At 60.2% G+C, this 222,061-nt stretch carries 231 protein-coding genes, 11 tRNA genes and 7 pseudogenes (2 of these 249 running past the window's edge); 101 read left to right on the forward strand and 148 right to left on the reverse strand.

Annotated elements, in window-relative coordinates; translation table 11 throughout:
* Both KCG88_RS23525 and KCG88_RS23530 read right to left on the reverse strand, forming a co-directional pair.
* A protein-coding gene (locus KCG88_RS23525; RefSeq protein ID WP_047336285.1) for a HAMP domain-containing sensor histidine kinase crosses the window boundary here: on the reverse strand, nt 1-1,030 show its 5' portion. It extends 242 nt beyond the left edge of the window; only the first 1,030 of its 1,272 coding nucleotides appear in the window; it begins with the start codon at nt 1,028-1,030; the stop codon falls past the left edge of the window.
* 2 nt (nt 1,031-1,032) lie between these two features.
* Complete coding sequence (locus KCG88_RS23530) at nt 1,033-1,191, reverse strand: hypothetical protein (RefSeq protein WP_158498108.1); 159 nt, start codon at nt 1,189-1,191, stop codon at nt 1,033-1,035.
* Nucleotides 1,192-1,310: 119 nt separating this feature from the next.
* Here KCG88_RS23530 and KCG88_RS23535 point away from each other — a divergent pair, with 119 nt between their 5' ends.
* The 6 genes from KCG88_RS23535 (at nt 1,311) to KCG88_RS23560 (ending at nt 6,510) form a co-directional block, all read left to right on the forward strand.
* Entirely contained in the window at nt 1,311-2,495 is a 1,185-nt protein-coding gene (locus tag KCG88_RS23535) for an ABC transporter substrate-binding protein (RefSeq protein ID WP_210713209.1), read from the forward strand.
* 30 nt (nt 2,496-2,525) lie between these two features.
* Nucleotides 2,526-3,500, forward strand: coding sequence for a YVTN family beta-propeller repeat protein (locus KCG88_RS23540; protein WP_210713210.1), 975 nt, complete (start codon nt 2,526-2,528; stop codon nt 3,498-3,500).
* Nucleotides 3,497-4,255, forward strand: coding sequence for an ABC transporter ATP-binding protein (locus KCG88_RS23545; protein WP_210713211.1), 759 nt, complete (start codon nt 3,497-3,499; stop codon nt 4,253-4,255). The genes KCG88_RS23540 and KCG88_RS23545 overlap by 4 nt, the downstream gene beginning before the upstream one ends.
* The gene (locus KCG88_RS23550; protein WP_210713212.1) at nt 4,252-5,043 is read left to right on the forward strand and encodes an ABC transporter permease; all 792 of its coding nucleotides are present in this window, start codon (nt 4,252-4,254) and stop codon (nt 5,041-5,043) included. The genes KCG88_RS23545 and KCG88_RS23550 overlap by 4 nt, the downstream gene beginning before the upstream one ends.
* A 211-nt stretch (nt 5,044-5,254) precedes the next feature.
* Nucleotides 5,255-5,797, forward strand: coding sequence for a PQQ-dependent catabolism-associated CXXCW motif protein (locus KCG88_RS23555; RefSeq protein ID WP_047285536.1), 543 nt, complete (start codon nt 5,255-5,257; stop codon nt 5,795-5,797).
* Between the two features lie 47 nt (nt 5,798-5,844).
* The gene (locus KCG88_RS23560; RefSeq protein WP_011060504.1) at nt 5,845-6,510 is read left to right on the forward strand and encodes a response regulator transcription factor; all 666 of its coding nucleotides are present in this window, start codon (nt 5,845-5,847) and stop codon (nt 6,508-6,510) included.
* A 267-nt stretch (nt 6,511-6,777) separates the two neighbouring features.
* On the opposite strand, the gene nahK is transcribed toward KCG88_RS23560, so the two are convergent.
* From nahK to KCG88_RS23580, 4 genes are all read right to left on the reverse strand, one after another.
* Nucleotides 6,778-9,441 carry a hybrid sensor histidine kinase/response regulator NahK/ErcS' gene (gene nahK / locus KCG88_RS23565; protein ID WP_210713213.1) on the reverse strand — a complete coding sequence of 888 codons (2,664 nt, stop codon included), beginning with the start codon at nt 9,439-9,441 and terminating at the stop codon, nt 6,778-6,780.
* On the reverse strand, nt 9,371-10,534 hold the full coding sequence (nosP, locus tag KCG88_RS23570) for a nitric oxide-sensing protein NosP (RefSeq protein WP_011060502.1): 1,164 nt from the start codon (nt 10,532-10,534) through the stop codon (nt 9,371-9,373). The genes nahK and nosP overlap by 71 nt, the downstream gene beginning before the upstream one ends.
* Nucleotides 10,535-11,188: 654 nt before the next feature.
* Nucleotides 11,189-12,373, reverse strand: coding sequence for a porin (locus KCG88_RS23575; protein ID WP_210713214.1), 1,185 nt, complete (start codon nt 12,371-12,373; stop codon nt 11,189-11,191).
* A gap of 208 nt (nt 12,374-12,581) precedes the next feature.
* Nucleotides 12,582-13,619, reverse strand: a complete 1,038-nt coding sequence (locus KCG88_RS23580; RefSeq protein WP_210713215.1) for an Ldh family oxidoreductase — start codon at nt 13,617-13,619, stop codon at nt 12,582-12,584.
* Nucleotides 13,620-13,750: 131 nt separating this feature from the next.
* Here KCG88_RS23580 and KCG88_RS23585 point away from each other — a divergent pair, with 131 nt between their 5' ends.
* From KCG88_RS23585 to KCG88_RS23630, 10 genes are all read left to right on the forward strand, one after another.
* Nucleotides 13,751-14,626, forward strand: coding sequence for a MurR/RpiR family transcriptional regulator (locus KCG88_RS23585; RefSeq protein WP_047285528.1), 876 nt, complete (start codon nt 13,751-13,753; stop codon nt 14,624-14,626).
* 16 nt (nt 14,627-14,642) lie between these two features.
* Nucleotides 14,643-15,395 (forward strand): transporter substrate-binding domain-containing protein, encoded by a 753-nt coding sequence (locus KCG88_RS23590; protein ID WP_210713216.1) that lies wholly within the window; start codon nt 14,643-14,645, stop codon nt 15,393-15,395.
* Nucleotides 15,396-15,481: 86 nt separating this feature from the next.
* The gene (locus tag KCG88_RS23595) at nt 15,482-16,201 is read left to right on the forward strand and encodes an ABC transporter permease subunit (protein ID WP_011060497.1); all 720 of its coding nucleotides are present in this window, start codon (nt 15,482-15,484) and stop codon (nt 16,199-16,201) included.
* A complete protein-coding gene (locus KCG88_RS23600) occupies nt 16,198-16,908 on the forward strand; it encodes an ABC transporter permease (RefSeq protein ID WP_016962591.1) in 711 nt (236 codons plus the stop codon). The genes KCG88_RS23595 and KCG88_RS23600 overlap by 4 nt, the downstream gene beginning before the upstream one ends.
* Nucleotides 16,909-16,954: 46 nt before the next feature.
* Entirely contained in the window at nt 16,955-18,196 is a 1,242-nt protein-coding gene (locus KCG88_RS23605; protein WP_210713217.1) for an FAD-binding oxidoreductase, read from the forward strand.
* Nucleotides 18,197-18,212: 16 nt separating this feature from the next.
* A complete protein-coding gene (locus KCG88_RS23610) occupies nt 18,213-19,013 on the forward strand; it encodes an amino acid ABC transporter ATP-binding protein (protein ID WP_246882805.1) in 801 nt (266 codons plus the stop codon).
* Between the two features lie 211 nt (nt 19,014-19,224).
* On the forward strand, nt 19,225-21,003 hold the full coding sequence (locus KCG88_RS23615) for an NACHT domain-containing protein (RefSeq protein WP_210713218.1): 1,779 nt from the start codon (nt 19,225-19,227) through the stop codon (nt 21,001-21,003).
* A 476-nt stretch (nt 21,004-21,479) separates the two neighbouring features.
* Nucleotides 21,480-22,919 (forward strand): reverse transcriptase domain-containing protein, encoded by a 1,440-nt coding sequence (locus KCG88_RS23620; protein WP_246882806.1) that lies wholly within the window; start codon nt 21,480-21,482, stop codon nt 22,917-22,919.
* A 210-nt stretch (nt 22,920-23,129) separates the two neighbouring features.
* Nucleotides 23,130-23,774, forward strand: coding sequence for an SLATT domain-containing protein (locus tag KCG88_RS23625; protein ID WP_210713219.1), 645 nt, complete (start codon nt 23,130-23,132; stop codon nt 23,772-23,774).
* A 1,593-nt stretch (nt 23,775-25,367) separates the two neighbouring features.
* Nucleotides 25,368-25,649, forward strand: a complete 282-nt coding sequence (locus tag KCG88_RS23630) for a hypothetical protein (RefSeq protein WP_210713220.1) — start codon at nt 25,368-25,370, stop codon at nt 25,647-25,649.
* Nucleotides 25,650-26,150: 501 nt separating this feature from the next.
* Here the strand turns inward: KCG88_RS23630 and KCG88_RS23635 are convergent.
* From KCG88_RS23635 to KCG88_RS23670, 8 genes are all read right to left on the reverse strand, one after another.
* Nucleotides 26,151-27,341: an MFS transporter gene (locus tag KCG88_RS23635; RefSeq protein WP_283990159.1), complete on the reverse strand. Its 1,191-nt coding sequence runs from the start codon at nt 27,339-27,341 to the stop codon at nt 26,151-26,153.
* 109 nt (nt 27,342-27,450) lie between these two features.
* Nucleotides 27,451-28,476 (reverse strand): methyltransferase, encoded by a 1,026-nt coding sequence (locus tag KCG88_RS23640; RefSeq protein WP_047336272.1) that lies wholly within the window; start codon nt 28,474-28,476, stop codon nt 27,451-27,453.
* A gap of 18 nt (nt 28,477-28,494) precedes the next feature.
* Entirely contained in the window at nt 28,495-29,280 is a 786-nt protein-coding gene (locus tag KCG88_RS23645; RefSeq protein ID WP_047290270.1) for an HAD-IIB family hydrolase, read from the reverse strand.
* Between the two features lie 6 nt (nt 29,281-29,286).
* Nucleotides 29,287-29,910 carry a DUF1349 domain-containing protein gene (locus KCG88_RS23650; protein WP_210713221.1) on the reverse strand — a complete coding sequence of 208 codons (624 nt, stop codon included), beginning with the start codon at nt 29,908-29,910 and terminating at the stop codon, nt 29,287-29,289.
* Nucleotides 29,903-30,748 (reverse strand): SDR family NAD(P)-dependent oxidoreductase, encoded by an 846-nt coding sequence (locus KCG88_RS23655; protein WP_210713222.1) that lies wholly within the window; start codon nt 30,746-30,748, stop codon nt 29,903-29,905. Before KCG88_RS23655 ends, KCG88_RS23650 begins: the two co-directional genes overlap by 8 nt.
* 96 nt (nt 30,749-30,844) lie before the next feature.
* Nucleotides 30,845-32,632 carry a 1-deoxy-D-xylulose-5-phosphate synthase N-terminal domain-containing protein gene (locus KCG88_RS23660; RefSeq protein ID WP_246882807.1) on the reverse strand — a complete coding sequence of 596 codons (1,788 nt, stop codon included), beginning with the start codon at nt 32,630-32,632 and terminating at the stop codon, nt 30,845-30,847.
* Nucleotides 32,610-33,848, reverse strand: coding sequence for an aminotransferase class III-fold pyridoxal phosphate-dependent enzyme (locus tag KCG88_RS23665; protein ID WP_210713223.1), 1,239 nt, complete (start codon nt 33,846-33,848; stop codon nt 32,610-32,612). The genes KCG88_RS23660 and KCG88_RS23665 overlap by 23 nt, the downstream gene beginning before the upstream one ends.
* A gap of 20 nt (nt 33,849-33,868) precedes the next feature.
* Nucleotides 33,869-34,387, reverse strand: coding sequence for a sugar O-acetyltransferase (locus tag KCG88_RS23670; RefSeq protein ID WP_210713224.1), 519 nt, complete (start codon nt 34,385-34,387; stop codon nt 33,869-33,871).
* Nucleotides 34,388-34,922: 535 nt separating this feature from the next.
* Here KCG88_RS23670 and KCG88_RS23675 point away from each other — a divergent pair.
* The 4 genes from KCG88_RS23675 to KCG88_RS23690 all read left to right on the forward strand — a co-directional run bounded on the left by KCG88_RS23675 (nt 34,923) and on the right by KCG88_RS23690 (nt 36,794).
* Nucleotides 34,923-35,381, forward strand: a complete 459-nt coding sequence (locus KCG88_RS23675; protein ID WP_210713225.1) for a hypothetical protein — start codon at nt 34,923-34,925, stop codon at nt 35,379-35,381.
* Between the two features lie 132 nt (nt 35,382-35,513).
* Nucleotides 35,514-35,774, forward strand: coding sequence for a DUF6429 family protein (locus KCG88_RS23680; RefSeq protein WP_210713226.1), 261 nt, complete (start codon nt 35,514-35,516; stop codon nt 35,772-35,774).
* Nucleotides 35,775-36,174: 400 nt separating this feature from the next.
* The gene (locus tag KCG88_RS23685) at nt 36,175-36,357 is read left to right on the forward strand and encodes a type II toxin-antitoxin system HicA family toxin (RefSeq protein ID WP_210713227.1); all 183 of its coding nucleotides are present in this window, start codon (nt 36,175-36,177) and stop codon (nt 36,355-36,357) included.
* 35 nt (nt 36,358-36,392) lie between these two features.
* A complete protein-coding gene (locus KCG88_RS23690) occupies nt 36,393-36,794 on the forward strand; it encodes a type II toxin-antitoxin system HicB family antitoxin (RefSeq protein WP_047290264.1) in 402 nt (133 codons plus the stop codon).
* A gap of 157 nt (nt 36,795-36,951) precedes the next feature.
* Here KCG88_RS23690 and KCG88_RS23695 read toward each other — a convergent pair whose 3' ends face one another.
* Nucleotides 36,952-38,355 carry a PLP-dependent aminotransferase family protein gene (locus KCG88_RS23695; protein ID WP_210713228.1) on the reverse strand — a complete coding sequence of 468 codons (1,404 nt, stop codon included), beginning with the start codon at nt 38,353-38,355 and terminating at the stop codon, nt 36,952-36,954.
* An 87-nt stretch (nt 38,356-38,442) separates the two neighbouring features.
* On the opposite strand from KCG88_RS23695, the gene KCG88_RS23700 reads away from it, so the two are divergent.
* The 3 genes from KCG88_RS23700 to KCG88_RS23710 are packed head-to-tail and all read left to right on the forward strand — an operon-like array spanning nt 38,443 to nt 39,965.
* Nucleotides 38,443-38,889, forward strand: a complete 447-nt coding sequence (locus KCG88_RS23700) for a GNAT family N-acetyltransferase (RefSeq protein WP_047290262.1) — start codon at nt 38,443-38,445, stop codon at nt 38,887-38,889.
* Complete coding sequence (locus KCG88_RS23705; RefSeq protein WP_210713229.1) at nt 38,886-39,506, forward strand: NAD(P)H-dependent oxidoreductase; 621 nt, start codon at nt 38,886-38,888, stop codon at nt 39,504-39,506. Before KCG88_RS23700 ends, KCG88_RS23705 begins: the two co-directional genes overlap by 4 nt.
* 27 nt (nt 39,507-39,533) lie before the next feature.
* Nucleotides 39,534-39,965 carry a carboxymuconolactone decarboxylase family protein gene (locus KCG88_RS23710; protein WP_047336262.1) on the forward strand — a complete coding sequence of 144 codons (432 nt, stop codon included), beginning with the start codon at nt 39,534-39,536 and terminating at the stop codon, nt 39,963-39,965.
* Nucleotides 39,966-40,197: 232 nt separating this feature from the next.
* Here KCG88_RS23710 and KCG88_RS23715 read toward each other — a convergent pair whose 3' ends face one another.
* Nucleotides 40,198-40,743, reverse strand: coding sequence for a hypothetical protein (locus tag KCG88_RS23715; protein WP_246882809.1), 546 nt, complete (start codon nt 40,741-40,743; stop codon nt 40,198-40,200).
* Nucleotides 40,744-40,973: 230 nt separating this feature from the next.
* Here KCG88_RS23715 and KCG88_RS23720 point away from each other — a divergent pair, with 230 nt between their 5' ends.
* From KCG88_RS23720 to arsH, 4 genes are read left to right on the forward strand one after another with little or no spacing between them, the layout of a single operon-like run.
* Nucleotides 40,974-41,321, forward strand: a complete 348-nt coding sequence (locus tag KCG88_RS23720) for a metalloregulator ArsR/SmtB family transcription factor (RefSeq protein WP_011060486.1) — start codon at nt 40,974-40,976, stop codon at nt 41,319-41,321.
* 20 nt (nt 41,322-41,341) lie between these two features.
* Entirely contained in the window at nt 41,342-42,625 is a 1,284-nt protein-coding gene (locus tag KCG88_RS23725; RefSeq protein WP_210713230.1) for an arsenic transporter, read from the forward strand.
* 28 nt (nt 42,626-42,653) lie between these two features.
* Entirely contained in the window at nt 42,654-43,124 is a 471-nt protein-coding gene (locus KCG88_RS23730) for an arsenate reductase ArsC (RefSeq protein WP_011060484.1), read from the forward strand.
* Between the two features lie 9 nt (nt 43,125-43,133).
* Nucleotides 43,134-43,832 carry an arsenical resistance protein ArsH gene (gene arsH, locus KCG88_RS23735; protein ID WP_047336258.1) on the forward strand — a complete coding sequence of 233 codons (699 nt, stop codon included), beginning with the start codon at nt 43,134-43,136 and terminating at the stop codon, nt 43,830-43,832.
* A gap of 205 nt (nt 43,833-44,037) precedes the next feature.
* On the opposite strand, the gene KCG88_RS23740 is transcribed toward arsH, so the two are convergent.
* Nucleotides 44,038-45,663: a methyl-accepting chemotaxis protein gene (locus tag KCG88_RS23740; protein WP_210713231.1), complete on the reverse strand. Its 1,626-nt coding sequence runs from the start codon at nt 45,661-45,663 to the stop codon at nt 44,038-44,040.
* Nucleotides 45,664-46,279: 616 nt separating this feature from the next.
* Here KCG88_RS23740 and KCG88_RS23745 point away from each other — a divergent pair.
* The 3 genes from KCG88_RS23745 (at nt 46,280) to KCG88_RS23755 (ending at nt 47,663) form a co-directional block, all read left to right on the forward strand.
* Nucleotides 46,280-46,513 carry a DUF6572 domain-containing protein gene (locus KCG88_RS23745; RefSeq protein WP_348984534.1) on the forward strand — a complete coding sequence of 78 codons (234 nt, stop codon included), beginning with the start codon at nt 46,280-46,282 and terminating at the stop codon, nt 46,511-46,513.
* 251 nt (nt 46,514-46,764) lie between these two features.
* Entirely contained in the window at nt 46,765-47,268 is a 504-nt protein-coding gene (locus KCG88_RS23750) for a hypothetical protein (protein WP_047290258.1), read from the forward strand.
* A gap of 38 nt (nt 47,269-47,306) precedes the next feature.
* Nucleotides 47,307-47,663 carry a DUF6572 domain-containing protein gene (locus KCG88_RS23755; protein WP_047290257.1) on the forward strand — a complete coding sequence of 119 codons (357 nt, stop codon included), beginning with the start codon at nt 47,307-47,309 and terminating at the stop codon, nt 47,661-47,663.
* A 214-nt stretch (nt 47,664-47,877) separates the two neighbouring features.
* Here the strand turns inward: KCG88_RS23755 and KCG88_RS23760 are convergent, their stop codons facing one another.
* Nucleotides 47,878-48,762, reverse strand: a complete 885-nt coding sequence (locus KCG88_RS23760) for a LysR family transcriptional regulator (RefSeq protein WP_047336256.1) — start codon at nt 48,760-48,762, stop codon at nt 47,878-47,880.
* Between the two features lie 117 nt (nt 48,763-48,879).
* On the opposite strand from KCG88_RS23760, the gene KCG88_RS23765 reads away from it, so the two are divergent.
* On the forward strand, nt 48,880-50,259 hold the full coding sequence (locus KCG88_RS23765) for a M20 family metallopeptidase (RefSeq protein ID WP_210713232.1): 1,380 nt from the start codon (nt 48,880-48,882) through the stop codon (nt 50,257-50,259).
* A gap of 75 nt (nt 50,260-50,334) precedes the next feature.
* Nucleotides 50,335-51,615: an MFS transporter gene (locus KCG88_RS23770; RefSeq protein ID WP_210713233.1), complete on the forward strand. Its 1,281-nt coding sequence runs from the start codon at nt 50,335-50,337 to the stop codon at nt 51,613-51,615.
* Nucleotides 51,616-51,715: 100 nt separating this feature from the next.
* Here KCG88_RS23770 and KCG88_RS23775 read toward each other — a convergent pair whose 3' ends face one another.
* The 6 genes from KCG88_RS23775 to KCG88_RS23800 all read right to left on the reverse strand — a co-directional run bounded on the left by KCG88_RS23775 (nt 51,716) and on the right by KCG88_RS23800 (nt 57,958).
* A complete protein-coding gene (locus KCG88_RS23775) occupies nt 51,716-52,441 on the reverse strand; it encodes a hypothetical protein (protein WP_210713234.1) in 726 nt (241 codons plus the stop codon).
* Nucleotides 52,442-52,584: 143 nt separating this feature from the next.
* Entirely contained in the window at nt 52,585-53,658 is a 1,074-nt protein-coding gene (locus KCG88_RS23780) for a 2,3-butanediol dehydrogenase (protein WP_241774707.1), read from the reverse strand.
* An 88-nt stretch (nt 53,659-53,746) separates the two neighbouring features.
* Nucleotides 53,747-54,859, reverse strand: a complete 1,113-nt coding sequence (locus KCG88_RS23785) for an acetoin dehydrogenase dihydrolipoyllysine-residue acetyltransferase subunit (RefSeq protein ID WP_210713235.1) — start codon at nt 54,857-54,859, stop codon at nt 53,747-53,749.
* Nucleotides 54,859-55,872, reverse strand: a complete 1,014-nt coding sequence (locus tag KCG88_RS23790; RefSeq protein WP_047285181.1) for an alpha-ketoacid dehydrogenase subunit beta — start codon at nt 55,870-55,872, stop codon at nt 54,859-54,861. Before KCG88_RS23790 ends, KCG88_RS23785 begins: the two co-directional genes overlap by 1 nt.
* Before the next feature lie 30 nt (nt 55,873-55,902).
* Nucleotides 55,903-56,880 (reverse strand): thiamine pyrophosphate-dependent dehydrogenase E1 component subunit alpha, encoded by a 978-nt coding sequence (locus tag KCG88_RS23795; RefSeq protein WP_019094732.1) that lies wholly within the window; start codon nt 56,878-56,880, stop codon nt 55,903-55,905.
* On the reverse strand, nt 56,858-57,958 hold the full coding sequence (locus KCG88_RS23800) for an NAD(+)/NADH kinase (RefSeq protein WP_210713236.1): 1,101 nt from the start codon (nt 57,956-57,958) through the stop codon (nt 56,858-56,860). The genes KCG88_RS23795 and KCG88_RS23800 overlap by 23 nt, the downstream gene beginning before the upstream one ends.
* A gap of 355 nt (nt 57,959-58,313) precedes the next feature.
* Between KCG88_RS23800 and KCG88_RS23805 the strand changes: the two genes are divergently transcribed.
* Nucleotides 58,314-60,185 carry a sigma-54-dependent Fis family transcriptional regulator gene (locus KCG88_RS23805; RefSeq protein WP_210713237.1) on the forward strand — a complete coding sequence of 624 codons (1,872 nt, stop codon included), beginning with the start codon at nt 58,314-58,316 and terminating at the stop codon, nt 60,183-60,185.
* Between the two features lie 564 nt (nt 60,186-60,749).
* On the opposite strand, the gene KCG88_RS23810 is transcribed toward KCG88_RS23805, so the two are convergent.
* Nucleotides 60,750-61,766, reverse strand: a complete 1,017-nt coding sequence (locus tag KCG88_RS23810) for an AraC family transcriptional regulator (RefSeq protein ID WP_210713238.1) — start codon at nt 61,764-61,766, stop codon at nt 60,750-60,752.
* 171 nt (nt 61,767-61,937) lie between these two features.
* Here KCG88_RS23810 and KCG88_RS23815 point away from each other — a divergent pair, with 171 nt between their 5' ends.
* Nucleotides 61,938-62,789 carry a 3-hydroxybutyryl-CoA dehydrogenase gene (locus tag KCG88_RS23815; protein WP_210713239.1) on the forward strand — a complete coding sequence of 284 codons (852 nt, stop codon included), beginning with the start codon at nt 61,938-61,940 and terminating at the stop codon, nt 62,787-62,789.
* Nucleotides 62,782-63,378 carry a TetR/AcrR family transcriptional regulator gene (locus tag KCG88_RS23820; RefSeq protein WP_210713240.1) on the forward strand — a complete coding sequence of 199 codons (597 nt, stop codon included), beginning with the start codon at nt 62,782-62,784 and terminating at the stop codon, nt 63,376-63,378. Before KCG88_RS23815 ends, KCG88_RS23820 begins: the two co-directional genes overlap by 8 nt.
* 3 nt (nt 63,379-63,381) lie before the next feature.
* Here the strand turns inward: KCG88_RS23820 and KCG88_RS23825 are convergent, their stop codons facing one another.
* A complete protein-coding gene (locus KCG88_RS23825) occupies nt 63,382-64,017 on the reverse strand; it encodes a response regulator transcription factor (protein ID WP_047285169.1) in 636 nt (211 codons plus the stop codon).
* Entirely contained in the window at nt 64,014-65,903 is a 1,890-nt protein-coding gene (locus KCG88_RS23830) for a PAS domain S-box protein (protein ID WP_210713241.1), read from the reverse strand. The genes KCG88_RS23825 and KCG88_RS23830 overlap by 4 nt, the downstream gene beginning before the upstream one ends.
* A 180-nt stretch (nt 65,904-66,083) precedes the next feature.
* Here KCG88_RS23830 and KCG88_RS23835 point away from each other — a divergent pair, with 180 nt between their 5' ends.
* The 5 genes from KCG88_RS23835 (at nt 66,084) to KCG88_RS23855 (ending at nt 71,436) form a co-directional block, all read left to right on the forward strand.
* Nucleotides 66,084-67,706, forward strand: a complete 1,623-nt coding sequence (locus KCG88_RS23835) for an acyl-CoA synthetase (RefSeq protein ID WP_210713242.1) — start codon at nt 66,084-66,086, stop codon at nt 67,704-67,706.
* Between the two features lie 196 nt (nt 67,707-67,902).
* Nucleotides 67,903-69,675 carry an acyl-CoA dehydrogenase C-terminal domain-containing protein gene (locus KCG88_RS23840; protein WP_210713243.1) on the forward strand — a complete coding sequence of 591 codons (1,773 nt, stop codon included), beginning with the start codon at nt 67,903-67,905 and terminating at the stop codon, nt 69,673-69,675.
* 121 nt (nt 69,676-69,796) lie between these two features.
* A complete protein-coding gene (locus KCG88_RS23845) occupies nt 69,797-70,210 on the forward strand; it encodes a hypothetical protein (RefSeq protein WP_015634948.1) in 414 nt (137 codons plus the stop codon).
* Between the two features lie 48 nt (nt 70,211-70,258).
* Nucleotides 70,259-70,861: a hypothetical protein gene (locus tag KCG88_RS23850; protein WP_210713244.1), complete on the forward strand. Its 603-nt coding sequence runs from the start codon at nt 70,259-70,261 to the stop codon at nt 70,859-70,861.
* Nucleotides 70,862-70,911: 50 nt separating this feature from the next.
* Nucleotides 70,912-71,436 (forward strand): hypothetical protein, encoded by a 525-nt coding sequence (locus KCG88_RS23855; RefSeq protein WP_047285158.1) that lies wholly within the window; start codon nt 70,912-70,914, stop codon nt 71,434-71,436.
* A 77-nt stretch (nt 71,437-71,513) separates the two neighbouring features.
* On the opposite strand, the gene KCG88_RS23860 is transcribed toward KCG88_RS23855, so the two are convergent.
* The gene (locus KCG88_RS23860) at nt 71,514-71,699 is read right to left on the reverse strand and encodes a DUF2188 domain-containing protein (protein WP_047285156.1); all 186 of its coding nucleotides are present in this window, start codon (nt 71,697-71,699) and stop codon (nt 71,514-71,516) included.
* Between the two features lie 95 nt (nt 71,700-71,794).
* On the reverse strand, nt 71,795-72,001 hold the full coding sequence (locus tag KCG88_RS23865) for a DUF6021 family protein (protein WP_047285154.1): 207 nt from the start codon (nt 71,999-72,001) through the stop codon (nt 71,795-71,797).
* A 163-nt stretch (nt 72,002-72,164) separates the two neighbouring features.
* Between KCG88_RS23865 and KCG88_RS23870 the strand changes: the two genes are divergently transcribed.
* The 8 genes from KCG88_RS23870 to KCG88_RS23905 all read left to right on the forward strand — a co-directional run bounded on the left by KCG88_RS23870 (nt 72,165) and on the right by KCG88_RS23905 (nt 79,037).
* Nucleotides 72,165-72,794 carry an HAD family phosphatase gene (locus KCG88_RS23870; protein ID WP_210713245.1) on the forward strand — a complete coding sequence of 210 codons (630 nt, stop codon included), beginning with the start codon at nt 72,165-72,167 and terminating at the stop codon, nt 72,792-72,794.
* Nucleotides 72,795-73,110: 316 nt separating this feature from the next.
* Complete coding sequence (locus tag KCG88_RS23875; protein ID WP_047285150.1) at nt 73,111-73,299, forward strand: DUF1843 domain-containing protein; 189 nt, start codon at nt 73,111-73,113, stop codon at nt 73,297-73,299.
* A gap of 36 nt (nt 73,300-73,335) precedes the next feature.
* The gene (locus tag KCG88_RS23880; RefSeq protein WP_047285148.1) at nt 73,336-73,971 is read left to right on the forward strand and encodes a DUF1842 domain-containing protein; all 636 of its coding nucleotides are present in this window, start codon (nt 73,336-73,338) and stop codon (nt 73,969-73,971) included.
* A 51-nt stretch (nt 73,972-74,022) separates the two neighbouring features.
* Nucleotides 74,023-74,631, forward strand: coding sequence for a DUF1842 domain-containing protein (locus KCG88_RS23885; protein ID WP_210713246.1), 609 nt, complete (start codon nt 74,023-74,025; stop codon nt 74,629-74,631).
* A 132-nt stretch (nt 74,632-74,763) separates the two neighbouring features.
* Nucleotides 74,764-76,230: a GDL motif peptide-associated radical SAM/SPASM maturase gene (locus KCG88_RS23890; RefSeq protein ID WP_047336236.1), complete on the forward strand. Its 1,467-nt coding sequence runs from the start codon at nt 74,764-74,766 to the stop codon at nt 76,228-76,230.
* Nucleotides 76,231-76,405: 175 nt separating this feature from the next.
* Nucleotides 76,406-76,819 (forward strand): VOC family protein, encoded by a 414-nt coding sequence (locus KCG88_RS23895; protein ID WP_210713247.1) that lies wholly within the window; start codon nt 76,406-76,408, stop codon nt 76,817-76,819.
* 232 nt (nt 76,820-77,051) lie between these two features.
* The gene (locus KCG88_RS23900) at nt 77,052-77,840 is read left to right on the forward strand and encodes a LuxR family transcriptional regulator (protein WP_047285138.1); all 789 of its coding nucleotides are present in this window, start codon (nt 77,052-77,054) and stop codon (nt 77,838-77,840) included.
* A 396-nt stretch (nt 77,841-78,236) separates the two neighbouring features.
* Complete coding sequence (locus KCG88_RS23905; protein WP_047285136.1) at nt 78,237-79,037, forward strand: helix-turn-helix transcriptional regulator; 801 nt, start codon at nt 78,237-78,239, stop codon at nt 79,035-79,037.
* A 578-nt stretch (nt 79,038-79,615) separates the two neighbouring features.
* Here the strand turns inward: KCG88_RS23905 and aepX are convergent.
* From aepX to KCG88_RS23940, 7 genes are all read right to left on the reverse strand, one after another.
* Nucleotides 79,616-80,506 carry a phosphoenolpyruvate mutase gene (gene aepX, locus KCG88_RS23910; RefSeq protein WP_011060442.1) on the reverse strand — a complete coding sequence of 297 codons (891 nt, stop codon included), beginning with the start codon at nt 80,504-80,506 and terminating at the stop codon, nt 79,616-79,618.
* 42 nt (nt 80,507-80,548) lie between these two features.
* Complete coding sequence (fumC, locus tag KCG88_RS23915) at nt 80,549-81,934, reverse strand: class II fumarate hydratase (protein ID WP_210713248.1); 1,386 nt, start codon at nt 81,932-81,934, stop codon at nt 80,549-80,551.
* Between the two features lie 81 nt (nt 81,935-82,015).
* Nucleotides 82,016-82,846 (reverse strand): hypothetical protein, encoded by an 831-nt coding sequence (locus KCG88_RS23920; RefSeq protein ID WP_015634930.1) that lies wholly within the window; start codon nt 82,844-82,846, stop codon nt 82,016-82,018.
* Between the two features lie 120 nt (nt 82,847-82,966).
* Nucleotides 82,967-84,196: a pyridoxal phosphate-dependent aminotransferase gene (locus KCG88_RS23925; protein WP_210713249.1), complete on the reverse strand. Its 1,230-nt coding sequence runs from the start codon at nt 84,194-84,196 to the stop codon at nt 82,967-82,969.
* A 268-nt stretch (nt 84,197-84,464) separates the two neighbouring features.
* On the reverse strand, nt 84,465-85,700 hold the full coding sequence (locus KCG88_RS23930) for an MFS transporter (RefSeq protein WP_047285128.1): 1,236 nt from the start codon (nt 85,698-85,700) through the stop codon (nt 84,465-84,467).
* A gap of 102 nt (nt 85,701-85,802) precedes the next feature.
* Entirely contained in the window at nt 85,803-86,627 is an 825-nt protein-coding gene (locus KCG88_RS23935) for a hypothetical protein (protein WP_047285126.1), read from the reverse strand.
* A gap of 2 nt (nt 86,628-86,629) precedes the next feature.
* Nucleotides 86,630-87,856: an MFS transporter gene (locus tag KCG88_RS23940; RefSeq protein WP_210713250.1), complete on the reverse strand. Its 1,227-nt coding sequence runs from the start codon at nt 87,854-87,856 to the stop codon at nt 86,630-86,632.
* A gap of 95 nt (nt 87,857-87,951) precedes the next feature.
* On the opposite strand from KCG88_RS23940, the gene KCG88_RS23945 reads away from it, so the two are divergent.
* Entirely contained in the window at nt 87,952-88,869 is a 918-nt protein-coding gene (locus tag KCG88_RS23945) for a LysR family transcriptional regulator (RefSeq protein WP_047285122.1), read from the forward strand.
* On the opposite strand, the gene KCG88_RS23950 is transcribed toward KCG88_RS23945, so the two are convergent.
* Nucleotides 88,870-89,559, reverse strand: coding sequence for a pentapeptide repeat-containing protein (locus KCG88_RS23950; protein ID WP_210713251.1), 690 nt, complete (start codon nt 89,557-89,559; stop codon nt 88,870-88,872).
* Nucleotides 89,560-89,659: 100 nt separating this feature from the next.
* On the reverse strand, nt 89,660-90,580 hold the full coding sequence (locus KCG88_RS23955; protein ID WP_246882811.1) for a hypothetical protein: 921 nt from the start codon (nt 90,578-90,580) through the stop codon (nt 89,660-89,662).
* 302 nt (nt 90,581-90,882) lie between these two features.
* Between KCG88_RS23955 and KCG88_RS23960 the strand changes: the two genes are divergently transcribed.
* The 4 genes and pseudogenes from KCG88_RS23960 (at nt 90,883) to KCG88_RS23975 (ending at nt 95,238) form a co-directional block, all read left to right on the forward strand.
* The gene (locus tag KCG88_RS23960) at nt 90,883-91,386 is read left to right on the forward strand and encodes a GNAT family N-acetyltransferase (RefSeq protein WP_282598260.1); all 504 of its coding nucleotides are present in this window, start codon (nt 90,883-90,885) and stop codon (nt 91,384-91,386) included.
* 73 nt (nt 91,387-91,459) lie between these two features.
* Complete coding sequence (locus tag KCG88_RS23965; RefSeq protein WP_210713253.1) at nt 91,460-91,828, forward strand: hypothetical protein; 369 nt, start codon at nt 91,460-91,462, stop codon at nt 91,826-91,828.
* Between the two features lie 960 nt (nt 91,829-92,788).
* Entirely contained in the window at nt 92,789-93,883 is a 1,095-nt protein-coding gene (locus tag KCG88_RS23970; protein ID WP_210713254.1) for a GDSL-type esterase/lipase family protein, read from the forward strand.
* A 302-nt stretch (nt 93,884-94,185) separates the two neighbouring features.
* Nucleotides 94,186-95,238: pseudogene (locus KCG88_RS23975) on the forward strand (IS3 family transposase).
* Nucleotides 95,239-96,613: 1,375 nt separating this feature from the next.
* Here the strand turns inward: KCG88_RS23975 and KCG88_RS30980 are convergent.
* Nucleotides 96,614-96,910, reverse strand: coding sequence for a hypothetical protein (locus tag KCG88_RS30980; protein WP_348984537.1), 297 nt, complete (start codon nt 96,908-96,910; stop codon nt 96,614-96,616).
* 88 nt (nt 96,911-96,998) lie between these two features.
* Here KCG88_RS30980 and KCG88_RS23990 point away from each other — a divergent pair.
* Nucleotides 96,999-97,674: pseudogene (locus KCG88_RS23990) on the forward strand (SOS response-associated peptidase family protein).
* A gap of 493 nt (nt 97,675-98,167) precedes the next feature.
* Here the strand turns inward: KCG88_RS23990 and KCG88_RS30985 are convergent.
* Nucleotides 98,168-98,724: pseudogene (locus KCG88_RS30985) on the reverse strand (glycoside hydrolase family 19 protein).
* 105 nt (nt 98,725-98,829) lie between these two features.
* Here KCG88_RS30985 and KCG88_RS24000 point away from each other — a divergent pair.
* Nucleotides 98,830-99,045, forward strand: a complete 216-nt coding sequence (locus KCG88_RS24000) for a hypothetical protein (protein ID WP_210713256.1) — start codon at nt 98,830-98,832, stop codon at nt 99,043-99,045.
* Entirely contained in the window at nt 99,033-100,832 is a 1,800-nt protein-coding gene (locus tag KCG88_RS31205) for an acyltransferase family protein (RefSeq protein ID WP_348984538.1), read from the forward strand. Before KCG88_RS24000 ends, KCG88_RS31205 begins: the two co-directional genes overlap by 13 nt.
* A 369-nt stretch (nt 100,833-101,201) precedes the next feature.
* Here the strand turns inward: KCG88_RS31205 and KCG88_RS24010 are convergent, their stop codons facing one another.
* The 5 genes and pseudogenes from KCG88_RS24010 to KCG88_RS24025 all read right to left on the reverse strand — a co-directional run.
* Nucleotides 101,202-101,573, reverse strand: coding sequence for a hypothetical protein (locus KCG88_RS24010; protein ID WP_210713389.1), 372 nt, complete (start codon nt 101,571-101,573; stop codon nt 101,202-101,204).
* Nucleotides 101,555-101,749 (reverse strand): major capsid protein, encoded by a 195-nt coding sequence (locus KCG88_RS31155; RefSeq protein ID WP_318654539.1) that lies wholly within the window; start codon nt 101,747-101,749, stop codon nt 101,555-101,557. The genes KCG88_RS24010 and KCG88_RS31155 overlap by 19 nt, the downstream gene beginning before the upstream one ends.
* A gap of 21 nt (nt 101,750-101,770) precedes the next feature.
* Nucleotides 101,771-102,463 (reverse strand): annotated as a pseudogene (locus KCG88_RS24015) (hypothetical protein); the annotation flags it as partial.
* Nucleotides 102,464-102,924: 461 nt separating this feature from the next.
* Nucleotides 102,925-103,230 (reverse strand): hypothetical protein, encoded by a 306-nt coding sequence (locus tag KCG88_RS24020; RefSeq protein WP_210713257.1) that lies wholly within the window; start codon nt 103,228-103,230, stop codon nt 102,925-102,927.
* Nucleotides 103,231-103,259: 29 nt separating this feature from the next.
* Nucleotides 103,260-103,993: pseudogene (locus tag KCG88_RS24025) on the reverse strand (phage head morphogenesis protein); the annotation flags it as partial.
* Nucleotides 103,994-104,377: 384 nt separating this feature from the next.
* Between KCG88_RS24025 and KCG88_RS24030 the strand changes: the two are divergent.
* Nucleotides 104,378-105,452 (forward strand): annotated as a pseudogene (locus KCG88_RS24030) (tyrosine-type recombinase/integrase).
* Between the two features lie 984 nt (nt 105,453-106,436).
* Here KCG88_RS24030 and KCG88_RS24035 read toward each other — a convergent pair.
* The gene (locus KCG88_RS24035) at nt 106,437-106,982 is read right to left on the reverse strand and encodes an ImmA/IrrE family metallo-endopeptidase (protein ID WP_210713258.1); all 546 of its coding nucleotides are present in this window, start codon (nt 106,980-106,982) and stop codon (nt 106,437-106,439) included.
* Between the two features lie 12 nt (nt 106,983-106,994).
* Entirely contained in the window at nt 106,995-107,360 is a 366-nt protein-coding gene (locus tag KCG88_RS24040; protein ID WP_210713259.1) for a helix-turn-helix transcriptional regulator, read from the reverse strand.
* Nucleotides 107,361-107,665: 305 nt separating this feature from the next.
* On the opposite strand from KCG88_RS24040, the gene KCG88_RS24045 reads away from it, so the two are divergent.
* Nucleotides 107,666-107,998 (forward strand): hypothetical protein, encoded by a 333-nt coding sequence (locus KCG88_RS24045; protein ID WP_210713260.1) that lies wholly within the window; start codon nt 107,666-107,668, stop codon nt 107,996-107,998.
* Between the two features lie 20 nt (nt 107,999-108,018).
* Nucleotides 108,019-108,690, forward strand: a complete 672-nt coding sequence (locus KCG88_RS24050) for an SOS response-associated peptidase family protein (protein WP_210713261.1) — start codon at nt 108,019-108,021, stop codon at nt 108,688-108,690.
* A 487-nt stretch (nt 108,691-109,177) separates the two neighbouring features.
* Here KCG88_RS24050 and KCG88_RS24055 read toward each other — a convergent pair whose 3' ends face one another.
* The 5 genes from KCG88_RS24055 to KCG88_RS24075 all read right to left on the reverse strand — a co-directional run bounded on the left by KCG88_RS24055 (nt 109,178) and on the right by KCG88_RS24075 (nt 115,556).
* Nucleotides 109,178-109,696 (reverse strand): lysis system i-spanin subunit Rz, encoded by a 519-nt coding sequence (locus tag KCG88_RS24055; RefSeq protein ID WP_210713262.1) that lies wholly within the window; start codon nt 109,694-109,696, stop codon nt 109,178-109,180.
* On the reverse strand, nt 109,693-110,244 hold the full coding sequence (locus KCG88_RS24060) for a glycoside hydrolase family 19 protein (protein ID WP_210713263.1): 552 nt from the start codon (nt 110,242-110,244) through the stop codon (nt 109,693-109,695). The genes KCG88_RS24055 and KCG88_RS24060 overlap by 4 nt, the downstream gene beginning before the upstream one ends.
* 1,189 nt (nt 110,245-111,433) lie before the next feature.
* Nucleotides 111,434-114,523 (reverse strand): host specificity protein J, encoded by a 3,090-nt coding sequence (locus KCG88_RS24065; protein ID WP_210713264.1) that lies wholly within the window; start codon nt 114,521-114,523, stop codon nt 111,434-111,436.
* A 57-nt stretch (nt 114,524-114,580) separates the two neighbouring features.
* A complete protein-coding gene (locus KCG88_RS24070) occupies nt 114,581-115,153 on the reverse strand; it encodes a tail assembly protein (RefSeq protein WP_210713265.1) in 573 nt (190 codons plus the stop codon).
* Between the two features lie 52 nt (nt 115,154-115,205).
* Nucleotides 115,206-115,556 carry a hypothetical protein gene (locus KCG88_RS24075; RefSeq protein WP_210713266.1) on the reverse strand — a complete coding sequence of 117 codons (351 nt, stop codon included), beginning with the start codon at nt 115,554-115,556 and terminating at the stop codon, nt 115,206-115,208.
* A gap of 147 nt (nt 115,557-115,703) precedes the next feature.
* Here KCG88_RS24075 and KCG88_RS24080 point away from each other — a divergent pair, with 147 nt between their 5' ends.
* Nucleotides 115,704-116,048, forward strand: coding sequence for a hypothetical protein (locus KCG88_RS24080; protein WP_210713267.1), 345 nt, complete (start codon nt 115,704-115,706; stop codon nt 116,046-116,048).
* Between the two features lie 19 nt (nt 116,049-116,067).
* Here the strand turns inward: KCG88_RS24080 and KCG88_RS24085 are convergent, their stop codons facing one another.
* From KCG88_RS24085 to KCG88_RS24190, 22 genes are all read right to left on the reverse strand, one after another.
* Entirely contained in the window at nt 116,068-116,850 is a 783-nt protein-coding gene (locus tag KCG88_RS24085) for a C40 family peptidase (RefSeq protein WP_210713268.1), read from the reverse strand.
* A 2-nt stretch (nt 116,851-116,852) separates the two neighbouring features.
* On the reverse strand, nt 116,853-117,536 hold the full coding sequence (locus tag KCG88_RS24090) for a phage minor tail protein L (RefSeq protein WP_210713269.1): 684 nt from the start codon (nt 117,534-117,536) through the stop codon (nt 116,853-116,855).
* A gap of 59 nt (nt 117,537-117,595) precedes the next feature.
* Nucleotides 117,596-117,766 (reverse strand): hypothetical protein, encoded by a 171-nt coding sequence (locus tag KCG88_RS24095; RefSeq protein WP_183001620.1) that lies wholly within the window; start codon nt 117,764-117,766, stop codon nt 117,596-117,598.
* Nucleotides 117,732-118,127 carry a hypothetical protein gene (locus KCG88_RS24100; protein ID WP_210713270.1) on the reverse strand — a complete coding sequence of 132 codons (396 nt, stop codon included), beginning with the start codon at nt 118,125-118,127 and terminating at the stop codon, nt 117,732-117,734. Before KCG88_RS24100 ends, KCG88_RS24095 begins: the two co-directional genes overlap by 35 nt.
* Nucleotides 118,127-119,323, reverse strand: coding sequence for a pyocin knob domain-containing protein (locus tag KCG88_RS24105; RefSeq protein WP_210713271.1), 1,197 nt, complete (start codon nt 119,321-119,323; stop codon nt 118,127-118,129). The genes KCG88_RS24100 and KCG88_RS24105 overlap by 1 nt, the downstream gene beginning before the upstream one ends.
* Nucleotides 119,320-119,658: a phage tail protein gene (locus KCG88_RS24110; protein WP_210713272.1), complete on the reverse strand. Its 339-nt coding sequence runs from the start codon at nt 119,656-119,658 to the stop codon at nt 119,320-119,322. Before KCG88_RS24110 ends, KCG88_RS24105 begins: the two co-directional genes overlap by 4 nt.
* A 45-nt stretch (nt 119,659-119,703) precedes the next feature.
* A complete protein-coding gene (locus KCG88_RS24115) occupies nt 119,704-122,928 on the reverse strand; it encodes a phage tail tape measure protein (RefSeq protein ID WP_210713273.1) in 3,225 nt (1,074 codons plus the stop codon).
* Complete coding sequence (locus tag KCG88_RS24120) at nt 122,925-123,173, reverse strand: DUF1799 domain-containing protein (protein WP_210713383.1); 249 nt, start codon at nt 123,171-123,173, stop codon at nt 122,925-122,927. Before KCG88_RS24120 ends, KCG88_RS24115 begins: the two co-directional genes overlap by 4 nt.
* Nucleotides 123,174-123,238: 65 nt before the next feature.
* The gene (locus KCG88_RS24125) at nt 123,239-123,619 is read right to left on the reverse strand and encodes a phage tail assembly chaperone (protein WP_210713274.1); all 381 of its coding nucleotides are present in this window, start codon (nt 123,617-123,619) and stop codon (nt 123,239-123,241) included.
* 3 nt (nt 123,620-123,622) lie between these two features.
* A complete protein-coding gene (locus KCG88_RS24130; protein ID WP_210713275.1) occupies nt 123,623-124,279 on the reverse strand; it encodes a phage tail protein in 657 nt (218 codons plus the stop codon).
* A gap of 73 nt (nt 124,280-124,352) precedes the next feature.
* On the reverse strand, nt 124,353-124,769 hold the full coding sequence (locus tag KCG88_RS24135; RefSeq protein WP_210713276.1) for a phage tail terminator-like protein: 417 nt from the start codon (nt 124,767-124,769) through the stop codon (nt 124,353-124,355).
* Nucleotides 124,766-125,419, reverse strand: coding sequence for a hypothetical protein (locus KCG88_RS24140; protein WP_210713277.1), 654 nt, complete (start codon nt 125,417-125,419; stop codon nt 124,766-124,768). The genes KCG88_RS24135 and KCG88_RS24140 overlap by 4 nt, the downstream gene beginning before the upstream one ends.
* Nucleotides 125,416-125,784 carry a hypothetical protein gene (locus KCG88_RS24145; RefSeq protein WP_210713278.1) on the reverse strand — a complete coding sequence of 123 codons (369 nt, stop codon included), beginning with the start codon at nt 125,782-125,784 and terminating at the stop codon, nt 125,416-125,418. Before KCG88_RS24145 ends, KCG88_RS24140 begins: the two co-directional genes overlap by 4 nt.
* Before the next feature lie 16 nt (nt 125,785-125,800).
* The gene (locus tag KCG88_RS24150; protein ID WP_210713279.1) at nt 125,801-126,304 is read right to left on the reverse strand and encodes a DnaT-like ssDNA-binding protein; all 504 of its coding nucleotides are present in this window, start codon (nt 126,302-126,304) and stop codon (nt 125,801-125,803) included.
* 58 nt (nt 126,305-126,362) lie between these two features.
* Complete coding sequence (locus KCG88_RS24155) at nt 126,363-126,965, reverse strand: hypothetical protein (RefSeq protein ID WP_210713280.1); 603 nt, start codon at nt 126,963-126,965, stop codon at nt 126,363-126,365.
* 49 nt (nt 126,966-127,014) lie between these two features.
* The gene (locus KCG88_RS24160) at nt 127,015-127,983 is read right to left on the reverse strand and encodes a major capsid protein (RefSeq protein ID WP_210713281.1); all 969 of its coding nucleotides are present in this window, start codon (nt 127,981-127,983) and stop codon (nt 127,015-127,017) included.
* Nucleotides 127,984-127,995: 12 nt separating this feature from the next.
* A complete protein-coding gene (locus KCG88_RS24165) occupies nt 127,996-128,706 on the reverse strand; it encodes a hypothetical protein (RefSeq protein WP_210713282.1) in 711 nt (236 codons plus the stop codon).
* Between the two features lie 117 nt (nt 128,707-128,823).
* Nucleotides 128,824-129,912 (reverse strand): minor capsid protein, encoded by a 1,089-nt coding sequence (locus KCG88_RS24170; protein WP_210713283.1) that lies wholly within the window; start codon nt 129,910-129,912, stop codon nt 128,824-128,826.
* Nucleotides 129,887-131,350: a DUF4055 domain-containing protein gene (locus KCG88_RS24175; RefSeq protein ID WP_210713284.1), complete on the reverse strand. Its 1,464-nt coding sequence runs from the start codon at nt 131,348-131,350 to the stop codon at nt 129,887-129,889. Before KCG88_RS24175 ends, KCG88_RS24170 begins: the two co-directional genes overlap by 26 nt.
* The gene (locus KCG88_RS24180) at nt 131,347-132,648 is read right to left on the reverse strand and encodes a terminase family protein (protein WP_210713285.1); all 1,302 of its coding nucleotides are present in this window, start codon (nt 132,646-132,648) and stop codon (nt 131,347-131,349) included. The genes KCG88_RS24175 and KCG88_RS24180 overlap by 4 nt, the downstream gene beginning before the upstream one ends.
* Nucleotides 132,635-133,096 (reverse strand): DUF2280 domain-containing protein, encoded by a 462-nt coding sequence (locus tag KCG88_RS24185; RefSeq protein ID WP_210713286.1) that lies wholly within the window; start codon nt 133,094-133,096, stop codon nt 132,635-132,637. The genes KCG88_RS24180 and KCG88_RS24185 overlap by 14 nt, the downstream gene beginning before the upstream one ends.
* Nucleotides 133,097-133,127: 31 nt before the next feature.
* Nucleotides 133,128-133,742, reverse strand: a complete 615-nt coding sequence (locus KCG88_RS24190; protein ID WP_210713287.1) for a putative metallopeptidase — start codon at nt 133,740-133,742, stop codon at nt 133,128-133,130.
* On the opposite strand from KCG88_RS24190, the gene KCG88_RS24195 reads away from it, so the two are divergent.
* Nucleotides 133,730-134,086, forward strand: coding sequence for a hypothetical protein (locus KCG88_RS24195; protein ID WP_210713288.1), 357 nt, complete (start codon nt 133,730-133,732; stop codon nt 134,084-134,086). The two genes, KCG88_RS24190 and KCG88_RS24195, sit on opposite strands and share 13 nt — an antisense overlap.
* 149 nt (nt 134,087-134,235) lie before the next feature.
* Here the strand turns inward: KCG88_RS24195 and KCG88_RS24200 are convergent, their stop codons facing one another.
* The 3 genes from KCG88_RS24200 to KCG88_RS24210 all read right to left on the reverse strand — a co-directional run bounded on the left by KCG88_RS24200 (nt 134,236) and on the right by KCG88_RS24210 (nt 135,519).
* Nucleotides 134,236-134,733, reverse strand: coding sequence for a YfbU family protein (locus tag KCG88_RS24200; RefSeq protein ID WP_210713289.1), 498 nt, complete (start codon nt 134,731-134,733; stop codon nt 134,236-134,238).
* 115 nt (nt 134,734-134,848) lie between these two features.
* Nucleotides 134,849-135,193 (reverse strand): hypothetical protein, encoded by a 345-nt coding sequence (locus tag KCG88_RS24205; protein WP_210713290.1) that lies wholly within the window; start codon nt 135,191-135,193, stop codon nt 134,849-134,851.
* Entirely contained in the window at nt 135,190-135,519 is a 330-nt protein-coding gene (locus KCG88_RS24210) for an MFS transporter (RefSeq protein WP_210713291.1), read from the reverse strand. Before KCG88_RS24210 ends, KCG88_RS24205 begins: the two co-directional genes overlap by 4 nt.
* Before the next feature lie 330 nt (nt 135,520-135,849).
* Between KCG88_RS24210 and KCG88_RS24215 the strand changes: the two are divergent.
* Nucleotides 135,850-136,239 (forward strand): annotated as a pseudogene (locus tag KCG88_RS24215) (type II toxin-antitoxin system HicB family antitoxin); the annotation flags it as partial.
* A 654-nt stretch (nt 136,240-136,893) separates the two neighbouring features.
* On the opposite strand, the gene KCG88_RS24220 reads toward KCG88_RS24215, so the two are convergent.
* The 9 genes from KCG88_RS24220 to KCG88_RS24260 form a co-directional block, all read right to left on the reverse strand.
* Nucleotides 136,894-137,226: a hypothetical protein gene (locus tag KCG88_RS24220; protein ID WP_210713292.1), complete on the reverse strand. Its 333-nt coding sequence runs from the start codon at nt 137,224-137,226 to the stop codon at nt 136,894-136,896.
* A gap of 4 nt (nt 137,227-137,230) precedes the next feature.
* Nucleotides 137,231-137,419, reverse strand: coding sequence for a Com family DNA-binding transcriptional regulator (locus KCG88_RS24225; RefSeq protein WP_210713293.1), 189 nt, complete (start codon nt 137,417-137,419; stop codon nt 137,231-137,233).
* A 146-nt stretch (nt 137,420-137,565) separates the two neighbouring features.
* Nucleotides 137,566-138,252, reverse strand: coding sequence for a hypothetical protein (locus tag KCG88_RS24230; RefSeq protein WP_210713294.1), 687 nt, complete (start codon nt 138,250-138,252; stop codon nt 137,566-137,568).
* Complete coding sequence (locus KCG88_RS24235) at nt 138,249-138,842, reverse strand: recombination protein NinG (protein ID WP_210713295.1); 594 nt, start codon at nt 138,840-138,842, stop codon at nt 138,249-138,251. The genes KCG88_RS24230 and KCG88_RS24235 overlap by 4 nt, the downstream gene beginning before the upstream one ends.
* Nucleotides 138,842-139,429, reverse strand: a complete 588-nt coding sequence (locus KCG88_RS24240; RefSeq protein ID WP_210713296.1) for a DUF1367 family protein — start codon at nt 139,427-139,429, stop codon at nt 138,842-138,844. Before KCG88_RS24240 ends, KCG88_RS24235 begins: the two co-directional genes overlap by 1 nt.
* Nucleotides 139,422-140,207: a hypothetical protein gene (locus tag KCG88_RS24245; protein WP_210713297.1), complete on the reverse strand. Its 786-nt coding sequence runs from the start codon at nt 140,205-140,207 to the stop codon at nt 139,422-139,424. The genes KCG88_RS24240 and KCG88_RS24245 overlap by 8 nt, the downstream gene beginning before the upstream one ends.
* A complete protein-coding gene (locus KCG88_RS24250; RefSeq protein ID WP_210713298.1) occupies nt 140,197-141,102 on the reverse strand; it encodes a helix-turn-helix domain-containing protein in 906 nt (301 codons plus the stop codon). The genes KCG88_RS24245 and KCG88_RS24250 overlap by 11 nt, the downstream gene beginning before the upstream one ends.
* 51 nt (nt 141,103-141,153) lie before the next feature.
* On the reverse strand, nt 141,154-141,576 hold the full coding sequence (locus KCG88_RS24255; RefSeq protein ID WP_041774345.1) for a phage regulatory CII family protein: 423 nt from the start codon (nt 141,574-141,576) through the stop codon (nt 141,154-141,156).
* An 85-nt stretch (nt 141,577-141,661) separates the two neighbouring features.
* The gene (locus tag KCG88_RS24260) at nt 141,662-141,922 is read right to left on the reverse strand and encodes a Cro/CI family transcriptional regulator (protein WP_348984535.1); all 261 of its coding nucleotides are present in this window, start codon (nt 141,920-141,922) and stop codon (nt 141,662-141,664) included.
* A gap of 57 nt (nt 141,923-141,979) precedes the next feature.
* Here KCG88_RS24260 and KCG88_RS24265 point away from each other — a divergent pair, with 57 nt between their 5' ends.
* From KCG88_RS24265 to KCG88_RS24335, 16 genes are all read left to right on the forward strand, one after another.
* Nucleotides 141,980-142,741: an XRE family transcriptional regulator gene (locus KCG88_RS24265; RefSeq protein WP_210713299.1), complete on the forward strand. Its 762-nt coding sequence runs from the start codon at nt 141,980-141,982 to the stop codon at nt 142,739-142,741.
* 56 nt (nt 142,742-142,797) lie between these two features.
* Nucleotides 142,798-143,343 (forward strand): DUF4410 domain-containing protein, encoded by a 546-nt coding sequence (locus KCG88_RS24270; RefSeq protein ID WP_210713300.1) that lies wholly within the window; start codon nt 142,798-142,800, stop codon nt 143,341-143,343.
* A 38-nt stretch (nt 143,344-143,381) separates the two neighbouring features.
* Nucleotides 143,382-143,627, forward strand: a complete 246-nt coding sequence (locus tag KCG88_RS24275) for a hypothetical protein (protein ID WP_246882813.1) — start codon at nt 143,382-143,384, stop codon at nt 143,625-143,627.
* A 588-nt stretch (nt 143,628-144,215) separates the two neighbouring features.
* Nucleotides 144,216-144,737: a hypothetical protein gene (locus KCG88_RS24280; protein WP_210713301.1), complete on the forward strand. Its 522-nt coding sequence runs from the start codon at nt 144,216-144,218 to the stop codon at nt 144,735-144,737.
* Between the two features lie 157 nt (nt 144,738-144,894).
* Nucleotides 144,895-145,470, forward strand: coding sequence for a hypothetical protein (locus tag KCG88_RS24285; RefSeq protein WP_210713302.1), 576 nt, complete (start codon nt 144,895-144,897; stop codon nt 145,468-145,470).
* A gap of 434 nt (nt 145,471-145,904) precedes the next feature.
* Complete coding sequence (locus KCG88_RS24290; RefSeq protein WP_210713303.1) at nt 145,905-146,147, forward strand: hypothetical protein; 243 nt, start codon at nt 145,905-145,907, stop codon at nt 146,145-146,147.
* 58 nt (nt 146,148-146,205) lie between these two features.
* Nucleotides 146,206-146,337: a hypothetical protein gene (locus KCG88_RS31160; protein ID WP_282598254.1), complete on the forward strand. Its 132-nt coding sequence runs from the start codon at nt 146,206-146,208 to the stop codon at nt 146,335-146,337.
* 65 nt (nt 146,338-146,402) lie between these two features.
* Nucleotides 146,403-147,254, forward strand: coding sequence for a ParB N-terminal domain-containing protein (locus KCG88_RS24295; RefSeq protein WP_210713304.1), 852 nt, complete (start codon nt 146,403-146,405; stop codon nt 147,252-147,254).
* 536 nt (nt 147,255-147,790) lie between these two features.
* On the forward strand, nt 147,791-148,222 hold the full coding sequence (locus KCG88_RS24300) for a hypothetical protein (RefSeq protein ID WP_210713305.1): 432 nt from the start codon (nt 147,791-147,793) through the stop codon (nt 148,220-148,222).
* Nucleotides 148,219-148,410 carry a hypothetical protein gene (locus KCG88_RS24305; protein WP_041118603.1) on the forward strand — a complete coding sequence of 64 codons (192 nt, stop codon included), beginning with the start codon at nt 148,219-148,221 and terminating at the stop codon, nt 148,408-148,410. The genes KCG88_RS24300 and KCG88_RS24305 overlap by 4 nt, the downstream gene beginning before the upstream one ends.
* Entirely contained in the window at nt 148,407-148,607 is a 201-nt protein-coding gene (locus KCG88_RS24310) for a hypothetical protein (RefSeq protein ID WP_103326140.1), read from the forward strand. The genes KCG88_RS24305 and KCG88_RS24310 overlap by 4 nt, the downstream gene beginning before the upstream one ends.
* Nucleotides 148,604-148,777, forward strand: a complete 174-nt coding sequence (locus KCG88_RS24315) for a hypothetical protein (RefSeq protein ID WP_011062073.1) — start codon at nt 148,604-148,606, stop codon at nt 148,775-148,777. Before KCG88_RS24310 ends, KCG88_RS24315 begins: the two co-directional genes overlap by 4 nt.
* Nucleotides 148,778-148,916: 139 nt before the next feature.
* Nucleotides 148,917-149,663 (forward strand): hypothetical protein, encoded by a 747-nt coding sequence (locus tag KCG88_RS24320; RefSeq protein WP_102863177.1) that lies wholly within the window; start codon nt 148,917-148,919, stop codon nt 149,661-149,663.
* On the forward strand, nt 149,660-150,223 hold the full coding sequence (locus tag KCG88_RS24325; RefSeq protein WP_210713306.1) for a siphovirus Gp157 family protein: 564 nt from the start codon (nt 149,660-149,662) through the stop codon (nt 150,221-150,223). Before KCG88_RS24320 ends, KCG88_RS24325 begins: the two co-directional genes overlap by 4 nt.
* Nucleotides 150,224-150,230: 7 nt before the next feature.
* Entirely contained in the window at nt 150,231-150,749 is a 519-nt protein-coding gene (locus tag KCG88_RS24330; protein ID WP_210713307.1) for a hypothetical protein, read from the forward strand.
* Nucleotides 150,750-150,830: 81 nt separating this feature from the next.
* Nucleotides 150,831-151,145: a hypothetical protein gene (locus KCG88_RS24335; protein WP_210713308.1), complete on the forward strand. Its 315-nt coding sequence runs from the start codon at nt 150,831-150,833 to the stop codon at nt 151,143-151,145.
* A 146-nt stretch (nt 151,146-151,291) separates the two neighbouring features.
* On the opposite strand, the gene KCG88_RS24340 is transcribed toward KCG88_RS24335, so the two are convergent.
* The 3 genes from KCG88_RS24340 to KCG88_RS24350 form a co-directional block, all read right to left on the reverse strand.
* Nucleotides 151,292-151,855: a hypothetical protein gene (locus tag KCG88_RS24340; protein ID WP_210713309.1), complete on the reverse strand. Its 564-nt coding sequence runs from the start codon at nt 151,853-151,855 to the stop codon at nt 151,292-151,294.
* Between the two features lie 89 nt (nt 151,856-151,944).
* Nucleotides 151,945-152,241 (reverse strand): hypothetical protein, encoded by a 297-nt coding sequence (locus KCG88_RS24345; RefSeq protein WP_210713310.1) that lies wholly within the window; start codon nt 152,239-152,241, stop codon nt 151,945-151,947.
* Nucleotides 152,242-152,327: 86 nt separating this feature from the next.
* Nucleotides 152,328-153,107 (reverse strand): hypothetical protein, encoded by a 780-nt coding sequence (locus KCG88_RS24350; RefSeq protein WP_210713311.1) that lies wholly within the window; start codon nt 153,105-153,107, stop codon nt 152,328-152,330.
* A 54-nt stretch (nt 153,108-153,161) separates the two neighbouring features.
* Here KCG88_RS24350 and KCG88_RS24355 point away from each other — a divergent pair, with 54 nt between their 5' ends.
* From KCG88_RS24355 to KCG88_RS24385, 7 genes are all read left to right on the forward strand, one after another.
* Nucleotides 153,162-153,737 (forward strand): hypothetical protein, encoded by a 576-nt coding sequence (locus tag KCG88_RS24355; protein ID WP_210713312.1) that lies wholly within the window; start codon nt 153,162-153,164, stop codon nt 153,735-153,737.
* A complete protein-coding gene (locus tag KCG88_RS24360) occupies nt 153,734-154,273 on the forward strand; it encodes a hypothetical protein (protein ID WP_210713313.1) in 540 nt (179 codons plus the stop codon). The genes KCG88_RS24355 and KCG88_RS24360 overlap by 4 nt, the downstream gene beginning before the upstream one ends.
* 79 nt (nt 154,274-154,352) lie before the next feature.
* A complete protein-coding gene (locus tag KCG88_RS24365) occupies nt 154,353-154,784 on the forward strand; it encodes a hypothetical protein (RefSeq protein WP_246882814.1) in 432 nt (143 codons plus the stop codon).
* A 52-nt stretch (nt 154,785-154,836) separates the two neighbouring features.
* Entirely contained in the window at nt 154,837-155,028 is a 192-nt protein-coding gene (locus tag KCG88_RS24370) for a hypothetical protein (RefSeq protein ID WP_210713314.1), read from the forward strand.
* Entirely contained in the window at nt 155,025-155,402 is a 378-nt protein-coding gene (locus tag KCG88_RS24375; protein WP_210713315.1) for a hypothetical protein, read from the forward strand. The genes KCG88_RS24370 and KCG88_RS24375 overlap by 4 nt, the downstream gene beginning before the upstream one ends.
* 120 nt (nt 155,403-155,522) lie before the next feature.
* Complete coding sequence (locus tag KCG88_RS24380; protein ID WP_210713316.1) at nt 155,523-156,446, forward strand: DNA cytosine methyltransferase; 924 nt, start codon at nt 155,523-155,525, stop codon at nt 156,444-156,446.
* Between the two features lie 344 nt (nt 156,447-156,790).
* A complete protein-coding gene (locus tag KCG88_RS24385; RefSeq protein WP_210713317.1) occupies nt 156,791-157,987 on the forward strand; it encodes a tyrosine-type recombinase/integrase in 1,197 nt (398 codons plus the stop codon).
* A gap of 69 nt (nt 157,988-158,056) precedes the next feature.
* Here KCG88_RS24385 and KCG88_RS24390 read toward each other — a convergent pair.
* From KCG88_RS24390 to thrS, 9 genes are all read right to left on the reverse strand, one after another.
* Nucleotides 158,057-158,133: transfer RNA gene (locus KCG88_RS24390), tRNA-Pro, on the reverse strand.
* An 88-nt stretch (nt 158,134-158,221) separates the two neighbouring features.
* Nucleotides 158,222-158,578 (reverse strand): MerR family transcriptional regulator, encoded by a 357-nt coding sequence (locus tag KCG88_RS24395; protein ID WP_007920509.1) that lies wholly within the window; start codon nt 158,576-158,578, stop codon nt 158,222-158,224.
* Nucleotides 158,559-158,861, reverse strand: coding sequence for an integration host factor subunit alpha (ihfA, locus tag KCG88_RS24400; protein ID WP_002553164.1), 303 nt, complete (start codon nt 158,859-158,861; stop codon nt 158,559-158,561). The genes KCG88_RS24395 and ihfA overlap by 20 nt, the downstream gene beginning before the upstream one ends.
* Before the next feature lie 3 nt (nt 158,862-158,864).
* Nucleotides 158,865-161,243, reverse strand: a complete 2,379-nt coding sequence (gene pheT, locus KCG88_RS24405; RefSeq protein WP_210713318.1) for a phenylalanine--tRNA ligase subunit beta — start codon at nt 161,241-161,243, stop codon at nt 158,865-158,867.
* A gap of 35 nt (nt 161,244-161,278) precedes the next feature.
* Nucleotides 161,279-162,295 carry a phenylalanine--tRNA ligase subunit alpha gene (pheS, locus tag KCG88_RS24410; RefSeq protein WP_011060419.1) on the reverse strand — a complete coding sequence of 339 codons (1,017 nt, stop codon included), beginning with the start codon at nt 162,293-162,295 and terminating at the stop codon, nt 161,279-161,281.
* A gap of 110 nt (nt 162,296-162,405) precedes the next feature.
* Nucleotides 162,406-162,762: a 50S ribosomal protein L20 gene (gene rplT / locus KCG88_RS24415; protein WP_011060418.1), complete on the reverse strand. Its 357-nt coding sequence runs from the start codon at nt 162,760-162,762 to the stop codon at nt 162,406-162,408.
* A 30-nt stretch (nt 162,763-162,792) separates the two neighbouring features.
* Nucleotides 162,793-162,987 (reverse strand): 50S ribosomal protein L35, encoded by a 195-nt coding sequence (rpmI, locus tag KCG88_RS24420; RefSeq protein ID WP_002553160.1) that lies wholly within the window; start codon nt 162,985-162,987, stop codon nt 162,793-162,795.
* A gap of 60 nt (nt 162,988-163,047) precedes the next feature.
* A complete protein-coding gene (infC, locus tag KCG88_RS24425) occupies nt 163,048-163,599 on the reverse strand; it encodes a translation initiation factor IF-3 (RefSeq protein ID WP_169893379.1) in 552 nt (183 codons plus the stop codon).
* The gene (gene thrS, locus KCG88_RS24430) at nt 163,599-165,521 is read right to left on the reverse strand and encodes a threonine--tRNA ligase (protein ID WP_011060417.1); all 1,923 of its coding nucleotides are present in this window, start codon (nt 165,519-165,521) and stop codon (nt 163,599-163,601) included. The genes infC and thrS overlap by 1 nt, the downstream gene beginning before the upstream one ends.
* Nucleotides 165,522-165,905: 384 nt before the next feature.
* Between thrS and KCG88_RS24435 the strand changes: the two genes are divergently transcribed.
* Nucleotides 165,906-166,205, forward strand: coding sequence for a hypothetical protein (locus KCG88_RS24435; protein WP_047285111.1), 300 nt, complete (start codon nt 165,906-165,908; stop codon nt 166,203-166,205).
* Between the two features lie 292 nt (nt 166,206-166,497).
* Nucleotides 166,498-166,710, forward strand: coding sequence for a cold-shock protein (locus tag KCG88_RS24440; RefSeq protein ID WP_003179963.1), 213 nt, complete (start codon nt 166,498-166,500; stop codon nt 166,708-166,710).
* Nucleotides 166,711-166,781: 71 nt separating this feature from the next.
* Here the strand turns inward: KCG88_RS24440 and KCG88_RS24445 are convergent, their stop codons facing one another.
* A complete protein-coding gene (locus tag KCG88_RS24445; protein WP_041117049.1) occupies nt 166,782-167,093 on the reverse strand; it encodes an I78 family peptidase inhibitor in 312 nt (103 codons plus the stop codon).
* Nucleotides 167,094-167,254: 161 nt separating this feature from the next.
* Nucleotides 167,255-167,560, reverse strand: coding sequence for a hypothetical protein (locus tag KCG88_RS24450; protein WP_047285109.1), 306 nt, complete (start codon nt 167,558-167,560; stop codon nt 167,255-167,257).
* A 165-nt stretch (nt 167,561-167,725) separates the two neighbouring features.
* Between KCG88_RS24450 and KCG88_RS24455 the strand changes: the two genes are divergently transcribed.
* On the forward strand, nt 167,726-167,938 hold the full coding sequence (locus KCG88_RS24455) for a hypothetical protein (RefSeq protein WP_047285107.1): 213 nt from the start codon (nt 167,726-167,728) through the stop codon (nt 167,936-167,938).
* Between the two features lie 43 nt (nt 167,939-167,981).
* Here the strand turns inward: KCG88_RS24455 and KCG88_RS24460 are convergent, their stop codons facing one another.
* From KCG88_RS24460 to KCG88_RS24495, 8 genes are all read right to left on the reverse strand, one after another.
* Nucleotides 167,982-169,010: a nucleoside hydrolase gene (locus tag KCG88_RS24460; RefSeq protein WP_011060412.1), complete on the reverse strand. Its 1,029-nt coding sequence runs from the start codon at nt 169,008-169,010 to the stop codon at nt 167,982-167,984.
* A 42-nt stretch (nt 169,011-169,052) separates the two neighbouring features.
* Nucleotides 169,053-169,457 (reverse strand): D-ribose pyranase, encoded by a 405-nt coding sequence (gene rbsD, locus KCG88_RS24465; protein ID WP_047336225.1) that lies wholly within the window; start codon nt 169,455-169,457, stop codon nt 169,053-169,055.
* Nucleotides 169,454-170,371 (reverse strand): ribokinase, encoded by a 918-nt coding sequence (gene rbsK, locus KCG88_RS24470; RefSeq protein ID WP_047285102.1) that lies wholly within the window; start codon nt 170,369-170,371, stop codon nt 169,454-169,456. Before rbsK ends, rbsD begins: the two co-directional genes overlap by 4 nt.
* Before the next feature lie 24 nt (nt 170,372-170,395).
* Nucleotides 170,396-171,418 carry a LacI family DNA-binding transcriptional regulator gene (locus tag KCG88_RS24475; RefSeq protein ID WP_210713319.1) on the reverse strand — a complete coding sequence of 341 codons (1,023 nt, stop codon included), beginning with the start codon at nt 171,416-171,418 and terminating at the stop codon, nt 170,396-170,398.
* A 3-nt stretch (nt 171,419-171,421) separates the two neighbouring features.
* Nucleotides 171,422-172,396 (reverse strand): ABC transporter permease, encoded by a 975-nt coding sequence (locus tag KCG88_RS24480; RefSeq protein ID WP_011060408.1) that lies wholly within the window; start codon nt 172,394-172,396, stop codon nt 171,422-171,424.
* On the reverse strand, nt 172,393-173,946 hold the full coding sequence (locus KCG88_RS24485) for a sugar ABC transporter ATP-binding protein (RefSeq protein ID WP_210713320.1): 1,554 nt from the start codon (nt 173,944-173,946) through the stop codon (nt 172,393-172,395). The genes KCG88_RS24480 and KCG88_RS24485 overlap by 4 nt, the downstream gene beginning before the upstream one ends.
* A gap of 57 nt (nt 173,947-174,003) precedes the next feature.
* A complete protein-coding gene (locus tag KCG88_RS24490; protein WP_047336223.1) occupies nt 174,004-174,960 on the reverse strand; it encodes a sugar ABC transporter substrate-binding protein in 957 nt (318 codons plus the stop codon).
* A gap of 272 nt (nt 174,961-175,232) precedes the next feature.
* Nucleotides 175,233-175,682, reverse strand: a complete 450-nt coding sequence (locus KCG88_RS24495) for a hypothetical protein (protein ID WP_047285095.1) — start codon at nt 175,680-175,682, stop codon at nt 175,233-175,235.
* Nucleotides 175,683-176,020: 338 nt separating this feature from the next.
* Between KCG88_RS24495 and KCG88_RS24500 the strand changes: the two genes are divergently transcribed.
* From KCG88_RS24500 to KCG88_RS24510, 3 genes are all read left to right on the forward strand, one after another.
* Entirely contained in the window at nt 176,021-177,109 is a 1,089-nt protein-coding gene (locus tag KCG88_RS24500) for an asparaginase (protein ID WP_011060404.1), read from the forward strand.
* A 187-nt stretch (nt 177,110-177,296) separates the two neighbouring features.
* Nucleotides 177,297-177,566, forward strand: coding sequence for a DUF1654 domain-containing protein (locus KCG88_RS24505; protein WP_015634917.1), 270 nt, complete (start codon nt 177,297-177,299; stop codon nt 177,564-177,566).
* A gap of 4 nt (nt 177,567-177,570) precedes the next feature.
* Complete coding sequence (locus tag KCG88_RS24510) at nt 177,571-178,260, forward strand: endonuclease I family protein (RefSeq protein ID WP_047285093.1); 690 nt, start codon at nt 177,571-177,573, stop codon at nt 178,258-178,260.
* Between the two features lie 51 nt (nt 178,261-178,311).
* On the opposite strand, the gene KCG88_RS24515 is transcribed toward KCG88_RS24510, so the two are convergent.
* Nucleotides 178,312-178,662, reverse strand: a complete 351-nt coding sequence (locus KCG88_RS24515) for a hypothetical protein (protein WP_047336221.1) — start codon at nt 178,660-178,662, stop codon at nt 178,312-178,314.
* Nucleotides 178,663-178,927: 265 nt separating this feature from the next.
* On the opposite strand from KCG88_RS24515, the gene csrA reads away from it, so the two are divergent.
* Entirely contained in the window at nt 178,928-179,122 is a 195-nt protein-coding gene (gene csrA, locus KCG88_RS24520) for a carbon storage regulator CsrA (protein WP_007920550.1), read from the forward strand.
* A 237-nt stretch (nt 179,123-179,359) separates the two neighbouring features.
* Here the strand turns inward: csrA and KCG88_RS24525 are convergent, their stop codons facing one another.
* The 6 genes from KCG88_RS24525 to KCG88_RS24550 all read right to left on the reverse strand — a co-directional run bounded on the left by KCG88_RS24525 (nt 179,360) and on the right by KCG88_RS24550 (nt 183,749).
* The gene (locus KCG88_RS24525; RefSeq protein ID WP_047285090.1) at nt 179,360-179,800 is read right to left on the reverse strand and encodes a VOC family protein; all 441 of its coding nucleotides are present in this window, start codon (nt 179,798-179,800) and stop codon (nt 179,360-179,362) included.
* Between the two features lie 79 nt (nt 179,801-179,879).
* The gene (locus KCG88_RS24530; protein ID WP_210713386.1) at nt 179,880-180,341 is read right to left on the reverse strand and encodes a DUF2214 family protein; all 462 of its coding nucleotides are present in this window, start codon (nt 180,339-180,341) and stop codon (nt 179,880-179,882) included.
* Between the two features lie 163 nt (nt 180,342-180,504).
* A complete protein-coding gene (locus KCG88_RS24535; protein ID WP_047336220.1) occupies nt 180,505-181,971 on the reverse strand; it encodes a glycosyl hydrolase family 18 protein in 1,467 nt (488 codons plus the stop codon).
* A 45-nt stretch (nt 181,972-182,016) separates the two neighbouring features.
* The gene (locus KCG88_RS24540; protein ID WP_047285086.1) at nt 182,017-182,646 is read right to left on the reverse strand and encodes a lytic polysaccharide monooxygenase auxiliary activity family 9 protein; all 630 of its coding nucleotides are present in this window, start codon (nt 182,644-182,646) and stop codon (nt 182,017-182,019) included.
* Nucleotides 182,647-182,989: 343 nt separating this feature from the next.
* Nucleotides 182,990-183,340, reverse strand: coding sequence for a hypothetical protein (locus KCG88_RS24545; protein WP_210713321.1), 351 nt, complete (start codon nt 183,338-183,340; stop codon nt 182,990-182,992).
* An 88-nt stretch (nt 183,341-183,428) separates the two neighbouring features.
* Entirely contained in the window at nt 183,429-183,749 is a 321-nt protein-coding gene (locus tag KCG88_RS24550) for a helix-turn-helix transcriptional regulator (protein ID WP_047285081.1), read from the reverse strand.
* Nucleotides 183,750-184,022: 273 nt separating this feature from the next.
* Here KCG88_RS24550 and KCG88_RS24555 point away from each other — a divergent pair, with 273 nt between their 5' ends.
* The 3 genes from KCG88_RS24555 (at nt 184,023) to catB (ending at nt 186,550) form a co-directional block, all read left to right on the forward strand.
* Entirely contained in the window at nt 184,023-185,156 is a 1,134-nt protein-coding gene (locus KCG88_RS24555; protein ID WP_210713322.1) for an RNA ligase RtcB family protein, read from the forward strand.
* The gene (prfH, locus tag KCG88_RS24560) at nt 185,156-185,773 is read left to right on the forward strand and encodes a peptide chain release factor H (protein WP_210713323.1); all 618 of its coding nucleotides are present in this window, start codon (nt 185,156-185,158) and stop codon (nt 185,771-185,773) included. Before KCG88_RS24555 ends, prfH begins: the two co-directional genes overlap by 1 nt.
* A 141-nt stretch (nt 185,774-185,914) precedes the next feature.
* On the forward strand, nt 185,915-186,550 hold the full coding sequence (catB, locus tag KCG88_RS24565; protein ID WP_210713324.1) for a type B chloramphenicol O-acetyltransferase: 636 nt from the start codon (nt 185,915-185,917) through the stop codon (nt 186,548-186,550).
* Nucleotides 186,551-186,692: 142 nt separating this feature from the next.
* On the opposite strand, the gene KCG88_RS24570 is transcribed toward catB, so the two are convergent.
* Nucleotides 186,693-186,769, reverse strand: a tRNA-Val gene (locus tag KCG88_RS24570).
* 187 nt (nt 186,770-186,956) lie between these two features.
* Here KCG88_RS24570 and KCG88_RS24575 point away from each other — a divergent pair.
* Nucleotides 186,957-188,240, forward strand: a complete 1,284-nt coding sequence (locus tag KCG88_RS24575) for an FAD-binding oxidoreductase (RefSeq protein ID WP_210713325.1) — start codon at nt 186,957-186,959, stop codon at nt 188,238-188,240.
* A gap of 207 nt (nt 188,241-188,447) precedes the next feature.
* On the opposite strand, the gene KCG88_RS24580 is transcribed toward KCG88_RS24575, so the two are convergent.
* The 12 genes from KCG88_RS24580 to truA form a co-directional block, all read right to left on the reverse strand.
* Nucleotides 188,448-188,524: transfer RNA gene (locus KCG88_RS24580), tRNA-Asp, on the reverse strand.
* A gap of 102 nt (nt 188,525-188,626) precedes the next feature.
* Nucleotides 188,627-188,703: transfer RNA gene (locus KCG88_RS24585), tRNA-Asp, on the reverse strand.
* Nucleotides 188,704-188,762: 59 nt separating this feature from the next.
* Nucleotides 188,763-188,838, reverse strand: a tRNA-Val gene (locus KCG88_RS24590).
* 154 nt (nt 188,839-188,992) lie between these two features.
* The gene (locus KCG88_RS24595; RefSeq protein WP_041117029.1) at nt 188,993-189,769 is read right to left on the reverse strand and encodes an SDR family oxidoreductase; all 777 of its coding nucleotides are present in this window, start codon (nt 189,767-189,769) and stop codon (nt 188,993-188,995) included.
* Nucleotides 189,766-190,977 (reverse strand): O-succinylhomoserine sulfhydrylase, encoded by a 1,212-nt coding sequence (locus KCG88_RS24600; protein ID WP_210713326.1) that lies wholly within the window; start codon nt 190,975-190,977, stop codon nt 189,766-189,768. The genes KCG88_RS24595 and KCG88_RS24600 overlap by 4 nt, the downstream gene beginning before the upstream one ends.
* Nucleotides 190,978-191,013: 36 nt before the next feature.
* Nucleotides 191,014-192,519 (reverse strand): amidophosphoribosyltransferase, encoded by a 1,506-nt coding sequence (gene purF / locus KCG88_RS24605; protein WP_210713327.1) that lies wholly within the window; start codon nt 192,517-192,519, stop codon nt 191,014-191,016.
* 41 nt (nt 192,520-192,560) lie between these two features.
* Entirely contained in the window at nt 192,561-193,118 is a 558-nt protein-coding gene (locus KCG88_RS24610; RefSeq protein WP_019094938.1) for a CvpA family protein, read from the reverse strand.
* A gap of 98 nt (nt 193,119-193,216) precedes the next feature.
* A complete protein-coding gene (locus KCG88_RS24615; protein ID WP_015634906.1) occupies nt 193,217-193,876 on the reverse strand; it encodes an SPOR domain-containing protein in 660 nt (219 codons plus the stop codon).
* Complete coding sequence (gene folC, locus KCG88_RS24620) at nt 193,860-195,167, reverse strand: bifunctional tetrahydrofolate synthase/dihydrofolate synthase (RefSeq protein ID WP_210713328.1); 1,308 nt, start codon at nt 195,165-195,167, stop codon at nt 193,860-193,862. Before folC ends, KCG88_RS24615 begins: the two co-directional genes overlap by 17 nt.
* Nucleotides 195,164-196,084 carry an acetyl-CoA carboxylase, carboxyltransferase subunit beta gene (accD, locus tag KCG88_RS24625; RefSeq protein ID WP_019094939.1) on the reverse strand — a complete coding sequence of 307 codons (921 nt, stop codon included), beginning with the start codon at nt 196,082-196,084 and terminating at the stop codon, nt 195,164-195,166. Before accD ends, folC begins: the two co-directional genes overlap by 4 nt.
* Before the next feature lie 259 nt (nt 196,085-196,343).
* On the reverse strand, nt 196,344-196,976 hold the full coding sequence (locus KCG88_RS24630) for a phosphoribosylanthranilate isomerase (protein WP_047285067.1): 633 nt from the start codon (nt 196,974-196,976) through the stop codon (nt 196,344-196,346).
* A 61-nt stretch (nt 196,977-197,037) separates the two neighbouring features.
* A complete protein-coding gene (gene truA, locus KCG88_RS24635) occupies nt 197,038-197,862 on the reverse strand; it encodes a tRNA pseudouridine(38-40) synthase TruA (protein ID WP_011060382.1) in 825 nt (274 codons plus the stop codon).
* 228 nt (nt 197,863-198,090) lie between these two features.
* Here truA and KCG88_RS24640 point away from each other — a divergent pair, with 228 nt between their 5' ends.
* Entirely contained in the window at nt 198,091-198,750 is a 660-nt protein-coding gene (locus tag KCG88_RS24640) for a M24 family metallopeptidase (RefSeq protein ID WP_047336212.1), read from the forward strand.
* Nucleotides 198,751-198,827: 77 nt separating this feature from the next.
* Here KCG88_RS24640 and KCG88_RS24645 read toward each other — a convergent pair whose 3' ends face one another.
* The 7 genes from KCG88_RS24645 to leuC form a co-directional block, all read right to left on the reverse strand.
* Entirely contained in the window at nt 198,828-201,416 is a 2,589-nt protein-coding gene (locus KCG88_RS24645) for a FimV family protein (protein WP_210713329.1), read from the reverse strand.
* Nucleotides 201,417-201,621: 205 nt separating this feature from the next.
* Nucleotides 201,622-202,632: an aspartate-semialdehyde dehydrogenase gene (locus KCG88_RS24650; RefSeq protein ID WP_210713330.1), complete on the reverse strand. Its 1,011-nt coding sequence runs from the start codon at nt 202,630-202,632 to the stop codon at nt 201,622-201,624.
* Between the two features lie 181 nt (nt 202,633-202,813).
* The gene (gene asd / locus KCG88_RS24655) at nt 202,814-203,926 is read right to left on the reverse strand and encodes an aspartate-semialdehyde dehydrogenase (protein ID WP_015634899.1); all 1,113 of its coding nucleotides are present in this window, start codon (nt 203,924-203,926) and stop codon (nt 202,814-202,816) included.
* A 54-nt stretch (nt 203,927-203,980) separates the two neighbouring features.
* A complete protein-coding gene (leuB, locus tag KCG88_RS24660) occupies nt 203,981-205,063 on the reverse strand; it encodes a 3-isopropylmalate dehydrogenase (protein WP_011060378.1) in 1,083 nt (360 codons plus the stop codon).
* A 51-nt stretch (nt 205,064-205,114) separates the two neighbouring features.
* A complete protein-coding gene (locus KCG88_RS24665) occupies nt 205,115-205,879 on the reverse strand; it encodes a class I SAM-dependent methyltransferase (protein WP_047285059.1) in 765 nt (254 codons plus the stop codon).
* Between the two features lie 94 nt (nt 205,880-205,973).
* Nucleotides 205,974-206,618 carry a 3-isopropylmalate dehydratase small subunit gene (gene leuD, locus KCG88_RS24670; protein WP_016967984.1) on the reverse strand — a complete coding sequence of 215 codons (645 nt, stop codon included), beginning with the start codon at nt 206,616-206,618 and terminating at the stop codon, nt 205,974-205,976.
* A 10-nt stretch (nt 206,619-206,628) separates the two neighbouring features.
* Nucleotides 206,629-208,047: a 3-isopropylmalate dehydratase large subunit gene (gene leuC / locus KCG88_RS24675; RefSeq protein ID WP_047285056.1), complete on the reverse strand. Its 1,419-nt coding sequence runs from the start codon at nt 208,045-208,047 to the stop codon at nt 206,629-206,631.
* A gap of 153 nt (nt 208,048-208,200) precedes the next feature.
* On the opposite strand from leuC, the gene KCG88_RS24680 reads away from it, so the two are divergent.
* Nucleotides 208,201-209,091, forward strand: coding sequence for a LysR family transcriptional regulator (locus KCG88_RS24680; protein ID WP_047285053.1), 891 nt, complete (start codon nt 208,201-208,203; stop codon nt 209,089-209,091).
* A gap of 83 nt (nt 209,092-209,174) precedes the next feature.
* Nucleotides 209,175-212,453 (forward strand): EAL domain-containing protein, encoded by a 3,279-nt coding sequence (locus tag KCG88_RS24685; protein WP_047285051.1) that lies wholly within the window; start codon nt 209,175-209,177, stop codon nt 212,451-212,453.
* A gap of 49 nt (nt 212,454-212,502) precedes the next feature.
* Here KCG88_RS24685 and KCG88_RS24690 read toward each other — a convergent pair whose 3' ends face one another.
* The 12 genes from KCG88_RS24690 to gltX form a co-directional block, all read right to left on the reverse strand.
* Nucleotides 212,503-212,949, reverse strand: a complete 447-nt coding sequence (locus tag KCG88_RS24690; protein ID WP_047285050.1) for an Hsp20 family protein — start codon at nt 212,947-212,949, stop codon at nt 212,503-212,505.
* A gap of 114 nt (nt 212,950-213,063) precedes the next feature.
* Complete coding sequence (locus KCG88_RS24695; protein WP_011060371.1) at nt 213,064-214,023, reverse strand: tRNA-dihydrouridine synthase; 960 nt, start codon at nt 214,021-214,023, stop codon at nt 213,064-213,066.
* A gap of 124 nt (nt 214,024-214,147) precedes the next feature.
* Nucleotides 214,148-214,582: a thioesterase family protein gene (locus KCG88_RS24700; protein ID WP_047285048.1), complete on the reverse strand. Its 435-nt coding sequence runs from the start codon at nt 214,580-214,582 to the stop codon at nt 214,148-214,150.
* 47 nt (nt 214,583-214,629) lie between these two features.
* A complete protein-coding gene (locus tag KCG88_RS24705; RefSeq protein WP_210713331.1) occupies nt 214,630-215,463 on the reverse strand; it encodes an alpha/beta hydrolase in 834 nt (277 codons plus the stop codon).
* Between the two features lie 26 nt (nt 215,464-215,489).
* Nucleotides 215,490-216,029 carry a TetR/AcrR family transcriptional regulator gene (locus KCG88_RS24710; RefSeq protein WP_047285045.1) on the reverse strand — a complete coding sequence of 180 codons (540 nt, stop codon included), beginning with the start codon at nt 216,027-216,029 and terminating at the stop codon, nt 215,490-215,492.
* A 182-nt stretch (nt 216,030-216,211) separates the two neighbouring features.
* Nucleotides 216,212-216,287 (reverse strand) — tRNA-Glu (locus KCG88_RS24715).
* Nucleotides 216,288-216,365: 78 nt separating this feature from the next.
* Nucleotides 216,366-216,441: transfer RNA gene (locus tag KCG88_RS24720), tRNA-Ala, on the reverse strand.
* Between the two features lie 52 nt (nt 216,442-216,493).
* Nucleotides 216,494-216,569 (reverse strand) — tRNA-Glu (locus tag KCG88_RS24725).
* Between the two features lie 78 nt (nt 216,570-216,647).
* A tRNA-Ala gene (locus tag KCG88_RS24730) sits at nt 216,648-216,723 on the reverse strand.
* 52 nt (nt 216,724-216,775) lie between these two features.
* A tRNA-Glu gene (locus KCG88_RS24735) sits at nt 216,776-216,851 on the reverse strand.
* An 80-nt stretch (nt 216,852-216,931) separates the two neighbouring features.
* Nucleotides 216,932-217,007 (reverse strand) — tRNA-Ala (locus tag KCG88_RS24740).
* A 278-nt stretch (nt 217,008-217,285) separates the two neighbouring features.
* The gene (gene gltX / locus KCG88_RS24745) at nt 217,286-218,767 is read right to left on the reverse strand and encodes a glutamate--tRNA ligase (protein ID WP_011060367.1); all 1,482 of its coding nucleotides are present in this window, start codon (nt 218,765-218,767) and stop codon (nt 217,286-217,288) included.
* A gap of 232 nt (nt 218,768-218,999) precedes the next feature.
* Here gltX and KCG88_RS24750 point away from each other — a divergent pair, with 232 nt between their 5' ends.
* Entirely contained in the window at nt 219,000-220,046 is a 1,047-nt protein-coding gene (locus tag KCG88_RS24750) for an HlyD family secretion protein (protein WP_041117008.1), read from the forward strand.
* Nucleotides 220,036-221,586 (forward strand): MDR family MFS transporter, encoded by a 1,551-nt coding sequence (locus tag KCG88_RS24755; protein ID WP_047285042.1) that lies wholly within the window; start codon nt 220,036-220,038, stop codon nt 221,584-221,586. The genes KCG88_RS24750 and KCG88_RS24755 overlap by 11 nt, the downstream gene beginning before the upstream one ends.
* Nucleotides 221,587-221,698: 112 nt before the next feature.
* Here the strand turns inward: KCG88_RS24755 and uvrB are convergent, their stop codons facing one another.
* A protein-coding gene (uvrB, locus tag KCG88_RS24760) for an excinuclease ABC subunit UvrB (RefSeq protein WP_011060364.1) crosses the window boundary here: on the reverse strand, nt 221,699-222,061 show its 3' end. It continues 1,653 nt past the right edge of the window; the window shows 363 of its 2,016 coding nt (coding positions 1,654-2,016); the start codon falls outside the window, past its right edge; its stop codon occupies nt 221,699-221,701.

The following is a 222,061-nucleotide window of genomic DNA, read 5'->3' on the forward strand; positions in this document are numbered from 1 at the left end:
CATTGGTCAGCGCTTCTTGCAGCAGGCGGTAGAGGTGAGTCTTGCTGGCGCTGGGCAACGCTGGCAGGTCGGCGCCGACCCGCAATTGGCAGTCGATGCCCTGGCTGTCCTGCCATTGGCTCACCAGCAGGCCGAAGGCTTCGGCCAGCGGCAGGTGCTGCAGCACCACCGGGTACAGGTCCTGCACCAGGGCGCGAAAGCCTTGCTGCAAGCGCTCGCAGTTGAGCTCCAGGGCCTGGGCCGTGTGTTCCACCACCGTCGGCTGGTCGGCCACCATGCGCAGCAGGCAGACCTGGGCGCGGATGCCCGCCAGGTATTGCCCGAGGTCGTCGTGCAGGGTCTGCGCCAGGTAGGTGCGCTCACGCTCCTGCACCGCCAGCAGGGCCTGGGTCAGTTGCGCGTTGTCGGCGCGGGTCTGTTCCAGGGTCGCGGTCATGCGGTTGAAGTGCCCGGCCAGTTGCCGCGCCTCCGGCAGGCCGGCTTCACGCAGGCGCACCGCCAGTTGCCCGCCGGACACTTGCTGCAAGGCCCGCAGCAAATCATCCAGCAGGCCCATGCCACGGCGCACGGCCCAGCGGATGGTCAGCAGGCTCAGGAGCAGGGCCAGGCCGCACAGGCTCAAGAGCTGTTGCAGGGAATCCCAGACTTCATCGATCTCATCCCGCGCGTCCACGGCGATCAGCACCCGACGGCCGTCGCCCAGGTCCAGCTCGCGGGCGCTGTGGCGGCGCTCGCTGAACAGCTGGCGGCCGAGCCAGGCGTCCAGCCCGGCCTCTTCCGGCATGCGTGCCGCCTCGTCCGCCGCCAGCCAGTGCACCCGCACATGGCGCAGGCTCTGGGTCAGGTGCGGTTGCAGGCCCGCCGGGTTGCGCGCGGCGCTGTCGCTGAGGTACTCCACCACCGCCTCGGCGGACTGCAACTCACGCTCGACATCGGCCACCGCCTGGTGCAGCAGCAAGGCGGCGCAGGCCAGGGTCACCACGGCAAAGAACGCCGTGACCCACAGGTTGATCCGCCACAGCGCCGACATGCCTAGCGCCCCGGCACCACCGGCAATGCTTGGGGCAGCACCGGGCGCGGGCCGTGCAGGCGGTCGACGCCGATCAGGCTAAGGATCAGCAGCAACGGCAACAGCAGCAATTTGAGGATGCGCATGACGGTGTTCTCCAGGGTCAGGGCCGCTGCAACCATGCTAAGACCGCCGCACCCGCGCCGGGTTACTACCTTGGTACTGCCCGGGCGCTACTTTCTGCATATTTCCCCGCCCCGACGCTGTTCCTATGCTGGCGCCACCTGCCGTGGAGTGCCTTATGCACCAGCCTGCCCCGCTTATCCCGACCTGCCTGCTGGCCCTGGCCTCGGTCCTGTTGCCCCTGGCCGCCAGCCAGGCCACGGAGGAATCGCTGCAAGTGCGCATCGGCTACCTGGGCTATCGCCCCGACCCCGGCCCGCTGCTGTCCAACATCATTCCCGAGCCTGCCGACGCCGGGCTGCAAGGCGCGCAGTTGGCGATTGTCGACAGCAACAGCACCGGGCGCTTTCTCAAGCAGCAGTTCCAGCTCGACAGTGCCAGCGTCGACAGCCCCGAAGCCTTGCTGCAAGCCGCCAAGGCCCAGCACGACCAGGGCCTGCGGCTGTTCGTGGTGAATGCCCCGGCGGCCAACCTGCGGGAGTTGTCCGCCGCCCTGCCCGACAGCCTCTTGTTCAACGCCGGCAGCCCCGACGACCGCCTGCGCAGCAGCCAATGCCTGGGCAACGTGCTGCACAGCCTGCCCGGCCGGGCGATGCTGGCCGACGCCCTGGTGCAGTTCATGGTGCTGCGCAAATGGCAGCGGGCCTTGCTCGTCGTCGGCCAGACCGAGGATGACCGGGCCTACGCCGATGCCCTGCGCCGGGCCACCCAGCGCTTCGGCGTGAAGCTGGTCGCCGAGAAAGACTGGACCTTCGACAACGACCAGCGCCGCAGCGCCCAGGCCGACATGCCGCTGTTCACCCAGACCGCCGAATACGACGTGGTGCTGGTGGCCGACGAGCGCGGCGACTTCGGCGAATACCTGCCCTACCAGACCTGGTACCCGCGCCCGGTGGCCGGCACCCAGGGCCTGACCCCCACCGGCTGGCACAAGAGCGTGGAGACCTTCGGCGCCGCGCAGTTGCAAAAGCGCTTCGAAGCCCAGGCCGGACGCTGGATGAACGACCGCGATTTCGCCGCCTGGATGGCCGTGCGCAGCGTCGCCAGCGCGGTGAGCAAACTGCGCCAGGCCGAGCCTCGGGCCCTGCAAACGCTGCTGCTCAGCGACCAGTTGCCCCTGGACGGGTTCAAGGGCCGCAAGCTCAGCTACCGGCCGTGGAACGGCGAACTGCGCCAGCCGATTCCCCTGGTGCAGCCCCGGGCCCTGGTCAGCACCTCGCCCCAGGACGGTTTCCTGCACCCCTTCAACGAAATGGACAGCCTGGGCTACGACCGCCCCGAAGTGACCTGCCGCTACCCCTGATCCCATAACCACAACAACAAGGAATCCGCCATGCGCCGCCCTCTTCTCTGCCGCTCCGCCCTGTGCGCGGCCCTGCTGCTCGCCGCCGGGCACGCCTTGGCCGCCACCGCCTGGGTGTCCAATGAAAAGGACAACAGCCTGAGCCTGATCGACCTGCAGACCCTGGAAGTCACCGCGACCCTGCCGGTGGGCCAGCGCCCGCGCGGGCTGCTGCTGTCCCATGACAACAAGCTGCTGTACATCTGCGCCAGCGATTCGGACCGGGTCCAGGTGATGGACGTGGCCACCCGCAAGATCATCAAGGAGCTGCCCTCCGGCAAGGACCCCGAGCAGTTCGCCCTGCACCCCAACAACCGCTGGCTGTACGTGTCCAACGAGGACGATGCGCTGGTCACAGTGATCGACACCGAGACCGCCAAGGTCCTCGGTCAGATCAACGTCGGGGTCGAGCCCGAAGGCATGGCGGTGAGCCCCGACGGCAAGTGGGCAGTGAACACCAGCGAAACCACCAACATGCTGCACTGGATCGACACCAGCACCCAGACCCTGGCCGACAGCACCCTGGTGGACCAGCGCCCGCGCTTCGTCGAGTTCAACCAGGACGGCTCAAGGCTCTGGGCCTCGGCGGAAATCGGCGGGACCGTGACCATCCTCGACGTGGCCACGCGCCAGGTGCTCAAGACCCTGAACTTCAAGATCAAGGGCGTGCACCCGGACAAGGTGCAGCCGGTGGGCATCAAGCTCAGCGCCGATGGCAAGTACGCCTTCGTCGCCCTGGGCCCGGCCAACCACGTGGCGGTGATCGACGCCAAGACCTACGAGATCCTCGACTACCTGCTGGTGGGGCGGCGGGTCTGGCAGCTGGCATTCACCCCGGACCAGAGCCAGTTGCTGGCCACCAACGGGGTCAGTGGCGATGTCTCGGTGATCGACGTCAACAGCCTCAAGGTGCTCAAGTCGGTGAAGGTCGGGCGCTATCCCTGGGGCGTGGTGGTGACCCCATGAACGCCCTGGAGGTCAGCCAGCTGAGCTTCGCCTATGGCCCGCGCCAGGCCCTCGATCAGGTCAGCCTGAGCCTGGCTCCCGGGCGCTTTGCCGCGCTCTTGGGCCCCAACGGCGCCGGCAAGTCGACCCTGATCGCCCTGCTCACAAGGCTCTACGACCTGCAGCAGGGCGACATCCGCGTCGGCGGCTGCTCGCTGCGCAACGCCGCCCGCGCCGCCCTGCGCCAGCTCGGCGTGGTGTTCCAGCAAAGCACCCTGGATCTGGACCTGAGCGTGGAGCAGAACCTGCACTACCACGCCGCGTTGCACGGTTTGTCGCGGCGCCAGGGGCAGGCGCGGATCGACGCCGAACTGGCGCGCCAGGGCTTGAGCGAGCGGCGCCGGGACAGCGTGCGCGCCCTCAATGGCGGCCACCGCCGACGGGTGGAAATCGCCCGCGCCCTGCTGCATGAACCACGCCTGCTGCTGCTCGATGAAGCCAGCGCCGGCCTCGACCCCGCCAGCCGCCTGGCGCTCAACCGGCACATTCGCCAGCTGTGCCAGGAACAGCGCCTGAGCGTGCTCTGGACCACCCACCTGCTGGATGAAGTGCAGGCCGACGACCAGTTGCTGATCCTGCATCAGGGGCGCCTGGTGGCCAGTGGCGTGGCCAGCGCCATCAGCCAGCAGCAGGGTGGCGACCTGGGCACAGCCTTCGCCCGCCTGACCCAGAATCCCCAGCCGCGCCCGGCCCCGATCGGAGAACCGCTCGCATGAACGCCTACTGGCAGTGCCTGCGCGGCATCGTGCTGCGCGAATGGCTGCGCTTCGTGCTGCAGCGCACGCGCTTTCTCAGCGCCCTGGTGCGCCCGCTACTGTGGCTGCTGGTATTCGCCGCCGGCTTTCGCGCGGCCCTGGGCATCGCCATCATCGAGCCCTACAGCACCTACATTCCCTACGAGGTTTACATCGTCCCAGGGCTGGCCTGCATGATCCTGCTGTTCAACGGCATGCAGGGCTCGCTGTCGATGGTCTACGACCGGGAAATGGGCAGCATGCGCGTGCTGCTCACCAGCCCCCTGCCCCGGGCCTTCCTGCTGGCCAGCAAGCTGTTGGCCACCTCGCTGATCTCGCTGTTGCAGGTCTACGCCTTCCTCGCCGTGGCCTGGCTGTATGGCGTGCAACCGCCGGCCATGGGCCTACTGGTCGCCCTGCCGGCCTTGCTGCTGGTGGCCCTGATGCTCAGCGCCCTGGGGCTGCTGCTGTCCAATGCCATCCGCCAGCTGGAGAACTTTGCCGGGGTGATGAACTTCGTGATCTTCCCGCTGTTCTTTTTGTCCTCGGCGCTGTACCCGCTGTGGAAGATGCTCGAAGCCAGCCCCTGGCTGTACTGGCTGTGCGCCCTCAACCCCTTCACCCACGCCGTGGAACTGGTGCGCTTCGCCCTGTACGAACGCCTCAACCTGCTGGCCCTGGCGGTGTGCCTGGGCCTGACCCTGGCGTTCTCCGTGCTGGCGGTGCTGACCTTCAACCCGCAGCACGCCGCCCTGCGCAAAAGCACCTGAGCCACACCCCGTAGGAGCTGGCTTGCCAGCGAAGAGGCCCGCAATCCCAACGCCAGACCCCAGGCCCCTTTCGCCGGCAAGCCGGCTTCTACACAGCGCTTGCCCATGGGCGATCTACGACTTTGGTACTGCTTTTGCTGTCGATGGTCGCATTCACAAATGCCATCGCCCTGGCATGTAATGGGCCCATAACAAGAAGGACAAAACCCTTATGCCCCGTGCCCTGCAGACCCTGGCCCTGCTGTCCCTGTGCCTGACCCTGGGAATGGCCCAAGCCGAGACTCCGCTGTTTTCCGCCGACGGCTATCGCACCAGCCTCTACCGCAGCCCGACGCCCACTCAGGTCGAGGCCGCGCAGATCATCGACACCCAAGGCTTGCAGGCCCTGCTCCAGGCGCAACCCAAACCCCTGCTGATCGACGTCTACCGCCGGCAATGGCTGCAAGGCCGCTTCATCGACAGCGAGCCCCACGCCAACCTGCCCGGCAGCCACTGGCTGGCCAACACCGGCGACGGCGAACTGAGCCCCGAGTGGCAGCACTATTTCAGCCGCTACCTGCAACAGCTCAGCGCCGGCAACCGGCAACAACCGCTGGTGTTTTATTGCCGCGCCGATTGCTGGCTGAGCTGGAACGCGGTAAAACGCGCCGCAGCCCTGGGCTATACCTCCCTCTACTGGTATCGCGACGGCCTGGACGCCTGGGAGGCCGCCGGGTTGCCCGTGGTGGCAGCCCAGCCGGAAGCCTTTCCCTGAAAGCCGCCAGTGTCCCCCGCACAATCACAATAACGAGGTGAAAGGCCATGTATAAAATTCTGATAGCCGACGATCACCCACTGTTTCGCGAAGCCATCCACAACGTCATCAGCGACGGATTTCCCGGCAGCGAGGTGATGGAAACCGCCGACCTGGACAGCGCCCTGGCCCTGACCCAGGAGCACGACGACCTGGACCTGATCCTGCTCGACCTGAACATGCCCGGCATGCACGGCCTCAACGGCCTGATCACCCTGCGCAACGAAGCGCCGACCATTCCGGTGGTGATCGTCTCCGCCGAGCAGGACAAGCAGATCGTGCTCCAGGCCATCACCTACGGCGCCGTCGGCTTCATCACCAAATCCTCGGCGCGCTCGCAGATGACCGAGGCCATCGAACAGATCCTCAACGGCAACGTGTACCTGCCGCCGGACATCATCCGCACCCAGAAAAGCCAACCGGGGCGGCGCAGCAGCGAGACCCCGAGCTTCCCCCCGGAACTGCTGCAGGCCCTGACCCGCAAACAGCTCTTGGTGCTCGAACGCATGACCAAGGGCGAATCCAACAAGCAGATTGCCTACACCCTGGACATTGCCGAAACCACGGTGAAGGCCCACGTCTCGGCGATTTTGCGCAAGCTCAACGTGCACAACCGGGTGCAAGCGATCCTCAGCGCCGGGGACATCGATTTCGGCGCCTACCTGCGCCGCTGAATTGCGCTGATCGTGCACCGCCCCTGTAGGAGCCGGCTTGCCGGCGAAGGCGGTCTTGCGGGCCCCTTCGCTGGCAAGCCAGCTCCTACGATTGGCAGTGAGTGTGGCGTGAACCCGTAGGAGCCGGCTTGCCGGCGAAAGCGGTCTTGCGGGCCCCTTCGCTGGCAAGCCAGCTCCTACGATTGGCAGTGACTGTGGCGTGAACCCGTAGGAGCCGGCTTGCCGGCGAAAGCGGTATTGCGGGCCTCTTCGCTGGCAAGCCAGCGCCTACGGTTGGCGGTCGGTGGTGCCGTGGGGATTCGCCGGGCTCAGCAAGTGGCTGATGGCGGTCTTGAGTTTCATCGGGCGCACCGGTTTGTGCATCAGGGTGTGGCCCAGTTCGCGCAGTTGCTGTTTGAGCTCGTTGCTGTAGTTGGCGGTGATCATCATCGCCGGGATCGCCAGGGCGCGGCGGGCGTTGATTCGTGCTACCGCATCGATGCCGTTCTGTTGCTGGTCCAGGTGGTAGTCGGCAATCAACAGGTCGGCCTCGGCGCGGTAGTCGTCGACCTGGCGCGCCAGGTCTTCTTCGGACAAGGCGGTGATCACCTGGCAGCCCCAGCCTTCGAGCAAGGTGCGCATGCCGGCGCAGATCGCCGCGTCGTTATCCAGCACCCAGATCCGCGCACCCTGCAAACGTTCCAGCAGGGCATCGCCCAGCTCCAGGCGCGGCGCTGGCAAGGGCGCGCTGGCGCTGATCGGCACTTGCACGCTGAACACCGAGCCGCGCCCCGGCCAGGAGCGCACGCCAATGCGGTGCCCGAGTATCCCGGCAATCTTCTCGACGATGGCCAGCCCCAGGCCCAGGCCGCGGTCCTGGTCGGGGCGCTGTTCTTCGCCACGCTTGAACTCCTGGAAGATTTCCTCCAGGCGTTCGGCGGCGATGCCCATGCCGCTGTCCCAGACTTCGATCGACAGCCAGTGCCCCTGGCGCCGGCAGCCCAGCACCACGCGGCCCTGGCGGGTGTAGCGGATGGCGTTGCTCAACAGGTTGCGCAGAATCCGCGCCAGCAGCTGGATGTCGCTGCGCACCAGCGCCGAGCAGGCCACGAAGTGCAGTTCCAGGCCTTCGCTGCGGGCCACCTGGGCGTACTCGGCGGCGAGGTTTTCCAGCAGTTCGCTCAAGGCAAAGGGCGCGATATCGGCCTTGATCACCCCGGCATCGAGCTTGGAAATGTCCACCAGGGTGCCCAGCAGGTTTTCCACGTCTTCCAGGGAGTTGCTGACATTGCGCACCAGGGCGCTGCTGGCCTGGGGATCGCGACGCTCCAGCAAGGCGCTGGTGAACAGCCGCGCAGCGTTCAAGGGTTGCAGCAGGTCATGGCTGACCGCGGCAAGGAACTTGGTCTTCGACAGGTTGGCCCGTTCGGCCTCGGCCTTGGCCTCGCGCAAGCGTGATTCCACCCGGCTGCGCTCTTCTATCTCGCGCAGCAGCTGCTGGTTGAGGGTGGTCAGCTCGGCGGTGCGTTCGCGCACCCGCAGCTCGAGGTTCTGGTAGGCCTGATGCAGCGCCTCGGCGGTGCGCCGGCGCTCGGTGATGTCGCGGATCAGCACGAAGATCCCCACCACCTCGCCATTGGCCAGGCGGTTGGGCACGTAGGAGCGCAGCATGTAGCGCTCCTGGTTGTTGACGTTGGTCTCGGCGAATTCGAAGGTCACGCTTTCCCCGGCCAGGGCCCGCTCCACATAGGCCTCCAGGCGCCGGTAGTGCTGTTCGCTGTGCGCCTCGCGCAGGCTCTGGCCGAGCATCACGCCGCGCGGCCAGCAGTACCACTCCTCGTAGACCTTGTTGGTGAACTCGTACACCAGATCGGCATTGAGGTAGGCGATCAACGCCGGCACATGGTCGGTGATCAAGCGAATCCAGCGTTCGCTTTCGCTCAGGGCCTCGGCGTGCTGGTAGCGCTCGGTGATGTCGGTGAAGGTGTTGACGAAGCCGCCGGTGGGCAGCGGATGGGTGCGGATCTCCAGCACCCGGCCATCGCTCAGGCGCTGCTCGCATTCGTGGATCGGCCGGCCGTTGGCGTCGCGGCTGTCGGGGCTCAGCAGGCGCAGTTCGCTGTCGCCGATGACCTCGGCAAACAAGCGGTGCGCGGCCACCGGGGCCAGCCCGCTGAGTTCCAGGAAGCGCCGGTTCCACAGTTCGAGAATGCCCTCGGCGCTGACCATGGCCACGCCCTGGGACAGGTTGTCCACCGCCCGTTGCAGCAGGTGGGACTTTTGCGCCACCGCCTGTTCCCGGCGCAGGGTTTCGCTGTGCTTGACCTCGGTGATGTCGGTGAACAGGATCACCCGCCCGCCTTCCCGGGTCGGCCGCTCGCTGACCTGCAGCCAACGGCCGTTGTGCAGGCGATACAGCAACTGCTCGTCACCGCCACTGCGCGGCTCTTCGCTGAACAGCCCGGTGCTGGTCAGCAACCTGCGCACTTCCGAGAGGCGCATGCCGGCCATGATCCGCACCCGGCTGTGGCTCCAGAAGGCGCGGAAGCGGCTGTTGAACAGGACGATGCGCTGCTCCTGGTCGAACAGCACGAAGGCGTCGGAAATGCTCTCGATGGCGTCGATCAGGTGCTGGTGGGCAGTCTCGGCCCGCAGCCGCGCTTCGCTGAGCAAATGGTTGCCGGCCTTGAGCTCGGCCATGGCCTGGTTCAGGGCGTCGGTGCGTTCACGCACCTGCTCGGCCAGCACCACCGAATGCTGGAACGCCGCATAAGGGTCGTTGCCACGGGTGATGCCGGATTCGACCCGCTCGATCAGCGCCTCGTTGATGCGCCGCAGCTTGCGGTTCTCGCGCTGCAGGTCATCGAGCTGCGCTTGCAGCTCAGCGGCGGGCCGGAGTTCGACTGCGGGCAATGGCGACGCCGGTGAAGGTCTGGTTGATGTGCATGCCATTGAACTGTTCTCCGTAGGTGTTGAAACCCATCACCCGCTGTTCCCGCAAAAAGGCCCCGATCTGCTCCAGGCTGCCCTGCCCCTCTAGCTCCAGGCGGCGCAAAAAGCAGTCGCAGCCAATGGTCAGCAGCAACCCGCCGAGACGCTGCTGCAAGCCGTCGAACAGCTGTTGCAGGTTGGGCAGCAAGGGGCCGGGGGTCATGGCGGTGAGGACGATGCCGTTTTCCACCGCGCAGTAGAAACTCAGGCTCAGGTCCGGGTGCACCTGCTGCACTGCGCGCACGTAATAGTGCTGGTTGATCCGCACCGCCAGGGGGTGGGCGGCGAACACCCGGTGGTCGAGCTGCGCCAGGGGCACGCCGATCAGCCGCGCGTACTCCTCGGCGGCGGGCTCGGCGTTCAGTTCATAGACCCGGCGCAAGGTACTGTCGGCGCCGGTGACCACCAGTTTTTCTTCCCGGGGCTGGATGTGGTGGGTGGTGAACACCTCGAAATCCAGCCAGGTGTTGACCAGCACCACCACCGCCGCGCCGCTGTGGAACTCACCGCCGTAATACACGTGGGTGTGGGTCAGGTAGTTGTCATCGCCGGCCGAACCGCCGAAATGGGGAATGTCCCCCAGGGCCGCGCTGAGGGCGGCCAGGACCATTTCCTCGCGGCTCGACAGGCCGTCCAGCAGGGTCAGGGCGAAGCTGTTGCCCTTGATCGGCGCCAGGGTGTTGCTGCGGCAGCGACCCACCAGGCGTTCGACCATCTGCTGGGCGTCGATCAGGCTGAAGTGCTCCATCTGGTCGATCAACTCGGCGGCGATGGAAAAGTGCCGGTGGTCGAAACCGATGGCGGTCACGCAATTGCGCCCGTAGCCCAGCGGAGTGATCTCCCCGGCGCTGGTGCAGCCCACCAGGGGAATGCCGCCAAAGCTCTGCTGCAAGGCCGGGCCGAGGGTTTGCAGGGGGTATTCGGCGGAACAGAAGAACAGCACGAAGCCCAGGTGCGGATGCAGCAACTGGCTGGCCAGGTCCTGGGCCACCTGCTGCGGATCGACGGCCTGGGACATGGCACTGACCACGCCCTCGCTCTGGGCTTGCTGCATCGTCGCCTCCGGCGCGGGTTGTCTGAGCAATGAGTGTACGAAGCCGGCCCCGGGGCACGAATGCTACTTGGGTAGCGGGTAGCCGGTTCCATGGGCGTAGGCGCTGGCTTGCCAGCGAAGGCGCCGGCCGGGCTGGTGCAAGGCTGGCGGGCCGCTTCGCCGGCAAGCCGGCTCCTACAGGGGAAGGCGCCAATGCGCAAAACAGACGGGGAATAAGGCGCGCCACCTGCGTAGGAGCTGGCTTGCCAGCGAAGGCGTCATCCGGCCTGGTGCAAGGCTGGCGGGCCTCTTCGCCGGCAAGCCGGCTCCTACGGGGAAGGTGCCAATGGGGAAAATAGGCGGGGAATGCGGGGCGCGTCCTGCGTAGGAGCTGGCTTGCCAGCGAAGGCGTCATCCGGGCTGGTGCAAGGCTGGCGGGCCGCTTCGCCGGCAAGCCGGCTCCTACGGGGAAGGTGCCAATGGGGAAAATAGGCGGGGAATGCGGGGCGCGTCCTGCGTAGGCGCTGGCTTGCCAGCGAAGGCGCCGGCCGGGCTGGTGCAAGGCTTGAGGGCCTCTTCGCCGGCAAGCCGGCTCCTACAGGGGAAGGCGTCAATACAGGGGATAGGCGGGAGGCCGGCCCGGGCGCGATGCGCACGCCAGGGCCGGCGCTGGGGTTACCAGGTCAGCACCGCGCCCACGGCGAAGGTGTCGGTGTTTTCGTTCTGTGCATTGGTGTGGTGGCCGTCGATCTCGAACTGGTTGTACTCGGCCACCAGCTTGAGGTTGTCGTTGATGTCGTGGAACAGCGCCACGCCCCGGGTCTGGTAGTCGGCGCCGCTACCGACCACGCCGTTGCCATCGTCCTTTGTCTTGCCGTAGGACAGCGCCAGGCGGTTCTTGCCCACCTTGTACGAGCCCTGCAGCAGGTAGCCCTTGCTGTCGACATTGCGCAGGGTGGCCTCGCCGGCATTGTTGGTGAAGAACGGGTTGATGCCCTTGGCCTGGAACCCGGAACCGGTCAGCGACAGGCCGCCCATCTTCGCCTGCAGGCCATAGCCCAGGCCCTTGGAGGTCACCGATTGCACGTTGGGGTCGGTGTTGTCGGAGGTCTGGTAGCTGCCGTTGAGCCAGCTGTAGAACTTGGCCCCGCCCAGGTCGAACTGGTAGGTGATCTCGCTCTCGGTGCGCGGGTTCTTCTGGTAGGCCTTGCCCAGGGCGCTGCTGTCGTTGGTGTCCACCGGGTCGAGGATGCCCACCGCCACCCGCAGGCCGTCCATCACCGGGCTGCGGTAAGTGATCTGCGACGAGGGAAAGGGATAGGGATAACCGCTGCCGATGTTGCCGAACGACACCCCGCCACCGTCCACCAGCCCCAGGCTGTCGCTGACCTGGCCGTACCCGGCGAGCATTTCATCGAGCAGGATGTTGGAACGGGCGAACAGGCCGAAGTCCTTGCCGATCAGCACCTCGCCCCACTCCGGGTTGGCCACGGTGCCGTAGAACTGGCGCACGTCGATGGCGGTGTCGGTGCCGTTGGTTTCGCTGTCGTTGATGGTCACCCAGAACGAGGCCCGGGCGCCGAGCTTGAGGTCGTCCACCTGCTTGCCCATGTTGAAGCCCAGGTAGTTGGGCAGAAAGCCCATCTTCACCCGCGCCTGCCGGCGGTCGTACTGGTCGCCGGCGCGGTCGACCTTGCTGTTGACGTAGAAGGCGTTGATGTAGCCGTCGGTGGAAAAGGTCGTCTGGTCCTTGTCGTACAGCATGATCTCGGCTTCGGCGACAGTGCCCAGGCCAAGGGTCGACAGGCCGACGAGCAGGGCCGGAATCAGAGGGTACTGGCAGTTCTTATTGTTATGCATGGCGCGCTCCGCAAACGGGGGACGAAATGTCGGAGGCGATTATCGAAACGCGCCAAGGCCGCCCATAGGCTGCCTTGGGGGCAAGTTCACGGTGCTTTGGAGGGGCTGGCAGGGAGCGGCAAATCCGATCCACGACCGGCCCGCTACCGGGCCCACTACCGGGAGTAGCACCAAGGGTTTATCGACCCCGGTGCCAAGGGATAAGGCCTTAAGCCTCGGCCGCCAAAGCGCGCAGTCGCGCCAGTTCGGCAACGGCCAGGGGAATGCCCTCTTGCAGCGATTTGGCCCGGGTGCGGTAGCGCCGGTCGCCGGGCATGCGCTCCAGGCCCACGGCCTGCATCTGCCGCACCAGCTCGCCGCTGCGCTGGGCAAAACGCCCGCCACCCAGGTGGCTGGGGTCGATGACGATCAGCAGTTGCCCGGTCCAGGGCGTTTGCGCCCCCGGGTGTTGCGACCAGTCGAACTCGAAGGAGAAGTTGCCGCCGGTCAGCGCCGCCGCCAGCAGCTCCACCATCATCGACAGTGCCGAGCCCTTGTGCCCGCCAAAGGGCAGCAAGGCGCCGCCGTCGAGAATCTGTGCCGGATCGCAAGTGGGCTGGCCGTCGCGGTCCACCCCCATGCCCGGTGGCAACTGCTGGCCCTGGCGCTTGGCGATCTGCACATCGCCGTGGGCGATGGCGCTGGTGGCCAGGTCGAAGACGATGGGCTCGGCGCCCTCGCGGGGGGCGGCGAAGGCAATCGGGTTGGTGCCGAACAGCGGCCGCTGGGCGCCGTGGGGCACCACGCAGGTCATGCTGTTGACCAGGCTCAGGGCCACCAGGCCTTCTTCGGCGAAGGGCTCGACATCCGGCCACAGGGCGGCGAAGTGATGGGAATTGCGAATCGCCAACACCGCGATCCCGGCGCTGCGGGCCTTGCTCAGCAGCAGCTCGCGGGCCGCCGCCAGGGCCGGCTGGGCAAAGCCGCCGGCGGCGTCCACCGCCACCACGCCGGGGGCCACATCCTCCACTTGCGGCAGCGCCTGCCCATTCACCCAGCCACTGGCCAGGGACGACAGGTAACCGGGAATGCGGAACACCCCGTGGCTGTGGGAGCCGTCGCGCTCGGCGCGGGCGCAGTTGTCGGCCAGCACCCGGGCCACCTCGGCAGAGGTGCCGTGGCGAAGAAAAATGCGTTGCAGCAAGTCGGTCAAGGCCGGCAGGTCGAGGTACTCGACATCAGCCTGCGCCGGGGTCGCGTGGGACATGGTGGCTCCATTGGAATTGTTATTGGAAGGTGCCTGACTATCGCGTCACGCCAGTTAACTGTCAAATATTGACTTCATGACAGAAAACATTCATTTTCCATTACCAACGGCCCACAAGAATGAAAACAACCATGAGCCAACCCATCAAACAACGCCTTGAAAGCAGCTTGTCCAGCGCCACCGCGTCGGGCCGGGCGATTGCCAGCTACATGCTGGCCAACCTCTACGAGCTGCCCTTCCAGACCGCCGCCGACATCGCCGAAAAACTCGGCGTCAGCGAATCCAGCGTCGGCCGCTTCTGCCGCGCCATCGGCTACAGCCATTTCAAGGATCTGAAAAACGACCTGAAGAACGACCTCGGCGAAGGCCCGTGGCTGGTGGGCGACCGCCTGCAGGAATTTCGCCAGCAGCCCAACCCGGCGGCCCAGGGCCTGCCGCGCAGCTTCGAGCTGGAAGTGGCGGCGCTGGTCAAGGTCTACGAATACAGCCTGACCCCGGCCTGGCAGACCGTGGTCCAGCGCCTGGCCAGCCGGCGCCGAGTGTACGTGGCGGGGTTCCAGACCGAGCGCGGCATCGCCGCCTCCATGGTCCACCTGCTGCAATACCTGCGTGACGGCGTGCACCTGGTGGACGGCGCCGCCGGGCATTTCGCCGACGTACTGCTGAGCCCCGCCGAGGACTGCGCCCTGGTGGTGTTTGAGGCCCGGCGCTATTCGCGCCACGCCCTGACCCTGTGCCACAAGGCCCGCGAGGCCGGCATTCCGGTGACCCTGGTCACCGACACCTTCTGCGACTGGGCCGAGCAGAACGCCGACGAGGTGTTCCGCGTGCCCACCGAATTCAACCTGTTCTGGGAGTCCACCGCGGCCATGCTGTCGCTGGTGCACCTGTTGGTCAACGAGGTGTGCAAGCACCTGGGACCCGAGGTGGAAAAACGCCTGGAAGCCACCGCTGCCCTGCATAACGAGTTTGTTGGCTACACATCGTCCGCCCGACCAAAACAATAAATAACCGAGGTGCTCCATGAACAACGTCCTCCGCTTCGCCGGCGCTTGCGCCCTGGTCATCGCCGCCTCCACGGCCCAGGCCGAAACCCTGAAGATCGCCACCGAAGGCGCCTACCCGCCCTTCAACTACGTGGACTCCAACAACCAGCTGCACGGCTTTGACGTGGACATCGCCAACGCCCTGTGCAAGCAGATGCAGGTCGAATGCCAGATCGTCGCCCAGGACTGGGAAGGCATCATCCCGGCGCTGCTGGCGAAGAAATACGACGCCGTGGTGGCCTCGATGATCGCCACCGACGAACGCAAGAAGAAGATCGCCTTCAGCAACCACTACTACCGCACCCCGCTGTCGGTGGCCGTGGCCAAGGACTCGGACATCACCGACGCCCAGACCAACTTCAAGGGCCGTACCGTGGGCGCCCAGGCCTCCTCGACCCAAGCCATCTACGCCGAGGACCACTACGGCCCGGCCGGCGCCGACGTGAAGTTCTACCCGACCCTGGACGAAGCCAACAGCGACCTGGCCGCCGGGCGGGTGGACGGGGTGATTGCCGACAAGTTCCCGCTGCTGGCCTGGGCTGAAAGCGCCGGCAAGGACTGCTGCAAGATCATCGGCGACGTCAACGGCACCACCGCCGACGCCTCGATCGCCGTGCGCAAGGAAGACAACGCCCTGCGCGAGCGCCTGAACAAGGCCCTGGACGAGATCGTTGCCGACGGCACCTACAAGCAGATCTCCAGCCGCTACTTCGCCTTCGACATCTACTGACCGCCCGCCTTAGCCGCTGCCCTTGCCCCGCGTTCCCTTGAGCGCGGCGGCGCCCTGCACGGTTCAATTTTCCTGAGGGTTCGCGCATGTTCGAACAGCTGTCACTCCTGTCCTTTGCCAGCGGCGGCTGGGGCTCAGCCTTGCTCGCCGGGGCCCTGGTGACCATCGCCCTGGCGCTGGCCTGCGTGCCCATCGGCCTGCCCCTGGGGCTGGCCGTAGCCCTGGCCGCGCGCTCGAAAAACCGCTGGGCGCGGGCCTGGGCCACGACCTTTTCCACGGTGTTTCGCGGCCTGCCGGAGCTGTTGACCCTGCTGATCATCTACTACGGCTGCCAGATTGCCGCGCAGAAAATCCTCGGCGCCCTGGGCTACCCCGGTGAAGTGGCGATCAACACCTTCGTCGCCGCGATGATCGCCTTCAGCCTGGTGTTCGCCGCCTTCTCCAGCGAGATCTGGCTGGCCGCGTTCAAGACCCTGCCCAAGGGCCAGTACGAAGCCGCCCGCGCCCTGAGCCTGTCGCGGCGCACCACCTTCAACCGGGTGCTGCTGCCGCAACTGACGCGCATCGCCCTGCCGGGGCTTTCCAACAACTGGCTGTCGCTGCTCAAGGACACCTCGCTGGTGTCGACCATTTCCCTGGTGGACCTGATGCGCCAGACCAACCTCGCGGTCAGCGTGACCAAGGAACCGATGCTGTTCTACAGCGTGGCCTGCTTTGGCTACCTGTTCTTCTCGGCGCTGTCGGGGCACCTGTTCAGCTTTCTTGAACGGCGCTTCAACCGTGCGCAACGGAGCCTGCAACCATGAGCCTGGATGACCTGCTGAACCTGTTCCTTAACCAGGAACTGCTGGAACGCTACGGCCCGCGCTTTATCGACGGCCTGCTGGTGACCGCCAAGCTGGTGGCGATTTCCTTCAGCCTGGGCGCCGTGCTCGGCCTGCTGATAGCCCTCGGGCGGCTTTCCAGCAATCAGTTCCTGCGGCGCTTTACCGGGGCTTATGTGTACTTCTTCCGTGGCTCGCCGCTGCTGGCCCAGCTGTTCATGCTGTATTACGGCCTGGGTTCGTTCAAAGGCTTCTGGCAGGACGTGGGCCTGTGGTGGTTCTTCCGCGACGCGTGGTTCTGCACCCTGCTGGCCTTCACCCTGAACACCGCCGCCTACCAGGCGGAGATCCTGCGCGGCAGCCTGCTGGCTGTGGCCCAGGGCCAGCGCGAAGCCTGCAAGGCCCTGAGCCTGTCGCGCTGGACCGCGTTTCGCAAAGTGATACTGCCGCAGTCGCTGCTGATCGCCATCGGGCCGCTGGGCAACGAGCTGATTTTGATGATCAAGGCCAGCGCCATCGCCTCCCTGGTGACCATCTACGACCTGATGGGGGTGACCAAGCTGGCCTTCTCCCGCAGCTTCGATTTCCAGATCTACCTGTGGGCTGCGGTGCTGTACCTGCTGATCGTCGAAGTGGTGCGGCGCAGCCTCAAATACCTGGAAGGCCGCCTGGGCCGGCACCTGAACTGAACCCTTGAGCGGGCCGCCGCGCGGCCCCTGTCATAAGGACTGAAACATGCATTGCCAAACCCTCGTCCTGGGCGCCGGAATCGTCGGCGTCAGCAGCGCCCTGCACCTGCAGGCCCGCGGCCGCCAAGTAGTGCTGCTGGACCGCCAGCCCCCGGGCAACGGCACCAGCCACGGCAACGCCGGGCTGATCGAACGCGCCAGCGTGATTCCCTACGCCTTCCCCCGGGAAGTGACCAAGCTGGTGCGCTACGGCCTCAACCAGCAATCGGACGTGCGCTACAGCCTGCGCCACCTGCCCAAGGCCGGCCCCTGGCTGCTGCAATACTGGCGCCACTCCTCGGCCAAAGGCCTGGCCGCCGCCACCCGCGCCATGCTGCCGCTGATCGAACGCTGCGTGAGCGAACACCTGGCCCTGGCCCGCCCGGCCAACATGCTGCAGCTGATCGCCGACGGCGGCTGGCTCGAAGCCTTCAACGACCCACAGGCCTTCGACTTCGCCCAGCGCGCCGCCGCCGACCTGCGCGACTACCAGCTCAACTACCGGGTACTGGACCGCACTGCACTGCTGGCCCTGGAACCCGGCCTGCACCAAGACGTAGTCGGCGGCCTGCACTGGCTCGACCCCAAGACCGTCAGCGACCCCGGCGGCCTGACCCGCGGCTACGCCGAACTGTTCAAGCAACGCGGCGGCCAATTCGTCATCGGCGACGCCCTGAGCCTGACCCAGGTCGAAGGCGGCTGGCAGGTGCACAGCGAACTCGGCCCCATCACCGCCCAGGAAGTGGTGGTGGCGCTGGGCCCGCAAGCCAGCGGCCTCTTCGAACCCCTGGGCTACCGCATTCCCCTGGCGATCAAGCGCGGCTACCACATGCACTACGCCGCCCTGCCCGGCACCCGCTTGCAGCACCCGATCCTCGACCCGGTGGGCGGCTACGTCCTGGCACCGATGGTCGGCGGCATCCGCCTGACCACCGGCATCGAATTCGCTGACTGCGACGACCCGATCAACGAAATCCAACTGCGCCGCTGCGAAGCCCTGGCCCGCCGCTTCTACCCCCTGGGCGAACGCCTCGACGCCGAACCCTGGCTGGGCCGCCGCCCGTGCCTGCCGGACATGTGCCCGGTGATCGGCCCCGCCCCGCGCCACCCCGGCCTGTGGTTCAACTTCGGCCACGCCCACCACGGCCTGACCCTGGGCCCGGTGAGCGGCCATCTGCTGGCACAGCTGGTCACCGGCGAAACCCCGTTTACCGACCCCACCCCCTACCGCGCCGAGCGCTTCAACTGACCGACGGAGAACCGCCATGCAGACCCAGACCGCCCCGCTTTCCGCCGCCTCCCAAGCGCTCGCCCAGCCCATTGCCGATCCGCGTGAAGTGGTGATCGATATTGCCGGGCTGAACAAGTTCTACGGCGCCTTTCATGTACTGCACGACATCGACCTCAAAGTGCGCCAGGGCGAACGCATCGTGCTGTGCGGGCCTTCCGGCTCCGGCAAATCCACCCTGATCCGCTGCATCAACCGCCTGGAAATCGCCGAAAAAGGCCGGATCCTGGTGGACCGCACCGACCTCTCGCAAAACACCCGCGAAGCCGCCCAGGTGCGTAGCCAGGTGGGCATGGTGTTTCAGCACTTCAACCTGTTCCCGCACATGAGCGTGCTGGACAACTGCACCCTGGCACCGATGACCGTGCGCGGGTTGTCGCGGAAAAAGGCTGAAGAGTTGGCGCGGGGGTTTCTGGCCAAGGTGGGGATTGAGAATCAGGCGGATAAGTACCCGAGCCAGCTTTCAGGTGGGCAGCAACAGCGCGTGGCGATTGCCCGGGCGTTGTGCATGGAGCCGAAGATCATGTTGTTTGATGAACCGACTTCGGCGCTGGACCCGGAGATGGTGAGTGAGGTGTTGGATGTGATGGTGAAGCTCGCCGGGAGTGGGATGACCATGCTTTGCGTGACTCATGAGATGGGGTTTGCGCGGCAGGTTGCCGAACGCGTGCTGTTTCTTGATGGGGGGCGCATCGTTGAAGACGCGCCGCCGGAGGAGTTTTTTGGGGCGCCCAAGAGCCCGAGGGCTAAGGCGTTTCTTGCGCAGATTGTGCATTGAGGTAGGGAACTTACATTTTGTGGCACCTATTTAGTTTTAAAGGCATATACGTTGCTTTGGCAAATGCGACATAGCAGGCTGCTGGCAACCAGAAGCTCCCCTTCGAGGGGTCTACAAAAGCTGAGACGATCAACTTGAATTCAGTGGCATTTAGCCATGAATTTGAGCAATATTTTAGCTTCAAAATATGTCACAAAGGGAGCGTGTGAAGATGGTGGTCACGAGCACAGTAATAACCAGTTTTGTTGCCAAAAACTTTGAGAAAATCTGGTCGATTGGGAAAAGGGCGTACAACGCTGCTGATGAAACCATACAAGTAACACTAAAAACCGCATACTCAGACTACCTTTCAAAAACATCAGAAAAGTACTCTAAATCCAAATCGTTTTTCATTCGAAATGAACCCACAAATCTCTATAGCTATTACGTTCCGATAGGGATCTCTTGCAACTCACAATCCATTATCGACCCAAACATCAGTAAGTGCATAGCAAACTCTAATAGAATTATAATTTCCGGATCCGGAGGCAGTGGAAAATCAGTACTTCTTAAACATTTGTTTCTCGACTGCATTGCAAGCGGAGCATATGTTCCAATTATGATAGAACTAAGGGATCTAAATAGCTCCGAATCCACACTCGATGTTTTTATCGCAGAACTTTTATCTGATTTTGGATTTCAGGTTACCGGAAATTATATCGATAAAGCTAAAAAAGCTGGTCACTTTTGCTTTTTTTTGGATGGATATGATGAGATCAGTCATGTGCATCGCAAAAAGCTACTTAAGGAAATTAAGTCGCTCTCAAAAAAACATCCTGATTGTCCTATAATAATTTCTTCTCGCCCAGATGAAGCCTTTAATGGTCTTGAAGAGTATTCAAATTTTCGAGTTCGGCCGCTTACATTACAAACCGCCTCTCAACTAGTTGAAAAACTTCCTTTTGATGAGGAGATAAAATCAAAGTTTCAAAAGGAGCTTCACGCCAAACTTTTTCATAGCCATACATCGTTCCTCTCGAACCCACTGCTACTATCTATAATGTTATTGACGTACGGCGAAAATTCAGAAATACCTTCTAAACTTAGTATTTTTTACAACCAGGCATTCGAAGCGCTATTTTTGAGACACGACGCATATAAAGGTGGATTTAGCAGGGCTAGACTTACGACGCTCGACATCCAAGACTTCTCTCGGGTGTTTTCAGTTTTTTCACTGCAAACATATGATCGACGACAATTTAAGATGCCTAGGACGGCATGCCTGAACTATATAGAAAAGAGTAGACAATCTTTGACCCTAGATTTTTCCTCCGAGCATTATCTTGACGATTTGTTAAGCGCCGCATGTTTGTTGACCGAAGAAGGCTTGGAGATAGCCTTCTCTCATAGATCCTTTCAAGAATATTTCGTAGCACTTCATATATCTTCGGCAACTCCAGACATTCAAGATAGATTAATAGAACGTTACTGGAGGAACATGAACTCTGACAATGTAATTCAGCTGCTTTATGAGCTAAATCCTGACCTAGTGGAAAGAGTCTTGTTTATCCCTCAATTGACAGAGCTTTTTAAAGAACTTGGCGTTAACAGAGAAGTAGGGGTAACTCATGCCGCAAGAGCTTTTAAAAAGCAATTTACATCTTTAAACATTGAGCCCTCTGAAATTACAGCCAGTTCTAAAGAAACGAATGCAGGAGTTTTTGATCTAGTCTCGATTGTGGCTAGGACAACTGGAGGATATATTTATCCGCACAAAGATATTTTTGATGAGCGAGAGGCGAAGCTAATCGAGAGTCATGGCGATGCAAGTAAAACAATTCGGATACCCTCCAAAAAACTCAGTTACAAACATCCGGTTTTTAGCGAGCTTCTATATTGGGAGGGCAATTTTTCAATAAAGTATTTACAGGCAGCCTACACAGGCTTTAAAAAAATAAAATCCAAACATGAAAGCAGACTGCAAAAACTCGACTCTTTATTAGGCCTTTAAGATACTATTATCTATCGATAGTGCTTTTATGATTCGAACCTGCAAGAAAGTAGCGACGGACAGTTTATTAGATTTTAGTGGAAATCTAACAAAGGAAATCCTAGTAGATAACGCTAACTGGATAAAAATACTGAGACAACTATATCGTTCGAGACACTCGAAACGAATAATTTTCGTAAAAACATGAGCCTCGTCAGTTAACTTCGATTTTTTTGCAAATGCAATGAGTTAAAAGTAGATATTAACCCAGCACTGACTGTACATGGTCAAATCTTAGTTAATTTTAGTGAAATCACATGGCTCGTTTTTACCGAAAAATTTCCCTGAGGCCTTTTAACCTTTGCTTCATGCATCGCCACTCACTTCAGGTAGCCCTGGGTCAATTGCTGAAAATTCATGTTCAAATAAAATGTTAGTCAAATTATATTTAAACACATGATCAAAAATAAAATCGTTTAAAAAACAAAGGATTGATAATGAAAAAAATATGGGATGAAATCATATGTGAAGATCAAGAAATAGACAGCACCAGCCTATTTGAATATATGTTTTCCGCTGCCAGCCTCCAAGCAGTATTCAACGAGCGCTTTCTAAATAACACAGCAAAAGGTATTGACCGAGTAAATGGATTCCAGTTTGCAAGCCGCTCAACTTCCGAATTAACAACAGCATCAAACAAGTGTCTAAGTGGATCTTTTTGCTTCGCTCCCTTTTTAGAAAAACTTAAACTCAAGGGGCGCGGAAAGCATCCGAGAGTTATTGGTGTCCCGATCATTAGAGACAGAGTAGTACTTCATCAATTGCAAAAATATCTCGCAGTCATTTTTCCGGAGCGTGTACCAAAAAATATCGCAAGCACTTATGTTCGGCAGATCTCAGAAAACATAAAGAATTTAGACCCCTCTTGCACCTGGGTATGCAGCACGGATATAAAAACATTTTATGACTCTATTGAGCCTGAAAGGCTCAATAAAGAAATCGCCAAAAAAGTAAAATGTATTCACGCATTGAGATTAATTTCACATGCTTTAAAAACACCAACAATACCTAAAAACACAAAAAGAATTCATCGTTCCAAATTCCAACAATCAACAGGTGTTCCTCAGGGACTTTCGATCTCGAACATTCTTGCGTCTATCTACATGCAAGTCGTTGATGATGCATTCAAACACTCCCCTGATATAACCTACTTCAGATACGTAGATGATGTATTGATATATGGCAGAGAGGAACCTGTTAAAAAAGCATACAAATCACTTAGAAGCCGTCTGAGCAGACGGGGACTTTCACTGCACAACCTTACGTCCGGAAAGACTCAGATTGAGCCACTTTCAACTACATTCTCTTATCTAGGCTACACGTTTTCTTGGCCTGAGATTACCGTCAGGGATTCGACCATAGAGCGCTTTTTACAATCAATTGCTGAAAAACTCACTGAATACAAACACAACAAAGCGAAGCGATTGGAGCGACAAAAATACCTTACCAAAGAACGTTTGATTGAAATTTTTTTTATGGAACTCAATGAAAAAATCACAGGCGCCATCAGTGGAAAAAAACGCTATGGCTGGGTTGCATACTTTAATCAGATAACTGATTTATCTTTATTATATAAAATGGACAACGCTATCTATGGAATGCTCAACCGTATGAGTGAGATAGGAGAACAAGCACCTACCGCTGTCAAAAAACTAAGCAGAGCTTACTATGAAATGAAGTTTAACCCTACAGGTGGGTACGTTAGAAATTATGATGAAATCACTACCTCGGTTCAAAAAATACAATTCTTGGCAGCCAGAGGTAGAATAGACCCAAGCATTCAACTCACGGACAAGCAGATCGATGAAATATATGATGAATACCTCAAGGCCATTCTCGCTGCGATGCACTCAGATGAGGGTGAAATTTACTCATAATGCGAGTATAGTGCCGCTCTGTGAGTGGTGCCTACTGCGCAAGCAGTACCTCATTACCAGTCCTTAGTAATGAGCGGAAGTGCCCCATACCTAGCGAAAGCAGGGCCTGACACCTAGTGTTAAACCTTCTCGAGGGCTACTCGTTAGCTGCCCGGGAAGAGAATCTGACTGATCACTCAGGCGCCACGCACACCCTATTTTGGAAAAACAATGCTAAACCATCTTAAAAAATTACAAACCACTGTTTGGAGAACATCTGGAGCCAGGTACAACGCTTCGCGTCGTCTGAAAATACGTGAGTTATTTTCAACAATAAGCTTAGCTTTATTCTCTGCAATAAGCATCATCATCGCTGTAATCCAGAGAATATACTCCACTTCAATACAGAACACCCCTGGACTAGACAACCTACTAACTGCCTTATCCATATGCATGGGTCTTTTTATTCTGGTATTCACTTTGATGGAATGGGGTTCGGCAAATGGAGTAAAATCATACCTACTTCATAAAAATGCTGAGAGTCTTAACGCTCTTCAAAGCAAGATTGGAAATATCGTTGCAAAGTACGAAACGAACCAAAATATAGCACTGAACTGGGATGAAGCAGAGTCATTAAGATTGGAGTATGAAGAAATCAAAGTTCAATGCGCGGAAAATCATACGCCAATTGACGACGACTTTTTCTTGACCAGCAAGCGTCGCTCCCCAGAATTTGCATATCTAAAGTTAACGAGCTGCAAGGCCGTTGTGTCTTGGCTAAGATGGACCGGCTCAAGCATATGGTATTACATCGGGCTGTGGGCCATTACAGTATATATTATGTGGAAAGCGCTCTCTAAAATTATGACCCTGTAATCCATACTGCTTATGTACATGATTTTCTCCGATTGAAGGAAGCAATAGCTTTACTATTTTATACAACTAAAAACAAAAAAGCGCAGACAGCCTTTTCTGGTTGAGGACTAAACTTAACGAGCGCTTCTTAGCTATTTAACGGCCTAGTCACTTCGTTGAGTGTTCGCTTCCTTTAGGTAAGTACTGCCTTAGCACTCCATAGGTACTTTCATTTGCACACTGTTGCAATGAACGATGAGGATCACAAAAGTACACTTTTGTGTCGGCACCACCGCAAAGTACTTATGGCTACTATCATTTTGCCACAACCATACATCAGCGACTTAGTAGAGTTCCCGGGGGTTACTTACGGGAGGGGTGGGGGCGATTCAGGAACTGATGACCGTTTCAGTATCCTTACCTTCACTACCGTCACGTAGCGAGTCTTCAGTCCACAAGAATTGTAATTTGGCTGTATCTGCTATGGTGCAGCAGGTCACCTTCGCACTCACCAGGCATCTCCCGATCTTTAGCCACAGCTAGATATTTGCTACCGATACCGCGTTTGAGATTCGAACGTGACTTAATTTATTCTGCCTGTGATGGTCCGAGCAATGTATGGCAATGTCCGTTTAAATGCTCTAGTCACTCCGTCTTCATAGACCCGCTAATCTATCAAGAGGAGGGGCGCTAATCATCTCGTGTTACACCTGATAATTTTCTCGTACTTGCATGTACGCTTCAGCCAACCGACAATTTGTTCCCGCGACCACTAACCTGCAACAATCTGTAGCGTCATTCATGCGTTCAACAAACTTGCAGACCACAGGTCGATGCGCGCGATCAAAAATCACCTAATCAGGTCGATTATCCCGGTAGCATCCGTAACGATTGTTGCGTCCGATCTCACGACTAATCGTGGAGGACTCCCGCACTAACCGCGCAGCTATGGAACAGATCGAGTTATCTGTAACCACTGCACGTGAAACCTCTTCGTATTCAGCCAAGATCAATGTCAATCTAATCCTACGGCGCACAGGGGATTTTCCACCAACGTATGCTGTATCGAGGAGTGGTTTCGTTTAAGTAGTTGAGGAAATTTTCTGAAAAAATCGCGTTCCCCCTAGTGATCCTACATCAGCTCTTCCGGTTTTCGGTGTAATAAATCCGAGACCTCGGCTTCATCTGGAACACTCCTTCGACTTACAAAGAGTTTATTTGTGTTGCATCGGTCAATTTAACTCACAATCGAAAGCTGTCTTTCAGGACTGCCTACAAGAACAGACCTGATCTCACTATTTAATTACATACATGTCGTAGCACATTCTGACGTTTCGACACACCCACTCAAACATCTCAACCTATTCTGGTTGCCGCGCCCTATCACGGCTCCTATAGTTCGTCCCTGCAACAAAACTTGCGAACGACCTTGGCCGGTCGAATTACAACGCAGCATCAGCGTCCACAACACCTTTGCAGTCGCCTTTCCGGTGCCCGCGACAGGATGTTATGACGGTTGTGCGCGGTGATTCTCCGGTGATCATAGGCGCACAGCGGTCATTTTCTTCGTCGTCGGCAACCCAGGTGATTGCTCCCTGCACAGGAGCTGTACCGATGATTGACCAGCCACTCTCGCGCTTTACCGCCGTCGACACCCACGACGCCAACCAAGCCGTTTTCTACCTCGACACCCAAGCCTCCCTGAGCGATCTGGCCAGCAGTGCGGCCCATCGTTTCACCGTGGTGCGGGATCTGATGGACACGCTGTCCACGCTTAACCTGAAAAACATTGCCGACTGCGACCTGACGCGGGTCACCCGAGGGGTGCATCTGCTCACCCGGGAGGGTTGCGCGGTGCTGGAGGTGATTCAGTGGCGAACTGGGCAGGAGCCCTGAAGGCCATTGAATTCAATAAGTGCGTAAAACGCGCATGGGTTTTCTCCGGCTTTTGATCTTCCTGCCTCTTCAGGAAGCCGAGTGCAGGCATTGCGCAAGCGCCAGCAAGGGCAATGTATGACTTACGGGCCAATTCGCCGGCAAGCCGGCTCCTACGACAGCGCGTAAAACGCGCTTGGCTTTGCTTTGGCTCTTGATCTGGCTTTTGATCTGCCTGCCCCTTCAGGAGGCCGAACGCAGGTATTGCGTAAGGGGGCAGCTCGGCATGGATGCCGAGCTAGCCGCCCCAGGCCATGGATGGCCTGGGGCGGCGGGCCCCCGGAGCAATGCCGGAGTGAGGGAACGCCGAGCCTAGGCGAGGCGCTGGATGCGGGGGCAGGAGCCCTTTGCTTACTTTGGGCTGGGCCGGCATTCCGGTTTTTCCAAAGTGAGTCGCTGTAAGAGCGAAACCCTAAGCGGCCGTGACCGCAGCAACGGATATGTACACAGAACCGTATGAAGTCAGGTGGTGCTAGCGCCGACCATTCGAAAGCCCATGAGAGAAATCGTTATCTGGACGACCAGAACCAGACACAGCAATACCGCTGCCATTCCCCAGTCACCGTGGTCGGCGATAACCCCCAACGTCGCGATCATTATCGTGGCGCCAATATTGCCGACTAACCAGAAAATTGAGGTCGCCGTCCCCGACCTGGAGAGTCCGGCAGTGTCGGCTATCAGTTGCAGCAAAAGAGGCAGCGGAGATAACAGCGCGGCACCGATCACGATCCCAGCTAGGCTCAATATCCAAGGGGAACCCGAGGTGAAAAGCAGTACCGTGCCTCCCCCTGCCAACAATGAAACCCCGGACAGAATGCCCCCCACGCTTGCACCGCTGCGCACCAGTAAAGGCATGAACGTCATACCCGCGATACCACCGGCCAACATCAGAACAACGATAAATCCTGAAACCTGGGCATCGATCCCCTGACGCAACAGGATCGGCTCCAGCCATGTCGTAATGGCGGAGAAATAGCCGTTGGTTAAAAAAATCATCAGCAAAACCGCCGTGAACGGAGCCGTGCGCAATAAATCGACACCCTCCGCCAGTAAACGGCCGCCGGACTTGGTCGGGGCGGACGTTGTTTGCACAAGAGGGCCATCTCGCGGGACATAAATGAAGGTCAATAGCGCAATCAGCCCCAGGATCGCGACGTCAATCAACAACGAACTGCTGACGTTCCCCTCCTCCGTCAACGGGACAATCATGAACGCGGAGCCTATACCCAGGAAAATCACCGTACTGAACAGCGTCGTGACCCGCACATGTTCATCTTCAGAAAACCAGGTGATCATCAACTTGACGAGCAGCGACATGGTCAAGGGTTGAACGAACCCGAACAACAGTTGGCCGGCAAGCAGGTATTCATAATGGGGTTGTAACACCCGGATCAAGGCCGCCAACAACATGGCAATGGCTGTGATACGCAAGGCTGTTTGTACCGATATCCGGTCAATCAGGCCACCGCTGGGAAGTGCCAGCGGTAATGCAAGTGCCGTCACAGCCAAAGACAATGAACCGACTTCCCCATAAGTAATACCGTACTGGGTGGACACCTGATCCGTGATAGGCGCAAAGCGCATCCATTCATACTGGGTCAACGCCAGCATGCCGGAGTAAATACAAAGAATACGGTAACGTACTGGGATCACTTTAATCTCCCGCAAGAAGACACAAGTGAAGTCCGGGGCGAATGCGCCGGACCTTGAGTTCACACTGTGCAATCAAAACGCCCTCTTAGGGCATTGGTTGTCAGCAACCTTAATACTTGATTCCGGTTGCCAGGCTCCAGTCACCGTATTGCGTGCGGGAAACTGTAATATCGCGAAAACCGGCGATCGTCAGCAGCTCCCTTATCTCGGTCTCTGACAATTGCTGACCCTGGGTCCAAAGCAACATGTTCGCGTTATAAGCCGCGACATTATGTGGGCCGGTCTTTTCTTTATTAAAAAACATCTCATGAAGAATGATACGGCCGCCGCTGGGCAGTGCATCAAAACTCTTTTTGGCCAGAAACAGACACTTGTCCAGCGGCCAATCATGAAAAATATCACTGTAAAGATGCACATCGGCGGCTGGATACTCAGACGCCCAGATGTCTCCTTTATGGGTTGTGATGCGCCCCGCCATCCGGTACTGCTCGACGTAGGTATCGGCAATATCGCACACATAGGGAAGATCAAAGATCACGGCATTCAGTTCAGGCCATTTCTCCAGCGCACAAATAGAGTGAACACCCGAACCACCGCCTACATCCAGAAGACAGCTATACCCGGACAGATCAATCCGACCCGACCAGGCCCGAGCCGGTCCTTTGCTTTTACTGTGCATCGCCTTGGTGAAAATTTCGCTGTGTAACTGGTCCTGCGCATTGTTCTCAAACAGATCAGTCTCACCGAACAACCCGGACTCTCCACTGAGCATCGACTCTTTGAAGAATGCGTAAGAGAACGCATCTTCTTTGTAGCGTGCGGATTGCAGAACCCCACTGAACGAGGTCTCCGACTTTCGGGTCAGAAACGCTTGCGCCAAAGACGTCAGGCCATAGCACTCCCCACTCTTCTCAAGCAGCCCCTGACTGGTGCACATAGCCACAAGCGCCTGTGCGGCTCGAGGTGCCAGTTCCAATGCCGAGCCGATTTCACCCAGCCTCAGCGCTTTGCCTTCAAGCAGATCAAACAGTTTTACTTCATCCGCAAAAAACAAGGTGTAGGTATTGATAAACCCGAAGTAGATATCAAATATCTGTTTATCACTGTGATGCTCCGTGTGCACTGTACTGTCCATGTAGATGCATATCCCATTTCAAAAATGCCGTTGAAGACCATCAACGATGCCATGACAATAGAAACCCTCAACAACACGATCAAACGCCTGCCTGGCCTCATGCGAAGCGTTGCCCACCAGGTAACCATGTGAACAGGCCTTCAACATCTCGATGTCATTGCAACTGTCCCCGAACGAGATGACCCTGGCGGGGGAAATCTCATGTTTCTTGACAATGAAATCGACCCCCTGCTTCTTTCCGCACCCCGGGTGCATGATGGCTACATCGTAGACATTCTCAGGGTCGCCGGCGGCGGCACTGGCGTAGGTAATCGAGGCCTCAAGACCAACCTGCAAACAGAGTCTATGGATCTGCTCGATGGCGATCGCTTCATTGCCATCGGCATTCAAGTAATAACCCCGAATGCGTTTTTGCTGGAAAGCCTCCGACTGCAACGTCAACTCAATACCCTCTTGCTCGAACAGGGTGCTCAGCCTTATGACCCGCTCTGGAAAGGTTCCAGCGCCTTGTAACGGCCAACCCTCATCCTCCAGAACACTGTCCGGGTGATTCCAGTACAACTCGGTTCCCAGACTGGTCAGTGCAAAGTCCCAGGGAAACTCGGGGTATCTCTTCATCTTGTCCAGGACCACCGCTTGACTGTTTCCCGTGGCCCAGCCAAACAACAGGTGGTGCTTGCGTTTCAGTTGATTCAAACAGCTTTCCAGTTTGTCTATCCCGGCATCCGCCTCTCGAGACGACAAGACCGGCATGAACGTCTCGTCAAAATCAGAAACTATCAACCAGGTGTCTTTGCTCGTCATACCTGCTCACTCTCTGATGAGTCCCATGGATTGTGAGGATATTTCAATCCGGGAAAACTCCCCGACCGCTCCCTCGGAAAAGGGCGACTGCACACTAAACCCGACGCGCACTTCATCCGGGCAGTTGCTCACATAGAACGCCCGATGAAAAACCACGGCACCCTCAGAGCCACTCAGATAGCACGAGAACACATCCCCACTTCGCGAAATGAACAGCCGCACAGGCTCATCGTTTACCTCGATGCCATTGACTTCATCGCTATAGGGCGATGAATGCACCGATACGATCTTCTTGTTGCTGCCGTACTCTTCAACACCGAACTTCAGCTTGTGCAGCCCGACGTGAAGAAAGAGCCCTGCAGCATCAAACTTGGCCAGGCTGAATAACTTGATGTCAGCACCAAGGGCAAACTCTCCCGTCACGGATGTGAGCAAAGTGCCCAAGCTGTCCACCGTATGAAGCCCTGGAATATTGAACGAATCGCTACCGGGTTCGCTTCGCAGTTTCAGAACCGGTGCAACATAACGCAGCTGCGCGCAATGCTCGGCACCGAACACACGATCACTGATCCTCAGTAAGGTGTTCGGGTCTTCGCGCAAAAGAGGTGTAGTGCCAACGGTGTCATCCATACAGGTTCATTCCGCCATCGACCGACAGGGATTGAGCCGTGATGTCTTCGTTCTCAAGCACCGCCAGACAGAACCGGGCAATGTTTTCCGGGATCTGTGTACGACCCAGCGGGATCAGGCCCTCCATGCGAGCCCACAAGTCATCCAGCGACTCGTTGGGCTCGATGAGGCGGTTCTCCAGGTACTTCCACATATTGGTTTTGACGATGCCGGGGCAAACGCAGTTGACCCGGATATTGTGAGTGGCCAACTCCAGCGCCAAGGCGCCAGAGAAGCCCTGCAACCCGGCTTTCGCGGCGCAGTAGGAAGATATTCCAGGAAAGGCGACTTTTGCGGCAATGGAGCTGATGTTCAGGATCGCGCCGCCCTTGCCTCTCTGGATCAGTGCGCGGGCAGCCTCACGCGACGTCAAGTAAGGTGCTGTAAGGTTGGTTTGCACGATCGCGTCAAACTCGCTCAGCGATGATTCAACCGTGTTGATCAGATGGCTGCTGCCAATGGCGTTGACCAGGCCGTAAAAGTGCTCTGACTCATGGACAACGCCACCTACGGCTTCTATGACCTGGGCTTCAGACGTTGCGTCGACCGCAACGGCCTTTACCGAAAACCCTTGTTCCACAAGATCCGCCGCCAGCGTGCGAGCCGCCTGATAACCACTGACCTCCTGAGTTTGATAGTGGTTGATTGCATTGGGTGTCCGGTCGGTATCAAAGATGTAGACATGAACATCTTCTTTGGCCAGTACTTCAACAATCGCGGAGCCGATGCCTCTGGCACCGCCCACAACGATCATGGTTTTACCGGACAACTTGCCTTGCGCTTTATTTCCCTGCGTCATAAACCACTGCTCCTGAATCCATAGAAAGCCCGCCGAACCCTATACAGGGCTCAGAAAACCAATAAATAGTTGAAACTGCATTTAAACGTGTGAAGTCTAATTAACTAATGCGTACGGCGGATCAGCCAACAATGCATCCAGTGCTCGAGATGCAACATTTGCCTGGAAAGTCTCGATTGTTGGCCACTCATAGGCATCACCGAAAACCTTGCGAACTCGAACCAGCAACCTGGACTCAATGTATTCAGCCAGGTTGAAGCGACCACTGTTATGTTCTACGACAATAATTTCGGCACATTGGCTCAGCATCTCTTTAACCAGCTCAAGATCCGGCCGAACGGACAGGAACCGAATATGCGTGCATCTTTTTGTCGTGGCGACCTGAAAGGCTTCGTACGCCATCGACTCCGATGACACTATCAATGAACCGGCGGCAAACTCGGGCTGAAAAATATAGATATCTTCAGACAGCTTCCGGTACTTCTCCCTCAGGGCACACACTCTTTCCATGGGCTGGTCGTACATTAAGTACAGGCCGTTTCCACCCTTTGCTTTCTGCCGATGAATACAGGCCAACAGATCGAGAGGGTCTGTCAGTTCGTATACGGTTTCTTCCGTCAGCAAGCTGAATACGGTTGAGGCGTATGTAGCTCCGCCCCACACACCGTTCTTCCGAGCGCCAATGACATGCAAATTACGACAGGCAATCAAAGCAGAGTGCAGTACATCTATCGCGTTGAGGTAATACTTGTCATCGGTCAGGACGAACTTCAGTTCATCATCCGGGCACCCCATCGCACAGGTCAGCAACGCTGACTCGGCCAGGCCGGTGTTGCAATAACCGGACAATGACTTAAGGCCAAACCGAGCGGCCAGATCTGCGGTGAATACATGGACAGGTGCCCCTGACCGAACTTCTTCAATAATGTCGGCCGTCCGGCTGCAACTGGAAGCTTTCCTCAGATCATTCTTCTGCTGATCGTCCGTTGACGTCATCAAACTCTGATGGCTGGCACGTTTGAAGGAGTGAACGCCTTTTTCGGTATGACAGATGATCGCGGCCGAGCGATGGTCCTTCTCTGCCTGGCGAATGTGTTCACTGATCGCCTGGGTGTCGTGTCCATCCACTTCATAAACATCAGAAAAGTAGGCGGCCAAATACTCCGGCTTCAACTTCCCGGGAAGTGGGTCAATCCCTCTGCCATTGTTGTCCACTATCAACGTCAGGTTCTTGACCTCAAGTTCGCCAATCAGGCGAATCGCCTCGAAAGACACCCCTTCGTTCAACTCACCGTCACCCGCCACACAGATAACACGTGCATCACGATTGGTATTCGCTCGCCCCAACGCAATGCCCACTCCCTCACCCAGGCTATGCCGCATGCTGTAGGCAAAACCGTAGTGTTTATTGACAACAGCCGGAATCTTGTCGTGAACCGCAGCCAAAAAAGCCAGAGGCATACCGTTGAGCACATGACGATAAGCATAAAACAATGGCGCAATATGCCCCCTGCCAATCACCAGATCCTGATTGGCCACCCCTGCCGCATTGCAGAGTTCCAATGCAAACAGTGCTTCGGCAATGTTCAGTGACGACAGGCAAGATGCCAGGGTTCCGTAACCGGCAATTTCATGAATCCGCTCCAGGCAGACCCTGACGTCTGAATAGAACGGCGTAAATTGTCTGGCGATGGCTACCGACAGTTCGTTGATCGTCTGGCACTTCGACGACTCGGCAATACCGACTTCAATTTCCTCATTGGCACGCACATACTCATCGGCCGTCAGGTACGCCTTCCGTTTATGCACGCTTTGACGAATGCCATATAACGGCGTCAACAGGCTGGCAACTGGCTCGAGGTCATAACTGACTAATTGATTCATTCAACACCTCGAACACGTCACTTAGCGTTTCTTCTGACATGATGTAGGCGGGCGCCAGGCAAGCCCAATCTTCCTCACCTCGGATAATCAACTTCCTTTCAAAGCACAGCCCACCCAATTTCTTGCCTGCCTGCTCCCCAAGGCTTGAGTCCAGGGTTATGCCGATCAGCAAGCCGTGGGATTCAATTCGGGCGATCCGCTCATTCCCGGCGATTTCCTGACACAGCGCCTGAGTCTTTGTAATGAGTTTTTGTAGCTGCCCTGCGGCCTCTATCTGTTCCAGCACGCGCATCGACGCATTGATGGCCGCGATCGAAACCGGGTTGCTTGCATAGGTATGCGAATAGGAAAACGGGATCCACGGCTCTGGCTTGTCAAACACCGAGGCGATTTTATGGGAGGTCGCCATAGCGGATGCCGGGTAATAACCACCGCTGATGCCTTTCCCGAGCGCGACGATATCGGCAGAAACCCCAAACTGATGGGTATTCAAGAACTCTCCGGTTCGAGAGGCGCCGGTCACGATTTCATCGGTAATCATCACAATATCGTAACGGTCACAGAGTTCACGAATACCGATCAGGTACTCGCGGGGAGTTTGCCGCATCCCTTTCAAATGGTTGACCGGCTCGAAAATAATGCAAGCGATCTGCTCCGCACCATAATGAAGAATAATATTCTCCACATCCGCCACGCTGTGCATTTCCAACGCCTGACCTTCGTGAACAACAGGGAATGGCGGGTTGATCCGAATAGTGTCGTAACCGCTGCAACGCAGGTCCTTGAAATCGTTCCTGCCGGTAATACTGTGGGCCCCCAAGGTGGCGCCGTGATAGGAGTGCTTGCGGCAGATCACTTTCTTCTTGAACGTATTGCCTTTGCGCTGGTGATATTCCAAGGCCATGGCAATCGACGACTCGATGGCTTCCGAGCCGCTGTTGACATACAGCAAGCCGCCATCTTCCATCTTGGCGCGTTTGAGCAGCAGCTCTGAAGTTTCAAACAGCTCGGACGAATAGAAATGATCCTTGGGGTGGAAAGGAAGATCCGTCAACGTTTTGGAAATATGCTGCTTGATGGGGTCGCACGAATACCCGAACGGTACGTTAAACATGCCCGAAATCGCATCCGTGTAGATGCCACTCTCTGCATGAACACTGACATCTTTAACAGAGCCAACAATTTGGTCTTTCACGCGTGACTGATAGACAAACATCCCTTTATGCCCTCTATTGATTAGATCGGATAAACCTGAGAACCAGCGCCCAGCACTTTACTGTGTGGCGGAACCGACTTTGCCACGACAGCACCTGCACCGATAATTGACCCCTTACCCACTGTGACGCCCGGCAAGATTGTTGCGCCGCCGCCAATCCATACATCATCTTCAATGACTACAGGTGCACCCGATTCTATATAACGACGCCGCTGCTCAAGATCCTTGGCATGGTTAGAGGTATAAATACCGACATGAGGCCCGATAAACACACGATTCCCGATGTTTATTTCAAACGCATCGAGGAATACCCCATTGGCATTAATAAAAACACCGTCACCAATGTTTATGTTCGAACCAAACTCACAAAAGAAATTGCCCCACTGTTCAAACCCCTCACCCACTGATCCGAACAGGAGTTTATAAAGCGCCTCCCGACCTTCAGGGTTATTGCTGATGGAGGAACACAAAGCACGGGCGGTGCGCCTACGGGCAACTAAAGCAGGTTCCGCCGCATCGAATGTCATGAACTCACGCATACGCCACCCTGTACACACGGGCGTAACAGAGAGCACTCATGCCGTGCTGATCAGCAAGTAAACGGGGGCAAACAAGACGATCATTAGTTCCGCGCCTGCCACTACCACCAACAAATAACGTCCACACTTCCCCAATAGCCTGATTCCCTTCAGCCATCATCATCTCCACCTACTATTTATTTCTTAAATACACTTCGGCACTTTCTGAAATTTTTCCACCTTCTACACTCGCCACCAGCGCCTAGCAAGTTTGTTATTACGTCAGTCGTATTGTCATGTCACTGTTTTCAGGGCCTGTTACTTCCGTTCTGGATTGAGTGTGACAGCGCCTATGGGCTGCCCATTACGCGTCGCACCTGACCAGCGATGCGCAGGTTGATAAAGGACTTGCTGCCACAGCGAATGACGCTTGGCCAGCACCTCTTGATCCTCGCCGCGATGACGCTGCGCAAGGGGATACGAAGCGGACTTCCGCCAAGTAGGTCGCACTTGCCAAGTCACCCTTAGCCGTCTGCGCCAGATCGATGGCAAGACTGTGCGTTCGCCGATCGTGCTGACCAACAAAGGCCTGCCCGCCTGTGCCGGCCACAACCCTATTTTCCCCAAGCCCACCGAAGCACAACCGCAGTCAGCGGAGCGTGCAGCGCTGATCGCGCAGATCGTCGACGCGAGTGTCATCGCGAAAATGAAGCCCGACGCCGAGGATTCCCCTTCGGTCCAGAAAACACTGCTCGACAAATCCATAGCGCAACGCAAACAGCGCCTCGACTTCAGCCTGCCCGATGCCTATTGGGCTGAATATCAGCAGAACCTGGAGCAGTTCGACAATGAGATCAGGGGCACCAAGGCCCGTTCATTGCAGTTGTACAAGGATGACTACCGAACCCAGCAAGCACTGCTGAAGGAAACACTGAGCACACATCAGGCACGCATGGCCGACCTGGATCAGCGCTTTGAAGTGTGCAAGCGTTTCGCGGCCTGCTGGCAACGTTGAATCGGGGTCCGGCTTGAGAATACCGACCGCCGCACGTACGCCGCCTTAGTCCTGGCTGGCCGAGGAAGCCCGCTAGCTTGAGAATGGCGGGGATTTTCCGAGCGCTTGAAGAACAAAAGCGGAGTAACGGCCATGGAATACGACGATAGGCTGATCGAAGACGCAGTGCTTGCCCTGTTGGCAGCCTACAGCTGCGACCAAGGTAATGCGTGGAAAGGGTTCGACTTCCAGATCATGAATCGACTGCATGAACAGGGTTTCATCAGTGATCCCGTTAACACAAACAAATCCATCTGGTTGACGGCGCAAGGACTGGAGCGAGGTCGGCAGCTAGCCGACCGGTTGTTCGGGTCAAGGGTGTATGCGGGGCAGGTATCAGACTCGAATACCTGACGTCTTCCCACTTCATAAAACAGCTGAGTTTGTGGATCGCTTACGACATACCCAACTCAAACATCACCTCCAATCCACCATTGCCGATCCCCACTCCCCGCCCCGGTAGTTCCCCCTTCGCAGCAACATCCGCGACGACCTTGGCTGCTCGAATTACAACGCAGCATCAGCGTCCACAACACCTTTGTAGTCGCCTTTGCGGTGCCCGTGACAGGATGTTATGAGGGCGCCGTTTTCTACCTCGACACCCAAGCCTCCCTAAGCGACCTGCCCAGCCGCCCAAGGCCAAAAACCACCCCGAACGACATGTCCCGATACATAACTCCAGACACACAATTCAACCTGCGTTACTATGCGCCTGGAGTTATAAAGCACCTCTCACCCCGATAAGGAGATGGAGGTGCAAAGCAGACAGTTGATCAAGGAGCTTGAAGCCGCAGGCTGGGTGCTGGAGCGAGTCACTGGCAGCCATCATCTGTTCAAGCACCCTTACAAGCCCAACACCGTTCCGGTGCCTCACCCGAAGAAGGATCTGCCACCGGGCACGGTCAGGGCCATCAGAAAACTGGCTGAACTGATCTAGCTCCCGCCACCTTCACACCTATAGAGGAGATCGCCGTGCAATATCCCATCTGCATCGAATGGGGCGACGAACACACCGCCACCGGCATCCAGATTCCTGATATTCCCGGTGCTGTCACCGCGGGCGACAGCTTCGAAACCGCCTACAGCGCCGCCATCGAAATCGCCCACGTCATGCTCGAAGAGCTGGCCCGCGCCGGGCACGCCATTCCCCTGCCCTCACCCACCCGCAAGCACCGCGCCAACCCCGATTTCGAGGGCATGGGCTGGGGCATGCTGGATATCGATATCGCGCCTTACCTGGGCAAGACCGAGAAGGTCAACGTGACCCTGCCGGGTTATGTCATCCAGCAGATCGACCGCTTTGTCCGCGAGCACAACATCAAGAGCCGGTCGTCTTTCCTGGCCGATGCGGCGATGGAAAAGCTCGGACGCTGAAAGCGGCTGCAGGAGGCAGGCCAAGCGGAGTGAGCGCGGTTGTGGTTGCTGCGCAACCCAGCGGGAGCAAGCTCCCTCGCCACAAGGGTTGTGGCCTGCCAATCGGTGGGGGCTGCCACAGGAAAGAATCCAGCCTCAGCGGCCGTAGCCCCGCTTTTCAGCCAATGACCCGAGCCAACCGCACCGCCACACTCGCCGCCTGCTCGGCACTGACCACATTAGTAAACCCCATCACCAACCCCTGCCTCCCCCCGCCCCCCAGATACCACTGCGACAACGGCTCCACCGCAATCCCCTCCCCCCGCGCCCGCTGGGCAATCTGCACATCGTCCCCCTCCCCCAGTCCAGCCACCACATGCATGCCCCCGGCCTGCGGGTCTATCTGCAAACGCCCACCCACCTGCTGGTGCAACGCCTCCACCAGCCATTGCCGCCGACGCGCATACAGGCCACGCATTTTGTTCAGGTGCCGGGCAAAGTGCCCCTCGTTGAGAAAGGCCGCGACCGTCGCTTGCAGCAGGTGCGGGCAGTGGTTGTGCAAACGATCCGCCTGGCGGGCGAACGCTGGGGTCTGTTCGGCGGGCACCACCAGGTAGGCCAGGCGCAGGCCTGGAAACAGGACTTTGCTGAAGGTGCCGGTGTAGAGCACGCGGCCTTGCTGGTCGAGGCTCTTGAGGGCCGGCAAGGGCTTGCCCTGGTAGCGGTATTCGCTGTCGTAGTCGTCCTCGATGATCCAGCTGCCTTGGCGGTTGGCCCAGTCCAGCAGGGCCAGGCGCCGCGGCAGGGACAGCGACACCCCCAGCGGGCTCTGGTGGGTCGGGGTGACCACGGCAAAGCCGGCCTCCGGGGCGCGGGCGATGCCTTGGGCGACGTCCAGGCCCTGATCGTCCACGGGCACCGGCACCAGCTGTGCGCCGGCTTCCAGCAGTGCGTTCCTGGCCATGAAATAGCCGGGCTCTTCCAGCCAGCAGGTGGCGCCCGGGCCCATCAGCGTGTGGCTGATCAGGTCAAGGCAGGCGCGGTAGCCGGCGCAGACGAAAATCTGTTCCGGGTGGCAGCTGATGCCCCGGGAAATCCCCAGGTAGGAGGCAATGGCCGCCCGCAACGGGGCGTAGCCGCGCGCGTCCGGGTAGACCAGGCCTTCGACGCCCGCCAGGCGCAGTTGCCGGCCCGCGAGGCGGGTCCAGAGTTTGCGCGGAAAGGCGTCCAGCGCTGGCAGGCCCATTTGCAGGGCCAGGGGCGAGGTGCCGGCATGGGTGGCTTGGTGGGTCGCGGGAGCCTCTGGGGCGCGCGGCGTGGGCGCGCAAATCGGCGTCAGTTGCGGGGTGACAATGGTCCCGGCGGCCCCGCGAGCAGTCAGGTAGCCCTCGCCTATGAGCAGCTGGTAGGCCGCTTCCACGGTGCCCCGCGCCAGGTTGAGTTCCGCTGCCAGGGCGCGCACCGCCGGCACGCGGTCCCCCGGACGCAGGCGGCCATCGGCGATGGACTCGCGAAACCGCTGGTAAAGCTGGCGATAGATCGGCGCCGTCTGGCTGCGGTCCAATTCGAAAGGAAGGATCATGGCCTAGTCATTTATGCATTTTTTGGCCCTGTAGCTTAAGCCATCGGCCTTCTAAAGTGGCTCATCTCTTTTCAGCGGATGACGGACATGCCCTACACCCTTCAACACCTCGACAGCGAAGCGGCCCTGGCGGCCAGTTTCGACTTGATGCGTGTCTTGCGCCCCCACCTCACCCGCCCGGCGGCCTATGTCGCCCAAGTAGCCCGGCAAACCGAGCAGGGCTACCGCTTGCTTGCCGCGTGGGACGCTGAGCGCATCGTCGGCCTGGCGGGCTACCGCGAGCTGGAAAACCTGCTCTACGGGCGCTTCATCTACGTCGATGACCTGGTCGTGAGCCCCGACCTTCAGCGCAGCGGCTTGGGTGCGCGGCTGCTGAGCGCCGTGCGTGATGAGGCCGTGCAGCGTCAATGCGATCACCTGGTGCTGGATACCGGCCTGCATATGCCCCTGGCCCAGCGTTTCTATTTCCGCCAGGGGCTGCTGGCCCGGGGCATGCATTTCACTCAACGACTTCAGGGTGGGGAGCCGGCATGAACAACCTGCTGCTGATCAACGCCAGCCCCCGTGGGCAGGTTTCCCATGGCAACCAGTTGGCACTGGAACTGGTGAGCGCCCTGCGCCAACGCCATCCGCAGCTGGCACTGGTCGAGCGCGATCTGGGGGCCAATCCGTTGCCGCCACTGGGCATGGACTACGCCCACGCCCTGACCAGCCCCACACCCGTCGACGCGCCACTGTTCGAGGTGTCCGAAGGGCTGATTGGCGAGTTGGAGCGCAGCGATGCCCTGCTCATTGCAACGCCCATGCACAACTTCACCCTGCCGGCCGCGCTCAAGCTGTGGATCGACTATGTGCTGCGCATTCACCGCACCTTCAGCTCCGGCCCGGAGGGCAAGGTCGGCCTGCTCAAGGACCGCCCGGTGCAGGTGCTGGTCAGTTCCGGCGGTTATCACCAGGGCGAGCGGGCACGCCAACCGGATTTTCTGACGCCTTACCTGCGCCAGGTGCTGAACACCCTCGGCCTGTTCGACCTGCAGTTCACTTATCTGCAAGGGTTGGTGTTCGGTGAAGAGGCCGTGCGCGCAACCCTCGACGAGGCCCGCAGCGCACTGTCCTTGCAGCCCCTGTCCAACCCTCTCGTTTGTGCCTGATCACTTTTTCCCTATCGGAGTTTCACCATGAGCCAACTCAGACTGCCCTTTGCCACCCTGTCGCCGGCCGCCTATCAAGGCCTGCTCGCCACCAACAGCGCCCTGGTCGCCAGCCCCCTGGGCTTGCCCCTGGTGGAACTGGTGTTTTTGCGCGTGTCGCAGATCAACGGCTGCTCGTTCTGCCTGGGCAAGCACTCAAAGACCCTGCGTGAATGTGGAGTCGCCCAGGAAAAGCTGGATTGCCTCGCCGGCTGGCGCGTCAGCGAACTGTTCAGCGAGCGCGAGCGCGCGGCCCTGGCCTGGGCCGAAACCCTCACCTACGTCCACGACAAGGGCGCGCCGGACGCGCTCTACGAACCACTGAAAGCGCACTTTAGCGACGTTGAAATTTCCGACCTGACCTTGGCCGTGTCCTTGATGAATGCCTTCAACCGGCTGGCGGTGGGCATGAAGCTCTGAGAGCGAGGCCATCGTTGGCGGTGTTGGCTGTTGATCTTCCTGCCCCTGCGCACAGGAGGGTCGAAGGCAGGCATTGAGCCGTGGCCAACCCGGCAGGATGCCGGGTTGGCCGCCACCCGCCCCCAGGTGCACGCGGTAAGAAGGTGGCTCCGCGTCTTCGTTGGCGAGCTTCGCTGGCAAGCCAGCTCCTACAGGGGAAGCGATATCAGGTCGGCTCAGGGCCTCTCCTGCTCTATGCGAGAAAAGCTCCGCTGGCGCCGGCATCGGCCAATGCAAACAGCAGCGCTTCCAGCGCTTCTTCGGGCGCCGAGCCGAGGTCAATCTTGACCATGTACCCCTCCTCCGTGGCCTCCGGGTCCGACACAAAATGCAGCACCCCTTGCAGCCCTTCTTCGGTTGGCGAATTCTCGTCTTCGCCATCGAACCACTCAAAGAACCACACCCGAATAACCTCAGAGGCCTGTTCCAGGCTCAAGCCCCGCACCTCCAGGGGCAACCAGTCCCAGCCAAAGGGCGAGATCACCACCGCCATCTGCTCGATCGCAAAGCGCACAGGCTCAAAGCCCAGCTCGGTTTCGGAATCGACCTGCACCGGCTCCCCGCTCTCGGCCGCAATCACATCCACCCGGCAAGGCGTGCCCATGGCCCCTTCAACCGCCAGCGAACCATCGCTGTTGCGGTAAGCGGGCTCGACATGCGCCGCCCCTTCTGCGGCGATACGCGCCAGGGTTTCGACATAGGGTTTACGAATGGCGGCAAGCAGTTCGCTGACGGTCATGGGTCTGATGACTTCCTTGGCAAGGGGCCGTCGAGGGTTCTGTCTTCGACGGGAGGGTGATGGGTGGCTGAAAGGCCGGCGCAATAGTGCAATGGGCGGCCGTGCAACGTCCATGAAAAGCCACGCTCCTCTGGCCGCTCCCCGCCATAGGCCTGCGTCTCGAAAAATTTTGGCTTGCCCAATACATATGGATATTCGTATATTCGATTTTCCATATATAAGGAGCGAGCATGATCACGCCTCCCGAAGTCTTCAAAAGCCTGGCCGACGAAACCCGTGTGCGCGCCACTCTGCTGATCGCCGATCAGGGTGAGCTGTGTGTCTGCGAGCTGATGTGTGCACTCGACGACAGCCAGCCAAAAATCAGCCGCCACCTGGCGCAACTGCGCAGCAGTGGCTTGCTGCTCGATCGCCGCCAGGGCCAATGGGTGTATTACCGCCTCAACCCCGAGTTGCCGGGCTGGGTCCGGGAGATTCTGCATGTGACGGCCAAGGCCAACGCCGCTTGGCTCAAGGACAACGCCGCGCGCCTGCAGAACATGGATGGCCGCCCCGTTCGCGAAGCCGCTTGCTGCTGACCCCTATCGAGTGAATCTGCATGTTTGTCGCTGTGGCTGTTTTTCTCTTCACCCTGATTCTCGTCATCTGGCAGCCCAAGGGCCTCGGTGTCGGTTGGAGCGCCACGCTAGGCGCAATCATTGCGCTGGCGGTGGGCGCGGTATCGCTGCAGGACATTCCCACGGTGTGGGCCATTGTCTGGAACGCCACCGCGACTTTCATCGCGGTGATCATCATCAGTCTGCTTCTGGACGAGGCCGGGTTCTTCGAATGGGCCGCCCTGCATGTGGCGCGCTGGGCCAGGGGCAGCGGCCATCGGCTGTTCGCCTTCTGCGTGCTGCTGGGGGCGGCGGTGTCGGCGCTGTTTGCCAATGACGGCGCAGCGCTGATCCTCACGCCCATCGTCATGTCGATGCTGCTGGCGCTGCGTTTCAGCCCCAGGGCGACCCTGGCCTTCGTCATGGCCGCGGGCTTCATTGCCGACACCGCGAGCCTGCCGCTGGTGGTGTCCAACCTGGTGAATATCGTGTCCGCCGACTACTTCCGGCTGGGGTTCGCCGAGTACGCGGCGGTGATGCTGCCGGTGAGCCTGGCCAGTGTCGCCATGACCTTGCTGGTGCTGTTCCTCTATTTCCGCAAGGACCTGCCGCACCGCTACGCCCTGGATGCGCTGCCGCAACCTTGCACGGCGATCCGTGACCGGGCCACCTTCAGGGTCGGGGGCTGGACCCTGCTGATGCTGCTGGTCGGGCTGTTCGCCCTGGAGCCCCTGGGTATTCCCATCAGCGCCGTGGCGGCGGCCTGTGCCGCGCTGCTGTTTGCCGTCGCCGCCAAGGGCCACCGGATCTCCACGCGCCGGGTGCTGCGCGAGGCGCCGTGGCAGATCGTGATGTTCTCGCTGGGCATGTACCTGGTGGTGTACGGCCTGAAGAATGCCGGCCTGACGGACCTGCTGGCCCAGGTGCTGAACCGCCTGGCCGAACAGGGGCTGTGGAGCGCCACCCTGGGCACGGGCCTGTTGTCGGCGCTGCTGTCCTCGGTGATGAACAACATGCCCAGCGTGCTGATCGGCGCGCTGTCGATACAGGCCAGCGAGGCACAGGGGCTGGTGCGCGAGGCGATGATCTACGCCAACGTCATCGGCTGCGACCTGGGCCCGAAAATCACCCCCATCGGCAGCCTCGCCACGTTGCTCTGGCTGCACGTGCTGGAGCGCAAGGGCCTGCGCATCACCTGGGGGTATTACTTCAAGGTCGGCGTGCTGCTGACCCTCCCGGTTCTGCTGGTCACCCTTTCGGCCCTGGCCCTGCGCCTGAGCCTCTGACAGCCGCCCAAAGCGGCAGGAGCCCCCCATGCGAGTCCTGTTCATGTGCACGGCCAACAGTTGCCGCAGCATTCTTTCCGAAGCCCTGTTCAACCATCTGGCGCCCGAGGGGTTTGCGGCGGTCAGCGCCGGCAGCTTCCCCAAGGGCCAGGTGCTGCCACGTAGCCTGTCGACCTTGCAGCAGGCCGGCATCGCCACCGACGGCCTGTACAGCAAGGGCAATGACGCCTTCGCCGACAACCCGCCGGATATTGTCATCACCGTCTGCGACAAGGCGGCCGGTGAAAGCTGCCCGGTGTATTTCGGCCCGGCGCTCAAGGCCCATTGGGGGCTGGCGGACCCGTCCGATGTGCGCGGTGAAGAGGCAGCGATCGACGCCGCGTTCCGCGCCACCCTGGCGCAGATCGAACAGCGCTGCGCAGCCTTCTTCGCACTGCCCTTCAACCACCTCAGCCGCGATCAGCTCAAGACCGAGCTCGATCGCATCGGCACGCTTTAAGGAGGCCCCATGTCCGAGCACCTGCCTAACCTGGATTTGCGCCTGTTCGATGGCGCACCCACTTCGACGCCAGACGAGCACAAGCCGCGCATCCTGTTGCTCTACGGTTCCACCCGCGAGCGCTCCTTCAGCCGGCTGCTGGTCGAAGAAGCCGCGCGCCTGCTGGAGCATTTCGGTGCCCAGACGCGGATCTTCAACCCCTCCGGCTTGCCCTTGCCCGACGATGCCCCGGTGGACCATCCCAAGGTCCAGGAACTGCGGAAGCTGGTGCTGTGGTCAGAAGGCCAGGTCTGGTGTTCGCCAGAACGCCACGGGGCGATGTCGGCGGTGTTCAAGGCACAGATCGACTGGGTTCCGCTGGAGCTCGGCGCGGTGCGTCCGACCCAGGGCAAAACCCTGGCAGTGATGCAGGTCTGCGGCGGCTCCCAGTCGTTCAACGTGGTCAACCAGTTGCGCGTGCTCGGGCGCTGGATGCGCATGTTCACCATCCCCAACCAATCCTCGGTGCCCAAGGCCTACATGGAGTTCGACGACGCCGGGCGGATGAAGCCTTCGCCGTTCTACGACCGGGTGGTGGATGTGATGGAAGAGCTGGTGAAGTTCACCGTGCTGCTGCGCGACCGGCAGGCGTTTCTGGTGGACCGTTATTCCGAGCGCAAGGAAAGCGCCGAGCAATTGATGGCCCGGGTCAACCAGCGTTCAATCTGAGGGGCGCAACAGCCCATTTGCAGCCTGCGCCGACAAAAGCCTGTGAACCCGGATTTCAAGAATGGGTTTGGGCAGGCGCACGCTGGCTTGCAAAACACTCGCTGGTGCCGCATTGATTCGCTGATTGCGCATCATCGTTGGCGAGCTTCGCTGGCAAGCCAGCTCCTACGGAGGAACCAGACCACCGTAGGGCAAAAAGCCGCGCTCAAACCTTGAACCGTGCCACCAGCCGGTTCAATTCGATCGCCAGATTGGCCATCTCCCCGCAGGCGCTGGCCGTCTGGCTGGCCCCCGCCGAGCTCTGGATCGACAGCTCGCGAATGCTGGTCAGGTTCTGATCCGCCTCGTGCGCCACCTGGGCCTGCTCTTCCGAGGCGGTGGCGATCAGCAAGTTGCGTTCGTTGATCTGGGTAATGGCCTGGGCAATCTGCTTGAGGGACAGGTCGGCGTTGCGCGCCACGGAGATTGAGCTGCTGGCCATCTCGGCGCTGACGTTCATGGCGCTCACCGCGTGGGTCGAGTCGGCCTGGATCGCGCTGATCATCTGTTCGATTTCCTGGGTCGATTGCTGGGTGCGGTGGGCCAGGGCCCGCACTTCATCGGCCACCACCGCAAAGCCGCGGCCCTGCTCGCCGGCGCGGGCGGCTTCGATGGCGGCGTTGAGGGCCAGCAGGTTGGTCTGCTCGGCAACGGCGCGAATCACTTCCACCACTTTGCTGATGTCCTGGGCGCGGCTGGACAGCGCCTTGACCTGCTCGCCAGTGCTGGCCACGTTGCCAGCCAGGCCTTCGATGGCCTTGAGGGTCTGGGCCACGTTCTCGATACCGGAACGGGTGAACTCCATGGATTCGCGGGACGACTGGGCGGCGGCTTCGGCGTTGCGGGCCACTTCGTCCACCGCCGCGCTCATCTCAGTGACAGCGGTGGCTGCCTGGCTGACTTCGTCGTTCTGGCGCACCAGCCCGCGGCTGGCGTCTTCGGTCACTGCGGTCATTTCTTCCGAGGCCGAGGCCAGCTGGGTGGAGGAGTCGGCAATGTGGGCAATGGTTTCCCGCAGGTTGCTCTGCATCTTGGCCAGGGCGGCCAGCAGGCGGCCAGCTTCATCGCGGCCACTGACGCCGATCTCCCGGGACAGGTCGCTGCCGGCAATGCGCTCGGCCACCGCCAGGGCATCGCCGATGGGCGCGGTGATGCTGCGGGTCAGCACGGTGGCCAGCACCACGGTGAGCACCACCGTCACCCCCATCAACACCAGCACCAGCGTCAGGCCGCTGCTGTACACCGACGAGGCGGTGAGCCCCGCCTGCCTGGCCCCCTCATCATTGAAGTCCGAGAGCTTGTCCATCTTCTCTTGCATGATGTTGGCCATCGGGCTGATGCGGGTGTTGATCAGGGTGATGGCCGCCGCGTTGTCACCGCTGCGCAGCAACGGCTCCAGCTCGTCCAACAGCTTGAAGTAGGCCTGCACGTCGTTCGCCACCGCCTGGTACAGCTCGTGCTCTGCCGGCCCGGTGATCAGGGGGACGTACTGGCTGATGGTGTTCTGCAGGGTGCTTCGATAACCGCTCAAGGAGGCGATGCGGGTCTGGCGCTGTTGTTCGTCGGTGGTCACGGTGATGCGGATGCTTTCCAGACGCAGGCGCAAGATGCCGGTCTTCATCTTGCCGATCTCGCGGATGCTGGCCATCCAGTTGGTCTCGACATCCTGCTCGGAGTCTCGCAACTTGCTCATTTGCAGCACCGCGACAATGCCCAGGACGAACACCACCAGGACAATGAGCGAGAAAAAGGCGGCAGACCTTGGAGCAAGATTCATTGTCCTGACGTTCATCATCTATCCCTCTAATAGAATGGTCGGTGCTTCCCTGCTGTCATTCCACGCTATCGACTGAGTGTCACAGAGCTGCAAACAACCCGACGACCAGGTTAGCGGCCTACCCGGCCCGGCAACGTCGATACTCACTCGGGTCAATCCGGCCTCGCCGTCCTCCTGCGCCCATGAACCACCCCCTGGGCGGGTAAGCATCAGTTAAGTCGAATAACGCGGCCCGCGCCGTCTCGATTCTTCCGGGCAATGGCACCTGGAGCCCGGCGTCTATCCAGGGGAGCCTACCAAGCCATAGCAGATAATGGCATTTTGTCACCACCGTCGATCCGACCGCTCTTGAAAACCGCTCGCCGCCGCTTGATCAGGTTGCGCCTGAACGGGGCAAGCCCCGGCAAACCCACCTAGATCTCGCCCCCGCGCCGAACGGCGACTGCCCACTGACGAAATCAGCCGCCACGGCATACACTGTCGCCCCCCACGTTCTGAAGGATCAGCCATGTCCATCACCAATCCAAAAGTCATCGATATCTGGGCCATCCCCAAATCCGAGCCCGACAGCCTGCTGTTGATCATGGTCGACCCTCTCGAATGAGGTGACGAAGCGGCACACAGCGAACACTTGCTCCTGCTGCAAGAGAAGATCAACACCTACATCACCTTCATCGAAAGTGAAGAGATCTACAGCGAAATTCCCGATGCCCGCGGCAAGCACCTGATTGTCCGGGTACTGGGTTTGCACCAGCTGCCCGAGCAAGTCGATTGGTTTTTCAAACGCATTACCGAGATCCTCAACGAGCCTGGCATTGGCTTCGATTTCGAGCTGAAAGTGAACGAAGAGGCTCCCAGCCTGTAGCTCGTACCCTGCCCTGCGCTCATGCATTCCTACGAGCTTGAGATCGGTATGCGCGTGGGCGGCAAACACGAAAACGCACTGCAGATCCTCAAGTTACTGCTGCTGGATTCGATCAACGAAGACTTTTTCCTGAAGTGAGGGGCAGGCGCCTGCCTTTGCGCTCGACGGATGGTGTCGCCGCCAAAGAACGGTTATTTTGCAGCCCCCCGTTCAGCGGGAGCATTACTCACACCTCAACACAAGGAGTTGCAATGGGCGTCTCGCTCCCCCTCTGGCTCATTCTCACGGCAATGACCGCTTACGCTGCCAGTACACGTGGGCGCTCGGGGCCAAGATGGTTTGCAATCGGGCTGTTCTTTCCTGGCGTCGCCCTGATTGCCGTGCTGTTGATGCCACGGCAGGCAAAGACTGGCGTTGATGCGCTGGTGCATGAGGATCTGCGCCCTTGCCCTGCCTGCACCCAGGACATCAACGCCAGCGCCTCACGCTGCAAGCGCTGCGGCGCCGAAGTGGAGCCTATCGCCTTGAGGGATCGCAGCGGTTGGGTAGCGCGCATCAGCGCTCAAACCGATGAAGAGTTTGAACGCCTGGCTGCACAGATGGGGCTAATCGACATCCCCACCATTCTCGATGAGCCACCGCACCTTTTTGCCGGCCCGTTCGAAGAAAAGGCCGAGGCACAGAACACACTCAACTACCTGAAGTCCGAGCATGGCCTGGATGGACTGGTGACCTGGCGCTCAGTGACCCGGTAAATGAAATGCTTGCAAGCCGACCTCGTTAAGGATCAGACGTGTCCATCACCAATCCAAAAGTCATCGATTTCTGGGCAATTCCCAAAGACCCGCCCAACAGCCTGTTGCTGGTGATGACCGACCACCTCGAATGGGGCAACAAGGCGGAACAAGGCGAACACCTGCTCTTGCTGCAAGAGAAAATCAACAGTTACATCGCCTTCATCGAAGGTGGCCAGATCTACACCGAGATCCCCGGCGCTTATGGCAAGTACCCGATCATCCGGGTCGTAGGCTTGTATGAATTGCCCGCGCAAGCCGAGTACTTCATGGCCCGCGTGACCGAAACCCTGAATGACGTGGGCATTGGTTTTGAGTTCGAGCTCAGGATCGACGAGAAGATTCGCAACATGTAGCCGGGCCGGGCACGGCGCGGCCTCAGGCAGGCTTGATCAGCGCCCGGTTGAGGGCAATCACATCCACATGCTCCTGGTGCGAGAAGTGCTCGATCACGTCTTGCAGGTGCACATGTTCCAGGCCATTGGCCGCCATGTCGGCTGAAGCCTTGGTCAGGAACTCACCCAGCGCCCTGAGCGTGTCCGGCTCGGCGAGAACGGTCAGCAGCCTCCCTCAGCCCTCTTTCTGCAACCGCGCAATCAAGGTGTCGATAAAGAACGCCAGGCTTTCCGGCAACACCCGCTTGGGCATGGTCAGCACCTGAATGTCACGGTCCCCCAAGCGCGGGTTGGACAGCGGCACCGACACCAGCCCATCCATCCCCCGCCCCTCACCACTGATGGCGCTGGCAAAGGCCACCGTATCGGACTGGCGCACAAACTCATGCAGGGCCCCGGAGAAGTTACAGGTCATCACCTGATCGAAGCTCAGGCCGTCCATCTGGCACACCAGGTCCAGCAGTTGCCGCTGGGTGGTGCCTTTGGGCGTCAAGGCCACGGGAAACGCCTGCACCTGCTCCAGTGACAGCACCCCGGCGCTGGCCAGCGGATGCCCCACGCGCATCAGGGCGCGAATCGGCGAGCGGATTGAATAGCACACGTTGACTCCCTCCACCGGCTCGGTGCTGAAAGTCAGCCCCACGTCCGCCTCGCCCCGGCGAATGCGCTGCACGCACTCGTGGGGCGAGATCACGTCCAGGCGGTACTCGGCTCCGGGCCGCAGGCGGTAATGCTCCAGCAGCACCCGCGGCAGGAAATACCGCGACAGGCCCTCGGTGGATACCAGGCGGATGACCTTGGCCCCCGGATACCCCTCGCCCCGCAGCTCGGCGAGGATGTTCTCCTGTTCCAGCCAGGTGCGCCGGGCGTGTTCGGCCAGGGCTTCGCCAGCAGCGGTGAGTTGCATGCCCCGCGGGCGCCGCTCGAACAGCGCCACGCCAACGCTCTCTTCCAGCAGGGCGATCTGCCGGCTCACCGCGCTGGGGGCGATGTGCAAACGCTCCCCCGCCGCCGCCAGGGAGCCGGCATCGATCACCGCCAGAAAATACCGATAGTCCATGTGAATCCCCTTGCCAGGCATCCAATTTTTAGAATCATGCCTTCAAAAAACAGCAATATACAGATGCCTTTGCCAACTCCACCATGGGCCCGTTCCCCTTGCCCGACCGGAGTTGCAATGACCAAGCAAGCTGCCCTCGCCGGCGTTCGCCAGTACCTGGACGACGGCCACTTTGAACAGGACCTGCGACGCCGGGTGGCGTTTCGCAGTGACAGCCAGGACCCGGCCCACGCCAGCGAGTTGCCGCGCTACCTGCTGGAGGAAATCCAGCCGCTGCTGCAGCGCCTGGGCTTCGACTGCCACATGCTGGCCAACCCCGAGGCCGGCGGGCCGTTCCTGATTGCCACGCGCCTGGAAGACCCGGCCCTGCACACGGTGCTCAGCTACGGCCACGGCGATGTGGTGCCGGGTTACGCCGAGCAGTGGCGCGCGGGCCTGAATCCCTGGCAACTGACCCTGGAGGGTGAACGCTGGTACGGCCGTGGCACCGCCGACAACAAGGGCCAGCACAGCATCAACCTGACCGCCCTGGAGCAAGTGCTCAAGGCCCGCGACGGGCGCCTGGGTTTCAACCTCAAGCTGCTGTTCGAGATGGGCGAGGAAGCCGGTTCCCCGGGGTTGCGCCAGCTGTGCCAGGAGCAGCGTGAATTGCTGCGGGCCGATGTGTTTATCGCCTCCGACGGCCCACGGCTGAATCAGGCCCGGCCGACGCTGTTCCTCGGCTCCCGCGGCTCGGCGCAGTTTCGCCTGGAGGTCAACACCCGGGACAAGGGCCTGCACTCGGGCAACTGGGGCGGGGTGATGAGCAACCCCGGCGTGGTACTGGCCAACGCCCTGGCCAGCCTGGTGGACCAGAACGGCCGCATCCGCTGCCGCGAACTGCTGCCGGCGAACATTCCCGACAACGTGCGCGCCGCCATCGCCGACCTGGAGATTGACCGCGACTCCCTGGGCCGCCCGCTGGACGAACACTGGGGCGAGCCGGGGCTGACCCTGGGCGAGCGCCTGTTCGCCTGGAACACCCTGGAAATCCTCGCTTTCAGCACCGGCAATCCGCAAAAGCCGGTGAACGCGATTCCACCCCGGGCCGTGGCCTACTGCCAATTGCGCTTTGTCCTCGGCACGCCCTGGCAGCAGCTGGAAAGCCTGCTGCGTGCGCACCTGGACCGCGAAGGTTTCAGCCAGGTGGAGGTCATCATGGAGCGCTGTTCCCCGGCCACCCGCCTGGACCCGGACAACCCCTGGGTCCGCTTCGCCAAAGCCTCCATCGGCAACAGCAGTTCACAACGCCTGGCCCTGCTGCCGAACCTGGCGGGCACCCTGCCCAACGACATCTTCGCCGACGTGCTGGGGCTGCCGACCCTGTGGATTCCCCACTCCTACCCCGGCTGCTCACAGCACGCCCCGGACGAACACCTGCTGCTGCCGGTGATTCGTGAAGGCCTGGAGATCATGACGGCCCTGTTCTGGGACCTGGGGGACCTGCCCCGGGCCTGAGGCCGTCGCTTACCCCGCCCGACGCTGCTCGGGCACCTGTCGCTCAAAATCCAACAATAAGCAGGAGCGTCCTGTATGACAGCGTTAGCCACCACCTCGACCCAGGTCGAACCCAAAGCTTTATGGAAACCCATAGGCGCCGCCTTGATCGGCAACACCCTGGAGTGGTTCGACCTGTCGATCTACGCCTACTTCGCCCTGACCATAAGCCAGGTGTTCTTTCCCACGGCCGACCCGACCTTCTCCCTGCTGCTGGCCTTTGCCACCTTCGGCATCTCGTTCCTGATCCGCCCCCTGGGCGCGGCGGTCCTGGGCTCCTACGCCGACCGTAAGGGCCGCAAGAAAGCCCTGACCCTGTCGATCCTGATCATGCTGGCGGGCACCCTGCTGATCGCCATCATGCCCAGCTACGCCACCCTGGGCCTCGCCGCGCCGATCGGCATCCTCCTGGCCCGGCTGCTGCAAGGCTTCTCCGCCGGCGGCGAATTCGGCACCTCCACCGCCTTCATGCTGGAGCACGCGCCAGCGCGCACCCGGCACTTTGTCGCCAGCCTGCAATTCGCCAGCCAGGGCTTTGGCGTGGTCATCGCCTCGACCTTCGGCTACTTCCTGACCAAGCACCTCGATGCCCAGCAGATGCTCGACTGGGGCTGGCGAGTGCCGTTTTTCTTCGGCCTGCTGCTGGGCCCGGTGGGCCTGTACATCCGCCGCACGGTGGACGAGTCACCGGACTTCAAGGCCAGCGAACCGGGGGAACGCCCATTGCGCGAAGTGCTGATCAGCCAAAAGACCCTGCTGCTGATCGCCATGGGCACCCTGGTGGTGTCCACCGCCTCGAACTACATGATCCAGTACATGCCCTCCTACGCCGCCACCCGCCTGGACATTTCCCAGTCCTCGGGCTTTTTGGCGACCCTCACCGGCGGCCTGATCCTGACCTTCGTCACGCCCATCGTCGGCTACCTGTCCGGCCATATCGGACGCCTGAAAATCATGCTGACAGCGGCGGTGCTCTACGCCGTGGCGATCCTGCCCGCGTTCTTCTGGCTCAACAGCCGCCCCAGCGCCAGCTCCCTGCTGCTGGTGGTGGCACTGATGGCCCTGATCAAGGCGGTGTACTTCGCCCCCCTGCCATCGCTGATGGCGGACATCTTCCCCGTGCGCACCCGGGTCACCGGCATGTCCCTGAGCTACAACCTGGGGGTCACGATCTTCGGCGGTTTTGCACCGGTGATCGCTACCGGATTGATTGCCCTGACCGGCTCACAGCTGGCACCGAGTTTCTACCTGATGCTGGCGGCAGCGTTGAGCGTCGTAGCCCTGTTGATGGCGCGCAAAAAACTCGGAATGACCTGAGAGAGGGCCAAGCCAAACGCCGTGTAGGAGCCGGCTGCCGGCGAACAGGTCCTTGGGCCTTGCAGCGTCTGGACGGGCGCCTTCGCTGGCAAGCCAGCTCCTACTGCACCGGCAAGAAATTCATCAGCAGCAGGCTCTGCGCGTAATTGAACCCCACCCGCCGGTAGCGCTCATCGAGAATCTGCGTGAGCAAATCCAGGCGCGCGACGATCTTGCCGAACTCCACGGCAAAACTCAGGTTGCTGCCCTCCTCGGAAATCTCGTTGGAGAACAGCAACAGCACCCCATTGGCATCCTGGCGCTGGCTCAGCAGCCAGGTGGCCTTCTCGATATTGCGCGCGGCGTTGCTGATGAACTGCGGGTCGATGCTGTCGGTCATGTAGAACTCGGTGCGCCCGCCATGGGCGGTCACCAGCATGCTGCCAATGGCATAGATAAAGGCGCCGACCCGATCGCCCTCAAACTCCGGGCTCAGGGAATAGCTCAGGGCCGCCAGGTCGCGGCGATCCCCCAGGGCCGGCAGCGGCTGGCGCTTTTCAATGGCATTGCGGATCTCGCGCTGGGCCGTGGTGCCATCGGGGAACCCCGATTTGCGCCACTGGCTGGGGTTGCGCAGGTAGAGCTTGCCCATCAGCAGGTACAGGCTCTGCAGGTTGTCGCGCATGCCGATGGTGGCCATGCGATCGACGCTGGTCTGGAAGAATTCGTCAGGCTTGCCTTCACGAAACTGTTTGGCCAGATCGCGCCCTTGCTGCTGGGTGCAGGCCGTGGCGCCGAGCATCAACAGCGCCGCCAGGAACAGGCGCGCAAAGCGGGTTTGCATCATGCAAGAAGAGGGAGCGTAGGCCATCGGCACCGGGTCGACATTCACGGGCTGCGGCGGGGATCGGCGCGGCCAGGCCTGGTGATAGAACGCAAAACGGTAAAAAAGTGCGATGGCCGCCGCCGGCCATCGCCAAAGAGCGCCCCTTAAGGGCGTCGCAACTGACCGGGGGAAACAATGATCTTGACGTTGTGTTCCTTGTTGTTGACCAGTTCCTCGAAGCCCTGGCCGACAATCTCTTCCAGCTGGATGCGCCCGGTCACCAGGGGCGAAATATCCAGCCGGCCATCGGCGATAAAGGCGATTACATCGGCGAATTCACCGTTGTAGGCCAGGGCCCCCAGCACCGTTTTCTCGGTGGCCACCAGCTCGAAGAAGTTGAACTCGCTGGGCTCTTCGAAAATCCCCACCATTACGCACTTGCCGGCCTTGCGGATCAGGTCGATGGCCAGTTTTGCGGTGTGCTTGTTGCCGATGCATTCAAAGCTGACATCGGCCCCCAGCCCGCCGGTCAGGCGCTTGACCTCGGCCAGGGCGTCGCATTCCTTGGGATCGAGCACGTGGGTTGCGCCCACTTCCAGGGCCTTGGCCTTGCGCGCGCCGGACATTTCCAGGGCGATCACCTGGGCCGCGCCGGCGGCCTTGGCGCACATGATGGTGCACAGGCCGATGGTGCCGGCACCGACCACCACCACGTTCTGCCCCAACAGGCTGCCGGCTTTTTTCACCGCGTGCATGCCCACCGCCAACGGCTCGATCAAGGCCCCGGCCTCGGCAGGAAAGTTGGCCGGCAAGGCGTACAGCAGGTTGGCCGGCACGTTGACCAATTCGGCGAAGGCGCCGTTGTTCATCAGCCCGGTAAAGGCCAGGTTTTCGCAGATGTTGTACAGGCCGTGGGTGCAGTAGTAGCAGGTGCCGCAGTGCTGGCAGGCGTCGGCGGCCACCGGCTGGCCAACGCTGAAACCCTGGACCCCTTCGCCCAGGGCGACGATTTCGCCGCAGAACTCGTGGCCGAGGATGCACTGGCCCTTGATCCCGGTCAGCGGGTGCGGTGCGTCCACCGGAATGAACACCGGCCCGGCCACGTATTCGTGCAGGTCGGAGCCGCAGATGCCGCACCAATCGACGCGGATCTGCACCCAGCCGGCAGGCGGCGCGTCGGGCAGCGGTACGTCTTCGACGCGGATATCGTGGCGGCCGTGCCAGACCGCGGCACGCATGCTGGGAACAGGCTTGAGGGAAACACTCATCTTGGCTTCTCCTTATTCTTGTAGAGCTGCGACGGCCCCCTGGCCGCCGCAGAACACCTCAGTGCTGCTGGATAAAGTCGAGGATCAGGCGGTTGACCTGCTCCGCCGCTTCCATCTGCAGCATGTGCCCCTGCCCCGGCAGCACCTCGATCTGCGCCTTGAGATCGGCGCTGTGGCTCACCGGAATGATCCGGTCGTCGCTGCCCCAGATCACCAGCACCGGCTGCGGGCCGTCCTGCACCACCGGGCGCAGGTCAGCCTGCTGGCGGCCGTCGGCAAACAGGTTGCCGGCCAACTGCCCGAGGGCCACTTGCACACCTTCCAGGCGCTTGTACTTGAGCATGTCGTCGAGCATCTGCCGGTTCACCAGCTCGGCGTTTGAGAACAACTGCACCAGCTGCGGCTTGAGCGCATTGCGGTTGCTGGCCTCGACAAAACCTTGCAGGTAGTCGCCGTTGATCTCAGCGCCCAGCCCGGCGCTGCCGATCAGGGTCAGGGTGCGCACGCGGTCTGGCGCCAGCCGCGCGGTGTTGAGGGACACCGCGCCGCCCATGGAGTGGCCCACCAGATGGGCCACGGGAATCGCCAGGTGATCCAGCAGCGCCAGCAGCACTTCGCTCAACTCATCCAGGTCGCCCCGTTGCAGGGCCTTGGTCGACTCACCGTGGCCCGGCAGGTCGAGGGCGATCACCCGGCGCCCGGCGGCCAGGGCTTCGTGGTTGAACAGCCAGTTGTTGAGGTCGCCGCCAAAGCCGTGCACCAGCAGCAGCGGCGTACCGCCTTCACCGCGCTCGAAATAGCGGATCAGGCGGCCGCCCAGTTCGACCTTCTGCGGCGCCGGGCCGCTGTCTTCATCGGCGCTGTCGCCGGGCACGAAGCTGGCCTGGAACTGCTCGATCACCGCGTCGATCTCGGCGTCACTGGCCTCGCCTTCGACCACGATGCCCAGCAGCGCGCCCACCGCCAGGGTCTCGTCCTGGCGGGCGATCTGCCGACGCAGGATGCCGGAGAACGGCGCCTCGACGCTGCTGGAGATCTTGTCGGTCTCCACGTCCAGCACTTCATCGCCCTTGCTGATGCTCTGGCCTTCTTCCTTGAGCCAGGCATCGACCCGGCCCTCGGTCATCGACAGGCCCCACTTGGGCATGGTCAGGGTATGGATCTGGCTCATCAGCGGCTCCACTCGATCACAGTGAGCACGGCTTTCTCGATCTTCGCCGCGTCGGGGATGTACAGGTCTTCCAGGGCATCGGAGAACGGCACTGGGGTGTGGGGCGCGGTGACCATTTCAATCGGCGCCTTGAGGGAGGCGAAGGCTTTTTGCGCCACCAGGGCCGAGATGTCGGTGGCCATGGAGCAGCGCGGGTTGGCTTCGTCGATCACCACCAGGCGCCCGGTCTTCTCCACGCTTTCCAGGATGCTGTCTTCATCCAGCGGGCTGGTGGTGCGCAGGTCGATCACCTCGCAGTCGATGCCGCGCCCGGCCAAGCTGCGGGCCGCCTCCAGCGCGGTGTTCACCGTGCGCCCGTAGGACACCAGGGTCACGTCCTTGCCGTCACGCAGGAAGTTGGCCTCGCCGAAGGGAATCGCGTAGGACTCCTCCGGTACTTCGCCCTGCAGGCTGTAGAGCAGCTTGTGCTCGCAGAAGATCACCGGGTCGTTGTCGCGGATGGCCTGGATCAGCAGGCCCTTGGCGTCGTAGGGCGACGAGGGGCAGACCACTTTCAGCCCGGGGATGTGGGTCCACAGCGAGGTGAGCATTTGCGAGTGCTGGGCCGCGGCGCGCAGGCCGGCGCCGACCATGGTGCGGATCACCAGCGGGGTCTGGGCCTTGCCGCCGAACATGTAGCGAAACTTCGCCGCCTGATTGAGGATCTGGTCCAGGCAGCAGCCGGCGAAGTCGACGAACATCAGCTCGCACACCGGGCGCACGCCACGGGTGGCGGCGCCGACTGCGGCGCCGACGTAGCCGATCTCCGACAGCGGGGTGTCCAGCACCCGCCCGGGGAATTGATGGTAGAGGCCCTTGGTCACCCCGAGCACGCCGCCCCAGGCGTCGTTGTCGCCGGGGGCGCCGGCGCCGCCCGCCACGTCTTCGCCCATGATGAACACGCTGGGGTCGCGGCGCATTTCCTGGGCCAGGGCTTCGTTGATGGCCTGCTGGTAACTGATTTTTCTCGCCATGATGGTGGTCTCTTGTTGTTCTATGGGGCGTTATGGATAAGCGACGTAGACGTCGCTGAGCAGGTCGGCGGGGCTCGGCTTGGGGTCGGTCTTGGCCTTGCGCACCGCGTCTTCGATCAGCGCTTCCACATCCGCATCGATCTGGTCCAGCTGGCTGGCCTGCACCAGGCCCGAACGGGTGGTGCGCTCGCGGAACTGCATCAGGCAGTCGTTGTGCTCGCGGTAATGCTTGACCTCGTCGGGGGCGCGGTAGGTCTGGGCGTCGCCCTCGAAGTGGCCGTAGTAGCGGGTCAGCTTGACCTCGATCAGCGACGGCCCCTCCCCGGCCCGGGCCCGCTCCACGGCGGCGCCGGCAGCTTCGTGCACGGCGAAGAAATCAAAGCCGTCCACCGTCACCCCGGGCATGCCGAAACCGGCGGCGCGGTCGGCGATGTGGTCGCACGCCACCGACCAGTTGGAGGCCGTGGCTTCGGCGTAGCCGTTGTTCTCGGCGATGAACAGGCACGGCAGGTTCCACACCGAGGCCATGTTCATGGCTTCGAACACCGCGCCTTCGTTGGAGCCGCCGTCGCCGAAGAACACCACCGACACACCGTCGGTGCCTTGCAGCCGGGCGGCCAGGGCCGCGCCCACCACCAGCGGCGCGCCGGCACCGACGATGCCGTTGGCGCCGAGCATGCCCTTCTCGAAATCGGCGATGTGCATGGAGCCGCCCTTGCCCTGGCAGACCCCGGTCTTCTTGCCGTAGATCTCCGCCATCATCCCGTAGACGTCCACGCCCTTGGCGATGCAATGGCCGTGGCCACGGTGGTTGGAGGCGATGCAGTCGTCGTCGCGCAGGTGGGCCATGACCCCGGCGGCCGAGGCTTCTTCCCCGGCATAGAGGTGGACGAAACCGGGGATCTCGCCGGTAGCGAATTCCACGTGCAGGCGTTCTTCGAATGCGCGGATAGTGCGCATCACCCGGTAGGCGTGGAGCAACTGGTCAGTGGTCAGGGGTGTCGACATTTTTATTCTCCAGGGTGTCTTCGGACTGAAGGTTCACGGGGTGTTGCCGGTGATCGCGGTCGATGGCCAGCAGGCGCTGGCGCGCCGCGTGTTCCAGGACCGCGTTGACGTCGATGCTCATCGGGCCGCCGGCATCCAGGGTGACCGTGGGCCGGTCGTGGGGGTTGAACTCGATCTCGCGCTCGCCATCCAGGGCCAGGGTGCCGGCGTTCAGGCACAGGGGCTGGGGCACATCGGGTTGCAGGTAGCCGGCCTCCAGCACCCCGCAGCCCTGCAACAGGCCGGGGGCCAGGGGCACCAGCAGCGCTTCGGGGGATTGCGGGTCCAGGCGCATCCAGGCGCCGTGGGGTTCCTGGCGGGTGACCGGCAGCCACAGCCCGCAGAGCGCGGAAATGCCAATGGACTGCGGTTCGGCGAAGGTCACGAATACCTCGGCCAGATCACTGGCGCGGCTGATGGCCCGGGCACCGACAAAGGCCAGGGGCGACACCGCCACATCCACCAGGGCCACCTCGCAAAGGCCCCGGGACGGCTCGCGCACCAGCAGGCGCTTGTTGCGCCGCAGGGCGATCTCGGCGGGCACCCGGCCGCTGGCGTAGAGCCCGCCGGCCAGCCCGGCGCTGGTGGCTTCGCGCAGCTCCGGAAAGGCGTTGTTGGTGCCGGTGGACAGGGTCAGCAGCGGAATATCGCCGACCTCGGCGGCCACCGCCTTGTGGGTGCCGTCGCCCCCGAGCACGGCGATCAGCGACACCTCGCGCTCGGCCATCCAGCGCGCCGCCTGGCGGGTGTCTTCGACGCTCTGGCGCAGGGTCAGGTCGAGGAATTCCAGCGCCGGCCAGTGCTGCTCCCGGGCCTGGCGGCTGCGGCTGTTTTTCTGCACCGCGGCGGCGATGCCGGTCATGTCGGTGGGCATCAGCACCTGCTCGATGCCGGTGGCGCCAAAGGCCGCCAGCAAACGCTGGATCACCGAGACCTTGTCGGTGCTGGAGAACAGGCCGGCGTTGGCGGTCAGGCGACGCACATCACGGCCCGAAGCCGGGTTGGCGATGATGCCGACGGTCAGGGGGCGGCGGCTCATGGGCTCACCGCGGGCGGAGCACAGGCAGGAGAAAACATCGGGCACCTCGTTCTTATTCTTCGATGGGCCAGTCGGCGCGGGTTGCCAAGGACTGGTTGCCAAGGGCTAGAGCAAGGCCGGTGCCAGTTATGGAAAAACCGCTGCAAAGGCCCGTGTCAGAGCGGCTGTTGCACTCGCCTGCAGGTGTCGGGAAGCCCTACGCCTGAGACGTTGCATGTCAGGCTGCACGGGGCTTTGGCGAGATCCTGAGACGTTGCGTCTCAGCGCCCCCACGGCGCCGCCCGGTGCTTGTCGAGGGCCGCGGATCGGCGCTTAATGCGCCCACAACGATAAGAAGCTGCAACCGGAGGCCTCCATGCTTTCCGCACATTCCAAAGCCCATGTGGACTGCGTCAGCCGGGTCCTGAAAAACGCCGCGCACCTGCCCCAGGCGCCGGTGCCGAGCCTGATCCTCGATTCCTGGCGCCGCTCCATGGAGCAGCACCAACTGGACCCCGGCTCGCTGCAGGGGCCGCGCATCCTGTCGGAAAACGTGCTCAAGGAATGCCGCGAGCGTTCCGAGCTGTTCCTGCGCATCGCCAGCGAAGAAGTGGCGCGCCTGCATGGCCGGGTGCGCGACGCCGACTACTGCGTGCTGCTCACCGACGCCCAGGGCCAGACCATCGATTACCGGGTGGAGTCCACCCTGCGCAACGACTGCCGCAAGGCCGGGCTGTACCTGGGCACTTGCTGGTCGGAGGGTGAAGAAGGCACCTGCGGCGTGGCGGCGGTGCTCACCGCGCGCACGCCGATCACCGTGCACAAGCGCGACCACTTTCGCGCCGCGTTTATCGGCCTGACCTGCTCCGCCGCCCCGGTGTTCGACCCCCAGGGCGAGCTGCTGGGGGTGCTGGACGTCTCGGCGGTGCGCTCCCCGGATGACCGCCGTTCCCAGCACCTGATCCGGCAGATGGTGGTGCAGAGCGCGCGGGAGATCGAACAGGCATTCTTCATGAACAGCGCCCAGGGCTACTGGGTGCTGCGGGCCCATGCCAGCCCGGGCTATGTGGACAGCCAGCCGGATTACCTGCTGGCCTGGGACGACGACGGTTGCCTGCGCGCGCTCAACCCGGCGGCGCGCCATTACCTGCTGCGCCGCTATGGCCGCTTGCCACAGCACATCGCCCAGGTGTTCGACCCGCAACTGTTGCAGCGCGCCCGCGACGAAGCCCTGTGCCCCCTTTCCGATAACCTCCACGGCCGCCTGCAAGCGCCAAGGCGCCCGGCACAGCGCCCGCGCCTGAACCTGGCCGGAGAACCGCTGGACCCGCGGGTGGAACAGAGCCTGCGCCTGGCGGTGCGGGTCAAGGACCGCCACCTGCCGGTGCTGATCCAGGGCGAGACCGGTTCCGGCAAGGAAGTCTTCGCCCGCCAGCTGCACCAGGCCAGCCAGCGTCGGGACCGGCCCTTTGTCGCGGTGAACTGCGCGGCGATTCCCGAGAACCTGATCGAAAGCGAACTGTTCGGCTACGTGGCCGGGGCCTTTACCGGCGCTTCGAACAAGGGCATGCAGGGCCTGCTGCAACAGGCCGATGGCGGCACCCTGTTCCTCGATGAAATCGGCGACATGCCCCTGGCCTTGCAGACCCGCCTGCTGCGGGTGCTGGCCGAGGGTGAAGTGGCGCCGCTGGGGGCCGCGCAACGCAAGGCGGTGGATATCCAGGTGATCTGCGCTACCCACCGCGACCTGGAAGCGCTGGTGGCCGAGGGCAGCTTTCGCGAGGACCTGTATTTCCGCCTCGGCGGCGCGCGCTTTCAGTTGCCGCCGCTGCGCGAACGCAGCGACCGACTGGCGCTGATCACCCGGATTGTCGAAGAGGAATCCAAGCGCTGCGGTGCGCCGGTGCAACTGGGCAATGCGGCACTGGAATGCCTGCTGGGCTACCGCTGGCCGGGCAACGTGCGGCAATTGCGCCATGTGCTGCGCTACGCCTGCGCGGTGTGCGAAGGGCCGCTGATCCAACTGCATGACTTGCCCGAACAACTGCGCGGCGCCGAGGCCGAAGGCGCCCTGCCCGCCCTGGAAACCGCCACCAGCCCCGAGCGCCAGGCCCTGCTGGACGCCCTGGTGCGCCACCGCTGGAAGCCCGTGGCGGCGGCCAAGGCCCTGGGCATTTCCCGCGCCACCCTGTACCGCCGCGTGCAGCAGCACGGCATCCAGATGCCCGGCCGCAGCAACCGACCGTAGGAGCCGGCTTGCCGGCGAACAGGCTCTTGGATGGGGCGGTGAGCTTGCGGGCGCCTTCGCTGGCAAGCCAGCTCCTACCGGGGGCCGTGTGATGGGGTGAAATCTGTAGGAGCCGGCTTGCCGGCGAACAGGCCCTCGGATGGGGCGGTGAGCTTGCGGACGCCTTCGCTGGCAAGCCAGCTCCTACGGGGGGCCGTGTGATGGGGCGAAATCCGTAGGAGCCGGCTTGCCGGCGAATGGGCCCTCGGATGGGGCGGTGATCTTGCGGGCGCCTTCGCTGGCAAGCCAGCTCCTACCGGAGGCCGTGTGATGGGGTGAAATCTGTAGGAGCCGGCTTGCCGGCGAATGGGCCCTCGGATGGGGCGGTGAGCTTGCGGACGCCTTCGCTGGCAAGCCAGCTCCTACGGGGGGCCGTGTGATGGGGCGAAATCTGTAGGAGCCGGCTTGCCGGCGAATGGGCCCTCGGATGGGGCGGTGAGCTTGCGGGCGCCTTCGCTGGCAAGCCAGCTCCTACGAGGGGCCGTGTGATGGGGCGAAATCCGTAGGAGCCGGGATGTCGTGGAGTCAGGCAGGGGCTGGCTGGAAACGGGCGCGGTAGCGCCCGGGGCTTTCGCCGGTCCATTTCTTGAACGCGCGGTGGAAGGCGCTGGGCTCCTGGAAGCCGGTGAGTTCGGCAATCTCGCTGATACTGACGCTGGTGCGGCGTAGCAGTTCGACGGCGACGCCGCGGCGTACTTCGTCCTTGATCTCCTGGTACGAGCCGCCCTCGCGCTCCAGGCGTCGGCGCAGGGTGCTGGCGCTCATCTGCACTTCGCGGGCGAAGGCTTCCAGGGTCGGCCACTGGCTGTAGTGGCTGCCCCGCAGGCGTTGGTGCACCTGGCGGGTCAGGCCGTGCTGGTTGCGAAAGCGGATCACCAGCCATTGCGGCGCGCTGCGTAGGAACACCTTGAGCGAGGCCAGGTCCTGGACCACCGGCAGGCGCAAGAAACGGCTGGCGAATTCGATCTCGGTGCGCCCGGCATTCCAGCTCAGGTTGCTGCCCCACAGCAGGGCATCGTCGCTGAGGCTCAGGCGTGAGTAACGAAAGTCAGCACGGTCGATGGGGATCCGCCGCCCGCCCAGCCAGCACAGCAGGCTGATGATCAGCACCAGCAGGGTTTCTTCGGCGTAGTGGCCGCGCAGCGGGTCGGCGCAGTGGCTGTCGAGGCTGATCACCGCACGCTTGCCCCGCAGGCTGAGGCTGGCGCCGACGTCGCGCAGGAACAGGCCGAAGTTGTTCAGGCACTGGCGCAGGGCTTTTTCCAGGTTGGGCTCCTGGATCAGCCCGCGGCAGATCAGGGCAAAGGCCCCCGGCGGCATGCCCCGGGAGTCGAGCTGGAAGAACTCGTCCTGCAACTCGCGGATCTGGATCAGCCACAGCGCGGCAAAGGCGCTGCCGGGCACCCGCGCCCGAGGCTGGTCGAGCAACGCCGGGTCAATGCCGGCCTCGCTCAGTACCGCCGCCAGCCGCGCCGGCTGCTCGCGCAGGGCGTGGGTCATCACCCGGACAAAATAGACCGCGACCGAATCCGTTTCACGCATGTAGAGGCTGTGCTCCCGTAGCTGGACCTATGGCAAAAAACGCCAGCACGCTTGACCGCTTTCGGCATAGGCCGGCCACCGCGCCGGGCTCTAGACTCGCGCTGGATAACGCGCTGTGCAAGGCAACCGCGCCATGCTCCGCGAAGGCCATGAACAAAGGAAGAGCTGAAGATGAATCTTGCGACTATCGGGGTGATCGGCGCCGGCACCATGGGCAACGGCATCGCCCAGGTCTGCGCCCAGGCGGGCTTTGACGTGACCCTGCTGGACATCGCCCAGGGCGCCCTGGAAAAGGCCCTGGCCACCATCGGCAAGAACCTCGACCGCCAGGTGAGCAAGGGCACCCTCGGCGAAGACGACAAGCTCGCCGCCCTGGGCCGGATCCGCATCAGCACCGACTACGGCGTGCTCAAGGATGCGCAACTGGTGATCGAAGCCGCCACCGAGAACCTCGACCTCAAGCTCAAGGTGCTGCAACAGATCGCCGCCCAGGTCAGCGCCGAGTGCGTGATCGCCTCCAACACCTCGTCGCTGTCGATCACCCAACTGGCCGCCAGCGTCAGCGCCCCCGAGCGGTTCATCGGCCTGCATTTTTTCAACCCGGTGCCGGTGATGGGCCTGATCGAGGTGATCCGCGGCCTGCAGACCAGCGACGCGACCCACGCCCTGGCCATGCATATGGCCGAGCGCCTGGGCAAGACCGCGATCACCGCCGGCAACCGCCCGGGTTTTGTGGTCAACCGCATCCTGGTGCCGATGATCAACGAGGCGATCCTGGTGTTCCAGGAAGGCCTGGCCAGCGCCGAGGACATCGACGCCGGCATGCGCCTGGGCTGCAACCAGCCGATCGGCCCGCTGGCCCTGGCCGACCTGATTGGCCTGGACACCCTGCTGGCGATCCTTGCAGCCTTCTACGACGGCTTCAACGACAGCAAGTACCGCCCCGCGCCGCTGCTCAAGGAAATGGTTGCCGCCGGCTACCTGGGGCGCAAGACCGGCCGGGGTTTCCATCACTATGGCTGAGCGCTGCTCACGCTTTGCCGAAAGCCGCGACAAGGCCCTGGAGCTGTTCGCCAGCAAGGGCTTCGGCCAGGTCGGCATGCGTGAGCTGGCGAGCCATCTGGGGCTGACCCCGGGCTCGCTGTACCACCATTACCCGAGCAAGCAGCACCTGTTGCTGGACCTGATCGAGGAGTTCTTCGATGAGCTGCACAGCACCCTCAAGCGCCTGCAACGGCGCAAGTTGCAGGGCGACTGCCTGCCGGCGCTGATCCGCGCCCACCTGAAGCTGCATCGGGAATTGCCGCGGCATTTCCGCCTGGTGGAGCGCGACAGCGGCTGCCTCAACCCCGACCAGCAACTGCGGGTCGGGCAATTGCGTGAGCGTTACGAGCAACAGCTGGTGCAGTTGCTGGGCACCCCGCCCGGCCTTGGCCCAGAGGCCCAGCGCGCCGCGGCCCATGCCCTGGCCAACCTGCTCAACAGCGCCCCCAGCTGGTTCAGCGAGCAACCGCTGGCCGAGCGTGAACGCGAAGCCCTGCTGGAAAACCTGCTGAGCGGCGCCATCGAGCGGCTGCTGGGTGGCGCGCCGCTGCGCAGCGCAGTGGCCTGAGCTTCAGCGCAGGTGCAGCGGGTCCACCAGGCCGGCAGCAATGGCCATGCCCACCAGTTCCGGCAGGTGCTCGGCCTGCATGCGTTTCATCACCCGTGAGCGATACAGGTCGATGGTCTTGATGCTGACCCCCAGTTGCTCGGCAATCTCGCGGTTGGTGTAGCCCTGCACCAGGGGCAGCAGCACGTCCTTCTCCCGTGGCGTCAGGCTGTCCAGCAGCGCCTGCACCCGTGCCTGCCCGGCACTCTGGCTCTGATGGTTGTCAGCGCGGCTCAGGGCCTGCTGCACGCTGTCCAGCAGCAGCTGCTCGTTGTAGGGCTTTTCAATGAAATCCACCGCCCCGGCCTTGAACGCGCGGACCACGATGGGCACGTCGGCGTGGCCGCTGACAAAGATCAGCGGCAGGCGGATATCGCGCTGGCGCAGCTCTTCCTGGACGTTCAGCCCGCCCATGCCGGGCATGCGCACATCCAGCAGCACGCAGGCATTGAGGCTCGGGTCGCAGTGTTCGAGAAACTCGCGGCCACTGGTGAAGGGCACCGCCTTGAGCCCCACCGATTCCAGGAGCCAGACGGTGGAGTCGAGCATGCCCGGGTCGTCGTCGACCACGTACACCAACTGCTGCGCCTCGCTTGTCATTGCCTTGCTCCTGTTGTCGGGTGGGAAGCTGAATCGGGATCGGCCGGGGCCGTGGCCGGCAACCGGCAGCACATCGTCAAGCCACGCTCCTGAAGCTGAGCCTGCAAGTCGCCACCAAAGCCTTCGACGATGCTGCGGCTCATGGACAATCCGAGCCCCAGGCCGTTGGCCTTGCTGGTGTAGAACGGGGTGAACAGCTGGGGCAGCTGTTCGGCGGACACTCCAGGGCCCTGGTCGCTGACGCTGATCCGCACCCCGCCTTCGGCCGCCGCTTCGGCGCGCAGCACAATGTGCGAGCCTTGCTGTGGATGCACTTCGCGATTGGCTTCGATGGCGTTGCGCAGCAGGTTCAGCAGCACCTGCTCCAGCAGCACCCGGTCGGCGTACACCGGCGGCAGATTATCCGCCAGCTGCAAGTCGATCGTCACCTGGCTAGCCTGGGCTTCCCAGGCACACAGGCGCACGGTTTCCCGGGCCACTTCGGCGAGGTCCAGGGCCTGTACCCGGCGCCCGCCCTTGCGCAAAAAGGCCCGCAGGCGCTTGATCACTTCGGCGGCGTGGGTCGCCTGCTCGGCAATCCGTTCCAGGCCCTGGGCCACCTTGCGGGCGGCGTCGGGCTGGGTGCCCAGGGCCTGCAAGTAGCGCTGGCTGGCATTGGCGTAATTGACCACTGCGGCCAGCGGCTGGTTGATCTCGTGGGCAATGCCCGAGGCCAGTTCGCCCAGGGTCACCAGCCGCGCGCTGTGGGCCAGTTCGTCCTGATGATGGCGCTGCTGGGCTTCGCGCAGTTCGCGCTCGCTCTGGTCGTGGGCCACCAGGGAATAGAAACGCTCGCCACTGGCCGCACGGTGGGCCAGGAGCATCAGCGAGACCGGCACCGAGGCGCCGCCGGCCGGGGGTTGCAGGCGTGTCTCGATGCTCCAGCGGCCGCTGTGTTCAGCGCGGCCCCAGCCTTCGCGTTGCAGGCTGTCGAGTACCGAAGCGCTGAGGATGGCCGCCAGTGGCGGCATTGCCTGCCCATCGTCGAGCCCCAGGGTGCGCCGGGCGGCCGGGTTGAGGTAGGTCACCGCACCGCCGGGCTGGATGAACAGCACCGGGTCGGGGTTGGCCTCCACCACTTCCGCCAGGCGCCGCTTGTTCTCTTCGGCCTGGACCCGGGCGGTGATGTCCCGGGACACCGCCACCACTTCCACCACGGTGCCGGTGTAGGTGTCGCGAATGCCGCGGCAGGCGGTTTCGAACCACAGGTAGTGGCCGTCGCGATGGCGGATGCGATAGGTCATGGTGTGGTAGCCGTCCTGCTCCAGGGCATCGCGGGTGCGCTGCATCAGCCCGGCCAGGTCCTGGCTGTGGAACAGGCTGCGGGCCAGCAGGCCTCGCAGTTGCTCGGGCCAGTAGCCCAAAAGGGTCCAGGAGGCCGGTGAGGCGTCGAGGAAGCTGCCGTCCGGGGTGTGCCGGGAAATCAGGTCGGTGGTGTTCTCGGTGATCAGCCGGTACAGGCGCCGGGCCTTGGCCGATTCGCGCTCGGCCCGGACCTGGGCCGTGGCTTCCTGGCAGCGCGCCAGCACCCGCTGGCGATGCGGATCGGGGATAAAGCTCCAGAGCAGGATGCGTTCGCCCCACTGGGCTTCCACCTGCTCGATGGCCCGCTGTTGCTGCAGGCAGGCCCGCACCAGCGCCGGGTGATTGATCGGCAGCAGGGCCGCGAGATCACCAGTGGCCGCATCGTCCAGCCACTGGCGCAGCGCCGGGTTGAGGTCCAGCGGCTGCGCCTGGGCGTCCAGCAGCAGGCTGGGTTGCGGGTCATGGCCCAGCCAGGGCGAGTCCGGCAACTGGCCTTCGCGCTGCAGGCGCAGCCAGTGACGCAGGTGGGTGGAGTCGGGCATGGTCGATCAGTCTCGCGGCCGGAAGGGTAGGTTCTTTTTATAGTATAACTACTATACAACTCAGGTAGTACTTCCATATCAATCGACAAACAGTATATAAAAGACCCCGGATAAGTCACCGAGCGCCTGCAAAAAGCCTCGGCCAATAGAGCTAATAATCAGCCACCGGGTACCCGAACCATGTCCATCTACGAGCAAGGCCTGGCGCCGACTGCCGTCAACCATATCGCCCTCTCCCCCCTGAGCTTCATCGAGCGCACCGCTGCGGTTTACCCCGAGTATCCGGCGGTGATCCACGGTTCAATCCGCCGCACCTGGGCCCAGACCTACAGCCGCTGCCGGCGCCTGGCCTCGGCCCTGGCCGGGCGCGGCATCGGCAAGAACGACACGGTGGCGGTGATGCTGCCCAACATCCCGGCGATGCTCGAAGCACACTTCGGCGTGCCGATGATCGGCGCCGTGCTCAATGCCCTCAATGTGCGTCTGGACGCCGAGGCCATCGCCTTCATGCTGGCCCACGGCGAAGCCAAGGTGCTGATCGCCGACCGCGAGTTCCATGAGGTGATCCACGCCGCCGTGGCCATGCTCGATCACCCGCCCCTGGTGATCGACCTCGACGACCCGGAGTACGGCGAGGGCCAGCCGATCAGCGAGCTGGACTACGAAGCGTTCCTGGCCGAGGGCGATCCCGAGTTTGCCTGGCAGTGGCCTGATGACGAGTGGCAGGCCATCGCCCTGAACTACACCTCGGGCACCACCGGCAACCCCAAGGGCGTGGTCTACCACCACCGCGGCGCCTACCTCAACGCCCTGGGCAACCAGATGACCTGGGCCATGGGCAACCACCCGGTGTACCTGTGGACCCTGCCGATGTTCCACTGCAACGGCTGGTGCTACCCCTGGACCGTCACCGCCCTGGCCGGGGTGCACGTGTTTTTGCGCCGGGTCGACCCGCAGAAGATCCTCAACCTGATCCGCGAGCATCAGGTCACGCACCTGTGCGGCGCACCCATCGTGCTCAATGCCCTGGTGAACATGCCCGACACCGCCAAGGCGGCCATCGACCACCCGGTCAACGCCATGGTGGCCGGGGCCGCGCCGCCGGCCAAGGTGATCGGCGCAGTGGAGGAAATGGGCATCAAGGTGACCCACGTCTACGGCCTGACCGAGGTCTATGGCCCGGTGACCCTGTGCGCCTGGCACGCCGCCTGGGATGAACTGCCCCTGGAGCAGCGGGCGCAGATCAAGTCGCGCCAGGGCGTGCGCTACCCGACCCTGGAAGGAGTGATGGTGGCCGACCCGAAAACCCTCGAACCCACGCCCCGGGACGGCCAGACCATCGGCGAGATCTTCATGCGCGGCAACACCGTGATGAAGGGCTACCTGAAGAACCCCACAGCCACCGCCGAAGCCTTCGAGGGCGGCTGGTTCCATACCGGCGACCTGGGGGTGACCCACCCGGACGGCTACGTGGAGATCCGCGACCGGCTCAAGGACATCATCATTTCCGGGGGCGAGAACATTTCCACCATCGAACTGGAAGGCGTGCTCTATCGCCACCCGGCAGTGCTGGAAGCAGCGGTGGTGGCCCGGCCCGATGAAAAGTGGGGTGAGACACCCTGCGCCTTCATCACCCTCAAGGCCGACCACCAGCAGGTGCGCGAAGCCGAGATCATCGCCTTCTGTCGCGAGCACCTGGCAGGCTTCAAGGTGCCGCGTACCGTGGTCTTCAGCCCGTTGCCCAAGACCTCCACCGGCAAGATCCAGAAGTTCGTCCTGCGCGACATGGCGAAAAACCTCTAGCCTGAATACACCTACCCAGCCCTTGTAGGAGCTGGCCGGGCGGCGCTTCGCTTGCCAGCGAAGGCGTCGGCCAGGGCGATGCATGGCTTGCGGGCCTCTTCGCCGGCAAGCCGGCTCCTACAAGGTGGCGGGGTTTTCGTTATCGATTCATGCGGCCACGGCCGCTCAACCTCCCCTTTTGCCCGAGGTTCCTGCAATGCCCGAATTCAACGCTCCGCTGCACGATATGCGCTTTGTCCTGCATGAAGTGTTCAACGCACCCAAGCTCTGGGCGCGCCTGCCGGCCCTGGCCGATACCGTGGACGGCGACACCGCCGACGCCATTCTCGAAGAAGCGGCCAAGGTCACCGCCAACCTGATCGCCCCGCTCAACCGCAGCGGCGACGAGGAAGGCGCCAGCTGGCACGCCGGGCAGGTGCGTACCCCGGCCGGTTTCAAGGAGGCCTACAGCACCTATATCCAGGGCGGCTGGGTCGGCCTGAGCGGCAACCCGGCCTATGGCGGCATGGGCATGCCGAAGATGCTCGCGGTGCAGTTCGAGGAAATGCTCTACGCCGCCAACTCCAGTTTCGCCCTGTATTCGGCCCTGAGCTCCGGCGCCTGCCTGGCCATCGACGCCCACGCCAGCGAAGCGCTGAAGCAGCTGTACCTGCCGCCGATGTACGAAGGCCGCTGGGCCGGCTCCATGTGCCTCACCGAGGCCCACGCCGGCACCGACCTGGGGATCATCCGCACCCGCGCCGAGCCCCAGGCCGACGGCAGCTACCGCATCAGCGGCAGCAAGATCTTCATCACCGGCGGCGAGCAGGACCTGACCGAGAACATCATCCACCTGGTGCTGGCCAAGCTGCCGGACGCCCCGGCCGGGCCCAAGGGCATCTCGCTGTTCCTGGTGCCGAAGATCCATGTCGACGCCAACGGCGTGCTCGGCGCAGCCAACGCGGTGAGCTGCGGTTCCATCGAGCACAAGATGGGCATCAAGGCCTCGGCCACCTGCGTGCTGAACTTCGACGGCGCCACCGGCTGGCTGATTGGCGAGGCCAACAAGGGCCTGGCGGCGATGTTCACCATGATGAACTACGAGCGCCTGTCCATCGGCATCCAGGGTATCGGCTGCGCCGAGAACTCCTACCAGAACGCCCGCACCTACGCCCGCGAGCGCATCCAGAGCCGCTCCCCGGCCGGCCCGGTGGCCAAGGACAAGATCGCCGACCCGATCATCGTCCACCCCGATGTGCGGCGCATGCTGCTGACCATGAAGGCCATGACCGAAGGCGGCCGGGCGTTTGCCAGCTACGTCGGCCAGCAGCTGGACCTGGCCAAGTTCGCCGACCAGCCCCATGAGCGGCACAACGCCGAGGCCCTGGTGGCGCTGCTGACCCCGGTGGCCAAGGCGTTCTTCACCGACACCGGCCTGGACAGTTGCGTGCTGGGCCAGCAGGTCTTCGGCGGCCACGGCTACATCCGCGAATGGGGCCAGGAGCAACTGGTGCGCGATGTACGCATCGCCCAGATCTACGAAGGCACCAACGGCATCCAGGCCCTGGACCTGTTGGGGCGCAAGGTGGTGGGCAACGGCGGCGTGGCCCTGCGCCTGTTCACCGGCGAGATCCGCGACTACGCCTACCTGCCCGGCGCCGCCTACGCCGCCGAGCTGCTGGATGCGGTGCAGCGCCTGGAAGACCTCAGCGACTGGCTGCGTGAACAGGCCGCGCAGAACCCCCACGCGGTGGGCAGCGCCTGCGTCGAATACCTGCAGTTGTTCGGCTATGTGGCCTACGCCTACCTGTGGGCGCGCATGGCCCAGGTGGCCGAGCACAAGCGTTCCGAGGACGACGGTTTCTACGGTGCCAAGCTGGCCACCGCGCGCTTCTACTTCAGCCGCATGCTGCCGCGCATCCTCAGCCTGGAGCAGAGCATCCGCGCCGGCAGCGCTTCCTTGTTCGGCCTCGACGCTGAGCACTTCTGAGCCCCTGGGCAGGGCGCCCGGCGCCCTGCCCCGTGCGGGCAAAAAAACCGCCGCCCGCAGGTGCAAAAGCTCGGACGCCGCTGCATACTCCGCGCACCCGAGCACCGCCCAAGGAAGAAACGTGTTGGCCCCCGCCCTGATCATCGCCAGCTCAGCCATCGTGCTGCTGCTCGGCACCCTGCACCTGATCTACACCTTCGCCACCGACAAATTCCAGCCCCGTGACCCGGCCCTGGCCGAACGCATGCGCCAGGTGTCGCCGATGATCACCCGCCAGACCAGCCTGTGGCGGGCCTGGGTCGGCTTCAACGCCAGCCACAGCCTGGGGGCGATGCTGTTCGGCCTGGTCTATGGCTACCTCGCCTGGCTGCACCCGGCCCTGCTGCTGGAGGCCCGTGGCTTGCTGCTGATCGGCCTGGGGTTTCTTGCCAGCCTGTGGGTGCTGGCCATCCGTTACTGGTTTCGCATTCCCCTGGCGGGCATCAGCATCGCCCTGGTGCTGTTCGCGGTTGCCTGCGGTTTGCTGCTGGTTTGAACCCAGCCCACCACTCTCTCATCGGCCCTGTTTTTTTCGAGTCTCTGCATGTCGCCCCTGCACACCTTCTGGTCCCGGCTGTACTACCTCCTGTGCTGGATCGCCGTGGCCGCACAGTTGGCCACCATGATCCGTTGCAACCTGCACCTGATCGTCCCCCGGGAAGTGGGCGGCACGCTGTTCGGCGGTTCCATGGGTTTCATGCTGTACCTGGGCGGCTGGGCCTTGAGCGTCATCGGCCTGGGCCTGGCCGTGCTGACCCGGGTGCCCGGCGCCCGCCTGGCCTGGATCATCGGTGGGCTGGTGCAGTTGCTGCTGGGCCTGTGGTGGCGGATCCACTACCCGGACGATTTCGACGGCAACCTGATCTTCAGCATCCAGGCCCGGGAGCTGGACTACGTGATGGTCTTCGGTTTCGCCCTGGTCTACAGCGGCATCTACCTGATGCACCAGCAGCGGCTCAAGCCGAGAGCCCCCGCCACCCTCCGTGAGCTGTCGTTGCGGATTGCATGGGCGTTATTGCTGGGGGGCTTCTTCATCCCCCCCTTGGTCAATGCCAGCAAGGCGCCCCTGCCGTACTGCGCCTTCAACCGGGCCGGCGAACAGTTGAGCCTGTGCCTGGGCCCTGGCACCCGGGTCATCGTCGACTGACCGCCACCCCCACCTCTTTCTTACTTCACCAAACCTCGATGAGTGTGCCCATGTCTCGCCTGTTTACCCTGTGGTTGTGGCTCTACCGCCCTCTGTGCTGGATCGTCGTTGCCGCGCCCTTGTCGCTGATGCTGCTGTGCGACGTGCAGATGATGCAGCCGCGGGATGTCAGCAGCACGCTGTTCGGTGGGGCCATGGGCTTTCAGCTGTACCTCTTTGTCTGGGTGCTGTGCCTGATCGGCCTGGCCGTGACCCTGCTGACCCGGATGCCCGGCGCGCGCCTGGCCTGGCTCCTGGCCGGGCTGGTGCCGCTGCTGCTGGGCGCCTGGTGGCGGCTCGACTACCCGGATGACCAGGACGGCAGCCTGGCCATCAGCCCCCAGAAGTGGGAGCTGGAGTACATGATGGGCATCACCTGTGTGTTCGTGGCCAGCGGCCTGTACTTCTACTGGCGCCGCCGCCTCGCCCCGCGGCCCGCCGCCGATAACGCCGATGAACTGTTTCTGCAGACCCTGTGGGCACTGGCCCTGGCAGCAGCCTTCATCCTCCCGCTGTTGAGTTTCATGCAGCCGTAATTGCGCCCCCCTGCGCCCTCGCCCCGCCTGGGCACAAAAAAGCCCCGAACCGGTCGGGGCTTTTTCCTGCCAGGGCGCTAGCCACCGGTGGCGGCCGGTCGTTGCCTGCGCACCGGCAGCGCGGCGGCAAAGGCCATGGCCTCTTCCCGGGTGCCGAAGGTCGCGAGCCGGTCACCCGGCGTGCAGACCTTCCAGGGCCCGTGGTTGACGCTCAAGACCTGATAGCCGTTGATCTGCAGCTTGTTCAGCAGCGGCGTGCTCATGGACACCTCCTTTTTCCTCGGCGAGCCTGGGGCTTGGGCATTTTACCTTACACCCGGCACACCGCCCGGCGACTGCCGCATGTCGGCGCGCCGGGTTACCTCTTCAGGTTGGCCAGGGGATCGTAGGCCCGCGAGCGCTTGCGCCGATGCTCGGGTTCAGGGCGGTCCAGGGGGGCCCTGGCCGGGCCTACCGGGTCTACCTGGGGGTCGGCCAGGTCTGGCGAGTCGGGGTCGAAACCCGGGTCATGATGATTCGAGGCATGCTCGGACGAGCGCGGCCCCGTGGGATTCTTGGCAGTCATGGGCAGCTCCTGTGCCAGCCTGGAAAAGGCCGGATACAGGGGTTGGATCACGATTCGTGGCCAGGGTGCCGTCGAGCGGACCAGCGGCCAACGGCAAATTGCATTGCGCTGCCGGGCGTCGCAGGATGGCGCCTGGCCCATAACCGCTCAAAAGGACGTGTTCATGACGATTCGTGCCGTGGTTTTCGATTTTGGTGGCGTACTGTTCGACTGGAGCCCGCACCACCTGTACCGCCACTTGATCCCCGACGATGAGCGCCGCCAGTGGTTCCTCGACACCGTTTGCACCCAGGCCTGGAACACCCTGCAAGACGCCGGCCGGCCCCTGGCCGAAGCCACCCGCAGCCTGGTGGCCGAGCATCCCGAGCATGCGCCGTTGATCGAGGCCTACTACGGGCGCTGGCCGGAGATGCTCAAGGGGCCACTGGACGAAGGCGTGGCCCTGCTGGAAGAACTGCACCAGGCGCAGGTGCCATTGTTCGGGCTGACCAACTGGTCCCAGGAAACCTTTCCCTATGCCTGGGACAATTACCCATTTCTGCAGCGCTTTCGCGACATCGTGGTGTCGGGGCAAGAGCGGCAGATCAAGCCGGATGCCGAAATCTATCACACGACCCTGGGACGGATTCGTGTGCATTTGCCGGGGGTGGCCCCTGAGGAACTGGTGTTCATTGACGACCATGCGCCCAATATCGTCGCCGCAACGGCGCTGGGGTGGCATGCGATACATCATGTGACGGCGGCTGAGACCCGGCGCCGACTGGAGGAGTTGGGGGTGGTCCGAGCGCACTGACACCCCGTAGGGGCTGGCTTGCCAGCGAAGGCGCCAGCCAGGGCGATGCATGGCTGTCGAGGGCCTCTCGCCGGCAGCCGGTGCCTACGCTCGGCCCCCTTTCTCACCCCCTCCTATCGCCATCCGCAATCACCTCCCGCCTGCATATCGCCCTTTGGAATGTCTCCAAAATCAACCCTTTACCGGCCGTGAATCCACCTGTCGGAAACCCACAAAATCAATGTGCCATTACCCTGCCAATTCCACCCGCGCTGCTTAACTGCAAAAGCTGCCGAGTAGCGCAGCACCCCATCCACACCCACGGAAGGCAAACGCCATGAGCAATGCATCCCAACATGTGATCCCCCCCTACGGAGTCGCCATCCAGTCGGCCATCAGCGCAGGCAAGCTGCCGGAGATGAAAGCCCTGCTGGCCAAGCGCGATCCGGCCAGGAACGAACCCAAGGATCTGCACAACGCCTACGAACAGCTGGCCAAGGAAGTCGCCCGCCTGGAACGCCGCTGATCGCGGTTCCCCTGTCATTGAATGGAGGCAAAGCAAATGTCCGGCAACTACTCGCAAGCCGAAGGCCTGTTCCCCCTGAGCTACCGCATCGGCACCTCGCAACCCGGCGCGCCCACCCTGATCCTCAACCTGCTGGTCTATACCCCGGAACACAGTGTGCGCGGCACTTCCAGCATCACCCAGGCGGTCAACCCGCCCCTGGACCTGCACAGCGATGTCTGGGGCCAGTACACCTACCTCACCGTCATGCCGCCCAGCGCCAGCAAGATCCTCATCACGGCCCAGGGCAACCAGGGCGGCCCGGGGTCGAACTCGGTGATCAACTTCAAGCTGCACCTGGTGGTCAGCGACGACTGGAAGGAAGGCGTGGCCAACTATCAGTACTACAACGGCCACAGTTGGGTGACGGTCAACCAGGTGCCCGCCCACCTGCAGGAAACCGTGCAGTCCAGCACCCTGTCGGCCCCTCTGCACCGCAGCCAGCCCAACCATCCGCTGCCACCGATCTCGGCGCTGTACGGGGCGCCGATCCACGGTGCCATCGCCAGCGGTGACCTGGCGCAGATGAAGAGCCTGCACAAGGTCGCCACCCAGCAACTGGAACAGCTGCCGCTGATCCGCGCCGCACTGGTGGCCGCCAAGGCCGAGATCAGCCAGCAGGAGCGGCGCTGAGCCCGGCCGTCCATCGAACCTGATGTCTTCAAGAAGATAAGGAGTTGCAGCATGACAATCGGACTGTTCCATACCCGCCTCATCGTCGCCAACCCCGTGATCGGTGGGCCGGTGCTGACCCTGGACCTGCTGGTCGATACCCCGAAGAAACGTGTCAGCGGTGTTGCCCGCGTGACCCAGAGCACCTCGCCACCGGTGCAGTTCCATGCCGACGTGTGGGGCGACTACTCCCAGGTCAAGCTCGACCCCTCCAGCGAGGGGCACATCATCCTCAGCCTGGCAGGCAACCCCAGCGGCCCCACCAGCCAGATCGCCGAGACCTTCCACTTGCAGGGCATCCTCGGCCTGGACTGGGCCAGCGGCTTCGCCAGCTACAGGTACCAGTTCCAGGGGCACTGGCACGTGGTGCAACACGCCGCCGTAAGCCCGGCCCCGGTGGAGCAGGCGCAGGCAGCGGACTACGCCAGCCAGGCCGGCCCGGCTGCCGAAGTGCGCCACCCGCTGTATGCCGTGGCGCTGCAGCAGGCCCAGGCCAGCGGCGACCTGGCGCGGCTCAAGGCACTGGTGGCCCAGGGCGAGCAGCAACTGGCCAACGCTGACAACCTGAGCCAGGCAGTGCAGCAGTTGCAGGCAGAAATCAGCCGCCTGGAACAACGCTGACCACCAGCACCCGGGGTCGCCTGCCGCAGCCTCGGGTGCTGCCACAAAACGACCGCGCCATTGCGACACAAGGAAGGCGCGCCTATTTCGATGGGTTGGTGCCGCGCACCGCCGGGTGCGCAAGGATCTTTCATGTCAGACCGTCTCCCCGCCCGCTACCTCAGCGAAAACGACCTCAAGCGCTATGTGCCGGTGCACGTGGTCTGGGAAATCACCCTCGCCTGCGACCTCAAGTGCCTGCATTGCGGCTCCCGCGCCGGGCATCGGCGCCCGGGCGAACTCAATACCCAGGAATGCCTGTCGGTGATCGATTCGATCGCCGCGCTGGGCACTCGGGAAGTCACCCTGATCGGTGGCGAAGCCTATCTGCGCAAGGACTGGACGCGGCTGATCCAGGCCATCCACGACCACGGCATGTACGTGGCGATCCAGACCGGCGGGCGCAACCTGACCCCGGCCAAGATGCAGGCCGCGGTGGACGCCGGGCTCAATGGCGTCGGCGTCTCTCTGGATGGCCTGGCGCCGCTGCATGACGCGGTGCGCAATGTCCCCGGCTCCTTCGACAAGGCCCTGGATACCCTGCGCCGGGCCAAGCAGGCCGGGCTCAAGGTCAGCGTCAACACGCAGATCGGCGCCGCCACCCTGCCCGACCTGCCGGCCCTGATGGAGCTGATTATCGATGCCGGCGCCAGCCACTGGCAGATCCAGCTGACCGTGGCCATGGGCAATGCGGTGGATCACCCCGAGCTGCTGCTGCAGCCCTACCAGTTGCTGGAGGTGATGCCGCTGCTGGCGCGCCTGTACCGCGAAGGCGCCGAGCGCGGGCTGCTGATGAATGTGGGCAACAACATCGGCTACTACGGCCCCTACGAGCACATGTGGCGCGGCTTCGGCGACGACCGCGTGCACTGGAGCGGCTGCGCCGCCGGGCAGACGGTCCTGGCCCTGGAGGCCGACGGCACGGTCAAGGGCTGCCCGTCCCTGGCCACCGTGGGTTTCTCCGGTGGCAACGTGCGCAGCATGAGCCTGCACGATATCTGGCACTACAGCGAAGGCATCCACTTCGGCCGCCTGCGCTCGGTGGACGACCTGTGGGGCTACTGCCGCACCTGTTACTACAACGATGTCTGCCGCGGCGGCTGCACCTGGACCTCGCACTCACTGCTGGGCAAGCCGGGGAACAACCCCTACTGCCACTATCGGACCCTGGACCTGGCGAAAAAGGGCCTGCGCGAACGCATCGTCAAGCTCGAAGACGCCGGCCCGGCGTCGTTCTCGGTGGGCCGTTTCGACCTGATCACCGAACGCATCGACACCGGCGAGGCGGTATCGAGCGTCAACGACAGTGGCCAGGTGATCAAGCTGGCCTGGGTCAACCAGGGCCAGGCGTCGCCCGAGGAAGGCCGCATCCCGCCGCGCCTGGCCCTGTGTCGCAATTGCCTGGAGTACATCCACGCCCATGAAAGCACCTGCCCGCACTGCCACGCCGATGTCGCCGCCGCCGAAGCCCGGCACCAGGAAGACCGGCTGCGCCAGCAGGCGCTGATCAACACCCTGCACCAGTTGCTCGGCACGCCCCAGGAGCAGCCGCGCCTGTAACCCCCGCCCGCACCGCCGCCGCGCCCCCAATGGCGCGGCGACGGTTATATCGCCACGGGCAAGCATGGAAAAACCATCTATAAAAAACCCTCCGCGCAGCTCAGATAGCGGCTTTGCTATGGAAGTTCGTCCACAGGCCCGCGCGCCTGCCCGTTACCTGCGACCGGAGCACAGCATGAAAATCAACCCCTACCTGGTGTTCAACGGCACCTGCAAGGCTGCCTTCACCTTCTATGCCCGATGCCTGAACGGCACCCTGGAAATGATGATGACCTTCGGTGAAAGCCCGGCCCGTGATCACATCTCTGCCGACTGTCACGAACGCATCATGCACACCCGCCTGAGCGTCGGCGACCAGGTGCTGATGGGCTCGGACACCACCCCGGAGCTGCCCTACCTGGGCATCCACGGCTGTTCGATCTCGCTGAACATCGACAACGCCGCCGAAGCCGAACGGGTATTCGCCGCCCTGGCCGAACAGGGCAACGTGCAGATGCCCCTGGAAGCCACCTTCTGGGCCGAGCGCTTCGGCATGCTGGTGGACCGCTTTGGTGTGCCATGGATGGTCAATTGCGAGAAGCGCCCGTAACCCTGGCCCACCTGCAAGCTCGGCCCCGGTGCTGTGCAACGCAGCACCGCACCGCACCGCTGCGCCCGCTGCGAAAGATTTTGCGCACTTCATCAAACAGCCGCCGCCACCCTGTACTAGGATACGAGGCGCCCCTGTGTTGCCCAGAGCAAACAGAAGGTAAATCAACCCTGCCCCAAACTCGTTGCTATAAGGCAGCCCCCTCCACTCCTTCACATTCATGGATGAAATGATGAACTCACAGATACTGTTTCCACACATTGGCAAGGTCATCGCCAGCACCGGCAGCCGCAACTTTCCGCGCATGCTGCACGACCTGATACTCACCCAACTGGCCGTGGACGCCACCCATATCACCCAGCTGCGGGCCGACCCGGAACAGGCCGTTGGCAGAACCGGCAACACCCTGATGCAGACCCGCCACCCGCTGTACAGCGATGCCCATGCCAGCAATGACCCGCTGCTGCTCACCGGCTTTCCCGAACAACCCGGCGAACCGGCCCCGGGCCCGTCGCTGCAACGCCGGCGCGGCCACGCGACCCCGGCACAACTGCACCTGACCGGGCGCAAGGACTCCTACCACTACGTGCTCTCGGTGTACCGCAGCAGCCAGGACCAGAGCTTTTCCCCCCAGGAGCGCCTGCTGCTGGAGGACATCTCGCCGTTGCTGCTGCCCATGGTGGAAAAACACATCAGCGCCCTGCAGCCCCGGGGCGATGCCGCCGAGCAGGACAGTGCCGCCATCGAGGGCCTGGCGAGCCTGCGCCTGCGCTTTGCCGCGCGCCTGGAGCAGTCCGGGCTGCGCCTGTCCAACCGCGAGCTGGAGGTCTGTGTCGGGCTGCTGGCCGGGCGCACCGCGCCGCAGCTGGCCGAGCAGCTCAAGCTCAAGGTCAATACCGTCGAAAGCTACTTGAAGCGCGCCGCCATCAAGCTCGGCATCAGTGGCCGGCACTCGCTGCTGCGCTGGATGTACTCGCCCGAGGAACAAGCGCCAAGCCCCAGCGACAACGCGCCGGCCTGACCGGGCCCTGGCCTGGCGCCCGTAACTGCGCCAGGCTGCCGCAGAGGCCCTGCTGATCGGCTGAATCAGTTGTAGGAGATTGGCTAGCCGTGGACGACGCCCATGGCTCGGCACAAGTGTTTTCAGCCCAGCAGCGGACCGCCCGCCCACACCGCCCGCTGCCCCGGAAAACCCCGCCAGCGGGAGCCTGAGGCCTGCCCCATGGGCCCGGCGCAGAGCGCCAACGAGGCGCTGGCAGGGTCTCGGTGTCCCGGTTTCCCCCTACAGACGCAAGGCAAACCCATAGGCTTAAATTAAAGTCCGGGGACCGGATCAGGTTCATCGGAAACAGGCCACGACGCGCCGTGGCAACCGCGCTTAGATCAGCGATTTGTCTCGATCAAGGATGATAAGGATATGAGTCTGACCAGCAGTATTGCGAACCTGGAAACCCCGCACTTCTACTTCGAACTGGGGCAGCTGATCTCCAGCTCCGGCCACCCGCAGTTCGCCAGCGAAATGCTGCAACTGGTGGACAAGCTGGTGCCACTGACCCAGCTGGTGCTCAGCGAATGGACCCTGGACGAACGCCTGGCCAGCCCCCTGGCCATTACCCTGCTGGGGCGCGCCGGGCTGCACAAGGACCTGCCGCTGCCGGAGCCGCCGCGACGCCATGACCCGCTGCTGCAGCAGATGCTGGAAATGGACGACTCGCTGCTGATTCAAATGAATGCCCAGGCCCGCAGCGGCCCTTCCCGCACCACCGCGCACCAATGCCACCTGATCTCGCGCAAAGCCAATCGCCGCTGTGTCATCGCCCTCTACCGGGCCACCGACCAGGGCGGCTTTTCCCTGTCCGAACTGTCGTTTCTCAAGAGCCTGTCGCAGACCCTGTTGCCGTTGCTGGAGCGCCACGCCCAGCTGCAGCGGCAACAGGCACTGAAGAACCTGCGCAGCTGGAGTGCCAAGCCGGCCGATGCCTTGCAGCAGACACCGCTGCAACGGGAGTTCGATGAACGCCTGTCCCTGGGCGACATCTCCCTCTCGGCGCGGGAAAAGGAAGTCTGCCTGGGGCTGCTGACCGGCGGCACCGTGCCGGAAATGGCCCAGCGCCTGAGCGTCAAGAACAGCTCGGTGGAAACCTATCTCAAGCGCGCCGCCGCCAAGCTCGGGGTCAGCGGCCGTCACGGGCTGGCCAAGTGGATGGTCGGCGCCTGAGGCCACACAGGCGCCCGTATAGCACGCCCTTCGCCCCCCCCCTGCGGGCAACCCGGAGGCCAACTGGCAGGGCCTGTTCCGGAACCCGTTGCTGCAACCGTTGATTCACTGCCCCTGCAGAACAACCGTGACCTGCGAGCGGCGGTGAGAGCCCATGCCGCGGGCACGCGCCAGCATCTGCCGGAGCAGCTGAGCGCAGGCACCGCGCCTGGCCCACGCGCAAGCCTTGCCCTGAGCCACGGGCGACAGCCGGGTATCTGGGGCGATGAGATGTTGAGGGGATGCAAGGGCCGCAGCCATGAGAGTTCCACGCTGTAGAACCAACCCGGTCAGCCAGGGCAGTAGGCGAAACATCGACCGGGCAGGCAGGTACAGCCGTGTTGCAGCCCGCCCTGACCAACCACCGCCATTCAGCGTGTTGCCTGTGGTAGCTGGCCGGGCGAACGGGGGCGAGTCTAGACAGCGCCCCCCACAGCGTCTGTAGGAAAATTCTGATTTCAGGACGTTCCGAATCCTGCCGCGGCACCGGATAATGCACGCCCATCCAAGGCCCTGCGACGGGGGTTGGCCGCGAGTGCCTAACGGGTACCCGGCACCAGGTCGAGGATCTCGTCGATGCCCAGGCACCGGGGCTCCACCTCCAGCGTCCGGCCATGCTCGAGAATCCCCACCGCCACATCACGCATGGCCATGTAGGCGCTGCGCAGCATGTGGTTGGCGTAGATCACCGCGTTGAAACCGGCCCCCTCCAACTCGTCGAAACTCAAGTGAGCGTAGCTGGTGGGCACACAGATCAGCGGCACCCGCGGGCAGTGGCGGCGGAACAACCGGGCGAACTCGAGGATCTCCAGGCCGTCCTTCTTGCGGCTGTGGATCATGATCCCGTCGGCGCCGGCCGCGACATAGGCCAGGCAGCGCTCGATGGCATCGTCCATGCCCTTGTCGAGGATCAGGCTTTCGCAACGGGCGATGATCAGCAGATCCTCGTGGCTGCGGTTGGCGCAGCCCACGCGGATCTTTTCGCAGAACTCCTCGATGGAGTCCTGGAGCTGGCTCACCGCATTGCCGAACAGCGAGTTCTTCTTCAGCCCGCACTTGTCCTCGATCACCACCGCCGAGACCCCGGCCCGGTCCAGCATCTTCACGTGGATGGCAAAGTGCTCGGCCTTGCCCCCGGTATCGCCGTCGAAAATCATCGGCAGCGAACACACATCGAAGATCTCGCGGATGCCGTGCAAGCGGTTGCTCGGCGAGAGGATCTCGATGTCCGGCAGGCCCTTGTGGGTCGAGTCGGTCAGAGAGCTGGACCAGATGGCGTCATAGACCAGGCTCGGTCCGCTGCCCCGCTCCAGCCTGGATTGCTCCGCCAGCAGGGCGGAGATGGGGCTGTGGGCTTCGAGCACGCGAAGGCAGCGCTTGCGGCGCAGCAACTGGCTCAGGTTGGTTCGGCGAATATCTGCTTCCTGCATGGGATTCACACGCCTCTTGTGGTTGGGGAACACCGGGTTCGCTCAGGGGTGGGTCATGTCCAGGGCCACCACGTAGCGGTCGAAATCCGCCGCCGAGACATAGCCCAGCTGCTGGGCCACTTCCCGCAGCGACTTGCCCTCGTGGTGAGCGGTCTTGGCGATGATCGCGGCCTTGTCATAGCCGATGTGGCGGTTGAGGGCGGTCACCAGCATCAGGTTCTTATCGATGTTGGCCTCGATGCGCGCCCGGTTCGGCTCGATACCCACCGCGCAGTGGTCGTTGAAGGCCCGGCAGGACTCGGCCAGCAAGGTGATGCTTTCCAGCACGTTGTGCACCATCACCGGCTTGTAGACGTTGAGCTGGAAATTGCCCTGGCTGCCGGCGAAGGCCACGGTGGCGTCGTTGCCGAAGACCTGGGTACAGACCATGGTCAGCGCCTCGCACTGGGTCGGGTTGACCTTGCCCGGCATGATCGAGGAGCCCGGCTCGTTCTCTGGAATGTCGATCTCGCCGATGCCGCAGCGCGGCCCGCTGGCCAGCCAGCGCACATCGTTGGCGATTTTCATCAGGGCCATGGCCAGGGTGCGGATCGCCGCCGAGGTGTTGACCAGGGCATCGTGGGCCGACAGGGCGAAGAACTTGTTGGCGCAGGACTTGAACGGGTAGCCGGTGAGCTCGGCGATGACCCGGGCGCATTCGTCGCCGAACTGCGGATGGGAGTTGAGCCCGGTTCCCACCGCCGTGCCACCGATGGCCAGATCGTAGAGGCCGGTGAGGTTGTGCTGGATGGCCGCCAGGGCGTAGTCGATCTGCTCGACCCAGCCACCGATTTCCTGGCCCAGGGTGATGGGGGTGGCGTCCTGCAAGTGGGTGCGTCCGACCTTGACCACATCGCGGTACTGCTCGGCCTTCTCGAACAGCGTGTCGCGCAGCACCGAGACGCCCGGCAGCAAGGTTTCGAAGATCTCCGTCACCACCACCATGTACATCGCCGTGGGGAAGGTGTCGTTGGACGACTGGCCACGGTTGACGTGGTCGTTGGGGTGGATCGGCTTCTTGCTGCCCAGCTCGCCGCCGAGCATCTCGATGGCCCGGTTGGCGATCACTTCGTTGGCGTTCATGTTGGACTGGGTGCCGGAACCGGTCTGGAACACCACCAGCGGGAAATGCTCGTCCAGTTGCCCGCTGATCACCTCCTCCGCCGCCTTGACGATGGGCAGCGCAATGGCTTCCGGCAGCTCGCCGAGCTTGAGGTTGGCCAGGGCCGCGGCCTTCTTCAGGATGCCCATGCTGCGGATCATCGGCGCCCCCCACTGGAAGCGTGCACGGCCGATGGGGAAGTTGTGGATGGAGCGCTCGGTCTGGGCTCCCCAGTACTTGTTGGACGGTACCGAGATGGAACCCATCGAGTCGGATTCAAGACGCATGTGGGTAGTTCTCCAATAAATGAATGAGGGTCCGGCCTGCGGTGCCGGGCAGGCGCCCTGCCCGGCCTGGTTGGCAGGCGTTTATTCCTTGAGTACGGAGGCCATCTTCTCCAGGTGCTGGCAGGCGCGCAGCACGTACTCATCGGACAGGGCAGCAATGCGCCGGTAGTTGACCTGCTGGCCGGTGGCCTGGGTGTAGAGCTTCAAGGCGTCGGTGGCGTGGCGGAAATGCCGGGCCTCGACGGCGCCGCAGTGAACGCTGAGGAAGCCGGCGATGCGGTTGGCTTCCCCGGCGGGGTAACCGCAGGATTCGCGCAACCAGTTCTTCCACAGCGGCGTCATCAGGTTGTACTCGCCGGTGTTGAACAGCTCGGTCAGGGCCATCATCTCCAGGGCTTCCACCAGGTTCGGGGCCAGCGGGCGCTTCTCGCCGACCCAGGTGGAGAACTCCTTGGTGATGGGGTTCAGGTACTTGTCCTGCAGGCGCCAGTTGTCCGAGCCGCAGATGGCCGAGGCCATGCGGTGGTAGAGCTTGGAATGGTGGGGATGGCCGTGCATCTCACCCAGGCCGACGTCCTCGACGATGATCTCGCCGCAATGCCGGGCGGCCTCCAGCAGCTTGAGCTTGTTGTCATCGCCGGGCAGGTCCTCGGATTCCTGCAGCAGCCGCACGATGATGCTGGACACCGCATGGGCCGCGCCATCCGGGCTGCGCCAGCCGCAGAAGAAGGTGCACAGCGAGTCCTCGGACCACTTGCGCGAGGTCATGCGCTGGTAGGTCAGGCAGTAGCCGTCCAGCTTGTCGGGGTGGTTTTCAAAGCCCGTCAGCAGGGCCTCCACCAGGTTGCGGTCCTCGACGTCCACCAGGGCCTGGTGCACGTAGCCGATGAACTCCTTGCGGGAACTCTCCATGTTTCTCTCCTGTAATTGTTCTTCACTTCACGGACAACAAGATGAACGACGCCGGCCCGGGCCACGGCGGGCTCGGGAACGGGCTTGGTCCCCCTGGGGGCTGGGCTGCCGGGAGCCGCTTCAGTCGATGACGATCGCCGAGATGAACTGGGTGAATCGGCTCAGGCCTTCGATCAGCTCCTCATATTCCACGGCGTAGGAAATGCGGATGCAGTGGGGATCGCCACAGCCGGAGCCGGGCACCACCGCGATGTGCGCCTCGGTCAACAGCAGGTCGGCCAGGTGATCCACATCGCGCACCGCTTCGCCGTGGTAGTAGCCGCCGAGCCGGGAAGAGACATCGATATACAGGTAGAAGGCGCCTTCCGGCGGCGCATAGCTCACCCCTTCCAGGCGGTCGAGGTAGGTGCGTGCGGCGTGCAGCTGGCGTTGCAGGAACGGGTTGACCAGGTCGGCAAAGTGCGACGAATCGGCGTTCAGGGTATTGAGCGCGGCGTACTGGGACAGGCTGCTGGGATTGGAGGTGGTGTGCCCCTGCAGGTTGTGCATCGCCGCGATCACCGGCGCCGGGGCGCAGGCGTAGCCGACCCGCCAGCCGGTCACCGCCTGGCTCTTGGAGAAGGAATCGATCAGCACCGTCTGCCCTTTCAATGCCGGGCACAGCGCCAGGATGTTGTGGTGTTCGTGGGCCTCGCGCACCAGGCCGCGATAGCACTCGTCGAACATCACCCACAGTTGCCGCTCCTGGGCCAACTGGGCGATGGCCAGCAGTTGCTCGCGTTCATAGACGGTGCCGGTGGGGTTGTTGGGGGTGTTGATGACGATCATCCGGGTGCGCTCGGTGAGCGCGCCACGCACCGCCTCCACCGTCAGCCGGTAGTGGTCGGCGCGGGTCTGGACGCACACCGGGGTGGCGCCGGCCAGGCGGATCTGGGTGGGAAAGGTTTCCCAGTACGGGGTCGGCACTATCACCTCGTCCCCGGGGTTGAGCAGCACCATGCAGGCGTTGTAGAGCGCCTGCTTGGCCCCGGCGGTGACCGCCACTTCATTGGCGGCGAACTCCACCCCGGTGCGCTGGCTGACCCGTTGCGCGAGCTTCTCGCGCAGGGCCGGCAGGCCGATGGGCGGGGTGTAGCGGTTGCGCGCATTGGCGATGGCTTCGATGGCCCCGGCGCGCATGTCCTGGCAGGCATCGAAGGACAATTCGCCGGCGGCGAAATTGATCACCTTGATCCCGCTTTCCTTCAGGGCGTTGGCTTTGCTGCGCATGCTCGAAGTGCCAGGAGCACTGAGACCCAGCGCACGCTGGGACAAGGAAAAACGGACGGCCGTGGCTTCGCTGCTTGTCATTTTTGTACCTGCGAAAACAATCGGAAAACAGAGTGACCCGAGCCTGTACCCATGTGCCCCCGGCAACCTGGAAAGCTGGTCTGGGCTGGTCTTCTTACATTCTGATGACAGTCGCAAACACCGGCCAATACCGTTTGCGTCGTGATTGATACTGGAAAAGTAAGAACTAGCTGAAGGCGCCGCGCACGCCGCCGCGAGCCCCGCGCAGCATGCATCAGGCCCGGGCAGAACAGCCCCGGGCCTGATGGTTTCGGCTCGACAGCGGTCTTCAAGGGCGGCCGGAGGCTGACCTCGCGTCGGCGTCCAGGCCACGCTGCACGTACCAGGACAGCGGCAGGGTCAGCAGCAGGGTCGCGGCCAGGGCCATCACCGCCAGGGGAATCCCGGTGACGTCGCCAAGGCTGCCGAACAGCACCGGGGCCAGTGCCCCGCCGCCGATGGTGCCGGTGTAGAACAGCGAGAAGGCCTGCTCGCGCTTGCCCGCCCCCGCCAGGTCCGGCACCGCGCCATAGAGCACCGACGAGGTGCCGTTCAGCGCCAGCCCCAGCAGCGGCAGCATCACCATCAACCCCACGTAGGGCAGGAACACCGCCAGCACGATCAGGCTGGCGGTGGTGAACTCGGTGATCCACACGGTCTTCATCATGCCGATGCGCGCCCCGAGGTAACCGCACAGCAGCTTGCCGAAAGCGCCACCGACGAACAGCAGGGTCAGGGCCAGGCCGATACCGGCGGTGCCGGCGCCCTTGGCCTTGAGCAGGAACGGCAGGAAGGTCAGGAAACCCATGCGTACCGCACTGTCCAGGGTGCCGGTGAGGATCAGTGCCCGCAGGCCGCCGACCGAGCCTTGGCCCTTGACCGTCTTCGGCGCCTTTTCCTGCATGGCCAGGGTGGCCGCCCGGGACGGGATCAGCCACCACAGCGCCAGCGCCGCGGCCAGCCCCAGGAGGCCGATCAGGGTCACGCTGGCACGCCAGCTGATCACGGTCAGCAGCAGCCCCACCAACCCGGGAATCAGGGTCTTGCCGATGTCCCCGGCGAAGTTGTACTGGGACAGCGCTTCCTTGACCCCGCCGCCAGCCTCGTGGGTGTCGGTGATGATCGAGGATGCCAGCGGGTGCTGGGTGCTGGCCCCCAGGCCGCCCAGCAGCAACGCCAGGAGCAGCACCCCCAGCCCCCCGGCCTGACCCGCCAGCAGGTAGGCCAGCCCGGCCAGGGCAGTGCCGCCCACCAGCAGGCGCTCGCGCCCCCAGCGCTTGGCTCCACGGCTGGCCAGCAACTGGAAGCCGGCCATCATCCCGGAATAGGCACCGCGCAGCAGGCCGATCTGGGCGTAGCTCATGGCGAACTGCGCCTGCCAGATCGGCAGCAGCACATAGATCACGTCAGTCAGGCCGTCATGCACCGCGTGGGCACCGCAACCGGCCACCAGGGAACGGCGGCGCACCGACACATCGGACGCCGGCAATGCCTCCGGGGAAGCGTGATATTTCAAGTCATTCATTGTCGAGGCAGGCTGCAAAATGAAAAGGAAGGGACAATCAGCAACAGGATAGGCGAGCCTGGGTCAGCCACAAGCCCCGTTGCCGGGGCCGGGCCGGAGCCATCAACGCAACAGCTGGGCACAGTCGCGCATTACCCGAGCCTTGCGCTGCAGGTATTCGGCGAAGATTTCCCGCGCGGCCTGCGGGTCGACCTGCACCTGCATGGCATCGACGAACTCGTTGACCGCCGCCACCGCATGGGCGAAGTGATTGCTCTCGGTGCCGCCGGTGTGCACCGTGACCCAGGCCACGGTGGTGCGCGCCTTCTCTGTCGGGACCCCCATGTCGCGGACGAACCACTGCTTGTACAGCGGGTGGATGAACTCCACTTCGCCGTGGGTGTAGACCTCGTGGATCAGGGTGGTCAGCAAGCCTTGCAGCAGGTCGCGGTCACGCAGGCGGCGAAAGTCCGTCCAGTCCTTGAAGCCCTGGGCCGAGGGCAGGCAGTTCTCCTTGAGCAGCCATTGGTCATCGCCGCAGATCGGCGTGGCCATGTTGTAGAACAGGTCCGAATGCAGGGTATTGCCCAGGGCGCCCAGGTCTTCATCGGTGATCCGCTGCAGGCTGCCGCAGGCCCGGTACAGGCCGTCGGCGGCTTCCGAGCCCTGCCCGGAGCGGGCCAGCAAGGTGATGCGGTTGGCCAGCCCGGACACACTGGTGGCGGAGTTGTTGGTCTTCGACCAGCTGGCGAAGAACTTGCGCAGCACCGCCGGCTCGTGGCGACGGGAGGTGAGCTTCTCGAAGGCCTGCTCGATGTCCACCAGGGCGCCCTCTTCGCTCCAGAACGCCTCGAACAGCGCATGCTTCAAGACACTGGCCGGCATGTCGTTCAATACAGGTTCGACAATCTTCAGCAACTGGCTCTGCCGGGTCAGTACGTTATTCATGGTCACCTCACGTATTCCTTGTTGGATGATGAATCTATCGGGTTGGACGGTTCGCGAGCCGCGACCGGGGTTTGGGGTTCGAGGGGCTTCCAGCCGCCCCAGGCAATCAGCAGCGACAGCAGTTGGAACAGCACGATCAGCGCCACGCAGCCCTGCCAGCCCCAGTGGCTCCAGAGCAGGGCCGGGACCACGGCGCCAAAGCTGCCGCCCAGGTAGTAGCAGGTCAGGTACAGGCCCACGGCGCCGGCCTTGTTGTGGCGGGCGGTGGCGGTGGTGAAGGAGTTGGCGGCGGCCTGGGCCAGGAACACTCCGGTGGAACTCAGGGCCAGCCCCAGCACGATCAGCCACAGCGACGGCAGCAGGGTCAGGGCCGAACCGCAGACCCCGAGCAACGCCGCGGCCACCAGCAGCTCGGCCTGGGGCCGCGACTTGCTCAGCCGCCCGGCGATGGGGATTACCACCAGGGCCAGCAGGAACACGCTGTAGATCGCCCCCAGGGCAGCGGCCCCCAGGTCGAACGGTGCCTGGCTCAGGTAGAGCCCGGCATAGGTAAAGGTGGCCACTTGCGAGAACAGCACACAAAAGCCCACGCCATAGGCCGCCAGCAAGGGCCGCCGGCACAGCTCGCGCAAAGCGCTGAGGCCGCCGGATGCCCGGGGCGCGGTCAGGGGCGGGTTGGCCGGCAGCAGCAAATGAATGGTCACCCCGATCAGCAGGCTCAGGCCCGCGAGCAAGGCAAAGGCTTCGCGCCAGCCCACGTATTCGGTCATGAAACCGGTGACAAAACGCCCGGCAAAGCCGCCGAGCACGGTGCCGGCGACATACAGGCTGGTGACTTCGGTCACGGTGCCGCCGCTCCAGCGGTCGCCGATGTAGGCCACGCTGGTGGCGAACACCACGGGGATCAGCATGCCTTCCACCAGGCGCCAGACCAGCAGCTGGGTAAAGCTGCCGGCATAGGCCGCCAGCCCCGCCGGCACCGCCAGCAACAGCGCGGCCACCACAATCACCCGGCGCTGATCGAAACGCCCGGTAAAGCGGCTGACAAAGGGCGCAGTGAGGGCCACCGCCAGGGTGGTGACGGTGATGCTCCAGCCGGCTTCCCGGATGCTCACCTGAAAGCTCTGGGCAAATTCCTGGAGAATGCCCTGGGTCGCATACAGGTTGAGAAATGCCGCACAACCACACAGAAACAGGGCGATGCGCGCACAATGCTGACGCGAATTCATGAAACCTCTCGTTTTATGACCAAAGGCCTTTATAAAATACGTCGCCAAGCCAAGACCAATACCGAATTCCGACCGATCAATACCCAGGGAACAGGATGCTCGATCTACGCAAGTTGCGTTATTTTCTGACGGTCGCCGAAGAGCTGCATTTTGGTCGCGCCGCCCTGCGCCTGCACCTGGCGCAACCGCCGCTGACCCGACAGATTTCGGCCCTGGAAACCGAACTGGGGTTTCGCCTGTTCGACCGCACCAGCCGCACCGTGACGCTCACCGCCCAGGGCCGGCATTTCCTGCCGTACGCCCGGGCCGTGCTGGAACAGGTGGACCTGGCCCAGGTCATGGCCAGCAAGCTGGCTGCAGGTTGTGCCGGGCAACTGGCCCTGGGCTACGCCAGTTCCATCGCCCTCTCGGACTTGTTCAGCCAGGCGATCCAGGCCTTCGCCCAGCGCTTCCCGGACGTGCAATTGACCCTGGTGGAAGGTGCTTCGGTCAGCCAGTGGTCGCAGATTGTCGACGGGCGCATCGACATCGGCATGAGCCGCATGCAACCGCCGAGCGAGCAGAGCGATATCCAGTCCCTGTCCCTGGGGGACGAACCGCTGGTGGCAGCGATCTCCAGCGACAGCCCCCTGGCCGCGCAGGCGCAAGTGACTCTGGCCGAGCTTAGCGAGCATCCGCTGATCCTGTTTCCCGCCGACTACGGCTCGGGGCTCAACGAAGCCATCGAACAACTCTACCGACGCAACGGCCTGCCATTGCGCCCGGGCCCCAGCGGCCGGCAGATCACCTCGATCATCGCCCTGGTCGCCGCCGGCCAGGGCATTGCCCTGGTGCCCCGCTGCACCCAGACCCTGGCGAAAAAAGGCGTGACTTACCGCCCCCTCGCCGACCCCAGCGCCACCGCCCAGTTGCTGGTACTGACCCGCAAGCAGGGCCGCAGCCAGCTGGTGGAAGCCTTCATGGGGGTGCTCGACGAATTGCAGCAAGCCCAACCCGCAGCGGCCGGGCTCTAGTCAGAGCACGGTCAGGCCCAGCCCGGCCAGGAGCATGCCGGCCTGGCTGCGGGAAATGATCGCCCCCTTGAACAGCTTGGCATCCACCAGGCGCAGCCCATGCAGGCTGGCTTCGCGCAGGTCGGCGTCATCAAAGCGGGCATTGTTGACCCGGGCCATGGACAGGCTGCCGCCGTCGACAAACACCGCCTTGCGAAAGTCGCAGTAGGTCAGGTCGGCTTCGCTGAAATCGATGTTGTGCAACTGCGACTTGTAGAACGAGATGCCCGAGAGCATGGCGCTGTTGAGCAGGCAGTCGGAAAAGCTCAGGCCCAGGGCCGACACGTCGCCGAAGTGGGCGCCGGTGAGCTTGCAGCCGTCGAAGCTTGCATGGGCCACCTTGCTGCGCTGCCATTGCGTGTTGTTCAGGTCACAGCGTTCGAAACGGGCATCGGTAAGCACTGCAGAACGCAGGTTGGCCTGGGCGCCGCGGCAGCTGGTCCAGCGGGTATTGATCAGGTTGGCCGCGGTGAGATCGGCGCCGGTCAGCAGGCAGCGTTCGAACCAGGCGCCGGGCAGGCTGATGCGGGACAGGTCCTGGCCGCTCAAGTCCAGCCCTGCGCAGCGCAGCGGCAGCGGCTGCCCGGCGGCCAGGGAGCGGTCCTGCAGCGCCTCGGCGTCGATAGTGAAGTAAGCGTCATGAGCCTGCATGCCCTCTCCCGAGACTGGATACGAAGGGCCGCATCTTCTGGGCGTCGGCCAGGGAGGTCAATCTTGATCTTTGCCGCGCGCTGTGAGCAATGCGCGCCCCCTAGCGGCACGCGACCTTGGCCAGTGCGCCGGCCTGGGCGATGGCCAGGTCATTGCCGTTGGCATCGATACCGACAAAGGTGCTGATGTAGGAATACACCTGCTGATAGGCCTTGCCGTCGTACCGGTAGAAGGTGTCGTTGTGCTCCCCGGCACTGACCCGTGCACTGGTCATCAGGTCGGGCATGCCGTTGCAGGAAGTCGCCAGTACGCCCAGGGGGCCATCCTCGACGGCGAACAGCGGCTCGGCGTGTGCCTTGCCGGCACGATAAAGCCATTGGCTTGAATTGACCTGATTGCCGCTCATGCCACAGCTCAAGAACAGCAATTGGCCATGGTGGCCGTGGCAGGTTGTGGCAATCACCCCCTCCTGCGCGCATTGAGCATTGATCTGCTGACGGGTGTCGGCCCCCAGAACCGCCAGGGCCTGGTTCGCCGGGCTGTCCACCGGCTCGCTGGCGCACAGCCCCTTGCCCCTGGGCCAGGCCCGGCGGGCGCCGAGATACACCGGCGCCAGCGCGGCAATCACTGCATCCAGCTCGCGGCCCAGGCATTGGGTATCCGGGCAACGGCTGATGGCGCGGTTCTGCCTGTCGACCTGCCGTGCCAATTGCCACGGGGTGAACACCTGCGTGATCGAGCCGTACTGCACAAAGCGCGCCTTGAACAGTTTCTCCACCAGCGCGGCGTCGTTGCAGGTTCCCGCAGGCAAGGCCTGGCGCGCGGCGGCGGCATCGTGCAGGGCGCTGTCGTCCGCACTGAAGCCCAGCGTCGTCACGTCCGTACAGGGCTTCAGCAACAATTGCGACGAGAGATAACCCGCCTCGACCTGCTCGCTACCCGGAATCACCCGCTTGCCCTGCGCCCACGCGGGCGAGGCCAGTAAGAGCGTGCATGCCAACAGGCTAATGGGGTATTTCATCGTCGCATTGCCATCCATTGATGTGCTCAGAGCGCTCGCGCTCTTGTTGAGTATTGCGCGGGGTTGACCAGGTGATGCGCCACAGACCGATCAGGGATGCTCGCGGCCAACAGCAGCCGTGCCGCGCTATTCAGGCCTGCCAGAGCCTTGTTAAGGTTCCGACTCCCGCGTAGCCGTGATGCAACCGGAGCATATTGCTCATCCAGCAAGCCTCGCGCAACGAAACAGATGCATTCGCCCTTTGGAGACCACTGATGCAATAGCTGCCCCTCTCGCCCCTGCTCGTTGGTGAATCACTTGAACTGCGCCCACTTGAGGCCGTGGACTTCGCGGCGCTGTATGGCGTCGCCTGCGATCCCTTGATCTGGGCTCAGCACCAAAGCTCGACCCGCTATCAGGAGCCGGTATTTCGCCAATGGTTCGACGACGCACTGGCGGCCAGGAGTACCCTGATCGTGATCGACCGCGACAGCGGCAAGGTTGCAGGCAGCTCCCGCTACTACGAGTTCAACGAGGACCAGCGTGAAGTTGCCATCGGCTACACCTTTCTGGCGCGCGAAAAATGGGGAGGCAGTGCCAACAAGGAACTCAAGTACCTGATGCTCGGGCACGCCTTTCAGTGGGTCGACACCGTCTGGTTCCATGTTGCGGGTTCGAATATCCGCTCACAGCGAGCCATGGAGAAAATCGGCGGGCAGTTGTCGCCTACACCTGTAAGCCCGCTGAGTGTGAGCATGCAAGAGGACCTTTTTTATAAAGTTGAGCGATCCATCTTTGAAGGTTGGCAATCGTCGATACAGCCCTAGAAGGCTTGTGCAATGTCTCTCGATCATCCGACATTTTGTTCCGCGCTCGACTTAGCTAGGTTTTCAGCGACTGTTGGAAACAGACCACGCAACGGTCAAGACACCGCTTGACCAAACGCTGCACCTCACTGTCACGCCGAAAAAGACAACCTCATTCGCCTGGATTGATGAAGCTCAGCTTCTGGGATATGCGTCAGTCAAGGAACTGATCGAAGTGAGATTCAAAGCAACGGAGTCTTTGGCGACAATAGCCTCCCATATTATTAGCGGAAACGCTCTCCAGCAGCATGTGCGTCGCCCCCGACGTATCAATAATAAACGTTCTCTACAGCCCGCCGCTCAAGATACTGCCTTCTTCCTTGAGTTTCGGCTGGTGGATTCGCGTGAAGAAGTCGCCGTCACCCGATGCAGCGTCACCGTACGCGATGTAGTTTCCAAGTGAAGCAGCCCGCTCTTGTCAGTGACTGCAGACGAGGCATCGGCGGGCGCGCTGGATACAGCAACTGCGCAATTGCAAAATCCGTAGAATACTCACCCCCTGAAGCATGAATGTCACGGTTACTGTAAATACTTCGACGGCAGACAATAACGCATACCTCGCCTCCATGTTTTTGTGGGCTATAGGTCTAATCGCTTACCGATAGGTATAAATTGCATACGCATGACAGCAATTAGATATCATTATGGGTGCGTGCTTTTTGGACTGAGGCCTCCACACCACAACCTTGCTTAGGCATGATCGTTGTCAGCCCTCAGACTTTTCACTGAACGTGTACTGGTTGCGAAATGGGAGCAGCAGATACTGCGCATCGACAAAGCTACTCGGCTCATCAAAGCCTCACACATGGCATCAGCAACAGCTTCAACTGATCCTACGTTGGCAATACTAAGGAAAGTCAAGTATGAAAATACGGTGCGGTTCACAGGATTTAATTGCATTAGGGAGAAACTCTATAAATAAAATTCCATACTTTTTATGTAATATTGATTAAGGGGGAAATGATGGGCCTGCTTAAGTTTATCCGACGCCTGCATGGCACGATATTTGCTTAATATGGAGTTTCTTGCGAACCACCTTTCAGCCTGGCTAGTCCTGCCGGTGGAGGTGGAACGTATATTTCTAAGGTCGATAACAACTAACGCCCAGTTGCTCATGATCATGGCCTCCAAAAAACACCCTGCGAAAACGTAACCCTCTCGGGATGTGGAGTAAACCTCTCATTAGCCACCAACCTGCCAGGCTTGGGAGGGATCTGAAGCGAGCGCGGCTCGACTATAGGGATTACGCTTTCCAAGGATTTGAAAGTAAACAACCACCGAAAATTTGACGACCTCGATAAATCACTGATTTATGCATCCACAAGACAAGTAAGCAACACTTAAAAATCATTAAAGGATAATTATGAAAATTAGGCATTTAGTTTTTTTATCCGCGCTCGTCTCCTTCTGTGCCAACTCAAACACAAGGGATGTGACAAAAGGGAGCGAATATGAAGTATGCAACACAAAGTACTGCAACCCTAAACTGTCAGACTCTGACTTTACGGAAGCCCCTTCTCTTGAGGGCGGGATAATTATTGGAGAAACATTTTTTGCAAGCAAAGAACTCCCCAAGCTCTACAAAACAGCTTTCCAGCCGAAAGAGATAATTTCCGTATATAGTCCATCAACGGGCAAGGTATTTAAAAATGGAAAAGACTATTCCGTTACTCAGAATGGGATCGTGATTCTTCCAAACTCCGAAATTGATGAAGCTCCGCTTGGATTTCTTGAACCTTCCTGGTCAGAGCTGAGTACGTACGGCGTAAAAATCTCCAATGAAATCGAGCGATACCAGTACGCCGTGACTTACAAAAAAGAAGAATCTTACCATATAAAAAAGGTAGGATTCATTAAAGGCTTCAAAGAAAAAAAAGGAAACACGAAAATAAGAATAACATTTCTTGGCGACTCAATTAGTTATGGGTCTGACACTACGCATGGATACGTAAATCTTGTAATGTCGGCAATTGAAAAAACATACCCCGGAAAATTTATATACCGAAATAACTCCGCGCCAGAGATTAGCTCCCTCAATGCTAGCTGGTGGGTAGACACAAAATTAAACGATAAAAAATCTGACATTATTATTCTAGCGCTCGGCATGAATGACAGTAACAATACTGAGCCGGACAAATACAAAGCCAACCTGGAAAACATAGTAAAAAAAGTAAGATCAAAAAACCCTGAAACCCAATTTATCTTGGCAAGCCCTATCAGGCCTAATCCCAAATCTAAAATCCACCACCATGAATATTTAAATAAATATGTAACAGCATTAAAAGACATTGCAATTGAAAACGACAATATAATGGCAATCGACCTAACCTCGGCATGGGATCGGGCAAATAAAAACAAGACATTTTATGACTTGACGGCAAACGGCCTTCAAAACCCGAACGATTATGCGCACAGAATCATAGCAGAAGTTATTTATTCTGCCATGATGGGTATATAGCCTGGAGGGCCCAATCTAGAGGGCCTTCAACCTGTAACTCACCTAAATTGTATACGCACTCCAATTAAAGCTACCCTAGATAGTCTCGGATACTTCGCAATATCTGACTTGACGATTAGAAAACCCTGTAGAAGATCTGGAGTCCAAAGACCGACCTCTTGTTACTTCCCCAAGTAACGACATGCTCGGAAAAAACCCATAAGATCAGCTCATTAATTGTCTTGATGAAGATTTTTTCGCCTGCACTCTGCTGAACACTAACTAGGTTTCCGGACAAGGCTTGGAATTCCAGATCTTCGCTAATACCGCAGCGGGAGAGACGACTTGGCACCGAGCGAATCGCCCCGGGTTTCGTAGCTGATGTAGTGGCCCGTCTTCGCGCGCCCACGCATAGCCTCTATGCTTGGCTAAAGCGCTACAGCAAAACTGAAGAGCGAGACATATTAAAAAAGGCCACCGCGTACTTTGCCAAGGAGCGCGGCTGAAGTACGCCTTTATCAAGCAGCGCGCGGACGACTAGTCCATGCGACGGCTTTGCCTGACGCTGCAAGTCCATCCCCGCGGTTATTACGCCTGGTTGTCTGAGCCGTAATCTGTGCGCGCCAAAAACGACCAGCGACCGCTGGGTTTGATCAAGCATTCCTGACTGGAGAGCGGCGGCGTTTATGGCTATCGCAAAATCCATGACGATCTGCGCGAGGTCGGTGAAAATTGTGGCCGGCATCGTATGGCGAGGCTGCTTCGTCTTGAAGATCTACGCTCTCAGACAGTGTATCGACGCCGCCCTGGAAAGTACGGTGGTAAGCCCTCGGTCGCCTCACCCAATTTTCTGAAGCGCCAATTCGATATCGTGGGCCCCAACAAGGTTTGGGTTACCGACATCACCAACATTCGCAGGTACGAAGGCCGGCTGTATTTGGCTGTGGTGCTGGATCAGTTTTCTCGTCAGGTCATTGGCTGGTCAATGAAGTCGCAAGTGACCAGTGATTTGACAATTGATGCGTTATTGATGGCGGTTTGGAGGCGTAAACCGAAGCAAGAGGTGATGGTTCACTCTGACCAAGGTAGCCAGTACAGCAACTCCGATTGGCGCAGTTTTTTGAAGGCGAACAATTTGATTGCCAGTATGAGTCGCCGAGAAAACTGTCATGACAACGCTGTTACCGAAATTTTTTCCAGCTTCTAAAGCGGGAACGGGTCAAGCGGAAAATCTACACCACGCGGGAAGTGCTCGAAGTGATGTGTTCGATTACATCGAGATGTTCTACAACGCAAAACGCCGGCATGGTTTCAACAATCAGCTGTCACCGATAGAGCTTGAAAAGTGTTACGCAATAAGTTTGCAAGGCGTCTAGAAAGTCCGGGGCGATTCCGTTGGGTTGCGGAGCAAGTGAATTCAGCACCAACGACGGATCGCCACAGGCCTACAAGGATCATTTGTAGACGGCATTGAATGCCCCTCCTCCAATAAGCGCAGGAGACAGAGTTAGATGGAGCTAATTTTAGAAAATCCTCCAATGAGAACGAAGTCCCATGTAGTTGACGATCAAGCAACCGCCTTAATAAAAAAGCCGTTGCAAAAAAGGCTGGACTTATAGAGATCGACCAAAAGACCACGGTCTGGACGCGGAAATTGAAATTGTCAAGAAGCGAGGTTCAGTAGCTGGCGCGCTTATACTATTGCAGATCAAAGGAACCAGGACTGATAGCGGTAAAATCCGCCCGAAGTTCACGACCGCGCGGCATTTGTCTGTTTCGTTAATTCCCGTGCTACTGATCGATGTAAATGTCACTACTGGAGCCATTCGGGCACCGCCTGTCGAACAGGATCATTTGACCGCACGTAAACCCAGCGCAAAAACAATCTCTGTAAGTATGAAGACTGCCTTCCAGCTCAGTGAGAGATGGAAGGAAATTAAGAAGATCGCAGTCGAACATCAAACGTCCATCTTAGACATCAACTGATATACACTTTATAACGCTTCGGCCCAGCTGATTCGCTACATCGACCTGCTGATAAATTTCGGAGGGGACGCAGATTTTATGCTGAAGTGGATGCGTGAATTTACGCCCGATGACGCATTAAACTCCAACTACGGTTTCGCAGTCCACTTACGAGGCCAGCTTAAAAATGGTCCTAAACCTCTAGATAGATTACGTATCCTGGTAATGAGTCTTTATCCGGAACTTGAAAATAAGATCAATAAATCTATTGCATTACAACGCTCAGGAGATCTTTCAAAGCGAGCGAGGCAAGTAGTCGCCATAAGTTAGCCGCCTTCACTGTAAAACCTGAAGACTGCCTGATGCGCCGTCAACTACGTCCATCCCTGCCCTCCATCGCCAAACTTCCCGCAGGGTGGATATTAGCCCCCAGAAACCTTGCGCCCATCTCCTCCGAAAGAGGTGAGGATTCCCCCGAGAACCAGTCGGTTTGTAGGGGTAAAAACGCCTTAAAACAAAAAGGGGTCGCGAGATAAAATCTAGCACCCCCTTGAATTATGTGGTCGGAATGGAGTGATTCGAACACTCGCCCCCTAGCACCCCATGCAAGCGGACACCTCTACAGGCCTCTTGATACAAGGCTTCGCGCTAGGAGCTCGCTGCAACGATGCCTAACAGTGTGCAACCATGATTTACAAAGTCACTCGCAAAGTCACTTGGTCTTCTGGCCCGCGCCTCCGGCATCCTGCCGAACGATCACATCCACTATTCCACCCGGCACCACCATCACTGCGCATACAAGGCGCCATCGACTTCCTCAACGCCATTGATGTTCATCCCGATCTGAATCATGCCATTGACCTTTGCATCGAGCAGTCGCGGAAAAACATCCGGGCCTGGATCGCTTTTGAATATCCAAGCCTGAACGCAAGATCGTTCCAGAGCCTGACTGCGGCTCTCCAGGATATGAATGTCTCCTTTGACAGGCCGAATCTTGCTGAGCCTTTCGGAAGGTATTGCTATGCCAGGCTCCCTGCGGCGAACGATAAGAAAACTCGTGGGGGGATCACGCCAAAACTGTATATATGAACAGAATTTCACCTCTTGGCGCGCAAATTAATTGATGCCGACAGACGGAGCTATGCTTTCTCCTCCGGAGGGGGAAACACCTATGTGCGGACGACTTTCGCAATACTACTACGGCATTCACGACCTCGTCGAAGCCCAGGGCATGCCTGGGGCCATGATCAATAACGTCGGTGATCAGCCCCTGGAACACTACAACGCAGCGCCAACGATGCAGCTCGCCCTCTTCCATATTGCCGGCGAGGCGTTGCATGTCGACGCCGTGCGCTGGGGATAGCGGCCGGTCTGGGCTACCGACAGTGCAGCACCAATAAACGCCCGCGTCGAGAAAGTGGCCCATGGGCCTTTCTTTCGCCAGATCTGGCCGCACCGAGCCATATGCCCAATCGACAACTGGATTGAATGGGTGGACGAAGGCGCCTCGAAGAAGCAGCCCTAACTGATCCGGCACGGGACGGCTTCCCTATCCTCTGCGCGTCAATCGGGCAGCTTCCGGATCCAGATGAAGGTCACGGGGAGCAAGACTGCTTTGTGACCATCACCGCTGACGCTCAGGGCGGCATGATCGATATTCACGATCGCCGGCCGGTGGTTCTAGCCCCGGGCTCGTCCCTGCAATGCCCACGGAACGCGCCGAAAAGATGGCCTCGCACCAGGGTGAGCCCGCCGAGGCCTTCGTGTAGTTCAAAGTTAGCGCCGCTGTCGGCAATGTCAGGAATCACGGGCCAGAACTGATCGAGCCCTTGGCGATGCCATTATAGATCTGCTCGCACATCACTCCCCTGCTCTTGCTTTGATCAGCATCTGCAGCCAGGTCCGCCGCTCACTGATCAACACGCTTGAACAAGTCGGCAAGCACCAAGGCTGTGCGGGTTGCTGCCTGGCTTGCGGCGGAAGTGCAGGAATTGCTGCTGGCCGTACGCTTGAGACGCTCGGTAAGATCGTCGACGGCCCGCTGCAGGCTCCCAGCAGCACAAGCAGTAACAGCGTCAGCGACTGCACTATCGATTTTCCGATGTCCATCCTGCACCGCCTTGTTGATTGAGTTTTACCGAGACTGCTCTTTTTCACGCTCAACTTTCTCGGCCAGGGCCCACGCCTGCTTGTTGCCAGCATCACGGGCATTCCAGCGCGCTTGCCACCTTCATCCGTCACTGACTGGCGGTGGTCATATGCGGTCATCAGTACCCAGCCCCCAGGACGACCTTCAGCGCTAGCCTTCGCGGCCAGGTCACGCAGGGCCACCCGTTCAGCCTAGCCAGTCAGCCCGCCGTTGATTGTTCTCGTGATCTTGGCGAACTGCCCTGAGTCGGCCAGCTCGTTGAGCCCTTTCGACTGCCAGAACCAACCAGCGACCATAGCAGCAGCCTCAGGCTGTTCAACCAGTTAAGTGTGACTCACCAAGTCCAGGCCCAGGGCAACAGCGGCGGCACGGTAGTTGTTAGCACCTGTCAATTGGATGAGGCCTCGCCCTCGATACTTCCAGCCATCCCCTGACAGCGTGTTTCCCATGCGACAGCCGTACAAATGTTTGCGATCTGCTCAGGCTTGCGCGCCACGTGGGCAGCCAGGGCAGCGTCAAAGCGATTCGCGCCAGACTGCCTGTAAGCGATCAGCGCTGTAGTTTAGGTTCTCGACCATGCGCGCCAGCTGGCCGGACTCATGCCCGAACAGGACAAGGAACGCAGCCATCCGCACAGGCAAGTTGATCTTGAATCGCACCATCGCCGCATTCAGCGCAAGAACAAAAAACCCGCGAGTTGGCGGGCTTGGGTAAGGATCAGCAGCAACTGCTGCTCAGTGATTGGTATTTTTTCCTTGGATGATGAATTTCGTTTTTTTTCACCTAGACCACTTCCTCGGGTAGCATATTGCCCCCATTGCGAAGGGCATGACCTACGGAGCCATAAGAAACAATGACGTTGCTATCTGAATCACCTGTCGTCAAAGCGGAGTCTCACCTTAGTCATCCTAAGTACCGCCCAGATATCGATGGGATGCGTGCAATCGCCGTTCTTTCGGTGGTTTTCTTTCATGCTTTCCCTGAATTAATTAAAGGCGGATTTGTAGGGGTTGATGTTTTTTTGTTATTTCAGGATTTCTTATTAGCAGCATTATCATTGAAAGTCTAAAAAACAATAGCTTTAGCTTCAAAACATTTTACAGCAGGCGGGTAAACAGGATTTTTCCAGCCCTGTTTGTGGTTTTAGTCGCATCATGGGCTTTTGGGTTGATATCTCTACTCCCTGAAGAACTAATGCAGCTTGGAAAGCACATAGCGGCAGGCACAGCCTTTGTTTCAAACTTCGCACTTCTAAATGAAAGTGGATACTTTGACCAATCTTCAGACACAAAGATACTTCTTCACCTATGGTCACTAGGAATTGAGGAGCAGTTTTACCTAATATGGCCACTGGCCCTATGGGGCGCATGGAGGTTACGATTCAACATATTAGCACTAACGATAGTGCTTGCCGCCCTATCATTCACAACAAACGTTACATTCATAAAAAATGATGCTATTTCTGTATTCTATTCTCCACACACGCGCTTCTGGGAGCTTCTAGCCGGAGCCTTATTAGCATATTCAAACCTTAGCAGGCAAGAACTTATCGTCAAGTTCCGAAGTGAATCGACTGTTGCCATTAGAAATCTGTCATCAGCAACTGGTATTGCACTATTAGCTTATGCATTTTTCAATGTAACAAAAGACAATATATTCCCTGGATGGTGGGCCTCCCTGCCAGTACTTGGATCCGTGTTGATTATCGCTGCTGGGCCACGTGCATTTTTGAACAAACACTTTCTAGCCAGCAAGGCATTGGTTAAAGTCGGGCTTATCAGCTTCCCACTTTATCTTTGGCATTGGCCCATCCTTTCTTACTTGCGAATAATTGAAAGCGGAACTCCTTCTGTAGAAACTAGATGGTATGCAATAGGAGCATCTATAGTTCTCGCATGGCTCACATATCGATTGATTGAAACCCCTCTGAAAAACGTATCAAGCAGAATCAGAACAGTCGTTCTGAGCATGATGATGCTTGCTATTGGGCTCACTGGCTACTACACGTACGCCAGCGCTGGCCTTCCAGAAAGGAGCATGGCGCGTCATCTGAATAATGTTTTCACTCAGTTCGTAGGCCCGCTTTGGGCGTACACTAAAAACGAGACCTGCATGGCGCGATACCCATTCTCTGATTCTGCGGATTATGGTTGGTGGTTCTGCATGCAAAGTCGAGACGAATCTCCAACGGTTATGCTAATTGGTACCAGTTATGCCAACCAACTTTTCCCAGGCATAGCGAAAAATCCAGATATACAACATCAGACGGTTCTTTCTATTGGCACTTGTGACCCAGCAAGATTAGACATAACTCCAGAAGGTGAGGTTGCTCAAACTCACCCCTGCTATGGTGATCGTCCGTTGAAGCAGAAGAAACTAATAAACGAAATCATAGATAAATCCGGCACAGTAAAATACGCCATAATAGATGGACTATCTCCAAACCCTGACATTGAATATGGAAAAAGGCTAGCGTCCTACATAAAAGATCTAGATAAAAAAGGTGTTATCGTTATAGTTTTCATTCCTCACATTGAGCTTGGATACAGCCCGAAGGCATGTTTCTCTCGCCCATTCAGCGAGCCTATTAACGACTGCTCTCTTCCATATGAAAAATACACAGAAATAAACTCTGGATACGCTCCGATTATTGAAGAGGTATTGAAGTCCAGTCACAGAACAAAATTCTTCGATCAAAAAGACCTTGTATGCAAGGACGGAAAGTGCTCAGGGATAATAGAGGGAATGCCAGTTTTTAGGGATGAAGGGCATATCTCAGAGTTTTCCAGCATGAGACTTGGAGAGATATTTGTGGAATGGGCTAAATCTAACGAACCAGGAATACTTTCAAAGTAAAAAAAGGCCGCGACAGCGGCCTTTTTATTTTACGACTGAATAGCTTACGTTGCTCAGATAGATAAATCTGGCTACAGCAGCGGCGCCATACACCTGTACTTCTCCTGTATTATTCACGACAAGAAAGACGTTGCCTTTAGGAACCCAAGTTGAAGGCGCAATAGGAACCGAAAACATCGACTCAACTTCAGGGTGGAACACTTCAGGCAGGTTTATAAATACTGTTTAGTTTAGCAGCGAGTCAGTAGAAACAGAGATATTACCGACCATGCTGAAGATATTGCTCTGCACCGCGTACTTAGGAGCTTGCGTAGCGACCTGAGGAGAATTTAATCAGCTCGTCGGCATTGTGCGAGCAGTGATGCTTTTCTATGGCAGGGGCTGCATGTCGGCGATTACTGCCCGTGCGGCACCATACCCCATCAGCATGCGACCATATTGCTCAGCCTGTGTCAGTCTTTGGGCGCCCTTGATGGCAGCTGCATAGTTGACTGATACCTGGGCTAGAGCTTGGTTATATTCACCCTGGGTAATCTTTCCTTTCGACAGCAGAATGGACAGTTGCCCCTGCGTCTCAACGTACTCCTGAAGCGCGAACTTGGCAGGCGGGGCAGCTTTGTACAGCCCGTCAAATGCCGACTGAGCTGCTTTCATTTTGCTGGCAAGGCCGCTTTCAGCTTTAGGCTTCTTCGTCTTGGCGTCATTGTTTCCGTCGATTTGATTCAGGGCATCTTGAACCATTTGAGCGACTGTTTTGGTCTGCCCCTTTGCCTCTTGCTTTGGTGGCTGACCCTTTCCGGGTTTAGGATGATTGCGCCGCGGCTGGCGGTGTTGAACGTAACGAGCATCAGGTCCAGCGTCTCCAGCATGGCTTGCATGGTGTACTCGTTGAAAACCTGCATTTGCGACAGGGACATGGGGGCTTTTTCGTATTTCAATGGAAGGTCTGGGAACCAGCTGGCTAATGCCGCCGTGCGTTCCTCTTTGGTGCCGCAGATGTTTCCTTTTACGGCCCCGCCGCCCTTTCCAGCACCGCTCGCGCCACCTGATGCTTTGCTGCCAGCGATCAGCGGACCGAAGGACGGATCGTTGGTGAATTCTGCTTTGAGCTCGTCCAGCGTTGCCGCCGGGAGATTGCCGACCGCATCCAGCACGACAACAGTAGGTTCACCGTCGCGCTGCTCGACGCTCAGCCGGCGTTCGATGTGGGGGAGCAACGCCTTGGCGCCACCTGGAATGGCCAGCGTGGCAGCGATCTCGGTAGCGGTACGGCCCACAGTCAGATCCCGGATCTGGCCTCGCAGAGTGCTATTGGTACTTTCGAGTTGGCCGGTCTGCTTCGCGGCGGGCGTACTTCTCGGACCAGGACGTTGAAGTTCCTCGACGTTGCCAGATTTGCGGGCGAGCTCTTCTCGTTCGAGACGTGCCGCTTCTTCGGCTTCGCGCCCCTTCTTCTGAGCAGTTTTCTTCTCGCCGAGCAGCTCGTCGACCTTGGCCTTGAGGCCAGAAACGTCTCCAGGCTGGGGTAGGCCCTCAATGCAGAGGACGAAGTTGCCGCCCTTCTTGACGTACAGGGCCTGAATGGTTTCGTCGACGCCTTCAAGTCTGTCCAGTTGGAAATTCAAGGTCATTGGTGTCTCCCAGAGACGTTGAGCAGGTCCTGCTTGCAGGAACAAAAAGGCCGACAGTTGGCCGACCCTGTTACTAGATGAGTTGAATTTCGCCTGAAGGAGTGCTCAGGTAGCGATATATTTCTCTCACTGAGTGATAACTATATGCTCCTTTAACTTAAATAGAGAGGTAATCAGAAATGTCTAAACACCAATTCATTCTCGAGGAGGATGGCCAGCCAATTTTTGCCGTCGTGCCGTACGCTGAGTACGCTGACGTGTTCGGCGCTCTGTAAGCAGAGCCTGAAAGTGACACCGATCACCAAATAACACTCTCGATCCTACTGCCCAACGCCGGAGCAAGCGCTGCCATTGATCTGCCGCGGTTCGTTGAGTACTGGATACGTTGTGGGATCCAGAGTCCTCTGATCAACAAGCGGGCTAAGCCGCTTCGCGAGTTCGAAGGTCGAGAGCTCTTATCCTTAGAGGCGCTTATTCGCACCTGCTTCATCTCCGAGTCGTACCGCAACACGATGCAAGCGGTGAACGAGGTAACGGACCAGCTCGTCGATACCGGACTTTTCCGCGCAGTCCACTTCAACCAGGCATCGCCTGATGCCGGACCAGATTTCCAGCGTGAACAGGCGATCCTGGAAGCACAGATCCTCCCCTACTCCCGCAGCGTGAACTGCTTGGAGATCATTTATGACAAAGCGAAGGAGTACTGTGAGAAACACCCAGTCGCTCACGACCAGAAGATTGCGTCCGCTTGGTTCAACCAAGGTCATGCCTAATCCACAGTTGCGCACTCCTTCTCTTACGACCCAAAAACCTTATCAAACGCTATCGGCTCGCGCTCGCGCAGCTCTTTCTGGGTCAACGTCTTCCCGTCGTCATCGACGAACCGGCCGATAGTCAGCTCGCCTTTATTAAAAAGCATGTAGCGCGCCGGGCCCAACACATCCTCTTGGAAAGATACCGGCTGCCTGGCGAGTCACTCGCTGTAGCTGGTCTTGCTGCTCACCTGCTCGACCCCGTCCGGACTGACCGATGGTCGAGTTGATCCAGGGATCACCCGGGCGAACTAGTCCTTCGGCACCGGAGTGACTGTGGTCCGGCAACGCCAGAGATACGGCGGCTTTGGCCCATTCAGCGGGATGATGGACTGATCGATGCTCATGCAGAACCACGTGGTGCGACTATCCAAGATGGCGATCCGACGCATCCCCTTGAGGATGTCGTCGTTGTCCTTGAGCGCTTCCACGCGCGCCGTGGTGGCGATGTGGTTGATCATTGTTGGGGCTGTGTCTGATCGCGCTGCTGGACGCCCAGCGAGGTCAGCCGGCGGCTGATTTGGTCGGACGCCCCACCCAGGGCCGAGCCCATGCGGATTTCACTGATGATCTCGACGCTCTTTTTGGGGCCGTACTGATCCAGCGCGCCATTGATGCTGATGCACTGCCGGCCCTTACCGACCTCCAACTCCATAGGGTCAATCAGGGCAGCCGCAGCAACCAGCTCAATGCTCGGCCTATTCAACTGCACTGCCGTGTGACATTGATGATGGCGGCCTCCGCCATACCATCGACGCCGCCCTGGACAAAGGGGTAAGACGTGAGTGCAGAACTAGCCGTACCTCCCCGCCTTATCCGAACCATGAAAGCCCCTGCGTACTTGGGCATGTTCTTGGATGAATTCAACAAGACTATGCGTCTTTTCGTCCAAGAATTCTCAATCTGAAAGCAAGACATTGGGTTTGATTGCCTGGAACTTGACGCCTGGGTAGAGGCCTACGTCAAGTCTCGGGCAATTGTAAAAGCAGCCAATCAGGACAACAATCGGCCCCGCAGTGAGCCAGGGTAAGAAGAAAGGAGAATTGCCGTGGCCCAAAAAGCAATCACAGGCCTCCAGCAAATGCCGAACGGCACCTAGGAGATCGACAAAAAGTACAGAGGAGAACGAATTCAGGAGAGCACTGACACTTGTGACTGCGCCGAAGCAGAGCAGTATCTGATCCACAAGCTGGAGCAATTGCGCCAGCAGAAAGTATATGGAGTTAGGCGGGTCAGGAGCTGGGGGAGGGCAGCAACTCGCTTCCTGTTAGAGATGAAGGATCAGGCCTCCATCCACATTTCGGCCACGTACATGGAGCAGCTCGACCAGTTCATTAGCAATATGCCGCTGACCCACATCGATGACGATGCACTAGTGCCATACATCCAGTCGAAGCTGAGTCCGGCAGTAGGGAAGCCGGTCACCGACAGAACAGTAAACATAGCCCTTCAGCGGGTAATCTGTGTGCTGAACCTCTGTGCGCGGAAATGGCGAGATGAGGAGCGCCGGCCGCCACTCGACGTGGTGCCGATGATTTCATTGCTTGATGAGCGAACAAACAGCCGGAAGCGCTAACCGCTTTCGTGGGAAGAACAATCGATTTTGTTCGCTGAGCTGCCGGCGCATCTGCAAACCATGGCAATATTCAAGGTCAAAACGGGTTGCCAAGCGCAAGAGGTGTGCAAGCTTCAGCGGAATTGGGAGATTGCGGTACCGGAGCTGGGAACGAGCGTATTTCTAATACCGGCCGGATTTGGGAGTAGGGGCGCCAGGTCTGGCGTGAAAAACCGAGACGAACGCCTGATCGTTTTGAATGATGTGTTCAAGTCGGTGATCGAGAAGCAGCGCGGAAAGCATCCACTCTACGTGTTCCCGCTGACAAGCCTGATGGCGAGAGGAATGAAACGACGGTGCACCGCATGAATGACTCAGCCTGGAAGAAGGCCTGGGGCCGGGCGGCGAAGAAGTGGCAGGAGAAGTTCCTGCGGCCGGCGCATGATGGCTTTAACAGGATCCGCATTCACGACCTGAAGCACACCTTTGGGAGAAGGTGCGTGCCGCGGGCGTGACAGAGGAAGATCGAAAGGTATTGCTCGGCCACAAGAACGGAAACATCGCCAGTCACTACTCGGCAGCAAAACTGGATCAGCTCATCGAGGCGACAAACAAGGTATAAGCAACCGACTCGCGCGCACCAGCGCTGACGATTCTGAAAAGGAGGGAAGCATGAAGAGAAAGGCCAGGGCCACTCGGAAAGTCACGATGACAGAAACAACAAAGCCGCTCGAAAGCGGCTAAGTCATTGAAAAATATGGTCGGGACGGAGTGATTCGAACACTCGACCCCTAGCACCCCATGCTGGCATAAACCATAAAAAGCTTTAAACATCAGCACATTACGTAGGCGCCCACTGCAATCGACGCCTAACGATGTTCAACATGGTTTCACCTATCCCCGCAAAAGTCCCTACAGGCTTTCGCGTTAAAAGCCCCCTCGCCTACGGGGAAAGAAGCAACTGGGGCCCGAGTGGAACCCCAGTCACATTTCCTTTTAGAACAGGGTCAATTGCCCCGGATGCGAACGCCAGTGCTGGCAAACACTCTCCCACCGACCAAGCCGGTAGCGGAGATAGCGATGCACAAACACTCCTTTCGTAGTTGAGTAAGCCATGGTCGGCCCTCCCCTATTGAAGGCTGGAAGGTTTTAGCTTGCCCTGATCCAAGACCACAACTACACTCCGGACGTCTTCCCCAAGACATCTGTGTAGTGATCAGGGTGGTTCGGTAGACCCTCTTTCACCTCACCAAGGGCTCAAGAAGTGTTAGAAGCACTTCTTGAGCTTTTTTGCTTCTGTCTCCTTGTTAGTCTAGGAGCAGTGTTCGCGGGCTCAGCAACGGACCAAGAAGCACCAGGCTTCATGACCGTACTCCCACGCGTCGAGTACACGCTGCGAGTTCTTCACTCGACGATAGCGGCAAAATACCCAACGAAACCCCTTTGGGGCTGGCTTTTTAGGCATCGTTCATAGTCACCTCCCTAGCAGAAGGAAATTTTTTTCTTGCCATCTGCTTGGAAATGACTAACATCTCCGTCGCAGCTGCACTGCAAGGGCGAGCCCCTTCTCCAAAGCTCACCGACGTGATCGAAGCGCCAACTTCTCTCACATCAAAATCTTCATTCCAAATCGACTCAGCTTCTTGTTCTGTACCATCGCTGCCTGGGAGCTAACCCCAAAGCGATGAACCACCTCTTCAATGCTATTGCATCGAATCATCAATGATCGGGGCATAAGCAAATCCCCAGCAAATGTATTTGCCTGCCATTCACTATCTCGATATGCCTCTAGTCGACCATGCTCTTGTCGATGGAAAACGATAGGCACCTTTCGATGCATGATGTAATGGCCTAGTTCATGAGCCGCGGTAAATCTATCCCTTCCCTTCCCTTGATACAGCCCCTCATAAACATCCTCTCTGAGCCTAATGACATTCTCAGCGGGGATCGTCAGACCATGATTCGCCCCCATTTCACTCATCAAGCCTGCTTCTAATGCAAAGTCAGGAAAGAGTCTGGGCATAACCAGCTCAAGAAATTGGATAAGAGGAAAATCGTCGGTCTTGATCTGCATATCTCGCCGAATTGACTCGGCGAGCTGCGCAATTTGAGCTCCGCTTAGCGGAGGCACTTCACAACGCGGCCCACTCATAAGCTTACCTCTTCATTTTTTCACTCTCGTCAACACAGCCAAAATCTGATCTAGCTCTGTTGTTTTCATTTCTTCAAACTGTCTCGAAAAAGCCATAGCAACCTCCTGATGCCTTTGCGTCATTCCATTGAAAGGGACCTGCACCTGTCCTCGCGTACGAATCACAGCGTCTTCAAGTTCTTCGTAGTCCCTAGATCCAGGTAAAAAGCCTAAATAATTGGCGATCTTTTTAACGAAATCATCGTTAAAAGACTTCTTGCCTGTCTCTACGGTGGACAAATATGCAGGACTGACTTCTAGCCCAAGGGCCATATCCTTGAGCAAAAGGTTTCTATCTATCCTTACCTTCCTCAAAAATTTTCCGATTTCTGTCAACATACCTACCTCCGAAGAGATGGTGATTTCCCCATCTCTGTTCCAGATTAACACGATTGGTTAATTCGTCAACCGAATTTATGAAAGCCTTTCGCTCAGACAGCAAACGCGGCCGTTAGGTCACGACCACTTATCTAAACCATTTCTAGTGAGCGACCGCACGTTTCAACATAAGCATGTCGTGAAGGAGCACAAAGCACTCCACGGAGCCCATGCAAAAACAGCAACGTCTGTCGCCTAGTCCTAGCAAAATACCGCCAATCCAAAATACTGTATATAGATACAGTAATCATGGGTAAGGCAGTACCGTGCACAAAGAAGACGACACAGCCGATTGGCTGGGCATCCCCACACCCCTGGAAACCTGCAAGCAGCACATCCTGCTGCTGGAAAATGAAGTGGCAGAGCTGAACCGGCAGCTGCGCGCAGCCCGGGAAAACATCTACAAGCTGGTCAACATGCAGGCGCAGACCGAGAAGGACCGCGACGAGGCCCTCGCCCGTCTGCGTGAAAAGGCCGGAGAAGCTGCATTGTTGCGAAAGCAGGTCAGCGACCTTGAACTGAGTGTTCGGAGCAAGGACCGGGCGAACGAGGATCTGCGCCGACAGATACCCGCCGGCGCACGCGGAAAGCTACGCTGAGAGCAACCGAGGACACAGCCATGTGCGGAAGACTCTCGCAATACCGCGGCATCCACGACTTCGTCGCAGCCCTGAGCATGCCCGGGGCCCTGATAAATAACGTCGGTGATCAGCCCCTGGGGCGCTACAACGCAGCACCAACGATGCAGCTCGCCCTCTTCCACGTCGCCGAAGAAAAACTACACGCCGACGCCGTGCGCTGGGGGTGGCGGCCGCACTGGGCCACCGACCGCGCCGCGCCGATAAATGCCCGCGTCGAAAAAGTGGCTCACGGGCCTTTCTTCCGCCAGATCTGGCCACACCGCGCTATCTGCCCGATCGATAACTGGTTTGAATGGGTGGACGAAGGCGGCCCGAAGAAGCAGCCCTACCTGATTCGTCACCGCGACCACTCCCCCATCCTCTGCGCCTCAATCGGACAGCTGCCCGACCCGGACCAGGGCGAGCACGACGGGTTTGTGATCATCACCGCCGACGCACAGGGCGGCATGGTCGATATTCACGACCGCCGGCCGGTGGTCCTGGCCCCTGACCTGGCCCGGGAATGGCTCGACCCGGCCACGCCGAAGGAGCGCGCAGAACTGATGGCTCTACACCAGGGAGAAGCAGCCGAAGAATTCGAGTGGTTCAGGGTCAGCGCTGCGGTGGGTAATGTAAGGAATCATGGGGCGGAACTGATTGAACCTGTATAGCGATACATGTCATGAGCCGCAAACAACGGATTTCGAATCCGTTTTCACCGCTAAACTTTGTCAACCAATCATGGCACAGCATGACTTCAACATGCTTTGGGGGACTTATTCCCCCAAAACTCCCCCAATCTTATCGGCTCAACGCCTTCGCAATAACGGAAACAGATTCCGCCTTCCGACCTACTTCTTTGAAGCAGCGATCCTGCTCGACACCTTCCAGTCTCAGACACGACGAAGCGCTCACATTGAGGTCATTAAGAGTGCTGAAAAGATTCCAGGCTATTGCGCCGGTAGCGAGCGTTATGATCAGGAGGGCGATAGTTATAGGGTTCAAGTAGTTGTTCCTCAGGAAAAAAGGCCGAGGAAATCATACCTTACAGGCCGCTCTACCCGCTACATGGGCCAGGGGTGAAACCCTTGCAAATAAAGGGCTTCAGCCACTCAATGGGCGGCTTTGGGCCCAGGCGACCGCCACTTGCAGGCCGGCCTATTTTCGGATCATTTCTCGCACGTAACCCTGGCAAGCCCGCAGCGCGATCAGTCCCTGGTCACCGTCTCCGGTGATGGCGACAATTCGTTGAGCAGCCGCTGGGTCAAGTTCGGCTCGCGCGCCTCCATGAACCACGCCGCAGGTGCCGGCGGTGGCTGGCAACCCACCGCCACCACCCGTGGCGGTGCTGGCAAGGAGGACTGACAACCGCAGCTCAGTAGTAGCAAGCTTGTCACGCAGGCGAACCTGGTTCGATTGAGCATCGCGCAATTCCTTATAGTGGGTTTCTTCGCTTTCTTGCAGGCGGTCCTCAAGCGCCCGGCGGGCGTCCTGCTGCTCTCCCTGCCAGTTGATCACCGTCGTAGCGGCCTGCTCGCGGTCCGTGCTGTACGCTTTGGCCTGTTCGGCCAGTGCCTTGCCGTAAGTGTTCGCCTGCCACATCCAGGCGAGCCAACCGCCCAGGGCGAGCCCCAGCACCAGGGCCAGAACCGGCAACAGCCAGCCCGGGGCCTTCATGACAGCACCTTCAACGCACGCTGATACAGCGCCTCGCGATCCGCCAAGCCGTTGGTCCCGCCATTAATGCGCTTGGTGATTGTGAGGAAGTCGCCCTTATCAGCCAGAGTGTTCAACCCCGCCCGCTGCCAGAACCAACCCGCCGACATCGCGGCATAGACAGGGCTCTCCAACAGCTCAGGGGTGTTGAGTAGTCGAGCATCGCTGAACAGAGCTTTGCTACAGGCTTCATAGTTGGTCCGGCCGGTGACCTGAATCAGTCCCCTGCCTCGGTACTTCTGCCCGTCGCCGTCCGCCTCGGGTGTGTTGCCCAAGCGCTTGGCCAGGGTGCCAGTGTCGTACTTGCTCAGGTACTGGTCGCTGCCCAGCTCGCGCACCCATTGCAGCTGGCCGGACTCGTGGCCGATCTGCGCGATGAACGCAGCTACACGCAGGCGGGTGATGATCGCGTACTTGCTCATGGCCGCATTTAGAGCAGGAACAAAAACGCCGGCTTTAGCGCCGGCGTTGGGGAGGATCTGCAGCAGCTGCTGCTCTGTGATCGGCATTCGTTTTCTCCAGGCAAAAAAAAGCCCGCTCAGGGCGGGTGCATTCACAAGCTATCGTTACAACTGTGGGTTAAATGGATACGGGTATTCTGCCACGTCAATATAAGCTGATCGTGGTCGCCTGTCATTTAAGATATTGAAGAACCCTGGCCTAGTCCTTACATCGACCCTATCATATGTATTTTCTGGTGTGGTCCACATGTAGTGTGCTACATACCCAAGACCACCACAACAACCCTCCTCAGCCGATGATCTAACGGCAGGGTTCGTCCAGCCGGTGCCAGGGTCCCACAAGACCCATTCTACGCTCCTGGACCAGGGTATGTAAGCTGCATAGTTTTTTGAAGGGTCGAGACTCACTCTGAACTCTGCGCCTGCCGATGCCGCTTGACGATTTGGGAAGATTTCGTCAGAGATTAGGAACTGCCTACCGCCTGTGAAAGGGTTGAGTCTTCCATCTGCACCGACACCAGTGGAGGGTGGAGGCACAGTTGTGCCTATAACGTTCAGCGGCCACTGCAAGCTGTTGAAAGTGAATCGCCCACTCTCGGCTCGCGTCTTCAGGGCTGGACCGCTAAGTATCGGTCTCATGATATCAAAGCAATAAACCTTTAAGTTCGCAACTGGGCCAGCGAAATAGAACACTGACTTGTTACCCTCTCGCGACTGAACAGGCTTTGCACAGGCACCGTTCGTAAATAAGATAGGACTTAAGGCGCCCTCGACCTCAAACTTATATATAAAGTCTGTGTAAACACTATAACCTCCATTTGGTGAGAGTTTATTCCATGACCCTATGAACTCGACAGGCCCGCTCTTTATCAGGCCATAAATGGCTTTTGACGTGTCATAGAGTATCGACCCGCTGTTGTCTCGGACGATTAAAGCTGTAGCGCCCATCAGTAGTACCCATAGAAGATTTCCGCATTGATTATAAATCCAGAGGGTATGCGGTAAGCCCATTCAAGTCGGTTTTGAGTGAGCGTCACACCTGGGATCTTCCCTTGTGTCTTCTGCGAGTTCTCAAGGGATATGACCGTATAGAAATACTCTCTACCTGCTGGAAGCGATATGTTTATTGATCCGTCAACTTTATTAGTTACAACCGAACCTTCAACCTGGACCATCTTCTTGGTCATATTAGCTGTTATGTTCCCGGCAGCATTACGGGTAATTAGTCCTGCTGCCATTATGTTGCATCCAAACTAAGGTCAATAGCCTTAACGCCATTAGCATAGTAAATTAATATGCCGCTATTATTAATAATCAACTTACTTCCACCTGGGGTATTACCCATCATCTGGAAAGTTCCATCGGGCAGGAACGCCCACCCGGAAACACCTGCTTCATAGTTGCTGGATGTCAAATTTTTTCCGATTTTTAGCATGTCGATAGATCCGTTCTTGATGAACGCGGTGTCGATATAGGCGGCATTGTTCTGAACAACAAACGGGTAGTAGACCTCCGCAGCGTTTGGATCGACGATTGCAAATCGGCTTGCGGCGATCAGCACCTGGCTGGTGATGATCCCTTCGTTGTTCTCCACGCCAACACCAATACCGGCCAGGTATGGCTTATTGTCCACGGTGAGCTGAGTCTTGATTGAGTACATCGCAGCGAGCTCTGTCTTGATCTGCTCGACCTCAACCGACGCACCGCCACCCGAGTCGATCTTTTCCAGCAGGTGCTGGCTCAACTGCGTCTCGGTGATCTGGTCGTTCAGGTACTCAAGGATCACGCCGGCATCGGCGGAGGACTGCCCCATCACCGGCCCGTAGAACGCCCCGACGTTGCCGATGCGGTCCACCAGCCGGGCCCAGAAGAAGAACCGCACGCCAGCAGCCAAGCCCATGATGGTCAGGTCGGTCTGCGGATAGGCGTAGTCGCCGAACTTGGTCGCCGTGGCCACCTGATTGGTCTGGCTGTACCAGATCTCGGTCCGCTGCAGATCCGCGGTGGTGACTCCAGCCGGGATGCCCCAGGCCAACTTGATGCCGAACACGATCGATTCGGCGGTGAAGGACGACGGCACCGGCGGCGGTGTGGTCTTGCCGTTCAGCAAAGTCTCGACTGAGGTCGCGAACACCGACCCGATGTCGAGCGAGTTGATGGCCCGCACCTTGGCCACATACCGCCCCGCGTAGATCCCGCTCACATCGATGGACGTGGTGCCCGTGCGGCCGGCAAAGATCCAGTCGCCATCGTTCTTGCGCCAGTAAACCTCGTAGGCGATCGCCGCTTCTGGCTTATCCCACTCAATCGTCATGACGCTGACCGCGCTGCCCTGGTCAACGAAGTGGTCATTGCTCACTCGAACGTTGCTCGGCGGCCGCTGGACGCTCGGCGGGATCACCGTCACCGGTGGCCGCTCGATGCGCGTGCCGTTGTCGATTGCGCCATACTTGCTCGCGTTGTGGCGTACCGCGCTGATCGTGAACTTGATCTCCGAGTCGGAGAAATCCTCCGCCACCGACATCACACGGAACAGCTGGGTGGCCAGGGTTGTCGAGTCAATCGCCCACATCGAATGCTGAGGCGGCAATTCATCCAGCTTCTTCTCCAGCACCACCTGCTGGACTTCAGCAGGAAACCCGGTGGTATCCATCGTCACGCGACCACTCGACCACTTGATTCCCTTGCGGTCCCAGGTCAGCGGATACCCGACCGATTTGATCTTGCGGGAGACAGCAGTGCCCGTGGGCATGATCACTGTGATGGTGTCGCCGGGGTATGCCTTCACGTCGGCATCCAGTACCAGGCTATCGAGCGTGGAAGAGCGCAGGCGCCCACCAATGCGGCGCCCTGCCCGATCATTGTCCGCAATGCGGATAATTTGCCCGGGGCGCGCCAGGGTGCCGTCCAGGCCCACAGAGAACCCCACGCTTTCGGTTTCCAGGCGGTTGGTGAGCAGCGCCCACTTGCCGATGCGCTGCGCCTGGGCCTGGGAAGTGCAACCGGTGGCGGTGATCTCGGTCTGCTGGATCCCGTAGCGGGCGATACCGGCCTGGTCGTCGACGTACTCGACTTTCTGCCGGTAGAAGTCGGCCGGATCGTTCCAGCTCACCAGGGCCACGGTGTAGCGGGTCTTCTTCGCCGAGCCGAAGTAACCGAACTTGCCGTCGATCACGTTGGCGTTCGAGTAGGTGTAAACCGGGTCCTCGGGTATGTCGGCAATAGCCATGACCGAGCCGGCGGCCCAGTAGGACATGCCTCGAAAGGTCGTGGCCAGGTCCTGCAGCACGTCCAGCGCGTTGGAGCGGGTCTGCAAGAACAGGTTGCAGGTGAACCGCGGTTCCTGGCCGCCCTTCCCGTCCGGCACCAACTGATCGCAGTACTGGCCTATGCGGTACAGCTCCCACCGGTCGACCTGACCTTCGTTCAGCAGGTGGCCCAGGCCATAGCGGAAGTGCAGCAGTAGGTCATAGAAGATCCAGGCCGGGTTATCAGTCCAGGCTAACTTGAACGAACCATCCCAGACGCCGGAGTACTGCCGGCTTTCCGGGTCGTAATTGCTCGGCACGCGAATAATGCGGCCGCGCAAGTCGAAGGACCGGGTGGGGATCGCCTGGAACTGCGAGGCATCGAACTGCAGGCCGACGACAGCGGAACCCGGGTAGCGCAGCTTGGCGTCGATGACCTCGGTGATCGCGTCGATGTTCGTCTTGTCCGCAATAGCGCCAGAGGTGCTGTTCGGCGTCAGGCGGGTAACGCGAATCTGCCAGTTACTGCTCGCCGGCGGCAGGTCCACCCGGTGGGAGCGCTCGTACTTCGTCGAGGTCTTGCCGCTGAACGCCGAGGCCAGCACCTGCACATAGGGCCCGCCGTCGGTGGAAACCTCGATCTTGTACTGCACGGTGTAGCCGTTGGTGTCGCCGTTGCTGGTATTGGTCTGGGCCAGGCGCGGGGTGGACAAGCGCACGCGCACGGCAGATAGCTGCAGGTTCTGCACGGCGCGAACCCAGGGCTGGCCATACTTCAGCTCAACACCCACCGCGATCTCGCTTTCGACCGCTGGAAAGCCCGGGATATGCAGCTGATCCTGGCTACCGGTGCGTGCGTCCATCGTGACGCCGCTGAAATTCCGGGTGCCGTCGGCATTGGCCAGCGGAGTCTCGTCGAGATAGACCGAGCGCTCACCCGCGACCAGGCCCTGGATCTCGCCCTCGCTCACCAGGTCGAGGATCCGCGCATAGGCGGTGCTCTGCAGGCTATCGGGGGCCTCAACGGACGGCCGCGGCTTCGACTCGCCGCCCTTGCTGCCGGTAATTTGCTGGTTCATGGCTTTCCTTCAGGCGAAAAAAAACCCGCTCATGGCGGGCCTGGTGTCAGGTTCGATTCACATCTGGTCTTCGGAGTAGATCCCGGCGCTGATCACCGCGCTGCCGACGATCATCCGGCCGTAGAGCAGCGGGACAGGGTTGCCCTGGACGCTGGTGTTCACGGCGCCGTTGAAGCTGTAGCTGGGTCGGTTATTGGGGCTGTCCTGGGTGCCCAGGCCTTTGGCTTGGGGGCTGAGCATCTGGATCACACCGCCAGCGACCAAGGCAATACCTGCTGGGGCCAGCCCTTGAAATCCAGGAATGAAGGAAGCAGCAATCAGAACCGCCCCCACGATCGTCTGCAAGAGGCCCGCGCGCTTCGATCCTGCAATGACCGGCACGATCCTGATCACGTCTCGCCCTGTTGGCTTCCCTAGGTCATCTTCGGAGACATTCTCCTTGCCATTGAAAATCGCATAGCGCAGTCCTTTGCTCGAGCTTTCGGCCATGTGTTTTTCAAAGCCAGGGAACTGCTTGAAATACCCCATGATGTCCCGCCAGCCTCCGCGGGTGATCATTCTGTGCCGACGGCCAAACAGCCTGGCCAAGGAGCCAGATAGCAGGACGATTTGCATCTTTTCAGTAGGCATATTTTCTCCAGACGTAAAAAAACCGCCCGTAGGCGGCTTGAGTATTCGGCGTTCACAAACACCTGTTCAACGAGGGGATGAGACCGCCCCGGCCAATCTGCGACCACGAAGCTCTCTGGTAGAGCTTAACGATGCTCCCCTTACCCTGCTGAGCAAGCTCAATATTCAAAACATCATCGGTTTGGCCGGAGTCGGTTCCAGCAACAATCCGATACCCATTTTGGGTCTCGCTCATCACCGATGTGGGCCTGTAGTCTTGCCATGCGGGATACACACAGAGTCCTATTTCCTTGGGATTTTTCGTGGAAATGTGGGTACTGACCGGATTTCCTGACATCAAATCAGACGGTGTCGAGCACCCCGCCAGCAGCACCAACGCCACCCCCGCAATCAAAATCCGCATGTTTTCCGCTCCTTGTGAGATCGGCAGACGATAGCATCCAGGATGCTTGAAACGAAAAAGCCGAGCGGGAGGCTGGCTTTGCGTCGCTGGAAACCTGTTGTTAAATGGACGCCTGCCTCCCCTTGTAGACGCAAAGGACTTGCCGTCATGCCCTCACCGAGCCAAGTAGCGCTTGCCCTCATCTTTTTGCTGGTCTCAACTGCCGGCGCTGCCAATGACGAAGTCTCCCAAGAATGGGAGCATCTGATAAAAGCGGACTTCCAAGACGGTTGTGTGAGTCGGTTGGATGAGTACCTATCTACCTTCGGAAACAACGGCATACGCTTCGGCGCATGGCTTGTGCAAACCTGCGAAGGCAATTTTGAGTATGGTGCGAGTTACTATCCGCTCAACGTGCACACCGAAAATAAACGGATCGGGGTCAGGCGAACGCAGAAACTTCCTCCGCTGACACCAGCACAGTTAAAAAAAATGTACTCGCTGAAGGGATAGCGCGACAGAGTGCTATCCGCTATGCCGTGTTTGTGAGATTGCTTGTCATGTGCCGCCAGTAGCTGACGGTCACCTCTCGCCAGTACCCGCCGTAGGTGTCCCGCTTGCTGTCCCGGTTGTAGAGGTGATGCAGAATCGACCCCGGCGCCGGGAAGTGCTGGGGCTCGGTCTTTAGAACGCCATCGGCCAGGTATACCCCGGCGTGGTTCGGCACCTTCGACCGGATCTGCATCAGCACGATGTCGCCGTGCTGCGGCGCACTGACCTGGCTGAATCCGGCCGCGGGCAGGTTCTCCAGGTACAAGTTCCCGCCCTTCTCCCACCAGCCGTCTTCCCGTTCGTACTGGCCCAGGTCGATGCCCATTTCACGGCAGTAGAAGTCGAGGATGATGCTCAAGCAGTCGTGCACGCCGTGGGCGAACTTGCGGCCGATCAGCGGGGCCTGGTAGCCCTCAGGCGTGAAGCTCACAAGCTCGCCTGGGCGCACCTGTTCGTCATCACCCTTGCGGATCTCAAGGATATGCCAGGGAAACCCGGAGGCCTCGCAGGAGACGCGATCCGCCTCGCTGGGTGCTGCTGGGTAGTCTGGATGGCTATGCACGACCGCCAGCACCTGGCCGCGGTCCTCGGCTGCCGCGAAGTCCTCCGGCGAAAGGCGGAAGTGCTCGCTGGGCGTCGAGGCCGTGTTGCGGCAAGGCACATAGACCTCCTTTCGCCCCTCACGAATCACCAGGCCGCAGCACTCGCGCGGGTACTCAGCCAGCGCATGCCGCTCAATGGCGGCGCGGGTGGACTTGTTCATGGTCAGCTCCGAAGCAGGCCTGCGGCCGGGAATGAGCCGTAAGGCAGGGGGTTGTTCTCGCCGAAGCGCAGTTTGCAGCTGCTCAGGCGGCCGCCGCATTTATCCTTGGAGGCGTCGGTGACGATGATGTCGTTCTCATCGGCCACGGGGCCGCCGTTGTAGCCGCAGTAGGGCCCGCGATAGCCGCCGCAGCTGAGCCACCAGCAGACGTTGGCCACGATCTGCCGGCGCGGCAGCTGCACACCGGCGAAGTCCAGGGCCGAGGCCAGCTCAAACTGCACCGTTTCGTTGTTCTCAGCCGCCTTTCGCTCGACGTACCAGATGTCCGGTGGCAGCTCTTCTTCCGGATCCGCCTCGGGCTGGCCGTCCAGGTACTTGCCCAGGGTCCGGTGCCGGATCAGCTTCGCCCCCACCAGATCCTCGAAGTACAGCACCAGGGCCGTGATGAACCCGCCAACGTTGCCGACAGACAGGGTCGGCATAGGCTGGGCGCCCTGACCTGTCATTTCGAAGCCCTCGGCCTTGATTGGCCAGGGCGAATACTCCTCGCCCTGCCAGTAGATCGACGACTGCTGCGGGTAGCCGTGAAAGCGGTACAGCTCGGCGCCCAGTGCGGTAGCGTCGAGCTCGAAAAGCCCCACCCACGCGCCAGGCTCCAGGGTCTGGATATCGGCCGTAATTGGCATCGTGTTTCCTCAAGGCAAAAAAATCCCGCTCTAGGCGGGTGTGGTCGGGTGCTGCTGTGTTAGATCAGACTGCGCGCCTCGGCACGCTTCTCTGCGATGTCCGCCGGGATGTCCTTGCCGGTTTCCAGCTTGCGTACCACAAGCCAGTCAGTTTGCTGCAGGTACTCCCTGGCCTCTTGCCCCCTATGATCCTGCTCAGTGAACGTTTTCTTGCTCTGCGAGAAGTCCATGGTCTTCCTCGATAGTTTCGATGGTTGGGATCTCAGGAGGTTGTGCTGGATGATCGGTGGGAATGTCCACCTGGCCGTCTGCAGTGACTGTCACAGGCTCAGGAAAGCGAATGGCATGGGTGGCAGTCGCTTCGTCGTAGGGCATCAGCAGAGTGACTGCCAGAACACCGTCAGTGGACATGACAGCCTTGTCGGCGAACCGATCAGAGCCAATGGCCTCAGGCGAAAGCTCATAACCTTTTTCAAGGGGCGAAAAGTCGAACAGCTCGCCGTTGATGGTGATGGCGTAGCCCTCGATGGAAATCGATTTGAGAGTGGGCAGCCCGTCCGTACACACGGGAGAAAATTGAATAATGACCATTATCGCCACCTCCCGACAGCAATGTAACCTGGGCGTGCCTGCCCGTTAGAGGCGGCTGACATTACCGCAACCTGCACACGAGTAAGCTCGCCGGCAGAAGTAACTACACCCCAGCAGTGCGCATTATTTGGGTCTGACGAAGCAGGGGAAACAGTAGGCGTTTCCCCGACAAATGGCACAGCAAATGTCTGGAATCTTGCCGTGCTTATAAATAGCTGGCCTTGAGGGTTTGAGGCGCTATCCCTGGCCGAGGCTGTCCACCTGCAAATCAAGGTTCCGTCAGGAAACTTTGTGGCGGTGCCGTTGGCGTTTGTGATTGTTTCGACGAACGCTCTCTCCCATGCCTTCCAGACGCCTCCTGACTGGGAGCGACTGTAAATCAGACCTAAGTCCGCCGACTGGAAGGTTTGAGAACAAATAGAGCTATTGGTCCCGCCGAAAACAGTAAGGAATCCTGTTAACGCATACCCTGGTGTTCCGGACCCGGTGATATTAAATTGCCCCAAAAACGTCCCGCCCGTGCGAAACGTGTCCGGGTTCAAATTTTCCCCTTGCCAGGGCGCGTTATCCTTCGCGCCGACTCCAAAATCACCAGCAAGCAAGAATTGCTTCCATGGCGGACGAGTTGCGCCATTAACTCGACCGAAGAAAACCTTGTCCTCGTTAAGCGATGTCGCAATGAAAGTCGATGCGCTGCCATTGTTTCCGCCAGTCATGGAAATCAGGTTTCCCTGTCCCCCTTCTGGCGGTCTGCCGGTTGTCGACTGGTTCCAATAGGTGATTCCGCCATCCTTCACTTGATAGATGTTATCCAGGAAGGGGGCGGGCGCGCCGACACCGTAAGAGGCAGCATTAACCATGCTCGCCAGCTTGGTCTTTTCTGGGGTTGTGAAGTCATTTGACGACAACCCTTTGCCTGCAACGGGTTCAACGAATTCCGGAAGCTGGGGCACCGGAACTTTTCCACTGACCAGCTGAGCCACCGAAACACCCAGCGCTGCGCTAGGAACTGCAGCATCCGCCTTGGCCTTGGCTGCAGCAGCGTCCGCCACACCCTGCTCAGCCTTCGTCTGTGCTGCCGCTGTGCGAGTATCAAGCTCCGCGAAGTTCTCGTTAATGATGATCCCGCCGTCACGAAGCGTGTCGCCGGTCTCGTCGTTCGCCTCCTCGCCTACATCGATTAGCCGAATGCTCATGGGTGAAATGCCTGTTCGAAGGTTGCGGTCAGGGTGTAGGCATCGCCCCCCATGGCCTTGGGTTGGTACTCGGAGCATCGATAGAGCATTTGACCGCCCAGCGGGTCAGACCAAAAAAAAGGCGTTGCGCCGGCATGCCGGTCGAGGAACGCCATAATCTCCTTGATGCGCGCCTTCTGGCCCGTGAACGTCAGGGGCCAGGACTGCGAGCGGTTGTTGATTCCGTCCTGGGCCCGCTGCTCGTAACCATCGCCGAACTTGGCCGACTTGGTTCGAAACGCAATGGTCGCCGCAGGATCGTTGTTCGGCTTCCAGGTAAAGGTTTCAGTTGCCATATTTTCTCCAGGCATAAAAAAGCCCGCCGAAGCGGGCAACGCCAATCAACCACGCCCCCTGATGGCCATGTAGATCTGGCCTCCTGGCCGGAGGTCCTTCGCGATCTGCTCTTGGGCGCCCTGCTTGGCGGACTTGGCATAGGCCTGAGCCAGAACCTGGCCGTCCGCTTCGCTGGCCCCGCCGCTCCCTTCGGGGACGTTGAAAGTCTGCTGAATCACCACCTGGTTATTGCTTGAGCTTGAAGCGCCGCCCAACGCTCGAATACCCAGCTGGCCGCCTGACGTCCTGGCGAGCGGCACAATCGCCTCGGGCCCGGCTTCGCCAACAACTCCGGTCTTGCCGCCTGCCATCCCAAAAGCAGTCGGCTTGCTCACGATGCTGTTCGTGAAGGCGCCGCCATCCTTGAAAAACTGGACACCGCCATCCCATCCGCCACCGTTGGCCTGATAGCTGGAGAAGTCGACCCCGGTATACCCGGCCTGCGTTGAGCCGGCCGAGGCCGCCCCACCGCCGAAGTACGACCCAGCGGCAGAGGCTGCCATGCCGAACAACGAGCTCAGTGCCGAGGAGCTGGCCTGGCGAGTGGCAATCCTGGCCATATCTGCGAGGATCGACTTCGCAAAGTCAGCGAATGACAGCTTCCCGGTCATCGCGAACTGCACAATCGCGTCTTCCATAGAGCCGAAGGCGTTGGTGAACAGGCTTTTGGTCTGGCCGGCAACATCCCGTGCCGACTCGAGGTAGTTCTGCCAGGCTGAAGATGCTCCATTCCTCCAGTCGCCCTGGGCTGCCGTCATGTCGTCGTAGTTGCTGACCACTGTGTCGTGCAGCTTCTGCTGGGTGTCCTCCAGCGCCTGCAGCTTCTGCGTGTACTCGTCGAGGCTCATGCCCCGGGAGCCATCGCCGTACTGGTTGGCCAGGTCCAGCTTCTGCTGGTTGATGCGGTCGTCGATCGCGTTCTGCTGGTTGGTCAGGTCGCGCTGGCGATCACCCTGGCCAAGGCCAGCGGCAGCACGCATGCCCTGCTCGCGCAGAGTATCGACTTGCTGCTGCAGGGCGCTGGTGTAGGTCTTGACCGCCAGTTCCTGCTTCTTCAGCCGGCCCTCTTCGTTCTTGGCCAGCACACTCAGTTCGGTATCAGCATCCCGCTGAGCCTTGACCATGGCGGCTCGGGCATCGGCGATCTTCTGGTCCAACTGGATGCGCTGGGCGGCAGAGGTACTGGCCTTACCCTTGGCGGCCTCAAGTGCCGCAATTTCCGCCTCATAGGCCGCTGTGACCTCGTCGCGCTCATTGCCGATCAAGGCCTCACGCTTGAGCAGGTAGTCGGCCTGGGACACCAGCCCAGCCTTCTGCGCTGCGTCCAGTTCCTTCTGGGCGTTTTTGTACTCGGACAGGATGCCGGTAAGGTTGTTTTTCGAGGTGTTGAAGGCCGTCAGGTCTACCGCGCCGGCGGCAGTCTTCGCGTCCTTGAACTTGTCGTTGATGTTCGCAATGTTCTTATCAACGACAGCCTTGTCCAGGCGCTTGTCGTTGGGATCAGTCTTGCGAATGTCGTCGAGCCAGCGCTTGTACTCCTTTACCGCTTCCGTGCGCTTCTGCTCGTTCGTCCATGACGACTTCGCCAATGCATCGACCTTTGCCATAGCGTCGACAGAGGCGCCCTGGGCCTTCGCTTGCTCTTTCTCCCACTTGGCAATGTCTTCCTCAGCAGCTTTCTGGTCCTCCAGCATGTTGAGGCGATTCTGGTAGAAATCGACCATCACCTTCTTGTTCTGGAAAGCGCCAATATCACCAGCTTGTGCCCTGGCCAGATTAAGCCGAGCCTGCTCTATATCGCTGCCGATGTCCTGCCGGCCAACGTTCTTCAGATTATCCGCAGCACGGGCCACGGCGTTGTAGCCCTTCTCCCAGAAGCTCAGGTTCTCCAAAATTCGCGGCGTCCGCTCATTGATTGCATCAGCGTATTGCTCTGTTGCCAGCTTTACGGCCCCAGCATGATCGCCCTGCTCTTCCAGCGCGGCGATCTGCGAGTAAACCGAGGCCGTCAGGTAGTGATACTGCTCGTTCAGCGCTGCAGAGGCCTTCACCGGGTCGTCGGCCAACTTGGAGAACTCGGCGACTGTCTCGCCCACCGCTTTGCCTGTAGCCTCCTGCATTGACACGGCTGCCTGGGTGATGCCTGTGAAGCTCTCGCCGGCAATCTTTCCGTTTTCGGCCAGCATTGCCAGCACCGCAGCCGCTTGCCCGGTAGTGCCAACCGTGGCACTGACCTGGCGCGCCATGTCGCCCAACTGCCCGGCACTCACGCCCGCATAGTTTCCGGTAAGGATCAGCGATTTGTTGTAAGCATCCTGCTCTTCGCTGCCCTTGTAATAGGCGTAGGCAAGAGTACCGATTGCGGCCGTGACAAGAGCGATAGGCGCCGCGAGCGCGAGAAGGCTTGCAGCACTGGCCCCGGCTCCAGCACCAAGTTGCGTAACTGCGCGAACACCACTCCCCCAATCCCCGGACTGCAAGGCGTTGGCCAGCTGCATGACGTTTTCTTGAGCCTGGCGGGTGCCGAGCTTCAGTTTGTCGAATGCGCCCTCTGTCGCGGTGATGCCGGCGCGATCCTTTCCGACCTTGGCCAAGGCCTCGCTGTAGCGGTCAGCGTTGATTGCACCAAGACGGAAAGCCTCATGGGCGGCCTTTTCCTGCGCCTCCAGCTTGGCCAGCTTTACATTCAGGGGATCGATACTGTTGACCGTGCGCTTCAGTGCCTCGATCTGCCGGTTCTCAGCGTCAATCAGGCGCTGCTTCTGCGCCGTCTCCTTGGCTTCGGCTTTCTCGATCTTGTCGAAGGATTTGCCCAGGCGCTCCTGATAGGCCTCTTGCTGCTCAATGGTGACCAGGCCGCCTTTACGGGCTCGCTCAAGCAATCCCTCCGCCTGGACCAGCTTCTCCATGCTGTCGATATTGCCGGTCATCGCCCTGTCGAGCTGGCTGATGATGGCAATCTCGCTGGCAGCGCTTGTTCCGGCCTTGCGGCTGGCCTCGACCTGACGTTCCTTCGCACTGGTCGCTTTATCGATGCTCTGGGCGGCCTCCGCCTCCGCTTGGCTGATTTTCTTGCCGGTGTTGGCCAGCCCCTCCCCAGCCTTGCCAAGGTCATCGACGGCCTTCTCTGCCCCTTCGGCCGCGTCGACCAGTTTATCCAGGTCATCGGCAGCCTTGACCGCCTGAGACGACTCAACCGCAATGCCAAGCGAAGCGAAGGTAGTGCTCATTTGTTGTCTCTCTGTTCAGCCATTACGGCCAGGGCCTCAGCCTCCATCTGCCGGATGTCACTGAAAATGCTTTGCCTGGAGGCAGCCGGCACGCCACACATTCGGATAACGCTCGGCAGGACGCCGTAGTCCAGACCGGTAGCACCGCAAGCGCCGACCCGCCACTGGGTGCTCATCGCTTCGAAAACGGTGAAGGCCGGCCAGTTGTCTGGCCAGACCTCACAATCGCCCGTGAGATCACCCACCCGAAAGCCAAAGACCTTCAGTTCTTCAGCCAAAGGCTCTTGCTGATAGAGGGCACGGGCGGCGCTTAGTAGTTTCCCAGGCGGGCCTGATTGAACGCCTCGGAATAGGCCGCCAATACCGCGCTGGGTATCGAGACAATCGAGGTGACCAGGATGCGGATGTTCTGGTCGTTGAATTCCTCTTCGAAGTCCCAGCCGGCCACCACAGCCTTCACCTGATCCACCTGCAGGTCGATCTGAGCCGCGGTGAAGGCTTTCAGGTCCATCTCGTCAGCCTTCAACCCCAGGACCTTGTGCTGCTCGCCCCACTCGGCGTAAAGCTCGGCCAAGCCGGTCCGGTCCAGGTACTTGAACTCGAACCCCACCTTCACCGGCTCGCCGCCCAACTGAGGGATCAGCACGTCAGCCTTGAAGGTTGGGTTCTGGATCAGCGAGAACTTGGCCATGGGTTACACCACCGCGGTCAGGTAGCGGGTCGGCTCGGACTGCAGCGCCAGGTTGACCGTCCGCGTAAGCAGGTTGTTGCGCGATACCGCCGGCTGCTTGGAGAACGAGGTGTAGGCCCCGTACAGCAGCGTGTCATTGCCCGGGAGGTTGAGCCGTGCAGCCTGCACCTTCTTGCCGGCGTCAGCCGCCATCAGTACCGCGTTGAACGGCTGGACCGGATCGTCAGCGATGGTCAGCACCATGCTGGCCGCCGACTTGTCGGTCGGGATCTGCTTGCCCTGGTCGTCTTCCAGGAAGGTGACGTCGAGATAGTTCTGCTCGCCGCCGGAGAAAGCCAGGTCGGTAACCTGCGGAATCAGTACCCAGGTGAGGATCTTTTTCATGGTGCCTGCACCGTTGCCGGCCGGGAACAGCTGCGTATCGGTGGTATCGATCCCTTCCAGGGTGATCGCCGTGGCAGTCGCGGCTTTAATGCGCACCACCTTGTTGTCCAGCTTGCTCCAGCCGGAGGTCAGCAGCACGATGTCGCCGGCGTCCAGGTCGGCGCCCACAACGGTGGCGACCGCCTCGGAGGCGTTGGAAATTGCGGTGAAGGACAGAGCGGTGGCGTAAGTCGCAGCGTGCTGGAAGGTGCCGCCATTGGGAATTTTGTAGCCCATTGGGTGTTTCCTCTCTTCAGAAATAACAAAACCCGCTCAATGGCGGGTATGTGGGGTTGCCCTATGGGCGGAGTCAGTTGGTATCGGCGCGGTACTGGAAGGACACCGGCACGGTGTAGGTAGTGTCTCCCTGAATACCCGGGCCCTGGTCTGGTGGTGTCATGGTGACCACCGTTAGGCCGGCCTTCTCGTTCCGTTCATACAGCGGAAACAGCGCTCTAATCTCGTCAGCCAGGCCACCGGCCGGACCGCGGTACTTGCCCGATGGCACTACTACGCTGGCCTGGAAGACGCCGGTATACAGCCGGTGATCGCCGCCCAGGGTGTTGCTCGCAGTATCCGCCGGCAGCGTGTAGACCCGGAGGTAGGTTTCTCCGTCCTTCGGCGTGCAGACCTCGTTCTCGACGATCACTTTCAGCGGCGGAACCCTGGCTTTCGCCCAGGCGACAACCCGGGCCTGGTAGATAGTGGCGATCACGTTATGGCTCATACCTGATTGTTCCTGATGGCTTCGTCGACGATCTGCTGGAATCTGGCGAGCGTGATTCGAACCATGCCGCCGGGGGCCTGCTTTGAATGCCCGTATTCAAGCGGCACCGCATAAGGCAGGTTGTTCACGATGTAGGCTGTCTGGCCGGCGGTCAGCTGCCCTACCTGCAGCCGCAGCTTGGCCAAGGTCACACCGCCCGAAGGATCGACCTGATCCAGCGTGCCGTCGGCGGGTGTATCGATCGAGAACTGCCAGTTTCCCCGGAAGCGACCGCCGACATAGTCCTTCCCGGCGACCAGACCGTTCACGTTGAAGTTCTGGTCGCGCTCGGCCTTGGTCAGGGGCTTGGCGTACTTCACCCCGCGGCGCAGCTTGCCGGCCTTGGTGAAGTTGCTTTCGTCCAGGTTGATCAGCGTGTTGCGCACCGACACTTTGAAGTCGTAGTCGTCGGCTGCCCGTGTGTTGGCCGCACGGTGCGCCACGTTGGCGGCCCAGATCTCCGGATTGCCCACCGGTGACATGCGAATCACGCTGCTGCCGATCTCGATCACGATCTCGCGAAAGGTAGCGTCAATGCCGGCCTGGGCCTGCTCGGCGAACTGGCGGATGTTCTCGGCGAAGCTGCCGTTCCTGCCGGCGTAGCGGTTCATGACCGCACCTGCAGCTCGTACAGAATCGGCGTACCGGCGGGGTTGATCTCTTTCAGCGGCGGAACGATGGACCAAGTTCTGCCCTGAATAACCACCTTGTTCAGAAGATCCGGCACCCACTCCAGGCCCTGGGCAGCGACCTTAAGTTTCTTGTCTCCCTGCTTGATGAGGCTGTTGTTCTGGAACTCCAGGCCTGTGAAGTCGAGCAGGATGCCCTGGGCCGTCTGCTCGATGATGGTGTCGGGGCCGGCCGAGTCGGTATCAGGATCGTACTCGCCAGGCTTGATGTCGCGGATGGTTATTGGCTGGCCGAACTCTGTGATCATCTCCAGAGCCATCCCGGCCATTTCGTCGTAGAAGGCCATGGTGGCTCCGTTTCAACTATGCGCGCACTGCAAACAGCCCGCGCTTCTGTAGATAGTCCGCAAACTGCGTGGCGCTTGGTCGGTCCGGCGCCGCCGGCAACAGTCGGCCGCTGCTGTTCGGTATGGCGGCATACTCGCGGGTTACCGCCCCTTCGACACGCTCCAGGGTTACCGCGCCTTTGCGCTTCTCGATCGGGTCGATGTCATCCTGATGAATCTCAGCAGCCAGGGCCATCTGACCGTACTGAATCCGCGCCGGCAGGTATTTATTTGGCTTGATCTCCTGATCCAGCAGAACTTCCCGGCGCGGCCAAGCCAGAGCCTGCTCGCTGCTGGTCTTGCGCCCTTTCCAGGCCATGCCATCCATTGCCAGAGCCGCCCGGCGAAGCAACGCTTCCTGGGCAGGCACCTCCGCGGGGATGACGACGCCGAATTTCACAGCGTACATGGCTAGATCCTCGGCGGATGCGTAGCTTTCAGCGTCAGGCTTCCCGGTGCCGTCCTCGATGATGAGTGTCATGCGTCAACTCGCTGGAATTGGTGAAGATTGGCTGCCAGGTCACCGGCAGCCAGCAGTATCAGGCCTTGGGCAGCTCGGCAACGAGCTTTTCAAGCGATTCTTTCGAGGCGTTGGCTCGGTAGGTGACACCGGCCTGGTCCAGCTTGGCCTTCAGCGCCTCGACTTCGGGATCAGCGCTTGCCAACTTGAGAGATTCGATGTGCTTCAGCATTTCAGCGTTCTGCTTCAGCAGCTCTGCCTTTTCCTGCTCCAGGCCGGCAACCTTCTGCGCTTCGCCGTCGCGCTCACGCTGCAGGCTGGCGACGCCGTGATTGACCGCTTCCAGCACCTGGAATAGGCGTCCAGCGGTTTCGCCCAGCTCACCCTCTGGGCGCTCCAGGTTATGCCCGGCGAACGACTCGACGATCACACCAATGGCGGCCAGCTCAGCCGTCAGCTGATCGGCCACGTCTTGGCTCGGCCCGCCTGCCTCGACAACCACAGCCACGGCCTTCAGCTCGGGACGAATGGTCACCTCCGGCACGTCCTTGGCTTCATCCTTGCGGCTGGTAGCGGCATTGGCGTCAACGATGATCAGGCCATGCTCTTTGGCCAGGGCCTTTACATCCTCCTGGTACTGGTGGAACGGGCCCGCCAGATACCAGATGTTGTTCTTGCTCATGCTTCGATCCTCACCGGGCCGGGCACAAGGCCCGACCCGGCATCAATGGTTACTTGGAGGCGTCACCGATCAGAGCCACACCAGCGGTGTGCTTGATGCTGGTGGCGGTCTTGTCCCAGTTGGTCCCGGTCGCCAGCTCGGCGTCGGTTGGCGACTTGCCGCCATTGGTGGTGTCCCAGGTGTAACCCTTCAGGCCCAGGCCGAAGGTGTAGTCGGTTTGGAGCGTGGTTTCGATCCGCTCCTTGCCGTTGCTGGTCTGAACGTTGCTGATGATGTCGCGACCGTCGTGCACCAGCGCAGCGCCTTGCACCAGGGACAGGATGATTTCCTTGTTCGGGGTGCCGGCCTGCATCAGCGCAGGGGCATCCGTTACAACGGAGATCTTGCCGAGGATATCCACCACTCGAACGTTGCCCGCCTGGAACAGCTGCTGCTGGTTGGCCAGGTTCTGGCCTACCAATTTGTGATAGCTGATGCCCTGCATCACCTGGGTGACCAGGTTCTGGCTGGCGTCGCCGAATTTGGCGTGTGCATTGTTCAGACCGGCGTAGGTGATGCCAGCGGTGGCAGAAACGTCGTTGACCGCGGCGGCCTGGGCGGTGATTGCTGCAACCAGGGCGGCAATCGCGGTGTTCAGTTGATCCTTTAGCAGGATCTCGGCGAAGGCGCGCGATGCGACCTCAATGCCTTGCGCGGTTGGGCGCTCCAGCCAGGTCATCTGGGACGGCTCGTAGCGGATCGGGCCGAAACCACCGGCAACCTTAACCGAGGTATTTTTCAGCTCGGTCAGGTCGGTAACCGGGGCGTCGCCGTTGGCGGCGTAGCGATCAACGCGGCGCTGGGCTGCGGCCAGGGTCTGGAAGAACGACTCCTGCAGGAAGTCGCCGGTGAACCCTTCCGGGCTCAGGATGATTGCGCCGCGACTGGCGGCGTTAAACGCAACGAGCATCTGATCCAGCGTCTCCAGCGTGGCTGGCATGATGTACTGGTTGAAAACCTGCATTTGCGACAGGGACATGGTTGTTTTTCCTTAGTTCAATGGAAGGTCTGGGAACCGGCTCGCAATCGCTGCCTGTCGCTCCTCTTTGGTGCCGCCGATTTTTCCTTTTGCGGCCCCGCCGCCACCTCCAGCACCAGCAGCCCCGCCGCCCGATGCCTTGCTACCCGCGATCAACGGCGCGAAAGCCGTGTCGTTTGCGAATTCTGCTTTCAGCTCATCCAGCGTCGCCGCCGAGAGCTTGCCCTGCTGGTCGAGGACAACCACAACAGGCTTCCCGTCGCGCTGCTCGACGCTCAGGCGGCGCTCGATGTGCGGCAACAGGGCTTTTGCGCTGCCCGGGATTGCCAAGGCCGACGCGATGTCAGTAGCTGTGCGGCCGACGGTCAGATCACGGATCTGAGCGCCCAGCGTTCCGCGCTCCTGTTCCAGCATGCCGTTCAGCTCAGCCTCGCGGCGGTTGTACTTTTCAGACCAGGACTTTTCGAGCTCTTCTACGTTGCCGGATTTGCGAGCAGCCTCTTCACGCTCAAGCCGGGCCTGGTCTTCGGCCTCCTTGCGCGCCTTGTCGGCAGCCTTCTTCTCGTCCAGCAGCTCCTGGACCTTGGATTTCAAGCCCGAGACATCCTCTGGCTGCGGAAGCCCCTCGATGCCGAGTACGAACTTGCCGTCCTTTTCGACGTACAGAGCTTTGATGGATTCATCGACGCCTTCGAGGCTGTCCAGTTGGAATTTCAAGGTCATTGCTGTCTCCCAGAGACGTAGAGCAGGCCCTGCCTGCGGATACAAAAAAGCCCCGGCTCAGCCAGGGCTTGGAAAGTGCGCGCCACGAAAGCGCGATTTGCTGTTTTGTGGCGCGGCTCAGTTAATGCCGGCACGCTCGAAGGCCAGCGGCTCCAAGGCCTTCATTTGCGCCAGGGTCAACGGCGAGAAGTTCCGATCAAGCTGCAGCTCCGCAAAGCGCTCTACGCTCAGGCCGCCCTCGCGGAACAACCTGGCGCGCTTCGGGCCAATGGCCTTGTCTTGGAATGCTGCTGGCTGCTGCTTAAGCCACTCGTAATAACTAAGGTCCGCCCTTACCTGCTGCGGTCCACCCTCACCGACAGATGCTCGCGTGGCGTCCTTGGTGAACAGCACGCTGAACTTGGTCACGGCCACCACCGTCGAGCGACAGTTGATGTGGATCGGCGGCCTGGGCCCTTCGGTCAGCTTGAACCGATGTTTGTCGAGCGTTCGGCACTGAGGCGTAGTCTTCGAATCCAGCGTGCTGACCCACTCCACGGCCTGGACGACGTCGGAGTTCTCTTTCAGCGTCTCCATGCGTGCCTGAGTGGCGACGTGCTGCACTGCCGTCCGCACAATGGCGCCGGCGTTGCGGTTGGTCGTGGCCAGGATGCCGTCGTTGTAGTTGAGCGCCTTGGTCCCGCGGATGTTCTTGATGATCTGGAAGTTGGTCTGGCCTTCGAAGAAGCCCTGCCGGATCGCGCCCGTAAGGCGTTGCCGCTCGGTGGCCGTGAAGCCATCAATGAACGACTTGAGCAGCTTGCCACCGCCCACGCCGCGCACACTGAGCGGATTGGAAAGGATCGCCGTTCTGATCGCTGCAGCGCCTGGGACAGCAGCCTCAAAGGACACACCCACCGGCGCCGCCCGGGTCAGGCTGGTAGCCTCGAACTGCGCCTCATAGTTGGCGATGTCGACCAGGTCCAGGTTCAGCTTCTCGCTGTACCGGTCAAAGATACCCAGCAGCAGGCTGTCTACTTCCTGCAGCAGCACTTCAAGGCGCCGGGCGGTGTACTCAGTGAGGTCCGCGCGGGCCAGGCGGTCGCGGATCGACCTGTCGATCTCCTTGAGGAAGGGGCCGAACTTCTCGACCTCTCCCGACTTCAGCTGCTCGAGGAAGACAGCGTGCCGGATAGTGGCATCAAGGATCGCTTGGTTTGCCGCCATCGCCAGACCCTCCGGTCAGGTCATCCAGTTGCGGGCCCGCATCAGCGGTCTGCAGTTCATCTCGGATCTCGTCGTCGGTCTTCTCCGGATCGATGACGCCGCGGTCGCGCAGGTACTGCCAGAAGTCAGCCTCAGGCAGCCGGCCACCCTGCACAGCGTTGAACAATGCAGCAAGAATCGCGGGGTCGAGGCTGATCTGAGTGAAGTCCTGGTTCAGCTTGTAGAGCGATTCGCCGGCGACGTTCAGGAACTCGCCCATCCATTCCAGGCACTGCGAATAGGCCTCGCTAACGTTGCTCACGATCAAGGACAGCACGCTGTGCTCGGCGGCGCTGTCGTTGTCGGCCTGGGTGGCCGTCTTCACTGCGCTACCACGCTCGATCAACCTGGCGCCGAGGGCGATCAACTGATCCTCCTTGGCGTCCATGGCTTCCTTGATCATGGTGTTGGCCTGGGCCTGGAGAATGCCGGCAGTTCCGTTCTGAGGCAGAGGCAGAATGGCCCGGGAACCGAAGTAGATCCCCTTCTCTTCCAGCATCTTCACCCACTGCTCATCAAGGCCGGCCATGTACACCTGGGGCTGGCCCATCAGGTAAGCCGCGTCCTCATAGTCGGCACTGTTGCGGTAATGCCCGATGTTGATCTCAGCCATGTCGTATAGCGGAGAGTCGTCGATGCTCGCGTCGTTGTTCTCGCTTCCCAGGAACTGAAAAGGGATCACCCTCCACCGCTGGCCCGCGCCGTTCAACGGGGTGAAAGGGGCTATGACCATGGAGGTCTGACCAGAGCCCTCCTCCCACACCTCCTGGGTGTAGCTTCCATCCGCATCCAGACGTAGCACGCGATACTGGGTTACCTGCTTGCTGCCGAAGCCATCATCGGTGTCGACATCGACCTTCTCCTCCAGAACCACCAGGCTCAGCAGGTGCTGGCCGCCAACCTTGCGGGTCTTCCAGTTCTTAATCGCTTCCGCCGGGTAGCTGCTGATCGTCGAACGGACCCGGCCAGACGCCATATCGGCAACACTCACGGCCTGACCATCAACTTGCGGGTAATCCACCAACAGCCCGTGACGCCCTACCTCAAGCAGGTGCCCAATCACCGACTGGGACTGCTGGTAGATGCTCACCCCCTGGCCGTCGACATCCTTGGCCACGTAGTCGAGCGCGCCCGGAACCGTCAGCGTCGGCCAAGTACGAAATACAGCACCCACCAGGCTGTGCTTGGTCCGGCCGGTTGCGTTGTAGAACACCGCACGTTGCTTGTAACCGTCGTAGCGCTCCCGGTTCTCCCTGCTCGTATCATGAGCATTCGGCCGCGGCAGATATCGCTCGCCAGCAGCCTTGATGGTTTCCGAGCCCTTGCAGACGTCGCGCACCAAGCGCCAGCGGTTTCTCGCCGTGTCGTACTCGGGGCGGGTGAAGGTGACGTCTGTCATCGGGCAAATCCCATATTCAGCGAGGTGACCGGTTTCACGATCGGGAACTCTTTGTGGATGAAGTAGCCGCCGGCGTCGTTGACGTGGTCGTTTCCTTGTGACTTGTCGGGCTCGCCATTGGGTGCCCATACCTGCTGCTCCAGGCCGTCGGCGTAGGTCGGGCAGGTAAACGGGTTCACCAGGTAACGCCTCTCGCCCTGGGCATTGCAGAACATGGCGTTCATGGCGTTGATACGGTCCTTGACTGGCGGGTTGGCCGCCGGCGCGATGACAGAGAAACCGGCCTGCTTGAGCATGGCGATGTCCGTCATGCTGGCGTTGACCGACTTGCGCGAGTCGCCCGAAGCATCCGGGTAGATCCTGATCTCGCACGTCTTCTTGAAGTCGTTACCGTCGTGCTGCCAGTAGCGCTCCTTGATGCGGCGGATCATGTCCGGCGTGTCGTAGCCATCGATCAGCTCATCTACTGCCCTGGGCAGCCCCTGGTCGCGTTTAACGTGGGTGATCGCCGCCATCTTGCCGACGTTGAAGTCCATCCCGATAAACAGCGGCTCGCCAGCCTGCACCGTGTCGAAGCACTGGTTCAGCTTGCGGTCGTAGGCGTGGTAGATCGATCCGGACGTCAGGTTGACGAACTGGCCGTTCAGGTAGGCCCTGATCAGTTGCTCGGGATATGACTCCATCAGCGACGGGATGTAATCGTCTGGCAGGTTCAGCTCGTTGTCGAAGGTGCTGGCCTGGACCAGGCCATACATATCCTTGAGCGCCGGTTTGTCGCGCAGTTGCTTCACGAACTGCTGGAAGACGAATTTGAAGCCCTCGGGCGTCGTAGTGACGTCTACCCCGTTCTTCAGACCCGGCAGGTTGTAGCGCATCCGGGCAATGATCTTGCGCCAGGCCTGCTGCGCCTTGATCGACGTCAGGACATCCAGCTCATCCACCAGGGCGTGGCCGATCTTGAAGCCGACGATGGTCTGCGGCTTCTCCATCGACCGGCAGATCACAGTGCCGCGGCATTGCCGGCCGCTGTAGATATGAACCTCATGGTTCGCTTGGTTGATCTTGGTCTTCAGCCCCCAGTCGTAGGCCACCTCATCCATGGTCGGATAGAAGATGTCCCGGATCTGCGGATAGGTTGGCGCGAAGTAGCCAGCGTTGACGCCTGGCCACTCCATGAAGTGCTTGCTCAGCGCGGAACAGCCTACCCAGGTCTTCCCCGAACCAAAGCCGGCAACGAAGGCGCGGAACTTGTGGGGCAGCGTGAGAAACTGAGCCTGGGGAATGTTAAGGCTCGGCATTCGGCTTCCTCGCATCCACCACGTCGACCTGAATCCGGGTCGGGATCAGCGGCTCGTCGTCCGGCTCTTCCTTCCGGGCCCGGTTGACGTACATATCCCCGCACTCCTTGGCGGCCTGCTCGTAAAGCTGGGCAGTCAGGGCCAGGTTACGCATGCTCTCGGCCTTTTCGGCCATCCTTGCTAGGCCGCGGAGGCGAAACGCGCGGTTGGCGATTGGGATATCAGCTGTCTCTTCGCGGAATCGCTTTCGGGTGTCGTGAAAGAGGGTTGCCCACTTCACAGCAAGCCCCTTCCCCGCAACCTTGGTTGGGTCGTGCGTCTCCACCTGCTGGCGGGTCACCACAAGCCCATATTCATTCTTGACGGCTTCCACCACCTGGGACGGGGTGTCAAAGCACGCCAACGCCTGAACGATGAAGCTCTTCACCTCATTTTTCAGGGCTGCCATAAATTTTCATCCGTCTAGAGCCTGTCAAGAATCAGGCCGACTTGAGCAGACAGGTTCCGCAGGCCCTCGATATGTTCAATTTCCCTACCTCAGCAGGATTGTTTGCAGCGTCTATCAGCGCCTGAACGTCAGGGCTCGCACCGTAGCGACGGACAACACCGACAAACTCTTCGACGTCATGGCCGCGCAGCTTCAGCTTGGGTGCGCCTTCCTGGGTGAAGGCTGGCTGACCGTACTTATCGGTCGCCTGAGCAATGTGGTAGAGCTCATGCTCAATGAGCGCGCAGAAGTCAGCGTCGGAGCACTGAGCGCAGTAGTCAGCAGCCAGAGTGATGATGAAGGCCGGCACATCACCGAACCAATCACGCATCTGTTGCTCCATCCGTGCCTTCTGCCATCCACCGGCGCGGAACGCTACCTGCTCGGCCTGGCCCAGGACTATGCGGCCCTGCTTCTCGAAGCTCGACGATGCCCACATGACCTGGATGTCTGCATCCAGTAGGTGGGCATGGTCTTCGTTGTGGATGCTGCCGGTGTCCGCGAGGATCTCGGCTTGGAGCCACTCCCATACCTCAGGAGCAGGCGCCAGGCGGATGCCATAGTCGGAGAGTTCGACCAATGATGAGGGAGGATATGGACGGTTCACGGTTTTCTCTTATGCGCTGTCATCCTGAAGAGCCACTGAAAAACGCACGGCCGAAACTATGGCAAAATGATCTTTTCCAACTCAGCGAGGCAAATCACTTGAATCTTCCCCTAGAAAAGAATTTTGTTCTTAATTTTACCCACCAAAATACGCCAAGAACGATGACTGGTACCGCATGCGAGAAAAACGCCACTGATCTGCTCTACGACCAGCTATCGTGCAGTAATCAACTACCAATCGTGGTTTCTATAAAGCCGCCAAGCAGATCAGAATATTTACAAAAGGCAGGGTATATCGCTATCTCGGTAGATTGGAGTGACATCGACGAGCCAGTCACTCTATGAATTAGGTACTGACTCGATATGCCGTGATGACGGCGTGTACGTCACCACGATTGGGCAACAGAGACATACAGCTTTAATTTCAAGCTGAGGATTTGGCGCGGAGCAGAGTAAATATCTTCTACGGATTACTGCCCAACACCATTAATATCTCAGTCATCTCCGGCCTGAAGTACCTTTTCTATGAATTCAACAGAATGTGGGTAGGCCTTCTTGGTATGGAAAGCGCCTAACATTGCGCGGTATCGTCTCAACATCGGCATGTGGGAGTTCCAAGTATTTTGCTCCCATGATGCTATACCTTGAAACTCACCTTTTTCATCCAAAATAAAAGTTGCATATGAATAGTGTGCGGACTCTTCATTCCCGTCAAAACCAGGAAAAAGAGCTTCTCGCTTCAGTTCTTCGGACGCTCCAGCTTTGGCAAGACTATTCTGGAGTTCACGATACATCCCTAAAATTGCTCGCACCTCTTCACAGATTTGCATGGATACAGGCTCTGTTACCGCTCGATCGATCAGATTCTCGATCTCATACTCATACCCCCGATCAATGGCTTCCAAGGCGATCTTGTGATCATGCCTTTGCGGCTGGAGGTGGGAAAGAATCTCGTACTGGTTCTTGAGTATCAGTAGCTGCAGCTTGTCCATTTAACTCTCCATATCGCGATATACCAGCTAGACCATATGGATAACCTAACCCCAGTTCAAGCACCACCTACCAATGTCATGACACGACTTACTGATTCGTGAAGCGTGTCGCGACCTATAATTTCCTGCGCTCTACCTTTTCCTTACGCATATCGCAGTGCAGGCAGTGCTCGCAGTTCAGCGCCCAGCACAGCCAGACCTTCACCCGCCGCCAGTAAGTGACCATGAAGACGTGCCGAACGCCGGCCAGGGCCAGGGAAGCGTACAGGGTCGCCTCTGCCACCGACTGGGACATGATCAGCCTGTCGTTGCGTACCAGAAGCGCATAACCGCTCAGCGCGATAGTCGCGTAGATCAACTTCCCTAGCACCCCGTCGCGGACCTTTCCGCTCAAGCAGCACCAGGTCGCCCATAACGCAATCAGTCCAGCCGACCACGTTGCAACGTGTTCCAGGATCATGTGCCACCTCCCCCGAACTTCGAACGTATGAACGCCCAAAGGTCAGCAGCTTTGATTGCCCGGGTGATGGCAGCGATCAATGAGCCGCCGAAGGTGCCGAGCAAGAAACCGATACCGGCAACGCTACGAGGCTCAACCACCCCCAGGTAAGCGCTTACCAGTCCGGTCAGGTAATGGGCGCAGACAGCACCCGAGAAGATGAAAACGGCCCAGGCCTTTCGGTCTACCAGATCGTCTCGGTGCCACCAGCTCGCGGCCAACGCGCCAGCCAATCCCGCGGTAAACCACGTATCAAGCCTGTCGAGCAGGCGGTACAGAAACTCCATGCGCTCGACTCCGTGGGCACGACTAGAGAAATACCACAAAATAGTTGTATTACAACAAAAACGTTGTATTGTGAGCCCATCCAAACAACGAGGCTAGGTGATGTAGTTCAGCGAGTTCAGACAATGGTTGAAGGCCCAAAGGGTGACCTTCGAAGCCGGCAAAAGAAGCCACTTCAAAGTCACCACCCCAAACGGCCAAAGGACAACCTCCGCGGATGACGGCTCCAAGGACATGCCGTAACCGACCCGCAAGGCGATTATTAAACAGCTGGGGCTCTGAGCCCCCTCACCATGTCTGAATTGGACTCATCACTTTCAGAGGAAGTGACCATGTACGATTACGCGATTAGATTTGAACAAGACGCGACTGGCATAGCCGTCTTCTGCCGGGATCTCCCGCAATTAAATAGCTTCGGTGATAATCAGGCTCATGCACTATCGGAAGCGTTGGACGCTATAGAGACAATGCTCTCGACTTATGTCGATGAGCGTAAGGCCATACCATCTGCATCCTTACCAGAGCCGGGCGAGTATGTCGTCCGATTGCCCGCAGTCACGGTGGCGAAAATCACACTGTGGAATGCGATGATGGAACGTGGCATGCGCAAAGCCGATCTGCGTCGCCTACTCGATGTCCACCAGGTTCAAAGTGATCGGCTAGTTGATTTCTTGCACACATCGAAAATTGAACAGGTGGAGGATGCTCTGAAGCATCTCGGCCTGTCAGCACCAGCACCGTACCAACCAATACGTTTCTTCTACGCCCCTCACAAGCATGGTCGTGATTTCGACAAGCTTCGCATGTGGGCGTATCACGACCCACGAATCACAACCGAAGAAGCAAATGAGATCGTCTTGAATACCCTTGCATCCGAGGAAGCACCTGAAGCGCTACGGATTTCTCTCGCACAAGTAATAAAAGATCATTTCGGATACTGGGCGTATCCGTCAATTTCCTACAAAGACAAAAAAGCCAACGCGGGAATCCTCTTCAACTACTCGTCAATGCCAAGCGGAATGGAGCCGGATGATAGGTGGCTAGAGCTTACCGCTGCTGAGCTTTACGAGTTACACGAAGCTGCTTATCGTCACCTATTGGGGATACCTAAAAAAGCCTAGAGTAACCAGTCGCCGGCATCACACCGCACCAACATATGCGAGTGAGGTATTACAACCTGTCGGCGATAAGCCCGAACGTCGTACTATCCGGCTATCGACGTCCAGGCATTCCCGAGGGCCGTCCTGGCTGCAGGTCAAACGGGGTACATCCGGGAAAGCTTCCACTTGGTAGCGGCTTTCCTCAGAGGCACAAAAAAGCCCGGTACAGGTCCGGGCTTTTCTATTTCATCCAGGCTTATGGATCAAGAGGCACCGTTAAGCCAGCAAGTCCCACGTCAATGCAATTGCGCCGCCCGGGGTAGACGAGTATGTCCACAGCGCCTTACCCGCAGGGATGCGAATCGGATACGGCATAACAACCTCAGAGTTGCTATTCGTGACACGAGAACCGTTGGCGGAGAAGATGATTGCTGAATCGGCGAGGGAAGAACCGGTCGGCCCTACATATAGATCAACGGTACCGTTCGAGGGGGCGATCAGACCGGTCTGGATGATCAGACCACCAGTGTTTTGTGCTGCCGATACAATCTCCACAATCCCGTTCGGGTGCAGTGTAGTGAAGTGCTTACCCATAGTTACTGCGTTCATTTTGTTACCTTTGAATGGAATGATTGGTTGCGGGAAATTCCGCATTCATGTCGCTCAAAGGCGATGGCTCGAGGCTCGTGGCCTTCTCATGATTCAACGTCCCACATCGGGAACATTTGATCTGGAGCTCGGTAAACTCACCCACGCGGGCAAGAAGTCGATTGCAATTACCGCACCTGCATTCTTTCAGCATCCGCAAACTCCTTTTGCGTAGCCACATACCCTTTTGGGGGCAATAAAAAACCCGGCGCGGTGGCCGGGTTCAGAGTTTCGTGTGCGTTTCGCGTTACTTGTGCACTATGGGAAAAGTACGCGCAAAACCCCGTCATGTCAATATAATTATGCCGCCTCTTGATCTTTCTCCGCGTGAATCACCTGCCATACCGGTTGTTGAGCCTGGATATCCACTTCCTTGATCACCTCTTTCAGGGATTTCCACAACTCCAGCCAATCACGCGTCCAGTTCTTCGGATCGATGGTGACGCCGAAGAACTCCTTCATCTCAGAGGCGACCCGGGCCGGCCCCCACTCTGCCGCGCCGTGAGCCTCCCCCTTGTAGGACTGCAGGGCCAGGGTTACCAAGTATTGAGCCTTCACACGCTTGGCCGATGTCAGATCTGGTAACGCAGCCTTGGCGGTGACCAGCAGCACTGCATTCAGCAGGTGCCGCATGTTCATTGCCGGGTGGTACAGGTAGTGCCCGAACTGCTGCACCTGGAAAGGCAGCGTATCGATGGCGCGCAGAACCTTACCGATCGTGGCCAGGTGGGCGGCGCGAGCCGTAGACCGGCCAATCGGCGTGCGGCGTGTCTCGCTGATGTTGATGCGCTGCCCCGGAACCGAGAAACGTGCAGCCTCCTCCCCTTTCTCACTGCCCAGCGCCGGAAACTGCGCCTCGCGTTTGCCGATACGGCCACCACTCTTCACCGGTGCCGACTCGGCCCGCTCAATTGCCACAGCACTGATCGACGCATTCGATTCATGCTGAGCCTCTGTCCATACCTGCCTTGCGTTGATCAGCTTCATGCTGCGATCCCCTTCTTCAGTTCTTTGATCTTTTCGCGGTAGTCGGCCTTGATGGCCTTGATCTCTTCGATGGTGTGCTTGCATGCGGGATGCGGCCCTTCCAGCCACTCCAGTTTCTCGGCGCCGATTCGCTGCAGGAGCGAAAGCCGGTAGTTCACCAAGTTGCCGGACAGGTGCGTGTTACACGGGGCGCACTGCTTCCAGACGTTCAAGGGCTCGAAGCGGATTTCTGGGTTCGCGCCTACGGTGCGGTAATGGCCGGCGTGATACTGGCCGTCGTGGTGCCTCCCGCAGCTGACACAAGGCAGATCGGCGTCGCGCAGGCGTACCCATTCGTTGAACACGGCCTGGGCTTCTCGGAGGTGGTCCGCCCTACTCTTCAGCCTCTCCTTGCGGACCTTGATCTCCTTGCGCTCGACCTGGGCCAGGGCCTTATGTGCACGGCCCTGGTTCACGTCCTTGATAGCCAAGCCGCACCGTGGACTGCACACCACCTGGCCCAGACGTTGCGGTGTGAAGCTGATGCCGCAGGATGGGTTCTTGCACTTCTTCGGCTTGGGCGCCTTGGCGACCTTCAGGGCAGCTCGCATCACGCAAAGCTCCCAATCTGATCAGCCGCGGCCAGGGCGGCGACTTCGGTATCAAAGTGCGCGGACAGCACCAGGCGCCAACAGGCGTTGAAGACGTCGCGGTAAAGGGGCTCGAACTGGGTGTCATCCATGTTGGCCCAGCTGATGGACTTGGCCTCTTTGCGGACGCCATCGGGGGTACGCACCAGGTGGAAATGGCCGGCCTCTATGGTCACCCACTCACGGAAGGCTTCGCGGGACTTGTCGACTGAGGGGAAGCGCTCGGCGCGGGCCTGCTCAAGCCCGGCGATGTAGGCATCAACCGCATTCGATAGCTGCCCTGGTCTGCCGTTCTGCGCCTCGAAGAACTTGGCCAGGCCGCGGATGCCACGCATCTCCTGGCGTGGGATCAGGCCCCCTACCGGCTCCCAGTATTCCCAGGCCAGATCCAGCATCGCGAAGAACTTGCCGTGGAACCGGGCGTTTCTCATCTTGGTGAACTTGCCGTGGATGACCTGGCCAGCCTTCCAGCACTGGATGGTTTCACGGTCTGCCTCAGTGGCCGGTACCAGACCCTGGGCGGTACGAATAAGGGCGAGCTCAGCCATGGTTAGCCCTCCTGGCTTTCAATTGTTCAGCCTGCTGAATCAGCAGCGCCCGGCGTTCCCCCAATTCGTTGGCCGCCTGAATTCGTAGCTCTGCTTTTTTCTCGGCAGAAGCTCTGCGCATGGCCAGCATCGACTCCTTCACCGCGGCAAGCTTTTCGCGCAGCTTTGGCGAAGGCCGCGCGACCTCACCGGTGAGCAGTGCAGCAACGGCCCGGCCGTCTTCGGTAACCGGTGCGACACTCAGGTCAGCCAGGTAAAGCTGCCCGCGCTCCTGCGGGATACGCTGCATCTGCACAGCCTTGGTGATCGCCTGGGTACGGCGGTTCGCGTCGAAGCCGACAGACACATGCCAGTTGACCGGCTTCGCATCCTCGCGGGCCTGACTCACGAACCGCTGGTAGGCGTCGATGAACGCCATGCGTGCGCCGATTTTGTCGCCGCCATCCAAGATGGGCTTCGCCGCAGCCAGGGCCAGCTGGATCTCGTCGGTCAGCACCACGGTTTCGAACTCGTCGTTCGTGGTCATGGCAATGGCCCAAGCTTCATCCTTTCCCGGGCGCCCATCGGCCGATTGGGCATGCTTCAGGATCGTTGCAACCGTGAGTCGGCCACCTTCGATACGGCAGCTACGAAGCGCTGCGGTAAGCACAGGCTCGGTGTATTCGCGCAAGTCGTCGACCATCAGCAATGCCGCGGCCTGGGTGAGCTGCTGCCCCATCACCTCAGCAGTGGCAAACAGGGACAGGAGCAGTCGTTCTTGCTGTGCGTCATTCAGCATGGGCTGCAGCCTTCTTGGCTCGGAGCGCTTCAAGGGCCTGCTCGGCAGCGCTGAAGTTGGTCTGGGTCTGCTCGATCTGCCGAGCCGTGGTCCCGTTCATCTGGCGATTGGTGGCCCATTGGGTGTGGTACGCCTCGGCCTTAGCCAGCAGGTCGCCGATGCTGTGCATGTTCGAAACAACCCGTGCGTCGTTGATGGTCAGGAAATAGGCGGCGACGTGGTGTGCGACGTCGATGCCAAGGCGGTCGATGACCTGGCCCAGCTGTCCGGCGACCTTGGCGTTCCACACTGGCCATGCACCGTGGCGTTTGCGGTAGGCCATGGCGTAGTTGGCCCAGGCCTTGAAGGTCTTGCAGGACTGGTCCTTGGGGCCCGGCATATCGGCCGGAATTTCACAGCGCGGCTGCTGGGCAATGAACGGAACGACCTGACCCGTCGCGACCTTGGCGGAAGCCTGGGGCGCAATTGGTTCAATGACCGGTTCATTGACTGGTTCAGAAGAGTGACTGGTTCTGGGTGCAGCTCCTGCACTACCCCCTAGTGCAGGAGATTCACTAGGGGGTGAACCTGCTGCACCACCCTGGTGAATCTGCTGCACTACCCCTGGTGCAGGAGGTTCACTACCCCCCTCAAGGGTCAGAAAGTAGACATTTGACGAGTTGCCCTTCGGCCCTCCCTTCCGAATTTCCTTGCGAAGCAGCCCCGCCTCACACAAGGCGGTGATGTGGTTCATGACGGAGCGCTTGCTGATCTCGCACTGGTCGGCGATGTGCTGATAGGACGGCCAGCACTCCCCCATATCGCTGGCGTTGTCGGCCAGCTTGATCAGTACCAGCTTGCGCAATGGATTGCCGACGCGAATCTTCATCGCGGCGACCATAAGCCCCATGCTCATGTAACACCTCCTCGCGCGCTGACCTTGTTGATCGTGGCGATGAACTTCATGTCAGGCCGCCTTCACCGACGCATCCATCACGTCGAGGCTTTGGCGGACATGCTGAATCTCTTGGCGGATCTGGGACTTCTCGAAAGCGCTGACGTGGTTGTCATCCAGGGCTTCATGTACCGCGATGGTCAGTTCCGCCACTTCCTTGCCAACGCTGATCAGTGATTTGGTCAGGGCCTGCGGCTTCGGCGCGGCACGAGCCACCAGATCAAAGCCAAACTCACTGGCCAGTGCCGCCAGGGGCCGCATATCCCCGGTGTGAAGCAAGATCCCGAACAAATGCTCGACCGTCAGGTGGTGCGCGTCGTTATCTGGGTTGGCGCGCTGCAGCAGGCTCACATGTGGAACCCCCATCTTGGCGGCCAATGCCTTCGCCTCGTTGTCCAGCACAGCGCTCTGGCAGGACCGCAGAAAATCTTCCATTCGTAAAACCTCAATTCTGTTTCCGTGGCGCCCTGCCAGTGGGTGGGCGAAACTCTGTTCATGAATCAGCGGACAGGGATGTCGCTTAGGCGACCATCTCGGCCCAGGGAAACGAGGGGCAAAGCTGCTCCCTCTTAACTTCACCGCATGTGAGCGCTTCGATCTGAAGCGCCCTTGCTGCCGGAACAGGCCGATCCCCCGAACACCACTGGCTAACAGTTGGGGTTCGAACATCAAGACGGCTGGCCAGCGCTGTTTGGCTGCCCAAAATCCCGGCTGCCTTCCGAACCGCTTCTGCTGGTGTCATGGGTTTTCTCCGGTTTGTCATGCGCCAAATATAAGGCATTAACTAATCACTAACAAGTCATTGCCTACTCGGCAACGGGCTAGGCTTAATTAGGCAATGCTTACAGGAATAGAATTAGGCGCAGCCATCGAGCGAGCTCGGGTCGCCAAAGGCGTTACAAAGAAAAAGCTCGCCGAAGATTTCGGCGTGGCGGGCCCCTCTGTCCAAGGCTGGGTAAAGACGGGGCGAATCGACAAATCTAAGCTCATGGAGCTGATTGAGTATTTCTCGGATGTCGTTACCCCTGCGCACTGGGGGTTGAGCGAGCGCATGGGGGATATTCTGAGCGTCGCTGAAGCTCCAGCTGTCTACGACTCTTCACCAAAGGCTAGCCTCAAGCTCTCCAACATCGAAACCTGGGATGACACAACCCCGCTCCCTGACGACGAGGTCTACGTTCCCTTCCTACGCGAAGTAGAGCTGGCAGCCGGCTCTGGCCGGTTTGTGATCGAAGAAAGCGATACCGCCAAGCTGCGCTTCTTCAAGAGCGATCTGCGCCGCAACAATGTGCAGTTCAGCAATGCCAAGTGCCTGATCGTCCGCGGCAACAGCATGTTCCCCGTGCTACGCGATGGCGCCACGGTAGGCGTGAACACCGGCAAGAACTCGCTTGGCGATATCGTCGATGGGGATCTCTATGCGATCAACCACAATGGCCAGTTGCGCGTGAAGCAGGTCTATCGCCTGCCCACTGGCTTGCGCCTGCGAAGCTTCAATCGTGACGAGCATCCAGATGAGGACTACACCTTCGCCGAAGCCCAGGAACAACAGATTTCGATTCTGGGTCATGTTTTCTGGTGGGGAATGTTTGCTCGATAATCCGGGCATATAGCCCCTTACATTCTTAGCTGCGCCTATTTGGATATGGACATTCAATGCAAAACCTAAAGCTCCCCCTCGCCCTATCGCTTGCTGTAGCTGTATCGATGCTCGCTGGCTGTGCCGCCTCCGTAAAAACTGGAGGCAGTAGTTCTTTGGCGATCCAGGAATCAGCCAAGCAGAACCTGGTCGTCAACTTCCGCGGGAATGACAAGGTCCAGCAGAATCATGACTGGCCTACGCTGAAGCGAGATTGGAGTGATGCCCTTCAAGTCGAGGCTCAACGAGCCGGCTACAAGATCAGCGAAGCCAAAGAGCTGCAGCCAAGCGCCGGCGACGGCGTCGGTATTGCGATTAACGTGACCAACTTTCGCTATCTGACCACTGGGGCCCGCTACGGCGCCGGCGTAATGGCGGGGAATGCCTGGGTCAACTCCAGCGCAGACTTCTCAGTCCTGAACTCAGGAGAGCTGATTGGCACACGCACCTATGACACATCATCTTCAGCCTGGGAAGGCGTCATGTCAGCGATGACACAAGAGCAGGTTCAGGCGATCGCGAAGCAGATCATCAGCGATATCAAGAGCGCCAAAGCCAGATAACCTGACCGGCTCACCTGGCGCCATGCGACACGCAGGAGTTGCCCATACCCCTCACCAAACCGAATCAGCAACTGCGGCGCGACCAGAAAGAGGCTACAGCCCTGCTCAAATGGCCAGGCGTCGACATCATGCAGGTTGCTACCCGCCTCTCTGAGGCTGGGCTTGGGGAAGATGCGCGGATACTGATGAAGATCGCGGTGAGCCTCCAAAAGGCCGAGAGCAAGCTGACAGGCTATGCGGAAGAGATGAAGGCGGGGGGGATTAATCGGAGCAAGCTCGAGTAACCCGTGTATTGGTGTGGCGGGATACTTTAGCATCTGAACACTTAACAACATTCGCTAGCATAATCAAATTAGCCGGGATGCACATGTCGGACTCAGAAAAAAAACCACTCAAACGAATGACAATAATGTCAGTCAAAGCCAATGATTTTGTTAGGTTTCTTGAAAGCAAAACCATTGAGGATGATCTTTGCCCAATTTGTGAAAGTGATAGCTGGACGATACTTTGCCCATCTGGGGAGGAGCCCACATTTAGATTTGGTACGCAGGTAAGAAATAGAGAGGATATGTTCTACTTCTCAACATTCGGATATTTCTGTGATAGCTGCGGGTACCTTCGTCAACACGTCTCTTCAGTGGTATGCGACTGGGTTAAAAACAATCCAGCTGTAGAGACTGAAACGATACAAGCAGACAACTCAGAAAACGGAGAGAGTGCTGCCGATGAGTAAACACATTCCTCCTGATTCCGCACAGGGGATGAAGAAACGGCTTGAGCTATGCACGGCATCCTCATACAACACTAGCTCACCAATGCCCCCCCTTGAGTCAACGGATGACAACAGGATCGCCAACAGGGATACTAGATCCATGAACGATATCACTCGCGAAGAACTTAGCTCGACCTTATCTGCCATAGAGGAGCGGATGGATAAGCGTATTGAGCGAATGGAAAACGATTCCGTCCAGCGCTCGGAAGATTTGCGCCGTGAAATGCGATTGCGCGAAAGATCAGCGCGCCGAGAATCGATTGCGATGAAGGAGGCTCTCCAGGCTCATATCGCATCGAACGACAAAGCCGTCGCATCTACACTCGCCGCCCTTGAGCGGACAGAGGGAGAGTTTGGCAAGGTCAAGCAGGCGAACAAAGAGCAGCGCTACTGGATGGCTGGCATAGGCGTTGCTATTGTGCTGGGTATCATGGGCGCAAACGCGACAATTTTTAGCGGTGGGAAGGCCTTCTTTGATGGCGGGAAGGAGGCAATTCAAAACCAGCAAGCCGCAGACGCTATTATCCGGCAAGCCCAAGAACAGACCGAGGCCAATCGGCGTATCCTTGATGAATTAAGAGCATTCCAACTATCAGCACCGAAGCGCCAGAATAGCAATTAGCTTTACTACTTAGCCCGGCTCAGCGCCGGGCTTCTTGTATCTACCCTCCCGTATCACCCTCCCATAAGTCGATCCACCGCCAGGCCTGCAAGCCCTGGCAGATAGAGGCTATGCGCCATGGATGGTAAAATTCCAGACCTATTTGAGGAGTAGTCCAATGAAAGGAATTGGGACGCTTGCCCTGGTGGTGGGTATTTGCTGGGCCGTGTTCGCACTGAGCATGGACGTGTCTGTCGCTACTGGATCTGGCGGCAGAGTGAACAATCTTGGGCTTATGGCTGACCGTCAGCTGCACACCATCGTCGGCGGGATGATCGCCCTCGCCGGCTTGCTTATGGTGCTACTCGGCGGGAAAAGCTCTGCACCATCAATTACTACAGTAACCGACACTCGCCCCTGCCCCGCCTGCGCGGAAACCATCAAGAATGCCGCCATCAAGTGCAAACACTGCGGGGCTGAAATCGAAGCCGCAAAAGTTCCACGCCTTAAGAACGGCTGGGTCGCTTCAGTTCCATGCAGAAATATCGAAGAGCAAGATCGTGTAAGGGAGGCAATATCTGCTCTTGATCTGCCTGTCGTCCAAATGATCGGCCTGGCTATCGGTGCTGGCCCCTTCGAAACAAAAGATGAAGCCAAACAGGCTCTGGCCGTTTTACGCAATGAGCCAAGGCTTTTCAGTGAGGTCGTGTATCGGGACTCAGTGAGCGGCAAGTACCCACCAATTACTGACTGATCCAGCAGCTCCACCAGGCCCGCCTTGCGCGGGCTTTTTCATGCCTAATCGAAAATAATTAGGCATTACCTATTTACATAAAATTAGCCTATGCCTAATATCACTTCCAAGCCAACGCAATACCGGCCCAGCAGCGAAAGCCGCGCCGCTCTTTAACAACCTGCGCCATTAACGATAACCCGGCGATTCGCTGGGAGGTCAGCCCCGGCCACACCTGTGGGGCGAGAGAAAGTCAGGTGAAGAAAATCGCGCCGCCACTACTGGCGACCGGCGATCCGATAGCCCCGAAAGGCTACCAACGCGCAGAACTGCGACGGCGGACGAGGTGTTGACCGAACTGGCGAATGACCCGGTAGGAGGCGCGATAAAGCTGGAAAGCATCACTGAAGCCCGTTCATTGAGCGGGCTTTGGGATTACGACCAGGAGATAAGCGATGAGTACCGCATTGTTTGAAGCGAGCGAAGAGGTGGTCAACGAGGCTGCAGCCTCCTGCGCTCGGAAGCTCGCGAAGTGGTTCGGCGGCATAGATGAAGCGATAGCAGCACTTGAGGCGGATCCTGCTGATCTCGCGGACCTCGCGATGCGTGAGTTCATCAAAGACCGGCGGCAGATGACGCTCAAGGTGCACATGAACCCTCAAGCATTCAGCCGCCAGATTCTGAACCTCATCAAGTGACGATTTCTCTTCTGCCACCGGATCGGTGGCAGCGGGAAAACAACCGGAGGAAATTACGATGAACCGCAAACAATTCCGCAAGGCCCGTGTAGCCGTGCAGGCTGACCGCCTGAACAACACCGCCACCATTGATGTGCCTGGCTACGAGAAGGCTCTGATCCTTGAGCTGATGCACCTGCCTCGCTTCTAGCGATTTCACTGGCTGGCCTTGGCGACAGGGCCAGACAGGAAGTCAATCACTTGGAAATAAATTGCATGGCCAAGTCTTTCAAGCAAATGATCAAAGACGGGGATCTGAAGCGCGCTGACGCGATGAAGGCTCGCCTGGAAGATCTACACGAAGAACCCGGCTTCAACCTTCGGGCCGAAGGTGAAGAGCTGGAGGAAAGCATCAGCGCACTGGCGGAATTCATCTTTGCCGGCGGCCAGATTCCCGCGCTTGAAGTACGACCTCGCGCTGAAGGTGGGATGTGGGTTGTCGACGGCCACCGCCGTCGCCGCGCCTACTTGAAGCTGGATCAGGCGGGGCGCCTTCCAAGAGTGCCGAGCAAGGAAGACCCAGAACGCCTGGAGGCCTGGATCTCGATCGTGCCCTTCGAGGGCAACGACGCCGAACGGGTAGCCAGGGTCATCACCAGTCAGGAAGGAAAGAAGCTCTCTCCTCTTGAGCTGGCAGACGGCTACAAGCGACTCACCGCATTTGGCTGGACTCCCGATCAGATCGCCAAGAAGGTCGGCAAGACCCGCCAGCACGTCGAGCAGGTGATGACGCTCGGCAATGCCAACACAGACGTTCAACAGCTTGTCGCCTCAGGTCAGGTATCCGCGACTACAGCAGTTCAAGTTGTGCGCCAGCACGGCGAGGAAGCAGGCAAGGTACTCGGTGGTGAACTGCAAAAGGCTAAGGCCACCGGCAAGTCAAAGGTAACCGCGGGATCGATGCGCGGACCTACAACCTCCCGTCAGCGGCTCGAAGCGGTACGTGCAGCAGCACAGGAAATCTTCAAGGCATTGCCTGATGGTTGCCTGGATAGTTCAGTGCCAGAGATCAGCCTTCCTATAGAACTGCTCCTCAAGCTACAGAGTGCGGTGAGTGAAGCTGCCTAGCAATTCAATTGCATCCCCTGTTCTTCTGAACAGCCAGCGCCACGACAGCCTGTCGTTAACTGCCCGATCCCTGGTACTCCCCAGCACTAGGCCGCATCGGTCGTCACTCTCTGAATGAACCAAGGGCCTCTGCTTGCAGGCATGGCAAGGGCGAGAGTGACGACCAGTGCGGATTAAGCGTTAGTAGCGATGGTATTCCTGGCCGCCACGATCTCTATCGTAGCCACGCCCATGATCACGTCCGTGCCCATCACCATCATGCCAATAAGGCCAGCATCCACTGAGAAGCAGTGCTGCTGACAACGCGACGATCCAAACAGTTGTACGTTTCATTTGAGTATCTCCGGCCGGGCGAAGCCTGACCTTGTTCAGATTTGATCCGCCCAATCTGAAGAGGTTCAAGCCCAAGCTCCACGCTCCTCTTCCCTCTCCGACACCACCCGCATGCACTCCCCTTCGCGCCCATCGGCAACCAGCGGAGCGGATGAGTGCAGCCGAGTTTTGTTGGACCAGCACCCGCCACTCTGGAGGCAATCATGTCAGCACTACGCAAGGCACAGCTCGAATACGACAACCGCATGCCGCCACCGGTAAGCGAGGACGACCTGGCCGAATCGGAATGGCTTGAGGCAAACGCCGAGCGCCTGCTGATGGGTTACCGGATCTCTTGGGGCTACCAACCTTCAGAGCGCGGCGAGGTCACCCAGGCCGACTTTGCAAGGGCGGTGCAGGACCATCTGAACCAACGCCAGATCGACGGTGAGGACCAGCAAGACGCCTTCGGCCAGTTGGTGATCAGTGCCATGGGTTTTCGCAGCTCGGGGCTCCTGCTGGATCTGGCGGTGTACCTGCTGGGTAAGAAGTCAGCCTTGAAGGACATCGCGCTGGTACTGTTGAAGCCTCACGCCGAGGCAGCCGTAGCCTTTGAGCAAGATCAGGCGCGCCTGGAACAGGAGTGCGGGTTTTGAGCCCTCACATCCTCATCGACCAAGCCCTCGAAGGCGTCGCCGATCCCAACAGCCAGTCCGACATCGATGTCCTGGTGCAGGGCCTGATCACCCGCCTGTTCACTGACGGGGCAATCACCACTGACGAATTCACCCACTACTGCAAGCGCCTGATGGAAGCCTGTCACCGGCGCAAGGAGGCAGAATGACCACTTCCCCAGTCAAGTCGCTCATTGATGAGCAGTTGGAAGACATTACCGCACACAACCTGCGTGATGCCTACAGCCTGGCCGAGCGCCGGGGCTTTTTCGGACCGCCAGTTGAGCAGTATGCGGAGCCAGGTTACCGCGGCCGGGTACTGCAGGTTCTGCGCTATCGCGTGGCCCAGCTGGAGCAGCGGCAATGAGCGGCGCCGGCGCGCACAAGCGCGGCCAACAGTTGGCGATCCGCTGCGCGAAACTCCGACGCGAAGGTCTGTCTCTTTCCGAGGTGGCCCAGGCAACCGGCATCAAGAAGGAGCAGGCCAACGCCAAGATCACCCTGGGCGAGCGGCTTCTCTCGCTGGTCGAGTCGTGATCGCTTTTCTCTACTGGCGTAGCTCCTTCCCTGCCCTCGCCGTCTGCACCGCCGCAATGCTGATCAGCGCTCTCGCCGATCACCTCACCCAATAACTCACATCTTTCAAAGCTGCGCACCTGCGCGGCGGGAGATAGTCATGCCCGTACCTAACCTCGCCCTTTGGGAAGAGGTCGAAAAGACCGACCCCAAGTTCACCAAGGAATACACCGGCCCCGGTGGTTTCACGGGTACCGCGGTGAATGCCCAGTACCTGGCCAAGCGCGCCACGGAAAAGTTCGGCCCCTGCGGCACCGGCTGGGGTTATGACGTGATCGAGGAGCGCTTCGACATCGGTGGCCCACTGCTGAACAAGGAAGGAGTAGTGCTGGCACACGCCCAGGTGCACACCCTGAAAGTCGCCCTGTGGTACCTGGGCGACGACGGTGAACGCAAGACGATCACGCACTACGGGCACACGCCCTTCATCACCCAGAACCGCTTCGGTATCAGTACCGACTTCGACGCGCCGAAGAAGTCCCTTACCGATGCGATAGGCAAATGCCTGAGCCAGCTTGGCTTCTCCGCCGACGTTCGCCTGGGTCTCTACGACGACATTCACTACGTCAACGAGCGCCTGGGTGAAGCCGAGATCGAGCGCGCCGAAGACAAGATCGAAGCGAAGGAGCGACTGGCCGCCGAGTACCGCGAATGGCTGGCTGAGACGCTCCATCTGATTGGTACCGCGCAGTCGCTCAACGAGCTGCAGCAGCTCTACAAATCGGCCATGCGCAAGCTGGACCTTCGTCAGAACGATCCAGAACGCGAAGCCCACAAAATCAAATTCACCCGCGCCAAGGACGCCCGCAAAGCGGACCTTGAAGACGCTATGGAAGGTGCAGCATGACCGAGCTCTACGCACTGACTGGCCAGATGGCCGAACTCGCTGCCCTGGCAGATACCGATGACGAAGGGCTGCGCCAAGCCATCCAAGACACCATGGACGGCATCAAGGGCGAGTTCGAAGTGAAGGCCGACAGCATCGTCATGCTGCGCCGGAACATCGAAGGCGACATAGATGCCATCGACAAGGAAGTCGATCGTCTGAATGAGCTCAAGCGCATCAAGAAAAACACCGTTGGCCAGATCAGCGACTACCTGCGCCGGAACATGGAGGCGGCAGATATCAAATCGATCAAGCGCCCGCTGTTCACCATCACCCTCGCCCTTTCGCCAGAGAAGGTGATCGTCGATGACGAGAAGGCCGTGCCTGACGAGTTCGTGTCGCTGAAGAGCGTGATCACCCCGGACAAGAAAACCATCGCCATCCGGCTCAAGGAAATCCGCGATCACAACGAGGCGGTGCGTAAGCGTATGGCCGCCGGCGAGGACGCGGAAGCCGAACTTCTGGAAGAACCAAGCTGGGCCCACCTGGAGCGCGGCGAGAGCTCGATTCGCATCAAGTGAGGTAACCATGAGCAACAACTTCATCCTGGTCTGCTCCGAGCGCCAGGCAGAACTGGAGGCAGCTAAGGCTGCCTTCTTCATGTCCGGCAACAAGGTCCAGGTGCTGGAGTCTTTCAGGTTCCAGCCTCGCCGGCCACGCAAGGACCTGGGTGGCCAGCATGGCAAACGCGCCACCCGCCCGCAGCCAAAGCGAACCTACGAAGACCAGTTCGCCCAGCGAAAGGCCTACGTCGACACGATCCGAGAGCTCGCCAAGACCATGACCATCGACCAGGCCATGGCCACCACCGGAAAGTCAGAGTCAGCCATGCGCCGGGCAGCCCATGAAGGCGGGTTCACGTTCAAGAGCAAGGTCATTGATAGAGAGCGAGATTTGAAGCTCATCGAGCGCCTGGCGGCCCTGCGGGACGCTGGAGTATCACGCATCGCGGCCTGCAGGAAGGTCGGGATCTCTGACACCCTGCTGAACCGCCTGGTGCTCGACTACGACTTCAACTTTCCGAAGCGCTGGGAGAAGCGAGCTTGAGGCGCTTCAGCAGCCGCCCGCAACAGCGCAAACGTCAAACCTGGTCGACGATCCCGGCCAGCGGCATCGAAGAGGTAGGTCATGGCCAAGACTGGAAAAGAGCGATCAGCGAAAACCGCCGAGAAGCGGATCGAGTACGACGAGAAGGAGCTGCGGCACAGGCTCCGGCTGGGCACCCGGCTGAAGCTTGAAGAGCTGATGGCCTGGAACGGTATTGAGGAGATCAGTGAGGCAGTTCAGAACCTGATCCTAAACGCTCACGCCCTGGGCCCCAGCCTCTCATACCAAGCAATCGAATGTCCGCGCCACAAAATAACGGTTAGCGAAAACGTGGCGCGGATGATTCAGGCTGCTGGTCAGCGCCAAGCATCGCGACTTGACGCCGAAGAAGCGTAGCGGTGTAACGCGTCGACTTCAGAAACCTGACGCACCAGCTTTCGCATATCACAAAGACTGGCGCGCCAGCTCATAGAGGCCAGTCAGGCTGACCTAGGCGCGATCCAAGTGGTTGGAGTGCTGCCCCACCACTCTGGCAACCAAATTCATGCGCTCGAGACAAGTATCGGCCAAAAGCGGTAGATCGAAAACGCCATCACGGAGGCAAACGTAACCAGGCTTGCCCAGCGTACGAAGCGAATAGAACGCTCGCCCTTTTTTACGCGCTCCCACTCAGACTTGAGAACTTTTTGGACCTCCGCAGTGAATTCATTGAGGACGGCTTCTGCGTGCTCAATTGTCCCGCCTTCTCCAAGATCCAGCTTTTGAAGCGCGCTCAACAATGACTTGTGCTCACTTGGATTCAACCTAAGTCTGATGCGCAGAACACAGCCTTTGACTGCCACAAACTCCTTGTAGCCCGCAACTTCCACGTCAGTTATTACCTTTCCCTGCTGAGCTAAAATCCTCTGTCCCTTAAGTGTCAAAGCGCTTATGGCTAAGTGCGAAACAAGCTCAGCCGCGTCATTCCTTACTGCATCAATCCACGCCTGCCGAAACTCGGAGACCTTTTGGTCTTTTGCCAAAACAGTCACAACAAACGATATGAGCCCAGCTATCAAGGCCGCGCAGATCGCACCAACTGCCGGGTAACTTAGAGAGAGTTCCACTTTAACGCTCCATTTCTTTTTTCCCGTGATACCCCATCCAACCCCAAATTGCCACCATGCCGCCGCCAGCACGGAGGGCGGCGCCTGACTCACGGAAGCGACGGATCTGGCGGATATGGCCCCATCAGTTTGTGTATGTTTGGCCAGACCATAAACGCTTGGGTCGCCTTTACACCACGAAGGCAGTAAACCAAGAATTCTGACTTGCTCCCGCTACTGATCCGATAGCGATATTTGTCGCACCCATCGATATCAGCTTCAGCGAGAGCTCGAGTGATACTTGGATTATCAGCTTTTATCCAAGGAGCCGGATAAAGCTCTTCCAGTGATTGCGCCGATGCCGTCAAAGGCAGCAGACCAAGAAACAACAACACCATTCGCTTCACGAAAACTCCTTCCGGCTCCATGCTGGGCCGAACACAAATACCCCCACTTCTACGGATCACGATAGTCAATAATAATCAACGTGACACTATGACTGATGGTATACAGCGGCTACCCTGAACAGCTCATGTCTACTGCTAGCTAAAGGATCATCTGACGCATCATCAAAAAAAGACATTTCCATAAGAGCAGGAATTATCCTGCAGTGCTCTTCAGAGCAAAGCAAATAATAAAATAATAGGCCTCTTCCTGCAGAGGTCATTTGACTCCGCAGAGCATGCAGCGCAAAAGCAGTTTGTTCTTTACTCTTCGCATGAGCACGCGTGAACTCTGCAATAAAAATAACAGAGTCAAAGTATGTTGAAATGACAGGACCATATTTTCTCTTCAATGTCTTAAGCATGGCCGATACACTCTCGTACTGTTCCCGGGGGGTATACCCTCTTTCTATCTGACTCAAAAACGTCGTAGAGAAATCATGCCAGGAATAATTAACGGCCATTAGGCCTTCATAAATATTGATTCCATCAGCGCTTTGAGCCTGCAACCTCAGCGAGCATGCAATATCGAAGTTTGCTGATAATATCTTGAATAACCTACCTTCAAATAGTTGCTCATCGTGATGCTCATCCGCATCGGCTGAAGCTTTAAATTGCAAATGAATCGTGCAAAGCAGAGCGCAAAAGGCAAAAAAAGAAAGTACGGGATTCAGTAAACCTCCAAAGTAGTCCCCAAACTGCCCCCACACTTCTTGCGAATTAGACAATTCGCCTTTGAACGTTTTCGCATAAAGCATCGAAACTAACAGAATTAATATGACGCCTAACAGGCCTGCAATCCAAAGCAGTTTGTTCGTATTTTTCCCCACCTGCACTACCCACTAAAGTACAAATAAATAGCATATTGCCATACAGGACTCCCCATGCCCACAGAAACCCAACACCTGGAGCAGCGAGTAGCTGCCCTTCAGTCCGACCTGAACACCAAGGACGAGCAGATAGACGCTCCGACCTTCAGCGACAACGACCGCGAGCTGTCACGGCGGTCATGGTTCGACGAGGCGCAGAGGCTGCAGGCCCAGCTGGCCGAGCGGGATGCGCTAATTTGCGATGTGCTGGAAGCCTTCAAGCTTGAGCCGGATGGTTCCTGCATCAACCCAGGGCGCGACTTCATCAGACCCTGGGCCGAGAAGGTTGCCGCCCTATCCGCCAGCGCAGAGCCGAGTGCAGGAACCTGCATTGACAGCAATCCGTGCGGAGGGCCTGCCGGGCACTGCCGGTGGTGCAAACATCCTGTAACCCCGGTCGAGCGCGACGAGCGAGCGGATTTCGATGAATGGTTCCGCAAGGAAAAAGGCCTGCATCCGGAATCCTGCACTACCTACATCGATGCGGCGTTCATGCCCTACCGAGCATGGCAAGCTCGCGCCGCCCTGGACTGCCCCGACTGCGGGGATACAGGCCTGGAGCCATGCAGCAAGCACGGGTGGAAGCCATGAGTAACGAAATGATCAGCGTGCCGCGTCACAAGCTGGAGGCGATGGCGTTCGGGCGGATGGAGTTCGACGAGTTCAGCCAGTACATGAATGAGCTGCAAGCCCTTCTCGGCCAGACAGCCACCCAGCATCAGGACAGCGCAGTAACAGCCCGAGTATGCGCATACACGCCAGGAATGGGACAGGTTGAGCTGAAACTGCCGGGCAATCTGCCCTCATGGCTGGAGCTTGACGAAGTGGTAACCGTGCTGCATGGCGACGCCCAGCACCAGGGCGAGCCGGTGGCAGTGGTCCTTGCAACGGGCGGCCCACACGATACAGAGGACCGAGTGCTAGCCGAGTTGCAAGCAGAGCTTCCGCCAGTCGGAACCAAGCTCTACGCCCGCCCAGCCGCCCAGCACCAGGGCGAACCAGTCAGCTCCACAAGCGACAAGTACAAGGCCGAGCTGTACGACGAAGTCTGGCAGCTCGCCCAGGGCATGGGCTTTGGCAACGTCACTGATGCGCTGATGAAGCTCCAGGGCAACAAAACTCGCTAGGAGTACATTTGTACTCCACCCACAGAAACCTCACCCCTCCCCACTTTCAAGCCAGCCGCAGTAGCGGCAAGGACAAGTCATGCCTGAAGAAAAGATCGTGTTCATCAACGGCGCGCCGGCGAAGTGCGGCTGCAAAATGAATTTCAGCTCCGGCGGTGGCGAATATTCCGATGTGCTCTACGTGATGCCTTGCGCGATGCACAGCCCCAATCGCTTCGGCCCTGTGGAGGTTCAGCGTGACAAGGACGGTTGGTGGTATCACCCCAACATCCCGAGTTTTGGCGGAACTGAAGACCCCGCCCCATACAAGGCATGGGCAGCTGAACAGGGGCTGGAACTGAAGACCTGGGCCATGGATTCGGACCTGGCTGAGCATCCTTACTACGACGGCGGCGCCCACTGCAATGGATGGAATCCACAGTCGCCAGGACCAGAGTGGTTCCTCATGGGTATCTTCGATACCGAGGGCGGTCCCTATGTGCAGTGGGCGCGCCGGGAGGTGATGCCATGATCCTCCCCGACCTGCTCTTCGCAATCTGGAACATCTACACGGGGCCAAGGCCATGAGCAGGTTCTTTCGCAGGAAGGCCGAAGCCTGGTTGATCAGGCTGGCTGCATGGATCTTGATCGGCCGCAACGTTGCCCGTTGCAAGGTCGTATCCCGCCGCGACAACAACGACATGTGGGGAATGGCTGAGAGCCTGGAAGGAATCGCCGACCGCATCAGCAGCGGCTACAAGGAGCCAAGGCCATGAAAGCGCGCATCGAGAAGAAGCTCAGCAAGCGTCTGGCCGAGCTCGCTCCATCGCAGTTCAACGGCGCATGGCTCGACAAAGACGAGCCAAGTGAACTGGCTTACGAGCAGGGCACCCGGGTCAGTCACGTTTGGAGCGTAGGCGGCGGAGTCGACTACTGGGGCGAAGGCTGCGATGCCTACACCACCTGGGAAATCTGGAAGATGAACTGGTGCTGGCATGGGCCGTTCGAAACCTACCCGGAGGGGCATCGGCATCAGTTCTACCCAAACACTGAAGGGTTCAAACCGACTGCGCGGAACCTTCTGGCGCTGGCTGCTGAATGCGAGCGCCTAAGCCAGAAAGCCATACAAGAGTCCGCCCGGCCCAGGTAGCAGTCACCTCAGGACAGGAAGGACATAGACCGGGCGAACCCAGAGACAGTGCCACGGCGCAACGCCGGCGGCGATGAGACAAATCCTAAACCACCCCTCACGCCATCCGGCGAGGTATCCATGACAACAGCAATTGACCTGTTCGCCGGGCTCGGCGGATGGAGTACTGGCGCGCGTGCTGCAGGTGTCCAGGTTCTCTGGGCGGCAAACCATTGGCCAGCGGCCGTTGAGTGGCACAGCGCGAACCACCCCGACACGCTGCACGTTTGCCAGGACCTGCACCAGGCCCGCTGGGATCAGGTGCCGGCCCACGACATCCTACTGGCGTCACCCTGCTGCCAGGGGCACGCTAAGGCCCGAGGCAAGAAGTCGGGTAATCCTGAGCACGACGCGTCACGCTCCACGGCCTGGGCCCCAGTATCAGCGCTAGAGTTTCACCGGCCACAGGCTGCAGTGATCGAGAACGTGCCGGAGTTCACCGACTGGGTGCTCTACCCTGCTTGGCTGCAAGCGGTGCAGGCGCTGGGGTACCAGGCGGCACCGCATATCGTCGACTGTGCCGACCTGGGCGTGCCGCAGCACAGGGTGCGCTTGTTTATGGTGCTCACTCGCAGCAAGGCCCCGTTGATGTTGCAGCTCCAGCGCGAGCAGCATGTACCAGCAAGCAGCTTCCTCAACTTCGACGCCGGGCGCTGGTCGCTCATAGAGAAGCCGGGCCGGGCCCAGGCCACGCTAGACCGGGTACACAACGGGCGCCAGCGCTTCGGCGACCGGTTCATCATGCCCTACTACGGAAAAGGCTCAGGCACTACCGGCCGCGACATCAACCGCCCAATCGGAACCATCACCACGCTGGACCGATGGGCCCTGGTCAAAGGCGATCGCATGCGGATGCTCAGTGCCAACGAGGCCTTGGCCGCGATGTCATTCCCAGCCGACACCCGCCGGCCGGACAACCACCGGCTGACCATGCACATGGCCGGCAACGCTGTGCCGCCCTTGGCTGGGCAGCGTGTCATCCAGGCCTTGATGGCTGCGGCGTAACTCAAAGCCAACTCCGAAACACCCCACTCAACAATCGGAAAGCCTGCCGGCGATGGCGGGCGAGGAATCCCTATGGCCAATACAAAGGCAACGCAGGCCGTAGAGCTTGCGCCCCGCTTCATCAGAGCAATGAAGGCTCCCGCATACCTCGGTATGTGCAGAGAAGAATTCAAGAACACCGTCAGGCCGCACCTGACTGAAATCCGCATTGGAAAACAGGGTGTTGCATTCGACCGCAACGAGCTCGACGCCTGGGCAGATGCCTACATCCAGTCGGTCGCAATTGAAAAAGCGAGCAATGAGGACAACAATCCGCCCCGCAGTGGGCGCCAAGGAGTTAAAACATGGCGCGAAAAACGATCTCAGGCCTCTACCAGAGGAACGGGATTTGGCACATCGACAAAGTCGTCAGAGGTAGCCGACTTCAGGAAAGCACTGGAGCAAGCGAAAGGGAGGAAGCGGAGCAGTACCTGATCCACCGGCTGGAGAAGCTTCGGCAGGAAAAGGTTTACGGCGTGCGACAGGTCAGAACATGGCGCGAAGCTGCTACCCGCTTTCTGGTGGAGTTCAAGGACCAGCCATCAATCGGGCTATCCGCCTCGCATCTTGAACAGCTTGACCCGTATATCGGCGATCTGCCGATCACGCACATCGATGACGGAACCCTGGCGCCGTTTGTGCGTGACCGCCAGAAGCCGACCAAGACGGCGCAGGGCAAGGTTAAGACGGGGGTATCGAACAGGACGGTGAACATCGCCCTGCAACGAGTCGTCAGAATCTTGAACCTTTGCCATCGCAAGTGGCGGGATGCAGAAAAGCGGCCGTGGCTTGATAGCGTGCCGATGATATCGATGATGGAGGAAAAGAAGTCCAGCCGGAAACCTTACCCGCTGTCCTGGGAAGAGCAATCCATGCTTTTTGCCGAACTGCCGGATCACCTGTTGAGGATGGCCCTCTACAAGGTCAATACCGGATGCCGGGAACAGGAGGTTTGCAAGTTGCGGTGGGATTGGGAGATACGGGTGCCTGAGCTCAGTACCAGCGTGTTTCTGATACCGGCCGGGTTTGGTGGACGAAGCGCCAAGGCTGGAGTGAAGAACGGCGATGAACGCCTGGTGATTCTGAACAAAGTAGCGATGTCCATCATTGATGGTCAGCGCGGCCTACATAGGGAGCTGGTGTTCCCCTATGGACAGCCAGATCAATTCGGGCCCACGGCCATGCATCGGATGAATGATTCAGCATGGAAGAAAGCCAGAGTGCGCGCAGCAGACAAGTGGGAGAAGGACCACCGGACACCCGCGCACCCCGGGTTCAGATCGATCAGGATTCACGACTTAAAGCACACCTTTGGCAGAAGGCTACGTGCAGCAAGCGTGACAGAAGAAGATCGGAAGGCATTGTTGGGACATAAGAACGGCAGCATTACGAGCCACTATTCTACCCCGGAGCTGCAGCATCTGATTGAGGCAGCGAACAAAGTATCAGCGACCGATTCGCGAGGGCCGGCACTGACCATCTTGAGGAGGAAAACGGGTTGAACCCCCGCAAAAGTCCCTGGGCATGAAAAAGCCCAACCTGTGAAGATTGGGCTAAGTCATTGAAAAATATGGTCGGGACGGAGTGATTCGAACACTCGACCCCTAGCACCCCATGCTAGTGCGCTACCGGACTGCGCTACGCCCCGACTAGGCGTTAAACCTGTTTCACTTCTCAGGAAACGTTGAGGAATATACCGCAAGCTTTTGAAAAGTGGAAGTATTTAAAACAGAGAATTACTTTTTTAGTACCACAAGCACATCTTCCAGCTCAGAGATCATCTGACGGATCAGTTGCTTGTACTGGGTCGTATCATCTTTGGCCTCATCACCGGAAAGACGCAGGCGCGCCCCGCCGATGGTGAACCCCTGGTCATAAAGCAACGCGCGGATCTGCCGGATCATCAGCACATCCTGGCGCTGATAATACCGGCGATTTCCGCGGCGCTTGACGGGGTTGAGTTGAGGAAACTCCTGCTCCCAATAACGCAGCACATGCGGCTTGACCGCACAGAGCTCACTGACTTCTCCAATGGTGAAGTAGCGCTTGCCCGGAATGACCGGGAGCTCGTCGTTATGACTTGGTTCCAGCATAAGCCTCAACTCGGGCCTTCAACTTCTGCCCTGGACGAAAGGTGACCACACGGCGCGCCGTGATCGGGATTTCTTCACCCGTTTTCGGGTTGCGGCCAGGACGCTGGCGTTTATCCCGAAGGTCGAAGTTACCGAAACCGGACAATTTGACCTGTTCGTTATCTTCGAGAGCGTGCCTGATTTCTTCAAAGAATAGCTCGACCAATTCCTTGGCCTCGCGTTTATTCAGGCCTAGCTCTTCGTAGAGACGTTCGGCCATTTCAGCTTTCGTCAGAGCCCCCATACGTCACTTCCTTAACGTGGCGTTCAACCTTTGTTCGAGCGAGGTGAGGATATTTTGCGTCGTAGAGTTCACCTCATCGTCGTTAAGAGTGCGCGATGGATGCTGCCAGGTCAAGCCGACGGCAAGGCTTTTTCTATGCGGATCAATGCCTTTACCCTGATAGACGTCAAACAGCCTGAGGTCTGTCAGCCACTCACCTGCATTTTCACGGATTACGTCCAGAACGGCACTGGCCGCCACGTCACGATCCGCCAGCAATGCCAGGTCGCGACGCACTTCCGGGAAGCGCGACAGCTCATGGAACTTCGGCAAACGCCCTTGAGCCACTTCACTCAGGACCAGTTCAAACACATAGACAGGGCGATCCAGGCCAAGATTCTTCGCCAGCTCTGGGTGAATGGCCCCCAGGAAACCGACTTCACGACCCTCACGCTCGATCCGAGCCGTCTGACCAGGATGAAGCGCTGGATGCTTACCCGGTACAAAGGTGAATGCATCAAGAGCACCGGCAAAACCCAGTACCGCTTCGACATCCGCCTTGACGTCGAAGAAGTCCACGCCATCGCGACCTTGCGCCCAGCCTTCAGGCAGGCGGCTGCCACATACAACACCTGCCAGCATCGGCTGCTGCTTCAAACCTTCCAGCTGGCCAACAAAACGCAGGCCGCTTTCAAACATGCGGACACGATCCTGCTGACGGTTCAGGTTGTGCTGAAGCGCCTTGACCAGGCCCGGCCACAGAGAGGAACGCATGGCTGCCATGTCGGCCGAAATCGGATTGGCCAGCAACAGCGGTTCAACGCCTGGGTTGAACAGTTCGAACAGCTTCGGATCGATGAAGCTGTAGGTGATCGCTTCCTGATAACCACGAGCAACCAGCAAGCGACGCAGAGCAGGCAGGTCACCCTCGGCCTCGGCCTTGGCCTGAGGCGCCAGACGAGCCTGCGGATAGCGAACCGGAAGACGGTTGTACCCATAAAGACGTGCCAGCTCTTCGATCAAGTCAACCTCAAGACTGATATCGAAGCGATGGCTCGGCACCTCAACACGCCACTGCCCTGCCCCATCGGCAGTTACAGTCAGGCCAAGGGCGGTGAGCAAACGCTCTACCTCGGGACCGTCGATTTCCATGCCCAGCATCTGAGTGATGCGTTCAGCGCGCAAGGTGACAGGCGCAACAGATGGCAGATGCTGCTCGCTGAGCGTTTCAATGATCGGCCCCGCGTCGCCGCCCGTGATTTCCAGCAGCAAGCCAGTAGCCCGCTCCATGGCTTCGCGAGCAAGCTGCCAGTCCACACCACGCTCATAGCGATGGGAAGCATCGGTGTGCAAGCCATAGGAACGTGCCTTGCCAGCAACCGCGATCTGGTCGAAGAAGGCACTTTCCAGAAAGACGTCACGGGTATTGGCGGTGACGCCACTGTGCTCCCCCCCCATCACGCCGGCAATCGCAAGGGCTCGGGTATGGTCGGCAATCACCAGGGTATCGCTGCGCAGGGTCACTTCCTGACCGTCGAGCAGTACCAGCTTCTCGCCCTCTTCAGCCATTCTTACACGAATGCCGCCATTGATCTCGGCAAGATCGAAGGCATGCAGCGGCTGGCCCAGTTCGAGCATCACGTAGTTGGTGATGTCCACTGCAGCATCGATACTGCGTACATCGGCGCGACGCAGGCGCTCGACCATCCACAGCGGAGTAGGCTTGGACAGGTCGACATTGCGGACGACACGCCCCAGGTAACGTGGGCAGGCAGCCGGAGACAGCACATCCACTGGACGCACTTCGTCATGCGCCGCAGGAATCGCCGGCACTTCCGGACGCTGCACCTTGGCCGCGTACAAGGCACCCACTTCACGGGCCATGCCGGCCAGGGACAGGCAGTCCCCACGGTTAGGGGTCAGGTCGACCTCGATACTGGCATCGTCCAGGCTCAGGTAGGTACGAACGTCCTCACCCACTGGCGCATCGACCGGCAACTCCATGAGGCCGTCATTGCCCTCACCGATTTGCAGCTCAGCCTGGGAGCACAGCATGCCGTTGGATTCCACACCACGCAGCTTGGCCTTCTTGATCTTGAAGTCACCCGGCAACTGGGCACCGATCATGGCGAACGGAACCTTCAGGCCCGGGCGCACGTTCGGCGCGCCGCAGACAACCTGGAAGGTCTCCGAACCATTGCTGACCTGGCAAACACGCAGCTTGTCGGCATCCGGGTGCTGCTCGGTGCTCAACACCTCGCCCACTACCACGCCACTGAAATCACCGGCGGCCGGCGTTACGCTGTCGACCTCAAGACCGGCCATCGATAGACGAGCTACCAGCTCGTCACGACTTACCTGCGGGCTAACCCAGCCGCGCAGCCATTGTTCACTGAATTTCATCCTGCTCTCCTAATAGATTCGTTACGGACGCGCGACTAGCGAAATTGCGCAAGGAACCGCAAGTCGTTGTCGAAGAACAGGCGCAAGTCATTGACACCGTAACGCAGCATGGCCAGACGCTCGGCGCCCATGCCGAAGGCAAAGCCCTGGAACTCTTCCGGATCGATCCCGGACATACGCAGCACGTTCGGGTGAACCATGCCGCACCCCATGACTTCCAGCCAGCCAGTCTGCTTGCAGACCCGGCAGCCTTTACCGCTGCACATCACGCATTCCATATCGACTTCGGCTGAAGGCTCGGTGAACGGGAAGTACGAAGGACGGAAACGAACCGCCAGTTCCTTCTCGAAGAACACCCGCAGGAACTCTTCGATCGTGCCCTTCAGGTCGGCGAAATTGATATCGCGATCGACCAGCAGGCCTTCGACCTGGTGAAACATCGGCGAGTGAGTGATATCGGAGTCGCTACGGTACACACGGCCTGGGCAGACAATGCGAATCGGCGGCTGCTGCGACTCCATGGTGCGGACCTGTACCGGCGAGGTGTGGGTGCGCAACAACATGTTCGCGTTGAAATAGAAGGTGTCGTGCATCGACCGGGCCGGGTGGTGGCCTGGGATGTTGAGCGCTTCAAAGTTGTGATAGTCGTCTTCAACCTCAGGGCCTTCGGCGATGCCGTAGCCAATATGAGTGAAGAACTGTTCGATACGCTCCAGGGTCCGCGTAATCGGGTGCAGACCGCCCGAGGTCTGGCCACGGCCCGGCAGAGTGACGTCAATGCACTCGGCGGCGAGCTTGGCGCTGAGTTCCGCCTCCTCGAAAGCCGCTTTGCGAGCATTGAGAACCTCTGTTACACGCTCCTTGGCAACGTTGATCAGCGCACCGACTTGCGGACGCTCTTCGGCAGGCAGGTTGCCCAGGGTCTTCATCACCTGAGTCAGCTCGCCCTTCTTGCCAAGGAAGTGAACCCGGATCTGTTCCAGGGCATTGATGTCTTCAGCGTGTTGCACGGCCTCAAGTGCTTGAGAAACCAGCGCATCCAGGTTTTCCATGTACAGACTCCAGATACAAAATAGGGGAAGAGCTTGAAGGCTCTTCCCCTATTTATGACGTTTAACATCTGGGCTCACGAAAGGTGAGCCCGGATGACTGTCGGGGGTACTTAAGCCAAGGTGGCTTTAGCTTTCTCGACAATCGCAGCAAACGCCGCTTTTTCGTTCACTGCCAGATCAGCCAGAACCTTACGGTCGATCTCGATGGACGCCTTTTTCAGGCCAGCGATCAGACGGCTGTACGACAGGCCGTTATTACGAGCACCAGCGTTGATACGAGCAATCCACAGAGCGCGGAACTGACGTTTTTTCTGACGACGGTCACGGTAGGCGTATTGGCCTGCCTTGATTACCGCTTGCTTGGCAACACGGAATACGCGCGAGCGAGCGCCGTAGTAGCCTTTAGCAAGTTTCAGAATTTTTTTGTGACGTTTACGGGCAATGACGCCACGCTTTACACGAGCCATGAGTTACTTCCTCTATTCTTGATCCAAAAATTAACGAAGGCGCAGCATGCGCTCGACTTTTGCCACGTCAGACGGATGCAGCAAGCTGCTACCGCGCAGTTGACGCTTACGCTTGGTCGACATTTTGGTCAGGATGTGGCTCTTGAAAGCGTGCTTGTGCTTGATACCGTTAGCAGTTTTCAGAAACCGCTTAGCAGCACCACTTTTGGTTTTCATCTTTGGCATGTTCGGATACTCCGCATTCAGTTGATAAACATAATCAGAAGGCCTGCCGTGCCCTGTTGATTACTTCTTCTTTTTCGGGGCGATGACCATGATCAGCTGGCGTCCTTCCATCTTAGGATGCTGTTCGACCGAACCGTACTCTTGCAGGTCAGCTTCAACCCGCTTGAGGAGTTCCATCCCCAGCTCCTGGTGGGCCATCTCACGGCCGCGGAATCGCAAGGATACCTTGGCCCTGTCCCCGTCACTCAGGAAACGTACCAGGTTGCGCAGTTTTACCTGGTAATCCCCTTCCTCCGTCCCTGGACGAAACTTGATTTCTTTAACCTGAATCTGCTTCTGGTTCTTCTTCGCAGCAGCAATCTGCTTCTTCTTTTCGAAGATCGACTTGCCGTAATCCATCACCCGGCAAACAGGCGGGACTGCGTCGGCGGAAATTTCCACCAGATCCAGCTTGGCTTCTTCAGCTATACGAAGCGCTTCATCAATCGAGACGATGCCAATCTGCTCGCCGTCAGCGCCAATTAACCGAACCTCGCGTGCCGAGATATTCTCGTTGATCGGGGCTTTCGGTGCAGCTCGTTTATCTTGTCTCATATCACGCTTAATAATAATTACTCCGAATCTTGGCGACCACGCCGGGAAACCGCTTGTGCGAGGAACGCCGAGAATTGGGCGACAGGCATCGAGCCCAGGTCTTCACCTTCACGGGTACGCACAGCGACAGTCTGCATCTCGACCTCCCGATCTCCAATAACCAAGAGATAGGGAACCTTGAGCAAAGTATGCTCGCGGATTTTAAAGCCGATCTTTTCATTTCTCAAGTCGGACTTGGCACGAAATCCGCTTTGATTGAGTGTTTTTTCCACTTCGAGGGCAAAATCTGCCTGTTTATCAGTGATATTCATCACCACGGCCTGAGTCGGAGCCAGCCACGCAGGGAATGCGCCCTCGTAATGCTCGATCAGAATCCCGACAAAACGCTCGAAGGAGCCGAGGATCGCCCGGTGCAACATCACCGGATGCTTACGACTGTTGTCTTCGGAAACGTACTCGGCGCCCAGACGTATCGGCAGGTTGAAGTCCAACTGCAAGGTCCCGCACTGCCAGACACGACCCAGGCAGTCCTTCAGCGAGAACTCGATCTTCGGACCGTAGAATGCGCCCTCGCCCGGCTGCAGGTCGTATGGCAGGCCGGCGCTATCCAGAGCCGCTGCCAGTGCGCTTTCCGCACGGTCCCACAGATCATCGGAGCCCACGCGCTTTTCAGGGCGAGTGGACAGCTTCATCTCGATGTCCTTGAAGCCGAAGTCGGCATAGACATCCATGGTCAGCTTGATGAACGCCGCAGACTCGGCCTGCATCTGGTCTTCGGTACAGAAGATGTGAGCATCATCCTGAGTGAAGCCACGCACACGCATGATGCCGTGCAGAGCGCCCGAGGGTTCATTACGGTGGCAGGCACCGAACTCGGCCAGGCGCATCGGCAGCTCGCGGTAGCTCTTCAGGCCCTGATTGAACACCTGCACGTGGCAAGGGCAGTTCATCGGCTTGATTGCGTAGTCGCGGCTTTCCGACTCGGTGGTGAACATGTTCTCGGCGTAGTTGGCCCAGTGCCCGGATTTTTCCCAGAGGCTGCGGTCAACCACCTGCGGAGTCTTGATCTCCAGGTAACCGTTGTCACGCTGCACCTTGCGCATGTATTGCTCGAGTACCTGGTACAGGGTCCAGCCATTAGGGTGCCAGAACACCATGCCCGGCGCTTCTTCCTGGGTATGGAACAGGCCCAGGCGCTTGCCGATCTTGCGATGGTCGCGCTTCTCGGCCTCTTCGATACGCTGGATGTAGGCAGCGAGCTGCTTCTTGTCGGCCCAGGCAGTACCGTAGATCCGCTGCAACTGCTCGTTCTTGGCATCACCGCGCCAGTAGGCACCGGACAACTTGGTCAGCTTGAAGGACTTCAGGAAACGCGTGTTCGGCACGTGCGGACCGCGGCACATGTCGACATATTCTTCGTGGTAGTACAGGCCCATCGCCTGCTCGTTCGGCATGTCTTCGACCAAACGCAGCTTGTAGTCCTCGCCGCGGGCCTTGAACACCTCGATCACTTCGGCGCGCGGCGTGACCTTCTTGATCACGTCGTAGTCTTTCTCGATCAGCTGCTGCATGCGCTGCTCGATGGCGGCCATGTCCTCAGGCGTGAAAGGACGCTCATAGGCGATGTCGTAATAGAAGCCTTCATCGATGACCGGACCGATGACCATTTTCGCGGTCGGATACAACTGCTTGACCGCATGCCCCACCAAGTGAGCGCAAGAGTGGCGAATGATCTCCAGCCCCTCTTCGTCCTTTGGCGTGATGATTTGCAGGGTTGCATCGCCGTCGATCACGTCGCAGGCGTCGACCAGTTTGCCGTTGACCTTGCCAGCCAATGTGGCCTTGGCCAGGCCCGCGCCAATGGAAGCGGCGACCTCGGCTACGGATACTGCGTGATCGAATGAACGTTGACTGCCGTCGGGAAGAGTAATAGTGGGCATGGCGCCTCCTCTCCTAGTGGTGACCCCTACCAAAGGTCACGTGGGTTGGGATGAGCCAGTACGCGATTCAGTCCGGCCGTTCTGCTACGAACGCCTGCCTCACAGTGGCAAGAGCCTTGCGGCCAACCGAAAAACCGAACCAGAGTGACTGGGGTTCACATCAAGATTAATGAGGCATAGACGGCAAGGGCTAGAAAAGGCCCAAAGCTTGAAAACACCGAAGCCGGGCATGCTAGCACAGATACATCGCAATCGCCGTGCAGCAAATTAGCGCGAGCCTGGTTTACAGTCTTTTATTGTTGAAAGTGAACTTGAGATGTACGTCGAGCCTCAAATAACCGGAGAATCGTCGTCCTTGCTACCGAATTCAGGAGAACCCGACTCATGCGCCTTATCAAACTGCTCGCCCTTGCCGCACCGTTCACCCTGCTACTGCCTTTGAGTGCACAGGCGGCATGGCCTGCCGGAGCACGCGCCGACTACATGAAGGACTGCACCGCGGCGGCCAGCCAGAACATCGACGCCAAGAGCGCCGAAAAGCACTGTGCCTGCGGCGCCGACAAGCTAAATGAAAAATTCACCACCGAGGAGATCAAGGAGCTGATGAGCAAAACCAAGCAACCCAGCGCAGATCTGCGAACCCGAGCACTGGACGCCATCGCTGCTTGCCGGGTGGTCAAATAAGCTGCTGATGCCCGGAACAGGCTACGCCAGTGCTCTCCAAAGAGCCTGAAACGCGGTCTTTTTCACAATTTACGCAGCTTTTACGGGTTTTTTTATCACCCTCTGTTTTACGCCAAAGCCCCTTAAACCGGGGCCTGTAGCCAACTCAGATGGCAAAATACACAGGCACATCGGGCAAAGAGCGCCTCTAGGGGGCTCCCAAGCCGAACATTTCGACTATGATAGCTCGGTGTGCCCAGTTGGCCTGAGCAGCACAGCACTACTGAAAATATATGTTTCTTGGAGATACACCATGTCTAATCGCCAAACCGGCACCGTAAAATGGTTCAACGATGAAAAAGGCTTCGGCTTCATCACTCCTCAAGGTGGCGGTGACGACCTGTTCGTACACTTCAAAGCTATTGAAAGCGACGGTTTCAAAAGCCTGAAAGAAGGCCAGACCGTTTCCTTCGTGGCTGAGAAAGGCCAAAAGGGTATGCAAGCTGCACAAGTTCGCCCTGAGTAATTTTTCAGCGAGCTAAAAAAACCCCGTCCATGTGACGGGGTTTTTTATGCGTGATTCAAAGGCCCCGGCCCTCAACCACAGTTGACCCGGGTCACCACCAGGCCGGCATCAGTGTTCAGGTTCAGGCGATCCGAGCGGTACTCCAGGGTGATCATGTCGTTGGGCTTGAGGAACCGTGCGTACTGCGCGCCTGCGCGTGTACGGGCCTGCTCGAGCAACTCGGGAGAAGCCTTCTTGCCGACAGCGAATTCGGCGGCTGATGCTTCACAACGAGTGTGCCCGGACTCAGCGGCCACAGGCTCCTTTGTCGACCCGGCAGTGCTGCACCCACCAAGGACGACAGCGGCCAACAAGGTTCCGAATGAAGCGAGCTTCCAAGGCATGAAGCCTCCTTTTCAAAATTAAGCAGAGATCGTGCGACAGCCGATTTGGCTTTTGGTTTCAAAACAAATGGCCATTTGCCGTATCGGGTGAACGGCGGGCAAGTCTGCCTCAGCCCGTGCCACTCTTTCACGGGACAATCGTCACCGGATATGAACGACGCTCAATAGATGTCGATGTAGTCGAACGCCGGCTTGGGCCAGTTCTGCTTGAGCGCATTGAAGATCTGCATCACCCAGACCTCGTCGGCGGCAGCCACCTTGCCGACATACCCGGAGCCGGCCGCCCAGGTTTCCAGGCGAAACAGCAAACCTTCTATCTCGGCACCGCCCACCACCCCCGAAGAGATATAGGCCATTCCGGTTTTGCTCACGCGCAATTGGGTATGCACGTTGTCGCTGGCGGACGCCAACAGCTGGCGCACCGCCTCCAGGGTCAGGGCATCAGGCTGGTTCAAATCGATTTGCACGGAGGCTTCCTTGAGCACAGGAAAAGCCGCAGTGTCGCACAGCACTCGCCTGATGCCTAAGTCGGAGTGCCAAACGCCCGGCAACATGGTTAACTCTGCGACGCAGCAAATACCCGCCCAGAGCCCTGCCCTGGCGCCCGCCTTATCCGAAATCGTGAGACTTTCATGGCCACCGTGAGTATCGACGCCGACATCAAAGCCAGATGGCCCCAGGGCCAATGCTCCTACAGCCCGGGGAGCCCGGAAGAGCTGGCGATCATTGGCATAGACCTGCTGGTCAAGGAACTGGGCACCCAGTCCGCCCGAGCCTTCATTGAACAAGTCTTCGAGAAATACCCGACCGACCACCTGGGCGTACAGGACCCGGAACGGGAATAGAACCCCGCAGGCAGGTACCTGCGGGGGGGGGGGGGGGCAAGGTTTACTTGAGACGCGCCAGGCGCTCGGTGAGCAAGTCGAAGAAGCCCTGGGCGTCGCCATTCTCAACCCAGAACACGTTCTTTTCCTGCTTCAGGCCGTCGTACCAATCGACGATGGTCTGGCCGAAGGTCGGCCCCTCGCGGCTATCGATGACCATATTGGCTTGACGGCCGGTGAACAGCTCGGGCTTGAGCAGGTAGGCAATCACTGTAGCGTCATGCACCGGGCCCCCGGGAATACCGTAGTGCTCCATGTCGCCCTTGACGTACTCGTTGAGGATGTCCCCTACCACCTTGCTGGCGTTGTTGTTCAACGCCGCGATCTTCTGCAGCCGCGCATCGCTGGTCAGCACCTTGTGGGTCACATCCAGCGGCAGATAGGTCAGCTTGACGCCGCTCTTGAGCACCACCTCGGCCGCCTGGGGGTCGGCGAACAGGTTGAACTCGGCCACCGGCGTGATGTTGCCACCGTTGAAGTGCGCGCCGCCCATGACCACCACTTCCTTGATGCCCTGAGTGATGTCCGGTGCCTGGATCAGCGCCAGCGCCAGGTTGGTCTGCGGGCCGAGCATGGCGATGGTGATGCTGTGGGGCTTGGCCGCCCGCAACGTATCGATCAGGTAGTTGATCGCATTGCCCTTGGCCAGAGGCGCCTTGGGCTCGTGCACCGTCACCCCGGAAATACCTTCCTTGCCATGGATATTCTCGGCATAGATGGGGGTACGCAGCAGCGGCTTGGGCGCTCCGGCATATACCGGCACCTCCTCGCGCCCCGCCCACTCACGGGCCAGACGCGCATTGCGCGAGGTCTTGTCCAACCGCACGTTGCCCGCCACCGTGGTCAGGGCGCGGATCTGCAGCTCCTCGGGGGAAGCCAGGGCGAACAGCAGGGCTACCACATCGTCGGCCCCTGGATCGGTGTCGATGATCAGATCGATTTTTTCCGCCGCCTGAGCGCCGGTAGCAGTGAGCAGAGACAAGAGCAGCAGACTCCGGAACCAGTGGTGAAACAGCTGAGCATAGCGGCGCATGGCGCACTCCTTGTGCAAGATGGAAAAAGACCCGACAGCGGCCTAGAAGGTCACCCCGGCAATCAGGGCGATATTGCAATACGGCTGGCACTCCCCGGTACGGATCACCGCACGAGCCTGGCGGCTGAGCACCTTGAAATCCTCGTGGCTCATGAGCTGCCGCTGCCCCAGCTCACCAGAGGCAGTCATGGCTTCAAGCGCCGCCAGCGGCGTGGGCTGATTGAGCAGAATTTCTTCGGCCAGCACATGACGCTCCACCTGCATCTCGCTGAGCAACACCTTCAAGGTAGTGAGAAAGTCGGGAACGCCGTGGGTCAGCGCCAGGTCGACCAATTCCACGCCCGGGGGCACCGGCAAGCCAGCATCGCCGATCACCACGATGTCGCCGTGGCCCAGGGACGCGATCAAGCGTGACAGGGCAATGTTGAGCAAAGGTGTCTTTTTCATGAAGGGATAAACGCCTGAACGTCGGACAGCGTGGGAATGGAAGGTTGCGCACCGGCGCGCGTCACCGACAGCGCCGCAGCCATCTGGCCAAAGCGGATGGCCTCGGCTTCGCTCTTGCCGGCAGCCAGGGCCGCGGCAAAACCACCGACAAAGGTATCCCCCGCCGCCGTGGTATCGATGGCCTTGACCCTGGGCACCGGGAAATGCTCGAAACGCTGGCCATCGGCAAACAGCGAGCCTTGTGCACCGAGGGTGATGATCACCTTGCCAGCACCGGCGGCGATCAAGCGGCTGGCAGCCACTTCAGCGCTCTCCAAGGAGTCCACCGCTACCCCGCTCAGGGCTGAAGCCTCGCTCTCATTGGGAATCAGGTAGTCGATCGCGCCATACCACTGCGCTGGCAGCGGGCCACTGGCCGGCGCCGGATTGAGGATCACCGTCTTGCCCAGTTCACGCCCGCGCTTGAGGGTGTAGCCCACGGTCGCCAGCGGCACCTCAAGCTGGCAGATGATGACTTGCCCATCCTGCAGCACCCCATCGAACCCGGCGACCTTCTCGGGAGTGAGCTGGCCATTGCCGCCAGCGACGATGACAATCGCATTCTGGCTGCTGTCATCCACCACGATCAGCGCCACCCCACTGGAGCCTTCGACCACACTCACCGCCTGGCAATCGATCTGCTCGGCCAGCAAGGCTCCTCGCAGTTGCTCACCATAGGCATCGTCGCCGACACAGCCGACCATCGACACCTGCGCCCCCAGCCTGGCCGCAGCTACCGCCTGATTGGCGCCCTTGCCACCGGATACGGTGGCGAAGGATTTGCCAATCAGCGTCTCACCCCCTCGGGGCAGGCGCTCGGCCCGAGTCACCAGGTCCATGTTGAGGCTACCCACTACCACTACTTTTGCTGACATACATCGGTACTCAATCAGTTGGGTTCAGCGGTATTCGGCGAAGGCGCCACCGAGCGGCGCCGTCGACTCCCGCAAGACGATATTCGGCGTGACGATGCGCTGGTCGACCGGCAGCTCACGGCAGGCGATCCGCCGCAGCAGCAACTCTGCCGCGGTTTCCCCCAGTTGCAGGATCGACTGGCCGACCGTGGTCAGCGCCGGGTAGACGTAGCGGCTCATGAGGATGTCGTCGAAGCCGATCACTGAAAGCTCGCTGGGCACGCAGATATTGCGCTCCGCTGCCGCGCGCAGCACCCCGATGCCCATCATGTCGTTGCCTGCGAAAATCGCGCTGGGCGGCTGTCCGCCATCGAGCAACTGCGCCGCTGCGCGATAACCACCAGTGCTACTGAAATCACTTTCCAGGATGCGCTCGGCAGGCGCCTCGACACCGGCCTCACGCAGCGCCTGCTGGAATCCTGCCAGGCGCATCTGCGCCACGCTGGTATTGCCCGGGCCGCCGATGCAGGCAATATCCCGATGCCCCAGCTCCAGCAGGTGTCGGGTGGCCAAGTAGGCACCGTGCTGGTGGTCGATACGCACCAGGTCCGCGTTCACCCCTTCCAGCCCACGGTCGACAATCACCATCGGCGTGCGCACGCCGGCCAGCCCCTGGGCCAGGCCGCTATCGCCACCGGCCGAGGTGACAATCAACCCGTCGATACGTTTTTCCAGTAACACCCGCAGGTAGTTGCGCTGCTTCTGCGGGTTGTCGTCGGAGTTGCAGAGGATCACGCAGTAGCCGTTGCGTTCGCAATAATCCTCGATCCCCCGAGCCAACTCGGCGAAGTACGGGTTGAGGCTGTTGGGTACCAGCAAGCCGATGGTGGCCGTGGTCTTGGCCTTCAGCGAACGCGCCACCGCGCTGGGCACGTAGTCCAGGCTCGCGATAGCGGCCTCGACCTTGACCCGAACTTCCTCACTGACTGGCCGCGTCTTGTTCAGCACATGAGACACCGTGGTGTAGGAAATCCCCGCCAGCGCCGCCACATCCTTGATTGTTGCCATGAATCAAACCCGCCGATTGGCGCGCTGGCTGCGATAAGTGTCCAACACCACGGCAATCACGATGACCGCACCAGTGATGATGCGCTTGGTCGGTTCGGATGCGCCGATTTGCGCCAGGCCCGCAGCCAGCACGGAAATAATCAAGACGCCGAAGAAGGTACTGATCACCGAACCGCGCCCGCCCATCAGGCTGGTGCCGCCGATCACCACCGCAGCGATGACTTGCAACTCCAGACCGGAGCCCGCGTTCGGGTCTGCCGCTTCCAGGCGAGAAATCTGAAACAGTGCAGCGATACCTGCCAGCAACCCCATCAGGCTGAAGACCAGGATCTTGTAGGGTTTGGGGTTGATCCCCGCCAGACGCACCGCCTCTTCGTTGGTACCGATGCCGATCAGGTAGCGGCCGAACACGGTGCGGGTCAGCACCGCCTGGGCCAGGAAAATAATCAGCAGGGCAATGATAAACGACGGCGAAATGCCGAAGGCAATCGGATTCGACAACCAGGCGAAGGCGTCACCGATGTAGGCGGTGCGTGAGCCCGTCATCTGGTAGGCCACGCCGCGGGCCATTTCCAGTACACCCAGAGACACGATGAACGAAGGAATGCGCCAGGCCACGGTGATCGAACCGGTCACGGTTCCCGCCAGCGCCGCGCAAGCCATGCCCAGCAACGCCGCGGGCACCACGCTCCAGCCCCAGCCGAGAATCGCCACGCTGACGGTCGACGCCGCCAGGGCCAACACCGAGCCCACGGACAGGTCGATGCCACCGATGATCAGGACGAAGGTCATGCCCACCGCCAGCACCATCAGGTCGGGAATCTGGTTGGCCAGGGTACTGAAGGTGTCATAGGACAGAAAATGGCTGCTGAGCAGAGAGAACAGCACGATCATCCCCAGCAGCGCCCCCGCCAACCCCAGGTAAGTGCCGAGGCCGTAGTAGTGGCCGCCTCGCTTGCCGCTTGCTGCAGTTTTCATGATGCATTCCTAGGCGCCGCTTCATCGATCAGCGCATCTCGTTTTTGATAGCCGGCAAATGCTGCGGCAAGCAGTTCATCCTGGGTCCAGCTGTCGCGCTCGAAGGTATCGATCAGCCGCCCGGCCGAGAGCACGCCGATGCGATCGCAGATCAGCATCAGCTCGCGCAGGTCGCTGGACACCACCACAAGGGCCTTGCCCTGGCGGGTCAACTCCCCCAACAGGCCGTAGATATCGAACTTGGCGCCCACATCGATGCCTCGGGTCGGCTCATCGAACAACAGCACCGAACAGTCGCGTTCCAACCAGCGGCCGATCACCACCTTCTGCTGGTTGCCACCGGACAGCTCGCTGACCAGTTGCGCTGGGCTGGAACTGCGGATGCGCATGGCATCGATCTGCCGCCGCGCCAATTGCTCCTCGTGCTGGCCATCGACCAGGCCGCTGCTGGAAATCGCCGGCATGTTGCCCAGGGCGATATTGGCGCTGATGGACTGGGTCAACAGCAGACCTTCACCCTTGCGGTCCTCGGTAATCAGGGCGATGCCGTTGGCCACCGCATCAACCGGCGAGCGGATGCTCACCGGGCGCGCCGGAGTGCCCAGGGCGATGGTGCCGCTGTCCGCGACATCGGCACCGAAGATCAGGCGCAGCAGCTCGGTGCGCCCTGCCCCGATCAACCCGGAAATCCCGAAAATCTCGCCGCTGCGGACCTCGAAGGACACATCGCGGACTTTGTCCGAGCGGCTGAGGTTGCTCACCGTCAAGGCCGGCGCACCGATCCGGCGCTCGCCCAGGTCGATGTGCTCGCCCAGCTCGCGGCCCACCATCAGGTTCACCAGTTGCTCGCTGTTGTAGTTGGCCATCGGCTCGACACAGACCAGACAGCCGTCACGCAATACCGCGATGCGCTGGGCAACCCGGGCCAGCTCTTCCAGGCGATGGGAGATATAGATGATCGACACCCCGCGGGCCTGCAGGCGGGTGATCTGCTCGAAGAGCATTTCTACCTCGCGGGACGTGAGCATGGCGGTGGGCTCATCGAGAATCAGCACATGGCAGTCGCCGATCAGGTTACGGGCGATCTCCACCATCTGCTGGTGGCCGATGCCCAGCTCGCCCACCAGGGTGTCGGGGTCGATGGCGTCCAGGCCGACCTGGGCCATGGCCTCGATCGCCGCCTTGCGCAATTGCCGGCGGCTGATCCAGCCACCATTGCTGGGCAGGTTGTCGAGGAACAGGTTCTCGGCCACCGACAGGGTCGGGAGCAGGTTGAGCTCCTGCATCACCATGCGAATGCCCAGATCCTCGGCCTGGGCGCGACTGCCCGGACGATAATCCTGACCATTGAACTGCATGTGCCCTGTGGTGGGGCTGACCAGGCCACCGATGATCTTCGACAGGGTGCTCTTGCCGGCGCCGTTCTCGCCGGTGAGCGCCAGCACTTCACCGCGCAACAGCGTCAGGTCGATACCGGTCAATACCGGTTGCGCATAAGTCTTGCCGATACCGCTGACCGATAGGACAGCGTTGGCAGGAGAAACTGACATAGGAAACTCTCCACGCGCCCGCCCAACCGGGCGAGCGCCGTTGTACCGCCGCAATGACTACTGAGTGACCAGCTCAACCGGCGTTTCGATCACGCCATTGGTGCCGCTGTCGACTTTCTCGCCCTTGAGGATCTTCAGCGCGGTCTCGATACCGAACACCGCCTGCTTGGCAGCGAACTGATCGGCAGTGGCCAGCACCCGGCCATCCTTGAGCATCGGCTTGATGGCGTTGATGTTGTCGTAGCCCACGACCTGCACCTTGCCTGCCTTGCCGGCAGCCCGGACCGCCGAAACCGCGCCTACCGCCATGCTGTCGTTACCGGCCAGCAATGCCTTGAGGTTCGGGTATTCGCTGAGCATGGCCGAGGCCACACGGTTGCCGGCGTCGATTTCCCAGTCGCCCGACTGCAGCGACACCACCTTGATCTGCGCAGCTTCCATTGCATCCTTGAAGCCGGCGGTGCGCTGCTGCGCGTTGGTGGTGGTGGAAACCCCTTCGATGATTCCCACTTCGTCACCGGCCTTGAGTTGCTTGGCCAGGTACTCACCCACCAGACGCGCGCCCTTGCGGTTGTCCGGGCCAACGAAAGGCACACTGATGTTCTTGCTCTTCAGCACGCCGGGGTCGAGCTGGTTGTCGATGTTGATCACCGTGATCCCGGCATCCACGGCCTTCTTGATCACCGGAACCATGGCCTTGGAGTCGGCCGGGGCAATCACCAGGGCGTTGACCTTGGAGACGATCATCTGCTCGACGATGCGGATCTGGTTGGCGGTATCGGTTTCGTCCTTGATGCCGTTGGACACCAGGTCGAAATCGGCGGAATGCTCTTTCTGATAGGCCTTGGCACCATCTTCCATCGTCAGGAAGAACTCGTTGGCCAAGGATTTCATGACCAGGGCGACCTTGGGTTTCTGCGGGGTATCGGCTTGAGCCGAGGAGAGAGGAAGGGCCGCGGATGCAGCGGCGAGAACGGCGACAGCGAGGAGACGTCCAGCAAAGGGCAGCTTCATGGGTTCACTCCGATCTTATGATTATTGTGAGCAGCGTTCGTCAGACGGAGCCGCCAGGTTGGCAGCGCCACTGGCCAGCGGCGAACCTTGGAAAGATAGACGATTATCCTTGTCCGAAGGCCGCGCAAACGTTTGCGTAAAACGAACTATGCGAACCTCGCCAGCGTTTGTCAACGCTGTTCAAGTCAAGAAAAAGGAGGGTAAGCAGCGATCCGAAACCGACTGCCAAAAGAAAAACCTGTCCAGAAAATGCTCCCGGACAGGCGAGTGATTCAAGCGGTGGTATTCACCAGGCTGCCAGAGGACGCGTCCTTGGCCAGTTCGCGCACCAGGTTGCCCGAGACTTCTGCCAAGGCACCGTTGGTGTCCGCGATCTGCCCTTGAATGGCCATGACCGTGGTCTGTTTGGCCTCAGGGGTTGGATAGTTGGCGGCCTGGGCGGCGGCCAATTGCTGTTGCTGCTCCCTGAGCTGCTGCTGCAGTTCCTGCATGCGCTTGAGCAACATCTTTACCACTATGCTCTGGTTACCTTCGTCCGAGCCTTCGCGCTCAGACTTTTCGGCCTGCTGGCTGGAACCGACCCTGAGGGTACCCGACTCGTCGGTACCCAACGCCGTAGACGCCTGTTCGGCGGCGGCATTACTCAATGCATCGATGGTCGCGGGCGACTTACCATTGATCAGAATGGCTCCTGCCCCTGGAAATCCTACTGACAGTGACATGGGAACTCCTGGTGAAAAATCCTAAAAGGATCATCGACCGCTGCAGAACAATCTTTAATGGATGAGCGAAAAGTCATCCCAGAACTTGGGACAAGCATTTTCGGATTGCCGAACGCGCCGCCGTGAAAACGTTCGGAAACCCGGACACCGCATGACTTCCCACCCATAAAAATAGAAATAAAATTGATATAAATCAGTAACTTAAAATAGTTATCCCGCCAAGGTAGCGCTGGTACAGATCCTGCTCCACCCTCGCTGCCCCGGCGCATACAGATCTGCCGCCGAGGTGTTTCTAGATGAACCTGCATCAGCACCGTCTCACTACTAGAGAGAAAATAATGAAATCTGCCTTCAAATCCTTCGCCCCGGGCGCTTTGGCCCTCCTCCTGCTTCTACCTGCAGCCCTGCAAGCCAAAGAAGCTGAAACCCAACAGAAACTGTCCAACGTCGTGGTTCTCGCCACTGGCGGCACCATTGCCGGCGCCGGCGCCAGCGCGGCCAACAGCGCCACCTACCAGGCGGCCAAGGTCGGTATCGAACAACTGATCGCCGGCATCCCCGAGTTGAGCCAACTGGCCAACGTGCGTGGCGAGCAAGTCATGCAGATCGCCTCGGAAAGCATCACCAACGAAAACCTGCTGCAACTGGGCCGCCGCGTTGCCGAACTGGCCGACAGCAAGGACGTCGATGGCATCGTCATCACTCACGGCACCGACACCCTGGAAGAAACCGCCTACTTCCTCAACCTGGTGGAAAAGACCGACAAGCCCATCGTTGTGGTCGGCTCCATGCGCCCGGGTACCGCCATGTCGGCTGACGGCATGCTCAACCTGTACAACGCCGTGGCCGTGGCTGGCAGCAAGAATGCCCGCGGCAAAGGCGTACTGGTGACCATGAACGACGAAATCCAGTCCGGCCGCGATGTGAGCAAGATGATCAACATCAAGACCGAAGCCTTCAAGAGCCCATGGGGCCCGCTGGGCATGGTGGTGGAAGGCAAATCCTACTGGTTCCGTCTGCCAGCCAAGCGCCACACCATGGATTCGGAATTCGACATCAAGAACATCAAGAGCCTGCCTGACGTAGAAATCGCCTACGGCTACGGCAACGTCAGCGATACCGCCTACAAGGCCCTGGCCCAAGGTGGCGCCAAAGCCATCATCCACGCCGGTACCGGCAATGGCTCGGTGTCTTCCCGTGTGGTCCCTGCCCTGCAGGAACTGCGCAAGAATGGCGTACAGATCATTCGTTCTTCCCACGTCAATGCCGGCGGTTTCGTACTGCGCAACGCCGAACAACCTGACGACAAGTACGACTGGGTTGTGGCTCATGACCTGAACCCGCAGAAAGCCCGCATCCTGGCCATGGTCGCCCTGACCAAGACCCAGGACAGCAAGGAACTGCAACGCATGTTCTGGGAATACTGACAGCCCTCCTGCTCGACCGGCCCCGGCCGAGCCTGCTTGCAACCACTCGCCCGCCCGGGCGGGTGGTTCCCCTCCTCTCCCCCCTGCAAAAAAATCTGCTCTCCTCGTGAGACAAATGCATAAAGCGTGGTCAGAGGAACTTCTTGAATTTTAAGCAGTTGCGAAATGCCTTACAGTTAAATACTGTATGCACGTACAGCTTAATAAGGAATGTTCCGTGGCCACGACCCAAACGCCCCTCAGCTCCTACGAACGCCTGGGTGTGCGCATCCAGAAAATCATCAACTCTCCCACCGCACAAAAGGCCAAGGCCGCGCTGATCTTCCGCCTCGCCGATGAGCCACAGGATGAGTGGGAACGCCTGCTGGAGGAGATCGCCGAAAACGACAACGTCACCCTCGCCTACCGCGACGATGGCGGTGTGCAGATTTTCTGGGTCGTGCCGAAGGAAGATTGAGTCGATGAGTGCCCGTTGTTTTACCCTGCTGTTGCTGTTTCTCGCCTGTACCGCCCAAGCCGATGCGCCCCGCACCTTCAGCGAAGCCAAGAAAGTCGCCTGGAAGCTCTACGCCCCCCAATCCACCGAGTTCTATTGCGGCTGCAAGTACACCGGCAATCGAGTGAACCTGGCGGCCTGCGGCTATGTGCCGCGCAAGAACGCCAAGCGCGCCGAACGCATTGAGTGGGAACACATAGTGCCGGCCTGGCAGATCGGCCATCAGCGTCAGTGCTGGCAGCAAGGCGGACGCAAGAACTGCACCCGCACCGATGCGGTCTATCAGCGCGCCGAAGCCGACCTGCACAACCTGGTACCGAGCATTGGCGAAGTGAATGGTGATCGCAGCAACTTCAGTTTCGGCTGGCTGCCGGAGCAATCGGGCCAGTACGGCTCATGCCTGACCCAGGTCGACTTCAAGGCCAAGAAGGTCATGCCCCGCCCCTCGATTCGCGGCATGATCGCCCGCACCTACTTCTACATGAGCAAGCAGTACGGCCTGCGCCTTTCCAAGCAGGATCGGCAGCTCTTCGAAGCCTGGAACAAGACCTATCCAGTCCAGCCCTGGGAGCGCCAGCGCAATCAGAGCGTGGCTTGCGTGATGGGGCGCGGCAATGAATTCGTCGGCGCAGTCAATCTCAAGGCTTGTGGCTGAATGCAGATCGCCCGCGGATGGCGGGCGATCATTGAGCCTATGGAAACGGGCTTACTGCGCGGCTTGATGCTCGATAACCGTGACTTCGATGTCACGCTTCTTGGCCTTGACCAGCTTTTCGGTCACTTCATTCTTCTTCGCCTCGGCCTCGGCCTGGGAAGCAAACGGACCGACCACGACCAGACGCTTGCCGTCCACGGTCACCACATTGGAAATCACCCCGTGCTCAATCAGCCAGCCGGTCAGGTCACTCACCGCCAGGGGTAGCGGGCTGCCCACCAGCACATCCCATTGCGGCCCGGTCGAGGCCGGCTGGGCCTGTGCTGCCACCGCCGTGCTCTTGTTCGCTTCGACCCGCTTGCCTTCTCCACAACCGGCCAACGCCAATACCGCCATCATCATCGCTACTGTGCGCACAACCTAACCCCTAGAAAGTCTGAGGCGGCGATTTTAGCACTCATGGCCCGAGAGACCTCGTCGCAAAATCGGACCGAAACAGGAAGAATGATATTAATTGCCTATGTATAGTTGCGCCTTGGGAATTAATAGATCTTCTGCGCGTCAGAAAGAGGCACCCACTCAGTGGAACTTCGCACTAATCTATACCTAAGACCGACCTCTGCACTGTTTGAATCTGGTGCCCTACAAAGCTATCAAGGAGAAGATCATGCTGATACTCACCCGCAAAGTCGGTGAAAGCATAAACATCGGTGACGACATTACGATCACCATTCTCGGCGTCAGCGGCCAGCAAGTGCGCATTGGTATCAACGCGCCAAAAGACGTCGCGGTACACCGTGAAGAAATCTATCAACGCATTCAGGCAGGCCTGACCGCTCCGGACAAACGCGAAACCCCTTGAACAGCATGAGCACCAGCCTTTTGCCCGCGCACAACGGCTGGCGCAGCGCCTGTCTTGTTTGCCTTGAGCTTTTCCCCGCAGACGGCCTGCACACCCTCGCCCGGTTGCAGCCACAGCAGATCCCGCCCATCAGACTGTCGCCAACCACTGATTATCGCCCTTTCGCGATAGCGAGCCCGACCGTTGATTACCGACACACGCCGCCGCTGCATTGCAGGCGGCGCACCGGTGCGGCGGTCAGGCGCCCACTGCCGGTTCCACAGGCTTGAAGCCCAGGTCCTGGGTAAAGCGCAGCAGGTAGCCATCCGGGTCGAGTACCAGCAGGTTCAACTCGCCGTGCAGTAATTCGTCGTGACGGTACCAGCACTCCTGAATCTCTCGACGCAAGGCAATGCCCGCCCGCGCCAGGGCGGCTGCCAACTGGCGAATATCCGGGCACTCGATGGACAGGTTCATGCCGCGGCCAAATGGAGCCTGCAAGGGCCCCACGCGCCACTCCGATTCCTGCTGGTCATCCTGCTCCAGCATCAGTTGGGCACCATTGAGGGAGAGGAAGGCAAAGAAGTGTTCCGGCCGCTGATACTCCACCTTGAAGCCCAGAAGATCGCAGTAGAAGGCCAGGCTGCGCTGCAGGTCGGTGACCAGCATCTCCGGCACCAGGTCATTCATTTGAAACATCGAAGGCTTCCATTGCGCATTGATAGAGCCGCGAATCTACTCTCAAGCAGCCACGCAGTGCAGCCCCGCTTACCAATGATTACAACGGAGCCCAGGTCACCCCACGCGCCATGCCGCTGGCGGCGATGACCATCAACACCATGAGCAGGGCTTGCGCATCGCTGATACGGGCGAACAGCAGGGCCCGCCCGATCTGTGGCGCCACCCCTCGCCCCAGGGCCATACGCCAGCGGATCAAGGTCAGCATCGGCAGGACCTCCAGCAACAGGATGATCACCAACAGCGTCATCTTCAGATGGAACAGCGGCTGGTGCAGGTAATACTCCGTACCCTTGCCGTAACCGCCAAACGCCCGCAACAACCCGGTGATCAACAACACCGCGGCCATCAGCCCCCAGACAGTGTCGGCCCGCAACACCTGCCCGGGCGCCGCAGCGCCGTCGCTCAGGCGCCGCAATGCCCAAGCGCGCGCCAGTACCCCGGCAAAGGCACTGGCAAACGCCAGCAAATGCAAGGCCGCCAGCAACCATTGCTGCAACATCGAGCTCATCTCCGCTTGATTGATCGACACACCCGGGCAGCTCAGTAATAGCTCATAACCCGGGCTGTTGCCGGCCAGCGGAAGTGAAAAAGGCGGCTCGCACGGATCGACAACTTCCGCGAGAACCGCCTGGCCACTCGACTTCATCAATGGCCGTCACCACTCAGCCATGACGCTCCTGCAGCACCTTGCTCCACAGGGTGAACGCTACGGGCGGCGTCCAGCCCGGGTTGGAGGTGTGCTCCTGGAGGCACAGGTAACGATTGCCTTCGTAAGTCACTCCATCCTCCCTGAGGTAGTGCTGGCTGGTGCGCCACTCGGGAAAGCTCGGATCGACCGCACCGCCCGCGGTCCTGGCACTCACACTGCGGCTGGGGAGCGACTCCTGGCCCTGAGTGTCGGTGGCGGTCACAAAATAGCTGTATTGGGTGTCCGCACTGAGCCCCTGATCCTCGAAGCCCGGAGAGGGAGTGCGAGCGACCGCATTGCCGTCGCGGTACAAGGTGTAGAACTCCACCGGCCGCACACTGCCGGAAACGCCCCAGCTCAGGCTGACGCTGCTGCGACTGGTGCCCAGTACCATCAGGTTTCCAGGAGCACCTGGGCGCTCCGGCTCACCGCCATCGCCATGGATCAGCGGCGCATAGCGATGACGAAACTCCCAGTTGTAGGGCACGCCTTGCCGACTGACGCCGGCATCCCAGTTCACGGACCAGGTCATCAACCCCTTGATGGCATGACCGGCGCCCTGCAAGCGCTTGAACGCATTGCTCACCGCCGACGGGTCGATCACATAGCCGGTGGCCGCAGCATCGACGTTGCTTGGCAGGCCTATCACCAGCTTGTCCGCGGCAATACGGGTGAAACCGCGGGTACCGGAGGCCAGGCTTTCGCTCAGGTAGTAGAGGAAATCCTCTTTCATCGCGTCATTGTTCTGGGCGATCCAGGCGCCCTGCCCGCCATTGGCCTCCTGCACCCAGAGTCCGTCGCCACCCTGGTTATAGAACTGCGGCGCAACAAAGTCGTAATAGCCTTCCAGGGCCTGCAGGTAGGCCACGTACTTGCCATTGCTGGTCAGGTAGGGAAATTCCGGCGCCATGCTGATGATGAAGTGCTTGCCCTGGCCGGCGTAATGATCCTTCACCAGCTTCAAGGCGGCAGGCAGCACGCTCTTGTTGTCGGCAAAGTCGATGGCGCTCTGCTCCAGGTCGATATCCAGGCCATCGAAGCCGTAGGTTTCCACCAGACGGATGATTTCGTTGGCCAGGGGCTGCTCGTTGCCCTTGTGCAATTCGATATGGGCATCGGCGCCGCCCAGGGAGATCAACACCGCCCGGCCCTGGCTGTTGAGCACGCCCACCTGGCGCCGGAACTCGGCGTCCGAAAGGTTGTAGGGCTTGAAGGTGGGAATACCGTTGCCCTTCATGAAGGCCACTGCAACCACGTTGTATTCCTTGGGCACGTCCACCAGATCCAGGTTGGCGAATTGCCCCTGCTGGTAGCCATCGCTGTGACCGGCGGCCCAGTTGTGCCAGAAGCCCATGAGCACCTTCTTGCCGGCAATGCTCGGCATCAGGGAAGCAGCATCTGCGGCCTGAGTCTTGATTAATGCAAAATCGATCTTATCCACGTTCTAATCCTTCAGAACTGTCAGAAAATGTTAACTACCTGCAACTTATTTAAAGTCCAGATCGAAAGCCTGATAAAAGCCGTTGCCGGTATTGGCAACAATCCACACCAGCACTACAACATGGTGGCCCTTTTTATTTTTGGGCAGCACAACTTCATGATGAGTCTTGGCTTTCAATACCGAACCAAACTTGTCGAATGGCACTTCGGTGTAGAAGTCCTGATAAAAAGCCTGGGGCTCCAGCTGGGCGCGACTGATGCGCTGTTTCGGGTCCCAGCCGTCCTTGGTAATGAACCAGTTATAGCCCCGGGTAACGTGAGGGGCGGTGTATTCCCACTGCACCTGGAATACCTGGCCCGGGTTCACGTTCACCAGCGGCCAGGTGAAAGGCCGGTTGATCTTTTTCGACATTTCCTCGTTGGTAAAGTTGATGCAATCGCGTTCATCAACCTTGCCGCCACTGAGAATATGACCGTCGGCGGGTGGTGCAACACTGGCCACATCGCTATCGTAAGGCTTTGGGAAAGGACCGGCGGCAAGGGCCGGAAAGTTTTTCCCGCCTTCCATCTCGTTGACCTGCCAGGTTCCCAGCAGCCCCAGCTCCACCGCTACCGCACCGCGGCTGGACGGGGAAACAACACGACCATGTTTTAGTTGAGCCTGTGGCTTATTCATATCTTTCACTCCATTGATTAATTAACTACAGCTCCTTATTGAGCACCCTCAACTTAGCGCACTTTTCCCTGCTTTTTTCATCACCACAAAAACTAACCATTCAGGACAATTTACAAAAGTCCGCCCCAGCCCCCTTAATCCCTGGACTTCCTTATTTCAACTGACAGTTTGAAGAGGCAATGTATTACACGCTTTGCTACAGGCTTATTGGGTGTCTCCACAGATTGCCAATAACAGCTGGCCTGACCAGCTGGAAACCCTTCCCCAGAAATGACAAAACCCGGCCAATGCCGGGTTTGTACCTGCTAGCGTCAAATGCCAACGCCAGTAATGATCCGCTGCGTTACAGGCAGGTCGCCAGCGCCGCCAGGCGGCGCTTCGAGACATAGCTGTCTGCAACCGCATAAAAGTGGACGGTGGTCGCCGCGGCCTCAGTCTTGATATCGACAAAGGTCTCGGCGGAACGGGTATACACGGTATACCCCCCAGCCTTGCCCGGTTGCAGATAAGCAGCGGCATCGACACCAAAGACCGACTCGTCCTGCCAGGCGAACTGCACACATTGCGCCACCAGTTGATCGGCCTTGGCCGAGGCCAGGGTTTTGTTGGGCGTTCGGGCCCGAGCTTCATCCATGGTAGAGCTCGCACAGCCAGCCAATAGCGCCGCCACCATTACCGCCATCAAAACCCGCATGCTGCCTCCTCGTCCTGAAAACGCGAGAGTATCGCTCAGGCCGCGTTAAAAAGGCGCGCGAACAGCAGAAAAACTCCCTCGCGCCCACTCAGCACTCCGCCAGGGAGGACGCGAGCTGGGCGATCGCCTCCTGGTCCTCATCTCCGAGGTGGCGGTAGTTCTGAATAATGGTGCTTTCATCCAGGCTCAGGCTGCCCTCGGACACGCGCGAGCGTTCGCCGGTCAACACATAAAGCAGGTCTACGCCGTGGCGCCCGATGGCCATCAGGTAATCCGATTTGGGCACCCGCTCACCGCTCTCGTAACGCCCCTGGGCATTGGCTTCAACGCCGCCAATGGCACCGAATTCCTGCTGGGAGAGCCCCAACGCCTTGCGCTGTTCTTTCAAGCGCTCACCAAAGGTCTGCATAACCATCCTCATTCAACAAGGTGATGGTTTTACGACCGTAGCGGCCGCAAAAGGTGCACTTTGCTTGCCCACACCATTGCCAGCCCCCAGGTAAAAGATTAACCTGCGCGCCCTTTCCACACTTTTGCCAAGGAGATCCACCATGCAACAGCTGATCACCCCTTGCAGGACGTGCCTGGTTTAAACGCTGCAACCGCTACCCGCTAGCGCCTTCGCTTAACCCCCGCTTCGTCCTGCCACTACCTGAATATTTTTTCCAATCAGGAATTGGACATGGACACTTGCATCCGTCATTTGTCGAACGGCGTCTCTCTGATCGCCTCCGACACCACCTGGATCGAAGACAAAGCGCTCCAGCAACTGCACACCACCGCACAACTGCCCGGCATGCGCCAGGTCGTCGGCATGCCCGACCTGCATCCAGGCCGTGGTTATCCGGTGGGCGCGGCATTTTTTTCCACCGAAGTGGCCTACCCGGCGCTGGTGGGCAACGACATCGGCTGCGGCATGGCGCTGTGGCAAACCGACCTCTCCAGCATTCGCCTCAACCTCGACAAGCTGGAAAAGAAAATAGGCAATATCGACCTGCCCCTCGATGAACAGTGGGATGAACAACGCGCGCAATTGGCATTGCCCGTCAGCGGTCATGAGCACTCCCTGGGTACCATCGGCGGCGGCAACCACTTCGCCGAACTGCAACAACTCGATCAGGTCCATGACGCCGACGCCCTGCAAGCGCTGGCACTGGACCCGAAAGCCTTGCTGCTGCTGGTGCACAGCGGCTCCCGAGGCCTGGGAGAAGCCATTTTGCGTAGCCACGTCGACCAACACGGCCACAACGGCCTGTTGATGACCAGCACCGCCGGCGCCCAGTACCTGGAGCAGCACGACCAGGCTTTGCGCTTTGCCGAGGCCAATCGACGACTGATCGCCGAACGCCTGCTGCACAATCTGCGGGCCAAGGGCCAGCCGCTGCTGGATATCAATCACAACCTGGTGTCTGCGGCGCAGGTCGACGGTGTATCGGGCTGGCTGCATCGCAAGGGCGCCACACCCTCGGACCAGGGGCCGGTGGTGATTCCCGGCTCCCGTGGCGACTACAGTTACCTGGTGCAACCGCTCCCCCAATCGTTCAGCCTCTACTCCCTGGCGCACGGCGCCGGGCGCAAGTGGCTGCGCAGCGACTGCAAGGGCCGGCTGGCAACGCGCTTCAGCTTCGATCAACTCAAGCGCACCCAGCTGGGTAGCCGAGTGATCTGCGAGGACCGCGGCCTGATGTACGAAGAGGCTCCCGAAGCCTACAAGAGCATCGACAGCGTGGTGAGCAGCCTGCGCGACGCCGGCCTGGTGAAGATCATCGCCCGGCTCAAACCGGTACTGACCTACAAACGCCGGGGGTGCTGCTGATGATGTTGCTACAGCTGTCCTCCGCCCAAGGGCCTGCCGAATGCGAATTGGCAGTAACCCACGCACTACGCCGCCTGCATCACGAAGCCGAAGCGCAGAACGTACGCCTCGGCATCATCGAGAAGATTGCCAGCCAGACCCGCGACGCCCATCGCTCGGTGCTGGTCAGCCTGGATGGCGAGCACGCCGCAAACCTGGCTCGACGTTGGACAGGCACCCTGCTGTGGATCTGCAAAAGCCCTCTGCGGCCCGCACATCGACGCAAGAACTGGTATTTCGCCGGCCAACCGTTCAGCGCCCCGGAAGAAGCCGAGGGCGGCGAGATCCGTTTCGAGGCCATGCGCGCTTCCGGCCCCGGCGGGCAGCACGTGAACAAGACCGACTCCGCGGTACGCGCCACCCATGTGGCGACCGGCATCAGCGTCAAGGTGCAGTCCGAACGCAGCCAGCACGATAACAAGCGCCTGGCTCGTCTGCTGATCCAGCAACGGCTTGCCGATCGGCAAGAGCAATCCGTACAGGAACTGCGCTTGCAGCGTCGTGACGCCCATCACCGGGTTGAACGAGGCAATGCCGTGCGCACCTTCAGTGGCAGCGCCTTCACCCCTCTGGACTGACCCGCCCTGGTACGGGAAGCCGATCGTCACGACGGCTCCCGGAACCAGGTCGTGGCTACAGAGGGCAATACGTAAAAGATCTTGAACCGGTGACCGATGCGGTAACTGCAGAGGACGCTGAAGACATGGAGCAGAGTCCCGATGAACAACTCCTTCGAAAGCCCCTTCAGGGGCATCACACTTGATCGGCAAGTCACCCACCCGAATATTCGGGTAGGTCGTTTCAGCTACTACTCAGGCTACTACCACGGCCATAGTTTCGATGAGTGCGCGCGCTACCTGCCCTACGAGGAAGGCGCGGACAAGCTGATAATCGGCTCCTTCTGCTCAATCGGCTCGGGAGCCGCATTCATCATGGCCGGCAATCAAGGGCATAGAAGCGAGTGGATCAGCACCTTTCCCTTCTACTGGATGCCCGAGGAGCCGGCCTTCAAGGGCGCACAGAATGGGTATCAAGCTGCTGGCGACACGGTGATCGGCAATGACGTGTGGATCGGTTCCGAAGCCATTGTCATGCCAGGCGTCAGGATCGGCGATGGCGCCGTGATAGGCACTCGAGCCCTGGTGACACGGGACGTGGAGCCCTACGCAATCATCGGCGGCAACCCCGCCAAGATGATTCGCAAGCGCTTCGATGATCGGCGTATCGAGATGCTTGCGGAAATGCAGTGGTGGAACTGGAGCAGCGAGCAGTTGAAAGCAGTGATGCCACTGATGACCAGTGCCAATGTCGAGGCGCTGTTTGAATATTGGCAGAAGCACATTCGCCCCGACTGATCACTGGCCAAGCTCGCAACGAGCTGCGATATCAGTGGGCTTCTGGGCAAATCGTGCAAAGCCATCAAAATGGCCAGAAACAAAAAAGGGGCTCACCTTTCGGTGAACCCCTTCTAGACCGCCCAGCAGAGCGGATTTTGTTTGGTAGGCGCGATTGGACTCGAACCAACGACCCCCACCATGTCAAGGTGGTGCTCTAACCAACTGAGCTACGTGCCTGCTGTGAGGCGGCATTCTACGGAATTCCAAAGGGGTGTCAACACCTTTTTTGCAGCTAAGCCTATGAATATGCGAATTTTTTAATTTTCGCGGGATGAAGAAGTTTTTTCTTCTGTCTGGCAGCTCATTTGCAACTCAGGTAGCATCGGCGCACTCGTAAAATATATTAAACACATGAGGTCGCAGGATGGCGAACATTCCCTACCCACAGTCCTATTACGCGGCATCGGCCAATGCGGCTCCGGAACGTCCGATGCTCCAGGGCGAGATTGAAACCGATGTCTGCGTGATCGGTGCGGGTTATACCGGCCTGTCCAGCGCCCTGTTCCTTCTGGAAAACGGCTTTCGTGTGACCGTACTGGAGGCCGCCAAGGTCGGCTTTGGCGCCTCAGGGCGCAATGGCGGGCAGATCGTCAACAGCTACAGCCGCGATATCGACGTGATCGAACGCAGCGTCGACCCCAAGCAGGCACAACTGCTGGGGCAGATGGCCTTCGAGGGTGGCCGGATCATTCGTGAACGGGTGGCCAAATACCAGATCCAGTGCGATCTGAAGGACGGCGGTGTATTCGCAGCGCTGACCAGCAAGCAGATGGGCCATCTGGAGTCGCAGAAGCGCCTGTGGGAGCGCTACGGCCACACCCAGCTGGAGTTACTGGATGAGCGGCGTATCCGCGAAATCGTGGCCTGTGATCAATACAAAGGCGGCATGCTCGACATGAGCGGCGGCCACATCCATCCACTGAACCTGGCACTGGGTGAAGCGGCTGCCGTGGAGTCACTGGGCGGCACCCTGTATGAACAATCCCCGGCAATCCGCATCGAGCGCGGCGCCAATCCGGTGGTTCACACCCCCCAAGGAAAAGTCCGCGCCAAATTCATCATCGTTGCCGGCAATGCCTACCTGGGCAATCTGGTTCCGGAGCTGGCAGCCAAGTCCATGCCGTGCGGCACCCAGGTCATCACCACCGAACCCCTGAGCGATGAGCTGGCAGCCAGCCTGCTGCCCCAGGATTACTGCGTCGAAGACTGCAACTACCTGCTGGACTACTACCGCCTCTCCGGCGACAAGCGCCTGATTTTCGGTGGTGGCGTGGTGTATGGCGCCCGCGACCCGGCGAACATCGAGGCCATCATCCGGCCGAAGATGCTCAAGGCCTTCCCGCAACTGCAGAACGTGAAGATCGATTACGCCTGGACCGGCAACTTCCTGCTGACGCTGTCGCGCCTGCCCCAGGTTGGGCGCCTGGGGGACAATATCTACTACTCCCAGGGCTGCAGCGGCCACGGCGTGACCTACACCCACCTGGCCGGGAAGGTCCTGGCAGAGGCCCTTCGCGGCCAGGCTGAGCGCTTTGACGCCTTTGCCGACCTGCCCCACTACCCCTTCCCCGGCGGCCAGTTGCTGCGCACGCCATTCACCGCCCTGGGCGCTTGGTACTACAGCCTTCGGGACAAGCTCGGTTTCTGAAAGCCGGACCTCCTTACAAGCACAAAAAAACCGCCGAGAAGGCGGTTTTTTTGTGTTCGCTCAGCAGCAAGTAAAAGACGCTGCCAAAGAACGAATCCCGAAAACAAAAAACCCCGGTCTTGCGACCAGGGTCTTTGCTATCGATGCGAAGCAAGCTGTTGGCTTGTTTCGTTGCTCCAAGGCGTTCAGTGTTCCTTGAGGCTGATATGGCGCAGCGGACGGGACTCGAACCCGCGACCCCCGGCGTGACAGGCCGGTATTCTAACCGACTGAACTACCGCTGCGTATCGCTTGGACTTGCGTCCATGTGAACCGTTTAAATCAACTGATCGAAGAGCTTCGAGGCTTCTTCAATCTCAAGCCAGGCGAACCTGACTTGGAAAATATGGCGCAGCGGACGGGACTCGAACCCGCGACCCCCGGCGTGACAGGCCGGTATTCTAACCGACTGAACTACCGCTGCGCGTCGGTTGGAGGCTTCCTTGGAAGCTTCCCTCTTTCTTGCGAAAGAGACTCAGGGAATGGTGGGTGATGACGGGATCGAACCGCCGACATTCTGCTTGTAAGGCAGACGCTCTCCCGGCTGAGCTAATCACCCTTTGCTTCGCTGAGGCCGCGAAATTTACGCAGGTAACGAAGCTAAGTCAATAGCAGGCTTGAAGTTTTTTTCAAAAACAGCAACAAGCGGAAACTTCGCACCAGGAGCCAGAGGCACTCCTCTTGAGCTTGCAGCCACAAACTCGCTACGACCCTTATTCCTGATAAATCATTTTCTTGGTCATGCCACCGTCCACCACGAATTCCTGGCCGGTGACAAAGCCCGAATTGCGGGACAACAGCCAGGCCACCATGGAGGCCACATCTTCCACCGTCCCTACCCTGCCTGCCGGATGCTGGGCATGATCGGCATCGGATAACGGCTCTGCGCGACGCACCGCTGGATCCCGGGCATCGATCCAGCCGGGGCTTACCGCATTGACCCGTATCTCCGGCCCCAGGCTGATCGCCAGGGCATGAGTCAAGGCCAACAGCCCCCCCTTGCTCGCCGCGTAGGCTTCGCTGTCAGGCTCCGATTGCCTGGCACGGGTAGAAGCCAGGTTGACGATGGCGCCACCATGGGCGCGCAAATACGGCGCACAGTGCTTGGCCAGCAGCATCGGCCCGCCCAGGTTCACTGCCATGACCCGATTCCAGTAGGCCAGATCCAGGCTTTCCAGGGTGATGTTGTGCGGGTCGGCCACAGCGGCATTGCAGACCAGGGCGTCGAGGCGCCCGAACTGCCCCAGCACCTCGGCCACCCCCTGGGCCACTTGCACTTCATCGGCCACGTCCATGGTGATGAACCAGGCACTTTCACCCAGCACCTTGGCCACCTTGGAGCCACGCTCACGATCGAGGTCGGTCAACACCACCTGCCAGCCTTCGCTGATCAGCCAGGCAGCGATACCCAGGCCGATACCCCGCGCCGCGCCGGTCACCAGCGCGACGCGCCCGTTGCCGCCGCCCTGAGGCGTGGACAACTCGATCACAAGGCTGCCAGGCCGCGAGCCAGGTCGGCTTGCAGGTCGACCACGTCCTCCAGCCCCACCGCGATGCGGATCAGGCTGTCGCGAATGCCTGCCGCTTCACGCTCCTGAGGCGCCAGGCGCCCGTGGGACGTGGTGCTCGGATGGGTGATGGTGGTTTTGCTGTCGCCGAGATTGGCGGTAATGGAGATCAGTCGCGTGGCATCGATAAAGCGCCAGGCGCCCTCTTTGCCGCCCTTGACCTCAAAACTCACCACCGCGCCAAAACCACGCTGCTGACGCTTGGCCAGCTCATGCTGCGGATGGCTGGCAAGGCCTGCGTAGTGCACCTTCTCGACGCCATCCTGCTGCTCCAGCCACTCAGCCAGGGCCAGGGCATTGGCACAATGAGCACGCATCCGCAGGTTGAGGGTTTCCAGGCCCTTGAGGAAGATCCAGGCGTTGAACGGGCTCAGGGTCGGCCCCGCGGTACGCAGGAAACCCACCACTTCTTTCATCTGCTCACTGCGCCCGGCCACCACGCCGCCCATGCAACGACCCTGGCCGTCGATGAACTTGGTCGCCGAATGCACCACCACGTCCGCCCCCAGCTTCAACGGCTGCTGCAAGGCCGGAGTGCAGAAACAGTTATCGACCACCAACATTGCGCCCTTGGCATGGGCCACCTCCGCCAGCGCGGCGATATCCACCAACTCAGCCAGTGGATTGGAGGGCGACTCGACAAACAGCAGCTTGGTATTGCTCTTGATCGCCGCGTTCCAGCCGGACAGGTCCGCCAGAGGCACGTAATCGACTTCAACACCAAAGCGCTTGAAGTACTTCTCGAACAGACTGATGGTCGAGCCGAACACACTGCGCGACACCAGCACATGATCACCAGCGCTGCACAGGCTCATGACCACCGAAAGAATGGCCGCCATGCCAGTGGCGGTCGCCACAGCCTGCTCAGCCCCTTCCAGCGCCGCGATGCGCTCTTCGAAGGAACGCACCGTGGGGTTGGTGTAGCGCGAATAGACGTTGCCCGGCACTTCGCCAGCAAACCGCGCCGCCGCATCGGCGGCCGTACGGAACACATAGCTGGAGGTGAAGAACATCGGGTCACCGTGCTCGCCTTCCGGCGAGCGGTGTTGGCCGGCGCGCACCGCCAGGGTATCGAACGCTACGCCTTCAAGGTCGCTGTCCAGCCGACCGGCATCCCAATCCTGACTCATGCCGCCTACTCCTAATGTCTTCTTAAAATGCTCGGATCAGTTGTTGTACAGATCGATGATGGCGCTGACCGCCTGGGTCTTGGCCTTGGACGCATCGTTACGAGCGTTCTCGATCTTGTTCAGGTAGGTCTCGTCGACGTCACCGGTAACGTACTTGCCGTCGAACACCGCGCAGTCGAAGCTCTCGATCTTGATCTTGCCACCACCGACCGCCTCGATCAGGTCCGGCAAGTCCTGGTAGATCAGCCAGTCGGCACCGATCAGGTCTGCCACATCCTGGGTCGAACGATTGTGGGCGATCAGCTCGTGAGCGCTCGGCATGTCGATGCCATACACGTTCGGGTAACGCACGGCCGGCGCAGCCGAGCAGAAGTAGACGTTCTTCGCGCCCGCTTCACGGGCCATCTGGATAATCTGCTTGCAGGTGGTGCCACGGACGATGGAGTCGTCCACCAGCATCACGTTCTTGCCGCGGAATTCCAGTTCGATCGCATTGAGCTTCTGGCGTACGGATTTCTTCCGCGCCGCCTGGCCCGGCATGATGAAGGTACGGCCGATGTAGCGGTTCTTGACAAAACCTTCGCGGAACTTGACCCCCAGATGGTTCGCCAGCTCCAGCGCCGCAGTGCGGCTGGTATCCGGAATCGGGATCACCACGTCGATATCGTGCTCAGGACGCTCGCGCAGGATCTTCTCGGCCAGTTTCTCACCCATGCGCAGGCGCGCCTTGTACACCGAGACGCCATCAATGATCGAATCCGGGCGGGCCAGATATACGTGCTCGAAGATGCATGGAGTGAGTTGCGGGTTGGTGGCGCACTGACGGGTGTAGAGCTTGCCCTCTTCAGTGATGTAGACCGCTTCGCCCGGAGCCAGGTCGCGAATCAGGGTGAAACCCAGCACATCCAGGGAAACGCTTTCCGAGGCGATCATGTATTCCACGCCTTCGTCGGTATGACGCTGGCCGAAGACGATCGGACGGATACCGTGGGGGTCACGGAAACCGACAATGCCGTAGCCGGTGATCATGGCCACCACTGCATAGCCACCCACGCAACGGTTGTGCACGTCGGTGACGGCGGCAAACACGTCTTCCTCGGTAGGCTGCAACTTGCCGCGCTGGGCCAGCTCGTGGGCGAACACGTTGAGCAGCACTTCAGAGTCGGAGTTGGTGTTGACGTGGCGCAGGTCGGACTCGTAGATCTCCTTGGCCAACTGCTCCACATTGGTCAGGTTGCCGTTGTGCGCCAGGGTGATGCCGTAAGGCGAGTTGACGTAGAACGGCTGAGCCTCGGCCGAGGTCGAGCTGCCCGCGGTTGGATAGCGGACATGGCCAATGCCCATGTGGCCTACCAGGCGCTGCATGTGCCGCTGCTGGAACACATCACGCACCAGGCCGTTGTCCTTGCGCAGGAATAACCGGCCATCATGGCTGGTCACGATACCGGCAGCGTCCTGGCCGCGGTGCTGGAGGACGGTTAGCGCGTCATACAGCGCCTGATTGACGTTCGACTTACCGACGATACCGACGATGCCACACATGCGACGCAACCCCTACTTAATGAAACTGAACTGAACCCATCTTACTGAGGCGTTTTGGCCGGTAAGAGGTGCTCCTTGAACGGTATTTCAGCGGGTACGCTGATACCGCTGGCCAGCCACTGACTGCTCCACCCCAATATGAGGTTCTTGGACCAGTCTGCAACCAATAGAAATTGTGGCACCAGTCGCGACTGTTGCCACCAGGAATCCTGCTGTACCGGCCCCAGGCTCAGGAGCCCGATCGCCACGACCACCAGCAGCGCGCCACGCGCAGCGCCGAAGGCCATGCCGAGGAATCGATCGGTCCCGGAGAGGCCGGTGACGCGAATCAACTCGCCGATGAGATAGTTGACCATTGCCCCCACCAGCAAGGTGGCGACAAACATGATTGCGCAGCCCGCGATCACGCGAGCCGAGGGAGTTTCGATATAACCGCCGAGGTACTCGGACAGTGAGCCACCAAACATCCAGGCAACGACCCCTGCGATGATCCAGGTAAGCAACGACAAGGCTTCTTTGACGAAACCGCGGCTCAAGCTGATCAAAGCGGAGATGGCGATTATTGCAACGATCGCCCAGTCAACCCAGGTAAATGGCACAGTGCAGCCTACAGACGGATAAGGCGGCGCATTTTAACAGAGCGCTTGGCTGTCGGTAAGCTGCGATTCACTGTGCTTTTAAAATCAAGCGGATAGCCTTAGCCACGCTCTGGCTGGAAGCGCACCACGAAACCCTTGAGATTATGCTGACGCCCCAGCAGGTCACGCAGGCGATCAGCTTCAGCACGCTCGATCAGCGGCCCGACAAATACCCGGTTCTTGCCTTCGGCGGAACGGATATAGGCGTTATAACCCTGGCTGCGCAGGGTCTTCTGCAGGTTTTCCGCGCTTTCACGGCTCGACAGACTGGCCAGTTGCACCGACCAACTGACGGACAAGCCATTGGCATCGACCCGGCTCTGGCTGGTATCAGGCTTGGCACTGGCCACGGGCTGCGGCGGAACCGGAGCCGGTGTCGGCGCAGGCTTGGCCACAGGCGCAGGCTTGCTGGCCACGGTCGGAGCAGGAGCCACCACCGGGGCCGGTGCGATCGGGGTCGACGGCGCTTGTTGCACCACAGGCTCGTGCTCGTCGGCTGGCACAGAGCCCTCGGGCAGTACCTGAGGCTCAGGCACAACTACCGGCTCGACCTGGACCTGCGGCATGGCCGCGGCTTGCGGCGCCGACGGCACATCCACCGTCACATGACGCTGCTCATCCTCGCGCGAGAACAGCATTGGCAGAAAGATCACCGCCAAGGCCACCAACACCAGTGCTCCGACCATTCGCTGCTTGTAGACGTTATCCAGCATTGCCATGTGCAGCTTCCTCCGTGGAGCGCCGGGCGAGCCACTCAAGCGCCTCGGCAACACAATAAAAAGAACCGAACAGCAGAATTTCGTCATCTGCAGTGGCTTGCGCGCATTGCGCTTCCAGCGCGGCAGCCACACTGGAATAGGACGCTACCGGAGCACCAAGGTTCTCCAGAGCCTGCTGCAGATCCTCCACCGGGCGCGCCCGCGGCGTATCCAGAGGCGCTACCGCCCAGTGCCGGACCGCCCCTTTCAGGCAGCCAATCACGCCCTCCAGATCCTTGTCCGCCAGCAGCCCGAACACCGCCAGACGCTTGCCCGGCACAGGCCGGCGCGCCAGGCGCTCAGCCAGGTACTGGGCGGCATGGGGGTTGTGACCGACGTCCAGCAGCAGGTTCAGGCGCTTGCCCTGCCAGTTGACCTGCCGGCGATCCAGGCGCCCGGTAACCCGGGTCTGGCGCAAGGCTGCGCCGATCCGCTCCGGCTGCCATGGCAAACCAGTGAGCAGATAGGCCTGCAACGCCAGAGCGGCATTTTCCATAGGCAGATCCAGCAATGGCAGGTCTTGCAGCTCGACCGGCTTGCCCTGGGCATCCAGGCCGCGCCACTGCCAATGCTGGTCGGTGACCCCGAGATCAAAGTCCCGCCCCCGCAGGAAAAACGGGCAGCCCAGCTCCCGCGCCTTGTCCAGCAAGGGTTGCGGCGGGTCCAGGTCGCCACATAACGCCGGCGCGCCAGGGCGAAAGATCCCAGCCTTCTCGAAGGCCACGGATTCGCGGGAATCACCCAGGTATTCGATGTGATCGACACCAATACTGGTCACCAGCGCCAGGTCGGCATCCACCAGATTGACCGTGTCCAGGCGGCCACCCAATCCCACCTCCAGGACCACGGCATCCAGCGCTGCCCGCTGAAACAGCCAGAACGCTGCCAGGGTGCCCATCTCGAAGTAAGTCAGGGTAACTTCGCCGCGCCCCGCCTCTACCGCAGCAAAGGCTTCGCACAACTGCTCGTCAGTGGCCTCGACGCCATTGATCTGCACCCGCTCGTTATAGCGCAGCAGGTGCGGCGAACTGTAGACCCCCACCTGCAAGCCCTGGGCCCGCAGCAGGGAAGCGACAAAGGCGCAGGTAGAGCCCTTGCCATTGGTACCGGTTACCGTGACCACCCGGGGCGCCGGCTTACCCAGCCCCATCTGGGACGCTACCTGCTGCGAGCGCGCCAGCCCCATGTCAATGGCCGAGGGATGCAACTGCTCGAGGTAGGCGAGCCATTCGCCCAGGGTACGTTGGGTCATAGGTTTGCTGGAGCCGGCGGCACCACGATCGGCTCGACCGGAGCCGCGACGAACTCCGGCGTCGGCAGGCCCATCAGTTGGGCCAGCAGGTTGCCCAGGCGCGGACGCAGCTCCTGACGGGAGATGATCATGTCGATCGCACCATGTTCCAGCAGGAACTCACTGCGCTGGAAACCTTCAGGCAGTTTTTCCCGCACGGTCTGCTCGATCACTCGAGGACCGGCGAAGCCCACCAGGGCTTTTGGCTCGGCGACAATCACGTCGCCCAGCATCGCCAGGCTGGCAGAAACACCACCGTAGACCGGGTCGGTCAACACGGAGATGAACGGGATGCCTTCTTCACGCAGGCGCGCCAGTACCGCGGAGGTCTTGGCCATCTGCATCAGAGAGATCAGGGCTTCCTGCATCCGCGCACCACCGGAAGCGGAGAAGCAGATCATCGGGCAGCGATTTTCCAGGGCGTAGTTGGCGGCGCGCACGAAACGCTCGCCGACGATGGCACCCATGGACCCCCCCATGAAGGAAAATTCGAAAGCCGAGACCACCACTGGCATGCCCAGCAGGGTGCCACTCATGGAGATCAGCGCATCTTTCTCACCGGTCTGCTTCTGCGCAGCGGTCAGACGGTCCTTGTATTTCTTGCCGTCGCGGAACTTCAGACGGTCCACTGGCTCCAGGTCAGCGCCCAGTTCGGCACGGCCTTCGGCGTCGAGGAAGATATCGATACGGGCACGCGCACCGATGCGCATGTGGTGGTTGCACTTGGGGCAAACATCCAGGGTCTTTTCCAGCTCCGGACGATAGAGCACCGCCTCGCAGGATGGGCACTTGTGCCAAAGACCTTCAGGCACCGAGCTTTTCTTCACCTCGGAACGCATGATCGAAGGGATCAGTTTGTCTACTAACCAGTTGCTCATGCTTTCTTTCTCCAGTACCGGCGGCTCGAACGCTCTGGTTCGCAGCCCCGCGTATGCCCTTGAGCTAAATTCATGTGTGCGGCGATGATCAGTTCGCTGCCGCGGTCAGCGCCGGGCTCGACCTGCCTGCAACGAACCTTTCCTCAGCCATCCCGACAACCCGCTCCAGAGCGGTTGCCACTCGATTCCGACCCCGCCTGAAGGCGACGCCTGCCTGTTTTGTACAGTGGTGTTATGGACGGCGGCAGACTGGCAGCCGTCACATCGACTCGTTGCTGCGACGCACTGCCTGCATAAATGCCTGAATCTTTGCCGGGTCCTTGATGCCCTTGCCCTGCTCCACCCCGCCGCTGACATCCACCGCATAGGGGCGCACCCGGGCGATGGCTGCCGCCACGTTATCTGGCGTGAGGCCACCGGCGAGAATGATCGGCTTGCTCAGCCCCTGAGGAACCAGGGACCAGTCGAACGCCTCGCCGGTTCCACCCGGCACGCCTTCGACATAGGTATCCAGCAGAATCCCGCTGGCCCGCGGATAGGCCAGGCAGGCCGCCGCGATGTCATCCCCGGCCTTGACCCGCAACGCCTTGATGTAGGGCCGGTGATAGCCCTCGCAATCAGCCGCCGACTCATCGCCATGGAACTGCAGCAAGTCCAGCGGTACGGCGTCGAGGATCTCCCCCAGCTCGCAACGACTGGCATTGACGAAGAGGCCGACGGTGGTCACGAACGGCGGCAAGGCGGCGATGATTGCCCGCGCCTGCTGCACATTCACCGCCCGCGGGCTCTTGGCATAGAACACCAGGCCGATGGCATCGGCCCCCGCCGCCACTGCTGCCAGCGCATCTTCTATGCGGGTAATCCCGCAGATCTTGCTGCGAACAGCTGGCATGTCATGAACCTCGGGGGCAAATCCGGAAAGTCCCGGATGGTAGCAAATGCTTTTCCGGGCGTCAGCCGTCAAGTTCCGAGAATCCGCTGAGGAAATGCGGCCCGATGTATCGCTCGGGCAACTGGAACTCGTCCTTGTATTCGACCTGTACCAGGTACAGGCCAAAAGGATGGGCGGTGACGCCGCCGGTACGCCGGATCCGGCTTTCCAGCACTTCTCGCGCCCACTCCACCGGCCGCTCGCCGGCACCGATGGTCATCAGCACCCCGGCGATGTTGCGCACCATGTGATGCAGGAAGGCGCTGGCACGAATATCCAGCACGATCATCTTGCCGTGCCTAGTGACCCGAAGGTGATGGATCTCCTTGATCGGCGACTTGGCCTGGCACTGCCCGGCCCGGAACGCGCTGAAATCATGGGTGCCCACCAGGAACGCGGCAGCCTGGGCCATGCGCTCGATATCCAGCGGCCGGTGGTTCCAGGTAATTTCTTCGTTGAGATGGGCCGGACGGATCTGGTCGTTGTAGATCACATAACGGTAACGCCGGGCGATCGCCTTGAACCGTGCGTGAAAATGCGCGGGCATCTCCTTGGCCCAGCTGACGCTGATGTCGTGGGGCAAATTGATATTGGCCCCCATCACCCAGGCCTTCATCGAACGCACGGCCTGAGTATCGAAATGCACCACCTGCCCGCAGGCATGCACCCCGGCATCGGTGCGTCCGGCACAGGACACCACTACCGGAGAATCCGCGACCCGGGACAGGGCCTTCTCCAGGGTTTCCTGGACACTGGGCACACCGGAGGCCTGACGCTGCCAGCCGCGGTAGCGCGAGCCCTTGTATTCCACACCCAGAGCGATTCGGGAAAAGCCTTCGGCTGCCATTTCGGCGGCCGGGTTATCTATATTTGCCAAGAACTTACAGCCTGCTGATATGCGCAAAGGCGCTCATTATAGGGCCGCAGACAACAGACGCCACGGGCTGTCGGGCTTTGTTTGCAGATTGATCAGCCATACAGTCGCCCACAAGGCGATTGCATACGCCCCCGGGCAAACGCTATATAGTTTTTTATATATCGAAAACAACAAAGCCCCCTGATCGAGAGCCGATGAATGATCGCAACCAGCAAAGAAGCCGTAGGCCTGGCCTACAGCCTGGAGGGCATGCTCCATGCCAAGCGCATGACCTGGGAGGCCATCGGGCAGATCGCCCGACAGGTCAAGCCGGGCATGCAGGAATCCGCCGCCAGGGAAATGGGCCTGGAAGTCCTGCGAGAGATGGGTATGGAGCGAATCTGGCATCCGCTGCTGATCCGCTTTGGCGCCAATACCCTGAAAACCTTCAAGCAACGCTCCGATGGCGATCCGCTACTCCAGGAAAACGATCTGTTCTTCATCGACCTGGGCGTGGTCTGGGATCGCCATGAAGGTGATTGCGGGGCGACGTTCGTGGTCGGCGACGACGCTGAAATGCATGCCTGTGCCGCCGCGGCGAAAAGCCTGTTCGACCAGGTCCACGACCACTGGCAGAGCCACCAGGTGGCTGGCCCTGAGCTCTATCGCCATGCACAGGAACGGGCCCAAGCCATGGGCTGGGTGCTCAATCTGGACATCAAGGGCCATCGGGTCAGCGACTTTCCCCACGCCATCTACCGCGCCGGGGACCTGGGAGATTTCGCCGCCTGCCCGCAAGTGGGCCTGTGGATCCTGGAAATCCAGATCGCCCACCCTACCCGGCCCTTCGGTGCCTTTTACGAAGACCTGCTGGCCTGAGCCTCACCGCCACCGCAGCGCCACCAACAAAAACGGCAGCCTCATCGGCTGCCGTTCTGGTCAAGCATCAGGTTGCTTCAGGCCAGTCGCCCCAACATCTCCTGGGCTTCGCTCTTCTGACCTTCGTTACCTTCGCTCAGCACCTCACCGAGGATGTCCCGCGCACCGTCGTTATCCCCCATATCGATATAGGCCTGGGCCAGATCGAGCTTGGTGGCCACCTCATCGCTGCCGGAGAGGAAGTCGAAGTCCGTCTCATCAGGCGCTGCAGCGGCATCCTCGGCAGTGAAGCTGGGGATCGCCGGCTCCGGCTGATCAAGGCTCTGGCTCAGACGATCCAGTTCGGCGTTCACATCATCCAGCTCGGAAGTGAAAGCGTCCTTGGAGTCCGCGCCAGCATCCAGCTCATCGGCCAGGGACAGATCGAAGTCCGCCGACAGGTCCAGGTCGTCCAGGGCCGGGTCGGTAACGGTAGGCACGTCGCCTGCCGGCAGGTCCTTGAGGTCGTCGTCCAGGCTCAGCAGGAAATCTTCATCGCTCGGCTTCGCCGCCGGTAGATCAGCCCCCAGGTCCAGATCGAAATCACCCAGGTCGTCCAGGTTTTCCTCAGGAGCAAGCTGCTGCTCGAGCACCGAGCCAAAGCTCAGGTCGTCATCCAGCGGGAAGTCTTCCAGCTCGGTGTCGGGTTCAGGGGTGAGCACTGCCGGCGAAGCCGCCTCCAGGTCATCCAGGCTCAGGTCAAAATCCGCGTCCAGGCCTTCTACCGGAGCAGCCGGTTCAGGCGCTGGCGGTTCGTCCTGCAGCAGTTCCTTGACGTACTCGGCATCCAGTTCGGCTGCCACGGCCGCAGTGGCCAGGCCAGCTGCCGCCGCTACCGCGACCATTGCCGGGAAGCGACTTTTCAGTTGCTCGACCTGAGCGTGGTTATCGCCATTGGCCACCAACTGCCGTTCCTGGGCGACAAAGGCGCTGCGGTCACCCTGATGCGCGTAGACCTCCATCAGCTTTAGGCGCAGATCACTGCGTTGCGGCTCCAACTTGACCGCTTCTTCGAGAATCGCCGCGGCCTGGTTCAGGCGGCCGGCATCGATGTGATTCTGAGCCTGGCCCAGCACATCGGTGGCGCGTTCGACCGGGGCTACCGGAGCGGGCGCCACCACCGGAGCTGGAGCTGGAGCTGGAGCTGGAGCTGGAGCTGGAGCGAGATTGACGCTTGGGGCTGGAACCTCAAGGCCTTCGAAGCTGCTTTCCGGCAGGTCCATTTCCTCGGCGAAATCGCTTTCCTCCGACAGCGCCCGCGCCATGCGCAAGTGCTTCTCCGCTTCCTGCTGAGCCTTGCGGCGACGAGCCAGCAACAGCAACAGCAGCAACAAGGCCAATACCGCACCGCCACCCACCAGCCCGAGAAGGATCGGGTTGGTCAGCAGATCGGAGTATTTATCCTCGTCGCTCTTGGCGGGAACGGCATCCGCAGCAGGCTTGGCAGCCGGCTCGCTGGCCGGGGCCGCTGGCGCCACCACTGGGGCCGGCGCTTCGGGCTTGGCCACCAACTCAGCTGGCATGGCCGGAGCTGGCTGGGCATTAGGTACCGCAGTACCTGCGCCCTCGGCCTGCATCTTGGCCAACTGGTTGTTCTTCAATTCGATCAGGCGCTGCAGCTTGTCCAACTGGCTTTGCAGGTCCGCCATGCGCTCCTTGAGCTCGGCATTGTCACGACGGGTTGCGTCGAGGCTTTCCTGAGTCACCGCCAGCTTGTTGTTCAGCGCCTTGGCATCACCGGCTGCGCCCTTGCCCCGGGTCTTGCCGTTTTCAGCGGACACCAGGCTCAGGTTGTCCTTGGTATTGACCTGCTTGGGCGCCTTGTCGGCACCGGCGCGACGAGTCGCATCCACCTGCTGCTGGCCACGGGCACCGGCACGGCGGCCCTGGCGCCAGGCAGCATTCTGCGCCGCCACTTCAGCAATTGCCTTGGGCTGCGGCAGCGCGGTGCTCTGCACCACATCGGGCAGGCGCAGCACCTTGCCGGTCTTCAGCCGATTGATGTTGCCATCGATAAAGGCATCCGGGTTCAGCGCCTGGATCGCCAGCATGGTCTGCTGGATCGAGGCACCGTTGCGGTTCTTGGCGGCGATTTCCCACAAAGTGTCACGGGCCGAGGTGGTGTACTGCTCCGGCTTGCCGGACTTGTTGGCACGGGTAACCGGGGCACTCACCGCCGGGGCGCCTACTGGCGCGCTCTGCGCGGCAGCGGCAGCCTGCGGGGAGAATTTCGAAGGGTCCAGCAGCACACTGTAGTCGCGCAGCAGGCGGCCGTTGGGCCACATCACCTGCACCAGGAACTTGACCATCGGCTCCGACAGCGGCTGGCTCGAGGTCACCCGCAGCACACTCTTGCCGCCGGGATTGAGAATCGGGGTGAAATGGAGGTCGTTGAGAAAGGCCTGGCGATCGACGCCGGCCTTGGCGAACTCTTCTGCCGGCGCAAGGCTGGGCACTACCTCGGCGGCAGTGAGGTCCTTGACATCGAGCAATTCGATTTCTGCTACCAGAGGCTGGTTCAGACTCGACTTCAGGGTCAGCTCCCCAAGCCCAAGCGCCTGCGCCATACCGGAGGACAGCGCCGAGGCGGCCGCTATTGCTAACACCAGTTTGCGAACTTGAACCATAGCCTCATCCTTTGTTTGAACATTCCTCGGCCAGCGAGAAGGTTTTGTAGCGGCTGCCAACAGGCATTGCGCGGGACCATCAACGACCACGACGCGCGATTATTTCTTGCATGCCCCGGGAGCACCTGACGGCCACTCACCTCCAGCAACTTGCCAAGCATAGCGCCCGGCTAGATTCATTCTGCAAATTGTTGCCAAGTATCTTTTACAGCAGGTCTTTTATCAACAATTCAGCCAGCTGCACAGCGTTCAAGGCCGCACCTTTGCGCACGTTATCCGAGGTCAGCCACAGATTCAGTTCCGTCGGGTCGTCGACCCCGGAACGAACCCGCCCCACATAGACAACATCCTGGCCCACGGCGTCACCCACGGCAGTCGGATAGTCGCCCGCCTCCACCAGTTCCAGGCCCGGCGCCGCTTCCAGTGCCGCATTGACTGCCGCCAGGTCAACGGCGCTGCCTGACTGCAGAGTCACGCTATAGCTATCGCCAAAAAATACCGGCGCTTGAATGCAAGTGACAGAAATCTTTAATAAAGGCTGCCCCAGCACCTCGCGCAGCTCCCGGACCAGGCGCTTTTCCAGCAGGGTATGGCCCTGGGCGTCTGGAGTGCCGACCTGGGCCAGCAGGTTGAAGGCCACTTGCCGATCGAAAAAGCGGGGCTCCATGGGGCGCACATTCAACAGTTCGGCCGTCTGCCGGGCCAGTTCGCTGACGGCCTCGCGACCCTGGCTGGAGATCGCCAGGCTGGCGGTCAGGTTGACCCGCTGAATGTCCAGCAAGCCTTGCAACGGCGCCAGCGCCACGGCCAGGGCGGTGGCCGAAGCGCTCGGGCTGCTCAATTGCAATGGTTTTTTCAAGCCGGCCAGCACCTGGCCATTGGCTTCGGGAACGACATTGGGCGCCTGGGCCGAAGGCAAGGCGCCGGAAAGATCGATCACCGCGCAGTTGGCCGCCGTGGCACGCGGGGCAAAACTCAGGGTCACCGCCGGGCCGGCCGCGAAGAACGCCAGCTGGACCTTGCTGAAATCGAACTCGTCGACTTCACGCACCCGCAGGTTCTTGCCGCGAAAAGGCACCGAATGACCGGCCGACTCGCTGCTGGCCAGCAGGTGCAGGTTGGCAACGGGGAAGTCACGTTCTTCCAGAATCTGCACCAGGGTTTCGCCGACAGTACCGGTGGCACCGATCACGGCAATATCAAGGGAAGGAGTCATGGTGCTACCTCAGGCGAAACGGGGGGAGCGGCACTTTACCCGGCACGGGGTGGCGAGGCAATTCGTGGGAGGGAGCTATGGCTGGAACGAAGCACTCTTGGCGGGCAAGCCCGCTCCTGCGGCAGGTATGAAAAAGCCCGCGCCTTGTGCAAGGGGCGGGCTGTTTCAAGCGCTCAGAGCATCAACGCTCCAGCAGGATCCGCAGCATGCGGCGCAGCGGCTCGGCCGCCCCCCACAGTAGCTGGTCGCCGACAGTGAAGGCGCCCAAGAACTGCGACCCCATGTTCAGCTTGCGCAGGCGGCCCACCGGAATGTTCAGGGTGCCGGTGACCTTGGTCGGACTCAGCTCCTGCATGCTGATATCACGCTGGTTCGGCACCAGCTTGACCCAAGGGTTGTGCTGACTGATCAGCCCTTCGATATCGGCGATCGGCACGTCCTTGTTGAGCTTGATGGTCAGCGCCTGGCTGTGGCAGCGCATGGCGCCGATGCGCACGCAGATGCCGTCCACCGGGATCGGGCTCTTGAAGCGACCGAGGATCTTGTTGGTCTCGGCCTGGGCCTTCCACTCTTCGCGGCTCTGGCCGTTGGGCAGCTCCTTGTCGATCCATGGAATCAGGCTACCGGCCAGCGGCACGCCGAAGTTCTCGGTCGGGTAGGCATCGCTGCGCATGGCCTCGGCCACCTTGCGATCGATGTCGAGGATGGCACTGGCCGGGTTGGCCAGTTCATCAGCGACGGCAGCGTGGGTGGCGCCCATCTGCTTGATCAGCTCGCGCATGTTCTGCGCGCCGGCGCCGGAGGCCGCCTGATAGGTCATGGCGCTCATCCACTCCACCAGGCCGGCTTCGAACAGGCCGCCCAGGCCCATCAGCATCAGGCTGACGGTGCAGTTGCCGCCGATGTAGTTCTTGGTGCCCGCATCCAGCTGCTGGTCGATGACCTTGCGGTTCACCGGATCGAGGATGATCACCGCGTCATCTTCCATGCGCAGGCTGGATGCGGCATCGATCCAGTAGCCCTGCCAGCCCGCTTCGCGCAGCTTGGGGAAGACTTCGCTGGTGTAGTCGCCACCCTGGCAGGTCAGAATCACGTCGAGGGTTTTCAACTCTTCAATGCTGTAGGCGTCCTTCAGCGGAGCAATATCCTTGCCCACCGACGGCCCCTGGCCACCGACATTGGAAGTGGTGAAAAACACCGGTTCAATAAGATCGAAGTCCTGCTCTTCCAGCATCCGCTGCATGAGCACGGAACCGACCATACCGCGCCAACCGATCAGACCTACACGTTTCATCGCAACTACACCTATACAAAAGTGGGCCACTGTCTGTGCAGTGGGCCCGAAAGATTACAGATTCCGCAGCGCGGCGACTACTGCATCGCCCATTTCCTGCGTACCGACTTTGGTGCAACCGGCCGACCAGATGTCACCAGTGCGCAAACCCTGGTCCAGGACCCGGCTCACAGCCTGCTCGATGGCGTCCGCGGCCTCGGTCAGGTTGAAGCTGTAGCGCAGCATCATCGACACCGAGAGGATGGTCGCCAGCGGGTTGGCAATGCCCTGCCCGGCGATGTCCGGCGCCGAACCGTGGCATGGCTCGTACATGCCCTTGTTGTTGGCGTCCAGGGACGCCGACGGCAGCATGCCGATGGACCCGGTGAGCATCGAGGCTTCGTCGGAAAGAATATCGCCGAACATGTTGTCGGTGACGATCACGTCGAACTGCTTCGGCGCACGCACCAGTTGCATGGCGGCGTTGTCCACGTACATGTGGCTCAACTCGACATCCGGGTAGTCCTTGGCCACTTGCTCGACCACTTCACGCCACAGTTGGCTGGACGCCAGGACGTTGGCCTTGTCCACCGAGCACAGCTTCTTGCCGCGCACGCGGGCCATGTCGAAGCCGACCCGGGCAATACGGCGGATTTCACTCTCGCTGTACGGCAGGGTGTCGTAGGACTGGCGTTCGCCGTTTTCCAGTTCGCGGGTGCCCCGTGGCGCGCCGAAGTAGATGCCGCCGGTCAGCTCGCGAACGATGAGGATATCCAGGCCGGAGACGATTTCCGGTTTCAGGCTCGAAGCATCGGCAAGTTGCGGGTAGAGGATCGCCGGACGCAGGTTGCCGAACAGGCCCAGTTGCGCACGAATCTTCAGCAGGCCGCGCTCAGGGCGGATGTCACGCTCGATCTTGTCCCACTTCGGGCCGCCCACGGCGCCCAGCAGCACCGCATCGGCGGCCCGGGCACGGTCCAGGGTCTCATCGGCCAGAGGCACACCGTGCTTGTCGATGGCAGCGCCACCGATCACGTCGTGGCTCAGCTCGAAGCCCAGGCTGTACTTGTCGTTGGCCAATTCCAGGACCTTGACCGCCTCGGCCATGATTTCCGGGCCAATACCGTCACCGGGGAGAATCAGAATCTGCTTGCTCATGCGTTCCTCGTTTGCTCTGTCGGCACGCCCGCAGGCGCACCCGGAAAAAGTCTATCGCTCGGCCCACAGCACCAGTACATCTGTACTGAACGAACCATCGGCGGCAATCTCAAAATATTCGCGCACTTCGTTACCCATTGCCTGCTGCAACTGGCGGATCGCCACCCGCAACGGCTCGGGAGTGCGCATGCGCTCGACCCAGGAGCTGTACTCCAGGCGCAGGCGCTGACGGCTGGTGCTGCGGGTGTGCAGGCCGGCCTCGCTGACCTGGCGCAGCCATTCACCCGCCGAATAATCGCGCACATGGCTGGTATCGCGCAGCACTTCGACGCTTTGCAGGTAAGTGTCCAGCAGCGGGCTGCCCGGCGACAAGACATCGATGAACGCCGCCACGCCGCCCGGCTTCAGGACCCGGCGCACTTCCCGCAGGGCCAGGCCCAGGTCGCTCCAATGGTGAGCCGAGTAACGGCTGAAGACGAAGTCGAACTCGCCATCGGCGAACGGCAGGCGCTCGGCGGCGCCCAGTACGGTGCGGATGTTACCCAGCCCGCGCTCCTGCGCCGCCCCTGCCACCACATCCAGCATCTGCTGGGAGAGGTCGTAGGCCACCACTTCCTTGACCTGCGGCGCGACATGGAAGCTGACGTGACCGGCACCGCAGCCCAGGTCCAGGAGCCGGGCTGAGCTCTTGCCCGCCACCTCAGCCTGCAGCAGGGCAAATTCGGCACCCTGAGCGTGCACGGCGCTGCTCAGGTAGGCCGAAGCCTGCTCGCCAAATTGCTTCTGCACTACCTGGCTGTGGGCGTTGCTGGTCATGGGGCGATCCTTTTGGGCAAGGGAAACAGGGTTCGCTGGCAAGCCAGCTCCTACAACGCCATCCGTAGGGGCCGGCTTGCCGTCGATCAGGCAATCAGGCGTCGCGGAACAGCCAGGGCTGGCTGGCGCGATGCTTGGCCTCGAAGGCGGCGATGGCGTCGCCGTCCTGCAGGGTCAGGCCGATGTCGTCCAGACCGTTGAGCAGGCAATGCTTGCGGAAGGCATCGATCTCGAACTTCAACACCTTGCCGTCGGGGCGGGTCACGGTCTGCGCTTCAAGGTCGATATGCAACTGATAGCCCGGGGTGGCTTCGACCTGCTGGAACAGCTCGTCGACTTCAGCGTCGCTCAGGATGATCGGCAACAAGCCGTTCTTGAAGCTGTTGTTGAAGAAGATATCGGCGTAGCTGGGCGCGATGATGCTGCGAAAACCGTACTCTTCCAGGGCCCACGGCGCATGCTCGCGGCTGGAGCCGCAACCGAAGTTCTCCCGGGCCAGCAACACGCTGGCACCCTGGTAACGCTCGGCGTTGAGCACGAAATCCTTGTTCAACGGGCGCTTGGAGTTGTCCTGGTAGGGCTGGCCCACGTCCAGGTAACGCCACTCGTCGAACAGGTTGGGGCCAAAGCCTGTGCGCTTGATCGACTTGAGAAACTGCTTGGGGATGATCTGGTCGGTGTCGACGTTGGCACGATCCAAAGGCGCGACCAAACCATTGTGCTGAGTGAAAGCTTTCATGCTGCGCTCCTTAGATCAATTCACGGACGTCGACGAAACGACCGCTGACAGCGGCGGCGGCGGCCATGGCCGGGCTGACCAGGTGGGTACGCCCACCGGCACCCTGGCGCCCTTCGAAGTTGCGGTTCGAGGTCGAGGCGCAATGCTCGCCGGACTCCAGGCGGTCCGGGTTCATCGCCAGGCACATCGAGCAGCCCGGCTCACGCCATTCGAAACCGGCTTCGAGGAAGATCTTGTCCAGGCCTTCCGATTCGGCCTGCGCCTTGACCAGGCCCGAGCCCGGCACCACTATCGCCTGCTTGATGGTGGAAGCCACCTTGCGGCCCTTGGCGATCACCGCGGCGGCGCGCAAGTCTTCGATCCGCGAGTTGGTGCAGGAACCAATGAAAACGCGGTCCAACTGAATGTCGGTGATCGCCTGGTTGGCACTCAAGCCCATGTACTTCAAGGCGCGGACGATGGAATCGCGCTTGACCAGGTCCATTTCCTTGGCCGGGTCCGGTACGTTCTGATCCACCGCCAGGACCATTTCCGGGGACGTGCCCCAGCTGACCTGCGGCTTGATCTGTGCAGCATCGAGCTCGACCACGGTATCGAACTTGGCGTCGGCATCGGACACCAGGTCCTTCCAGGCCTCGACGGCCAAGTCCCATTCGGCGCCCTTGGGGGCGAACGGACGTCCCTTGACGTATGCCACGGTCTTTTCATCCGCCGCCACCAGGCCGACACGGGCTCCGGCTTCGATGGACATGTTGCAGATGGTCATGCGGCCTTCGATGGACAGGTCGCGAATCGCGCTGCCGGCGAACTCGATGGCATGGCCGTTACCGCCGGCGGTGCCGATCTTGCCGATCACGGCCAGGACGATGTCCTTGGCGGTCACGCCGAAAGGCAAGGTGCCTTCCACGCGCACCAGCATGTTCTTCATCTTCTTGGCCACCAGGCACTGGGTGGCGAGCACGTGCTCCACCTCGGAGGTACCGATACCGTGGGCCAGGGCGCCGAAAGCGCCGTGGGTCGAGGTATGGGAGTCACCACAGACCACGGTCATGCCCGGCAACGTGGCGCCCTGCTCCGGGCCAATCACGTGGACGATGCCCTGGCGCACGTCGTTCATCTTGAATTCGACAATGCCGTATTCATCGCAGTTGTCGTCGAGGGTCTGCACCTGGAGGCGGGAAACCTGGTCGGCGATCGCTTCGATCCCGCCCTTGCGCTCCGGCGTGGTCGGTACGTTATGGTCCGGGGTGGCGATGTTGGCATCGATGCGCCATGGCTTGCGCCCGGCCAGACGCAGGCCTTCGAAGGCTTGCGGCGAGGTCACTTCGTGGATGATGTGACGATCGATATAGATCAGCGCCGAACCATCGTCGCGCTGCTTGACCAAATGCGAATCCCAGAGCTTGTCGTAGAGCGTCTTGCCGGCCATCGGACCATTCCTCATCAGCTTGTTTCTATGCCCCGGGCTCCGATCGTGCGCCGATCAATAACCCTTTGGCTTGTGAGGCCGATCCTATGGCGTTAGATTAAATAACTCAAATTCATATTTTTCATACTTTGGATAACCAACTGGAATGCAAGCATGGACCTGGCCAACCTCAATGCCTTTATAGCCATCGCCGAAACCGGCAGCTTTTCCGGCGCCGGCGAACGCCTGCACCTGACCCAGCCAGCCATCAGCAAACGCATCGCCGGCCTGGAGCAGCAACTCAACGTACGGCTGTTCGACCGCCTGGGGCGGGAGATCGGCCTGACCGAGGCCGGGCGGGCCCTGCTGCCCCGGGCCTACCAGATCATCAATGTGCTGGATGACACCCGGCGCGCCCTGACCAACCTCACCGGCGAAGTCAGTGGGCGCCTGACGCTGGCCACCAGCCATCACATCGGCCTGCACCGCCTGCCGCCCTTGCTGCGAGCCTTCACCCGGCGCTACCCGCAAGTGGCCCTGGACATCCAGTTCCTCGACTCCGAAGTGGCCTACGAGGAAATCCTCCATGGCCGCGCCGAACTGGCAGTGATCACCCTGGCCCCCGAGCCCCACTCCCTGATCAAGGCCACCGCGGTCTGGGACGACCCGCTGGACTTCGTCGCCGCGCCGGAACACCCGCTGGTCAGCAATGGGCAAGTGAGCCTGGCGGATATTGCCCTGCATCCGGCAGTTTTCCCCGGCGGCAATACCTTTACCCACCATATTGTCCAACGCCTGTTTGAAGCCCAGGGCCTGACGCCGAACATCGCCATGAGCACTAACTATCTGGAAACTATAAAGATGATGGTGTCCATCGGCCTGGCCTGGAGCGTGCTGCCGCGCACCATGCTTGACGATCAGGTGGCACGCATTCCTTTACCGGGCATACAGCTGCACCGCCAGCTAGGCTATATCCTGCATACCGAACGGACACTTTCGAACGCTGCGCGGGCTTTCATGGCCTTACTGGATGCACAAGTCGATTGGCCAGGGAACCCGGCATAACACTCCGGGTATCGCCCGTGCCACGCCGCAGCGCCATGAGTATCCCGCACCCGACGAATGACTCAGCTCAAGGCCTGACCTCCATGCCCAAACCCGCTGACCGTATTCCACCCTTGCCGCGTATCCATGCTGTCGACCCCCAGGAGTCGGAGCAAAGCTGGGAAAGCGCACCGCAGTTGCTCGCAGCCCTCAATGGTGCGCGCCTGGGGGCCTGGTATTGGGATATTGAAAGCGGGCAGATCAGCTGGTCCCGCGGCACCCAGGCGCTGTTCGGCTTCGATCCACGCCAACCCTTGCCGGAAAACCTCGAATACCTCGACCTGCTGCCCATCGAGGACCGGGCCAGGACGATTCGCGCCTTTCATTCAGTGCTGGCCGGCGCGCCACTGGAACACGCCATGCACCACCGCATTCGCTGGCCCGACGGTAGCCTGCACTGGCTGGAGATCAACGGCAGCGTATTGCCGGACAAGCACGGCAAGCCGCGAATGATCGGGGTGATCCGCGAGATCACCCACCAGCGCCAGCGTGAGGAAGCCCTCAGCAGTTCGGAAAAGCGCTTTGCCACGCTGTTTCACTTGTGCCCCAACACCGTACTGCTGACCCGCCTGGAAGATGGCCTGATCAGCGAGGCCAACCAGTACTTTGAAAGCCAGTTCGGCTGGCCCGCCGAACACGTGATCGGCCGTACCACCCTGGAGATCGGCCTGTGGGTCAACCCCGAACAGCGCGCCCAACTGATCAAGGCGGTCCAGAAGAAGGGCCAGGCCGCCAGCCTTGAAGTGCAATTTCGCGCCAGCAATGGGCAGATCCATGACGGCATTCTCAGCGCCCAGAAGGTTGAACTGGAGGGCAAGGCCTACCTGCTCAGCACCTTTCTCGATACCAGTGAGCGCAAACGATCCGAACAGGCACTCAAGGACAGCCAGGAACGCCTGGACCTGGCCCTGGACTCGGCGCAGATGGGCACCTGGGACTGGCACATCCCCAGCGGAATGCTCTACGGCTCGGCCCGCGCCGCGCAATTACATGGCCTGGCCCCCATCCCTTTCCATGAATCCTTCGACGCCTTCTTCGAAGGCGTGCCCACCGAAGAGCGCAACTCCATGCGCGATGCCTACCGCAGCCTGCGCGAGGGCCCCGCGGGCAACTATCAATTGACCTATCGGGTGCAACTGGAGGACGGCAGCTCGCGCTACCTGGAAAGCCGCGCCCGCCTCTACCGCGACGAACAGGGCAGCCCGCTGCGCATGGCCGGCACGCTGCTGGACATCACTGAGCAGGTGGAACGGGAACAGCGCCTGATCACCTCCGAAGAGAAATTCGCCAGCCTGTTCCAGGTCAGCCCCGACCCAATCTGCGTGACCTTGCTGGAAACCGGCCAGTTCATCGAAATCAACTCCAGCTTCACCCAGACCTTTGGCTGGACCCTGGACGAAGTGCTCAACCGCAGCGCCGAACAGATCGGCCTCTGGGAAGACGCCGCGCCGCGCCTGCGGCGCATCGAGCAGGTGATTCGCGAACAGGCGCTGAATAATGTGGCAGTGGTGGTCCACCACAAGAACGGCCAGACGCTGACCTGCATCATTTCCAGCCGCCTGATCACCGTGGACAAGCAGCCCTGCATCGTCACCAACCTGCGGGACATCACCCAGCAGCAGCGTTCGGAGGCGGCCCTCAAGGCCAGCGAAGAGAAGTTCGCCAAGGCCTTTCACTCCAGCCCTGACGCCATCAGCATCACCGAGCGCGATACGGGCCGCTACCTGGAGGTCAACGATGGCTTCTGCCGACTGACCGGCCACCGCAACGACGAGGTGATCGGCCGCACCATGTACCAGATCGGCATCTGGGCCGAGGAAGGGCAACTCTCTACCTTGCTGGCGGAGCTCCAGATCAAGGGCCGGGTGCACCACCTGGAAATGCTCGGGCGCAACAAGCGCGGGGAAATACTCACCCTGGAAGTCTCGGTGGAGCCCATCACCCTCAACGAAACGCCCTGCCTGCTGATGACAGCCCGGGATGTCAGCCTGCTCAAGAACGCCCAGGCGCAGATCCGCCACCTGGCTTACCACGACCCCTTGACCAACCTGCCCAACCGCGCCCTGCTGATGGACCGCCTGAGCCAGCAGATCGCCCTGCTCAAGCGTCATAACCTGCGCGGCGCCCTGCTGTTTCTCGACCTCGATCACTTCAAGCACATCAACGATTCCCTGGGCCACCCGGTGGGCGACACCGTGTTGAAAATCATCACCGCCCGGCTCGAAGCCAGCGTGCGCATGGAAGACACCGTGGCACGCCTGGGCGGCGATGAGTTCGTGGTCCTGCTGAGTGGCCTTGAGGGCACACGCAACGAGGTCAGCGAACAGGTCCGCCAACTGGCCGACACCCTGCGCGAATTGCTGTCCGAACCGATGTTCCTCGATGGCCAGCGCCTGCAAGTCACCCCGAGCATCGGTGTGGCACTGATTCCCGACCACGGCTCGACCCCCACCGACCTGCTCAAGCGCGCCGATATTGCCCTTTATCGGGCCAAGGATTCAGGGCGCAACACCACCCAGATGTTCCACAACACCATGCAAAAGGCCGCCAGCGAACGCCTGCGCATGGAGACCGACCTGCGCCTGGCCCTGTCCCGGGGCGAATTCAGCGTGCACTTCCAGCCCCAGGTGGACGCCCGCGACAACCGCATCGTCGGCGCCGAAGCTTTGGTGCGCTGGCAACATCCGGAGTTGGGCGCGCAGTCGCCGACCGAGTTCATCAAGGTGCTGGAGGACAGCGGCCTGATCCTCGAAGTGGGTACCTGGATTCTCGACGAAGCCTGCCTGGCCTTCAGCCAGTTGATCGATCAGAAACTGGTGGATCCCCAGCACTTCAGCCTGTGCGTCAACATCAGCCCGCGGCAGTTCCGCCAGACCGACTTTGTCGAGCGAGTCGAACACAGCCTGCATGCCTACGCACTGCCCTCCAGCCTGCTGAAGCTGGAGATCACCGAAGGCATCGTGATCCAGAACCTGGAAGACACCATCAACAAGATGCGCCGGCTGAAGAAACTTGGAGTGAGCTTTGCCATGGACGATTTCGGCACCGGCTACTCGTCCCTGACCTACCTCAAGCGCCTGCCGGTGGACACCTTGAAGATCGACCAGTCCTTCGTCCGCGATGCGACCCACGACCCCAACGATGCGGAAATCATCCGGGCCATCGTTGCCATGGCCCGCAGCCTGAACCTCAAGGTCATCGCCGAAGGCGTGGAAACCCCGCAGCAGCTCGAATTCCTCCAGGGCCTGGAATGCCACCTGTACCAGGGTTTCCTCCATAGCAGGCCGTTGCCGCTGAGTGAACTCAAGAAGCTGCTGGAATGACAGGCACGAAAAAGGGCGCCACCAGGGCGCCCTTTTTTTTGCAGCGGCCTTAGTGTTGCAGAGCCGCCTGCTGCGCACCGTTGATCGGGATGCGCTTGGCTTTGGCCTCTTCCGGCACAACCCGCAGCAGGTCGATATTCAACAGACCGTTGCTCAGGGCCGCGGCCTTGACCTCGATATGGTCGGCCAGGCGGAAGGACAGCTTGAATGCACGCTGGGCAATACCCTGGTGCAGGTAAGTAACGCTTTCACTGGCATCGCGCTTGCCACCGCTCACGGTCAACACGCCTTTTTCCACTTGCAGTTCCAGGTCTTCTTCCTGGAAACCGGCGGCGGCAATGACGATGCGGTACTGATCGTCAGCGTGTTTCTCAACGTTGTAGGGTGGGTAGCTGCTGCCTGGTTCGTTGCGCAGTGCCGATTCGAACAGATCATTGAAACGGTCGAAGCCGACAGAGGAACGGAACAGTGGAGCCAAGGAAAATGCAGTACTCATGGGTGTTTCTCCTGATTATTCAGCGAGTGGTTATCTCCGCGACCCGAATTCGGCATCGCGTACCCAAGAGATAGGGATGGGCTCCAGCGTTTCAAGACATGCCTTAAAAAATTTTTACGCCGCCTCGCTCCGGGGCATGCCCAACAGGCGCCCGACCTGATCCAGCTCGGTTTCCCGGCGCAGGGCGGTGAACAGTTCGACCGCTTCCGGGTAGTTGCGGGTCAGCATCGCCAGCCATTGCTTCAGGCGCCCGGGCGCCGAACGCGGGGTCAGTTGCACCACTACCTGCGCCCAGAAATCCTGGAGCATCGGCTGCAGGTCGGCCCAGGACATTTCCACCACTTCTTCACCGGCCCGGGCTGCGGCAATCTGCCGGGCCAGATCGGGACGCGAGACCAGCCCGCGACCGAGCATGATGTCCTCGACGCCGCTGATTTCCCGACAGCGGCGCCAGTCCTCGACGCTCCAGATATCCCCGTTGGCGAACACCGGCACCTTGACCACTTCCTGCACCCGCGGGATCCACTCCCAATGGGCTGGCGGCTTGTAGCCGTCGACCTTGGTCCGCGCGTGTACCACGATATGTTCGGCACCACCCTCGGCCAACGCTGTGGCACAGACCAGCGAGCCATCCGGGCTGTCGAAGCCCAGGCGCATTTTCGCCGTGACCGGAATGTGTGCCGGCACCGCACGCCGCACATGCTCGACGATCTGGTTCAGAAGCTCGGGCTCCTTGAGCAGCACCGCCCCGCCCCGGGACTTGTTGACGGTCTTGGCCGGGCAACCGAAGTTCAGGTCGATGACCTCACTGCCCAGTTCACAGGCCAGGGCCGCGTTCTCTGCCAGGCACACCGGGTCCGAACCCAGCAACTGCACCCGCAGCGGCACGCCGGCCGCGGTGTGTGCACCGTGCAGCAGTTCAGGGGCGAGCTTGTGGAAGTAGGCAGGCGTCAACAGGCGATCATTGACGCGGATGAACTCGGTGACACACCAGTCGATCCCGCCAACACGAGTCAGTACATCCCGCAGGATGTTGTCGACCAACCCCTCCATGGGCGCCAGGGCAATTTGCATGAAACACACTCGACAAGAAAACGGGCAAAAAAACGTGCGCCAGTTTACTGGGTTTCGCCCTTCAGCAGGAGTTTTACAGGGGCGAGCTAACCGATGCAGGCGCCTGCGCGGGCACAGGGAGGTATCAGGCGCCCTGCAGGGCCGGGCCGTAACCGTCCAGGAACTCGGCGGGCATGCGCTTGGGCTTGCCGGTGGACAGCTCGATGCAGACAAAGGTGGTCTGGGCCCGCAGCAGGGTTGCGCCGTCGCTGGGGCGCATCAGCTGGAAGCGCCGGGTCATCTTCAGGCGCTGGTCCCAATCGACGATCCAGGTGGCCAGTTGCAGCTCATCGCCTTCATAGGCCGCCGCCAGGTAATCGATCTCGTGCCGCACCACGGCCATCGCCCGGTCCAGGCGCCGGTATTCGGCCAGGTCCAGCCCCAGGCGCTGCGAATGCCGCCAGGCGCAACGCTCCAGCCAGGTAACGTAGACCGCATTGTTGGCGTGCCCGAGGCCATCGATATCCTCGGCGGCCACCTGCAGATCGATGACGAATGGCGTTGCCAGATCCCAACTCATACCCGACTCCCGGTCAGTTTTTTTGACCGGGGCAGTGTAACGGATGCTCAGGCCGATTGGCGCGCCGGCAGATGCCGGCCGCTGACCAGCGCCACCACGGCATCCACCACTCGGGAGTCGGCCAATATCCGCTGGTGGCCACCTTCACTCAAGCGCAAGAGACGGCTGTCGAACCAGGCCCGATGGATCAGCTCCGATTCGTTGACCGGAACAAAAAGGTCATCTTCTGCGTGAATGATCAGGCCGGGCATATCCAACTGATACTGGGCCACGTCCATGGCGGCGGCGCGCATTCCGACCTTCTTCTCCACCTGGCGGATAAAGGCGGAACGTGCCCTGGGCGGCAACCGCATGTAGCTGGCAAAACCGCGCAGCACGGACAGGATACGTGCCGGCGCGGCGATACTGACCAGGGTTTCGGTACGCAGGCCCAATTGCACCGCGAGCATGGCGCTGGCACCGCCCATGGAGTGGCCGACCACCGCGCGCAGGGGCGGCAATTCGGCTGCTGCCTCCAGCATCGCCCGGGCAAACAGCGCCACGTTTGCCTCATTGCCCGGGGAACGACCATGGGCCGGGCCTTCCAGCGCCACGGCGGTATACCCGGCGGCCACCAGGGCCTCGATCAGGCTGGCAAACTGCGTGGGCCGCCCTTCCCAACCGTGCATCAGCAATACCGTCGGCCCCTGCCCCCAACGCAGGGCTGAAAGCCCGAAACGCAAGGTCAGGCGCTCGGCACGCGCCAACAGTGGCAACTCCCACTTTCGTGGCGGTAGCTCGCGAGGGGTCATGAACAAATGACGCATCCGATTCGCCGCCCATTGCGGCGCCACCCACCCCAGAGTGCCATTGACGCCACGAATCCAGCTCAATCTGCTCATCACCTACCTCGCCGTTGCACTTCAGGTCATAGCACCGCCGACTTGGCGGCACGCAGCAAACGATCGGACAATTCACCGGGCCCCAAGGCCCGTGCCAGGGACAGGCCACCAACCATCAGCGCCATGTCGGCCAAGGCCTTGTCGGTATCCTCGGGGCTGCCAGCCAATTGCGCGACCATCAGCTCCATGTGCTCGCTCAAGGCCTTGCGAAAGCTCTCGGGCAAGCGCCCCAGTTCACCGACCGAGGCTGGAATCGGGCACGCCTGCTCGGTGGAGTCACGGTGTTTGCGCGACAGATAGAACGCCGCTGCCAACGCCCTGCGCTCCTCACCGCTGAGGCTCGCATCCATTTCGTCGAGCAGGCCGCGTCGATGGGAAAGCAACTGAGTGAAAGCTTCCAGCATCAGCGCATCCTTGCTCTCAAAATGTGCATAGAAGCCGCCTACTGTCAGGCCGGCAGCCCCCATCACCTCACCCACACTCGGTTCGGCCGGGCCGCGCTGGATCAGTGCAGAACTGGCGGCCTGGAGTATACGTTCGCGGGTTTGAGCTTTTTTGTCGTTCATCGTTACCTCCGAATATTACGGAAAAAATATTATTCTCATAATAATTTTCCGCAAGTCGCCAGTGTGACCGTCGGTCAGAAGCGCAGGCTGAGGAAGAAAGAGAGATTGGCTGAAGGCCAGAAAAACAAAAGGGTCATTCAATGATTGAATGACCCTTAAAAATCCCGCAGAGCGGGTAAACGTGGCGTCCCCTAGGGGACTCGAACCCCTGTTACCGCCGTGAAAGGGCGGTGTCCTAGGCCACTAGACGAAGGGGACACAAACCCTTCTAACAGCTGATCAGTGCTGAGTACTGATCGATTCAAGGCCGGTGTGGCCAAGCCTTGAACTGTAAATTGGTGGAGCTAGACGGGATCGAACCGTCGACCTCTTGCATGCCATGCAAGCGCTCTCCCAGCTGAGCTATAGCCCCGGATTTTCGCCTCGCGGCGCAGCGACATCTTGCAACATCGCTTGTGTGAAACTGGCGTCCCCTAGGGGACTCGAACCCCTGTTACCGCCGTGAAAGGGCGGTGTCCTAGGCCACTAGACGAAGGGGACGCAAACCCTTCTAACAACTGATCAGTGCTGAGTACTGATCGATTCAAGGCCGGTGTGGCCAGGCCTTGAACTGTAAATTGGTGGAGCTAGACGGGATCGAACCGTCGACCTCTTGCATGCCATGCAAGCGCTCTCCCAGCTGAGCTATAGCCCCGGATTTTCGCCTCGCGGCGCAGCGACATCTTGCAACATCGCTTGTGTGAAACTGGCGTCCCCTAGGGGACTCGAACCCCTGTTACCGCCGTGAAAGGGCGGTGTCCTAGGCCACTAGACGAAGGGGACGCAAACCCTTCTGTACAACTGACCGGTGCTGAGTACCGATCGATTCAAGGCCGGTGTGGCCAGGCCTTGAACTGCAAATTTGGTGGAGCTAGACGGGATCGAACCGTCGACCTCTTGCATGCCATGCAAGCGCTCTCCCAGCTGAGCTATAGCCCCTCATCGCTGAGGACGGGGCGAATCTTAAGGGGCGATCGGAAGGCTGTCAATTTTTTTTCCGTTTTTTGAAAAAAAATTTGCCGGGATAACAATCACTTACCGCCCCGCCCGGAAAACCCGGGGTTTTGCGGCCCTCTGCGCCTGCGGCGAGTCGTACAAAACACTCGCCGCAAGCCTAAAAGAACCACCAGAAGCCGCAATCAACCCGCCTGGTGCTTGAGTTTCAAGCGTAGCCGAAAGCTCCCCGCCCCTGTCGCTTCCCCTTTGGCAAAAACGCCTCAGGCGATGGCGCCAAGGAGTTTTTCCCATTCCTTGTTTTCTTTCTTCGACACGCCACCCAGCAGATCGATGGCCTGGCGCAGACGGAAGCGGGTCAGGTCCGGACCGAGGATTTCCATGGCATCGAGCACCGACACCGAGCTGGCCTGGCCAGTAATGGCGGCAAACATCAGCGGCATGGCATCGCGCAGTTTCAGCTCCAGAGACTCGACCACCGCCTGGATGGTCGCGGTGATGCTGTCTTTTTCCCACTGACGCAGGCTTTCAAGCTTCCACAGGATCAATTGCATCAGCTGACGCACCTGATCGCCGGAGAGCTTCTTGGACTCGAACAGCTTGGCATCCGGGTTCACGCCACCGGCGAAGAAGAAGCCGGCCAGCGGTGCGATCTGGCTGAAGGTCTCGACCCGGCCCTGTACGTGCGGTGCGATCTTCATCATGTAATCGGGGTTCAGCGCCCAGGTCTGCACCCGGCTGGCGAACTCCTGCACCGGCAGGTCACGCAGCCACTGGCCGTTGAGCCAGGACAGCTTCTCGATATCGAAGATCGGCCCCCCCAGGGACACCCGCGACAGGTCGAAATTGTCGACCATTTCCTGCAGGGAGAACTTCTCGCGCTCGTCCGGCATCGACCAGCCCATGCGGCCCAGGTAGTTGAGCATGGCTTCCGGCATGAAGCCCATGCGCTCGTAGAAGGTTACCGAGGTCGGGTTCTTGCGCTTGGACAGCTTGCTCTTGTCCGGGTTGCGCAGCAGCGGCATGTAGCACAGCTGCGGCTGCTCCCAGCCGAAGTACTCGTAGAGCAGGATCAGCTTGGGCGCCGACGGGAGCCATTCTTCACCGCGCAGCACGTGGGTGATGCCCATCAGATGGTCGTCGACCACGTTGGCCAGGAAGTAGGTCGGCAGGCCATCGGTCTTCATCAGCACTTGCATGTCCATGCGATCCCATGGGATCTCGACATCGCCGCGCAGCATGTCCGGCACCACGCAGACGCCTTCGGTAGGCACCTTCATGCGGATCACGTGAGGCTCGCCGGCCGCCAGGCGCCGGGCCACTTCTTCCTTGGACAGCAGCAGGGCACGGCCGTCATAGCGCGGGGTTTCGCCGCGAGCCATCTGTTCGGCACGCATCTGATCCAGTTCTTCGGCGGTGCAGAAGCACGGGAAGGCGTGGCCCAGGTCCACCAGTTGCTGAGCGTACTTCTGGTAGATGTCGCCACGCTCGCTCTGGCGATACGGGCCGTGAGGGCCGCCAACGTCCGGGCCTTCGCTCCAGTTGATGCCCAACCAGCGCAAGGCGTCGAAAATCTGCTGCTCGGACTCCCGGGTCGAACGCAACTGATCGGTGTCTTCGATACGCAGGATGAACTCACCGCCATGCTGCTTGGCAAAGCAATAGTTGAACAAAGCGATGTAGGCGGTACCTACGTGGGGATCCCCGGTAGGCGATGGCGCAATGCGCGTGCGGACGGTGGTCATGGCATGTCTCGAAAGGAAAGAAAAACGAGGAATAAAACAGGGGGCGAATGGTAACAGGCGACGGCTGCCCCGCTCCAGTGAGGAGGGCATTTAAGCCAAGGTTGCGACTTCAGGCCGCTGCCAGCCTGTTGAAGGGACAATAATCAGCCCATGGCATTTACCGCCCAGTGGCTATATGCCAGATTCGCCCGCTGATAGATCTCCTTACACTTTTATTGAATACAGCCAGCCCATGCCAGCCCAACTCAAGCGTCGCCTGTTTGTCTTTCTGTCCCTGGTCCTGTTGATTGCCCTGGGTTTCCTTGCCCACTGGTGGTTCCACGGGCGCTTCTACGAGACCACGGACAACGCCTACGTGCAGGGCGAGATCACCCGGGTCTCCAGCCAATTGAGCGCGCGAATCGAAGAAGTGCTGGTGCAGGACAACCAGCATGTGGAACAGGGCCAGTTGCTGGTACGCCTGGAAGGGCAGGACTTCCAACTGGCGGTGGACCGTGCCCAGGCCGCCCTGGATACCCGCGAGGCCGAACGCCTGCAAGCCCAGAGCAAGCTGACCCAGCAAGCCAGCCTGATTGCCGCCAGCCAGGCTCAGGTGGCGTCGAGCCAGGCCAGCCTGGGCCGCTCACAGATCGACCTGTCTCGGGCCCAGACCCTGCGCAAACCCGGTTACGTCTCCGAGGAGCGGGTCACTACCCTTTCCGCCGACAACCATATCGCCCGCTCCCAGGTGGCCAAGGCCGAAGCCGACTTGCAGGGCCAGCGCCAGCAAGTCAATGCCCTGAACGCCGAGATCAAGCGCCTCGATGCACAGATCGCCAACGCCCGGGCCGACCTGGCGCAAGCACGACTGAACCTGACCCGTAGCGAGATCCACGCCCCCATCAGCGGCCTCATCGGCCAGCGCGCCGCACGCAATGGCCAGGTGGTGCAGGCCGGCGCCTATCTGTTGTCGATCGTTCCGGACCAGGACATCTGGATCCAGGCCAACTTCAAGGAAACCCAGATTGGCCACATGCAGCCCGGGCAAAAGGCCGAGCTGACCTTCGACGCCTACGGCGATACGCCGATCCAGGCCCGGGTCGACAGCCTGTTCGCCGCCTCCGGCGCGCAATTCAGCCTGCTGCCGCCGGACAATGCCACCGGCAACTTCACCAAGGTGGTCCAGCGCATTCCGGTCAAACTGACCTTCGCAGCCGACAATCCCCTGCGGGGCAAGATCCGCCCCGGCATGTCGGTGACCGTCAAGGTCAACGTCAAAGACCCTGTCGATGGCCGGTGATCAACTGCTGCGCCCGGTGGGCGAACCCACCCGGCGCGACTGGATCGCGGTAATGAGCGCCATGCTCGGCGCCTTCATGGCGGTGCTCGACATCCAGATCACCAACTCCTCACTCAAGGACATCCAGGGCGCGCTGTCCGCGACCCTGGAGGAAGGCTCGTGGATCTCCACTTCCTACCTGGTGGCGGAGATCATCATGATCCCCCTCACCGCCTGGCTGGTGCAGCTGCTCTCGGCCCGGCGCCTGGCGGTCTGGGTCTCGGTGGGCTTTCTTATTGCCTCCCTGCTCTGCTCCATGGCCTGGAGCCTGGAAAGCATGATCGTGTTCCGCGCCTTGCAGGGCTTTACCGGTGGCGCCCTGATCCCCCTGGCGTTCACCCTGACCCTGATCAAGCTCCCCGAGCATCACCGGGCCAAGGGCATGGCCATGTTCGCCATGACCGCCACTTTCGCCCCCTCCATTGGCCCGACCCTGGGCGGCTGGCTCACGGAAAACTGGGGTTGGGAGTACATCTTCTATATCAACGTGCCGCCGGGCCTGCTGATGATCGCGGGCCTGCTGTATGGCCTGGAAAAGAAGCAAGCGCACTGGGAACTGCTGAAAAGCACCGACTACGCAGGCATTCTCACCCTCGGCCTGGGCCTGGGTTGCCTGCAGGTATTTCTTGAGGAAGGCCACCGCAAGGACTGGCTGGAATCGAGCCTGATCGTCACCCTGGGCAGCATCGCCCTGATCAGCCTGGCCACCTTCGTCATCGTCCAGGTCTCCAGGCCCAACCCGCTGATCAACCTGGGCATCCTGCGCAATCGCAACTTCGGCCTGTCGAGTATCTCCAGCCTGGGCATGGGCGTTGGCCTGTACGGTTCGATCTACCTGCTGCCGCTGTACCTGGCGCAGATCCAGAATTACAACGCGCTGCAGATCGGCGAAGTGATCATGTGGATGGGGGTGCCGCAATTGTTCCTGATTCCCCTGGTGCCCAAGCTGATGCAGTTCATTTCACCGAAATGGCTGTGCACCCTGGGTTTTGGCCTGTTCGGCCTGGCGAGTTTCTCGTCGGGGGTACTCAACCCGGACTTTGCCGGGCCGCAGTTCAACCAGATCCAGATCATTCGCGCCCTGGGCCAGCCGCTGATCATGGTCACCATCTCGCTGATCGCCACGGCTTATATACAGCCCCAGGACGCCGGATCGGCCTCCAGCCTGTTCAACATCCTGCGCAACCTCGGTGGCGCCATCGGCATTGCCCTGCTGGCGACCTTGCTGGATGCCCGGACCAAGACCTATTTCGACTACCTGCGCGAAGCCGTAGTGCCCAGCAACCCCCAGGTGGCGGAGCGCCTGGCGACCCTCTCCGAGAAGTTCGGCAGCGAGACCGCAGCCCTGGGCAAGCTCAGCGAAATCACCCACCAGCAGGCACAGATCATGGCCTACAACGACGCCTTCCATTTCGTCGGCATTGCCCTGGGCATCAGCATGCTGGCGATCCTGTTGACCAAGGCCCTGCCCAAGGGCCTCAAGGCCGGCGAAGCCCACTGATCCACGAATCGCCTGTAGGAGCTGGCTTGCCAGCGAATAGACGCCCAACCCTTGCACAGGATTGGAGGGCCTCTTCGCCGGCAAGCCGGCTCCTACGAGGGATCGAGCGCCGTTAGACGGTCAGCAGGCGCTCGCGCAGCTTGGTGATTTCGTCGCGCATCTGCGCTGCGGCTTCGAACTCCAGGTCGCGGGCCAGTTGGTACATCTTCTCTTCGAGCTGGCGAATGCGCTTGGTGATCTCGCTGGGCGAGCGCAGTTCGTTTTCGTAGCGGGCATTTTCCTCGGCGGCCTTGGCCATGCCCTTGCGCTTCTTGCTGCGCGAACCGGGCACGGTGGCGCCTTCCATGATGTCGGCAACGTCCTTGACCACACCCTTGGGGGTGATGCCATTGGCCAGGTTGAAGGCGATCTGTTTGTCGCGACGGCGCTCGGTCTCGCCAATCGCCCGCTCCATGGAGCCTGTGATGCGGTCAGC

The organism is Pseudomonas sp. MWU349 (genome assembly GCF_017947325.1).
GTDB lineage: Bacteria > Pseudomonadota > Gammaproteobacteria > Pseudomonadales > Pseudomonadaceae > Aquipseudomonas > Aquipseudomonas protegens.

Coding starts and splice junctions, on each gene's coding strand:
- KCG88_RS24550 (WP_047285081.1), bottom strand. CDS start 183,749: ATGCAGACCTTTGGTGAGCGCTTGAAAGAACAGCGCAAGGCGTTGGGG.
- gltX (WP_011060367.1), bottom strand. CDS start 218,767: ATGACCACCGTCCGCACGCGCATTGCGCCATCGCCTACCGGGGATCCC.
- fumC (WP_210713248.1), bottom strand. CDS start 81,934: ATGCGTCTTGAATCCGACTCGATGGGTTCCATCTCGGTACCGTCCAAC.
- csrA (WP_007920550.1), top strand. CDS start 178,928: ATGCTGATACTCACCCGCAAAGTCGGTGAAAGCATAAACATCGGTGAC.
- KCG88_RS23925 (WP_210713249.1), bottom strand. CDS start 84,196: ATGACAAGCAGCGAAGCCACGGCCGTCCGTTTTTCCTTGTCCCAGCGT.
- KCG88_RS24240 (WP_210713296.1), bottom strand. CDS start 139,429: ATGGCTGAGCTCGCCCTTATTCGTACCGCCCAGGGTCTGGTACCGGCC.
- KCG88_RS24510 (WP_047285093.1), top strand. CDS start 177,571: ATGAGTGCCCGTTGTTTTACCCTGCTGTTGCTGTTTCTCGCCTGTACC.
- KCG88_RS23550 (WP_210713212.1), top strand. CDS start 4,252: ATGAACGCCTACTGGCAGTGCCTGCGCGGCATCGTGCTGCGCGAATGG.
- KCG88_RS24310 (WP_103326140.1), top strand. CDS start 148,407: ATGACCACTTCCCCAGTCAAGTCGCTCATTGATGAGCAGTTGGAAGAC.
- KCG88_RS24060 (WP_210713263.1), bottom strand. CDS start 110,244: ATGCCGATCACAGAGCAGCAGCTGCTGCAGATCCTCCCCAACGCCGGC.
- KCG88_RS24100 (WP_210713270.1), bottom strand. CDS start 118,127: ATGGTCATTATTCAATTTTCTCCCGTGTGTACGGACGGGCTGCCCACT.
- truA (WP_011060382.1), bottom strand. CDS start 197,862: ATGGCAGCCGAAGGCTTTTCCCGAATCGCTCTGGGTGTGGAATACAAG.
- KCG88_RS24080 (WP_210713267.1), top strand. CDS start 115,704: ATGCCCTCACCGAGCCAAGTAGCGCTTGCCCTCATCTTTTTGCTGGTC.
- KCG88_RS24300 (WP_210713305.1), top strand. CDS start 147,791: ATGTCAGCACTACGCAAGGCACAGCTCGAATACGACAACCGCATGCCG.
- KCG88_RS24505 (WP_015634917.1), top strand. CDS start 177,297: ATGCACGTACAGCTTAATAAGGAATGTTCCGTGGCCACGACCCAAACG.
- KCG88_RS23640 (WP_047336272.1), bottom strand. CDS start 28,476: ATGGACAGTACAGTGCACACGGAGCATCACAGTGATAAACAGATATTT.
- KCG88_RS24235 (WP_210713295.1), bottom strand. CDS start 138,842: ATGCGAGCTGCCCTGAAGGTCGCCAAGGCGCCCAAGCCGAAGAAGTGC.
- KCG88_RS24485 (WP_210713320.1), bottom strand. CDS start 173,946: ATGTCAGTTTCTCCTGCCAACGCTGTCCTATCGGTCAGCGGTATCGGC.
- KCG88_RS24325 (WP_210713306.1), top strand. CDS start 149,660: ATGACCGAGCTCTACGCACTGACTGGCCAGATGGCCGAACTCGCTGCC.
- nosP (WP_011060502.1), bottom strand. CDS start 10,534: ATGCAGCAAGCCCAGAGCGAGGGCGTGGTCAGTGCCATGTCCCAGGCC.
- KCG88_RS23785 (WP_210713235.1), bottom strand. CDS start 54,859: ATGAGCCAGATCCATACCCTGACCATGCCCAAGTGGGGCCTGTCGATG.
- KCG88_RS24175 (WP_210713284.1), bottom strand. CDS start 131,350: ATGACAGACGTCACCTTCACCCGCCCCGAGTACGACACGGCGAGAAAC.
- KCG88_RS23875 (WP_047285150.1), top strand. CDS start 73,111: ATGAGCAATGCATCCCAACATGTGATCCCCCCCTACGGAGTCGCCATC.
- KCG88_RS24180 (WP_210713285.1), bottom strand. CDS start 132,648: ATGCCGAGCCTTAACATTCCCCAGGCTCAGTTTCTCACGCTGCCCCAC.
- KCG88_RS23890 (WP_047336236.1), top strand. CDS start 74,764: ATGTCAGACCGTCTCCCCGCCCGCTACCTCAGCGAAAACGACCTCAAG.
- KCG88_RS24555 (WP_210713322.1), top strand. CDS start 184,023: ATGGACACTTGCATCCGTCATTTGTCGAACGGCGTCTCTCTGATCGCC.
- aepX (WP_011060442.1), bottom strand. CDS start 80,506: ATGCAGGAAGCAGATATTCGCCGAACCAACCTGAGCCAGTTGCTGCGC.
- KCG88_RS23825 (WP_047285169.1), bottom strand. CDS start 64,017: ATGACAAGCGAGGCGCAGCAGTTGGTGTACGTGGTCGACGACGACCCG.
- KCG88_RS24685 (WP_047285051.1), top strand. CDS start 209,175: ATGCCCAAACCCGCTGACCGTATTCCACCCTTGCCGCGTATCCATGCT.
- KCG88_RS23720 (WP_011060486.1), top strand. CDS start 40,974: ATGATCACGCCTCCCGAAGTCTTCAAAAGCCTGGCCGACGAAACCCGT.
- KCG88_RS23835 (WP_210713242.1), top strand. CDS start 66,084: ATGTCCATCTACGAGCAAGGCCTGGCGCCGACTGCCGTCAACCATATC.
- KCG88_RS23670 (WP_210713224.1), bottom strand. CDS start 34,387: ATGCGTGAGTTCATGACATTCGATGCGGCGGAACCTGCTTTAGTTGCC.
- KCG88_RS23905 (WP_047285136.1), top strand. CDS start 78,237: ATGAGTCTGACCAGCAGTATTGCGAACCTGGAAACCCCGCACTTCTAC.
- prfH (WP_210713323.1), top strand. CDS start 185,156: ATGATGTTGCTACAGCTGTCCTCCGCCCAAGGGCCTGCCGAATGCGAA.
- KCG88_RS24150 (WP_210713279.1), bottom strand. CDS start 126,304: ATGACACTCATCATCGAGGACGGCACCGGGAAGCCTGACGCTGAAAGC.
- thrS (WP_011060417.1), bottom strand. CDS start 165,521: ATGCCCACTATTACTCTTCCCGACGGCAGTCAACGTTCATTCGATCAC.
- KCG88_RS23740 (WP_210713231.1), bottom strand. CDS start 45,663: ATGAACGTCAGGACAATGAATCTTGCTCCAAGGTCTGCCGCCTTTTTC.
- KCG88_RS23775 (WP_210713234.1), bottom strand. CDS start 52,441: ATGATGCAAACCCGCTTTGCGCGCCTGTTCCTGGCGGCGCTGTTGATG.
- KCG88_RS24365 (WP_246882814.1), top strand. CDS start 154,353: ATGCCTGAAGAAAAGATCGTGTTCATCAACGGCGCGCCGGCGAAGTGC.
- KCG88_RS23750 (WP_047290258.1), top strand. CDS start 46,765: ATGGGCGTCTCGCTCCCCCTCTGGCTCATTCTCACGGCAATGACCGCT.
- KCG88_RS23610 (WP_246882805.1), top strand. CDS start 18,213: ATGCAGACCCAGACCGCCCCGCTTTCCGCCGCCTCCCAAGCGCTCGCC.
- KCG88_RS24380 (WP_210713316.1), top strand. CDS start 155,523: ATGACAACAGCAATTGACCTGTTCGCCGGGCTCGGCGGATGGAGTACT.
- catB (WP_210713324.1), top strand. CDS start 185,915: ATGAACAACTCCTTCGAAAGCCCCTTCAGGGGCATCACACTTGATCGG.
- KCG88_RS24480 (WP_011060408.1), bottom strand. CDS start 172,396: ATGAAAACTGCAGCAAGCGGCAAGCGAGGCGGCCACTACTACGGCCTC.
- KCG88_RS24540 (WP_047285086.1), bottom strand. CDS start 182,646: ATGAATAAGCCACAGGCTCAACTAAAACATGGTCGTGTTGTTTCCCCG.
- KCG88_RS24705 (WP_210713331.1), bottom strand. CDS start 215,463: ATGAGCAGATTGAGCTGGATTCGTGGCGTCAATGGCACTCTGGGGTGG.
- KCG88_RS23625 (WP_210713219.1), top strand. CDS start 23,130: ATGCTAAACCATCTTAAAAAATTACAAACCACTGTTTGGAGAACATCT.
- KCG88_RS23780 (WP_241774707.1), bottom strand. CDS start 53,658: ATGCGTGCCGCGGTCTGGCACGGCCGCCACGATATCCGCGTCGAAGAC.
- KCG88_RS24615 (WP_015634906.1), bottom strand. CDS start 193,876: ATGGCAATGCTGGATAACGTCTACAAGCAGCGAATGGTCGGAGCACTG.
- KCG88_RS24020 (WP_210713257.1), bottom strand. CDS start 103,230: ATGACCTTGGTTGAACCAAGCGGACGCAATCTTCTGGTCGTGAGCGAC.
- KCG88_RS23615 (WP_210713218.1), top strand. CDS start 19,225: ATGGTGGTCACGAGCACAGTAATAACCAGTTTTGTTGCCAAAAACTTT.
- asd (WP_015634899.1), bottom strand. CDS start 203,926: ATGAAACGTGTAGGTCTGATCGGTTGGCGCGGTATGGTCGGTTCCGTG.
- KCG88_RS24645 (WP_210713329.1), bottom strand. CDS start 201,416: ATGGTTCAAGTTCGCAAACTGGTGTTAGCAATAGCGGCCGCCTCGGCG.
- KCG88_RS24200 (WP_210713289.1), bottom strand. CDS start 134,733: ATGGACAAGCTGCAGCTACTGATACTCAAGAACCAGTACGAGATTCTT.
- KCG88_RS24320 (WP_102863177.1), top strand. CDS start 148,917: ATGCCCGTACCTAACCTCGCCCTTTGGGAAGAGGTCGAAAAGACCGAC.
- KCG88_RS24155 (WP_210713280.1), bottom strand. CDS start 126,965: ATGAGCAAGAACAACATCTGGTATCTGGCGGGCCCGTTCCACCAGTAC.
- KCG88_RS24185 (WP_210713286.1), bottom strand. CDS start 133,096: ATGGCAGCCCTGAAAAATGAGGTGAAGAGCTTCATCGTTCAGGCGTTG.
- KCG88_RS24445 (WP_041117049.1), bottom strand. CDS start 167,093: ATGCCTTGGAAGCTCGCTTCATTCGGAACCTTGTTGGCCGCTGTCGTC.
- KCG88_RS23710 (WP_047336262.1), top strand. CDS start 39,534: ATGAGCCAACTCAGACTGCCCTTTGCCACCCTGTCGCCGGCCGCCTAT.
- KCG88_RS31160 (WP_282598254.1), top strand. CDS start 146,206: ATGAACCGCAAACAATTCCGCAAGGCCCGTGTAGCCGTGCAGGCTGAC.
- KCG88_RS23920 (WP_015634930.1), bottom strand. CDS start 82,846: ATGGAGAGTTCCCGCAAGGAGTTCATCGGCTACGTGCACCAGGCCCTG.
- KCG88_RS23800 (WP_210713236.1), bottom strand. CDS start 57,958: ATGAGCCGCCGCCCCCTGACCGTCGGCATCATCGCCAACCCGGCTTCG.
- KCG88_RS24750 (WP_041117008.1), top strand. CDS start 219,000: ATGCCAGCCCAACTCAAGCGTCGCCTGTTTGTCTTTCTGTCCCTGGTC.
- KCG88_RS23715 (WP_246882809.1), bottom strand. CDS start 40,743: ATGACCGTCAGCGAACTGCTTGCCGCCATTCGTAAACCCTATGTCGAA.
- KCG88_RS24455 (WP_047285107.1), top strand. CDS start 167,726: ATGGCCACCGTGAGTATCGACGCCGACATCAAAGCCAGATGGCCCCAG.
- KCG88_RS24065 (WP_210713264.1), bottom strand. CDS start 114,523: ATGAACCAGCAAATTACCGGCAGCAAGGGCGGCGAGTCGAAGCCGCGG.
- KCG88_RS23595 (WP_011060497.1), top strand. CDS start 15,482: ATGTTCGAACAGCTGTCACTCCTGTCCTTTGCCAGCGGCGGCTGGGGC.
- KCG88_RS23535 (WP_210713209.1), top strand. CDS start 1,311: ATGCACCAGCCTGCCCCGCTTATCCCGACCTGCCTGCTGGCCCTGGCC.
- KCG88_RS23705 (WP_210713229.1), top strand. CDS start 38,886: ATGAACAACCTGCTGCTGATCAACGCCAGCCCCCGTGGGCAGGTTTCC.
- KCG88_RS23770 (WP_210713233.1), top strand. CDS start 50,335: ATGACAGCGTTAGCCACCACCTCGACCCAGGTCGAACCCAAAGCTTTA.
- folC (WP_210713328.1), bottom strand. CDS start 195,167: ATGACCCAACGTACCCTGGGCGAATGGCTCGCCTACCTCGAGCAGTTG.
- KCG88_RS23870 (WP_210713245.1), top strand. CDS start 72,165: ATGACGATTCGTGCCGTGGTTTTCGATTTTGGTGGCGTACTGTTCGAC.
- KCG88_RS24395 (WP_007920509.1), bottom strand. CDS start 158,578: ATGCTGGAACCAAGTCATAACGACGAGCTCCCGGTCATTCCGGGCAAG.
- KCG88_RS24435 (WP_047285111.1), top strand. CDS start 165,906: ATGCGCCTTATCAAACTGCTCGCCCTTGCCGCACCGTTCACCCTGCTA.
- KCG88_RS23730 (WP_011060484.1), top strand. CDS start 42,654: ATGCGAGTCCTGTTCATGTGCACGGCCAACAGTTGCCGCAGCATTCTT.
- KCG88_RS24710 (WP_047285045.1), bottom strand. CDS start 216,029: ATGAACGACAAAAAAGCTCAAACCCGCGAACGTATACTCCAGGCCGCC.
- KCG88_RS24335 (WP_210713308.1), top strand. CDS start 150,831: ATGGCCAAGACTGGAAAAGAGCGATCAGCGAAAACCGCCGAGAAGCGG.
- nahK (WP_210713213.1), bottom strand. CDS start 9,441: ATGGCATGCACATCAACCAGACCTTCACCGGCGTCGCCATTGCCCGCA.
- KCG88_RS24010 (WP_210713389.1), bottom strand. CDS start 101,573: ATGGTTCAAGATGCCCTGAATCAAATCGACGGAAACAATGACGCCAAG.
- ihfA (WP_002553164.1), bottom strand. CDS start 158,861: ATGGGGGCTCTGACGAAAGCTGAAATGGCCGAACGTCTCTACGAAGAG.
- KCG88_RS24600 (WP_210713326.1), bottom strand. CDS start 190,977: ATGAGTCAGGATTGGGATGCCGGTCGGCTGGACAGCGACCTTGAAGGC.
- KCG88_RS24040 (WP_210713259.1), bottom strand. CDS start 107,360: ATGTTGACAGAAATCGGAAAATTTTTGAGGAAGGTAAGGATAGATAGA.
- KCG88_RS24355 (WP_210713312.1), top strand. CDS start 153,162: ATGCCCACAGAAACCCAACACCTGGAGCAGCGAGTAGCTGCCCTTCAG.
- KCG88_RS24650 (WP_210713330.1), bottom strand. CDS start 202,632: ATGACTCCTTCCCTTGATATTGCCGTGATCGGTGCCACCGGTACTGTC.
- rplT (WP_011060418.1), bottom strand. CDS start 162,762: ATGGCTCGTGTAAAGCGTGGCGTCATTGCCCGTAAACGTCACAAAAAA.
- KCG88_RS24115 (WP_210713273.1), bottom strand. CDS start 122,928: ATGAGCACTACCTTCGCTTCGCTTGGCATTGCGGTTGAGTCGTCTCAG.
- KCG88_RS23695 (WP_210713228.1), bottom strand. CDS start 38,355: ATGATCCTTCCTTTCGAATTGGACCGCAGCCAGACGGCGCCGATCTAT.
- leuD (WP_016967984.1), bottom strand. CDS start 206,618: ATGAAAGCTTTCACTCAGCACAATGGTTTGGTCGCGCCTTTGGATCGT.
- KCG88_RS24095 (WP_183001620.1), bottom strand. CDS start 117,766: ATGGACTTCTCGCAGAGCAAGAAAACGTTCACTGAGCAGGATCATAGG.
- KCG88_RS24255 (WP_041774345.1), bottom strand. CDS start 141,576: ATGGAAGATTTTCTGCGGTCCTGCCAGAGCGCTGTGCTGGACAACGAG.
- KCG88_RS24090 (WP_210713269.1), bottom strand. CDS start 117,536: ATGCCAATTACGGCCGATATCCAGACCCTGGAGCCTGGCGCGTGGGTG.
- KCG88_RS23540 (WP_210713210.1), top strand. CDS start 2,526: ATGCGCCGCCCTCTTCTCTGCCGCTCCGCCCTGTGCGCGGCCCTGCTG.
- KCG88_RS24205 (WP_210713290.1), bottom strand. CDS start 135,193: ATGATCCTGGAACACGTTGCAACGTGGTCGGCTGGACTGATTGCGTTA.
- KCG88_RS23545 (WP_210713211.1), top strand. CDS start 3,497: ATGAACGCCCTGGAGGTCAGCCAGCTGAGCTTCGCCTATGGCCCGCGC.
- KCG88_RS24195 (WP_210713288.1), top strand. CDS start 133,730: ATGGACGGTTCACGGTTTTCTCTTATGCGCTGTCATCCTGAAGAGCCA.
- KCG88_RS24630 (WP_047285067.1), bottom strand. CDS start 196,976: ATGCCAGCTGTTCGCAGCAAGATCTGCGGGATTACCCGCATAGAAGAT.
- KCG88_RS23650 (WP_210713221.1), bottom strand. CDS start 29,910: ATGGATGACACCGTTGGCACTACACCTCTTTTGCGCGAAGACCCGAAC.
- pheS (WP_011060419.1), bottom strand. CDS start 162,295: ATGGAAAACCTGGATGCGCTGGTTTCTCAAGCACTTGAGGCCGTGCAA.
- KCG88_RS23865 (WP_047285154.1), bottom strand. CDS start 72,001: ATGACTGCCAAGAATCCCACGGGGCCGCGCTCGTCCGAGCATGCCTCG.
- KCG88_RS24105 (WP_210713271.1), bottom strand. CDS start 119,323: ATGAGCATTCGGCTAATCGATGTAGGCGAGGAGGCGAACGACGAGACC.
- KCG88_RS23880 (WP_047285148.1), top strand. CDS start 73,336: ATGTCCGGCAACTACTCGCAAGCCGAAGGCCTGTTCCCCCTGAGCTAC.
- KCG88_RS24125 (WP_210713274.1), bottom strand. CDS start 123,619: ATGGCCAAGTTCTCGCTGATCCAGAACCCAACCTTCAAGGCTGACGTG.
- KCG88_RS24130 (WP_210713275.1), bottom strand. CDS start 124,279: ATGGGCTACAAAATTCCCAATGGCGGCACCTTCCAGCACGCTGCGACT.
- KCG88_RS23555 (WP_047285536.1), top strand. CDS start 5,255: ATGCCCCGTGCCCTGCAGACCCTGGCCCTGCTGTCCCTGTGCCTGACC.
- KCG88_RS23655 (WP_210713222.1), bottom strand. CDS start 30,748: ATGACGCAGGGAAATAAAGCGCAAGGCAAGTTGTCCGGTAAAACCATG.
- purF (WP_210713327.1), bottom strand. CDS start 192,519: ATGTGTGGCATCGTCGGTATCGTCGGTAAGTCGAACGTCAATCAGGCG.
- rbsK (WP_047285102.1), bottom strand. CDS start 170,371: ATGTCAGCAAAAGTAGTGGTAGTGGGTAGCCTCAACATGGACCTGGTG.
- KCG88_RS23830 (WP_210713241.1), bottom strand. CDS start 65,903: ATGCCCGACTCCACCCACCTGCGTCACTGGCTGCGCCTGCAGCGCGAA.
- KCG88_RS24315 (WP_011062073.1), top strand. CDS start 148,604: ATGAGCGGCGCCGGCGCGCACAAGCGCGGCCAACAGTTGGCGATCCGC.
- KCG88_RS24375 (WP_210713315.1), top strand. CDS start 155,025: ATGAAAGCGCGCATCGAGAAGAAGCTCAGCAAGCGTCTGGCCGAGCTC.
- KCG88_RS23950 (WP_210713251.1), bottom strand. CDS start 89,559: ATGCAGGCTCATGACGCTTACTTCACTATCGACGCCGAGGCGCTGCAG.
- rpmI (WP_002553160.1), bottom strand. CDS start 162,987: ATGCCAAAGATGAAAACCAAAAGTGGTGCTGCTAAGCGGTTTCTGAAA.
- KCG88_RS23795 (WP_019094732.1), bottom strand. CDS start 56,880: ATGTCGACACCCCTGACCACTGACCAGTTGCTCCACGCCTACCGGGTG.
- KCG88_RS23530 (WP_158498108.1), bottom strand. CDS start 1,191: ATGGTTGCAGCGGCCCTGACCCTGGAGAACACCGTCATGCGCATCCTC.
- KCG88_RS23760 (WP_047336256.1), bottom strand. CDS start 48,762: ATGGACTATCGGTATTTTCTGGCGGTGATCGATGCCGGCTCCCTGGCG.
- KCG88_RS23700 (WP_047290262.1), top strand. CDS start 38,443: ATGCCCTACACCCTTCAACACCTCGACAGCGAAGCGGCCCTGGCGGCC.
- KCG88_RS24170 (WP_210713283.1), bottom strand. CDS start 129,912: ATGGCGGCAAACCAAGCGATCCTTGATGCCACTATCCGGCACGCTGTC.
- KCG88_RS24530 (WP_210713386.1), bottom strand. CDS start 180,341: ATGTTGCAGCAATGGTTGCTGGCGGCCTTGCATTTGCTGGCGTTTGCC.
- KCG88_RS24295 (WP_210713304.1), top strand. CDS start 146,403: ATGGCCAAGTCTTTCAAGCAAATGATCAAAGACGGGGATCTGAAGCGC.
- KCG88_RS24035 (WP_210713258.1), bottom strand. CDS start 106,982: ATGAGTGGGCCGCGTTGTGAAGTGCCTCCGCTAAGCGGAGCTCAAATT.
- KCG88_RS24075 (WP_210713266.1), bottom strand. CDS start 115,556: ATGCGGATTTTGATTGCGGGGGTGGCGTTGGTGCTGCTGGCGGGGTGC.
- accD (WP_019094939.1), bottom strand. CDS start 196,084: ATGAGCAACTGGTTAGTAGACAAACTGATCCCTTCGATCATGCGTTCC.
- KCG88_RS24110 (WP_210713272.1), bottom strand. CDS start 119,658: ATGGCAACTGAAACCTTTACCTGGAAGCCGAACAACGATCCTGCGGCG.
- KCG88_RS23940 (WP_210713250.1), bottom strand. CDS start 87,856: ATGAATTCGCGTCAGCATTGTGCGCGCATCGCCCTGTTTCTGTGTGGT.
- KCG88_RS24220 (WP_210713292.1), bottom strand. CDS start 137,226: ATGAACGCAGTAACTATGGGTAAGCACTTCACTACACTGCACCCGAAC.
- KCG88_RS24500 (WP_011060404.1), top strand. CDS start 176,021: ATGAAATCTGCCTTCAAATCCTTCGCCCCGGGCGCTTTGGCCCTCCTC.
- KCG88_RS31155 (WP_318654539.1), bottom strand. CDS start 101,749: ATGTCCCTGTCGCAAATGCAGGTTTTCAACGAGTACACCATGCAAGCC.
- KCG88_RS23630 (WP_210713220.1), top strand. CDS start 25,368: ATGATTGACCAGCCACTCTCGCGCTTTACCGCCGTCGACACCCACGAC.
- KCG88_RS24440 (WP_003179963.1), top strand. CDS start 166,498: ATGTCTAATCGCCAAACCGGCACCGTAAAATGGTTCAACGATGAAAAA.
- KCG88_RS24495 (WP_047285095.1), bottom strand. CDS start 175,682: ATGTCACTGTCAGTAGGATTTCCAGGGGCAGGAGCCATTCTGATCAAT.
- KCG88_RS23970 (WP_210713254.1), top strand. CDS start 92,789: ATGAAAATTAGGCATTTAGTTTTTTTATCCGCGCTCGTCTCCTTCTGT.
- KCG88_RS23765 (WP_210713232.1), top strand. CDS start 48,880: ATGACCAAGCAAGCTGCCCTCGCCGGCGTTCGCCAGTACCTGGACGAC.
- KCG88_RS24370 (WP_210713314.1), top strand. CDS start 154,837: ATGAGCAGGTTCTTTCGCAGGAAGGCCGAAGCCTGGTTGATCAGGCTG.
- KCG88_RS23605 (WP_210713217.1), top strand. CDS start 16,955: ATGCATTGCCAAACCCTCGTCCTGGGCGCCGGAATCGTCGGCGTCAGC.
- KCG88_RS24680 (WP_047285053.1), top strand. CDS start 208,201: ATGGACCTGGCCAACCTCAATGCCTTTATAGCCATCGCCGAAACCGGC.
- KCG88_RS24000 (WP_210713256.1), top strand. CDS start 98,830: ATGACGTTGCTATCTGAATCACCTGTCGTCAAAGCGGAGTCTCACCTT.
- KCG88_RS23665 (WP_210713223.1), bottom strand. CDS start 33,848: ATGTTTGTCTATCAGTCACGCGTGAAAGACCAAATTGTTGGCTCTGTT.
- KCG88_RS23725 (WP_210713230.1), top strand. CDS start 41,342: ATGTTTGTCGCTGTGGCTGTTTTTCTCTTCACCCTGATTCTCGTCATC.
- KCG88_RS24070 (WP_210713265.1), bottom strand. CDS start 115,153: ATGCCTACTGAAAAGATGCAAATCGTCCTGCTATCTGGCTCCTTGGCC.
- KCG88_RS23680 (WP_210713226.1), top strand. CDS start 35,514: ATGGAATACGACGATAGGCTGATCGAAGACGCAGTGCTTGCCCTGTTG.
- KCG88_RS24690 (WP_047285050.1), bottom strand. CDS start 212,949: ATGAGTACTGCATTTTCCTTGGCTCCACTGTTCCGTTCCTCTGTCGGC.
- KCG88_RS23855 (WP_047285158.1), top strand. CDS start 70,912: ATGTCTCGCCTGTTTACCCTGTGGTTGTGGCTCTACCGCCCTCTGTGC.
- KCG88_RS23790 (WP_047285181.1), bottom strand. CDS start 55,872: ATGGCGAGAAAAATCAGTTACCAGCAGGCCATCAACGAAGCCCTGGCC.
- rbsD (WP_047336225.1), bottom strand. CDS start 169,457: ATGAAAAAGACACCTTTGCTCAACATTGCCCTGTCACGCTTGATCGCG.
- KCG88_RS24230 (WP_210713294.1), bottom strand. CDS start 138,252: ATGAAGCTGATCAACGCAAGGCAGGTATGGACAGAGGCTCAGCATGAA.
- KCG88_RS23935 (WP_047285126.1), bottom strand. CDS start 86,627: ATGAATAACGTACTGACCCGGCAGAGCCAGTTGCTGAAGATTGTCGAA.
- KCG88_RS24290 (WP_210713303.1), top strand. CDS start 145,905: ATGAGTACCGCATTGTTTGAAGCGAGCGAAGAGGTGGTCAACGAGGCT.
- KCG88_RS23885 (WP_210713246.1), top strand. CDS start 74,023: ATGACAATCGGACTGTTCCATACCCGCCTCATCGTCGCCAACCCCGTG.
- KCG88_RS23815 (WP_210713239.1), top strand. CDS start 61,938: ATGAATCTTGCGACTATCGGGGTGATCGGCGCCGGCACCATGGGCAAC.
- KCG88_RS24140 (WP_210713277.1), bottom strand. CDS start 125,419: ATGAACCGCTACGCCGGCAGGAACGGCAGCTTCGCCGAGAACATCCGC.
- KCG88_RS24270 (WP_210713300.1), top strand. CDS start 142,798: ATGCAAAACCTAAAGCTCCCCCTCGCCCTATCGCTTGCTGTAGCTGTA.
- KCG88_RS24640 (WP_047336212.1), top strand. CDS start 198,091: ATGATCGCAACCAGCAAAGAAGCCGTAGGCCTGGCCTACAGCCTGGAG.
- KCG88_RS23810 (WP_210713238.1), bottom strand. CDS start 61,766: ATGCGTGAAACGGATTCGGTCGCGGTCTATTTTGTCCGGGTGATGACC.
- KCG88_RS23945 (WP_047285122.1), top strand. CDS start 87,952: ATGCTCGATCTACGCAAGTTGCGTTATTTTCTGACGGTCGCCGAAGAG.
- KCG88_RS24165 (WP_210713282.1), bottom strand. CDS start 128,706: ATGACCTTGAAATTCCAACTGGACAGCCTCGAAGGCGTCGATGAATCC.
- KCG88_RS24085 (WP_210713268.1), bottom strand. CDS start 116,850: ATGAACAAGTCCACCCGCGCCGCCATTGAGCGGCATGCGCTGGCTGAG.
- KCG88_RS24385 (WP_210713317.1), top strand. CDS start 156,791: ATGGCGCGAAAAACGATCTCAGGCCTCTACCAGAGGAACGGGATTTGG.
- KCG88_RS24135 (WP_210713276.1), bottom strand. CDS start 124,769: ATGAGCCATAACGTGATCGCCACTATCTACCAGGCCCGGGTTGTCGCC.
- KCG88_RS23955 (WP_246882811.1), bottom strand. CDS start 90,580: ATGAAATACCCCATTAGCCTGTTGGCATGCACGCTCTTACTGGCCTCG.
- KCG88_RS23660 (WP_246882807.1), bottom strand. CDS start 32,632: ATGAATCAATTAGTCAGTTATGACCTCGAGCCAGTTGCCAGCCTGTTG.
- arsH (WP_047336258.1), top strand. CDS start 43,134: ATGTCCGAGCACCTGCCTAACCTGGATTTGCGCCTGTTCGATGGCGCA.
- KCG88_RS24545 (WP_210713321.1), bottom strand. CDS start 183,340: ATGCGGGTTTTGATGGCGGTAATGGTGGCGGCGCTATTGGCTGGCTGT.
- KCG88_RS23840 (WP_210713243.1), top strand. CDS start 67,903: ATGCCCGAATTCAACGCTCCGCTGCACGATATGCGCTTTGTCCTGCAT.
- KCG88_RS24755 (WP_047285042.1), top strand. CDS start 220,036: ATGGCCGGTGATCAACTGCTGCGCCCGGTGGGCGAACCCACCCGGCGC.
- KCG88_RS24665 (WP_047285059.1), bottom strand. CDS start 205,879: ATGACCAGCAACGCCCACAGCCAGGTAGTGCAGAAGCAATTTGGCGAG.
- KCG88_RS24145 (WP_210713278.1), bottom strand. CDS start 125,784: ATGGCCTTCTACGACGAAATGGCCGGGATGGCTCTGGAGATGATCACA.
- KCG88_RS23900 (WP_047285138.1), top strand. CDS start 77,052: ATGAACTCACAGATACTGTTTCCACACATTGGCAAGGTCATCGCCAGC.
- KCG88_RS24055 (WP_210713262.1), bottom strand. CDS start 109,696: ATGAAGGCCCCGGGCTGGCTGTTGCCGGTTCTGGCCCTGGTGCTGGGG.
- KCG88_RS23585 (WP_047285528.1), top strand. CDS start 13,751: ATGAGCCAACCCATCAAACAACGCCTTGAAAGCAGCTTGTCCAGCGCC.
- KCG88_RS23620 (WP_246882806.1), top strand. CDS start 21,480: ATGAAAAAAATATGGGATGAAATCATATGTGAAGATCAAGAAATAGAC.
- KCG88_RS24210 (WP_210713291.1), bottom strand. CDS start 135,519: ATGGAGTTTCTGTACCGCCTGCTCGACAGGCTTGATACGTGGTTTACC.
- KCG88_RS24260 (WP_348984535.1), bottom strand. CDS start 141,922: ATGCCTTATATTTGGCGCATGACAAACCGGAGAAAACCCATGACACCA.
- KCG88_RS23575 (WP_210713214.1), bottom strand. CDS start 12,373: ATGCATAACAATAAGAACTGCCAGTACCCTCTGATTCCGGCCCTGCTC.
- KCG88_RS23895 (WP_210713247.1), top strand. CDS start 76,406: ATGAAAATCAACCCCTACCTGGTGTTCAACGGCACCTGCAAGGCTGCC.
- KCG88_RS24250 (WP_210713298.1), bottom strand. CDS start 141,102: ATGAGCATGGGGCTTATGGTCGCCGCGATGAAGATTCGCGTCGGCAAT.
- leuB (WP_011060378.1), bottom strand. CDS start 205,063: ATGAGCAAGCAGATTCTGATTCTCCCCGGTGACGGTATTGGCCCGGAA.
- KCG88_RS24050 (WP_210713261.1), top strand. CDS start 108,019: ATGTGCGGAAGACTCTCGCAATACCGCGGCATCCACGACTTCGTCGCA.
- KCG88_RS23560 (WP_011060504.1), top strand. CDS start 5,845: ATGTATAAAATTCTGATAGCCGACGATCACCCACTGTTTCGCGAAGCC.
- KCG88_RS24245 (WP_210713297.1), bottom strand. CDS start 140,207: ATGCTGAATGACGCACAGCAAGAACGACTGCTCCTGTCCCTGTTTGCC.
- leuC (WP_047285056.1), bottom strand. CDS start 208,047: ATGGCCGGCAAGACGCTCTACGACAAGCTCTGGGATTCGCATTTGGTC.
- KCG88_RS23850 (WP_210713244.1), top strand. CDS start 70,259: ATGTCGCCCCTGCACACCTTCTGGTCCCGGCTGTACTACCTCCTGTGC.
- KCG88_RS24460 (WP_011060412.1), bottom strand. CDS start 169,010: ATGCGCCGCTATGCTCAGCTGTTTCACCACTGGTTCCGGAGTCTGCTG.
- KCG88_RS23590 (WP_210713216.1), top strand. CDS start 14,643: ATGAACAACGTCCTCCGCTTCGCCGGCGCTTGCGCCCTGGTCATCGCC.
- KCG88_RS24700 (WP_047285048.1), bottom strand. CDS start 214,582: ATGAGTTGGGATCTGGCAACGCCATTCGTCATCGATCTGCAGGTGGCC.
- KCG88_RS24695 (WP_011060371.1), bottom strand. CDS start 214,023: ATGCAAATTGCCCTGGCGCCCATGGAGGGGTTGGTCGACAACATCCTG.
- KCG88_RS24575 (WP_210713325.1), top strand. CDS start 186,957: ATGGCGAACATTCCCTACCCACAGTCCTATTACGCGGCATCGGCCAAT.
- pheT (WP_210713318.1), bottom strand. CDS start 161,243: ATGAAATTCAGTGAACAATGGCTGCGCGGCTGGGTTAGCCCGCAGGTA.
- KCG88_RS23930 (WP_047285128.1), bottom strand. CDS start 85,700: ATGAATGACTTGAAATATCACGCTTCCCCGGAGGCATTGCCGGCGTCC.
- KCG88_RS23805 (WP_210713237.1), top strand. CDS start 58,314: ATGCTTTCCGCACATTCCAAAGCCCATGTGGACTGCGTCAGCCGGGTC.
- KCG88_RS23580 (WP_210713215.1), bottom strand. CDS start 13,619: ATGTCCCACGCGACCCCGGCGCAGGCTGATGTCGAGTACCTCGACCTG.
- KCG88_RS24490 (WP_047336223.1), bottom strand. CDS start 174,960: ATGAAGCTGCCCTTTGCTGGACGTCTCCTCGCTGTCGCCGTTCTCGCC.
- KCG88_RS24280 (WP_210713301.1), top strand. CDS start 144,216: ATGAACGATATCACTCGCGAAGAACTTAGCTCGACCTTATCTGCCATA.
- KCG88_RS24360 (WP_210713313.1), top strand. CDS start 153,734: ATGAGTAACGAAATGATCAGCGTGCCGCGTCACAAGCTGGAGGCGATG.
- KCG88_RS24475 (WP_210713319.1), bottom strand. CDS start 171,418: ATGGCAACAATCAAGGATGTGGCGGCGCTGGCGGGGATTTCCTACACC.
- KCG88_RS24525 (WP_047285090.1), bottom strand. CDS start 179,800: ATGTTTCAAATGAATGACCTGGTGCCGGAGATGCTGGTCACCGACCTG.
- KCG88_RS23860 (WP_047285156.1), bottom strand. CDS start 71,699: ATGAGCACGCCGCTGCTGAACAAGCTGCAGATCAACGGCTATCAGGTC.
- KCG88_RS24330 (WP_210713307.1), top strand. CDS start 150,231: ATGAGCAACAACTTCATCCTGGTCTGCTCCGAGCGCCAGGCAGAACTG.
- KCG88_RS24265 (WP_210713299.1), top strand. CDS start 141,980: ATGCTTACAGGAATAGAATTAGGCGCAGCCATCGAGCGAGCTCGGGTC.
- KCG88_RS24515 (WP_047336221.1), bottom strand. CDS start 178,662: ATGATGATGGCGGTATTGGCGTTGGCCGGTTGTGGAGAAGGCAAGCGG.
- KCG88_RS23645 (WP_047290270.1), bottom strand. CDS start 29,280: ATGACGAGCAAAGACACCTGGTTGATAGTTTCTGATTTTGACGAGACG.
- KCG88_RS23600 (WP_016962591.1), top strand. CDS start 16,198: ATGAGCCTGGATGACCTGCTGAACCTGTTCCTTAACCAGGAACTGCTG.
- KCG88_RS24160 (WP_210713281.1), bottom strand. CDS start 127,983: ATGTCCCTGTCGCAAATGCAGGTTTTCAACCAGTACATCATGCCAGCC.
- KCG88_RS24225 (WP_210713293.1), bottom strand. CDS start 137,419: ATGCTGAAAGAATGCAGGTGCGGTAATTGCAATCGACTTCTTGCCCGC.
- KCG88_RS23820 (WP_210713240.1), top strand. CDS start 62,782: ATGGCTGAGCGCTGCTCACGCTTTGCCGAAAGCCGCGACAAGGCCCTG.
- KCG88_RS24285 (WP_210713302.1), top strand. CDS start 144,895: ATGAAAGGAATTGGGACGCTTGCCCTGGTGGTGGGTATTTGCTGGGCC.